This is a genomic window from Peribacillus sp. AS_2 (genome assembly GCF_026891895.1).
Lineage (GTDB): Bacteria > Bacillota > Bacilli > Bacillales > DSM-1321 > Peribacillus > Peribacillus frigoritolerans.
The window spans coordinates 115,344-346,029 of sequence record NZ_JAPTGA010000002.1 but is presented as its reverse complement, the minus strand read 5'-3'; the positions used below and the strand labels follow the sequence as shown (position 1 = coordinate 346,029).

The window sequence follows — 230,686 nt, the reverse complement described above, 5'->3', positions numbered from 1 at the left end:
AAGGAACCCTGAACTGGGGGAGTATGGGAAATTCAGGCGTGAAGAACATGGACAACTTGATAAAAACTTTAGGATGAGCAAAAGACATAGCGCTGCTTTAATTATTTTATTGGTGAATTTCATCCTATTAGTCTATGGAGTTATTAAATTAGGATGGTATATAAGTGAAATTGGCGGCTTGTTTTTATTAAGCGGGATCATAATGGGCCTAATCGGAGGCTTGACTCCGTCCAAGATGGCTAATGGTTTTATTTCAGGAGCAGGCGATATGGTTTCCGGGGCATTGATAATAGGTGTTGCTCAGACAATCTTGGTCATCATTACAAGTGGCGGATTGCTTGATACCATTTTATATTATGCTGCAGGATTGGTTGAGCAGCTTCCTCCCGCCATAAATGCAATCGGAATGTTCATTGTCCAATTATTCCTTAACTTCATTGTTCCTTCAGGAAGCGGACAAGCAGCATTGACAATGCCGATCATGGCTCCATTAGCGGATTTAATGGGTGTGACAAGACAAACGGCAGTTTTAGCTTTCCAATTAGGGGATGGGATTTCGAATATGATATTTCCGACTTCTGGAGTGCTATTGGCTGGACTGGCAGTGGCCGGCATATCATTTACGAAATGGGTAAAATGGGTATTTCCCTTTCTTTTGATTCAGGTTGCCGTAGCGATTATCTTTTTGATCATTGCTCAAAGCATACAGTATGGCCCTTTTTAAAGATCTAAAAAATCTGAATATTGGCACTAAGTGATCAGGGAGGCATTTATGATGAAGACAATACAGGAGACAGTTGTGGATGAAGTGATTTCATGGAGACGTCATTTTCATGAAAATCCGGAGCTCTCGTATCAGGAACACCAGACTTCCGAATTCATTTATAGGAAATTAAAAACCTTTACAGGATTAGAAGTGACAAGACCTACCGAAACGAGTGTTTTAGCGGTTCTCAAAGGCGCCGCAAAAAAATCACCCCGAAAATCGAATACCATTTCTTTTCGTGCAGATATTGATGCACTCCCGATTGAAGAGGAAGCAGATATTGAATATACATCAAAAAATCCTGGGGTTATGCATGCATGCGGACATGATGCACATGCTGCGATGTTATTAGGTGCTGCAAAAGTCCTCTCCGGGAAAATAGACGAGATTAATGGAGAAATTAGGTTCATTTTCCAACATGCCGAAGAGGTTCTGCCAGGAGGAGCTCAGGAATTGGTGAAAAAAGGGGTCATGGAAGGAGTGGATTATGCATTTGCATTGCATGTTACTCCTTATGAACGAACAGGAACCATATGTTTAAGGGAAGGGGTGTTCTGTGCAGCAGCCGATGATTTTGAGATTAAAATCATAGGGCAGGGCGGTCATGCGTCGACTCCGGAATTAACGGTAGATCCGCTTATCATTGGTGCAGAAATAACGACGAATATTCAACATATCGTTTCCAGAAAAATTTCAGCTCTTAGGACACCTGTCATTTCAGTCACCCAATTCCATTCCGGAAGTGCGCTCAATGTCATACCTGAATATGCAGAAATCAGCGGTACCATTCGTTCCTTGGACGCTGATAGCCGAGTGAAAGCTAGGGAGTATCTAGAGCAAATCGTTAAGGGGATTTCAGAAGCGCATGGGGCAAAATGTGAAGTCACTTGGTATTTAGGGTATCCAGCGGTGGTGAATGATAAAGCTGCCGTTGATATTTCAAGAACGGTAATGGAAGGTATTTTTGAGGAAAATAATATCATCCAAGTTGATGATCCTATGTTTGGGACAGAAGATTTTTCGGCTTTTTCCGAAATCGTTCCCTCTTCCATGCAATTTCTAGGCGTCCATGATAATGAATTTGGAAAAGCTTATCCTTTGCACCATCCTAAATTTAAAGTCGATGAGAAGGCTTTAGGGTATGGAGTAAGATATTTTGTAGGAATAGCGGAAAAATTATGCGGTCATCAAAATAATCGAGAAAGCATGGACTAAGAAGAGACATCCCTTTTAGTTAAGAAAGACTTTCGGTTGTCTCTTCTCTCGCTTTTGTCATAGTTAAGCAACTGCTTGAACAGCAAAAAGGTCAAAAAGGAATTTCCCACATTTTAAAAAATAAGCAACCTATTTAGGAGGAATATATATGTTTAATCACGCGATTGTAAGAAGAATTGGAAAAAGTTTTGTAAATGGCTTAACAACATCGGATTTAGGAAACCCGAATTATGAAAAAGCGCTTGTACAACACGAGGCTTATGTAGAAGCATTAAAACAATGCGGTGTGAAAGTGACCGTTCTCGAATCGGATGAGAGGTATCCTGATTCCACGTTTGTAGAAGATACCGCGGTGTTGACGCCAAAATGTGCCCTTGTAACCAACCCTGGAGCAGAAAGCCGGAATGGTGAGATTGATGAAATGAAAGAAGTTTTAAAGGACTTTTATGACACAATCGAATATATTCAATCTCCAGGTATGTTAGATGGCGGGGATGTAATGCAAGTTGAGGATCACTTCTATGTTGGCCTTTCAACCAGAACGAATGAAGCAGGTGCTCTGCAGTTCAAAGATATCATGGGTAAGTATGGTTATGGCACGACCATCATTCCCCTTAAGAAATTCTTTCATTTAAAAACGGGTGTCAATTATCTGGGAGACAATAATTTATTAGTGGCAGGAGAATTCATTAATCATGAGGCTTTTTCTAGCTTTAATCAAATCATCGTAAAAGAGGAAGAAGAATATTCCGGTAACTGCGTCAGAATGAACGACTGCGTTATTGTCCCGAAAGGGTTTGAGGGTACAAAGAAAAAAATTGAAGAATTGGGATACACCGTGATTGAAGTGGAAATGACTGAATTTCAAAAACAAGATGGCGGCCTTAGTTGTCTCTCATTGAGGTTCTAAGATGGTCTGGGAGAAGGCATAGGCTAATAGATAAGATAAGGACGTGATTATATGGGGTATGGACTGGAGAATAATGATCAGCTGCAACGCTCAATGAAAAGACGCCATTTATTTATGCTTTCACTTGGCGGAGTAATTGGTACAGGCCTTTTTTTAAATGCTGGCTATACGATTAACCAAGCGGGGGCAGGAGGAGCCCTGATCGGTTATCTAGCAGGCGGTCTTATTTTGTATATGGTCATGGTCTGCCTTGGCGAGCTAGCCGTTCATATGCCGGTTACAGGATCATTCCAAAAATATGCTGCCGAATATATTGGGCCTTCCGCTGGTTTCTCTCTAGGATGGATGTATTTCGTAGGCTCAGCAGCAACTGCAGGAGTTGAATTTACGGCAGCAGGAATATTGATGAAACAATGGTTCCCCCATAGTCCTACCTGGATTTGGTGTGCGGTGTTCATAGTGCTTTTATTTACATTGAATGCATTAACGACAAGAGGTTTTGCAGAGGCGGAATATTGGTTCGCTGGTATAAAAATCGTTGCAGTGATTTTGTTTATCTTGATTGGAATCGCTGGTATCTTTGGTTTTGTCTCTTTATCTGATCGTCCAACCCCATTCTTCGAGAATTTGGCACCTTCTGGTCTATTTCCAGCTGGCGGCATTACAATTATCTTTGTGACAATGATGAATGTAATATTTTCTTATCAAGGCTCAGAACTTATAGGAATAGCGGCAGGTGAAAGTGAAAAACCTGAAGAAAACATTCCTAAAGCCATTCGAAACGTACTATTTAGAATCATTGTTTTTTACATTTCATCCATTATCATCCTTTCCGCCATATTCCCTTCTTCGGAATTAGGTTTATTGGAAAGTCCTTTTGTAACTTTGATGAAGATAGCGGGGATTCCTTATGCTGCAGGTATCATGAATTTCATTATATTAACAGCCATTCTTTCAGTGGGGAATTCATGTCTTTATGCATCTACAAGGTTGCTTTGGTCGATGGCCCATGATGGGATGGCACCAAAAGTGTTTGGTCTATTGTCCAAAAGGAAAGTGCCCTTGAATGCCCTTCTTTTTACAATCTGCTTTTCGCTTCTCTCGTTATTGACTAGCTTCATTGCGGCGGATACTGTGTTCGTGATACTAATGTCCATAGCGGGTATCTCCGTCACGATTTCATGGATGGGAATTGCTTTATCGCAATATATGTTTAGAAAGAAATTTATTAAAGCGGGTGGCAAAACGGAAGACTTACAATACATAGTACCGTTTTACCCATTCGTCCCGTTGTTTTGTTTAGGCTTTTGTTCGCTGATTCTAGTATTCCTTGCCTTTGACCCCACTCAAAGAGTTGGACTGTTTTATGGAATAGGATTTTTGGTAGCCTGTATATTATTCTATAAATTTAAATTGGCTAAGAAAGCAGAGTCGAACACGAACTTGGAAAATGAAAAAATATTGTAATAGAGTCCCTATATTGATTGCCCGTTCGTATAAAAGGTTAGCCAGTTATTACTGGTTGACCTTTTTTTAACCTTGTAGCTGCGGTCACTTGAATGATTATTTGGGAGGGGAATACTGACATTTTGACGAAATAGATGGAATATCATATTACGAAAATAGGAAGGAGGAATGGAGATGTCTGATAACAAAGTGACTAATAACATCACAACGAGTATAGGGGGGGATCTCGTCATGTAGCGTACCCTTGACGGGCAGCGGGACCTTGTTTTTTCTGAGCACTGGCTGGATGGTGGGGACCGAGTGGATGGCAAACGGAAAATCGGGCGTTTAATTTTAAGTCTGACGGCGTATGGCATTATTGCATGCGGTGCACAGATGAAAACCAAGGTGAATTTTATAACCAAGAATCTTGGGGGAAAGCTGTTTATCAAGAAATAACCGTACCCGGGAAGGTTGTCTTAACGGACATGTTTGCAGATGAAGAAGGCAATGCAGCCGACGGTATGCCAGTTATACTGGTAACGTTGACGTTTGTTGAACACGAGGGTAAGACAAAACCCATCATGCGTTCTCGATTCGCTTCAGTCGAGGGGCTTCAGCAAGTAATGGGAATGGGTATAGTCCAAGGATGTGCCTTGAAATTTTACCGCCTCGACGATCTGCTGGATAAGCTTCAGGAGCTATGGTAAAAAGGTATGGGTGCTATTTAACAACTCGTGTCATTGCACTTAACATATGCGAATCTTACTTAAGCAGGATCGCTTTTTTCTTATGCAGCTAAGGACAATGAAGCATGTGGAGAGAAGGAAAAGAAAACTATACAATTAAAAATGGGGGAAGTAATGAAAATCAATCACATAAATTTAACTGTTAAGGATGTTACAGCTTCACGTGACTTTTTAGAAACATACTTTGGATTGACATGTGCAGGAAGTAGGGGAGATGGGTTCGCTGCAATGAAAGATGATGATGGTTCCATATTGACTCTGATGAAAGGAAACAATGTACAATACCCCAAAACTTTTCACGTTGGATTCATTCAAGAAAATGAAGAACAAGTTAACAGGATCAATCAGAGGTTGAAGGAGGATGGATTCAAGGTAAAACCTCCACAACACATACACAGATATACTTTCTACGTGGAAGCACCCGGAGGATTTAACGTTGAAGTACTTTGTTAAAAGTATAAGGAGATGAAATGCTGTCTTCTAAAGATGAATTAGGTGGAAAAACTGAAAAAGATGGTAGTGAAAGTGCTAAAAATACTGGATTTACAGAAAATATTTCTGCAATGGAAATGCAAGAATTTGTTCAAAATCAATTGATGGAAAAAATGAAAATACCTACATTCATTGCAATCTAGGGAAGCTCCAAAGTTGGAGCGATGGATGTAGTCATGCTCTAGAAATCCACCATGGATCTCTGAGATACTTGATTTTAAAAAGATCTTCTATGTAGATGTATATATATGGTTTGATAATAACGAAAAAGCTGACTGCAGGAGCCCGTTCAAAACGGCTCCTGTTATCAGCTTTTCTTTTTTACCATGGGCTCCAATTCGATAATGGGACTGCACGCAAAAATCAAACATGTATGTTTAGCTGTTTGCGGAGACGTTGCATTTCTGAATTGAAATAGGCTTTGCTGTAATCACATCCGACAATTGCTACGATATTGCCGTCATCATCAATGATTGGCGCAAAGCTTGTTTTCCACTCTCCGTACCTGTCTTCGTATATGGGAGTAACACCCGCTTTACCATTAAACGCCTGGTAAGCGACATTGACCATTTCCGGGGGACCCATATATTCTTCCCCCGGTTCAATTACAAAGCCTTTGTCTGCAACAAGGTGAATCAGACGTCCATCCTCCGACATGATAAATATAAAGACCCATTCAATTACGCCTTCCTTTTCTTGAATCATGGTAAGTTTTTGTTTTAATTTCTGGGAATAGGAAGTTTGCCGGTTCATATTTTTTTGTAGACTGATAACCTCTTCAGCTGGAATGATAGCTGCGGTTACAACGGCAATGGATCGAAGCCGCTGGTTTATTTGTTCTTCTAAAATGGCCCGTTTATCCACTGGTGAAAAGCTTGCCTCTTCCATTTTATTTCGTAATTTTTTATATTTCCTGCTCATCGTCGGCTGGCTGACTTCCAATACCTTTGCCGCCAGTTTCAATGATTTATATTGTTCCATCGCCATGTTGATGAGTTGTTCTTCCACAAGGTCAACGGCTTCCTGCAAAGGCATTAGGAAATCGATGACAGGTAGTGAAAGAGGTTTGGGCCCTTTAAATGGAAGCACCTCTTTAACCAAAGCAACATCCACTTCCGGCATTCCGCTAGTAATCACAAGTCTTTCAACTGTATTTTCAAGTTCGCGCACGTTACCGGGCCATTGATAGATGCAAAGCAAGTCGATGGCATCCGGGGTGAACGCTACCTTGCGATTGTACAGTGTATTGTACTTTTGTAAAAAAAACTGAACCAGGTGGGGAATCTCATCCACACGATTTCTTAGCGGCGGAAGATGGATAGGCACGACATGAAGACGATAATATAAGTCTTCTCGGAATTCACCTTTTTTTACCATTTTTTCGAGCGATTTATTTGTTGCGGCAATCACTTGAATGTCAACAGGGTGTGAGGTCGTACTTCCAATTGGTGTGACAACTCGTTCCTGAAGGACACGAAGCAGTTTTACCTGTACGTTAAGCGGTAACTCGCCCACTTCATCCAAAAATAAGATACCTTTATGGGCCAGTGTGAATTTTCCCTTGGCGCCTTCTTTCCGTGCGCTGGTAAAAGCCCCTTCTACATAGCCAAACAGTTCGCTTTCAATCAGGTTTTCCGGAATGGCGCCGCAATTGACAGGTATAAATGGTCCGTCGCTTCTATTACCCATATTATGTATGGCCCTGGCGGCTATTTCCTTTCCTACACCGGATTCCCCCAATAAAAGGACGGTTGCGCTGACATCACAGACCATTTGCATTTTATGCAGAACATCAAGCATCGGTTTACTGCGGATCACAAATGGAAAAGTTGGCTTTTTCGATTCCATTAATGGTCCCGATTGCCCCCTTGATGTATCTGGATATGAGTCTTTAATTTCTTTGTAAGCCCAGACCCATGCCCCGGATTCAATTGGGTATGCCGTCATCATCAGCTCATGCCCCTGCCATGAGGACTGCATGATAGATCTTTTCTCATTTTTGCCCATTATCTCTTCTGCCAAGCTTGTTGAAAATAAATCTTGTTCAACATCCTTGATGGAACCACCGACATTAGCGGATTTGATTGTATGGAATAAGGTTTTCCCTGTTCCGATCGATTTCATGATGGTGCCATTTTTATCTGTCACAATAAGCTGATCGTAAATAGACAAGAGTGCAGAGGTGAAGTGATCCATTTATGTCTACCTGCCTTTCATTTAACTTCCTAGTTTCATATTACAGAAATTTCACAATTGTTCAATAGTTTCAAAAATGAATATTCTTCCTATTGAAAACCCTGTTAGCATAGTGCTTTCTGATTGGCATGGTTATTGCAATAAGTAAAGAGAAGGGACTAGAAAGCATGATTGCAAAGGAGGGAGAAGCGATTTTGAATAAAGAGAATCAGTTCCGACAGAATATCAATTCTGAAGATCCCTTTATTAAAAATCTATATTCAGATTTGAATGAGCGGATCAATGCGTATGAGCAGGAAGATGCCGTGAAAATCGAAAAAATGAAATGGAGTGATGCGACAGGTTCTATTTTTTTCATGGTTTTAATCATCGCCTACCTAATCTATTCATTTATCTAAAATGTAGTCTAGAACAATGACAGCCTCATTCCAAGCCATACAATCATTATTTTAATAGTTGGGAGAGAAGCGTGTGAGCAAAGAGAATTCCTCCATTTCAAAGGATGTGGCCTTTGGGTTCCTACCGGCAAGTAAAAACGACCGGATTTTTAACCTACGGGATTTAATTTTAGTTCAAGTTGTTATTGGCCTCTCATCTTTTGGGCTGTTGACTGGCGGATATACAGGTACAATGCTTGACGCGAAGCAGTCACTTGCAGCGATTTTATTCGGTAACGCCTTCCCTATGCTGTTGATTGTTCCCATTACCCTTTATTTTGCGCGTTATGGCATAGACACTTTTGTAGGGTTTCGAAGTTCACTTGGTTATTTAGGATCCAATATCTTTTTCTTTGTTTTTCTTATTTTGACCCTCGGCTACATTTCCATTGCGCTCTTTATGTCCGGCCAGGCGTTGGCAGAGGCTGCTAATTGGCTGGGGATGCCCGCAATTTTTTCAAGCCAAGCAATGGGGGCGCCGTTTTTCTCGATATTACTCTTTATCTGTGCATTTCTTGTAACCGTGAGGGGACCGGTAGCGATTCAAAAATATACCGCAGTGGCCGTGCCGGTTTTTATGGTTCTCATGTTTGGCCTTCTCGCAATTGTCTTGTTTGGACAGGGATTCACGAAAGTTGCCCATATACTTCCTTCTGAACCCTTTGAAACGACTTCTCGTTCATTCGCGACAGCCCTGGAATTAAATATCGGTCTCGGCTTTTCATGGCTTCCGTATCTTGGCCAATACAGCCGTTTGTCCAAAACAGAAGGAGGCGCATTTAAAGCGGGATTCTACAGCTATGGAATCATCGTCTGTATCGCTGCTTTAGTTGGGGCCCTTGCTGCATTAGTCGCTGGTTCACTTAATCCTTCTGACTGGATGTTTTCCATCGCAGGAAGTTGGGGCGGCTTCATTGGCTTGATTTTACTTTCGGTAGGGAATGTCGGTGCAGCCATTTTCCTTATGTACTCACAAGCTGTCAGCTTTAAAACTGTATTCCCGAAAAAATCATGGATGATTGCGATGGGAACGACCGTACCGACTATATTCTTACTTCTAAGCTCAACGTTCTACGATGCATTTGGCTCATTCATTGCTGTCATTTCCTTCATTATGGCTGTACTTGGCGGCATTGTCGTGGCAGATTACTTTTTTGTAAAGCGCCAACGCATTTCAATAAGGGATTTGTATGACACACAAGGCTCTTATACTTATTGGAAAGGCATTAACCCGTCTGCCGTTCTTACGGTGGTCATTGGAACGATCGTTTACTGGGCACTCTATAATCCATTGACTTTTGAAGCAAGTGACTTTTTCCTTTATACAGCTGCCGGAATTCCAACATACTTTGTCGCTTTAGTCACCTACTATGTTTCATCTAAATACATTTTCCGTTATGAAGTTGACATGGTGCGTCCATCCGTGGAATTAAAGGAAGCTAAGTAGAAAAAAACTCACTTTAAAGAATCTAGGGAACGAGAGGAGATTGTTCAATGTTTACACAAAGTTTAGATTTCAAAACAACAGATTTAGATACATTCCCATTTCCATTCACTTCAGGTAACTATCGTTATTCAAACGACTTGAAAAAACTCTCAAACGTTAACTGTATTGAAGTTACACCAGAATACAAACTCCAAGTGGAAACGAAGCGTCGTCTCCTTGAAGAACAGCCGCATATAAGGTTTCAATCTTTTTCACACACAATGGAAATGCAATGGGAAGTGTTGGAAATGCTGATTGACATGGCAGCTGATCGCTATCCGGAGCATTTCGAGGTCATTAAAGATGGGGACAAATGGACTTTCAAGAACCACATTTTCGGGGAAACCGATTCATTCGTGTATGGCGATGCCAGCACGCTTCCAAATGAGCCGCTTGACTATATAGGCCGCCATTTCCATAATGATTTTGTTTTAATGGTTCATCGCGATAGTAATTTCTATTTGGAAGTGGGTCAAGTTTCATACGCTGCACTCTTCTCGGCTAACTGGAATAAAGGGATGTCCTTTGATGAGATACATGCACCTGTTCCATTCGTATCACGGAAAGGAGATGAACTCGCAGATCGCGTTCGTAAGTTTTTATTATCCATCGAGCCAGGAAAGCCATGGACACGCATCAATTGGAACCTGATGGCGGACCGTTGGGATGTCAACTATGAAACGATGGATGTCTGGGGACCGCAACGTTCTGAAATAACACCGGAAAATGCAGGTAAACTTGTTCGTTTGCGTGTTGAAGAACAAAAATTTTATCGCATGCCACGAAGTAACGCCATTCTATTCGTATTGAATACTCAATTCCTGCCGCTAGAGGATTTGACATTGCGCCAGGAGTGGTTTGATCTGACTTATAGCGTACTGCAGGATATTCCCGGACCAATGGCTGAATACAAAGGAATTGCCCCATTCCTACCACAATCGGTCGAATATTTGAGGAGTATCGATGAAAAGAAAAAAGCGAAAATAAACAATAAGTAGGAGGATAGGGCCTTGTACAATAGTCCAGTATTGTTTGATAAATCCATTACGATCGTAAACAAATTTACCCCTCGGAATGAACGAAGAAAGTTTGTCGTCATTTCCGATCAAGCCGGATATGATCAGGCGAAAAGTTTCACTTCTGAAATTGCAGGTACAGTGCCTATTGAATGTCTATCCATTAACGGAATGGAAGATAAAGAGGAGATTAAGAGAGTCATCCTGTCACAAAGGATGGGCACCCAATTTTATATTGCAGCTGCATGGAACAATGCCGTGATGATCTTCTCGCTCGGAGTGGAGGCTGGTCTATCTGAAGCTGAGATCCAGACGGTGATTATCGGGCCTAAACGACGTTACGTATATTGCATGAAATGTTTCGAAGTGTCGGAAGTCGAAGAAGAAGCAGAAATTGCAGAATGTGACCATTGCAAAGCCAGTCTTGAAATAGGTCCTTTTTATTCAATCGTACGGGAAGGTTATATTGGTTACCCATACATCCCGATCGGAAAAGAAGAAGTAGGGAGCTGATCATCATGCGGGTAGTAGGAAATATTCAAATGAAAGTAAACAAGATCATTCAAGAAACTCCATTCGTGAAACAGTTCGAGTTGATTCCAGTTGATGGAAAGCCGTTGCCTGCATTTACAGGCGGTTCGCATTTGACCACTTACATGCCGGCTGGAGATAAGATTTTCGAGAGAGAGTACTCCCTTATCAGCAACCCAAGGGACCGCAATAAATATGCGATATCCATTCGGCGTGATGAGGCATCACGCGGAGGTTCGGCTTTCTGGCATGATCAAGTAAAGGTAGATTCCAGGTTGGAAGTCAGTTTTCCTAAAAATAACTTCCCTCTCAGCTTTCGAGCTAAGCATCATGCTTTTTATGCAGCTGGAATCGGCATAACCCCATTTCTGGCAATGATGGAAGACATGGCCGCCGAAGGGCAAACCTTCGAACTCCATTATGCAGCACGCACTCCGGAGTTATGTGCTTTTTATGATCTGCTGAAAACCAAATACAATGATCAATGCACCTTTTATTTTTCGCAGGCAGAAGACAAACGCAGAATGATGCCCGAGACGATGATGGATCATCGCATTGGCACGCACGTCTATTTTTGCGGACCAATCGAGATGGTGCAAGAGTATCGAAAAGCTGCCAGTTCCTATGGTTATCCGGAACATGCGATCCACTTCGAATTATTTGCGGCAAAAAATGATGGGGCGCGAGATCCTTTCATCGTCGACCTTACGGACAGCGATCGGTCCATCCGCGTTCAGGAGGGTGAAACACTGCTTGATGCGCTTTTAAGGGAAGGAATCGATGCACCTTATTCTTGTAAAGTAGGCGGGTGCGGAAGTTGTGAGGTGGATGTTTCAGAAGGTGAAGTGGATCACCGAGATTTCTTCCTTAGCGAAGAAAACCGTCAAACACGGAAATCAATCCTGACATGCTGCTCACGTGCGAAGGACGACAGACTGGTCTTAAAACTGTAACGATTAAATCCCGTACAGATTATAAAAAAATAATGAAAACCGGAGGAATGAAACATGACAATATTAGAAACGGCAGTATTAGAGCTTAAAAATTACATCGACGGTAAGTGGCAGACCTCATCTTCAAATGAAGTAATATCGGTAATCAATCCTGCAACACAGGAAATCATCGCAAAAGCTCCGCGTGCCACCAAAGAAGATACAGAAAGGGCAATCTCAGTAGCGAAGGCAGCCTTTGAAAGTGGAATCTGGTCAGGCCTAACAGCACAGGAGCGTGCTTCCTACCTATATAAAATCGCTGATAAAATTGATGAACGTGCCGAAGAGTTAACGATTCTTGAAACAATGGACAACGGGAAACTTAAAGCAGAGGCAGGTTTCGATATTGCTGATGCCGCCGCGTGTTTCCGTTACTACGCTGGTTTGGTCCTTCATCCAGAAGGGGAAACGTATCAAGTTCCCGCTCCCGTGCAAGCGATGGTTGTTCGTGAGCCAGTAGGTGTAGCCGGTTTGATTGTACCTTGGAATTTCCCACTTCTAATGAGTGTCTGGAAAATCGCACCGGCGCTTGCGGCAGGAAACACCATTGTATATAAACCGGCTGAAGTGACACCTGTAACAGCAATGAAATTATTCGAAATCCTGGAGGAAGCAGGCATCCCGAAAGGTGTGGCTAATATGGTGATGGGCCGCGGCACCGTTGTCGGTCAAACCATCGCGGAAAGCAACGATGTTGACATTGTTTCATTTACAGGAAGTACGGATGTTGGCCGCTCCATCATGAAGGCGGCAGCGGGCAACTTAAAGAAAATTTCCCTTGAGCTTGGCGGTAAATCACCTAACATCGTTTTTGCAGATGCAGATTTAGAGACAGCCGTCGATTATGGATTATTTGGCATCTTCTTCGGTGCCGGTCAAGTTTGTTCATCAGGCAGCCGAATTCTAGTTGAAGAAAGTATTTATGATGAATATGTAAAACGCTATGTTGAACGCGCAAATAAAATTAAAGTTGGACCTGGACTTGCAGAAGACAGCAACATGGGGGCCATTGTCAGCGAAGCGCAAATGAATAGCATTTTGAACTATATTGAAATCGGCAAACAGGAAGGTGCGACACTTGCGGCAGGCGGGTACCGTCTTGTTGATGACGGTCTTGACAAGGGGTACTTCATTGCACCGACTGTCTTTACCGATGTAACACCTGATATGCGCATCGTACAAGAGGAGATCTTCGGTCCAGTCGTTGTCATTCAAAAGTTCAAAGATGAAGAAGAAGCCATTAAACTGGCAAATGATACAGACTACGGACTTGCAGGCGGCGTCTTCACGAACGATGGAGCAAAAGGATTGCGTGTGATCAAGAAGGTACGGGCAGGCATCACATGGGTAAATGATTATCATCCAACATATGTCGAGGCGCCATGGGGCGGTTACAAACAGAGCGGGATTGGACGCAGTTTAGGAAAATACGGCTTGGACGAATACCAGGAAATTAAACAAATCAACATCAATCTCGATGTAAAACCCGTCGGCTGGTTTCCCAAATAATCGTCACTTACTTTCTTTAATCAAACCAAAAACCTAATCCAAATACGGATTAGGTTTCAGTTTGGCCGACAAAATGGGGTTAGTGAAAGGGTTATGTGTAAATGATTTCCACTCCAGGCACTCGCTTTCCGCGGGCGGTCCAGGAGCCTCCTCGGCTGTTCGCCTGCGGGGTCTCCCTTGGCCACGCTTTTCCCGCAGGAGTCTCGTACCTTCCATTCCAATCAACTGGAACTTCTTTTTTAAGAAATATTGAAGGGAAACTGTCTCTTCTTCTCCAATTCGTTTAAACAGTCTGGCGGTTTCATCAATTTTTTGACAAAAGGAGTTTCGAATTGCACTCGCCCCGAACCAAGGTTTTAAAATTAAACTTGAGTATCTTTCATGTTTTTTACTAGTTTATACGGAAGAAACCCTCACTAGATTGAAGAGATTTGCGACACTCCTGCCGAATTACTGGCTAGCCGAGACCCCACAGGCGCTTGCGCTGAGGAGGCTTGGCAGACAGTCGGCGGAAAGGGAGCGGATCTCTGAAATCATCTGCTAACTTTTTTCAATGCAAACTGAGTTTTCATCGAGTTTGTCGACAGTCTGAAACCTAATCCAAATACGGATTAGGTTTTTTCAAACTGTAGGAAAACCTTTTAAAGCACTTAACAAATGATCTTAAGCTTCAACTGAGAATAAACAATCTTAAGGTATGAGCCATTTCGCAGGCATTTTTATTATGCAACAAAAGGACAAGTTTTCCTGTGATGAGTGAAAATGGATTTGAGCATAAAAAACACCATTGATATGATAAAAGTAACATACCATTGCTATTTATCGTTTTAATCAGAAATAGGGCAATGAGATTGAATCGTTTTACCGGTACAGCATTTATTCTTGGTGTCGTTGATTGTCGTACATAGTATCATTAAAAAGAAAAAGGAAAAAACATTACAATAATGCTCACACAATATAAGTTAATAAGTTTATTGCCTTCTTTAATATGAAAAGACTAGGAAGCCGACAGGACCTTCAAAAAGTCTTCAATCAAGGAGGAAGCGTTCTATCAAATAGTAAAGACCAGTCAGGGAGTGGATATTGATGACTAAGTTTTATTCGGATATGACAGTGGAGGAAGCAATATCGTGTTTCCCGATAGGAAGCACTGAAGTGGAAGTTTTGGATGATTCAGAGGATTTCATCGGATTTTTGACAATAGAGGCGTTATCAGCGGCAGTGCAGCAGAGTGATTTGACGAAGCCCATTTCTCAATTCATTACGGTTAATGCACCGCTGCAAAATTTACGGAATTACTCAATACCATATGATCAATTTCAAGCATTCTTTGAGAGTGATTTATGCAGGGTTGTTTTTAATGCACTGTATGATGGCGTGTATATCACGGATGGTGATGGAACGACATTATTTATCAATCAAGCTTATCAACGTATTACTGGAATAAGAGAAGAGGAAATCATCGGAAAACCGATGAGCTATTTAATTGAGCAAGGTATGATATCCGTTTCGGCTTCATTGGATTCCATTCGAACGAAGAATCAAGTTACTCTGACACAAAGAATTCGAAATGGAAGAAAGATTATCGTATCGGCCACACCTATTCTATCGCCACAAAATGAAGTCATATTTGTCATAAATAGTGTCAGGGATATTACTGAATTAATCCGGATGAAGTATACGATTGACAGCCAAAAGTTATCTTTTCAACCTATTTCCCAATTATTGCCTGGCTCGGAACAGGTGAATTTACAGGAAATAATCATTGGTCCTTCTACAACTCCTTTATTCAAACTGGCTGATAAAGTGGCTAAAACGGATGCGAAGATCTTGTTGCAGGGGGAAACGGGAGTAGGGAAGAGTTTAATCGCCAAGTACATACATGCCAAAAGCTCCAGGAAGGAAAAGATTTTCCTTGAATTAAATTGCGGAGCCATTCCAGCGAACTTGGTGGAATCTGAACTTTTTGGATATGAACCAGGGGCTTTTACCGGATCCCTTAAGAATGGAAAAATGGGGATTTTTGAGAAAGTGAATGGTGGCACGTTATTTTTGGACGAAATTGGGGATTTACCTTTAGAGTTACAGGTGAAACTATTGAAAGTGGTAGAAGAAAACAAGTTTATGAGAGTGGGTTCTACCGAAATGAAAGAAGTGGATGTCAGGTTAATTACAGCCACCCATCGCGATCTTGCCTCCCTCGTGCAAGAAGGATCCTTCCGCGAAGATCTTTATTACCGGCTTAATATCGTTTCCTTTGAAGTCCCGCCTTTACGCCAGAGAAAGGAAGAAACGATCCCGCTTTTAGAAATGTATTTGAAGAAATTCAATGAAAAATATAATGAGAAGAAAAAGATGACACCGGAATGCTATGAATGGCTGACGAACTATTCGTGGCCTGGCAATATACGTGAGCTTGCGAGTCTTGCAGAGCGGCTGGTCGTCACGACATATGATGATACGATTGATTTACCTAATTTACCATCTTTCATCCAGCCGGTATTATCAAAAAAAACGACAACACATTCTTTGAAGGAAGCCGTTTCCGAGCTGGAGCGTTCCCTGATATTGAATGCGATGAAGAAATATGGGACTACAAGGGCCGCTGCCATCTCTTTGGATATCAGTCAAAGCGCTTTGGTGCAAAAAATGAAAAAATTTCACATGCGATTAGAAAACGAATCGAATTAGTTTATTTGATTTGATTTCTACTCATTATTTATCCGGTAACACATGAAAAAAAGGGTATCTCCCTTATGAATTAAGCGTTTTCAAACTTTGGCATGATTCCTGCATTAGTAAATACATGAAAGGGGAGATAACCATGAATATTTCTATTTTTTCTATGGCTAACAAATTGGTGACAGGAGCAGATTCTTTACAGCAGCTGACTGATGAGGCTACGCGATTAGGGATGAGGAATCCGTTGATCGTTACAGATAAAGTTTTAGTGGGTGCCGGGGTTGTACAAAGGGTTGAGGATTTACTTTCATCAGCATACGGTATATTCTCGGATGTGAATCCAGAACCGGAAATTGAAATCGTTGAGAATTGTGTACGGACAATCAAGGACGGAAAACATGATGGACTGATTGCGGTAGGAGGTGGAAGTGCGATTGATATTGCAAAAGCCTCTTCCGTCATGGCTACGAATTCAGGCAGCATCGAGACCTATTTCGGTACGAACTTGATTGAAGTTCCAGGTCTCCCTTTAATAGCGATACCCACGACGGCAGGGACCGGGTCAGAAGTGACGAATATTTCGATTTTATCGGACAAAAAAGAACAGGTAAAGAAGGGAATCGTAAGTCCGTACCTTTTACCGGATGTAGCGATTGTATCACCCGTCATGACGCTGACTTGCCCGCCAAGTGTGACTGCTGCGAGCGGAGTGGATGCACTTGTTCATGCCGTAGAGGCCTATATTTCCAAATTTGCGTCGCCCGTTACAGATGCCTTGGCAATTGGGGCCATGAAGTTAATCGCTGTACATTTACCAAAGGCTTATGCTGCGCCGGATAATCTGGAAGCACGGGAAGCGATGATCACTGGAAGCCTAATGGCAGGGTTAGCTTTTGGCAATGCGGGTGTTGGAGCTGTTCATGCCTTAGCTTATCCGCTTGGAGGCCGCTTCCATTTATCACATGGAGTCAGCAATTCATTATTACTGCCATTTGTCATGAAGTGGAATAAAATTGCCTGTTTGGAAAGGTTTCGCGACATTGCTGAAGCACTTGGAGAGAAAGTCAATCATTTAAATGATGATGAGGCAGCGGATAAAGCGATAGAAGCGATGACCAGAATATGTCGCTATGTTGATATACCACAGTCACTAAGTGAATTTGAGATTCCTGAATCGGCTTTAAGTGAAATGGCTGCCGAAGCCATCAAACAAGTCCGTTTACTTCGCAATAATCCCCGTGCATTAAACGTTCGGGATATCGAAAAAATATACCGTTCAGCCTATGGCTTTTAAGTGGAGGAAACATTATGAAATGGAAAAAACGCCGCTACGGAGAAGAGACATCGTATATACCTGCGGGACCTTTTAAGATTAGACTGCCATTTGTCCATTATCGTTTTGAGTGGCCTGACTACGTTCAAGGATTATTGATGTGTGCAGTTGACCTTGGAGCGATAACGCTGCTTGCAGACCATCTCGGTATGCCTTTTGACGTGGCTCTAGCCGTCGTTATCTTGAATGGATTATTATACTTGGCGCATCATTTACTCGGGGACCCGGTTATACCAGGTTGGATTACACCTGCGGTTCCATTGCTTGTATTATTCGTCGGGCAATTTCCGGAGGGGCCTGATCGGGTCTATGCACTCGTTGCGTTTCAATTAACATTAGGTATTTTATCGATATTGCTAGGAATGACCGGACTTGCCAGTAAGGTCGTGCGGCTAGTGCCGAATGCAATCAAATCAGGCATTATTTTAGGGGCGGGTATTGGTGCTGTCGTTTCCATTTTTGAAGTGGGTGGAAAGTTTGATTTATTTCCTTATACAATTAGCATTTGTATCGGCTTTGCTTTTTATCTGCTTTTTTCGAAAAGTTTTGGAAAATTGAAAATGCGAAATAAAGCTTGGGTATTCATAGGGAATTTAGGGATATTGCCGGCAATTTTACTCGCGGTCTTTGTAGCCCCGATTTTTGGAGAAGCAAAATGGCCTGATATCCAATGGGGATTCAGCAGTCCGGATTTTGCTACGCTATGGTCAGACTATACTGTTTTCGGTTTAGGTTTTCCTGCCTTGACCTTCTTTTTAAGTGCGATTCCAGCTGTTTTTGCTACTTATTTAGTCGTATTCGGGGATGTGCTCAAAACAAAAGCGCTGCTTTCTGAATCCGATGAGGTCAGGGAAGATGAAAAGGTGGACTATAATCCAAACAGAGCCCATTTAATTTTTGGCGGCCGAAATGTGATCATGAGTTTTATCGGACCTGATATAACAATGTGCGGTCCGTTGTGGGCAGCCATGCAGGTCGTGGTTGTGGAACGGTTCAAGAATGGCAAGAAAGCCATGAATTCTTTCTTCGGCGGTGCCGGCTCGTTCCGTTGGGGTACGAATACAGGGTTATTCCTATTGCCGGTAGTCAGCCTGGTGGAACCCATTCTCGGTGTCGCCTTGGCCTTGACGCTTTTGGTTCAAGGATATGTTAGCGTACGCGTAGGCGTGATGCAGGCGAAGAGCCAACGCGACCTCGGAATTGCAGGTGTCGTTGCTGCCATCCTTGTTATAAAAGGTGCTGGCATGGCGTTTGCTGCAGGCATTCTATTATGTGTCCTATTATATGGCAAGGACTTTTTCAAAGGAGAGAATGATAAGACTTTTACAGATCATGGAGAAGAAGAGGAGAGTAAGGCATCATGAAAAAAGTAGTGGAAAAATGGCCAATTTATATTAATGGCGCACCTATTCATACAGAAAGTCATTTTGTAGTGGAAAATCCAGCAACATTGGAGCCTGTGGGCTATGTTCCGGACGCTAACGAAAAAGAGGCAAAGGCTGCTGTGGATGCAGCTCAAGCTGCTTTTCTGACTTGGTCGAAAACGAGTGCATACCATAGGGCGGAATTACTTGAGAAATGGTATACCATCATTGAGAACAGGCTGGATGAAATCGCAACGATCATGACCCTGGAACAAGGAAAGCCATTGGCAGAGGCAAAAGGTGAAATGAAGTACGCCTCAAGTTTCGTGAAATGGTACGCTGAAGAAGCAAAGCGCAACTATGGGGAAATCATACCAGCCTCCGTTGCATCAAAGCGTATATTAGTGCAAAAGCAGGCAGTCGGTGTCATTGCTGCCATTACCCCGTGGAATTTTCCTGCTGCCATGATCACGAGAAAAGTGGCGCCAGCTCTTGCTGCGGGATGTACCGTGGTCATAAAACCCGCGGAACAAACGCCTTTGACCGCTTTGCTATTGGTTGAAAGTGCTCATGAAGCGGGCATTCCGGCTGGTGTGATAAATATTGTAACTACACAAAAACCGGGAGATGTATCAGACGTGTGGATGAATGATTCACGTGTTAAGAAGATCACATTTACCGGCTCCACTCCAGTAGGGAAACATTTAATGAAAAAGGCGGCAGTAACAGTGAAAAAAGTCTCGCTTGAACTCGGTGGATTGGCTCCGTTCATCATTGCTGAGGATGCGAATATCGAAGAAGCAGTAAATGGTTTGATTCAATCGAAATTCAGGAATGCTGGACAAACATGTATTTGTGCGAACAGGATATTCGTCCATGAGACAATTGAACAGCCGTTTTTACAAGCTTTCGAACAAGCTGTTTTAGCTTTGAAGGTTGGAAATGGAATGGAAGGAGCCGATCTTGGTCCCTTGATAGATGGAGCTGCAGTTAAAAAGGTTCGGCTTCAGTTGGAGGATGCTGCAAGTAAGGGCGCCATCCTCCATAACACCTCAAGAGTCGATGAAAAACAAGGCCATTTCATAGCACCAGCCATACTTTCCAATGTAACGGATGATATGCTGTGCATGCAGGAAGAAACGTTTGGGCCAATTGCGCCAGTCAGTACATTCAAAACCGATCAAGAAGCGATAGATCGAGCCAATAACACGAATTTTGGCTTGGCAGCTTATGTGTATACCGAGTCACTTAATAAGGCGGTTGCCTACTCGGATGCACTTGAATATGGGATTGTCGGTATTAATGACAGTGCCCCATCCACTGCACAAGCGCCATTTGGAGGCATGAAGGAAAGCGGTATAGGCAGGGAAGGCGGACACTACGGCATGGATGAATATTTAGAAGTGAAGTATGTCTCCATGCAGCTTGGCAAGTAAAAAAACAGAAGGGTCCGCCATGATTCTTAAGGCAAAAAAAGAGTGGAAGGCACATCAATTATCGATGTGCCTTCCACTCTTTTTCAATGGTTAAAATGCATTTTTACGTCCCTTCAGATAGGAAGGAGGAAAGGTCATGTTTCCAAGGATGACATCGAAGTCAGCACCGGTAGCCATGGGAACGTTACTTGTATGACCATGGAAAGTCTCATTTGCAAGTAATGCAAAGGCCACCGCTTCTTTCGCTTCAGAAGAGTATCCCAACTCTTCTTGAGTCAAAACTTGAATAGAATTTCCAAGCAGTGATTGAATCATGTTTAATAGCGTTTTGTTATAGCTGCCACCTCCGCCAATGATCACTTCTTCAATACTGGTTTTTGGGAAGATGAAATTTCGATAGTTTTCCACAATGGACTTTGCTGTGAACATTGTTACGGTTGCCAAAATATCTTGGTTTGGAAGCGATTCAAACATCTTTAATAGTTTTACTACATATTGCTTTCCAAACAATTCCCTGCCGGTTGATTTTGGTGGAGGGCTCATAATATAAGGATGACTGATACAATAAGATAAAAGTTCGTCATTGATTTGTCCTTGTTTAGCTATGTTTCCACCTTCGTCATAGCTTATATTGAACAATTGGCGGCATACTTCATCAATGATCATATTCCCAGGCCCTGTATCAAAAGCGTACATGTCATCCAAAGATGCTTGCTTGGGTAAGACGGTTACATTTCCAATGCCACCTATGTTTTGGAGTAATCGTCCCTTTGCTTCACTTCTATAAAGAATGTATTCGGTAAAAGGAACAAGAGGAGCTCCTTGTCCACCAGCAGCCATGTCCATCGTCCGGAAATTAGAGATTACAAGTGTGTTTGTATCGTGAGCAATTACTGCAGCTTCCCCAATTTGCAAAGTGGAGGGGATATAATTTTGTTCTTTTAAAGGCTGGTGGTAAATGGTTTGTCCATGGGATCCAATAAGATCAAGTTTATTAATGGGAAATCCAGCTTTATGACAAACTTCCTTTACTGCATCGGCAAATAATTTCCCTAATTTAAAATTCAAACTGCATATTAACTGGACATTGGATGTATCTGCAGAGAAAGACTGCATAATTTCTTTTTCAATTTCTTTTGGAAACGGGCATGTCACGAACTCAATCATTTCCATTTCAGTCTCGAGTCCACTATTATTCACCCGAACAAGTGCGGCATCAATTCCATCCAGTGATGTTCCGGACATTAATCCAACTATGTACATCGTCATTCCACCTACTTCGATTCTTTTATCATCGTGATATAGCATAATATACAACAGTGTATGCTATTAAGATAAAACCTTTTCCAATATATTGTTTATGGATGCTTTACGTCCATTGTTCATTAAACTATAATGCTATTTCTTGAAGATCATTGTACTTTTATATCAATCTGTTTAGTTTGTTTGCTTTCATTGTGGGTGCGGTCCAATGCTGTCACAACATATGTGTAAGTCTTTCCTTTTTCTACACTGCCGTCATTAAACAATTGACTTGTATTTTCCTTATGCACTGTGGCAAGTAAGTTCGTTGAATCTTCAATGTTTCCTTGTTTCTTCCCATCAAAACGATAAATGGCATAATAGGTTGCATCTGATTGCTTATGATCTTGAATTTCGAATTGTATCCCGTCTCCTGATTGTGTGGCCTTGCTCACCTTTGGGGCCTTTGGTGCATGATCATCAATCCAAGGCATGGCTGGAACCAATGCGGGATGCTTATAAATATCCTCGCTTAAGCGATCCGCTATCCCAAGAGGGTTTTTCCGTAAATCCTTGGCACTGAAATGCATGCTTCCATCAAATTCCTTATATGTTCGATTCAGTTTTAACTGGTTTGGCATTTCTTCAGGGTTGAACCAGTTTTGCACACCATTGGACTCTGTATTAATTTTATAGTCTCCCTGTCCAATATAGAGTTGAACATTTTTTCCTGCGACTTCTTTTGTCCACCAATCCAGAAGTTTGGCATAGTCAGCTACTGGCAATCCTATATTCCAATATAATTGAGGGGCAATATAATCAATGTATCCATTATTGATCCATGTTCGGGTATCTGCATATAAATCATCATAATTCGTTTGTCCAGCGGCAGTGTCAGATCCTGTGGGATCAACTGCTTTGTTGCGCCAAACTCCAAATGGACTTATACCAAACTTCACAAAAGATTTTTCTGCCTTGATTTCTTCGTTTATATTCTTAACAAGGTTATTTACATTATCCCTGCGCCAATCTTCAACATTTGTAAATCTATCTGCTCCATATTTTTGATAGGAAATATCATCTGGGAAAGGTACTCCTGCAATCTTGTAAGGATAGAAATAATCGTCCATATGGACTGCATCGATATCATAATTCTTAACAACTTCCAATATTCCATCGATCACAAACCGTTGTACGCCAGGAATGCCTGGGTCAAAGTACAATTGCTGTCCATATGGTATGACCCAATCCGGATGCTTTCTAGCAGGATGAGATTCTGAAAGATTATCAATATCCGCTATTTCAGCTGTTTTACCTAAAGGCATCGTAATGCGGTACGGATTAAACCACGCATGGAATTCCATATTACGATCATGTGCCGCTTCTACCATGAATGCAAGAGGGTCATACCCAGGATCTTTTCCTTGGACCCCTGTTAAATATTTTGACCAAAGACCGTATTCAGAAGGATAAAAAGCATCCGCAGTGGGTTTGATTTGCATAACGACAGCATTCATCCCCATCGCTTTTTGTTCATCCAAATATTTTATGAATTCTTCTTTCTGTGCTGATATGGATAAACCAGGTTTGGACGGCCAGTCAATATTTAACACACTTGCAATCCAAGTTGCCCGCAGTTCCTGTTTTACATAAGTGGTTGCTTGCGGGATTGTCCCTGATTCTGCATTTGCAATCAAATCAGCTGGAAGGAGAAGTGATCCTCCCACCAATGCGGCTAGTGCCAATGAACCGAATTTTTTCTTTGTAATTCTTTCATTCATCAATAGTACAACCTCATTTCATTACTAATATTTATATTTAATTATTTGTAAGCGTTAACAAATAATGAATATATGAATTTGTCATCCATGAATAGTGAGATAAGATCTAACAATAAAAAGAATCGTAGGTTTGGTTCACTAAATGGCTACTCGGTTTACATTTTTTATTTTTAGCAGAAAGATAACAATCAATTAGTTATCTTACTTTTATTTTAAAATTAAATTTTAAAAATGTATATACAATATTGAAATTAAATTTTAATAGTGATATATTAGCTAATAAAGTTTCACCACTTTCACCACTGAAATAAAAAAGGATGATATGTATGCTAGAGCATTTAACGACAGAGAGTCGTAATGAAAAGACCATGAGTTTAGATGAAATGGGAACTCTTGAATTTTTAGAAGTGATGAACGAAGAAGACATTAAAGTTGCCCATTGTGTAAAAAAAGAACTTCCGCAAATTTCTAAAGCTGTGGACATGATCGTTGAAGCCATGAATAAAAACGGCAGATTAATTTACATGGGTGCTGGAACAAGCGGGCGCATCGGTTTATTGGATGCAGTAGAATGTCCCCCGACATTCAATACCGATCCGAGTGAAGTAGTGGGTCTCATAGCTGGTGGGGAAAAGGCTTTCATTAAGGCGGTTGAAGGTGCTGAAGACAGTTTTGAATTAGGTCCTGAAGATTTGAAGAAAATCGAATTGACAAACAGGGACGTTGTAGTGGGCATTGCAGCTAGTGGACGCACTCCATATGTTATTGCTGGATTGGAATATGCCAATCAAGTTGGTGCAGGAACTGTGTCGATAAGCTGTAACAAAGGTTCCGAAATAGGTAAGATTGCAAAAGTTGCGATTGAAGTGGTAAATGGGCCTGAAGTCCTGACGGGTTCTACACGTTTAAAAGCTGGAACATCGCAAAAGTTAGTATGCAATATGCTTTCCACCGCCTCAATGGTTGGAATTGGAAAAGTTTATGGGAATTTAATGGTAGATTTACAGTTAACTAATGAAAAGCTGGTTGAACGTGCAAAACGTATTATCATGGATGCTACTGACTGCAGCTATGAAATTGCAGATGAATTTTTAGAAAAGGCACATGCCCAGCCTAAAATCGCCATTGTCATGATTTTAACGAATGTATCATATGAAGAAGCGTCAAATCGTTTAGTGAAGGCACAAGGATTCATTAGAAAAACGATTTAACGCTTTTTATAAAAAAATCAAAAAATTGGAGGAACAAATAATGAAGGTATTATTCGTATGTTCAGGTGGAATGTCCAGTGCAATCGTTGTAAGCGCTTTAAAAAAGGAAGGGGAAAAACAGGGTATAAACATAGAAGTATTGGCGGTCGGCACACAAGAATTCGATGCAGAAGTACGAAATGGCTGGGATGTTGCGATGGTAGCTCCGCAAGTCAAACATCGTTTCGACGGCTTTAAGGCTTCTGCTGATGAAGCGGGCGTCCCATGTGAAGCCATTCCAGCTCAAGCCTACAGCCCTCTTGGCGGACCTAAGCTACTTAAACTTGTAACGGAACTAGTAAAATAATAAACGGACCACTATTCTTATCACTAAACGTAAAAGGGGAAAACACGAATGGACAAGTTTGTAGCTTTTTTAGAAAATAATCTTTCAACACCTATGGCTAAATTGTCTGAGCAAAAGCATTTACGCGCAATTAGGGATGGTGTGGTTTCCGCGTTACCATTCATCATCTTTGGCAGTTTATTCTTGATCATTGCATTTCCGCCCGTTGCAGCAGATACTGCATTAGGTGAATGGTCTGCAAAACATATAGCTGAAATTTTAATTCCATATCGATTAACGATGTTTATCATGACGCTATATATTACTTTTGGTATTGGCTACAGCTTATCTCAAAGCTATAAACTTGATCCGCTATCTGGAGGTTTACTATCATTGGCAGCCTTCTTGTTCACAATTGGTGTAAAAATGATGGATGATGTGGGGTTTGTTTTGCCAATGACAAATCTCGGAGGCCATGGCCTTTTTGTAGGAATGCTTGTATCCATTTTTGCTGTCGAAATTCTACGTTTTTGTAAAACAAAAAATATCACGATTAAAATGCCGGATTCTGTTCCAACTTCAGTAGCCCGTTCATTTGAAGCATTAATTCCAGTTTCAATTGTCCTGCTTGTCATGACTTTAATTACAGTCGTTTTTGCTGTTGACTTACATTCACTTGTTGATAAAGCGGTTGCACCGCTCATCAGTGCTGGCGATACATTGCCAGGTGTATTAATTCCAGTATTTTTGATTACATTCTTCTGGTCATTTGGTATTCACGGCGTATCGGTAGTAGGTGCCGTAGCTCGTCCGGTATGGGAAGTATACTTGGGGAATAACTCGGCAGCAGTTGCAGCTGGAAAGGCAATTCCCCACATAGCACCTGAAACATTCTTCCAATGGTTTATTTGGATTGGTGGATCTGGTGCAACATTGGGATTAGTAATAGCCATGCTCTTAACGGCGAAGTCCAGCTATAGTAAAGCAATGGGGAAAGCAACAATTGTGCCGAGCATTTTTAACATCAATGAACCTGTTATCTTTGGGATGCCGATTGTACTAAACCCGGTACTGATTATTCCATTCATCATTACACCGCTGATTGGAGCAACACTTGCATATATAGCAACGTCCATCGGACTTGTGAACCCGACATATGTAATGGTTCCCTGGACATTGCCCGCTCCAATAGGTGCCTACCTTTCAACGGGCGGGGATTGGAGAGCCATTGTTCTCGTGATGGTGAATTTAACGATTTCGGTCCTTATATATCTGCCATTCTTTAAGATGTACGATAAAAAGCTTTTAGCACAGGAAAACATGGTAGAAACAACGGATAATAAAAATATCGCTTTATAAGGAATACCTAAAAGGGAGTTTGGGACTAATGCTCCAAACTCCTTTTATAAATTGAGAGGAGGAAAGGACATGAATTCAACATCCAGAATTCACTTTTTTAGTTACAAAAGTGCCTTTCTATTTTTTGGCTTCATTCTTGTTTTTAATTTTATCTTTAACAGATTAATGGATGCCTTTGAAATAAATAAACAATTATCACTGTACTTAGGAAATACCTTTGCCATAAGCGCAGGATTGACGATGGTTGTTTGTTTTGTTGAAGGTAAGTTTAAAAACAAGAAACAAGCAACACTATTATTCTTGTCTTTATTAGCGGTAAGTGCACTGGTTTGTTATGCAATAATCTATAAATGAATGAAGAATCCAGATTAGCTTACGATGAGGTGTTGGGGAAATGGAAATGGAAAAAGGGCTGAAGATTGCCACAATCGGTGGAGGCTCCAGTTATACGCCAGAATTAATAGAAGGATTTATAAAACGATATGATGAGTTGCCTATTAGGGAACTGTGGTTAGTGGATATTGAGGCAGGAAAAGAAAAACTGGAGATTGTAGGAACCTTGGCAAAACGGATGGTTGAAAAAGCAGGACTTCCAATGGAAATACATCTAACGTTAGACCGCCGTCAAGCCTTGCAAGATGCTGATTTTGTCACAACTCAAATGAGAGTGGGTTTACTTGATGCACGAATCAAGGACGAGAGGATCCCGTTGGAATTAGGATTAATTGGTCAAGAAACAAATGGGGCAGGAGGATTGTCCAAGGCATTACGAACGATACCCATACTTCTGGAAATTGCAGAAGAAATGGAGGAGCTCTGTCCTGATGCATGGTTAATTAACTTCACAAATCCAGCGGGAATGGTAACGGAAGCCCTACTCCGCTACAGTAAACATAAAAAAGTCATTGGAGTATGCAATGTTCCATTTAATATGCATATGTCTATTTCTAGCATGCTTGGTGTCGATATGAAGAGAGTGCACATAGATTTCGCCGGTTTGAACCACATGGTATTCGGGATGCATGTGTTCGTTGATGATCAAGAAGTAACAGATAAAGTGCTTGAAATGCTTGGCAATCCTGAAATTCAGCTGACAATGAAGAATATTGCCCCATTGGCTTGGAACAGAAGGTTTTTGAAATCCTTAGGAGTGGTGCCTTGCCCGTACCATCGGTATTATTACAAAACAAAAACGATTTTAGAAGAAGAGTTGGAAGCATTCAAATCAGGGAAAACCCGAGCTGAAGTTGTGAAAAAATTAGAAGAAGGTTTATTTGACCTATACAAGGATGAAACCCTTGACATCAAGCCTCCACAACTAGAGCAGCGCGGTGGAGCTTACTATAGTGATGCAGCATGTAACGTCATTTCTTCTATTTATAATGATAAAAAAGACATTCAAGTGCTAAATGTACAAAACAAAGGATCGCTGACTGATATTGATTATGATTCAGCGGTCGAAGTAAGCTGTATCGTCACAAAGAATGGACCAATTCCTTTGGCTATGGGTAAATTACCCGTACAAGTGCATGGCTTGATCCAACAAATCAAATCATTTGAGAGAATTGGTGCTGAGGCAGCCGTTACAGGTTCTTATGATAAAGCGTTATTGGCTTTAACGATCAACCCGCTCATCCCAAGTGATGACCTGGCGGAAATGGTTTTACAAAAACTTTTAAAAGCGCATGAAGAATACTTACCGCGATTCTTCAGTGGAAGTGCTGTTCCGAACATCAAGTGAATGGTGTTTTAACTAGTGAATCTGGATTACAGAAATCCAATGAACCTTCATAATCTAACATAAATGGGAGTGTAATGATATGTCAACTGAACTGAACAATAACGAAATGGAAATTTTTGAAATAATATCACATAGTGGAAATGCAAGAGGATTAGCATTCGAAGCACTGAAAGAAGCGGAAGAATTTAATTTTGAAAAGGCAGAGGAACTAATTAAACAAGGCCAGGAAGAATTGAACATGGCCCATAAGACACAAACCAAGCTCATTCAAGCAGAATTGAATGGAGTTCCAAGTGAGAAAACTTTATTGATGATTCATGCTCAAGATCACTTGATGACTGCAATGAGCGAACAAAAACTAATAGAACACATGATTCGCATAGTAAAAAAGCTAGCCCCACAACAGTAAAGAGGTGATTGAAAATGGGTAAACTCGGCATATCTATCTATCCAGAGCATTCAACCGTTGAAAAAGACATGGAATACATTGCACTTGCACACAAATATGGCTTCAAAAAGATCTTTACTTGCTTGCTTTCAATAGAAGGAGACAAAGAGAAGATTTTAAAAGAATTTAAAGAAACGATTCATTATGCCAATCAATTGAATATGGAAGTGATGGTCGATATTGCTCCCCGAGTATTCGGTTCACTAGGCATTTCGTATAATGACTTATCATTCTTTGCAGAATTAGGCGCGTATGGAATCAGGCTGGACATGGGTTTTACAGGCAACGAAGAGTCGATCATGACACATAATCCATATGGTCTAAAAATTGAAATAAACATGAGTAATGCAACGAGGTATCTAGAAAATATCATGGATTACAAACCAAATATAGAAAACTTAGTTGGATCGCACAACTTCTATCCCCATCGCTATGCAGGATTGAGCTATCCACATTTCATTAAATGCTGTGAGTCATTCAAAAAGCATAATATCCGCACGGCAGCTTTCATAAGCTCACATGCAGCAACGTACGGACCTTGGCCTATAATGGAAGGATTATGTACCTTGGAAATGCACCGGGAATTACCGATTACAACACAAGCGAAACATTTGTATGCAACAGGATTGATTGATGATGTAATCATAGCAAATGCTTACGCATCTGAAGATGAATTGAAACAGCTTAGCTTGTTAAACAGCGGTCTGTTAACATTTAATGTTAACCTTCACGAAACCATAACAGATTTGGAGAAAAAAATAGTATTGGAAGAATTCCATTTTTACCGTGGAGATGTTTCCGATTATCTAATTCGCTCGACTCAATCACGCGTGAAATATAAGAGCGAAGAATTTAAACCAACATATACGCCTGATATTGGACGCGGTGATATATTAATTGAAAACGAGCTCTATGGACAATATAAAGGGGAATTGCAGATTGCTTTGAAGAAAATGAAGAATTCGGGGAAAACCAATGTAGTTGGCCGAATAGCAGAAGAGGAAATTTTTCTCCTCGATTATTTGGAACCATGGGGGAAATTCCAATTCAATATTAATGGATCAGGGAAGGAACGGTGATATTCCTTCCTTTTTTACTGAATAGGAGAATGACATGAATTATATTATCGGTGTAGACGGCGGAGGGACCAAAACTGAAGCAGTGGCTTATGATATGGATGGTAATAAAATTAGTGAAGGCAGAGCGGGGTTTGGAAACCTGCTTATTAATGAAAAACAAGCCACCGCTAACATTATACAGGCAATTGAACAAAGCATGACTCCTATTGATGATGGCAGCTGCCTATACATTTGTTTAGGATTAGCCGGGTATGGAGGAGTTGAAAATCCGCAGGGCATAAAAAGTGCATTAAGCAAGGCATTTAAGGCCCCGTTCACCATTGTAAATGATGCAATTATCGCTCATGCTGCTTTGCTAAAAGGAAATGATGGCATTTTGACCATATCCGGAACGGGATCTGTAAGTATCGGCATCCATGAAGGAATCGAGAAATCGGCTGGTGGATGGGGACACATTCTTGGGGATGAAGGAAGTGGCTATTGGATCGCCATGCAGGCTTTTATAAGAATGACGCAAGAAGAGGATGAAGGGTATGAATATAGCCATTTAACCGAGTCGATACTGAAAAAACTTGGCTATCTTAGTGTAATGGAACTGAAGAAATTCATTTATTCTGCCACGAAATCCGAGATAGCCGCGTTTGTTCCCCTAATAGTCCAACATGCGGAGAAGGGAGATGGCTTCTCGCAAAATATTCTGAATCAGGCCGGGTACCACCTTGCAAAACAAACGCTTGAGGTTATCAAGAAGTTAAAGTTGTGCGAGAATGTTACAATTGCATTAAAAGGTAGCATATTGTCTAATGTACCATTGGTGCAAAGCTCATTCATCAATCATATTAAACTTGAAAACCCAAATGTGAAATTTGTTTTAGAAGACGTATCAGCTACATTGGGTTGTTACTACATAGCAATGAAGCATTTAAAGTAAGTAGATCAAGGAGAGTAAATCATATGCACGGCGAAAATATTATATTGAGAATTGAAAGTTTATTGAACCAATTGCCCAAATCAGAAAAGAAAATTGCACAATATATTTTAGAAAATCCCAAAGATATAGTAAGAATGACGATACATGAATTGGCCGACCATGCCAACGCAAGCAGTTCGGCAGTAACGAGGTTCTGTCATTCCATAAAAGTTAATAGTTTTTCAGAACTGAAGGTATCCCTATCATCCCTGATTTCCCAGCCGGAGAAAAAAGGTTTCCATGACATTGAGCCTAATGAAACAATAGCATCGATCAAAAATAAAATTGTGTCCAACTCTGTCCAGGCAATACAAGAAACGGCACATTATTTGGATGAGGCCGTTCTTGACAATATCATTGAAACCATGAGGAGTGCAGACGTGATTTATGTCTATGGTTTAGGGGCATCATGGCTCGTTGCTGAAGATATTACACAGAAATGGTTACGGTTAGGAAAGATTGTAAGTGCCAATCAAGACCCGCATATTACGGCCACTGCACTTGCTGCATCATCAAAGAATACCGTTTTTTTCTGTATATCCAATAGTGGCGAAACTGAAGAAATCCTGGAACTCGTTGATATTGCTAAAGCATATGGCATTAAAACAATTGGTTTATCGCGATTGGGGAACAATGGACTAACTAAAAAAGTTGATATGTCACTAAATCATGTCCGTGCACCGGAGGCTAAATTCCGAAGTGCTGCAACAAGTTCGCTTTTTGCCCAATTTCTAACGGTCAGCATTATTTTCTATGCGTATGTTTCTAAATACTATAATGAAAATAAAAACGAAATTGAACGTTCAAGGGAATCGGTACTGAAATTCACAAAAAGGAATGTGGATACCTAAATGCGGGCCTAATAAAATGGATAAAATCAACGAACCTAAATTTTAGCTTGAGATGTTCCCAATCAGGATGCCTTGTAAAAATATACATCACGATGAAAGGAAGATGTAAGCTGAATGATCCAAAAGAGTTCTCCGAGTCCCATTTATCATCAACTTGAAGAGGAGATTAAAGGAGCGATTCAAAGTCTTGAATTGGTGCCAGGAGAGATGATTCCTTCAGAAAAAGAATACACTGAAAAATATGGCATAAGCAGGATGACGGTGAGACAGGCCATTTCTAACCTCGTGAATGGCGGTTATTTATACAGGCAGCGCGGAAAAGGAACCTTCGTTGCCGAACAAAAATCGGAGCCGCCCTTGCAAGGTCTGACTAACTTTACAGAGGATATGATTTCAAGAGGACTTAAACCAAGTACGCGAGTTATCAGTTTTACGGAGGTCAAGGCAGATCATGAACTTGCTGCAAATCTTGAGGTTGAAGCAGGAACTGCTATTTTCGAACTTGAACGTGTAAGGCTTGCTGATCGGTTGCCGATGGCATATGAAAAGCTATACATCCGTAAAGATCATGCCCTGGACCTTACGGAAGAAAAAGCTGTAAGTGCCATTCATGATTATGTTGAAAAAAGGTTCGGCTTAAAAATCCAGCATGGCAAACAGGTAATTGAAGCAGCCATCGCTCAAAAAAAAGAGGCGGAAATGCTCGGGGTAGCTGAATGTTCCCCTGTATTGCTGATAGATCGAAGAAGTACCCTTGAAACGAATCAACCACTTGCGGTTGTCAGATCTGTCTACCGGGCTGATCGATATACATTCAAAATCAATTTGGAGCGGTTATCGTGAGCAAAATGGGAGTAATAATCCCGTTTACAAAAAGATTACTAAAAAACCCCCCCTGCCCAAATATGGACAAGGGGGGTTTTTAGTAGAATATCATTTTTCAAGTTTGAGAATTTGCCAGATAGAAAGGAAAGATACGGATTAACAATCCAGGACTTTCATTATTTCGCTAAGCTTTCTGTCAATCGGTTTTCTTTCCAAATGACTGTAATGCCAAGGCCAATGACGATAATGACAGCAGCGAAAAGATAAGGGTAGTGGATGTTTACGTCAAAAAGCAATCCTCCCATGGATGGCCCGGCGATATTCCCTAAGCTCGTATAGGTGGAGTTCATTCCAGCAACGAATCCTTGTTCTTTTCCGGCAGCTTTTGATAAAAATGTCGTCAATGCCGGACGAAGCAGGTCAAATGCAAGGAATATGAAGCAAGTTACCACTAGTACTGCCAAAAAGCTGGAAATCATAGTGGATGCTACCGCAAAAATGGCCCCGACGATTAAACATAATTGGATAAGCTTCTTTTCGCCGAGAATATCTACCAGCTTTCCAAACATGAATACCTGTACAACAACTCCGAAAATAGAGCTTATAGTAATGATAATGGCAATATCCTTCGGCGTGAAACCGAATTTATGATCAGAAAATAGGCTAAACACCGTTTCATAGGCTGACAAACCAAAAGCGAGTACAAATACAATGATGAACGCAATGAAGTAAAGCGGATTCAGAGATTTTTTTAAATCGCCGATAAAGTTCGTTTGCTTTGTATTAGCAGAAACTTTTGCAAGCTGTTCCTTTGTCATCGGTTCTTTTAAAATGAATATTGATGAAAGGCAAGCTATAAAAGCAATGCCCGCCGCAAGGAAGAAGGGCAAGCGTATACCATATTCTGCAACAAAGCCACCGATTCCTGGTCCTATTATAAAGCCCAAGCTAATGGCGGCTGAAATATAGCCCATTGCTTTTGGCCTTTCTTGAACGGATGTAATGTCCGCAACATATGCAGTAACACCAGGCATGATAAAGGCGGCACTGATTCCGCCTAGGATCCTAGATAAATAAAACACCGACACATTTGTCCCTACACCGAAGATTAGTTCAGAAACACCAAAAAGGAATAAGCCGATGATGATGATTTTCTTTCTGCCGTAACGGTCAACCCAACGACCTGCGAAAGGAGACATGACAAGCTGTGAAACCGCAAATACGGCAACCAGATAGCCCATCGTGCTTCCGGATAAATGCATGATATTCATAAATGACGGCATAACGGGGATGATGAGTCCTATTCCCAGAAAAGCAATGAATATATTGCTTAGAAGAATAATTAATACCGCCTTTTGATCTTTAATTTGTTTATTCATGTTTTAACACCACTTTCTTTGTGAATCATTTTTGCGAAATACCCCTCCAAAACACTTTCCAGGAGGCTGATAATTTATCATTTAGCCGTTTCTCATCATTGCCGTATACAAGCTCAAGCAAAATGGAATCCACGACTCCCAAGAATGCATAGGTCGGAGTTATGGCTTCATCTTCGACGATTAATTTGGCATTGATCCAATCATGGAATTTACATTCCAGGATCGCCTGCACCTTTTCCTCGATATCGATCACTTCCTGCCCGATTTCTTTTTCAAGATGCGCTGGCGGAAAAAAGGACATACGCAGCCAAAACTTTATATGCTCATTTTTTTGGAAAAGGTCGATGACCAATTGAAGGAATCCGTATAAATCTTTTTCAGGATTTTTTGAATCAACTTTACGGAAATATTGGAGCTTCGACGATAGCTCCGTCTCTTTCGCATCACGTAAAACTTGCAGGAAAAGATCATCCTTGCCTTTAAAATGAGCGTAAATGGATTGCTTTTTCATGCCGACTTCTTCAGCTATTTGAGAAAGCGAAGCTCCTTCATAACCATGAATCGTGAAATATTTTAGAGCGGCTTCCTTAATTTCATTACTTTTCAATAATATCACCTCATAATTTAACGAACGTTCGTCAGTTATAATAGCAAATTACATAAATATATGCAAGCGAATATGTTCATAAAAAGGTAATATGCCCGAAATCATTGATAATTATGGCGCTATATTTGAAAAGGACATAGCTATGCACTCAAGGCTACTCACAAAATTCCTGCATATAATTCTATATGGAAATTAAAGAGGCAGGTGGGATGAAGTTGGATATGTATGACATCAGAAATGAGATTCATTACTATTACACAAAAATACAAGAAACGAATCATCCTTATTATTGGTACTGTTTGGCTGAGACCCAAAGCAGGGCCGGATTAACAAATGAAGCACTGAAGACGATAGATAACGCCTTGTCGTTTCAGAATCCTTATCCTTCCAAACAGGAACTGCTAGTCATGCAATGGAACCTCCAAACCGTTCTTTCAAGACAAATGAACTCAAACTTAACAGTCATAGTGACCTCAAAACAGGGAGATATTGATGGGGACGGGATAAAGGACAATGTTTTTCTTACCGCTAACAAAACCCCTGATAGTCCCTTTTGGAGGAATATAACCTTGGTTATCCATAATGGGAGGACTAATCAATATGAACAAGTTCCAATGAAAAATGACGCAGGATATAATCCGACCCTTTTTCTTGGTGATTTTACAGGTAATGAGGGGGATGACATATTAGTGGTCATTGATACAGGAGGAAGCGGGGGTTCCATTTATGCGTATGTTTTTTCCTACCTTAACGGTAAACCCATGACCATTTTTAATTCAGATTCATTCAATGAATCCTTTCAATACGATGTTAATTATCAAAACCAATACAAAGTGAAGGTGAACAGTCATTACCTAAAAGAAAGGTACATTCTTGACCTGACTTATAAGGATCAGGAATATTTGTCTGAAATTTATAACAAGGAAGGTATATTGAAGGCGCCGATTGAAGGATGGGTCAATCCTTTATCTGGTTTATATCCGGTTGATTTCAATAGAGATGGCATATATGAGCTCGAAGCGTATCAGAGGATCGCAGGGAGGTACAATGCCGACTCACTGGGATTTGTACAGACCGTATTGAAATGGAACGGGAAAGCATTTGCTCCTGACCGGCAGAATGTGGCTATATTTGGAAAGGGAATATAGCACAAAGGAATAGATGGTCATGTACAAGGTGCAGGCAAAATCTTCGCCCAAAAGAAACCGGAAAATATTCCTGGCAATGGTTCACCTGACTGTGTTCATTGAGGAAGAAAAATGAACCGGCTTTCTATACGATTTAACTTCGAAGGGGTTTAATGCATATTGGAATTTTTAGTAGGCAATGCCTACACGTGCTTTTAAATAATCGTTACTTTTTATTTGACTAAATGCAAATTCTGCTGTATCCGGAACGGATATTTCAACCCCATCCTCCGGCAAAAAGTCGCCTTCTATACGATATATACCAACTCTTTTTCCATCCGGCAAATACGTTGGACAGACAATTGTCCATTGTAGTGTTGATTGTTTAAGCAAATCGAAAACTTCATGATGTTCTTTCGCTGCACGGGTAGACTTCTGCTTCGATTCACTTGTCTGATAACGCAAAGAATTTGGGATTGTTCTACTTTGGAGGATACCTGCCGTTCCAATGGTAATAATTCGTTGTATACCTTCGTTTTCCATAGCTTCGATAATTAGTGGCATACTTTCTGATAAAGTCGTTGTCCCATCTGTATTAAGTGCACTAATAACTACATCAATTCCATGCATGGCGCGTACGATATCATCTTTATTTAAAACATTACCTTGAATGATGGTTAAGTTGGCATTGTTTATAGCAATCTTCTCTGGAGTGCGAACTAAAACCGTAACATGATGATTGTCTTGCAGACCATAAATAACTAATTGACCCCCAACTCGTCCAGTTGCACCCAAAATTAAAATATTCATGGAAACGACCTCCTTTTTATCTAATATAATTATTCCACTAACATTGTATCGTCATTTTCAACTAATGGGGAGTTTTGTGCATTAAATCATTATAATCCAGTGTTTGCTGGCGGTACCCCATGCCCAAGAGCATTTTCCCACAATCTTGTTGTGGGTATATTTTTTCCTCAACATTGAATTCATCCAAAACTTTATTGTGGATAGCTTAATGAAAGATTACCTATTTCCTGCTTCAGAAATTAAATAAATTTTTTATAAAATTATTCATATTTAGACAAAATTACTAATTTTTGTTTTATAAAGCCTTTCTAATATGAAATTCTGTTATGTCCAAGCTCACTTATTCCTTTTCCATATACTAATAAAAAAAGGAGGTGAGAAAGTGAGTAAAAGTAAGAATAGCTCTTCACGCAAGGATGAAGAGAAATTGAGTAATAATGAGCATAGCTCTTTACGTAAAGATAAAGCGAAAATAGAATCGGCACAGCAAGAGTGTATTGATCGTGCTTATCGTATTCCTATATTTTTAAGTACGACGACTCATTTAAATGACAACCAACAACGGTTTCTAAACCGTCTAATTTTAGAGATTGAGAATGCTTTGCTTTTTCCGCGTACATTACCATTAAGCGAAAGTTATCCTGAATCCATTTTAACTGATATTCGTCGGTTAGTTTCATCAAGCTATGGAATGTTGGCAGTAAACCTTCGTCGTTTTAAAATTCAAACAGTTGATGTCAATGCAGGACCCCTTCCACCTTCCACTCCATTCTGGACAGGATCAGTTTATTCACAAGTAGAACCTTCAATGGCTTTTCAATTTGGTCTACCCTTTTTATTAGTAAGGGAAGAAGATACTGACGCAAATAATGGAATTTGGGCAGGAGGAATTGCCCCACTCAACCTATTTATAGTTTGGCATTCTGAAACTCAAACTGTAGATCAATTCTTTAACACTCCTGAATGGAGATCAGCCTTTGCAAATTGGAGTGCACAAGTAAGAAATGCTTTTTATATACAGACAGAGCCTCAGTTCAAGTACAGATGTGAATGAAACCCTGGTACTTTAGCAACAAGTCGAAAATATACAATGTTTAGTTCACCTTTATATATTTTCGACTTATTCACACAAAAACAAATATTTCCTTTTTGTTATCACGAACAAAAAGATTTACTTCATAAAAACAGACTTTATAGAAGAGAGACGGCCGGGTCTGGTAACATCCGAAGGCTTTGCGTATATTTTCGTTAAAATTGTGGCCGGACCCCATCGCCATCAAGCTAGGTGAATTTGTATCATCATAAAAAAACGAGAGTTTCAAAACTACTTATCACCATCTTCTCTACGACAATTAGCAAAAGAAGTTGGTGTTGTTCAACGTACAACTAAATATCAAGCACAAGAATTAATTGCTTTATGTGTATGGTTTAGTCAACAGTCGCGAGTATCACCCATTCACACAATTGTGTAGCCGCCTCGAAGCATCTACAGGTGTCCTCATGAGCCCTGAGGGGTGGGGAGTTCCTCCACGTTTAGTAGGAAAAGCGAGGGAAAATGATAAAACCACTTTCGGTTCCACGGGTTTACTAACCATTCAATCGAAAGGCTTATACATAAGGGATTTAGGGTATTTCGACTTACACGCTTACAGAAAATGAATGATGAAGGTGCTTACTAAATCTCACGTTTGAAGTTGAATTCTCGTATATATCGTAAGAATGATGAACCAGTTTTTTTTGGAATGGGACTGTGAAGAAAGGTACTCTCTTTATTCAGTTAGAACGGAGGAGTTTTGAATCAATTTCAACATGGATGTTTTTTTGTCATGCGTTATTTTTAGCGTTACCATAGCAAATTAAAGAGAACATCCCTGTATATTATCTCTTGCGGGCGTACCTTGATGGCGATGTGGAGGTATCCCAATAAGAAAAACGTTCGTTGATAAGGAAACAAAACGGGCCGCTCAATAGCTTCATGAGGGGCCCATTTAACGTGAAAAAAATATAAAAACGTCTTAAAACAAGTCAATAGCGACCACAATTTTGCCCCTAATATCCCTGTCCTTCTTTCGATTTTAGAAAAGCATCAACGGATTCATCCAATAATTTTTCCCGATTAGGATCTTCATTGACATCTGTATCCACTTCCATCACGTCGTTTAATCGACTAACCTGACTTTTTGGCTGAGCTGGATTATTTTTTTCTTTTGGCATATAAACTCCTTCTTGAACAGTTATTTTTTATTTAGTATGAACGATTTATCCAATATTCACTAAGATTATTTCCGCTTCTTTCCCAAAGTGAGTCCGGTTGTCTTAATGGAAGGTTGAAACAACATACACGATATTCTTTCGGTTATCATTGACTGAATATTATAAATATTGTAATATTTATTTTGCGTATTTGTTTTTTTTTGAAACGAGGTTTTATATTCGAAACAACTGGGTTTTCCTTGTGTACAGTCAAATAATCTGACAGGAGGTTTTTGTTATGAAGAAAAGAATAAGAAATACTTCGTTTGGTTTTTTGTTGGTAGTGACCATAATTCTATCATTATCATTATTTCTTCCTTCATTTGGCCATACAGCGGTCCAGCAAACCGATTTTAAAGTAACCCTATTAGGTACAGGTTCTCCACTTTTAAGTACATCCCGCTCCGGTCCAGCTACTCTTGTAGAAGTTGGTAATGAAAAACTCCTCTTTGATGCTGGACGCGGAACCGCTTTACAATTATATAAAGCGAATATGTTACCAGGAAGTGTTGATAAGTTATTCCTTACGCATTTGCATTCGGATCATACAATCGGTATACCGGACGTATGGCTTACAGGTTCCTTACCAACAGGAGGAAAAAGAGAGCAAGCATTTAAGATTTGGGGACCTAAGGGAACCGAGAAAATGATGGTACATATGAATAAAGCATTTAAAGCCGATTTGGATGCAAGGGATGACTCTGGAAATGGGAACGTTGAAGGAGCAAGTATTGTCGCAAATGATATCAAGGAGGGTATTGTCTATAACAAAAAGGGAATTGAAGTAATAGCCTTCAAGGTTGACCATAAATCAATAGAGCCTGCTTTCGGTTATCGGGTCAATTACAAAGGACATTCAGTAGTTATCTCAGGCGACACCCGCTATAATGAAAATCTTATAAAATTTGCCAAAGGTGCTGATGTGGTGATTCATGAGGTTGCAGCGGCAAAACCGGATAATGAATCTGAATCAATCGCCAATATACTTGATCTTCACACTACACCGGAGGAAGCAGGTAAAGTCTTTAGCCAAATACAACCAAAACTTGCTGTGTACTCACATATAGTATTATTGGGAGGATTAACAGAAGAAAAAGCTGATTTGCTCGAAAGAACTAAAAAAACATATGAAGGAACTGTGTTAGTAGGGGAGGATTTACTATCCATTGAAATAGGGGAAGAGGTACAAGTACAACAGCCGGTTAACGAGGCGAACTAAGCTAAAACGGACCAGCTTCTGCTATTTCATGAATGAGAGGGCTTACATCCAAGGAAGGTTGCTGATGCAGCCTTTTTTCTTAATGTTAATAAAGGGACAGGCTGTTTCAAAAATGTCGATAGTTAACTCAATTGATAAAATTGGAGAAGTGTTAATTCCAGAAGAACAATGAAGAGCAAAAGGAATATCATTAACGAAAAGGGCGCTTGAATTTAATAAAAGGAAAGCACATATTATGCGTGACTAATATGTGCTCTTCTTTTTAGGAATTTATAATGTTTTAGGTCTTGAAATAAGGTTTATTCAATAAGGAAGTATAAATTAAAGATACCCATTTAATACTGTGCCAAAAAGATCGAATTCAGGATCTTTTGACTGGGCTTTTGGAGGGGCTTCGGATCGCCCTATTGAAGAGTTGATACCACCTTGAACTGACTCTACAAGGGTTTCGTCATTCTCTTTATGCAATGGGTTATCAATCATCCCAAAATCAACTCCTTTTTATAAGATAAACGAATGGTTAGTTATTAATTCCCTAAATACTTTTATTTTATGCAAAAAAATATGGTGATGACTGGAATTTCCATTGAAATGAACGGAGAAAAACGTGTAAGCAATCGTGATGATTTTTATGACAGGATGCATAATGACTATTTTATGCCCATAAAAAAAAATGGTACCGATTCATTGATCAGTTGAGGGATTTTGGTCTTCGGCCTTCTTAGCAGCAAAAGGATTGAAAAAGTTCATTACACATGTGGTTACAGGAAGCTCTAATGATCGGACCTGTTCTCATTGAAAGGTTAAAGTGGAGTGAGAATCCTTTCCTTTTTAACAAAGTAAGCCCACTCAGAAAAGCCGATCTCCTTTAGTCTTTTTTTAACTAGTTCAAATTCATCGCCAATACGTTCCGGTGTATGCGAATCCGATCCAAAGGTTACCTTCACATCATAGAAAAGAGCTCGTTCTAAAATGTCATCTGCTGGATACCACCCACCACAATCTTTCGTTTTACCAGAGGTATTAATCTCAATGGCGATATCTTCTGAACTAATGATTTTTAGCGTTTTTTCAATACTGTCTGTCTCAATGGAAGAAAAGGCTGGATAAAAACCTTTCATTGCATCAATATGGCCTAAGATTTGGAACACTCCGCTTTTAGCCGATTTCTGTATTAATTCATAATATTCATCCTTTACTTTTGACTGTTCTCTAGAGCTTAAGCCATCCCAACGACCTCTTTTAAAAATGCTAATATCCTGAACATAATGAACAGATCCAATTATGTAGTCAAAAGGGTGTAAAAGATATTGATCGCGGTAGACTTCAATGTGCTCAGGGAAGAAATCACTTTCCATTCCTAATAACACGTGAATTTTGCTTGCATATTTCTCTTTTAAGCGAAGTACTTCCTCAATATAAGGAACTAATTCACTTTTTGCCATTGCAGTAGTTGGGTAGAGATGGTCGTCCTCACTATAAAAGTATGGAGAATGGTCAGAAATCCCAATATAATGCAAGCCGTATTCGATGGCTTGCTTTACATAATCCTCAATTGTGCCGATAGCATGTCCACAGCGTTCATGGTGAGTGTGGAGATCAAATTTTATTGAATTCGTCATTTACTTAGTCCTCCTAAAGTGAACCAGATTGTCTTATTTTATCATATCCAAAATTCATATCCTTTCTCACAAAAGAAAGAAGATTTATACCTTACTACCCTCGAAAACGAATTTCTATCTTACGGATTTAATTTTATACCCATCAATTAAAGATATTTTAGTTCGAGTAATTGTATAAAGGTTGAATTCCCAAGACAAACTAGAATGTCCAAATATGTAAAAAGAAAGGGAAGATACTGAATGACAAAGGTATTGTATATCACGGCTCATCCTCATGATGACAAACAATCTTACAGTATGGCTGTTGGAAAAGCATTTATTGACACATATAAAGAAGTAAATCCTAGCCATGAAATTGTGAATATTGACCTTTATAAAGAAAATATTCCTGAAATTGATGTGGATGTTTTCAGTGGTTGGGGGAAACTTCAAGCTGGAAAGGGTTTTGAAGAACTCTCGTCGGAGGAGAAAGCGAAAGTTAGTCGGCTCTCAGAATTATGTGAGCAATTTATAGCCGCCGATAAATATATATTTGTATCGCCTTTATGGAATTTTTCATTCCCGCCAGTTTTGAAAGCGTATATTGATTCCGTAGCTGTTGCAGGTAAATCATTTAAATACACCGAACAAGGCCCAGTTGGTCTTTTAACTGATAAAAAAGCCTTGCATATTCAAGCTCGCGGTGGTATTTATTCAGAAGGACCGGCAGCTGAACTGGAAATGGGTCACCGATATCTAAATATCATTATGCAATTCTTCGGAGTGCCTTCCTTTGAAGGCCTATTCATTGAAGGGCATGCAGCAATGCCTGATAAAGCACAAGAAATTAAAGAAAATGCTATAGCACGTTCAAAAGATCTAGCTTCTACTTTTTAAATCAAGGAGCCAACAATTTTTGTTGGCTCAGTTTGTCGACAAAAGGGGTTCGGAATTAAAAAATTCTGAACCCCTTTTGAAATTCCCTCTGAATTTCGCCTAAAGTTAAAGAGATTGGGGCTCTACGAACCCACTATGTTAGGCCGTTTTTGGTCCTCGCCATGTCCAATTGGCCTTCTTCTTTAAATTAATGGCAGCGAAAGTAAGCCATATTTGTTTCAACTATGGTTTCCATTATTGAATGAAGGTCAGCTTAATTAAAATAACTGGATCAATACTTGGGCCTCCTACCTCTGAATACATATCTTTCACCGAGTCATAAAAAAGGGAAGTCAATGGTAGCCTCCAGTTTACGAACCAAATGGTTCGGTGGCACCAGTTGATCTAAAGTAATCATTTCAAGTTGATCTCGCTGAAAAGAATCATGTTTAGAAAGCATCCTCATCACCTCAGGTTTTAATACTTCTATATTTAAAACAAAAATGACTCCAGGCAAAAGTGTTCTATCTAAAAGGTAAGACAAAGTTGATTGGAGCGGGTGTACGAGACTCCTGCTTAGAAAAGCGAGTGCCCTACGTTCCAATCAACGTCCAATTTATACAAGCCATAAAAATAGACATACTCGATTTTCATCGAGTTTGTCTACAGTTTGAGCCAACAATTTTTGTTGGCTCTTTTTTTGTCAAAATAAAAAATAATTATATGTATGAATTCTTCTTCACCAATCATAGCGCATTAAGACTTCGTATTTTATCCCCAAGTTAAAATCTAGACCGCCCTAACGTCGTTCCAGCATGAAATTATATTAATCATTGTATAAAAAGTCAGAAAAATATAAAATGTACTTAAATCGGAGGGCTTCTTCTTATTTCATGAGTAAGGTTTTCAAATTGTTCCACTATCATTTAAATATTTATTTCTTAAGAGAAAAGAGTGGTTTTTATGATGAAAGACATTAAAAATATCTATTGTGTAGGTCGAAACTATGCCTTGCATGCAAAGGAATTGAATAATGAAATACCAACTTCCCCTTTTTTATTTTCAAAACCGACTCATTCGCTCGTGAAGGCACACGGTCAGTCGATTACTTTGCCGAGTAATCAGGGTTCCGTTCACTTTGAAACTGAACTTGTCATACATATCGCAAAACAGTTCGAATCAGGAATGAAAGTAGATGAAATAGTAGATTCCATGGCCATTGGGTTGGATCTGACACTTAGAGATGTTCAATCACAGTTAAAACAGAAACAGCATCCTTGGCTTTTGGCTAAAGGATTCAAAAATTCGGCAGTTGTTAGTGATTTTATTCCGTTTCCAGGTATTGAAGCATGTGAACAATTAGATTTTTCCCTTTTTAAAAATGGAGAGCGTGTACAGGTCGGGAATATTAAAGACTTACTTTTTGATTTGCAAACCATTATAGAATTTACAGCAGAGCATTTTGGGCTTGGAAAAGGAGATATAATTTATACCGGTACTCCAAGTGGCGTCGGTCCTCTTTCAGATCAAGACCAGCTTTCACTTAACTGGGGTGGAAATGAAATAGGGTCCTGTTCTGTTACAATGGGTTAAAGTAAAAAAGCAGTCATTTTGACTGCTTTTTTTATGGATTAGCTCAATTTTAGACAAAAAGAAGAAACTCGTCTAAAATAACCATATAACATACATGGATGGCACGCACTTTTTTAAAATAAGTTTAACCATTACATTATGGCTTGGTAAAATTATTTTTTATGGAGTATCTTAGAACAATTTATATGCCTTATGATAATCAATTAAAGTGCCAAATTTTAATTATATAGGATGGAACAGGGTGGAATGTGCATGAAAAACAACCAAGAAAAGAAGTATTTAGATAATTGGCTCTCGATTACAAATATTCAAATGAGCATTACGAATGAGCTGGAAAGTGCTTTGCAAAAAAATCATAACCTTTCATTGAAAGAGTTTTACGTTCTTTACTTTTTATCCAAAACAAGCGAAAAACAATTGAGGCTACAACAATTACAAGAGATGGTAGGATTAAGTCAAAGTGCTATATCCAGGCTGGTAGTCAGGCTTGAAGCAAAAAGCTGCGGCGTATTACAAAGGCAAATATGCGAAGATGATCGAAGAGGTATTTATACACGGTTAACTACATTAGGTGAAGAAAAACTACAAATATCCTTAAATACTGTTCATGAAATTCTGCACTCTGCTTTTTCAAAAGGAAACCTTCAAGAGGAATTGCAATCCTTAATCGAGAAATTATAATATGGTCCTAATATCCCTTAATAACGTGAAGTCGGTTATTTCTATATATTTTAGATAGGAATATACCTTTAGCCCAGTAAGGTAATAATGAACGGATCTGTTGTGAAAGAGAGACGTGTTTATCCGGATTTGAATGTAAGCGCATGCATTTAAGAGGGGTGGAATAGATTTGTTTTACCAGCGAGGATAAATTAGTTTAATAACTAATAATGTTCCGGGAAATGGATATATCATAATAAAGACGAACTGTTATTTTTAAAGTATTTTCTAAACAAAAAAATGCCAGGACGGAGGATTGTTAGCTCCTGGCATTTTTTTAGAGAGAAAATTGAACTCTCTCTTTCTTTACTTTGACGTTTTGTTGCTGGATTTCCCCCTATATAAATATAATTAATAATTAAAGAGAAGGAATCACCCCTTCTCTTTTTAATTGGCTCTTTTCGTAAAGATTGTTGTTTTTAAAACGAAACTATTTAAGGTTGATTGGAGCGGAAGTGCGAGACTCCTGCGGGAGCAGCGGGACAGGTGAGACCCCACAGGCGTTTACACCGAGGAGGCTCACCGCCCGCACCAAGGAAAGCGAGCATCTGGAGGGGAAATCAACCACAACTCACTACCTGGTTAAATAGCAACAAAGTATGTGAAAACAGCCTTTTAATTTAATAATCCATCAACAGCATCATAAAAGACGACGAACTCCATTATCAAAGGAAGATCACTTACTGCGGCAAATTATTTGAAACTATTTTCATTTTTTGACGTAATACTATCAGGGATAATTTAGAAATCTCATAAAAAACAAATGGATTTCCTGTTCTTTCTAATTACGCCCCATTATACATATAAATTCTAATATAGGTTTGACGAAGGGAAGAGGACGTATGTTTAAAAAGATCTTAGCCAGCTTAGGAAAAGGAGCTGCAACTGTAGATTTACAATGTGACAATCATAATTATCAAGCTGGAGAAAGCATTCAAGGGCAGATAGTCATTCAAGGCGGTGAGGTGAAACAGAAAATCAATCAAGTGACTGTCCGGTTGAAGATGAATGTGGTATTAAACCAAGGAAGCGTTACTAAGGAAGTTGCACAAATACCATTAATTAATCGAGATTGTATTCAGCCCAAAGAACGTAAGGTCATTCCTTTTCATTACGTCCTACCTGCGAATTTACCTATTTCAAGGGGAACTGTCTCATACTATCTGGATACACATCTTGATATTGAGGGCGGGGTCGACCGCAAAGATGTAGACCGGCTAGTCATCCAATCCCAGGAATCCATCACATCCATTTTTAATGCAATGGCTCAATTAGGATTTCGCGAGACAGCTGACTCAGGTAAACTCGATCAATATGGACAGGAATTTGCTTTCTTTCCCACTCAACAATTCATGGGACAAGTAAATGAAGTGGAAATGCGGTTTGCCAATGAAGAATCAGGTATCCGGGTCTGGATGGAGGTTGACTGTAAAAGCGGCTACAAGGAAATTGAAGCGAAACGAGAGTTTCTTTTAAATCAAGAAGTTCTTGAGCAAGAAGACGATCTTCATAAACTACTTGGAAATTATATATCGGAAGCTATTGAACAGCCTCATGCTTTTACACAGCCGTTCTCTTATTCCGCAAACCATCCTCATGGTCGCTCTTCCCAAATGGGAAACGCTATACCTGGAATGGTTGGTGGATTAGCAGTGGGTGTTTTAGGGACTATGTTATTCACTGAGATGATGGAAGGTTTTGATATGGAGGAGATGTTTGAAGAAGCAACAGAGGAATTTGATGGGGGATTTGATTCATTTTTTGATAATGGGGATGGGGAATCCTAAAAATAATTAGGGTATGTTATAAAATAAAAAAAGGCCCACTAATCAGTTCTTGAGTAAGAATTAGTAAACAAGCGTTACTTACTTTGATCAGTAAGTAACGCTTGTTTTATTGTTGTTTTTATAAGCAAGGAAGAGAATATTTAATAGTGCACTTGCTTCCTATTGCGCTCCGATTTTCCCCTTAATCCTCCTATATTTGGAAAAGTTTTATCCATCAGACTAAAATCTCCGTTCTCCTTTCCCGGAACAGTTCACTAAAAACGAAGTCATAGATAGCCGATTGTGATAAAGGATTAGGTGAAGATCATGAAGGAAAATGAAGAAGTGATGGAGAGAAAATATGAATGTTCAACTATGATAACCACAAAGTTAATGGATTTGACATTCTTTCATCTTCTGAAAATAGCCCTTCGTTTTTTGGTTTGGCGTGAAAAAAATGAATAAACAATCATATAAGGCTAATTCTATAGACAAGAATGTTAAAAAGGAGATTATATCGTGAAGCCATATGAAATAAAAAATATGATTATTGATGACGAGTTTAATGGTGAAGAATCGGTTACAGCTGACTTTACTCACAATGATAAAGATTATAGCATTACTTTAAAAAAAGAAGATCTTGAAATAATTAATGCATGGGTTTTTGAGGATGGTTCATCTCTTCCTGCAAACTTATCAGGTACTATCATTGAATCATTAAGAGAAGATATTAAAAAGAGAATCTAGTCATTGGCACTAGAGCTTTTTTTGTCATTTTCTTAATCGAAGAAAATAGGCTTTTAAGAAGTTAATTCCCAATAAGACCCAATACGGAGCTAACTAAAGGTACTATTGAGGACTTTAATAAAAATACGAGTGAAAGTTAATTCACTCGTACTTTTTTAAAACGATAGCTGCATTATGACCTCCAAAACCAAATGAATTGGATAGACCAGTACTTATTTTCACTTTCCGAGCAACACCTGGTACATAATCCAAATCACATAATGAATCAGGCTTTTCTAAGTTGATAGTTGGAGGAATAATTCCTTCCTTTAAACTTTTTGCCAAAGCAATTGCTTCCACGCCTCCAGCTGCTCCTAACATATGACCTAGCATAGATTTATTAGCTGTTATTGGGATTTGATAAGCTTTTGATTCAAATAGCTTTTTAATCGCTAGTGTCTCAGATAGATCTCCCACTTCTGTACTTGTTGCATGTGCGCTAATAACATCAATCTCTTCTGGAGAAACATTTGCGTTTTTCAAAGCCATTTTCATTGCAAGGTAGGCTCCTTTTCCTTCTGGGTGTGTAGCTACCATATGATAGGCATCAGAACTTGCACCATACCCTATGACTTCAGCATAAATCTTTGCATCTCTGCGTAAAGCGTGAGATAAAGATTCCAAGATTAAAATTCCTGCTCCTTCTGACATGACAAATCCATCTCGATTTACATCAAAAGGACGGCTAGCTTTAGCTGGATTATCGTTTCTCGTTGATAAGGCTGTAGCATTACCAAAACTAGCTAGTGATAAATCTGTAATAGCTGCCTCTGCTCCTCCAGCAAAAACGGCATCAGCTTCTCCAAAGCGAATAAGCCTGAATGCTTCACCAATAGCGGTATTTCCGATTGCACAAGCAGAAACAGGTGACATAGTAGGTCCCATTGCGTTCCATTTAATACTAATTTGGGCTGCGGCAGCATTAGAAATCATGGCTGGTACTAGGGTTGGACTGACTCTTCTTGGACCTTTCTCTCGAAGAGTATCCACATTTTCAATCAATGTTTCAATTCCTCCTATCCCCGAACCAACATATACGCCAAGTCTTTCTAGATTGATATCATCAATATCTAATTTAGAATCAGTCCAAGCTTGTTCAGCAGCAGCCAAAGCAAATTGGGAAAAGCGATCTAGACGTCGGGCTTCATTTTTTCCTAAAGTATCATCTGCATTAAAATCACGAATAATTCCAGCAATTTTTGCTTTATGGTTGCTCACATCAAATGTATCAATAGAGGAAATGCCTGACTTACCTTCAGTCAGATTTCTCCAAAATTTTTCTACGTTGTTTCCAATAGGAGAGACTACTCCCATTCCGGTAATAACGACTCTTTCCATTTTTCATCACCCCAAATGAATAGTATACTCGTATTATACTTCAGGGTTATCCTATTACAAGTGAGCGTTTATCCTGGTATAATAACTACCCGGTTAAATGGTTATGATGGAGGGTTTAGAAATGAATGATAAAACCAGACTTGAAGCTTTGTCTACATTTTTGAAAACGAAGCGATCCCAAATTAAGCCTGAATCTATAGGTATACCTGCTGGTACCCGGAGAAGAACACCTGGCTTACGAAGAGAAGAAGTTGCACATTTGGCGGGAGTAAGTACTACTTGGTATACGTGGCTAGAACAAGGTCGGGATATAAAGGTCTCTACAAGCGTATTGGATTGCATATCTACAGCTCTGCAATTAAATAATGATGAACGAGAGTATCTATATGATTTAGCTTTAGAAGTGAAATCATCCATTATTCATCGAAAGAAGGATCAGCCAAAACTTAGTCCTTCTTTGGAAAGAATTTTAGCGGAGTTAACGTATTGCCCTACTATCATTACAGATCGACATTGTCATATTGTAGGCTGGAACAATGCTGCCGCTCACGTATTTCTAGATTTTGAACAACTTCCTGATGACCAAAGAAATTTGATCCATCTATTATTCACAAGAAAAGAATTAAAATCATTAGCTGTGAATTGGGAGCATTTTGTTAAAGGGTTTCTTTCCATTTTTCGTGCCTATTATGGTCACTACTTAGGTGATGAGTGGTATAACCTATTTATTAAAGAAATGAGTGATTCTCATCCGGAATTTCAATCTTTATGGCAAGAAAGTCAAGTGAGTAAAGCTCCAGAAATGATGATTGAATTTAGACATGCCAAAGCCGGTAAGATGCTGTTTAATTTAACTTCTCTCCAAGTCCAGGGGGACATGGACCTAAGATGCAGTATCTATACACCAGTAGAGGGAACAGCTACGGAAGATAAATTAAAAACGATTTATGAAAAAAATCTCGATTGAAAGTTAATAAACCAGCATATCTACAGTCTATGAAATAATACTCGCAAAATACTTCAACTAAGGTGCTTTACTTCAATAAGGCAGGTTGCTGAGGCAGCCTTTTTCATATGGCACGAATGGGACAGTTTAGTTTAGGTATATTTCTTCACCAAATAATAGAAAAACCCGGTTATCCTAGTTAGGCAAAGGAAAACCGGGTTTTTTCTTTAATTGGTTCTAAAGCAATAACAATTGCAAAAGATGGTTTCATCGAACCAGCTTTAACACCAAATAATTTGCTCATGAAGTATTGCTACCAATCGATTCGTTTTCCATCTTTGAAGAATCCCCCGTTAGGTCCTTCAGCTCCAGTAGTAGCTAACCAAAGGATAGATTCGGCAGCTTGCTCAGGAGTTCTTGGAGCAGATGGTCCCCCCATATCTGTACTTACCCATCCCGGGTCGACCGCATTTATTTTGATATCAGATTTGATTTCTACAGCTATTAATTGTGTCAATCCATTCAGGGCAAATTTGGACATTTTATAAGCCCCTACTCCTGGATATGACATTTCGCTCATTGCCCCATATTCTGAGGAAACATTGATGATTCTCCCATAGCCTTGTTTTTCCATGAGGGGAATAAAGGAACGGATCATATGGTAAACTCCAAAGAAATTGGTTGCCATTGTATTCTCTAAAATTGATGGATCCATATTCAATAATTGTTTATTCTCATCCAGATACACGCCAGCATTATTAATCAATACGTCTAATCTTCCATACTTCTCATTTATTGCTACCGCAGCTTGACGGATGCTTTCTTGATTATTGACATCTATCGACACAAACGAAACGTCCAGATTTGACTCCCTAAGTTGTTGTATCGCTTTATTACCCATCTCCGGATCCCGACTTGACAAAATAACCTTAAAACCTATCAAAGCTAATTGTTTGACCAATTCATATCCAATTCCTCTATTTCCGCCTGTGACAAGTGCAACTTTCGTATCCTTTGACATGTTAATTCCTCCATTTTTCGGATAATAATTTTGAGCAGAGGAGATTTCTCCAGTTAAAGCTTGTAAACATTCCGAGAAGAAATTGAAAGGCTGTCAAGATTTTCTCGACAGCCTAAATTTCAGAAAATGAATAGCTCTTAGTTTTATCTTCCTTTTATTATTACCAAGGTTGACTTGTTGGTCCAATTGTAAACTCATTAATGTTCGTATCTTCTGGCTGATCAATAGCGAATGCCACAATATTGGCAACTCTATCAGGTGCAATACCATATTGTTCGTACAGCGCAGTCATACCTTCCGAAATATTCTTATCAGTAATCGTATCCAGCAATTCCGTGTTGATCGCTGCTGGATAAATAGTTGCTGTGCGGATGTTAGTACCTTCTTGGGCAGATTCCATACGCAAAACTTCCATTAAATCACGAACAGCCCATTTTGTTGCTCCATAAACAGCACCGCCTGGGTATGCTTTAAGCCCAGCTACTGATGACGTAGTGATGACATGTCCAGACTTTTGCGAAGTAAATGTTGGCAATACTGCTGCAATACCATTCAATACACCTTTAATATTAACGTCAACCATGCTGTTCCACTCGTCAGTTTTTAATTCGGAAAGTGGTGAATTAGGCATTAGTCCAGCGTTCAAGAAGATTACATCAACACCGCCAAAAGTGTCTTTAGCTAGTTGAACAAGCTGCTGACTATCATCTGGGTTAACGACATCTGTGACGCGATAAGCCACTTGACCACCGTTCGATCTAATTTCTTCAGCTAATTTCGCTAAACGCTCTTCACGTCTTGCGCCAAGTACAACTTTTGCACCTTTTTCAGCTAACAGCTTAGCTGTTGCTTCCCCAATACCTGAACTTGCGCCTGTAATTACAACCACTTTGTTTTCAATTGTCATTTCGTTTCATCCTTTCATGTAAAATAAAACTACAATTGATGTTTTCTCGACATCTGTCTATAATTTAAAATATAAATTTAAACAAAACAAGGCATATAAATCGTTAATTTAATCAGTTTTGTTGTTTAAACAACAAATCAATAAAAATTGTTGACTATCTCAAGGAAAGTATGGTGTTAATATGGCAAAAGTGGATAGAAGAATTGTAAGAACTCAAGAAGCAATTAAGAAAGCATTTCTTGAATTGATGTCTGAAAAAAATTTTGATAGCATGACCATTCAGGATATTTCTGACAGGGCAAATATTAACCGTGCAACTGTTTATCTCCATTACTTGGATAAATTTGATCTGTTGGATAAAATCATAGAAGAACATATCAATAACATGGTTAACCTTTGTGAATCGGAAGCTGAAATGGATTGGATTGAATCGACTGTACACTGCATGGAATATCTTGAACGTAATTATTTATTTTTTTCGACGATGTTGGCAAGTGAGGGAGCTCCGTACTTTCGCAGCCGGTTTGTTCAGCATAATATCGAAGAGTTCAAAAAAGACGTGGATATAACAAAAGGAAAAAATTTTGGTCAAAGTGAAGATGTAGTTGTCGAATTTGTGGCAAATGCTTATGTAGGTGTAGTGGAATGGTGGTTAAAAAATGGGATGCCTTATACACCGGAGGAAATGGCAGAGAAGGTAGGGGACTTATTAGAGAGGATTTTATAGAAAATGTTAAGAATTACAAATAAATATTTGACTATTCTGGAAATTATTGATAATATTTACGCATAAAAGAATCAATCGGCAATGGCGCCTGTTTCAATAGCTAATAACGAGCTATTGGGCAGGCGTCTTTTGCATTTTTCAGGGGGGGATAATATGAATAATAGAACCAAATTAAAGGCTCTATTTGGCATGATCATTATTTGCTTGTTTTTGTCTGCTTCCTTAGGAGCTGCTGCAAGCGGAAATGCAGTTTCGAATGAGCAAAAAAGGGAGGGCCACTGTATTCAAGTGTTGGATAAAGGAAAATGGGCTCCTGACACCTATAAGTCTATTCAAAACCTAATTGATAAGCATGGTGCTGGAAGTACAGCATACGATCCAAAACGAAAACCTTATGTTGTTTTTGATTGGGATCATACGAGCATCATGAATGATACGGAGGAGGCCCTCTTTCTTTATCAAATTGATCACTTGGCATATAACATGCAACCGGAAGAGTTTTATGAAGTGATCAAAAAGAACGTGCCGAATGGACCCTTTTCACACGAGTTTAAAAACCTTCAGGGAGATGCAGTCACTCTCAAGCAAATCGCCGAGGATCTGAAACGCGATTACGAATTTCTTTATTCCAACTATAATGGGATGAATGGAAAAGAGCGGTTAGAAACGCTACATTCAACTGATCGATTTAAAGATTTTAAAGCGAAAATGTACTTTCTGTATGAAGCCATTGGGGAAACATACGGTGTTGAAATCGGATATCCATGGGTGCTTTATTTATTTGCGAACATGTCGACTGAAGAAGTTCAGCAGCTTGCAGAGGCTTCAAATGATTATAACTTAGGGGCGGGAATGGCATCGGTGACGCTTATAAGTCCTGGGTCCATGTTAGGAAAAGCCGGTACAGTTGAAGTTACCTATACAACAGGACTGCGTCTGGCCTCGGAAATCGCAAACTTAATGCATACTTTTATGGAGAATGGGATTGACGTTTATGTTATTTCGGCTTCGATGGAAGAGGTGGTGGAGGTATTTTCGTCAAATCCAAAATACGGCTACAACCTTCCAAAGGAAAATGTCTTTGGGATGAGATTAAAAAAGAAGGAAGGAATTACTCAAGCAGAATATGAAGACAATTGGCCGATCACTGCTCGAGAAGGTAAGGTGGAAGTGATCGAACACGCCATCTCCAAAAAGCGGGGCGGATACGGTCCGATATTCGTAGCTGGAGACAGCAGTACAGATTATGAAATGCTGACAATTAAGAGTTTGAAACTAGGTTTAATTATCAACCGCCTCAAAACAGGTGATATCGGCAAGCTTTCGAAAACAGCTGCAGAACGTATGGGCAAAAACAACCCGAAATATGTTCTCCAAGGAAGAAATGAGAATACAGGCTTATGGATACCGACTGAATACACGATCAAGCTTGGGTCAAATGAAGAAAAATTGTTGGCGAATTAAAAAGATTCGTCCCAGCAGATTCAGTCAAAGTTATATGAGATCTACGTCCCAACCAGCCTAATCATGTTTCTACAAGCAGGGGCAAACAGTTTAGTTGACGGGGTTTATCCCCACGAGCAGGTACGTTTTGCCCCGGCTACCGTTATAATAAACCCATATAAAAAATGGTCAACCAGAAATATTTTCTGGCTGACCTTATACGAACGGGTGTGTTAGCTGATTAAGGAACAATTAAAAATGTAAACGGGATTAATAATTTATTCTTATAACTTTATAGTAATTCAGTATTTTACTGAATCGCGAATAGGTGATACAGTTTTTTTATATTTACAAATATTTTTAAAAGGAGGTTATATATGGAATATATAGAAACGATTTTTAAAAGCTATTTCTTCTTTCTCTTACAATAGTCAAATGAGAAAGGAATGATCTATTTATTGACATATTGTGTGATGAGGCTATTAATCTTTCGTTCAGGGAGGACAACCTATGAAAAGGTTTTTTGCTTTTCAAGTTTTAATTGCATTGTTTATTGGAGCACTTATCGGACATTTTTTTCCTGAACTTGGCCAATCCTTAAGACCAATTGGCGACGCTTTTATTCATCTTATTAAAATGATTGTTGTGCCTATTGTTTTCACTACCATTGTCATTGGGTCATCGGGCGACGGAAACATGAAAAAAATGGGTTCATTAGGACTTAAAACAATTATTTGGTTTGAATTTATTACCACTTTGATTCTAGGTATAGGTCTTTTACTTGTTAATATTCTAAAGCCTGGTGCTGGGCTTAATTTGTCCCACCTCGCTCAAAAGGATATCACACAATTAAATGAAAGCGTTACCAAAGTTGTCGATTTTAAAACGATGCTTGTTAACATCATTCCAAGCAACATTGTTGATGCGATGGCAAAAAGTGATTTATTAGCTGTTATATTCTTCGCTATTTTATTTGGTGCAGCTGCTGGAGCAATTGGCAAAAAGTCAGAGCCGGCAATGAAGTTTATGGAATCAGTTGCAAATATCATGTTTAAACTGACACAAATGGTCATGGTAACCGCTCCGATTGGTGTACTCTCACTCATGGCAGCCTCTGTAGGTCAATATGGTATTGCCCTTTTAATCCCTATGGCAAAGTTGATTGGGGTTGTGTATCTTGGGCTTGCGATTGTTATTTTCGTTCTGTTTCCAATAATTGCTTGGTTCTTGAAGATTTCTTACTTTAAAGTGTTTCGAATGGTATGGGATTTGTTCCTTATCGCTTTTTCTACAACAAGTACGGAAACCATTCTGCCTCAGTTAATGGATCGAATGGAAGGATACGGTTGTTCGAAACGTGTTGTTTCATTCGTTATTCCTTCTGGGCTATCACTGAATTGTGATGGTTCGACATTGTACCTTTCTGTTTGCTCTATTTTCCTAGCACAAGCATATGGCATCCCGATGGATTTTGGCCAACAGTTGATTGTAATGGGGGTTCTCGTTGCAACCTCAAAAGGAATTGCTGCTGTTCCATCCGGTTCGCTAGTTGTCCTTTTAGCTACCGCCTCAGCAGTAGGGCTTCCTGCAGAAGGCGTCGCAATTATAGCAGGCATTGACCGTGTGCTGGATATGGCACGTACAGCTTGTAATACTCCTGGACATGTTCTCGCTTGTATTGTGGTTTCGAAGTGGGAAAAAGAGTTCCGTCAGGAAGAATGGAAAGCTCAAACCGAACAGTCAAGCATTCGGCAGGTACCACCAACATTTTGATGATACGTTAAGCAGTATCATTACATCAGAAGAATTGGGAAAAGCAATGATACAAGTAGCAACCACTGGATATTCTCGCCCCATTGTTGAAAGTCATGAGTTAAAACTAATGATGGGGTCTGACACATATTATGATTAGTCATCTTGAAGACTTTTTTTGAATTGTATGGCTGTTGGGTGGGTGAAGAAACTGAGAAGCGAGAAGGTGAGATAACTTTGAGAATCAATGGCTTTGACATTGATCAGGAAAAACGTTTGTGAAAGTTGAGTAATAAGAGTTTTCCTTCACTAACACTGCGTTAGTTTAAATCGAAGCTGCCTTTAAGGCAGCTTTTTCTTTATGCAACTATCGGGGCAGATTACCGTTTTTGTTCATTATGACTAACCATTTTGATAGATTCAGCCAGTAATGAATTCCCACGATGGCGGTGTCTAAACGGTTTATTCGTTTAAGTTCTTTGATCGAACTTAGAATTTTAGTAAACCCCTCATCGTTATTTTCAAAGTGTAGAGGATGACCGACCAAATTCCTCGATAGTTAACAGCTCAAGCAACATGAAATTGTTGTGCAATATCAATTCCTACAACAAGATGATTCTCTGTTCAACAATAGGACCATATTCTTGAATATCATTCTGTTATAATATGGTTTATTGAACCTAAAAAAACTTAGGAGTGACAGTAAGAAATGCTTAGAGTAGATGCAGCGTATGCATTTATATAAGGAAGATGAACACAAAATCCTGATGGTTAATAACAAAGGTGGGACTTGGTCTCTTCCTGTTGGTGCCGTGGAACAAGGGGAAATTTTGGAACAGGCAGTTATTCGTGAGACTAAGGAAGAAACAGTTTAACAATTGAAGTTGAAGAGGTTCCAGCTGTTAATGAAGCAATTTTTAAGGAAAAGGACCATCATGCATTATTTATAACATTTAAAGCAAAAATCGTAGATGGTGAAATTTCAATTCAAGATAAAGATGAAATTTCAGAAATAGTATGGGTAGACATACCAAAGGCTAATGAATGGATGCCTTATCATCCTAATGGTGTAGAAAGTTTACTTAAATCCTCGTCTCCTTATATATTTCAAGCTTAAAATCTAACCTCGTTTCTTCTTCAACGAAAGGGCGTCTTTCTTTAATAATAAGGCGTCTTTTTGAATTGGGCCAGTTGAAGTGGGAAAATAAGAAACAATAATAGAAGTAATTTTGTAATACATAATTGGGGGAACTTTGTATGAAAAAAAAGATTTATATTGTGAGACATTGTGAAGCACAAGGGCAACCTTCGGAGTCACAACTAACTGATAAAGGATATAAACAAGCGATATATTTATCTGAATTTTTCTCCAATCCTAAAATTGACCGAATCATATCAAGTCCTTTCTTACGTGCAATTCAGTCAGTAGAACCAATAAGTGAGGAAACAAACATAAAAATAGAGATTGATGAACGTTTATCAGAACGCACACTTAGTACAACGGATTTACCTGACTGGCTTGAAAAACTTAAAGCAACATTCGATGATTTGGAGTTGAAATTTGAAGGAGGAGAGTCGAGTAAAGAAGCTATGAACCGAATAGTAAACGTTGTAGATGAAGTTTTTAAAAGTGAAACTGAAAACACAATAATCGTTACTCACGGAAATTTAATGTCTCTACTGCTAAAGAATTATGATAACAGCTTTGATTTTGATTGTTGGAAGAATCTTAGTAATCCTGATGTGTTTCTATTAAGTTATACAAACAATGAAGTAAATATGGAACGTTTATGGCGAGAAGAACCGATAAAAAATATTAAATAGGCAATTTATCTTGTTCAATTATAGGGCGCGATTCTTTAAGAAAAACTAACAAAGTCGATTCCTTAATGTAAAGGAAATCGACTTTTTATGTTGGAATTCTTTTAGCGTATAAAATTTCGGAAATGGGCTTTATAGTTTGCTTGACCGTTTTTTGTAAACGTAATACTTTTTTGTTGATATTCTAATAATCAAAAAGCAGGAACAATTTTTAATTCTTAGGCATCACCTGATTTATCCTGCTTCTTTTCAACAGTCGTTAACTCAGGATTTTCCCCTTCTCCTTTATCTTCATCAGATACTAATCCCTTGGTTGCACCCTTGAATTCAGTTAAAGTACGTCCAAAGGCTCTACCGATTTCCGGCAGCTTTTTAGGTCCAAAAATAATCAAGGCAATGACAAGTATTAAAATTAAACCTGGTATACCTATACTTTGAAACATAATACTTCCCCCAAGTAATTAAATTTTGTAATTCCTTTTAGATCATTTTTAGAATAACTTCAGTAAAAAAAATCGTTTGAATCCATATTCTTATTAAGTTTTTTTAAGCCCTGATTTATTTTGATTACCGTTGAAATGTTTGGTCGATAGTTCGGATCGCTACATAATTTGGAAATTGTACCTCTACTTATATTTGATGCTCTTTCTAACTCTAATTCATTTAGGTCTTTTTGTTTATCCACCCATCTACCAAAATTACTTCTTTTTTTCCCAAGTCTCATTACCAATTACGCTCTTTTTAATTAGTTTTAGCAGCGTTGGTTAATTTTTAATTCAACAATGTTGAATAGCTCTACCAAGTTCGGGAATTGTTTATGGGTCCAAACAAGATTAAGGCATCCCTTAAAATTTCACAAAAAATGCAGTAAAGTACATGATTAATAGTCCAATCGCGAAACCAGAAAGGTTTAACCATGAAACAGATGCTTCATTATGTTTTCTATGATCTTCAATGAGCATTTTTGTTATTACATAAATTACTTGAAGAATGGCCCCTGCTCCAATACCAAGGAATAAAGCTCCCCAAATTGGTGAGAAGATGAATCCGCCCACCCATGTACCCGCAATGGCGGGTGCACCTGCGATAACTCCAAGTAATAGAAAGTCTCTAAAACGAGGTGTGGCCTTTAATAAAGGAGCAGCGATTCCAATCCCTTCCGTGATGTTGTGAAGGGTAAACCCTACGATTAAAAAGGTTCCTAAAGCAGCTTCACCTAGTGCAAAGGAAGAACCAATTGCCAAACCTTCTCCAAAGTTATGAAGGCCAATTCCGGTAGCCATTAAAAAAGCCAGACCAAAAGGGGAATATCCTTTCCTTTCTTGTTTTCTTTGTTGATACTGATCAAAGCCGATCAATAATAAAAAGGTTAAGGAAGCCCCAATTATGACAACCATATTCCCCTGAAAGACAGAAGGTGCTTCTGCACCAATTTCAAATCCATCAGCCAGAGTCCCGACAAATAAGAATAAAAGGAGCCCAACGGTAAGCGCAAGAATCCCATTTATAGATTTTCGTGAGAAACGTTTCATAAATGGATACCATAACAACCCCAATGTGATCGGGACAATTCCAACGTAAAATCCGATTAAGCCGTAATTAAGAAAGTTGCTCCAGTTGGTTTCTGGAGTGAGTGTGGCAGCTGCAACTTCACCTTCCGTGATAATGCCATTCTCTGTGATTAACTTAATGGTATGTGGATCACCTTCCACCCATGGGTAAGAGATGGTCACCTTTCCCTCATCAAATCGTTCAAGTTTTGCTTGTGGAGAGACATTATAATTCCACACCGAATCATTAACCATCACTTGAGAAATCGTTAAGGGTTTAGGTCCGGTATTACTAACAGATAATTCAAAACCGGTTTTAGTTACCTTGATGCGTTCAATGTTCAAGACTTCTATCGGTGCTGCAGGGTCTTTTTCTACACCTGCTCCATTCATTAGCACCCATCCTAGCACCCCTATAAGTAATACTAACGGTATTAAAACAGTAATTAGCCATTTTCCCTTCATAATTATCCCTCCTTTTTTATTCGACCTCAAAGAATCCCATCCAGCCTAACTCAGCAAATTCACTTACATGGGCATGGAACATATATGTTCCCTTGTAAGGAAATCGAACTTCAATAATTCCACGTTCTCCCTGACATTGCATGATGGTATCAGTGAACTGAGAGGGGTTATCGTTTCTCCCGGTTGGATAATACGTAAAGTAATTCGCATGCAAGTGAAACGAATTTAATAAGTCGAATTCTGTTAAATTACTTAGATAGATCCTTACGAGTTGATCTTTTTTGATTTTAATAGGGTGATTCATAAATGCGAAGGCATAGCCATTCACCGTATAAAACTCGTTTTCGCCGTCTAAATCCAAATCAAATCCATTCATAACCATGTTTAACTCTAATGCCGGCTCTCTTGGCTTCTTTGGATCAATAATAAAATTACCGTATAGGCCTTTATGAATATGGCGGGCTAGGGGGAGCACATGGCAATGATAAATTTGTAATCCGTAAGGCTTCGCTTCAAATTCGTACGTGAATTTCTGTCCAGGATAAATAGAAGTTAAACCGTCCATCTCTGGAGGATGAATTCCGTGAAAATGAATAGAGTGGGGATGGCTGCCCTGATTAATAAAGTGAAACCGCAATAAGTCCCCCTCGGTACAACGAAAAGAAGGTCCTGGAATTGTTCCATTATAAGTCCAGCCTGGAAATTTAATTCCTTTGGCAATTTCGATTTCCTTATCAATTGCCACGACTTCATATTCCCGGAGTGTTTGACCGTTGGGCAGCTTGGTAACGTTTCCATAATCAAACTCAGTAAGGAGCCGTTCTGCCATTTTATAACCCGTGGTTTTTGTTTTATCACTCATATTTGCATGATTGGAATGATTGCCATTCTTGTGAGACGAATTATTGGATGCCTGAGCCATAGTTGGAAATTGTGCCATTTTATTTAAGTAATAAGATCCAGCTACTCCAAACGCACCTGCAGTCCCCATCTTTAAAATATCTCTGCGGGAAACCTTTTTCTCACCAGTCATTACTTGACCCCCTCCTAAAAAGTTTCCTTAAGTAAACTTTTTGTTGTATTAGCTATACTTTAAGGTAGATACAAGTTTTATGTCAACTCTTTTTTTCAGAATACCTCGTATACGATGATAAGCAAGTATGGATCTGGAAAGGTGGATGAACTAAGATCCATCCGGACGGTTACAGACGATATATTGCTGCAAAAAGGGTGGAATGGATCTAGCCTATTGTTTATGAGAACTAAACTTTACATCAACAAAAAAGAAAAGAGAGGATTTGTGCATCAATAATTGGTTGCTTCGGCAACCTTTATAAATAAAAGAACCCATTTTGGTCAATCTTTTTTCAAAATGGATTATGGTCCATAACTGTGTTGTAATCCAATTAGGTTATTGTTGTTTCTTTTCTAATATCTGCTTAATGGAGATCCAATTTATTAGCTTTTTTATTAATATCAATAATTTTAAATTCTACATCAAAACAGTGAAAAGTTAGGGAGGGCATTTGTAACATCAAACTTGTTACTTTTATTTATACTCCGATTCCAAAAACTGTGGTGGCCATCCATTAGCAATTATTATCTGCCTATATTTTTAGAAGGTTTTTATCAACTGACTGATAACCTCACTCTTCACCGAAGTTAAGCAATCATTTCATGCTTTCTACTATCAGTCCGGTAAAAACGAAGTCATATCTAGCCGATTATGATAATTAAGGTATAATGATAGGGGAAAGATATTTTGTAACGGATTAGGTGAAGATGATCATGAAGCTAATCATTGCGGAGAAACCAGATCAAGGTTCAACGCTAGCGGCTCAATTTAAAACGAAAAAACAGCAAGGCTATATAGAAATCATGCCGAATGAACTTTTCCCCGATGGAGCTTATGTAACTTGGGCCGTCGGACATTTATGTCAACTTGTTTCGCCGGAAACCTATCATTCAAAATGGAAAAAATGGTCGATGGAAACGTTGCCGATGATTCCTGAGAAATTTGAATATGAAGTGACCCGGCAAAAGGCAAAGCAATTCAATGTTGTGAAGACTTTGCTTAGGAAAACGGAAGTCGATGAAATCATTCATGCAGGTGATGCCGGGCGTGAAGGAGAATTGATTGTACGCAACATCGTTAACTTATGCAATGTCAATAAACCGATGAAACGTTTATGGATATCCTCTTTGACCCCGAAAGCGATTTATGAGGGATTTCAAAATCTGAAGAGCGAAGAAAAAACCAGGCCGCTTTATTATGAAGCGTATACGAGAGCTTGTGCAGACTGGGTTGTGGGAATGAATGCGTCGAGAGCGTATAGTATTTTATTGAAACAAAGGGGTGTTTCGGATGTGTTTTCAGCTGGAAGGGTTCAATTGTATCCGTAAAATATTTGGGTGTAATCACAATTCCGTTGGTACATATAGCTTGTACGAAATTCACCCGTTTTTTATTGGGTGAAATTAATATATATTTAAGAGATTAAGACTTTTTAACGTAAATTTCTTGGATATAATAGATAAAATAAGTACTTTAGAACTGGTGGGTCATATAAAAAGATAGGGAGCGACCATTGCCAATATCAAGTCTTGATTTCTTTAATCTGGGGCTAAAGAAGAGTACTAATAAAAGTTAGAAGAAATAGTAAAATACAAAAAGATGTATAGAGATAATAAAGTCGTTTGAAATTACTGTTTAAAAAGTCAGAGCCATACTACGTTTTAATGTAGTATGGCTCATTTAAAATTGATTTCATTTCATTTCATTCAGGTTGTTTCAATAATAAAGTTGATTAATTCCATAGACGAATATTTAATATTCGCCCTGTTATCATGTAATAATATAGGTACCTTAATTATTTAATTTTGTCGAGAATTCATCTAATCTATTTGCTTCTAGTTCTTCAATCATATTTTCCCATGGCCATTCGATACTTCTATGTTTTCTGTAAAAGAAGAGTTGGCGATTAACAACAATAATTTCTTTAGTTCCGTCATTATAGGAAAGTACAAGTCCACGGTTATCCTCATCGACTTGTAATTCTTCATTTTTTTTTAATACAGTCTCTAAATTAGGTTTAATAATCCTTGGTTGCCTTCTATGAGCAATTTCATAAATAGAGTCAATATGAATACCTTTATCTAAATTAATTGGAAAAATCTTTCACTATTTTTGAAGTATCGAATTTAATTTATAAAAATCTTCGTCTTTGAAATACGCAAAAACCTTTTGCCATTAAACCTTTTTTTTACTAAACAGGATAGAGTTAGTATAGTTTCATGGACACATTTTAGTTAAGTACTTACAATGATTTTTGAGAGGATGTGTTCGTCTTGGAACGTAAGAATACAGGGAAGAATTATAAAAGACCATTATCGTCTTTAACACTCGGGTAATTTAGTAAGAGAATTAAGTGGCGAATATGGGAATTGAGAAGAATGAGCAACCCAGAGAAAATGCGTCCAAAGGCAAGCATAAGATCCAAGAGGGATGTCGTAAAGTGATTTTCCAAAATGACAGGGATGATGATATCATTTTGCCTTCCATTTCAAAAGGGATTCTGGCAAGGTCGCAGGTTCAGTTGCATCCGTGAATTATTTGGGGGTAATTACAATTTCGTTGGTATATATAGCTTGTACGAAATTCAACCGTTTTTTATTGGGTAAATATAATAGTATATTATGAGATTTGAAAGTGTTTAGTCCCAAAGGTCTTCATAATTTTAATATTAATGACAAGTGTTCAATGGCCTCTTTTGTTGCTTGATACCTATTTGATTCTTGAAGAATTTCTGTTGTTATAAAAACCTTTATAACTGTTTCAATGTACGAAGGATATTTTGAAAGCTTTACCAGGAGCCTTTCGGTTAATATTGGCTATATGAATATTGATATTTTTTTACTATAGTTATTTACTGTGGGAGAGGTAAGGGGGGATAAATCCAATTTAGCTTTACTAAATAAAAAAACGATTACTAAAACTGTTTATATGAACAGGCTAGAAATCGTTATTAATTTCCCTTATGCTATTTATTTTCATTTAAATTTAAATCTAAATCTTCTATAAAATTGACAAATGCTCTCACTAAATTTAACTCTAAGGATTGTTGATGATAATACATCCAGGTTCGACGTAAAATAGGCTCTCCTTTTGAATCTGTTAAATCAATTTTATGTAATCCTTCTATCCCATCGAGTATTAGACTAGGTAAAATACCATAACCTAATCCATTTATCACCATTTCTTTACAAGTATCCACTTGATCGACTGCAATACTTATTAATGGTTCTTGTGTATAATTCTTTGTCCACCAATTATCAACTACAGATTTTAATACATAGTCAGTTTTATACTCAATTCTTGGCATATTAGGAAGATTGTTCACATAAATAGCTTCTTTCGAAGCTATACACATTGTTTCTTCAAATAATAAGTGTTTCTGCTCTTTCCAATTATATTCTCCTCGAACAAATCCAATATGAACATCTTGATTATAGATAGCTTTATAAACCTGACTGCTCCAGCCAGTCATTACTTTGATCTCTACACGAGGATACTGTTCTTGGAATAATTTTAAAATAAAAGGAAGTTTATATTTAGTGAAAAAGTTAGAAACTCCTAGCCTTAGTGTACCTGTATACTCATTACTCATGCTGCTTAAATTATCTTTTACTTTTAGATAATACTTAAGAGATTCCTCAGCACAAGCAGCAAGGTACTCGCCTTGAGGAGTAAAATGGACACCTCTTCTACCACGATTGAATAATTTCACACCAAGTTCTTCCTCTATTTGTTTCAATCTTTTTGTAAGAGCTGGTTGAGAAATAAACAAAACCTGGGCTGCTTTCGTAATATTCTTTTGATGATAAAGAACTTTTATCATTTCCCAGTCTCTATAATCCATATCTATGTCTTATCCTTCCCTTGATATAGAAATCTCTAATAATCAATTATAGTAATTCTATTTAATGACTTTTTTATATTAATATACGATGCATTACTTAAAGATTATTTTGGAATAAGTTAATCTTCGTCAAACGGGGTTAGTTGTAGAAGAGACAAAAAAATGATCAAACTTTTTAATAAAAGAATGATGCAAAGAATATATTAAGAGCTTGGTTAAATCAATTTTTTTCGAAACACGCTCTTTTTTTATCCGTTTTTAGAGGGTGTTAATATCGATTTGATCAACCTATACCTAAAGCAACTATAAGTAAATCCCGGACTTTACAAAAATTGTACATTTGAAAAGATCCGGGAAGTGTTAATCATGATATTAATTTAAAACAGTTTGATTGATTCTTTCCGAAATAGCCTCTGCAAATTCAGAAGTAGAGGCATTACCACCTAAGTCTTTTGTTTTTATACCGTCTTTAAGTGATTGATAAAGACCTTGTTTCACTAATTTACCAATTTCTTTAATCTTTCCATCATTATGTCTTTCGGCAAGCCATTCCATTAACATTACTGTTGAAAGCATAATACCTGTTGGATTTCCTATATTAAGACCTGCAATATCTGGGGCAGAACCATGTGCTGCCTGAGCCATAGCCAGATTTTCGTTTGAGTTGATAGAAGGTGCTAACCCTAGGCTTCCTACAAGTTCACCTGCTAAATCAGAAAGAATATCTCCGAACATATTTTCTGTTACGATTATGTCGAAGTCTTTAGCCCGACGGACTAAGTGAGCAGCCATTGCGTCGATATGATAGTCATCTACTGTAACATCAGGATATTGTTCGGCTACTTCACGGCACACCTTTAAAAATAAGCCTGTACTTAATCGGAGAACATTAGCTTTATGAACAATTGTTACTTTTTTACGGCGCTTCATGGCCATCTTAAAAGCTGAATGAGCAATTCGTTCTACGGCTTTCCTTGTAAACACACCCGATGTGACAACTACATCCTCCGTAATTTGCCACTCTCCATGACCTGCAAACATGTTTCGGTCTGCGTAAAACCCTTCCGTGTTTTCGCGGAAAATAATCAAATCAGTTTCTCCCACAACGCTCGAAATGCCTGGCATAGTTTTAGCTGGACGAATATTTGCAAATAAATCAAGGGTATGGCGAAGTGCTCCACTTGGATTAAGTTTCACTTTATGCTCAGGTGGGTAGGCAGCAGAATCATGTGGACCAAGTATCCATCCATGAGTGTTTTCCAACTCATTTGTAGTTACCTTTGGAAGAGGGTCATTGTGCTGTTTAATTCCTTCCCATCCCATAGGTAAGTCAATCCATTCAATTTCAACTCCAACCTTATATGCAGCAGTTTTAAATACTTCCACTGTAGCGCTTACAATTTCGGGACCAATTCCATCACCAGCTAGTACACCAAGACGATAAACAGTCATTTCTTAACATTCCTCTCTCTTATAAAGTATGGTAATAATCTAAGAGTTCTTAGAAGTGCATGAACTTTATAGTATTAATGTAATATAAACTTAGGAATTAATAAAATATTTTTTTTTTATATTTTTAGATTGAATTTTTCTATTTCTTAATTATTAAAATGACTTTTATTCACTATGAGTGTTAATATCTCCTTGTTGTATAGTTATTACCTAAGTGGCATGAAGTATTATATATCTTATCCTTTTATAGTCAGATGATAGTTTTCTTTTTATAAGAAGTATCTGGTTCATTTTTTCAGTCCTATATTAAAAATGAACCTATAAGCAAAAAATATGCGTAACTCAAAAAAACATTATACTAGTCATTCATCCCGACCTAAAATGACTAGTATGATGTATGAAATTTCCGATCAGACAGGCATCAAGAATATGGTCGTTAAGCTTTATGCGCATTAATATTAAGCATCTTGGAATAAAATGTTCAATATTTTTTTTGAAACACGTGTGTTCCTTTAAATAAAGTAAAGGTAGAAGAGGAGTAGATAGCTTTGCAATCTATAAATTAATATATGATTGGAACTTCTTATAAATTTAACAACAAAAATCTCTCGAGATATTAGTTTTCAGAGTAATTTCGATGATATTCCTGAATAAAATGGACGAACTCTTTTACCATTCCTAACTCGAGTAGTTCTTCTCGATATAAGATGCGTGTTTTCCATACGATTGGAGAGCCAGATGTATCACTAAGGAAAATTTTGTGTAACTTATCGTTTTTCTCTAATACAATACTGGGTGCTATACAATAACCTAATCCGTTAAGAACCATTCTTTTGGCTATTTCGACATTATCAACATTCATATTGCTGATTGGAGGTTTAGAAAAATTATCTTTCCACCAGTTGTCTATGACCATTTCCAAGGTAGGATCAGTTTTATAACTAATTCTTCGCATGGAGGGAAGGTCTGTTAAGTCAATTTCTTTGGATGAGAGTATTGTTATGTTTTCTTCTGAAAACGTTATATTGTTACTTGGCCAATTGTGCTCACCTCGCACTATACCAATATGTGCATCCTGTTTATAAATGGATTGAACTACGTCTATGTTTACACCTGTATTAACATGAAATTCAACTTTAGGGAATTTCTCATTAAAAGCTTTTAGAATTTGTGGTAGTCGATAAAAAGCAAATGTTCTTGAAACACTTAACCGTAAAGTTCCACGTACTTCATTTCCAGAATTCCACAGCAATTCTACAATGTCCTGCTGCTGTTTAAGCATATCTTCGGCATATGCAACTAATAATTCCCCCTGTTCTGTAAAAACAACACCTCTTCTTCCTCTATAAAAAAGTTTAATGTCAAATTCCTTTTCAATTTGTTGTAAGCGGTACGTTAAGGTAGGTTGAGAAATATATAGGAGCTCAGCTGCCTTTGTAATATTTTTTTCAGCGTAAACTTTCTTCAAAATAAGCCAGTCTTTTTTATCCATGAGGAAATCCCTTCCTTTGAAATAGAAAATATCTATTGAAAATTATAGAAAATCAATATTTTATTTATTTCTATAATTATAATACATTTATTTTACACCAATGATAGCTTTTATTTTATTTTCAAATGGTTTTCAAAAAAGCTCAAAGTCTTTATTTTATTGAAAAACATTTGGAAGCGAATTCAATATTAAATCAGGAGGTAGTAAATTGTCACGTCAAGATTATAGAATTGGGCTTATCCATGCGACGATGAACTCAGTTCAGCCAATTTTAGATGCTTTTCAAGTTCATGCACCACAAGTTACACTGGTGAATTTTATGGATGAAAGTCTTATTTTTGAATTAAATGAAACAGGAATTGTTACAAAAGGTATGGCTCGACGTTTATTGAACTTAGTAGAAAAAGCTGTGATGAGTGGTGTGGATGGTATCCTACTAACTTGTTCATCATTTACTCCAGTAGTTGCAGAAATTAGCCACTTATTTGACTTACCAATGTTAAGTGCAGATTTAAGTATGTTGGAAAAAGCAGTGGGAATGGGTACTCGGATTGGTGTCATTGCTACAGTAGAAGCAGCTGGCCCCACAACAACGACAATACTGAAAAAAATCTCCTCAAAAAGACAGAAGGATGTCTCGATTAAAACGGTTATTATCCCAGAAGCATTCAAGGCATTACAAAATGGGGATCGTACGAAACATGATGAGTTAATCCATCGGAAGGTACAAGAGCTAACTATTGATTGTGATGTCATTCTTTTTGCACAATTTAGTATGGCAAGAGCATTGGAAACAATTGATATTACGACAACAGATAAACCTATATTAACAAGTCCTGAAATTAGCGTAAAATCGATTATCGAAGAAATATCAAAAAGGGAGATAGTTTATGATAAATGTTGAATTAATGAAAGTTACTTCACTTGTGAATGGTAAAGCAGTTACACAAACAGAAGAAAAAACCATGGAAGTGATCAGTCCATTTAATAGAGAAGTAGTCGGAAAAGTAAATTTAGCTTCACAAGAAGATGCCGAAAGAGCAATCGAATCAGCACATCGAGTGTTTCATGAGACGATGAAGACAATGCCGGCTTATCGTCGAGCGGACATTCTTCGTAAAACAGCTGACTTGTTAGAAGAAAGAACAGAAGAATTTGCAAGAATTCTTGGCTTAGAAGCAGGGAAACCAATTCGTGATGGGAGAGGAGAAGTAGGACGTGCAGTACAAGTCCTCCGTTTCGCGGCAGATGAGGCGAAAAAAATTGAAGGAGAGCTCGTGCCTATGGATGCAGCGATTGGTGGAGAAAATCGAATCGGTATGGTTCGCCGTCATCCAATTGGTGTTATATCAGCCATAACACCTTTTAATTTTCCGTTAAATCTTGCTTTGCATAAATTAGCTCCTGCGTTTGCTGCAGGGAATACAGTCGTCTTAAAACCAGCAAGTAAAACACCACTTTCGGCATATATGCTCGTTAACCTTTTTGAAGAAGCAGGACTGCCCGAAGGGGCTTTAAATTTGGTAATTGGAAACGGTTCCGAAGTAGGGGATATTTTAGTGACAGACTCACGTATAAGCAAAGTAACATTTACAGGAAGTCCGTCTGTAGGAATTGATTTACGCAAGAAAGCTGGATTGAAAAAAGTGACATTAGAGCTTGGATCAAATTCTCCGAACATTATTTTCAATGATGGGGATGTGAATGCGGCAGTAGTAGGATTAGTGCGTGGAGCATTTGCTTTTTCTGGTCAGGTTTGTATTTCTGCACAACGGATTTATGTACAAAAAGGTGTATATCAAGACTTCTTAGATCAATATGTTTCGTTAGTAGAGAAATTGGTAATCGGGAATCCGATGGAAGAAAGCACAGATATTGGCCCTATGATTAGTGAAAAGGAAGCGATACGAGCTCACGATTGGATCACTGAAGCAGTAAAAGCTGGAGCAAGGCTTGCTACAGGTGGTAATCGGGAAGGGACATTGCTTGAGCCAACCGTCCTTGTCGATGTTTCTCGAGACATGAAAGTGGTATGTGAAGAGACGTTTGCACCGATTGTTTCTGTTATTCCATTTGATACAGAAGAGGAAGTTATTGCAATGGCTAATGATTCAGTGTTCGGATTGCAAGCAGGTGTATTCACAACAGATATTAACCGCGCTATGAGAGTTGCTGACGGGCTAGAAACAGGAGGCGTATGGATTAATGAGACTTCTACATATCGCCAGGATAACTATCCATACGGAGGCGTGAAATTAAGTGGTGTAGGAAAAGAAGGCGTCAAGTATGCTATCGAAGATATGACTGAGATTAAATTTGTAGGAATTAAATTAGGCTAAGGAGGAAATATCGTGAGTATTACTTATTTTCGCACAGCGGATACGTTGATTACAGGAACGGGATCTATTGCACAAATTGGAGAACAAGCTAAAAAGTTGAATGCAACTAAAGTTATTATCGTGACAGATAAGATTATTCGCCAAACGGGATTATTGTCCAAAGTGACGGAGCCATTGGCGGCCCTAGGCTTTAAAGCAGATATTATTGATGATGTGGTTCCGGAGCCTCCTTTTGAAAACTTAGAACAGATGGTTACTCAAATGGAAGGAAAAGGATATGATTTGCTGGTTGGAGTTGGAGGAGGAAGTGCCCTTGATATTACCAAAGTCCTTTCCGTGATGCTAACGAACAAGGGGAATGTTCGTGACATGGTCGGGATTGAAAAAATAGAAAACCCTGGAGTGCCTACGATTCTAGTTCCGACAACTTCCGGTACAGGGTCGGAAGTTACCTATAATGCTATTTTTACAGATACCCGTGACATGGTGAAAAAGGGAATCGTCAGTCCTTATTTACTTCCTAAGGTAGCTATCGTTGATGCAGAGCTAACCTTAACGCTACCACCTGCCGTTACGGCAGCGACGGGGATGGACGCGCTTGTTCACGCTGTTGAATCCTACACGGCCATTCGCGCAGACGAATTAACAGATGGCATTGCCTTGCAAGCGATTAAGCTCATTTCCCGATCTCTCCGAAAAGCCGTGTATAACGGAAAGGATTTAAAAGCACGTGAAGACATGGCAATGGGAAGCTTACTTGCTGGTATTTCTCTCGGGAATGCAGGGGTTGGAGCGGTTCATGCCCTCGCTTATCCTCTTGGTGGGAAATTTAAAGTCCCGCATGGTGTGGCCAATTCTCTCTTGTTGCCATTTGTCATGAAATATAATGCGGTCGCTGATTTGGAGAAATTTGCGGAAGTGGCAGTAGCGATGGGAGAAAATGTGGAAGGGTTATCTCTTCGTGAAGCTGCGGATCGTGCTGTTCAGGCACTGGCTCAATTATCTGAGGATGTAGGCATTCCTGCAAGTCTAAAGGATGTAGGAGTAACTCCATCTGATATTCCTGCACTTGCTGAAGAAGCAAGTAAAGTAGATCGTTTGCTAAATAATAATCCAAGATGGTTGACAGTAAAAGAAATTCAAAAAATTTATGAAGAGGCTTACGGTTCAGTAGAGTCACTATCTCTTGTTACCACTATCTAATCTTACACGGTATCTCAGACATGTTATCCATTTTTCAGGGTGGGTAAGCGGGGGGAAAAAAATGAATTATTTTTCTGAACTAAAAGGGAAGAAAGTTCTAGTAGTCGGTGGGAGTAAAGGGATTGGCAAAGATATTTCTCTTGCTTTCGCTAGACTGGGATCGGATGTTGTAATTACAGGTAGGAACGAAGAGGATCTCAGTAAAACGACGGAAGAATTACGAGAGCTTAATCCTAATTGTTTCTATCTAACAGCTGATATACAATACGTTAACGAAATAAATAACATGATTGACTCTGCAGTATCTCGTCTGGGCCGGATTGATGTAATTATCAATAATGCTGGCATTAACATTCCTAAACCGGCATTAGAAGTGACGGAAGAGGATTGGGATCGTGTGTTGGATACGAACTTAAAAGGAACCTTTTTCTGTTCTCAACGGGCGGGTAAGCATATGATTGAACAACGTACGGCAGGTAAAATCATTAATATCGTTTCGCAGATGGCTTTTGTAGGCTATATCAAACGTGCAGCCTATTGTTCAAGTAAAGGTGGGGCCGTACAGTTGACTAAGGCATTGGCGATAGAATGGGCTGAACACCAAATTAAGGTAAATGCAGTTGCGCCGACCTTTATTGAAACAGAATTTACTAAAACGATGTTTAATGATAAAGGCTTTTACCAGGATGTATTAAGTCGTATTCCCTTGGGAACATTGGCCAAACCGGATGATGTAACAGGTGCTGTACTATTTTTAGCTTCTGATATGGCCAATTTTATTACAGGGGAAACAATCCGTGTAGATGGTGGATGGACAGCTATATAGTTTGAAAAGAGTAGCTCTTTCTTAAAGTATCTTATTAGCACCTCCTTAGAAACATTTTTTAAGGAGGTGTGTTCTCCAATAAATATAGAGTTCTAAATATGTGAGCTGATATTCTAATGTGAACCCTGCAATGTAAAATACCTGCAAGTAAAATGCCAAAAATTGCTCATCACCAAGTGTTAATCAAGAGGTAAAATATCAACTATCCATATTTTGTCATTAAATAAACGCTTTTCTCTCGTGTTTACAGAAAGGTTAAAGTTGGACAATAAAGAAAGCGCTTAATGAATGCGCTTACATAAAGCGCATGCTAAAACTATTATTGAATAATTTATTATCCAAATGAGCAAGTAGAAAATCGATTAGGTAAATTGACATACAATTTAATAATAACTTCGTATATTAGCTCTTTGTTCTTTATGAAGACTACAATTTCAATAGTGATATAAATCAAATACATTAAAAGTGAGGTAAATAATGTTATCTATATTAGGATTTGCTACTATTATACTTTTCATGTTTTTAGTTATGACCAATCGTATGTCTGCTTTTGTAGCTATTATTGTATCTCCAATTATATTTGCCATATTAGGAGGATATGGTATGGAGTTAGGTCCTATGATGTTAGAAGGGATCAAGCTTGTAGCACCTACAGCTATACTTCTATTGTTCGCTGTTTTATATTTTGGCATTATGATGAATGCAGGTTTATTTGACCCAGTTTCTAGAAAAATATTACAAATAGCTAAAGGTGATCCTGTGAAAATTGTGATAGGGACAGCCATTTTAGCATTATTAGTGGCTTTGGATGGAGATGGAACCACTAGTTACATGATTATTTGTTCGGCCTTGTTGCCGATTTATAAAAAAATAGGTATCAATCCTTTAGTATTGGCTACGATAGCAGTAATGTCACTAGGGACCATTTCTGGCATGACACCATGGGGAGGAGCTGCTACAAGGGCTATCAGTGTCTTAGGACTTGATGCTACAGAATATTTTAAACCAATAATTCCTGCCATTCTATGCGGTTCAGCCTGGATTATTCTGACCGCGTATGTAATGGGAAGAATGGAGAGAAAAAGAATTGGTATTATAAAAATTGAAAAAACCATACAAGAAATGAAAACTAATCAAGAAATGGCAGCTAGTATTGCTGAAGATCAACCTGTGACTTCTAAGTTAGTTTGGTTTAACTTCCTACTAACACTCACTCTTATGGTGGCACTTATACTAGGATTAGCACCACTACCTGTGCTGTTTATGGTAGGTTTTGTAATAGCCCTTTCAGTCAACCATCCTAATCTTGCTGAACAAAAAAGCGTAATTAAAGAAAATGCTAGTCATGCTGTACCTGTAGTCATGTTGGTTTTAGGTGCTGGGGTTTTTACAGGTATCTTATCTGAAACAAAAATGGTGAATTCAATGGCTTCAGATCTTCTCACAATTGTTCCTGATTCATTAGGTCCATTCTTCACCATTATTGTTGCATTAATCAGCTTGCCATTAAGTTTCTTAATGTCAAATGACGCGTTCTTCTTTGGTGCTTTGCCTGTTCTTGCCCATTCAGCTTCCGAATATGGGATTAGTCCTATGGAAATAGCGAGGGCTGGAGTAATTGGTCAACCACTCCATTCTATGGGGCCAACATCTGCTCCATTATGGGTGTTACTAGAGCTTGTAAGAAGAGATTTAGGACAATTCCAACGTTACGCTCTTGTCCCGGTTACTATATTGTCACTAATGTTCATTGTGTTTGCCTTGATTACAGGGGCTATTTCAATCGCTTGGTAATTTGGTCTTTCATGTGGTTTAAGCATTAGGGTAAAAAATACATTTTATGATTTGCTATAGCTGTGTAATTCAAGGTAATGATTTTTTAAAGAGTGCTATGGAAAATATTAACGAAATTTAATTTTATCTAAAGTGATGATAAGATAACCAAAAAGCCAAGAGCTTGCTTAAGCCTTGGCTTTTTGGTATGTTTCCAGCCTTTCATGTCATAATAGCGGGGAAAATCTATCTTGAATAATAACCCACTCAGGACTCAGAAGAATAGAAGTCTATACCTGAAGGTGTACAGTGCATAAGATAAGTTAGGTGTCGTAAATATGTCGAAAAACGAGAAGTGAGGCCTTGTTTATTACTTGTTAGAAGAATTAGATATAAATGAATCTAAATACTTTCTTATAGCTTCAGGGTTGCCGGAAATATTTGCTTCCCGTTCTTGATCCCTTTTTAATTTATCCATAGCGATACGTAAAATCTCTTTTTCTGAATGCTGTGGTATAACCACGACGCCATCAGCATCTCCGACGATGATATCACTTGGATGAACAGAAGCACCACCGCAAGAAATTGGTATATTGATTTCTCCTACACCAGCTTTTCCACTGGCTGCAACGGTTGTTCCTCTACAAAAAACAGGGAAATTTAAATCTTTAATACCTACACAATCTCGAATAGTTCCATCAACTACTAATGCACCTACGCCAAGTGTTTGTGCCATACCCACAACAAAATCTCCGGCAATTCCACGATATTCATTTCCTTTAGAATCTACCACTATAACATCTCCTGGTTTTGCTGCTCTAATTGCTTTTAAAACCGAGAGATTATCACCTACGGGGATTTTTACAGGTAATGCCCTTCCTGCAAACTTATATTTCTCTTTCAAAGGTTTGATAGCAGGGTGAAAATTGTTAAGCCCTTCCATAGCATCAGAAATACAAGTAGTTGGAATATCTTTAAATTGGTTAACGGTAGTATCCATTAGTGTTTCCTCCTATTTAAATTTTTTAGTGGAATTTAAGGGGTAAAGAATATTTATACAACCTTAACAGGAAGATTGTTTTTCCAAAAGACATGAGACATGGCTTTTTTTGCTTCTTCCTCATCTTTTCCATGAATTTCAAGTTGAAATGTTTTAGAGCTAATTACAGTATAGGTTAAACCAAGGATACTTTTAGCATCTATAGTTTTATCGTCTGTTTTAATGACAATGCTTGCTTGAAATTTGTTTGCTGTTTCATTAATTTCTACCACTACTTTAGCTAAGGATTTGTTTAGTCCCATGTTTCACAATCCATCCCCTGAATTTTTTATTGTACACTACACCAATCATTAAACCTTTAGTTTTCATTCATATGACTGAATTGTAATATACTAACAATAGTATATAACGCAAAAGAGTCATTATAAAAATAGTAAAATGAAATGATTTCTCATTAAAAATTTCTATAACTCATGTCACTATACAATCTATCCAGATAAAAGTTCATTTAAGAATCTCATTTATATAATGATTGAATAGAATTTGCAGTTTGTTCTGTTTTTATAGTGAATAACGTTTCTTCTTCCACGGTATAACAAGAGAAAGATAGTTCCTTTTTAACAAACTACCTAAATATTTGGATTTTTTCCGCGATGAACGATTTCATAATAAGGATATCTTTTTTGAACGTAAATACTGTCTTGTTTTAATTATAGAAAAAATTGATGATGTTTTATGGAAAAATAATATTTTATTAATTTCAAGAATTATTATAAATTAAATATATAGATCAACGATTTTCAAGGTTGTTTCAATTCTTTTTGAAAATGTTAGTTAAATTTAAAAGAAAAATGGAGTCTACCAACTTGGTGAAATATAAATGGTTCGTTCGTTGGTAATTTTTGATGCAGACCACGCAGGAAAACAATTGAATGAATCGGGCCAGTAAGCTTCATATAGGAAACTTGTGTGATTTAAAAGGTAATGCACCAACAATTGAATTTAGTTAGATTATCAACCTTTAAAAACTAAGTGAATTAATTAATGCATTTGGATGGCATTAAAACTATAGGGGGTTTTAATTTGGGTGAAAAGCAGCAACTTATTAATGCAGGGCATTACCTCATTTCAAATCAACTAGCATGGGGAACATCGGGTAATATAAGTGCCCGTATTGATTCTAATCGAATGATTATTACTGCTTCCGGAACATATATGGCTAATCTGGGTCAGGATGATTTTGTCGATTGCCAGATTGATACGGGACAGATCGAGGGAACACGAAAAGCTTCTAAAGAAACTCCGATGCATTTAGGTATTTACCGGCAGCGTAAAGATGCAAAAGCAATTCTTCATTCTTCTCCATTTTACACAACTTTGTTTTCTTGTAGTAATGAGCCTATTCTCTCTGAGTTATTTGTAGAAACAATGTACTATCTAGAAGATATCGCCTATGTAGATTATTATCATCCTGGCTCACAGGAATTAGCTGAAGCAATAACAGAACAAGCACCAAATGCGAATATTATTATAATGCGAAATCATGGAGTTGTTGTATTCGACGATTCGGTATTGGAAGCCCAAATGAGATTAGAAACATTAGAAATGGCTTGTCGAATGATCTTAAAAGCTAAAGAATCTGGTGTTCAGCTTAAAATGATTCCAGATAAAACTGTCCAAAGTTTTCTAGAAGATTCTCATTACAAGACAAGAAAAAAATTAATTGAAAGCCTTCGTTTATAATTTAAGAAACAGGAGATGAAATTGATTTCGAATAGGAGTTATACATGCAACTTGAATTAAGAGAGTAATGAATTATGCTTCCATTGCTCCAGAAACGATTTTTTAGATTAAGGGTTGATACAAGAGCTATTACGTCGATATTATCCACACTGGCATAGAAGTACAATGCAGGATAGAAAAGAGGAATAGATGTGAGAAAAGTAATAGGAGTTGTGGCTGATGATACAACAGGTGCAAATGACATAGGACTTATGTTTAGTAAAGGGGAATATTCAGCAAAAGTTCAGACGTTTGATGAAGAGATGAATGTAGAAGCAGATTCTGATGTCATTATTATTGATACGGATAGTCGACTAGATCCACATGATTTAGGTTATCAAAAAGTATACAAAGCTACTAAAAAACTCCAAGAAATAGGATGTTCTTTATTTTTTAACAAAACATGTTCGGTTTTTCGAGGGAATATTGGTAAGGAATTCGACGCTATGCTAGATGCACTTGGTGAAGAATTTGCTGTTATCTGTTTGGCGTTTCCGAAAAATGGTAGGCAAACAGTCGGAGGAGTCCATACTGTGTATGGCAACCTTTTAGAGAAGTCAGAGTTTGCCAATGACCCTGTACATCCTATGCTTGAATCTAACACTGTTTCGATTTTACAGAAACAAACATCCAGGAAAGTAACATCTGTTGACTTGAAAATAGTAAGACAAGGCGCAACAGCTCTACGAGCAGCAATTGAAGAAGTACGGAAGAATTACAATTATTGTATTATTGATAGTGAAACGCAATCAGATTTAACCATAGTGGCTGAGGCAATTCATGATTATAAAGTTTTATGCGGAAGTTCTGCCATAGCTGAGGAATTACCAAAGTTTTCATATCGAACTCCAGTAGAAAGTCCAGTAAAGAACTTAGACATCAATGACAAACACGGAGTACTTGTGATTTCCGGTAGCTTAACTCCCCAGACAAGAGCACAGACAGCACATCTTATTTCTACCGGAGTTCCATGCATGGTCCTTGACTCCAGAAAAGTCTTTTCATCTGTTGAATGCGATGAAGAAATTAGAAGGCTGGTCATCGAAGCTCAAATTCTACTAAAACAAGGGAAAGATGTTTTGATCATGGCTGATAATAGAGCGGAAATTGTTTTACAAACTAAGGTGATAGGCCAGGAAAAGAAAATTGATCCTCTATTAATAAGTAAAATGGTCTCAGCAGCACTAGCTGTTATTACAGAGCGTATAGTAGATGAAACTGGTTTAAAGAGATTAGTAGTAGCAGGCGGCGATACATCAGGAACAGTTACTCGTAAATTGGGTATAAAGGGAAATTATGTATTAGAAGAAATTGAAACTGGATTACCTTCTGGATTGGCGTTAGGTCGCCATATGTTAATTGTCTTAAAATCAGGCAGCTTTGGTAAAACTGAATTTCTTTCTCATGCTATTAATCATTTGAAAAGTCTCTCAGAATAAGGCAGGATAGAGAAGGGGTTAAAATGGCCCTCTTCCCTATAAACGACACAATCATATAATTGTATGAAAAAGGATGCGTATTATGCCGATTAATTCTTTTGAAAACTATCCGATGAGCTGGAAGCCATCCATTGATAAAACTGAAAAGCCAATTTATCAAGCACTCGCAGTGCAATTGGAACAAGATATTTTAAACGGAGTTTTATTACCAGGAACAAAACTTCCTCCACAGCGAGAAATGGCCGATTATTTAGATTTAAATTTGAGTACCATTTCAAAAGCGTTTAAAGTGTGTGAGTTAAAGGGCTTGTTAAGTGCAACTGTTGGAAGTGGCACATTTGTATCGTATGATGCGTTATCGAATGCGTATTTACTTGAAGATACAAAGCCGAAGCATTTAATTGAAATGGGAGCAACACTACCAGATAATGCTTCATACGAGCCACTACTACTCCAACTGAAAAGTATGCTGCAAGAGACAAATTATGAAAAATGGTTTGGTTATGGTCGAGCTGGTGAAAGCCTTTGGCAAAAGGATGCAGCCATAAAGCTAATCCGAAGAGGTGGTTTTGAAACAACAGTTGATCACATTTTATTTGCAAATGGGGGGCAAAATGCGATTGCTGCCACACTGGCGAGTCTTTGTAAGCCTGGAGATCGCATTGGTGTTGAGCATCATACTTACCCTGGCTTAAAAACTGTTGCAGCGATGCTAAGTGTGCAAATAGTACCGATAAAATCAGAGAACTATGAAATGAGTCCAACTGCCTTTGAATATGCTTGTAAAAATGACAATATTAAAGGCATTTACTTGATCCCAGATTATCATAACCCGACAGCTTCCTTTATGTCTGTTGAGAATCGAAAAATGATTGCTGCAATTGCCAAAAAGTATAAACAGTTCGTTATTGAAGATGCATCGTACCATCTTCTCAACAAAAAACCACTTCCAGCAGTCGCATCATTTGCCCCAGAACAGGTCATCTATATTGCAAGTTTATCTAAATCGTTAGCACCAGGGTTACGACTAGCCTATGTAGCAGTGCCGAGTCAATTTAAGGAGCCAATTTCAAAGGCACTTTATAATTTAAATATTACAGTTTCCCAATTACTAGCAGAGCTGACAGCACGTACGATTGTATCAAATCAATTTGAACTTTTAATTGAGGGTCATCGGGAACAAGCGATTCGAAGAAACCAAGTCGTTAATCGATATTTGTCAGACTATACATGTTTAGGTGGTGAAACAGGCACCTTTCGTTGGCTGCTATTACCAGGCAAGATTACAGGTGTTGAATTTGAAACGTTAGCGGCACAGCATGGGGTACAAGTGTATGCAGCTGAACGTTTTGTAGTTGGAAATAGTTCTCCAGAGCGGGCAGTAAGGGTGTCTGTCTGTGCAACAGAAACGCTGGAAGAGCTTGAGCAAGGATTGAAGACCCTTCAACGTTTACTAAACGATCATACTTAATATTGTTTGCCATACAATTATCGTATTGTATGGTTTTTTTGTGCGTGGTATGATGATTCAAATCTAGTTGGAGGATTATGAGAAAGAATTTACTTTCTAGAAAGGGAGGTTAAATTGTGTTACATAAAGAGAATGTAAAAGTGTTAGACGATCAATCAGATTGGTTACAAAGCTACATTAGTTCTCCAGAAAAACAAGAACAACTATATAAAAGAACATTAATGGTTGTTGTCATATCCCAAATTTTTGGCGGTGCGGGACTTGCAGCAGGAATAACAGTGGGTGCACTTCTTGCACAACAAATGCTTGGCACAGATGCATTTGCTGGCCTTCCTTCGGGTTTATTTACTTTAGGGTCAGCAGGGGCTGCACTAATTGTTGGAAGACTATCACAGCGATTTGGACGTCGTTCTGGACTTGCTGCAGGATTTTTGGCCGGGGGTATCGGTGCCATTGGAGTAGTCATTTCAGCATTAACCAATAGTCTTCTACTTTTATTTATTTCACTGCTTATCTACGGGGCTGGATCAGCTACAAACCTACAAGCACGCTACGCAGGAACTGACTTGGCAAACTCAACACAAAGGGCAAAGGCTATTAGTATGGCCATGGTTTCCACCACATTCGGAGCTGTTGCAGGTCCAAACCTGGTGGATGTAATGGGTGAATTTGCGATATCCATGGGAATTCCTGCTTTAGCTGGTCCATTTATATTAGCAGCAGCAGCTTATATACTTGCTGGTTTGGTTCTCTTAATTTTACTTCGTCCTGATCCCTTTATTGTTGCAAAAGCAATATCAGATGCTCAAAGAACAACCAGCAATTCACTTTTAGAGGAAAATTCTAATTTGTTAACGATAAACAGGCGAGGAATTTTTGCGGGAGCTTCAGTAATGGTTCTAACTCAATTTGTAATGACGGCAATTATGACGATGACCCCCATACATATGGGACATCATGGACACGGATTGAATGATGTGGGACTTGTCATTGGGTTTCACATAGGTGCTATGTTTTTGCCTTCTTTAGTAACTGGTTTTCTTGTTGATAAAATTGGCCGTGCTATAATGGCCATTGCTTCTGCTATTACGTTACTTGCTTCTGGAATACTAGCTGCTATGGGACCTGCTGATTCGATCGTAGTTCTCATTACAGCACTTGCTTTACTTGGGCTTGGCTGGAATTTTGGTTTAATAAGTGGCACAGCAATCCTTGTAGATGCAACTTCACCATCTACTCGGGCTAAGACGCAGGGTTCTGTAGATGTTTGGATTGCTTTGTCAGGAGCATTAGGAGGAGGCTTATCTGGAATGGTTGTAGCACATTCAAGTTATGCAACCCTTTCAATTGCTGGTACTGTGCTTTCATTACTGCTTATTCCAATTGTTATTTGGGCAGGTAGCAATAAGAGTAGGATCTAACAAAATATAGATAACTGAAAATTTAATATATTATCATAGTGAAGGTAGCCTATTAAACTTTTAAAATAATTGGTAAACGTAATCAATTGCAAAATATAAAAAAGGGAATGTTTATAAATGGAAAATAAATTTGCGGATAGAGCTCGTTTAGTTAATTCTTCTGAGACACGTGAAATATTAAAAGTAACAGAAAGACCAGAAGTCATCTCTTTTGCGGGAGGCTTGCCAGCTCCAGAGTTGTTTCCTGTAGAAGCTCTTAAGAATGCATGCAGTGCTGTATTGGATGAAGAAGGTGCGGCTTCTCTTCAATATAGTACGACTGAAGGATATATTCCTTTAAGAGAAGCTATTAGTCAAAGAATGAAAGTTATTGGGATCAACTCAACTATTGAAAATGTTCTTATCACATCAGGGTCCCAGCAAGCAATCGACCTTACTGGAAGATTATTTATCAATGTGGGAGATACCATTATTTGTGAAAGCCCAACCTATCTTGCAGCAATTAATGCATACAAGGCATACAATGCCAAATTTGTTGAAGTAGCTATGGATGATGATGGAATGGTTATGGAAGAGCTAGAGAAAAAGCTGCAAGAGCATCCTAACACAAAATTCATCTATACTATTCCAGATTTCCAAAACCCTACAGGTCGCACATTAAAACTCGAAAGACGTAAAAGAATGATTGAGCTTGCTAATCAATATGATGTACTGGTTGTAGAGGATAATCCCTATGGTGCTGTAAGATTTGCTGGAGAGGAACTCCCGCCTGTGAAACATTTTGACACAGAGAGTAGAGTAATTTATATAAGCACTTTCTCTAAGATTTTTACTCCCGGTCTTCGACTTGGATGGATTTGTGCTGACGAATCTTTCATTGATAAGTATGTTGCTTTTAAGCAAACAGCTGACTTACATACTGACAGCTTTGCTCAAAGAATTACAGCAAAGTATATGGAACTTTACGATATCGAAGAGCACATTAATAAAATCAAAGCCGTTTATAAAGAAAGATGCACAGCTATGTTATCTTGTATTGAAGAATTTTTCCCAAAGAACTTGTCTTACAGTAAGCCAGAAGGTGGATTATTTATTTGGGTTGAGCTTCCTGAGGGCGTTGATTCAACACATATATTTACAGAGAGCTTGAAAAATAATGTTGCTTGTGTTCCTGGTGTGCCATTTTTTCCAAATAGTACACAAAAAAATACATTGCGTTTAAATTACTCAAATATGTCTAAAGAGAAAATCATTGAAGGTATGAAGCGTATGGGAGAAGTATTACATCGTGAATTAGAAACAACTCTTTTTGATTCAAAGCTGACAGTCTGATCGAGGAAGACACACAAAGAAACAAGGTCTTGTGCCCAAATTTTATATGTTTTATACATTTCCTTAAGTTGATGGGCTATATGCGAGGATATTTTCTCTACTACCAGCAATCAAACTTAAATTTTTAACTCAACAATATCATACTAAAAAATAGAGGGGATAAATAAAGATTGTATTTTGGCAGAATGATGAAAACAAAATTTGTTACAGAGGGAAAGCTCATATAGAAGAGAGCAATATAAAAAGGAAAAGCTCTTTCAAATGTACATTTATACAGCATTCACACGGTCGGAAGAAGGAAACAACTTGAACAATCCTGTAGTCATTGTTGGTGCTGATTTAAGTGGCCTACGGGCTGCGTCTCTACTTGCTGCACAGGGCATCAAATGTAAGGTTCTAGAGGCTAGAGATAGGATTGGCGGTAGGGTCTAGGGCACTTCTGACCTAAACAGACCTGACCTAGGCAAATTTGACCTCGGGCCGACATGGTTCTGGCCGCAGTATGAGGGCACTATTACCAACCTTGTTAAAGAATTGAATTTAGGAACTTTCGTCCAGTACACAAAAGGGGCAATGCTTTCAGAACGATTCCAAAACGAGCCACCAGAGCGTTATGTACTGCCAGCAATTTCTGGTGAAAGGTCGTTTCGACTCATAGGCCTTAACAATGGCCTATAGTCATTCATGTAAATTCTATATCAAACCAAACTTTAATCAGTTAAATTTAAATGATGTAACTTTATCTGCAGCTAAGAGATTAGAGCCACTTACTCCTTTCAAATATTTTAAACTTCCCTCACTTGACCAATCAATGTTTTGAATATTGGTTAAACTCTTAAAAATTTCAGTATTGTTCAATTGATTAGATGAAAAATTATAGTTCTCCGAAATAAAAGTGTTTTCTGCAATAGATAGAGCATTTAAACAAAATATATGAGTTAATCTATATTTTTTGTACTCGCTCCATTGGTTAGGCAATATATTTTTTATTTCATTAAAATAATAGAGTGAAATATTTTAAATTTTTTCTTTGGGTAATTCAGCTAAATCCGACTTTCTCGTCCATAATTTTAAAAAATTATGGATGTTTTGTGGTGTGATATGCTTTTCTTTATTTCTCTTAACAATAAGAATGTTCCAATACTGTAAAAGGGACTATCAGGATTAATAATAAGTTATGTTTTAATCCAACTAAGGTAATTGTTGTTTCTTTTCCAAATATTTGATTAATGTAGATCCAATTCTTTTAGCTTTTATCAAAAACTTAATTTCTTCATCTAAACAGTGAAAAATATTGAACCACACATTTAATATTGTACTATTTGTATATACTCCGATTCACCCAAATGCGAAGTTTTCACCTATTGAACTGCCAGTATTTAGGTGGGTTTTTTATCTCCCTGATAACCTCACTCTTCACCGAAGTTAAGCAATCATTTCATGGTTTCTACTATCAGTCCGGTAAAAACGAAGTCATATCTAGCCGATTGTGATAATTAAGGTATAATGATAGGGGAAAGATATTTTGTAACGGATTAGGTGAAGATGATCATGAAGCTAATCATTGCGGAGAAACCAGATCAAGGTTCAACGCTAGCGGCTCAATTTAAAACGAAAAAACAGCAAGGCTATATAGAAATCATGCCGAATGAACTTTTCCCCGATGGAGCTTATGTAACTTGGGCCGTCGGACATTTATGTCAACTTGTTTCGCCGGAAACCTATCATTCAAAATGGAAAAAATGGTCGATGGAAACGTTGCCGATGATTCCTGAGAAATTTCAATATGAAGTGACACGGCAAAAGGCAAAGCAATTCAATGTTGTGAAGACTTTGCTTAGGAAAACGGAAGTCGATGAAATCATTCATGCAGGTGATGCCGGGCGTGAAGGAGAATTGATTGTACGCAACATCGTTAACTTATGCAATGTCAATAAACCGATGAAACGTTTATGGATATCCTCTTTGACCCCGAAAGCGATTTATGAGGGATTTCAAAATTTGAAGAGCGAAGAAAAAACCAGGCCGCTTTATTATGAAGCGTATACGAGAGCTTGCGCGGACTGGGTTGTTGGAATGAATGCGTCGAGAGCGTATAGTATTTTGTTGAAACAAAGGGGCGTTTCGGATGTGTTTTCAGCTGGAAGGGTTCAGACACCGACTCTTGCTTTGATAGTGAAGCGGGAAATGGAAATTGAGCAATTCAAGTCTGAGCCGTTCTGGGAAGTGTTCGCTGACTTCAAGATGGATGGAAAGAAATATCAGGGAAAATGGCAGCAGAACAATGATCCGAGAATAAAGACTAAAGAAATGGCTGATAAAATTGCCGCCTTTTGTAAGGGTAAGGAAGCTGAAATAGCGGATATGGATACTGAAAGGAAAGAATTTCAGCCGCCTTTGTTATTTAATCTATCATCATTGCAAGCTACAGTGAACAAGATTTATAAATATTCACCGAAACAGACGCTTGATATAGTACAAAGTTTATATCAAAAAGGGATCGTTTCTTATCCACGTTCAGATTCCAATTATGTAACGGAGGGGGAAGCCGAAACATTTCCCGATATCTTGCAAAAACTAAGCGGATTTTCAGAATATGAATCCCTGTTTCCTTTGCCACAACCGAACATCATGAATAATAAAAGGTTTGTAAATGAAAAAAAAGTGACTGATCACTATGCCATTATTCCGACGGAGCAGGTAACCGACCCAAAGCGGCTTTCCGCTGAAGAACGGAATATATATGACTTGGTTGTTCGCCGGTTGATTGCGGCCCATTATGAGAAGGCCATTTTCGATTACACCACCATTAAAACGCTCGTCGATAAGCGGGCCGAATTCATTTCTAAAGGCAAGCAGCAGATCCAAGAGGGATGGCGCAAAGTGATTTTCCAAAATAATGACAAGGATGATGATGATATCATTTTGCCGTCCGTTTCCAAAGGGGATACTGGAAATGTCGCCAATATAAAGGTGAAAGAAGGAAAAACCCAACCTCCTAAGCGCTATACAGAGGGTCAGCTAATCACTTTGATGAAAACTGCCGGAAAGCATCTGGATAATGAAGAGTTAGAAAAAGTACTGATGAAAACCGAGGGTCTCGGTACCGAAGCAACTCGGGCTGGCATCATTACCATGCTCAAGGACCGTAAATACATCAATGTCAAAAAAAACCAGGTGTTTGCGACAGATAAAGGAAAAGTGCTGATTACTGCCATCGGGGAGAAAATCCTGGCTTCACCTGAAATGACAGCCAAATGGGAACAGCGTTTGAGGGAAATCGGTGAAGGAAAGGCTTCAGCTGGCGGATTTATGGAAGCTGTTAAAAAGATGTCGGCAAAAATCATCAGTGATGCCGTGGAATCATCGGAAAACTGGGATTTTCAAGGGCTGGATACTGAGTCGATTCAACGGAGCGGCTCTAAAAAAAGAAGCTCGGCATCTGTGGGCAGCTGTAAACTATGCGGTTCTAAGATTGTCGATAAAGGGGAATTCTATGGATGTGTAAGTTATCAAAAAACAAAGTGTAACTTCACCATCTCCAAAAAAATCCTTAATAAGAAAATCAGTCAAGCAAATATAAAAAAGCTGTTGGCGAGCGGTGAAACGGATCTGATAAGCGGTTTTAAAAAAGGGGAAAAAACCTTTGATGCCATTCTATCGTGGTCCGATGCTGAAAAGAAGATCAGTTTTACATTCCCAACAGAACAAAACATCAAGCAAACTTGAGAAGAAACATCATTAAAGGCGCCCTGAGACTTATATCTTCTTGTTTCGGGGCCGTTAATATAGTAAAATTTTTAGATATGCGTTTGAATGGGAGGATTCCGAATGCCTACACCGAGCATGGAGGATTACATAGAACAAATTTATTTACTTATTGAAGAAAAAGGGTATGCAAGAGTTTCCGATATTGCCGAAAATCTTTCCGTCCACCCATCTTCTGTTACAAAAATGGTACAAAAACTGGATCAGGAAAAATATTTGATATATGAAAAGTACCGGGGTCTGGTCTTAACCGCAAATGGGAAAAAAGTTGGTAAAAGGCTCGTATACCGCCATGAACTTTTAGAACAGATGCTAAGGTTGATTGGGGTCAAGGAAGAAAATATTTATCAGGATGTAGAGGGGATTGAACACCACCTTAGTTGGAATGCCATCGATAGGATTGGAGATCTGGTTGAATTCTTTGAAGAATCTCCAGACCGTGTCGAGGATTTACGAAAGATACAAAAAAGAAATGAAGAAAATTCAAAATAAGCTGCCGCTGGCAGTTTTTTTTATGTTTTAATATCATCTGTCTTCTTGAGCCGGGCATGGTTCATTTTACAAATAAGGTCTAAAGGGGAGTAACGTTTTAAAAGAGGATTTTTTAATTATGAACAGAATAGCTATAAAGAGGCCCCGGTATTTTGATTCGGGAAAACGAAGTGTTTTTGTGTTTTTCAGTAACTTATTGATTAGGGGTTAAATGGGAGGGTGAATTTCTTATGAATATACATACATGGCATAAAGAGTCGGAAAAGGAATGGGATGTTTTTGCACCTATGTGGGTGAAGAATTCGCAAGAAATGTGGGAAACGGGGAGTCGGAAAAACATCATTCCCTTTTTTTCTGAATATGTACCTTCGGGATTGAAGGTGGCTGACATAGGCTGTGGAGATGGAGTTGGTTCCTTGAAATTGGCCAAAGCGGGATTTAAAGTAACTGGAGTTGATTTATCCAATGTGATGATTGAATTTGCCAAGGGGAAAACCGCTCAACAACCAGGACTTTCTTTCCTGCAAGGGGATTTCTATAACCTTCCCTTCGAAGATGAAGAAATGGATGCAGCAATGGTCATTAATTCTTTGGAATATACGGGCGAACCATTAACGGTGATGAAGGAAATCCAACGGGTAATAAAGCCTGGAGGTTATGTCTGTTTTGGAATACTTGGTCCAACAGCTGAGCCGCGAAAAAAATTCAGCTTCCACCGGTTATTGGGAGATGAAGTCATCATGAATACCATGCAGCCGTGGGAATTTGAAAAAATGGCTTTAGAAACGGGATGGAAGGCAGTGGCTGATACCGGCGTTGCAAAGAGAGGGGTGGACTATGCAAAGCTGGGACATTTTTCAAAGGAATTAAAGCAAGCTGTATCGTTCATGTGGCTTTTCCTCCTGCAAAAAGAGGTGGGGCAGTGATGGGGAAGTATCAAATCGATCAATTCGTTGAAAAGACGAAGCAGCAGGATAAAGGGCAAGGATTATTCGAACTTGAAACGGAACGAATCTTGGAGATTAATTTGGAAAAGCAGATCTGGGCAAAAATGGGGACGATGGTTTCTTATCGAGGTCATGTTAAATTCGAGCGGGAAGGCATCTTGGAGCATGGTCTTGGTAAACTCTTTAAAAAAGCCTTAACTGGTGAGGGGGCATCCCTGATGAAAGCGACCGGAAGCGGCAAGCTATACGTCGCGGATCAAGGGAAGAAGATTTCCATTTTACAGTTAAATGGTGAATCGATCTGTGTTAACGGAAATGATTTACTCGCATTTGAGCCGGGGATTTCATGGGATATAAAAATGATGCGGCGCATTGCAGGGTTATTGGCGGGCGGATTGTTCAACGTAAGGCTCGAGGGGAGAGGCATGGTCGCATTCACTTCCCATTATGAGCCTCTTACTTTAATGGTGGAACCTGGGAATCCGGTTTATACCGACCCGAATGCCACAGTAGCATGGTCAGGGGAATTGCAGCCTGAATTCGTAACGGATGTTTCATTGAAGTCGTTTTTTGGAAGGGGAAGCGGCGAATCCGTTCAAATGAAATTCGAAGGACAAGGATTTGTGGTGGTCCAACCTTTTGAAGAGGTATATTTCGGTAATAAGGAATCATGAAACAAACAACCTGAGTCAGATACTCAGGTTGTTTCCCATGATGATCGGATGTGTCTGCCATAAAAAAGCGATTCATTTCAAAGTGAAAGCTTCTTTTTTCTTACCCTTTCAATCCCACTCATAAGGGGTTGATTGGTAGACATAATAGTTCAGCCAATTCGAGAACATCAGGCTGCAATGGCTCTTCCAGCGGTGAAGAGGTATCCTGGTCGGATCGTTATCAGGAAAGTAATTTTCAGGGAGTTGTGTATTGATCCCGCGTTCCCTATCGCGCTTGTATTCTTCACCGAGGGTATCGGCATCATACTCGAAATGGCCGGTAACCATAATTCTTTTTCCATCAACTGAAGCAGCCATCAATACACCAGCTTGATCGGACTGTGCGAGAACCTTCAATTCAGGATGGTTAACTAATTTTTGATAGTCAATATCCGTATAGCGTGAATGAGGGGCCATAAAATAATCATCGAATCCGCGGACTAGATTTTCATTCGGTTCAAGAACCTCATGAGTGTATACCCCAAAGCATTTCTCTGGAAGTTCGTATTTGCCTATTCCATAATGATGGTACAGTGCAGCTTGTGCCCCCCAACAGATATGTAGGGTGGAAGTGACATTTTCACTTGACCAGTTCATGATGCTCTGCAGTTCTTCCCAATAATTAACGTCTGAAAACTCCAGCTTTTCCACTGGAGCGCCTGTAATGATCAAGCCGTCATATTTCTTTGTGCGAATATCATTAAATGATTTATAAAACTGATCTAAATGAAATTTACTTGTGTTCTTTGATTCATGTGTGCTTAAGCGCAGGAATGATATATTTACTTGAATGGGAGTATTGCCAAGAAAGCGCAATAACTGGGCCTCCGTTTTTTCTTTTTCTGGCATTAGGTTTAAAATTAATATATTCAATGGACGGATTTCCTGATTGGTAGCTCTTTGCTCATCCATTACGAAGATATTTTCCTGTTCTAAAATTTCCCTTGCTGGCAGTTGTTCCGGAATTCTGATTGGCATGATTAGCCTCCTTCTTCAAAAATCATAATATTTTAATTATATAGAAAATTATTGAATAGAAAAGCTATTTTAATAATTTCTTGTAAATCCCGAAGGAAATGGCCTGGGAATGGTAAAATGGGAAGATCGGAATACATTAACTATGAAGTTGGAGAGGTGTTTGGAGATTGTTTGATCCTACAGCATTTGAAAACATGAAAGTGGTATTGGAAGGAGCGGTTTACGATCGTGACTTCATTGGGGATATATTGGTCATAAACCGTGATGATATAGTGAATCTCTCAACCATGTCCAGATCATATAAGATCGAGATGGAATTGAAAAAAACAAACGCGCCCATTTCCATTAGCGGTGCCATTGAGCTACATGCTTCCCTACATAACCTAAGTTCGGAGTTACTCGATGCAGCTATCGATGATACGCATTCAGGCTGCACGGTCAATATATTCATTTCTTTTCCTAAAAAGATTGATGATGTGAATGCTGAGCAATTTATGAGTGAACTGGAAAAAATCTGGGGAGATCAGAGAATCATATCAGTGACGACCAGCGAAACGGTCAGTAAAAAAAAGCAACCCATTACTTCTTCTATATATAAAATTTCATTTGGAAGGCTTGTAAGAGAAGAGCAAATGGATGATTTGGAAGACATGGTAGAGTATTTGATTCAATCTATTCAAGCAGTGAAGATTCCTGGATGATAGGAAAAGGATTAAAGTTGGTAAACCTACCTTTAAATACGGTAAAATGAATCATCATACTAAAGGGAGAGATCATTCATGTCCATTTACGAATTTGAAGTCAATAAAATCAATGGCGAAACCATCTCGCTTGAGGAATATAAAGGGAAAGTGATGATTATAGTGAATACCGCAAGCAAATGCGGTTTTTCGCCACAGTATGATGATTTGCAAAGTCTGTATGTGCAATATAAAGAGGATGGGGTAGTCGTGCTTGGTTTTCCGTGTAATCAGTTTTTGAATCAGGAGCCTGGTGATGATCTGGAAATTGATTCATACTGCAAATTGAATCATGGTGTAACCTTCCCGATGTTCGCAAAAGTGAATGTCAAAGGCAAGGAAGCCCATCCCTTATTCAGCTATCTGACTGAAAATGCTCCTGGGGTGATGGGGTCCAAATCGATAAAATGGAATTTTACAAAGTTCTTGATTGATCGTAATGGAAATATCGTCAGCCGGTTTGCACCTAAAACAAAACCTCTGGAAATGGAAGAAGATATAAAAAAATTAATATGAAATATGAAATCGAGTCCAACGGAAAGTTTCTGTTGGGCTCTTTTCTTGAGGTGAGATATTTATTGCATGCATCCGTTTTTAAAAGGGGACAGATGGTTGGGATATTGAATATAATAGAAGACACAAATGAGGGGGGAAACCATGGAACGAATTGCATGGGTAACAGATAGTACGGGAACTTTAGATGAAGAATTATCATTGAATGAACATGTATACATCGTTCCGATGGTCGTCATCATCGATGGGAAGGAATATGAAGATGGCGTCGACCTATTACCTGAGGAATTATACCGGCGGATGAGTGAGGAAAAAATCACGGCAACCACGTCACAGCCCTCGGTCGGCCGATTCCAGGAATTATATAAGGAGCTTGAAAAACGCTATGATCGAATCATAGCCGTACATCTTTCCAGTGAATTGAGCGGGACGGTTTCTGCGAGCAGGCAAGCTGCACAAATGGTCACGATCCCTGTTGACGTTTTTGATACTTTACTTATTTCCTTTCCAATGCTATTAATCTTGAAACGGCTCATGCATTATATTGAAAATGGCGATTCCATCAATGAAGCATTCGTCAAAACGAGAATGTATGCGGATAACCATGAGACCTATGTAATGATAGGCTCTTTAGATCAGCTGCATCGGAGCGGCAGGTTAACAAACGCACAGTATATTCTAGGAAGCCTATTGAGCTTTAAACCCATCATTTCAATTGAAAATGGTGTGCTCCATACTAAATCTAAACCTCGGAACATTAAAAAAGCGGAAAAACAGATCTTCACTGATTTTCGCAGGTCAGTCGAAGCGGGAACAGTAAAGGAATGCACCATATTATATGGTGGAGTTTCGGAGCAGGCACAAAAATGGAAAAAGATGATTTCCGAAGAATTCCCTCATGTGTTGATCCATGTATCCCCACTGGGGAGCGCCATCGGGGTGCATACCGGTGAACAGACGATTGGGCTCAGTTGGTTCAATGAAGATTAAAGCACACCATTATTGAGAACCATGGTAAAATAAAAAGGACATGGAGTGGTGAAATGAAACAAACGATGATTGAGTTAACGGAGAAGTATGTATATGACCAATTGAATTCTGATGCCAGCGGCCATGATTGGTTCCATATCGATCGTGTTCGTAAGCTGGCTTTACATATTGCAAAAGAAGAACGAGTAGGAAATGAGTTCATCATTGAAATGGCGGCTCTGCTTCATGATATCCCTGATGATAAACTAAACCAGGAAGCCGATGGGGGCTGGAAAAAGCTTGATGCTTGGTTTGATGAAATAAAGTTGGATATTGATAGTGTTGATGCCATCAAACAGATCATCAATACAATTTCATTTAGTGCAGGGCAGATGAGGCTACCTTCGATAGAGGCTGAAATTGTTCAGGATGCGGACCGCTTGGATGCAATTGGTGCCATTGGCATAGCCAGGACATTTGCATTTGGCGGAAAGAAGGGACAGCTTATGTATGATCCTTCATTGCCCATTAGGGAAAACATGACCAAGAAGGAATACAGGAATGGAAAAAGCTCTTCCATTCATCACTTTCATGAAAAATTATTGCGCTTGCAAGACATGCTTAATACTTGTGCAGCCAAGAAGATTGCTAGTGAAAGGCATGAATATATGGTAGGATTTTTAGAGGAATTTAATAAGGAATGGGATGTACGATTATGAAAGTTTTTAGCATGGAACATGTAATGAAAACCCAAGGGGAAAAGCTGCTTTTTAAAGATGTCTCTTTTTCCATTACCGAAGGGGAAAAAATCGGGATCGTTGGGATAAACGGTACCGGTAAATCGACATTATTGAATATCATCGCAGGGCTGGAAGACAGTGATTTAGGAACGAAGGATCATCCGAATGATTATACGATTTCCTATCTGTCCCAAGATCCGCATTTTGATGAGAAATTGACGATCATGGAATATATGTATGAAAGTTCAACTCCTGTATTTTCGTTGATTAAAGAGTATGAAAAGACGCTCATTGAACTTCAAGTGGACCCGCAAAATAGCGCAATACAGGATCGTTTGTTAAAACAGCAGCAGGATATGGACACGCTAGGCGCCTGGGATACAAGTGCCAATGCCAGAACGATACTGACAAAGCTTGGACTTCCTGATCATTCAAGGAGACTGGGGGAACTGTCAGGCGGCCAAAAAAAACGTGCGGCCCTGGCAAAAACCTTGATTGAGAACCCTGATTTATTGATTTTGGATGAGCCTACGAACCATCTCGATTTTGAAAGCATTACTTGGCTTGAAGAATATTTAGGTAAATATCAAAAATCCGTTTTATTTGTAACCCATGATCGATATTTCCTTGATCGTGTGTCCAATAAGATTTGGGAAATCGCCCAGACCCAGCTTTTCGAATACAAAGGAAACTATGCGGATTATTTAGAATCAAAGGCCATTCGTGAAGAGAATGAATCGGCTGAAAGAACGAAAAAGGAAAGTCTATTCAAAAAAGAACTGGCCTGGATCCGTAAGGGTGCAAAGGCCCGGACAACGAAACAAAAGGCCAGGATCCAACGCTTCGAAACATTGGAATCAGGTGTAAAGGATAAGCAGAAAACCGAGAACCTGGAAATGGAATTAAGCGGTGCCCGTCTTGGGAAAAAAGTACTTGAGATGCAGGATGTATCTAAATCCTTCGGTGATCGAACCATCATCAACCATTTTTCCTTCCTCTTCAAACCAGGTGATCGAATTGGGATCGTCGGTAATAATGGCAGCGGAAAGTCAACCTTGTTGAATATCCTTGCAGGTAGGGAATCCATAGATGAAGGAAACCTGGAAAAAGGGCAAACCGTGAAAATAGGGTACTATACGCAAGAAAGCGTCGATATGGATGAGAATTTGCGCATGATAGAGTATATTCGGGAAACGGCGGATTCAATCGCCCTTAAAGATGGTAGTTTCATATCGGCTGCGCAGATGCTTGAAAGGTTCTTATTTCCAATGGGATCGCATGGGACACCAATTCGTAAGCTGTCCGGTGGGGAGAAAAGGCGATTATATCTCCTTAACATATTGATGTCGGCACCTAATGTCCTGCTTTTGGATGAACCGACGAATGATCTGGACACGCAAACCTTGACCGTTCTTGAGGATTATTTAGAAACGTTTTCAGGTGTAGTCATTACTGTCTCACATGATAGGTATTTCTTGGATAAAACGTGCCACCAGCTTCTTGTTTTCAAGAATAAAGGTGACATTGACTTTTATTACGGCTCATATTCAGAGTTCTTGGAAGACAAGACGGAAGAGGCTGTGCCAGTAAAAGCACCAGAGCCACAGATGAACCGGACCGAAAAGAAAAAGAAAAAACTGACCTATGCGGAAAGTAAGGAATGGGAAGAGATAGAAGGGAACATGGAGCGGGCCGAGCTGCGCTTGAAAGACATAACATCAGAAATGTCAGCAGCGGGAAGCGATTTTGAAAAAGTCCGCCTGCTTCTTGAAGAAGAAAAGGAACTAACGGATAAATTAGACCATTTGATGGAAAGATGGGCGTATTTAGCGGAAAAATTGGAAGAAGAATGAGCGTGGTGACTGGTCCAAGGATGTAAACTTGGATCAGTCTTTTTTTTGCCAATCTCAATTGCATGAGAATCTGTTTGCGATGTGATAATATCTAGTACATGGAAACGTCTTGTAAAAGGAGAGAAATGCATTGAAAATAAAGTCGATAGAACCTACACCAAGTCCGAATACAATGAAAATCAATTTAACAGAAGAGCTATTAGCTGGTAAAAGCAATAATTATAAGAAAGATCAAGCTGACCAGGCACCCAAGCTGATAAGGGATTTATTTACGATCGAGGGAGTGAAAGGGGTATATCATGTTGCGGACTTCTTAGCCGTTGAGCGAAACGCGAAATATGATTGGAAAGATATCTTGGTCCAAATCCGTCAGGTCTTTGGAGAAAAAACCGAGGAACAAAATCAACAAGGGGCATTAAATGAACATTACGGTGAAGTAACTGTTGCCATTCAACAATTCAAGGGCATTCCGATGCAAATTAAAGCAAGTGATAGTCAACAGGAAAAACGTTTTGCCTTACCGGAATATTTCATAAAGGGCATTGCCGCAGCCCAAAAAGAAGATGATAATGTAGTCCTGCTTCGAAAATGGAAGGATTATGGCGTAAGATATGGTGATATGGAAGATATCGTGAAGGAAGTATCAGATGAACTGATCGCAGCTTATCCGGAAGATCGAATTAATCGGCTAGTTGCAGCTGCACAAGAAATGGCCGATACGAAGGAAGCAATTTTGAAACGTCCAAAAATTAAACTGACTGCAGAAATGCTGAATGATGAAAGTTGGGAAAAGCGTTATCAGGCTTTAGAACAAATGGAAGATCCTACGGTTGATGATATTCCAGTATTGGATATGGCACTCTCCGACAGTAAAGTCTCCATTCGAAGGCTCGCGGTAGTATACTTGGGTATGATTGAAGATAGAAAAGTGCTTCCGAGCTTGTATAAAGCCTTGAAAGATAAAAGTGCGGCCGTAAGACGTACTGCTGGTGATTGTTTATCAGATCTTGGCTTTGAAGAAGCGATGGGAGAAATGTCTCAATCACTTTCGGATAAAAATAAATTGGTTAGATGGCGGGCCGCGATGTTTTTATACGAAGTGGGAAATGAAACGACCCTCCCTTATCTTAAACAAGCGGAACAGGATCCTGAATTCGAAGTGGCCCTGCAGGTCAAGATGGCCATAGACCGTATAGAAAATGGCGAAGAAGCAAAAGGTTCGGTTTGGAAGCAAATGACAGAATCAAGACAAGCGAATGACAAGTGATTTGAAATGACCCAGGAAAAAGGCATGCGGCTGATATAATCCGCATGCCTTATTATTTTTTTTAGGATCTTTTCGTAAAGATTGTTGTTTTTAAAACGAAACTATTTTAGGTTGATTGGAGCGGAAGTGCGAGACTCCTGCGGAAGCAGCGGGACAGGTGAGACCCCACAGGCGTTTACGCCGAGGAGGCTCACCGCCCGCACCAAGGAAAGCGAGCACCTGGAGGGGAAATCAACCACACTGCACACTTCGTAAATAGCAACAAAGTATGCAAAAACAGCCTTTTTTTAAAATCATTTCCAATCGTTTGAAATGGTTACCCTGAGGTCGAATCTATAAATTGGAACTCTATTATTTTAGTAAAATGATTTTTGTAGAAATTTAGTGAAGAATGGTTGCATTTGTCTATAAATATGTTAGAATTTTTAGAGTATACTAAAAATTATATTATTCTGAATCATTAAACATTTAGCGGAAATTGGGGGTACAACAAATGTCTACATCAAATATGAGAAGTGACATGATTACAAAAGGGGTCGATCGAGCTCCACATAGAAGTCTGTTGCGTGCAGCAGGGGTTAAAGAAGAAGATTTCGGTAAACCGTTCATCGCGGTTTGTAATTCATACATCGATATCGTTCCAGGTCATGTCCACCTTCAGGAATTCGGAAAAATTGTGAAGGAAGCGATTCGCGAAGCGGGCGGTGTTCCTTTCGAATTTAATACGATCGGGGTAGACGATGGAATTGCAATGGGTCATATTGGTATGCGCTATTCCTTGCCAAGCCGTGAAATCATCGCAGATTCCGTGGAAACTGTTGTATCGGCACATTGGTTTGACGGTATGGTGTGCATTCCAAACTGTGACAAGATAACGCCGGGAATGATGATGGGAGCACTTCGTGTCAATATTCCTACAATATTCGTAAGCGGCGGACCCATGAAAGCAGGTAAAGATAAAAATGGTAAATCTCTTTCATTAACATCCGTTTTTGAAGGGGTCGGTGCTTATCAAGCAGGTAATATCAATGAAGAGGATTTGCAGGAGATCGAGCAAGTTGCATGCCCTACTTGCGGTTCTTGTTCAGGAATGTTCACAGCAAACTCTATGAACTGCCTGGCTGAAGGATTGGGACTTGCGCTACCGGGAAATGGAACGATTTTGGCGGTAGCAGAAGAACGTAAGGAATTCGTTAAGAAATCCGCTAAACAGTTGATGGAGATAATCAAACAGGATATCAAGCCTCGTGATATCGTGACGATTGATGCAATTGATAACGCATTTGCCTTGGATATGGCGATGGGCGGTTCGACGAACACCGTGCTTCATACGCTTGCATTGGCACATGAAGCAGGTTTTGAATATCCGATGGAACGCATAAATGAAATAGCTAACCGCGTACCGCATCTAGCGAAAATTGCACCGGCATCCGATTACCATATTGAAGATGTACATAATGCCGGTGGTGTAAGTGCCGTCATTAATGAGTTGCTCAAAAAACCAGGTGCGTTTAATGGAGATTGCCTTTCTGTCTCAGGTAAGACGCTCCGCGAAAATGTTGCCGGTTGTGAAATATTGGACAAGGATGTAATCCATCCATTGGATAATCCGCATTCTGAGCGTGGCGGGCTTGCGGTATTGTTCGGTAACCTTGCTCCTCAAGGCTCCATCGTAAAAGTGGGCGCTGTTGACGCATCAGTTGGTGGCTATCACAGGGGTCCGGCCATTTGTTTCGATTCCCAGGAAGATGCACTTTCCGGAATCATTACCGGAAAGGTTAAAGAAGGGGATGTAGTGGTCATTCGTTACGAAGGGCCTAAAGGTGGGCCGGGAATGCCGGAAATGTTGGCACCCACTTCCCAAATCGTCGGGAGGGGACTTGGAGCGAAAGTCGGTTTGATCACTGATGGCCGCTTTTCAGGAGCATCGCGAGGCATCAGCATTGGTCATATATCCCCCGAAGCAGCTGAGGGAGGCCCGATCGCCTTTGTTGAAGATGGAGATATCATCGAATTGGATTTGAATAATCGTAAAATCCAATTGGAAATTTCCGATGAAGAATTCGAAAAACGCAAAGCCAACTGGAAAGGCTTCGAGTCAAAGGTCAGGACTGGCTATTTAGCACGGTATTCCAAACTTGTGACGAATGCCAGCTCAGGCGGAGTGATGAAAGTTTAAGTTTAAAGGGAAGACTAAAACATGGTGGCAGAAGGAAACTGGATTTCTGTCACCATGTTTCTTTGTGAAGAAAAATGAAATTTTACAAAGCTTTAAGCGTCATTTTTGCATATGTACTGAAGTATATAGTATCATTATACTAATTGAAGAATTGTAACCAAGGAGGTTTTTTTATGTCGATGGCATATGATGAATATATGAAACAAATGGTGAAACCAATGCGTGCGGAACTGGTGCAGGCAGGTTTTGATGAGTTGGAATCCGCTGAAGCGGTTGAAAACTTTATGGAATCGGTGGAAGGTACGACACTTGTGGTCGTGAATTCAGTTTGCGGCTGTGCTGCCGGGTTAGCCCGTCCAGCTGCTACTCAAGCCGTACTCCAAGCGGACAATAAGCCAGATCATTTGGTAACTGTATTCGCAGGCCAAGATAAGGAAGCGACAGCTAAAATGCGCGAATACTTCGATGGAATAGAACCTTCTTCACCATCCATGGCTCTTTTAAAGGGCAAAGAGGTCGTACATTTCATTCCTCGCCATGATATAGAAGGACAGCCAATGGAAGCCATCATGGAAAATTTATTGGCAGCGTTCAGTAAGTAAATAAGTGATGAAGCGGAATGTCCTGGTAAAACAGGGCATTCTTTTCAAATTTTAAGAGAGTATGAAGGGGTAGGATTCATGTTTGTCACAACAGTAGGAAGAGCCGATAAAGAAACGATGATATTAGCCAAAAGGTTAGCTGAAGAATTGCAAATCCCCTTTATAGCAAGAAGAAAACGATCGGTGAGTGATATCCAAGCGGAACATAATGAAGATGATTGCCTTGTTTTTGGTAAAAAGCGGATGGAGTTATATCGATATCAGGAAAAAGAACCATTCTTTTTTCATCCGAACCTGGCGATGATCCGTATAAAAAGAATAATGCGCGGAGAGAGTGATCCATTTCTCATTGCCGGAGATATAAATGAAGGGAACACTGTGCTTGATTGTACCTTGGGATTGGGCTCTGATGCGATTGTCGCAAGTTTCGCGGTGGGTGAACATGGACGGGTTGTCGGATTGGAAGGAAATCAATATTTGGCCTTGCTCGTGGACCGTGGAATGAAAACATGGGAGGATGCAGAAGAAAAAATGAATTCTGCGATGAGAAGAATAGAGGTCAGGCAGGGTGACCATTACGAAATATTGAAAACATTGCCGGATAATCATTTTGATGTCGTATATTTCGATCCCATGTTTGAAGAAACGATTCAGGAATCGAATGGTATCAGGGGACTGACTCATTTTGCGGATGGTAAGGATCTATCGGTTGAAATAATGAAAGAAGCCAAGCGGGTTGCGAGCAATAGAGTCGTGTTGAAAGACCATTACCGCAGCTCCCGCTTTGAGGAATTTGGATTTGAGGTACTAAAAAGAAAAACATCCAAATTCCATTTTGGCTTCATTTCCATCCAGTGATCACGATTTATAATCTGTTTCGTCCAGACCCATGGCACAGCCTTCCCGGCTTGAATCGGCAGCACCATAGTTCGAGCCATCGGGGTTGATTTGAATCGCTTGGACATTCCCTATTGAGTGGGGAACTTCATTAAAGGCGAAGCCCATTGATTCCAAGTGGCCTTTGCTAGTCATATCCATTCCAGGCTCCCATTCAATATGAGGCCCCATCGGAGTGAAAATTCTAGGTTCTTCGATGGCTGCTTTCAAATCCATTTTTAAATCGAGTACATTAATGATCGTTTGTACGACTGAACTGATGATGGTTGGTCCTCCTGGTGACCCTAACGTCAAGATCGGCTCGCCGTCCTTAAAGATGATGGTCGGGCTTTTACAGCTGACTGGGCGTTTATTGGGCTGCACTTCATTCATGCCGCCAGGAATGGAATCAAAATCAGTCAGTTCGTTATTCAGCATGAAACCATAGTCGGAAACCATGATGCCTGATCCGAATGGATGTTCCACTGTAGAAGTGCATGCTGCGATATTACCCCATCTGTCACGGACAGTGAAGTGCGTCGTTTCACTGATCTCTTCTTCATTAGGTTGCGGAATGACTTCCCTTTGTTGCACGGAATCATAAATCCAAGGGTTTCCGAAGTCAATGGCATTATTTCTTGACTTGAAATTAATGAATGAGCGGCGTTTAGCTATATACTCATCATGCATGAGCCCCGCCAATGGCAATTCGGCAAATTCGGGATCAGCGAGAAATGCTTTTTTATCTGTAAATGCCAGACGCATCGCTTCTGCGATTAAATAATATTTTTCCCAAGAACGGGCGTCATATTGTTCGATTTGGAAGCTTTCCAGAATTTTCAGGATTTGAATGACCGTGAATCCGCCGGCACTTGGCGCATTTGATGAAGCAATTAAATAATCCTTATAAGTCCCATACATTGGTACATCGATAGTAGCTTTATAGCCCTTTAAATCAGAAAGCTCCATGAACCCTCCAAGTTCTTGTATGCAGGAAATGATGCCCTCTCCGATTTCACCTTCATAAAAAGCGGAAATTCCTTCACGTTGTAATATCCGATAGGTATTCGCCAATTTTTCTTTAATCAGCAAATCGCCATCCTGATAGGGTTTTCCGTTTGGTATGAAGAACTTGCGCGCTTCATCGCCCAATCGATATTCAAAGTTTTTAAGAGCATCGCATAGAACCCAATTGACGGGAACTCCTTTTTCAGCAAATTCGATGGATGGCTCGATAAGTTCTGCCAATGGCTTGCTGCCATTTTCGGCGAGTGCTTCATCCATAGCTTTCAGTATTCCAGGAATGCCAACCGCTGTTGCTTTGATAGATCTCTCTTTAAAAGGGATGACTTCCCCTTTTTCATCAAGAAACATGTCTCGATGTGCGGCTTTAGGTGCCCTTACATGGCCGTCGTATATTTTCGTTTCCTTATCTTTTGCATTATATACCATAAGAAAACCACTTCCGCCGATACCAGTCATCATTGGTTCAACAACATTTAGGGCAAATTGGATGGCGACGGCCGCATCGACAGCATTTCCACCTTCACGTAATATTTTTTCCCCTATTGAAGTTGCGACAGGATGAGCTGTAACGACCATTCCGGAGCTCCCTTTCGCAGTTTCCCTTTTGTAATCCTTATCTTTTATTTTCTCATTGTTGTTTTCCAAAATGATTCCTCCATTATTCAGTCCTTTTATCTGCCAAAAAGGTAAACTTATGTTTGAGTGAAAAGAAAACCTTGTCATTGTAGAAAAATGACAAGGAGATTTTTCGTAGGTATTCATTTATTCTTAATCAGCAAATGATAAATATACGAAAAATGCTAATGTAACAAGACATAAAGCCACCATGGCAGTCGAAGCCATATAAGACCCCTCCTTAAAAAGACTTGAATCTAATTAATTTCTCCAAAAATCGTCAAAATCCTTCATTTAAATGTAAATTTATTGATATTTATTAAAAAGTTCGAGTTCATTAAACTTTATATAGGTATTTATCCTTTTTTTTGATTTTTAAAACATGGGTAACTATATATTCGTAATTACCAAAAAATAAAAGTATACTAAATATAAAGACAATACAAAAAAGGAGGGGGAGTGTGAGTTGAAAGCAGCGGTTTGGTTCAGGAAAAGTCTCGTCATTTTAGTATCCGTTTTGACGTTTGGTCTTGTCACTCCTTCAGATCTGGCGTGGTTAGCGGAAGCCGATTCGTTAAAGGATACTAAAAAGGGAATAGTGGAAGAAGAGGGATTAGCCTATCTTCCTTCGCAGAATTCAACTGAAATTGAGGAAGAATTCAACCGGGAAGAATTTTTATCGGACATCCTGAATAAGGCAGAGGAAAACGCATTTATGAAATTTGGCGATAAGATCAATCCAAAAATTGGCGATGAATTCAAAATGGTCATATTACCAAAAATGGAAGAAGCCATTACAGAAATGGCTGCACAATTTCCGGATGAAAAATTACAGCAATTGACCATCACTGAGCAGCCGAGTGCAGGCAGGGCCGAGAAGATATTCCATATTTATGATTCAATCAGCGGCAAGGATATCATCAGATTCCATGTAAGGCAGGAAAATCCCCCATTGGAAGGACATTGGTTCGATTTTCACTATCATACTCATCATGATTCATTTGCCACCCATTATAATATAGGGAAAATATATTGGGATAAAAATACGCCGCCAGAGTGGACGAGTAAACAAAAGCTCTCATAGTGTGGGTTTCGTTGATTTTATTTAAGTGGAAGAGAATGATGAAATGAAACTTAATAAGCATCGAATGATACGTTGTCCTGCAACGTATTTATTTTGTGTTTAAACTTAAAGTAAAGTTTTTATCATAACTGGGAACAATGTTATTTTAAAAGGTTTTCTAATTTTGCTGTTATAGGAACAGAGGAGTCTTTATCATGTCAGAGTTGTTAAATAACATCGTGCAAACGTATTCTCAATTTTTTGACTGGCATATGTGGGTCGAGGTTTTATCCGACCCTGTGAGCTGGGGGTTGATCGGAACGCTCGTCTTAATGGAAGGATTGCTATCAGCGGATAACGCACTGGTATTAGCTGTGATGGTCAGGCACCTTCCACAAAAACAACGGAAAAAAGCATTATTTTACGGTTTGTTTGGTGCTTATGCTTTTAGATTTATAGCGATTGGAATCGGTGTTTTCCTCATAAAGCTTTGGTGGGTGAAGGTGATTGGAGCCGCCTACCTTGGTTGGCTCTCGTTTAAATACTTTAGGGATAAAAGAAAAAAACAAGCTGGGATCGACGAAGATATCCAGGGAATGAGTAAAAACAGCATACTGATCCGAATGTTTGGTACTTTATGGGGAACGGTTGCGGCAGTGGAATTGATGGATATAGCATTTTCCGTCGATAGTGTCTTGGCCGCTTTCGGAGTGAGTGAAAAAGTCTGGGTCCTTTTGACAGGCGGAATGATTGGTGTCTTGATGATGCGGGGAGTGGCCGGAGTATTTCTAAAATTGATAGATAAGGTTCCAGAATTGGAAACGGCCGCTTATGTCCTTATCGGATTCATAGCAATAAAAATGTTAATGGCAGTTGCAGGGATCGAAATCCCGCCTGCGATCTTTTTTGCCTTTATATTACTGATTTTCGGCACTACAATCGTCTATCATTTGAAGAAAGGGAAAAAGGTCAAGGAACATGGCTGAGCGCCATTTAAAAAGCTGTCATCAAAATGATGTCAGCTTTTTTTCGCCAAAGCTTCGGAATGGTCTCATCCCGAAGCCCTTTTCCGATTTCCCATAAAAAAGTTCATTGTTTAAGAATCAAATTAAATGAAGAATTATTCTTGTTAGTAATTGTATCTCCCTGGAGGAGGGTTAGTAAATCTGAGCGTTGATTTCCACTCCAGGCACTCGCTTTCCGCGGGCGGTCCGGGAGCCTCCTCGGCGCTTGCCTGCGGGGTCTCCCTTGGCCACGCTTTTCCCGCAGGAGTCTCGTACCTTACGTTCCAATCAACTGGAATGTTTTTTAAATGAAAACTTGCTTTTCTTTTAAATTGTCTTCAGTCTGGCGATTTGAATGGTCTCAATCCTAACCATAATTTTAAAACAAACTTTGTCTTGCTTTTATATGGACGAAACCCTCATAGAATTGAAGAAATTTGCGACACTCCTGCCGAAAAACTGACTAGCCGAGACCCCGCAGACGCTTGCGTCGAGGAGGCTTGGCAGTCAGTCGGCGGAAAGGGAGCGGTTTCTGAAATTAACTGAAATTTTAATACAAAAAAATTGAAGGTGAAATGCTTTTTCTTCGAATTCCATTTTTTGCGGTTGTATCAATCTGTCAATAAACTTGGTCTGAAAGGGTCCCACCCTAATATGATTTAAGAATTTTTCTTCATTTTTTTACTTTTTTATATGGATGAAACCCTCATAGGATTGAAGAAATTTGCGACACTCCTGCCGAAAAACTGGCTAGCCGAGACCCCGCAGACGCTTGCGTCGAGGAGGCTTGGCAGACAGTCGGCGGAAAGGGAGCGGATTTCTGAAATCAACTGAAATGTTAATACAAAGTAAAAGTTGAAGGTGAAATGCTTTTTCTTCGAAATCACCTACAGTTTAAAGCTGACATCAAAAATGATGTCAGCTTTTTTTTTGGAAAATATCAATTAATTGTAGAAGAGCGGTAAATGTAGTGAAAAAAAGCAAAGGCAATAAAAAGTTAAGCCATAGAGAAGACAGTAGCGGATGCAGAAGTATGCCAAAGAAAATGGAGAACAGAAAAAGGTCGAGAATGATAAACACTTTTAAACTGTAAATATCAAGGACTTCTTCAGCAAGTTCATGTTGCTCATTCAAGATGGCTTTTTTATTATTGGTTTCCATGCGATCACCTTAAACCTTTTACGATTATATATATTTGATATATGAAAACCGCGGATCAATGGTTCTTATCAGGATGAATGTGCAACCAAAATTACCAAAAAAACATAGAACTTTTACATTTAAGCAATATGTTATACTAATATAATAGTATGTAAGATTTAGAGATTATAAATAACATATATTTTCCTAACGATACATGAAGAATGAAGAAAGGGGAGAAGAGTATGAAAAGGAAGAAATGGTGGTTATCCATATTTGCATTGTTTGTCTTTTTACTCTCAATGCTCTCCTATTCATTAGCGAAAGATGATGGGGTAAAATGGCGGAATTTACCCAAAGATAATCTTTTAAGACAAGCTGAACTTTTTAAGGGAAATAAAGAATTGCAAAGAATATTTTTATTTCCAGAAGAGGAGTACGATCAAGGGGAAGCACTGAAAATTGCTGGAACCATTAATAAATTGCCTCATTCACTTTTGGTGAAAACAGCGGAAAGTGATGTGAGGATCAAACTATTCGAAGGCGATATAACGGAAAATCAATCCGCGGCCAAATTAAAGGGGAAAACTCCGCGTGGTTATTTGAATAAAGAAACAACTTGGGATGATGTGCCTGGTATGGGCGGATCACATACGGTATTGGTTAAAATCGGGGCGAGTGACAAAGGCAACGGGCATAGCTCGGTTAATTTGGAACTTCATGAGCTGGGGCACTCCATTGATAATATAGTGTTTGATGGAATCCGTGAAGACATGAATTATTTGAAGATTTGGGGTAAGGAAGTGGATGGGCTGTTTCCTGGGATTACGTATTTTTCCAACTACCCTGAGGAATATTTTGCAGAAACGTTCGCCATGTTTTATGTGAACAATGAACAAAATCAATTGCTTAGACAAAAAGCACCCGAGACTTATAATTTTATTAAACAATTAGATTAAACATTGGGCAATAATACGTTAAAATAAGGAGAATGAAAGTAGAAAAGGTGGTTTATCATGAAGCAATATTTAGATTTATGTAAGCATGTACTCGAAAATGGAACGCAAAAAGGTGATCGTACGGGGACAGGAACGATCAGTACCTTTGGATATCAAATGAGATTCAATTTAAAAGATGGATTCCCTGTACTTACAACGAAAAAGGTTAGTTTAAAAGCGATTATCCATGAACTATTATGGTTTTTGAAGGGTGATACAAACGTTGGGTACCTTCAGGAAAACAGTGTGCGCATCTGGAATGAATGGGCGGATGAAAAGGGGGAATTAGGTCCGATTTATGGTCATCAATGGCGTTCCTGGGGAACGGCCGATGGAAGGCAAATCGACCAAATCAGTGAATTGATCGAACAAATCAAGACGAATCCAAATTCAAGAAGATTGATAGTCAGTGCTTGGAATGTTGGGGAACTGGATGAAATGGCCTTGCCGCCTTGCCATGCTTTCTTTCAATTCTATGTTGCTGATGGCAAGCTTTCATGTCAGCTATACCAACGTTCAGCGGACGTCTTCTTAGGTGTTCCTTTTAATATAGCTTCGTATGCGCTTTTAACGATGATGATCGCCCAGGTGTGTGATTTGGAAGTTGGCGAATTTGTACATACTTTCGGGGATGTCCACATCTACTCTAACCACCTTGAACAAGTGGAACTGCAGTTGACTCGTGACCCGAAACCATTGCCAATCATGAAAATCAATCCAGATGTGAAAAATATCTTTGATTTTAGCTTCGAGGACTTCGTTTTGGAAAATTACGAAGCCCATCCCCATATAAAAGGTGAGGTTAGCATATGATATCGTTGATAGTGGCTATGGATCAAAATCGTGTGATAGGTAAAAACAATAAACTGCCATGGCATTTACCAGCAGATCTGCAGTACTTTAAAAAAGTGACGATGGGCCATCCAATCGTCATGGGGCGAAAAACATTTGAATCGATCGGCAGGGTCCTGCCTGGCCGCGAAAATGTCATCGTCACCCGCAATCAGGAATTTAAAGCGGAAGGCTGCGTAGTATTACATGATATTGCACAAATCAAAATGTTCGCAGATAACCATGAAGCGGAAGTCTTCGTAATTGGCGGAGCCGAAATCTTCAAGGAAATCCTTCCTTTTACCGACCGCCTGTATATTACGGAAATTCATGAAACTTTCGAAGGGGATACTTTCTTTCCCGAGATTGATGAAAATGAATGGGATGAAATCTCCTCAAACCCAGGCAACATCGATGAAAAAAATCGATTTGCACATGATTTTATTATTCTACAAAAAAAATAAAGTGCTAATCCGATTATGGGGAAATGACCATAATCGGATTTTTTTGGTATGGGACAACCAAAAGAAAGAATTTTTAGAAAAATCAATTACATTAATAACAGTAAAGTGCTATAATGATTGAATTCATCAGAAAGGAAATGAGGGATTGTTATGAATCAGACTGCATCTAAGAATAGGGGGATTCAATTGGAAGACATTCTAATTGCCTATAGAGAACTGAAAGAAATCGTTTTACATACACCTTTACAAAAAAATCAGAGGCTCTCTGAAAAATATGATTGTAATGTTTATTTAAAACGCGAGGACTTACAACACGTACGTTCCTTTAAATTAAGAGGGGCTTACTATAAAATGAAAAGCCTGACCGAGGAAGAGACGAAGAACGGAGTCGTTTGTGCCAGTGCAGGAAACCATGCACAGGGTGTTGCTTTTTCCTGCAGCCAATTGGGCATTCACGGGAAAATTTATATGCCTGCTACAACTCCAAGGCAAAAAGTCGATCAAGTTCAGCTATTCGGCAGGGATAATGTGGAGATCATCCTAATAGGGGATACATTCGATGATGCATTTGCCATGGCGATGGAATGCTGTGAAAAAGAAGAGCGTTCCTTTATCCATCCATTTGACGATGAAAAGGTAATCGCCGGGCAAGGTACAACGGCTGTAGAAATCCTGAACGATTGTGAAGATGGAATCGACTATGTATTTGCCGCTATGGGCGGCGGCGGGTTAATGGCCGGAGTATCGAGTTATTTCAAATCGGTTTCCCCAAATACGAAATGCATTGGAGTTGAGCCGCAAGGTGCTGCTTCGATGGAATACTCCTTCAAGGAAGGGAAAGTATCTGAACTCGAAAAAATAGATACATTCGTTGATGGTGCAGCTGTCAAGTGTGTGGGACAGTTGACATATCAGCTTTGTAAGGAAAACTTGGAAGATATCGTTGTCGTACCTTCAGGCCAAATCTGTACGACGATTCTCGATTTGTATAATCAGCATGCGATTGTCGCTGAACCGGCAGGCGCTATATCTGTAGCCGCGTTGGATTCATATAAAGAACAAATCAAAGGAAAAACGGTTGTTTGCATGGTCAGCGGAGGGAATAACGACATTGGGCGCATGCAGGAAATTAAAGAGAAATCCTTATTATATGAAGGGCTGCTTTATTATTTTATCGTGAATTTTCCACAACGTGCTGGCGCTTTAAGGGAATTCCTTGATGAAGTGTTAGGACCGAATGATGATATAAGCCGTTTTGAATATACGAAGAAAAATAATAAAGAAAGCGGGCCGGCCCTGGTTGGTATAGAGCTAAAAGATAGAAATGATTATGAAGGGCTCATCCAAAGGATGAACAAGAAAGGATTCTCTTTCGTAGAGGTCAATAAAGACAGTAATTTATTTCACTTGTTGATTTAAACATGGATAAAATGTTAAATTAGGATAGAATAATGCCTATGTTTTTACATTTTATCTGCCGGCCCAGTCGTATATGGGCATACTGTCGATAATTGTTACCATTCTATGACGAATTGCCAGTTCCCTTTCTATTGGTTGGAAATGGTATTATAATCGGAGTAGGTCTAATTACAACACCAAAGGGGATGTATCCATGTCGAACATTGGAGTACCTGGTCTAATTCTAATCTTAATTTTGGCATTAATTATCTTTGGTCCGAAGAAACTTCCAGAAATTGGCCGTGCTTTTGGACAAACGCTTCGTGAGTTTAAAAAATCCACAAGTGATTTAACAAAAGGTGATTATGAAGAAGATAAGAAGCTACAACAAAAAAATCATGAATGATTGAAAGCTGGGCGTAAGATGGAATCGTCTTGCGCCTTTACGCTGTAACAAAGATACGGATTTTCAGATGAAGGCGTGATCAACTTTGGAAGATAAGGAATTAAATATCATCGATCATCTCGATGAATTGAGAAAACGGCTCATCATTACAGCTGTTGCTTTTGTCATCTTTTTTATCGCCAGCTTTATTTATGTTGAGGAGATTTATAATTGGTTCGTGAAAGATCTCGATTTTGACCTGATGGTATTGGGACCGAGTGATATTATCTGGATATACTTCATGCTTGCAGGTGTCGTAGCCATTGCGGCAACGATACCGGTAATTGCCCTGCAAATCTGGTTATTCGTTAAACCCGCTTTGATGCCAAATGAAGTGAGGGCGACCCTTGCCTATATTCCAGCACTTTTCCTGCTTTTTATCGGAGGGCTTGCTTTCGGTTATTTTGTCATCTTCCCGACCATTCTTCAATTTTTGATTGAATTGGGTGATGGGATGTTCATAACCAGTTTTACAGCTGATAAGTACTTTTCATTCGTATTTAATATGACGATACCTTTTGCTGTTTTATTCGAGCTTCCTGTCGTTACCATGTTTTTGACCTCCCTTGGCATAATAAATCCTTATGTGCTTCAAAAATTAAGGAAGTATGCATACTTTGTACTTGTTGTCATAGCGATATCGATTACGCCGCCTGACTTTATGTCAGATTTTATGGTGATGGTTCCATTGCTGTTATTATATGAAATCAGTATTTCATTATCTAAAGTCGTCTATAAACGAAGGGTGAGACGTGAAAGCTTGCGGGAAGACACCTACGAGGAAGGTTTATAAGAAGAAGCCCATAATGGCATTTTGCCCTTATGGGTCTTTTTTTTATGATTATCAATCAAATTTCTCTGTTTTTTTACACATTTGAATATTTATACTTTTGAATTTATTGTGTATAATGTAAGCAATCGGTTAAAAATGAGGATTGATATTTTGATGTTCAAATGCTTGGAATTCAAAGATTGTTTTGGACATAAGGTCACCATTTCAGAAATACCTGTCTTACTGCCTAGTGATCCGAATTTTTTTATGTTGACCGTGCGTTTGGAAGTATTTGTTAAGAAGGTTTTTGCCAATAAAGATCATAAAGAAAATTACTCATTTAAGCATTATTTAGCATCCGTACTCAAATGGCCCGTTTACAACAAGCTTTTTTTTGGAAGTTTACTCAATAATGCTTAATGCGGATTGTTCCATAGCTAACATCTCCGTTAAAAGAGATGACACGAATGCCATGCAATATCAAATGTATCGGCATGTGTTCAGGTTAGCTCATGGAACGGTCTTTTTTTGTGTAATCATTTCAAAAGATAAGTCACTTCAGTCGAAAAATGAAACCTTTGGTTTGAATGCTTACCTTGAATAGGTATAATACAATAGATATGTTAATTTAGGGATGTGTAATGATGAATAAAGTAAAGATAGTAACAGACTCGACAGTAGATATGACACCAGAGGAACTGGAATTTTATGATATTACAATGGTCCCTTTATCGATCTTTATAGATGGGGAGACTTTTTTGGATAAGGTCGAAATCGAACAAGAAGAATTCCTGAAAAGGATGAACCAGTCAAAAGAACTGCCAAAAAGCTCACAACCGGCCGTAGGTACCTTTGTGGAGGTATATGATGAACTCGGAAAAGACGGCAGCGAGATTATTTCCATACATATGACAGGTGGCATGAGCGGTACTGTTCGTTCAGCGGAAAGCGCAGCTAGCATGTCTGAAACGAAGGTTACCGTTCTTGACTCGAAATTCATTTCAAAAGCGATGTCATTTCAGGTGATCGAGGCAGCGAAGATGGCGAAGGAAGGGAAATCCGTAGCCGAGATAATTGAACGATTGGAACATATTAAAAAGCAGTCAAGTTTAATCATTGTCATAGAAACACTTGATAACCTCGTTAAGGGTGGAAGGATTGGCAAAGTTTCTGCTTTTATCGGTTCATTGCTGCACATAAAGCCGATTGCACTTCTTGATGATGGTGTACTGAACCCTGTATCCAAAGCCAGGAGCCAGTCACAGGTCGTCAAGTTCATCATCAAGAAATTCAAAGAAGAGACTCAAGGCAAAAAGATTAGAGGCATCGGTTTTGTACATGCGAATGGCCTTGAAATAGCGGATAAGGTCCGCCAGGCCATTGCAGACTTAACAGGATATCAAGACATAAAGATAGAAGCAACGACTGCCGTTGTCAGTACCCATACAGGTGAGGGCGCCATGGCGATCATGTATTATTGGGACTGATAAGGATATACCATATGAAACTGCGTTTGGCGGCGGTTTCGTCACTTTTACAATTGTCTTTAATTCGTAGAAATAGTTGCTGTCCTCATTCCGGATGGTCTGTTAGAATAAATGAAGTAACAGAATATTTTATACATAAAGGACGGGGTAGGGATGAGAAAGCTGCAATTGCTTATGGCAGCTATGGGAGCGTCAATTTTATTACTGTTGACAGCATGCGGTTCCAATGGTGTACCTGATGCCAAAAATTGGGACCTTGAAGACTTCAGTTATATCGATCAGGAGGGGAAGCCTTTCTCAAAAAGCGATCTTAAAGGAAAGGTTTGGGTAGCGGATTTTATATTCACGAGCTGTGAGACGGTCTGTCTCCCCATGACTTCGAATATGACGAAGCTGCAGCAGCAATTGAAGGATGAAGGGATTAAGGATGTAGAGTTCGTTTCATTTTCCGTGGATCCGGAAATTGATAAACCTGATGTTTTAAAAAAATTTGGTGACCAATTTAATGTGGATTACGGCAACTGGCACTTTCTGACCGGTTATGGACAGGAAGAAATCGAGCAGTTTGTATTGGATAACTTTAAAATGATCGTCAAAAAACCAGAAGCGGAAGATCAGGTGATTCATGGGACCAGTTTTTTTCTGATTGATCAAGAAGGAAAGGTCATCATGGATTATACAGGTCTGCAGGATATTCCGTTTGATGAAATCATTAAGCATATTAAAATTTTACAGAATTATTGAACAGGTTAAATGACCTGTTCTTTCTGTTTTCATCCATCTTAATTACCGGGCTTTATCGATGGTGAAAATGAGCAATAAGTTTTTGAAGAAACAGCGGTAGTGAAGAATGATTTTACATGCTAAGTAACATGCTAATTTTTATAGGACTAGCTTTAATTCACAGCGTTTTTCATATTGTATAGTAAGGAATGCTCAATTTTGGAAGTACAATGAAGGTATATTGTTTGCAATTTTTCGTTTTCTGCATGATATAATATATGGGTAGGAAGGTGAGGGTCATGAGGTACAAAATCACCTGTCTTTTCATATGCCTAGTTTGGATTTCAGGCTGCAGTCAAAATGAAACAGCCTCAAATCAGCCATCTGTTCAGCAGAAAAGCATAGTTGAGCTGAGTAAAAAGGAAACCATTCCTGCCAGCTTTTTTCCGGACCCTGTGAAAATCGTGTCAATTGGCGACTCCTTGACTCAAGGTGTCGGTGATAGTAAAGATAATGGCGGGTATCTGCCTTATTTACAAAATAAGCTGGAAAAAGAACCATCGATTACTTCCGTTGAGATGATTAATCATGGCATACGTGGAAATAGGACCGACCAACTATTGAAAAGACTGGATAAGACTAGGATTAAAGAGGACATAAAGGAAGCTGACTCGATTGTCGTCACAATCGGTGGAAATGATATCATGAAGGTCTTTAAACAGAATTTCTCCAATCTGGAACTGGATCAGTTTGATTCGGCAAAAATAGGGTATGAAAAAAGATTAAGGCAGATACTTGATAAGGTTCGTTCCGAAAATGATTCTGCGCAAATATACCTTGTAGGCGTCTATAATCCATTTTCCAAATGGTTCGGAGATTTTTATGAACTTGATATGATCATGAATGATTGGAATGAAAGTGGAAAAGAGATCATTGAAGAATATGATTCAGCATATTTTATTGAAATAGCAGACATTTTCGAGAATCCCAAAGAAGATTTGCTTTATGCCGAGGATTATTTTCACCCAAATGACCGCGGATATGAATTAATCGCGACTAGAATCTATAATGATATGGATATTACCACTATCGGAAAGGACACATTGGAAGCGAGTGCCAAAGGAGATGATGACCAAGAATGACAAATGTCAAATGGAAGACTTTGTTTATTTCCCTATTAGCCTTAAACATCCTGGTCATCCTGTTTGTAACGATTTTAGTTAATCTGCCGACTAAAGATAAAGAGCTGATACCCAAAGTAAGCCGCGAAGAAGATATCCAATTTCAAATTCACACGAATCGGGAAGATTTGACAAGGTTAATCAACCAGTATCTGGATAAAGAGGGGTTAACGGGATCCATTCACTATGAAGTGTATTTAACGGATGAGGTGGAGCTATACGGAACAATGCCATTTTTCAACCGTGAAGTGGAAATGAAATTGACTTTTGAACCAATTGCCCAAAAGAATGGGGATTTGATTCTTAAGCAAAAATCAATTGCAGTCGGTAAAATGAACCTTCCTGTTTCATATGTAATGAATTTGATTAATGAGCGATATAATATGCCTGAATGGGTTAGCATAAGCCCCAATGATAAAAGTATTTATGTATCATTACAGGATATGGAACTGAAAAGCGATATAAGGGTGAAGGCGAAAGAATTCGATCTGAAAAATGATGATATTTCATTTTTATTGACCATCCCATCATCATTACAATGATCGTGAATAAATGGATAAAAAACCAGGATCGATGCATCCTGGTTTTTTATTCATTTATGGGGAGAGCGTTAGGGTTTCTAGTGAGGATGATTCCCGATTCGATCCGATTATATAAATGGTAGAGGAAGTATTTTCTTGAAATGCTTTGTTTGGCAAAGAGAGTGCGATTTCTTTTGTTCCAGCTTTCCTCACTTCGAAGTCAACTATCATGGGATGAATAGTGAGATATTCGCTTGCTTTCCTGAAATGGAGTTGATCAAAGACGACATCTCCGCCTTTGACCGCAATGTCCACCGAGGGTAATTCATGTGAAAGCTGGATGAATCGGACCTTTGCTTCATTTGGAGGAACAGATGGGTTATCCTCGAAAGGTAAAATTTTCAACGATTCGTTAGCCACGGTAGGTGCTAGAGCAATGGTATAGGAAGCTCCGATTTCGAGAGCCACTTTACAGCTTAATAGAGGTGAGGTGTTTTGCCCGCTGCGGTATATATCCAATTGGTACTTGCCAGGGGGCAGTGGTGAATAACCATTGCACTCTTTATACGAGAAATTTTTGAGGAAACGCATTTCATTTACATGAACATCAAATGGGTGAGCTGTTGGGGCAGCATGTAAGAAGCGGACTTGTGCAGGCAGTAGGACAGTTATTTGTTCATTTCTGTATGTTGAATTTTCGAGACTTTTCAAATGTTTATGGTAATAATAATCATGAAATTGCGAATCGCTGTTTTTATAAGACGATAGTAAATCATATGTTTCCGATTTTTGTGGATATGATTGTTTATCGCTCATTTCCAACACCTCTCATTTTTTTCCATCATGTTGTTAACATATGTAATCATGCTTGGGCGTGTGTCTCCTTTTTAAAAAGAAAGGTAACATTTTCGTGAAAAGGCTCTCGGCATATTATTTTACAGGGGTATATAAAAACGTTAAAATGCATTCAATGGATGGTTTGTAAAAAAGGAGGATTTTCATTGACAAAGCAATTAGAGAAAGCAACATTCGCAGGTGGATGTTTCTGGTGCATGGTGAAACCGTTCGATGAACAGCCTGGCATCGAATCCGTTATCTCGGGCTATACAGGCGGGACTACGGAAAATCCCACGTACAAAGAGGTTTGTTCTGAAACCACGGGACATTATGAAGCTGTTCAGATTACCTTTGATCCAAACGTATATCCATATGAGAAGATAATTGAGTTATTTTGGCAGCAAATTGATCCGACAGATCCTGGCGGGCAATTTTATGACCGGGGAAGTTCTTATCAAACGGCCATTTTTTATCATGACGAAAACCAACGTGAAATTGCAGAAGCATCCAAAGCTAAGCTGCAGGCGAGCGGGAAGTTTTCCGGACCGATCGTAACCCCGATTATACCGGCCAAAACGTTTTATCCAGCCGAGACATACCACCAGCATTACTATAAAAAGCAACCTGAACATTATGAAAGATATTCGACTGGCTCAGGACGTAAAGCATTTATACAACATCACTGGGGGGAAAAAAATGAAAAGTAAAGAAGAATTAAAAAAGAAACTCACTCCGATTCAATATGAAGTAACGCAAAATAGTGGAACGGAACCAGCCTTTAACAATGAATATTGGAATTTGAAGGAGGAAGGATTATATGTGGATATCGTTTCAGGCAATCCTCTTTTCACTTCAAAGGAAAAGTTCGATTCAGGCTGCGGTTGGCCAAGCTTCACTAAACCGCTTAAAGAAGAGGAAGTGGTGGAAAACCTCGATACGAGTTATGGTATGAGAAGGATCGAGGTCCGCTCAAAAACTGCCGATTCTCATCTGGGACATGTTTTCAATGACGGGCCGGGACCGTCAGGATTACGCTATTGCATCAATTCTGCATCATTAAGGTTCATCCCGCTCCAAGATCTTGAAAAAGAGGGATACGGGGAATATAAAAAGCTTTTTGAGTGATTGGAAAACCCCCTATCAGATTATGATAGGGGGTTATTTATTGAGTAATATTCAATCTGTGATGATTGACGCGATCCGGACATATGGAATGTCGGTCAGGTCCATTGCTTTAGTCCTGCCAGTCACCTCAAAACGGACAGTATGTGAACCGGTGCGAAGTCCATTAGTGACAAATAAATATCTTTCACGGGCAAATGGCCACCATGTATTCAAAGTCGTGATTTCATTTCCGTCTATCCAGACATTCACTTCCCCGCCATCAGGACTTCTAAGCAGTTTCACACCAAGCATACTCCCTTTGAAGGTATATTGAATCACACTGCCCTTTTCACTACTAGTGAAATAGCCGCCCATTGGCCGGAAACCGCTCATTTTTTCATAGTGGTCAATTTCCGATAATTCAAAACCGGAACGGGCATGCAGCTTAGTTGGAAGACCCGCTACAGCCTTCTCTTGTTTGATGTTATCCAGGAACCGTTCATAAATGGCATCGGCATATAATTTATACCCCAGCCCATTTGGATGTACCAAATCTTTGGTCAGCTGTTTTTCTGTATATCCTGAATTTTTGAATATCGGCCGCATATCCACATTTGTAGCACCATAATGTTTGGATAAAAGTCCAATGGCTGTCGCAAATTCCTCATATCTCAAGGAACTCTCTGTTATTGTGAATAACTCAGCATTAGGGTGGAGCCGTTTTGCCTTTCTCATTAACGCTTCATATGTCATGGTAAAATCATCGACATTCATATATTTGCGGTCATTTTCACCAAAAACGAAGAAAATCAGATCTTTATGATCATGCTTCCTTCTTTGGGAAAGCTTGAATAGGCCCTCAAAAGCAGTTGATCCGCTTTGGACCACGTAGTCACCGTGTAACGGAATATCATTGGCATCATTCATCTTATTTTCTAGCTGTTTGAACCATGTTAGATTAGGATTTTCAGCTCCCGATCCTCTTCCGATACTGTCACCAATGACGAGATACTGAATGGGCTGGCCTGATTGGAATTTTTGATAAACATTTATCGAATCATCTGATCCATATGTTTTAGGAACTTTTTGAAGGATATAGCTGATTAGAAGGATCGTGGCGATTGCAGCGAAAGGGATGAAGGGTTTTGCTTTTGTTTTCAATTATGTTCCCCCGTATTGCCTTTTATGTATCCATGAAGGTATGAGATAGCTTAAAGAGGCTAAGAATTGTTTTTTCCTTATTATATCCCAATTTTAAAGTAACACAATAAATTTGTGACAATTTTCATGGTTACTCGTGGGATTTCAGCCATTGAATGAATAACGCTTAAGATGGTGTTGATTGAAGTTTTTTCTTAAATCCAAAAAAATGGGCAAATGCACAGACCAAGGCGGGCGTATCGACATATGGTAAGGTGTAAAGAGAAAACAGAATTCTAAAAGGAGTGAAACTTAATGTACGGATATGGTGGAAATGCTGCAGGACCAGGGTACGGTTATGGTGGAGGTGGATACGGCGGCGGTGGCTGCGGTGGCTGCGGATTTGGATCAGGCTTCGCTTTAATCGTTGTCTTGTTCATTCTATTGATTATCATCGGTGCTTCATTCTGCTGCTAATTCAATAACCCAAAGACCAGTTGATAAAGCTGGTCTTTTCTTTATGTATGGAAATTGGTGGTTTGACGGTGGACCTTTCTGATTCCATGGTTGCTGACTGAATCGTCATGGATAAATCCAGGTGATCATGGGACAGGCGATACACAGCCATTCCTGTTTTAAATCCTGATTTCTGTGCATCGGGAATGACGTGAGAATTCAAAGAAATTAGCTCGGTGAATGACATACGATAAAGGACTTAGTTTTCTTTGTAAACCATTTCTGCTAAAATAACGACAGAATGTAATTAATTTAGGGGGATAAAGATATGAAACCTTCCCGTTTACAAGCAGGGGATGAAATTCGCGTAATTGCTCCTTCTAGAAGCTTGGCGATTGTCAAAGGGGAACAACGCAGATTGGCAGAAGAAAGATTGACTGAGCTTGGTTTTAAAGTGACATATGGTAAAACGGTTTTGTTCCATGATGACTTTTTCTCGAATTCGATCGAAGACCGGATCGAGGATTTGCATGATGCGTTCAGGGATCCGAATGTTAAGGGGATTTTCACAAGCATCGGGGGGTATAACGCTAACCAATTGTTACGGTATATCGACTATGATTTGATTAAGGAAAATCCAAAAGTGTTGATGGGGTATAGTGATATAACCGCCATTTTATTGGCCATTTATAATAAAACAGGCTTAACTACATATTCAGGTCCTCATTTCTCGACGTTCGGGATGAAGGCTGGTCTGGAATATACGATGGAATATTTTAAAAAGGCTGTAATTGAAAGTGAAGGCTTTTATCTTGAACCAAGTGAAACGTGGAGTGATGATTCTTGGCATTTGGAACAGGATGACCGAACTTTCCACCCGAATGCTGGATACATGGTCATTCAGGAAGGTGAAGCTGCCGGGACAATCATTGGGGGAAATCTTTGTACACTCAATCTATTACAAGGTACAGAGTACATGCCATCTTTAAAGGACAGTATCCTTTTCATAGAAGATGACGAAGAAAGCCATCCATTCAGTTTTGACCGGGATTTACAATCCTTGCTCCATCAGCCAGGTGCAAGTGGGATTATAGGAATAGTCATCGGCCGTTTCCAAAAGGATTCAGGAATGACTGATTATGCTTTACAGGAAATCATCGCCGCCAAAAAGGAGATAAGTGGCATACCCGTGATCGCTAATGCCAACTTTGGTCATGTTCATCCTTTTGTAACTGTGCCGGTTGGTTCAAAAGCAGTAATGAAGGTGAAGAACGGAAAAGCGACGATCCAGATCCATCCATGAACAGTTTGAAGACGCCGTTCAAAAAATGGACGGTGTTTTCATCTGTTAGGGGTATGTATGAATATGGTTTTCATTATGGTGTATATTAGGAGTCTTTCCTCTTGTCAGCCCTGGAAATTGTCCTATTTTACAAGCATTATTAGGGAATATGAGTCTAATAGTTCAAATTCTTTATTTTTCTGATATAATACTAAGAGATTTAAAATAGAAAAGGTGATTATGTGTTATTAACAATTCCAGCATCCATTCGATTAGAAGGGGCTTTGGCCGAGTATAATAAAAAAGGCCGTGTGAGCCATACATGTTCCGTTTGTAACGAAGACACTTCTAACGGGGATGCAAGTAACTTGAACTACTATAAGTTAGGAACTAAAAAAGTTTGTCATTCCTGCATGAAAAATGTTTTGCGTCATCCGTCTTTAAAAGAGTATGAATATGTACATACTTCAAATATCGATAAAACGGCTTTTTATAAAAATGTGTTGGCTGTTTTAAAGGATGAAAGTTTTTTGGAATCCATTCGTGAAGAAAAACTAAATAGCGTATTGTAAGAAAAAAGTGTATCTCTCGCGGATACACTTTTTTTGTCGCTATTTTTGGAAAATCACCCATGAAACCAAGAAATTATCCGTATACATGCTTAGGCCAATTTCCTTAGCAAGATTGCCTTCATCTGGACATACACTTTATTATATGGCATTTGTTTTTAAAGAGAAGGAGTGTGCGGGCTTATGGAGCAGTCTTCATTGATCAAACCGGTCCTGGGAGGAGCCTACCCGACTATCAGTCATGGTCAGGGAGTGTTTTTATACGATAAAAATGGAAAGGATTATCTCGATGCTTCTAGCGGTGCCGTTACAGCCAATATTGGCCATGGAGTCCAGGAAATCATTGAGGCGATGGTAAAACAGGCTCAACAGGTTTCGTTTGTGTATCGTTCCCAATTTACCAGCGATGCTGCAGAGAAACTCGCCGGAAAAATTGCAGAATTGACCAAAGGGGAACTGACATACAGCTTTTTTGTAAACAGCGGCTCCGAGGCGACTGAAACGGCATTGAAAATTGCCATTCAGCATTGGCAGGAAAAAGGGAAGCCAAAGAAACAGAAAATCATATCGAGATGGATGAGCTACCATGGCATCACGATGGGAGCTCTTTCAATGTCTGGACATCCGATTCGCCGGGAACGCTTTACTCCTTTGCTTGAATCATATCCTTCTGTATCTCCTCCATATTGTTACCGATGTCCACTTCAACTTGACCAACATACTTGCGGAATGGCCTGTGCTTCGGAATTGGAAGCATCAATCCGGCGCATTGGCAGTGAAAATATAGCGGCGTTCATTGCAGAACCTGTTATCGGCGCAGCCGGAGGGGCCATTGTTCCTCCTGACGGTTATTTTCAAAAACTCAAGAAAATCTGCGAAGAGAATGATATTTTATTCATTGCGGATGAAGTAATGACCGGATTTGGACGTACCGGTAAGATGCTTGCTTCAGAATATTGGGATGTGGAACCTGATATCGTGACATTAGGTAAAGGTATGAGCGGGGGGTATACCCCAATAGCGGCAGCAGTAATGACCAAAGACGTGATGGAACCCATAATGAAAGGATCGAAGTCAATTATAGGAGGTCATACTTTAAGTGCAAATCCGTTATCGTGTGCGGTATCTTTGGCGGTATTAGACTATGTCGAAAGGAATGAACTTGTCGAAAAATCAGCCGACAGGGGGAATTACCTGATTAGGGGCCTGAAAAAGTTGGCAGGGAAGTATTCCTTTATCGGTGATATACGAGGGAGAGGTTTATTGATTGGCATCGAATTTGTCCTGGATAGAGCAACGAAGGCCCCATTTCCGAAGGATGCAGATGTGACCAATGAAATCATTGAATTGGGAATGAGGAACGGAATCCTTCTTTATCCCGCAGCTGCAGGCCTTGACGGTGTAACCGGGGCAGCACTCATCATCTCCCCGCCGCTAACGATATCGGAAGAGGAGTGTGCTAAATTGTTAATGAGGGCCGATATAACCTTTGGGCAATTTAATGAATCGATAGGTAAACGATCATCACAACAAGGAAGTGAGTCATAGTGGTGGAAAATACATTCCAGAAGATTTGTCGTTTGGAAGATGTCCGCCATCACTTTAAAGATAAACAGTCCATCCTATTTGGGGGATTCGGTGGCATAGGGACGCCTCCGGGATTGATCAATGTGATATTGGAATCAGGTATTAAGGATTTAACCTTGATTGGGAACGATACAGGTTTCCCAGATATCGGAATCGGAAAACTGGTCACCCAGCGCCGAGCGAAAAAAGTCATCGTTTCCCATATCGGTTCCAATCCCAATGCAGGACTATTAATGAACAATGGTGAACTCGAAGTGGAGTTCTGTCCGCAAGGGACACTTGTCGAACGCATCCGGGCCGGAGGGATGGGACTTGGCGGAATATTGACCGATATTGGAATGGAAGCCGATATCGTCCGGGAAGGCAAGCAAACCGTAAAGCTAGGCAAGAAAAATTATCTGGTGGAATCGGCATTAACTGCAGATATCGCCATTGTTTACGCAGAAATGGCTGATCCTTATGGAAATCTTCTATTCGATAAAAGTGCCAGGAATACGAATCCAATCGTTGCTGCGGCCGGACAGATCACTATAGTCGAAGTCAGGCAAATCGTTCCGCTGGGCACTTTGGATCCAGAGAACATCATTGTACCGGGTGCCTTTGTGGATTATATCATTCCATCAAAAGGAGTCGATTGGAAATGGGTTTGGGAACAGGGGATAGAAACAGAATAGCGAAACGGGCAGCAGCAGAAATAAGCGATGGGATGCTGGTCAATTTGGGAATTGGCATTCCATCACTTGTACCGAATCATCTTTGGGATGATCATAAAGTTATGTTTCATGCAGAAAATGGCCTTGTGGGAATTGGCAGTACTCCTGAAACGGGGAAGGAAGATGCGCATCTTTGCAATGCTGGGGGATTGCCGATCACCATTAGAGCCGGGGCTTCTTACTGCGACAGTACTGTTGCATTTGGAATGATACGCCGCGGCAGGGTGGATATCACGATTCTAGGAGCCCTTCAAGTAAGTCAAGCGGGGGATCTCGCAAATTGGATTGTTCCGGGAAAGCGGGTACCAGGCATGGGCGGTGCAATGGAACTGGCTGCAAAGGCAAAAAAGGTCATTGTCTTGATGGAACATAACGATAAAGCGGGCATGTCTAAATTAGTCAAAACATGTACGTTGCCGTTAACAGCCCAAAAATGCGTACATATGATCATCACCGAATTAGGCGTGTTTTCCGTAACTTCGGAGGGCCTTCTATTAACTGATGTATTTGATACGTCCAGCATTGAGGAAATCAGGAATCGGACCGAAGCCTTGTTTACCGTCTCTGAAAACATCCACAAATTAAAAGAATGAGAGAGGAGAATGGATATGTATGAGGAAAAAATAAGAACATGGCTGAATGAACATCGGATGAATGGGGTACAGCTTTTGCAAAAACTGGTTCAGGAACCGAGCAAAAGGGGCCAAGAAGGAAGTGCACAAGCAATAGTGGTCGAAAAGTGCAGACAACTTGGTCTGGAAATAGACCTTTGGGAAATCGGGGATGAACAATTAAGAAAACATCCCCATTTCTATTGCGACCGCAGGGATTTTAAAGGAAATCCGAACCTTGTGGCCATTAAAAGAGGAACAGGCAAGGGGAAATCCCTTATTTTAAACGGACATATTGATGTAGTTCCTGAAGGTGATCATGCAGCATGGCACGATGAACCCTATAGCGGCAAGTTGATGGACGGGAAAGTTTTCGGGCGGGGAACGACGGATATGAAAGGCGGCAATGTATCTTTATTGCTGGCCATTGAAGCGATCGTCGAATCTGGAATCCAATTGAAGGGGGATTTGATATTTCAGAGTGTGATTGAAGAGGAAAGCGGTGGTGCCGGCACACTTGCGGCAGTCATACGCGGGTATAAAGCTGATGGTGCAATCATTCCGGAACCTACAAATATGAAAATATTCCCATTACAGCAAGGTTCGATGTGGTTTCGACTGAGAATAAAAGGCAAGTCTGCACATGGAGGCACTAGGTATGAAGGAGTCAGTGCAATTGATAAAGCGGTTGTTGTAATGAAAGAAATCAAGATGCTTGAACAAGAACGGAATGAGTCACTCCGTCATTCACTCTATAAAAATGTCCCTATCCCCATTCCAATCAATATTGGTAGCATTCAAAGCGGGAATTGGCCTTCCTCCGTGCCGGATACAGCTGTCCTGGAAGGAAGATTCGGCATCGCCCCTACAGAAACCATGGAAGATGCACAAGAATCGCTGAAGGAGCGAATAGATGCTTTAAACGAGAGTGATGCATGGTTCAAAGAAAGACCTATTGAATTAGAATGGTTTGGTGCCAGATGGCTGCCTGGCAATCTCGAAATCAATCACCCGCTCATGAAGACAATTAGCACATACTATGAAAAAGTGGTCGGGGAAGAACCGCTTGTCGAAGCTTCCCCATGGGCGACGGATGGAGGGTATCTTTCATCGGTTGGTTCTACCCCCGTCGTTGTGTTTGGACCAGGGGAAACGAAGATGGCCCATGATTCGAACGAATATATAGAGGTGGATAAAATGTTGGAAGTTGCGGAAATCATCGCATTGACCATCATTGAATGGTGTGGGGTGGACCAGGAATAATCATTTTTCCAAGGTCTGATCCGGGAAGGGTCAGGCCTTTCGCAACAATTTTCGAAGATGTGAAAGGAGTGGGACAAATGGAGGCTGGAATCATCGAAAAAAGAATTCGAAAGCCAATGTGCACCATACATATTACGATCGACCATTTTAATAAGCGAATCAGGGTTGATGATTATCTAGGGCATTTTAAAGAATGCGTGGAGGAAACCTTGAATGTGGCTAAAAGCATATCAGCAGAAAAAATCATCTTCAAGTCCCGCAAGGAAAACGTTATGGCATTGCTTGCTCAGGGCTTCCTATATGAAGGAAGCATCGATAAATTCTTTTTGGGAAGCGATTGTTTCTTCCTTGTTAAATATAACCGGAATGAAAGGCGCAATAGTGCTGAATGGGAAAGGGAAGATCAAATCCTTACCGATGTTCAGATGCTGCCGATTAAATCCGGACTGGATGAACCGCCGTCAGCCTATCAAGGCCGTAAAGCTGAAGTGGCAGATGCACTTCAGCTGGCCCAACTGTATGGGAAAGTTTTTGAGGTGTATCCCACACCGATGAATGATCCGGTATATGTGAAAAAATGCATGGAAATGGGAACGGTTTTTTATATTTATGTCCATGAAGAGAGGATCGTCAGTGCTGCTTCCGCCGAAATTAATTCCTTTTACCATAATGCAGAAATCACTGATTGTGCGACATTGCCGGAACATCGGCAGTACGGCTTGATGAAACACTTGATTTCCGCGCTTGAAGACTATCTTATTTCACACGGCATTTATTGTATCTATTCGATTGCCCGGTCGCTCTCGTTCGGCATGAATGCTGCATTGCATCAGCATGGATACTCGTACCGCGGACGTTTGGCCAATAATTGTTATATCTTTGATAAGCTGGAAGATATGAATCTTTGGGTGAAAAACTTTAGTTGAATGCTCATTTTTAGGCGGTTCATGACAAGTTTTTGGCATTTCCTCATATACATCTAGCAAGAAGGTATTGAGGAGGGATAGCTTGCCTAGTGAATTTTTTAATACAAGTGAAGTGTTGGAAGCGATATTAGAAACCATTGATGAAGGCATTCATGTGATAGATCCAAAAGGACAGACCATCTTTTATAACGAAGTGGCCGCCAATCATGATGGGATGAAAAGAAGTGAAGTGCTCGGGAAACCGTTGCTTGAAGCGTTCCCTTCTTTGAATCACAAATCATCGACGTTACTCCGGGTCATTAAATCTGAAAAACCAATCTATAACTATAGTCAATCGTATGTAAATGCTCATGGGCGTATCATTGAGACGCTAAATACTACTCTACCCATATATGTAGATGGGTTTATGATAGGTGCAATCGAGATAGCAAAGGATTATTCAAGCTTGAAGCAATTATCGGAAAGGTTAGCTGATCTGGAAAGCTCGCTCAAGACAATCAAAAGTCCTCAAAGGAAAACGACTGGGAACGGCGGATTGTATTCTTTCACTGAAATCCTGACAAGTGATAAGGGGTTTAAAAGTTTGATATCCCAAGGTAAAAAGGCTGCCCGCTCCACCTCATCGGTATTGGTTTATGGGGAAAGCGGTGTAGGAAAAGAGCTTTTTGTTCAAAGCATCCACCAGGAATCGAGCCGCAGTAATGAACCTTTCATCGCTCAAAATTGTGCGGCCTTACCAGAAAGTTTATTGGAATCGCTTCTATTCGGTACGGCAAAAGGAAGCTACACTGGTGCTGTGGAGCGACAGGGATTGTTTGAATTGGCCAACGGCGGAACCTTGTTTTTGGATGAATTGCAATCGATGCCGATTGACTTGCAGGCAAAGCTTCTGCGCGTGCTTGAAGATGGGTTCATCAGGAGGATAGGTGGCACAAAAAGTGTACAGGTGAATGTCAGGATCATGGCAGCGATGAATATTGATCCGAAAAAGGCCGTATCGGAAAATAGGCTAAGGCCGGATTTATTTTATCGATTGAACGTATTGAGCTACGAGCTGCCTCCGCTAAGGGAGCGGATTGATGATATAGAGCTTCTTTCTGAACATTTCATATCAATATTTAACAGTAAATTAGGACTGTCCATAAAAGGCATGGATGAAAAGACAAAGGATTTTTTTCGGAAATATGACTGGCCTGGAAATGTAAGGGAACTTAAACATACGATAGAATTCATGATGAACCATACGGAGAAGGATGTATTGAATCTTGAAGATCTGCCCCAGTTTTTAAAGAAGCGCAACCCATCCGAAAAAATACTTCCGCTTCGTGAGGCCATGATTGAGATGGAAACAAAATTGATTACCGAGGCCCTTCTTCAAACGAACGGTAACGTTTTCCAAGCATCGAAGCTATTGCAAATTCCAAGACAGACCTTGCAATATAAAATAAAAAAACATATTTGATGGAAAAAATCCGGATGCAGCCTGCAGTCCGGTTTTTTTTATGGGCATTCGAATTTTTGGGTCATTTTGGCATCCTTCTTGCATTTAATACTACTATCATAACTCAGGAGGTATAACCATGTTATTTGACTTATATAAGCCAGACCGCAATTGGAAAGATATAGAGCTATGGAAAGATGTAACCGAAGAACAATGGAACAACTGGCTTTGGCAGCTTACAAATACGATCCGAACAGTTGATGATTTGAAAAAAGTGATAAACCTGACTCCGGATGAAGAGGAAGGCGTGAGGATTTCCACGAAAACCATTCCATTGAATATCACCCCATACTATGCTTCGTTAATGAATAAAGATGACCCAAGGTGTCCAATCAGAATGCAATCGGTCCCAATCTCGGAAGAAATGCATAAAACCAAATATGACATGGAAGACCCCCTGCATGAGGATGAGGACTCCCCTGTACCGGGATTGACCCATAGATATCCGGATCGCGTTCTTTTTTTGGTGACGAATCAATGTTCCATGTACTGCCGTTATTGTACGCGAAGACGTTTTTCAGGCCAAATTGGCATGGGCGTGCCAAAAAAACAATTGGACGCAGCAATCGGTTATATACGTGACACACCGGCAGTTCGGGATGTCCTTATTTCCGGCGGGGACGGATTATTGATCAATGACACGATCCTTGAATATATCCTCAAAAACTTAAGGGAAATTCCTCATGTTGAAATAATCAGGATAGGTACACGGGCACCGGTTGTTTTTCCTCAAAGAATCACTGAAAATTTATGTGCCATTTTAAAAAAATATCACCCGGTTTGGCTGAATACACATTTCAATACCTCGATAGAAATTACCGAAGAGTCAAAGAAAGCATGTGAGATGCTTGCCGATGCGGGTGTACCTGTAGGCAACCAGGCAGTTATTTTAGCGGGGATAAATGACAGTGTCGCAATCATGAAAAAGCTGATGCATGATCTTGTTAAGATCCGTGTCCGCCCTTACTATATCTATCAGTGCGACCTCTCGGAAGGAATCGGTCATTTCAGGGCACCCATTTCAAAAGGAATTGAAATCATCGAAGGGCTCCGGGGACATACATCCGGGTATGCAGTGCCTACCTTCGTCGTCGATGCTCCAGGAGGGGGAGGGAAAATCACCCTGCAGCCGAATTATATCCTTTCACAATCTCCAACAAAAACGGTGCTGCGCAATTTTGAAGGTGTGATAACCACATATCCTGAACCTGAGCAATATACACCAGGACTTGCAGATGATTATTTCAAAGGGGTATATCCTGATATGGAAGAAAAACAGTCAGATATAGGTTTATCCGGTTTAATGAACGACAAGCAATTCAATTTAGTGCCTGAAGGGCTGAAGCGAATGAACCGACGGGAAAATTACGTGACCAACCCAGAGCATGCTTCATTGAAGAACAAACGTGAAAAGCGAGATTTGTTAAAAGAAAAGAAATTCCAGGCACAGCAAAAAAAGAGCACTCCTAAGGGGGATGAATAGCATGGAGACGTGTCCATGGTGTGAGGTCGGAACATTACAATCGGTAACCGATACAGTGTTTTGGGAGTTGCCAGATGGATCGAGAGCGGTTGAAATTGATGAAACGCCATCGTTCTATTGTGATAATTGCCATGCGCTATTTCAGAGTGATGAAACGACTAAAGAGATTGAAGACCAGCTGTTTTTAATTGATACGAAAGAGTTAGGGAAACAGACGACGTATGACGAGTTATTGAAGATGAAGCGGTTGTTAAAGCGGAATTATTTTGATTTTGGGAAATGAAAAATAATTAGAAGTTGCCTCATCATCTACTTTTTTGGTGAGGTTTTTCTGTGCGCCCGTCGGTGCGGTCTAAGGGTGCACATCTCGAACAGTGAAGGCATTATTAGCGGTTGCTTTCCGTAGTGACGCGGAATTCTGAAGGAAGCAAGCGGTATATTGAGATATATTATTTTGGAGGCCTCTTTGGGGAGGTCTTTTTAAATTTCTTCAAAGGGTATTAGGGTAGATGAAAAAGCACTGTTACTTTTCAAAATACGAAGAGCAGAAATAATAATGAAAGACCAATCGTACAAAATTAAAATCCCTGCGGCTGTTGTAAAGGAAAGGAAAATTGAAGGGCCTGTTATTTTATATCAATGGCCGGTACAAGAAAAAATCCAGTACCAATAGTGCAGCCAACCCCAATCAAGGACAATTGCAACCATTTTAAATCTTCATCTTCACTCCCGTACTTTGACCACTAGGAATAAAAAAATCCATGCAGTATCTCCTCCTCACATATTCAAATTTCTTTTCAAAGCAAGTAGGTATTTAGATTACCTGTTTCTCTGAACATTCCCCAAATGAATTCATATATATATCCCGCCTATAAGCATGATTGTGAGAAATTACCATTCTTAATAAGCATTTTTTGGGATAACTTCATTTTTTGTGGATAACTTAGAAATGAATCTTAAAAGAAAGGGTACATATATGAAAATAAAATGGGTTACATTAGCTATTCTTTCTACCATCGTCAATGTGCTTTCTGGCTGTGAATCATTAGCGGTCTTAGACCCTAAAGGACCTCAAGCCCAAACGCAGGCCAATGTGATTTGGCTATCAATTGCGATCATGGCGGTTATTGTTATAGTTGTTTGTGCTATTTTAGTCTTTGTGTTAACGAAATACCGTGACTCTAAACTACCTAAAGATTATGAACCGCCCTACATTGAAGGGAATCATGTTGTTGAAACGATTATTGTTGGGGTGCCAATTTTAATCGTCATTTTCTTCTCCGTTGTTTCTGTAATTTCCAACAATAAAGTGGAAGCCACTCCGGAAGGGTACAAGGGTCAAGATCCATTAGTTATTTACGCTTCATCATCAGACTGGAAGTGGCATTTTAGTTATCCAGAAAACGATATCGAGACAGTTAACTACTTGTATATTCCAACAAATCGACCACTTGAATTTAAACTTTATTCATTCGGGCCTATCACGAGTTTCTGGATTCCACAACTTGGCGGTCAAAAATATGCCATGTCTAACATGGTGACCACATTACACTTAGCAGCGGACGAATCAGGGGAAATGATGGGACGAAATGCAAACTTTAGTGGGAAAGGATTCGCTGAAAATATGTTCCACGTCGAAGCGATGTCTCAAGATAAGTTTGATGAATGGGTAAAGGAAGTTAAAGAAACTGCGAAACCCATTACTGAAGTAAGATTCAATGAATTATTAAAACCGGGTCATGAAGGACAGTTAACGTTTACTGGAACTCATTTAGACTTCTCACCAGCTCCAGAAGGTGAAAATGCTGGACATCAACATGGCTCAAGTGACTCTAACGCGAATTCAAAAGGCGAACATATGGAACATGATCATAAGTCAAGTAATAGTAAAGAAAAATCAGTACACAATCATGAATAATTTCTTAGTCTATCTCGAGAAAAATATTTTCAGAAAGGAAACACAAAAGTATGGGTTTTTTCTCTAGATTTCTTATACCTAATCCTAGTCCCGTCATTTACTCATCAATGGTGGCCATTGGTGTTACTGTTCTCTTGATCATTGTTGGTTTAACCCACTTTAAAAAATGGTTTTTTTTATGGAGTGGCTGGCTAACAACCGTCGATCATAAAAGAATAGGTATTATGTATCTAATATCTGCTTTGCTAATGCTATTTCGTGGCGGGGTAGATGCTGTGATGATGCGTGCGCAACTTGCCGTACCGGATAACAAATTATTAGATTCACAGCACTATAATGAAATTTTTTCAACACATGGGGTTGTGATGATTCTCTTTATGGCGATGCCGTACATTATGGCCTTAATGAATTTCGTAGTGCCATTACAAATTGGAGCCCGAGATGTAGCATTCCCACGTCTAAATGCCGTAAGTTTCTGGTTATTTTTTATGGGTGCGATGCTATTCAACATCTCTTTTGTAATTGGTGGTTCGCCTGATGCAGGGTGGACATCTTATTTCCCGCTTGCAGGTAATGAATTTAGCCCGCATGTTGGAACGAATTATTATATGATTGGTATTCAGATAGCCGGAATAGGTACATTAATGACGGGGATTAACTTTTTGACGACTATTCTTAAAATGAGAGCACCCGGTATGACATTAATGAAAATGCCAATGTTTACATGGTCTGCTTTAGTCACAAGCGTTATTATCATTTTCGCATTCCCTGTATTAACAGTGGCGCTGATCATGGGAACAATGGATCGACTATTCGCAACCAAGTTTTTCACAATGACTGATGGCGGTATGGATATGCTTTGGGCTAACCTGTTCTGGGTTTGGGGACATCCTGAAGTTTATATCTTAATTTTGCCTGCATTTGGTCTTTTTAGTGAGATTATCCCAACCTTTTCACGACGTAACCTATATGGATATCGATCAATGGTTGCTTCAATGGTATTTATCTCTATATATTCATTCTTCGTTTGGACGCACCATTTCTTTACAATGGGGCAAGCAGCATATGTTAATAGTATTTTCTCGATTACAACGATGGTAATCGCTATCCCGACTGGAATCAAGATCTTTAACTGGTTGTTCACGATGTGGAAAGGCAGAATCAGATTTACCGTACCTATGCTTTATTCAATAGGTTTCATACCTCTTTTCACAATCGGTGGAGTTACCGGGGTTATGCTTGCGATGTCAGCGGCGGATTATCAATACCATAATACAATGTTTTTAGTAGCTCACTTCCACAATGTCATTATTCCGGGTGTAGTATTTGCTGTGCTTGGTGCCGGAACTTACTACTGGCCGAAAATGTTTGGTTTCATGTTGAATGAAAGGATTGGGAAATGGGCGTTCTGGTTTCTAACCATTGGTTTTTGCTTAGCATTCTTCCCTATGTATATTACGGGTTTAGATGGCCAAGCACGTCGTATGTACACATACTCTGAATCGACTGGATTTGGACCATTGAATATGATTTCGTTTATCGGGGCAGCTTTAATGGCAATCAGCTTTGTATTAATCGTATATACGATTTACTATAGCATTCGCCATGCTCCAAGAGATGTTAGTGATGATCCGTGGGATGCACGTTCCCTTGAATGGGCTACTCATAATCCAGTACCAGAATATAACTTTGCTATTATTCCACAAGTGAACTCAAGGGAAACGTTTTGGGATGCTAAATATAATGGTCATGAATTATTCAAGGGTGACTATGAAAAAATTCATATGCCCAATAACAGCGGGGGACCGTTTATCCTGTCCTGTATCTTCTTTGTCTTTGGATTTGCGTTAGTATTCAGCATATGGTTTCTTGCGATTATTGGGTTAATCGGTATCTTTGTTTGCATGGCTCATCGTTCATTCGAAATTGATCATGGGCATTACATTTCTGTAGAAGAAATTAAAGAGACAGAAGCAAAATTCGGAGGTGTTAATAAATGGAAATAGATCACTCGCAACCTCTTGAATATAGTACAGAACAAAATCGTCTAAATATTTTAGGCTTCTGGATTTTCCTTGGAGCCGAAATTATGCTTTTTGCAACACTCTTTGCATCATATTTTACATTAGTTGATCGTACGGGTAATGGACCTGCAGGAGCAGAATTATTTGAAATCACTCCAGTACTTGCTGAAACATTCTTGCTCTTAACAAGCAGTTTTGTCATCGGGCTTGGAATTCATGCCATGCGAATTGGCAACAAGAAAGCTATGTTGACTTTTTTCGTAATCACTCTCCTTCTTGGATTAGGATTTATAGGATTTGAAATTACTGAGTTCATTACCTATTATCGCGAAGGAGCTACACTGCAAACTAGTGCATTTACATCGATGCTTTTTACAACATTAGGGACACATGGAGCACATGTTACATTAGGGCTTTTCTGGGGGTTATTTATTATCCTTCAAGTGAAAAAACGCGGGTTGACACCTGAAACAGCCAATAAATCTTTCATTTTCTCTCTTTACTGGCATTTCTTAGATATCGTTTGGATCTTCATCTTCACCTTTATCTACATGAAAGGGATGACATGAACATGAAGGAATTATTCCCGGCTAAGCAAGTATGGGGTTTTGTATTTTCATTGATTTTGACGTTTGTAGCTATTTTGGTTTACTTCTTCAATATGTCAAAAGCAACAGGCATGACGATTTTTATATTGACAGCATTCATACAAGCAGCTGTTCAACTAGTTGTGTTTATGCATGCTCGTGAAACTGATGATAGCAAATCAATTTTTATGACATTATATTGCGCTATATTCCTAGCTCTAATTACTGTCTTCGGTACAATACTATGTATGATCTGGGGTTGGAGTTATTGATATGATACAGCTTGGGAACAGAAGGCGTATGATGAGTAATTGAAGTTGAAATAGGGACAATGAGCTATAAATAGGGAAAAGCTTATAAAGCCCTATCACAATATAACTGCTGATAAATTCCAATTTTAAAAAGACCTTCATTTAAGGGATACGGCTATTGAAATTCCCTTTTAAGGTTAGCCACTGATCGTGCGGATTCAGATAGCCATCCAAAAAAAATGTTTTATAAACTAAAAGTAATAGCAAGGTGTTTGATGGCTGGGAAGAGTACCAAAAAGAAATTCCCTATTTCTCCAGATGCAATGAAAGCATATCATTATCAAGAACTTCAGCGTGAAAATCCTACTCGTGAGTAATATGTTCTTCATACTATTCGTAAGAGGTGTAAGGCGATAGTGAAAAGACTGGATTTTTTACAGCAAACAAAAGCAATAAATTGTTCCATATATGAATGAATAAATCCCCTCATTTTAGACAGAACAGTGTAAACCACTATTTCTATCGATGAAGGGGATTTGATTTTTCCTTTCAGAAAACTATAGCCTGCGGGAAATTGAAGATTTTTGAAGTCATTCCGTCATCCTTCATGCGAAATGACAGACCGTGCCCCGCATGTTTATTATAGGCCGTGGGCATTGATTGATACCAGTTGAAGAACTTCGTCTCCTTTATCGAACATATTTAGAACGATATCGTTAAAAATAAAAAAATTTCCCGTTTTAAGGAAAGAGTACGATATTTTAGTGTAATTCCGTAATAAAACGAATGCGTTTTGTGTTGAAAAATCGTGGATTTCATAAAGTGAGGAAGAAAAAACCAAATTGTTTTTTAAAAAAGTGGACGGAAGCGAAAGTTTCCGATATATTAAAGCAGAAATCATAGTTATTTTAGGGGGGCTCGACATCATGAGACCATTTTATTTATATTTAATGAAATTTCGACAACCAAAGGAGATTGATGCAATCACTAAATTTGCCAATTATGCCTATGAGGATCATGGCTTCCCAAAACAATCGACTGATTATAATGAACTGAGCAGTTATTTAGAATTGAATGCAGACTATCTCGAAAGTATGTCAGTATTCGATCAAGCGTGGGAACAGTATGTCCAAATAGAAGAAGGGCTCATATTGGGAGATCAGGAATAGGGAGGATTGGAAGGATGTTAAAAAGCCTTCAAACCCGAATTTTGCTTTATTCTTTACTTATTGCAAGTGTTCCTCTTCTGATTTTGGGAATCATATCCTATGGATCACAACGCTCCCTTCTGGAGAAGGAAGCAAAAAATGCCCTGAATGCAGGTTCACTGAATATTGTAAATGAAACATACAGCTATTTGAACGAACGGATCAGTGATGTGAAGTTAATGAGTGCAAATTCTGCAATCATCAATCCTGGCCATTCAAAAGAAGAGAAGTCAGATGAACTAAAAAAGTTTATCGATGCAAAAGGAAATTATTACGGAGTTTTGCATTTGGATATGGAAGGCAATGTCATTGCAGATACATCCAATAAAATGATCGGGGATAACCTCGCGAAGAGAATATGGTTCAAAGAGGCCACGGAAGGTCATGAGTTCCTTTCAGACGTATATAAAACCCGGGCTTTCTCAGAACCGATTATAGCTCTGAGTACGCCGGTATATGATCATGCAGGGAAAATGATCGGAGTCGTGTCCACAGCTTTCCGTTTGGAAGGTCTCTGGGAGATGATGGAAAAAAAGGCTAATGAAATTAGCGATAAATACCCAGTGAACTTTTTCATGATCAACCAGGAAGGCATCATGATTTCGAAAAAAGACCCACACGGCATTATCCAGGATTCTGCCTTGAGAGAAATGGGATTAACAAAAGATAAGCTGATGGAAGCTTCGTTATCGGATGATTTGTACAGTGCAGAGAATGGGGAAAAAATATATTCCATCAAGCCTGTCCATACGATAGCCCAAACAGAGAATAAATGGTTTGTTGTTGTGGGTGCTGATAAGAAGCAGGTGTTTCAGCCTTTGAATGACCTATTGACACGGTACCTGACCATCTACAGCATCGTTTTTGTTTCTATCATTCTGGCTGTCTATTTACTAACAAAGAGCCTCGTTCGGCCAGTTCAAGAACTTGTCGAAGCGACAGAGGATTTCATAGGTGGAAAGGAATTCATCATTTCTGATAAAAGAAGCTTTGAGGAAATGGAAAAATTGAACCTTGCCTTTTTAAGAATGATGGAAACGATAGAAGATCGTGAGAAGGAAATCGTCCGTACGGAAAAATTGAAATATGTAGGCCAGCTAGCTGCCGGTGTCGCCCATGAAATCAGGAACCCATTGACGACAATAAAGGGTTTTTTCCAATTATTGAAGAGCCAGGATCATGATAAATCATTGATAGAAAAATATAGCGATGTCATGCTTCATGAAGTGGATCGGGTCAATGTATTTGTAACTCAACTTCTTGATTTGGCAAAACCGCATCAACTGGAATGGGAGAAAATCGATTTAAAGGATTTCCTTGATGAAATTATGGATACCTATACTCCCTCAATTCCGAGTTCTCATGTAAGAATAATTAATGGCATGACACAATCCGTCATTGTTTATTCAGACAGGAACCGGTTAAGGCAGGTTCTCTTGAATGTCTTGAATAATGCATGTGAAGCCATCGAAGCAAGGGGGCAGATTGAACTGAATCACGATTCCATCTCCCAATATATAAGATTAGTGATCAGTGATGATGGAAAAGGTATAAGTCCCGAGAATTTAAAAAATATCGGTATGCCCTTTTATACCACCAAACCGGATGGAAACGGATTAGGTGTAGCGACATGCATTCAGATAATGGAGGAATTAAAAGGAAAATTCCAAATTGAGAGCGTCCCCGACGAAGGAACGAAAGTGACGCTCACTATCCCCACTACGAACCGTCTCATTAAATGAGGCGGTTTTTGGCTGCAGTGCCCTTAAATAAATGGGCCGGTTAATTAGCTAAATGAGCAAAATGCCCGCTTAATTCCATTAACCTCCATGTTTGTTTGTGCATATAATTTACTAATCAAACGATAAGGACCATATTGGGGGATGTCTCTTATGGGCAAAAAAAAACAGCCGAAATTTAAATTAGGCGATACAGTCGTAATAACAATGTATGGGACAGTCGGGAATATAACCGATGTAAAATTTCTCGATGGTGCTTATGTGTATGAAGTGAACTATAGTGAAGGTCTTTATATCGAAAAAACATTGCAATCAATAAATGAATATGAAGGAGAAATCCTTTATCCGAAAGAGCAAATCGATATTGAATATAAATTTTTATTAGGTGACTTGGTCCAAGTGGATGGATATGAACAGGATTATTTCAAGATTATCGGCTATCGAACGGAAATTTGGCGCTATAAGGAAAATGCCTGGGAGGATGTAATCTATGAGTTATCAAGAATCTCTGATGGTGAATGGCTTGAAGCGCATGAAGAAGAACTGACTTTGATTGCCGATGCTAAACGTGCAGATGGAATCATTAAAAAGTTGGGTCTGCTCCTTCCTCAAAAGAAAAATGAGCTTGCTATCATTGCTAAACAAAACAACCCTGGTAAAGGTGAGCGAGAAATGACAATGACAAAAGATGAAAAAAAGGAAATGATTGATGGCCTGTTGGATTTATATAATGATTATTGTAAGCTCTACGAACATTTTGGCGATGATGAATATCGTCACATCATGAAAATCGCCCTTGCTAAAATAGAAAAGGCGGCAGAGGAAATTTATCCAGATCATAAAAAGAAGCAAACGAAGTGAAAGAAACCTATAAAGGGAAATTTCCAGATTCCCTATAGAAGTATCCATTCAAATTGAACACGAATGGAACTTGATAACGATAGACCCTTCATATGTTTTTCCATTAAGGGATGCCTTACTGGTATATTTGTCTCTACACATTCATAGACCTTTAAATAAGGGGGCGATGATTTGCGAGAAATTGAGGTTTTTATTGATACAGAAGAGATAGCGGAATTCTTTTTTCAAGAATTGATAAGACGGGGCTATCTTCCAACAGAAGCTGAAGTTGAAGATCTTGCTGACATCACATTCGAATATCTTCTTGAAAAATGCATAATTGATGAAGAAGTCGATGAGTAACCTGTCATAAGACGGTTAGCAGCTTCCTTTCCCTTAATTTTATTAACCATTAAAAAAAAGACGGCGGACCTCCGCCGTTTTGTTTGCGATTTAGGAAGGGTGCCAAAAGTCGTTTCGTGATTTCCATTTTTCAAGTTCCAGATAAGGTTCGATTTTCCTAACTTGTGGTTGATATGGTATAGTAGTTTTTGAATATCATTTCAACCACAAGTTAAGGAGGACATAGTCGTATGAGCGTACATATTGGTGCAAAAGAGAATGAAATTGCGGAAACGGTCTTACTTCCTGGGGACCCGTTGCGTGCAAAATATATTGCTGAAACATTTTTAGAGGATGCTAAACTTTATAATGAAGTTCGTAACATGTTTGGATATACAGGGACATATAAAGGAAAACGAATTTCTGTACAAGGTACAGGCATGGGTGTCCCATCCATTTCGATTTACGTGAATGAATTGATGAATAGCTATAATGTCCAGAAGTTGATTCGTGTGGGAACTGCAGGAGCGATTCAAAAAGATGTAAAAGTCAGGGATGTGATCCTTGCCATGAGTGCCTCCACCGATTCCCAAATGAACCGTATGACTTTCGGCGGGGTGGACTTTGCCCCGACCGCAGATTTCGAATTACTAAGAAAAGCTTATGACGCCGGCACGGCAAAGGGCTTGCAATTGAAGGTCGGTAATGTATTTACGGCCGATCAGTTTTATAACGATAATAGTGAATTGGAAAAATGGGCAAAATACCAAATACTTGCGATAGAAATGGAATCAGCGGCCCTTTACACGCTTGCTGCTAAATTTGGACGCCAAGCTTTATCTGTATTGACCATTTCCGATCACATTTTAACTGGTGAGGAAACGTCGGCGGATGAGCGCCAGTCAACTTTTAACGAAATGGTTGAAGTGGCATTGGAAGCAGCTATCCAGGACTGATAATTGGATATAAATGACAGGCGGGTGACCAGGAATAAGTGATGCTGTATAATGGCAGTTTGGATACAGGCTCATTTGTTCCAGGTATCCGCATTTTTGTAATATCAGGAGATGCCTGTTGTCCTTGGAGCATTCTCCATGATTTGAAGTTAATTAAAAAATACATATGGCTATAAGTTGTTATTTTTGATAACTATTATTTTTCGATTGGCATGAAAGCTGATAAAATAGGAATGAAATCGTTTATATCGTCATGAAGAATGAAAGTGGTGAGGCTTCAGTGGAAGAAGAAAATCAAAAACAGCCAAAAGAGGCAGGGAAATTCATTAAAATGAAGAAGTTTACGTTCATTATGGGGATTTTCTTAGTCATATTTCTAACTGCAGGGATTACTACAATAGCCTTGACCTTTGGAGATGAAAAAGTAGAGTCATTAGCACCGGATAAGCATGCGGAATTTGAAAAGCTGTATTCTACATACGATAAGATAAAAGATGACTATTATGAAGAGGTTGATGAAGAAAAACTTGTTGACGGCGCAATTAATGGAATGATCAAATCATTGGATGATCCCTATTCTGCTTATATGGATAAAAAGGAAGCATCGAGTTTCCATGAAAGCATCTCTTCATCTTTTGAAGGAATCGGTGCTGAGATTCAGGAGCAGGATGGACAAATCATGGTCGTCTCACCGATAAAAGGGTCCCCAGCAGAAAAAGCAGGGGTAAAACCGAATGACATCATATTAAGTGTGGACGGTAAAAGTGTTGAAGGACTCAGCTCTTCTGAAGCTGTCCTGAAAATCAGGGGCGAGAAGGGTACGAAAGTGGATCTTTCCATCTCAAGGGCTGGTGAGTCGGAACCGATTAAGCTCACCATTAAACGGGATACAATTCCGATTGAAACGGTATATGCGGAAATGCTTGATGATGGAGTTGCAAAAATTCAAGTGACCAGTTTTTCCGAACATACAGTCCAAGAGTTGAAAACGGCGCTTGAAGAAATGTCGAAGAAGGATATGAAGGGTCTCGTATTGGATTTGCGGGGAAACCCAGGAGGACTGCTTGATCAAGCAATAGAAATGGCAAGCCTGTTCATACCTAATGGGAAAGTGGTCCTTCAAGTTGAGGATCGCAGCGGGAAAAAAGATGTATATAAATCGGAGAATGATGGAGAACTGAAAATCCCGGTAGTCGTGTTGATTGATGATGGAAGTGCCAGTGCTTCTGAAATCGTTGCAGCGGCTGTCAGTGAGTCTGCGGACATTCCATTGATCGGTGTCAAGTCATTTGGGAAAGGGACAGTGCAGACTGCCCAAGACTTCAAAGATGGATCTAACTTCAAATATACGGCAGCTAAATGGTTGACTCCTGAAGGCAATTGGATTCATAAAAAAGGGATCAAGCCGGATATTAATGTGAAGCTTCCTGATTATGCCAGCCTTCCGTACATTTCGCCTGATAAGGAATTGAAAGCATCCGATTCTTCTAGTGAAGTGAAGGCGGCTGAAGAGATGCTGAAGGAAGCAGGACATGATCCAGGTAAAATAGATGGATTCTTCGATGAAGCAACCAAGAATGCGGTCACAGCATTCCAAAGGGAACAAAAAATTAAAGAAACCGGCACCATTAAGGATGATACTACCGTGAAATTGATGCAGGTCATCCGCGAGAAAATCCTTAAAAACGACACACAAGTGAAAAAGGCTGTAGAAGTATTAAAGAAAGAAATCAATAAATGATTTTGATTGAAAAGCCTGTCAGCGGATATCGTTGGCAGGCTTTTTTTTCGTTTCATGCATAGAATTCCAAAATTAGGCAGAGAATAGGGGTAATTTTCCGATGAGGTGAGGTAATGAAAGAAAAGGTATGGTTCATATATCTATTGGTCTTGATTCTGGCAGGCTGCACCTATGCCCCTTTACCCAAACAAAAAGGAAATGAAGGTACGGAAAAAAAACTAACCAATGAAGATAACCAGGAAAACGATAAAACTTTTCTGTTAATTGGTGTTGACACAAGGGGAGAGCAAAAATCTCGATCAGATGCGATTATCCTTGCAAAATACTTTCCTGAGCAGGAGAAACTGAAGCTGGCTTCCATTATGCGTGATAGTTATGTGAAAATCCCCGGGAATAAATCAGGATATAACAAAATAAATGCTGCTTATTATTATGGTGGGAGGGAATTGCTCAAGAAAACCATACAGGAAAACTTCGATGTCAAGATCGACCATGTAGCGGTAATCGACTTTAAGGGATTTGTGAAGATGGTGGATTTACTTGCCCCTGAGGGGGTGGCTGTGAATGTGGATCAGGAAATCATAGATGATATGAGCATCCAAGCAAGCGTCGGTAAAAATGTTTTACATGGTGAGGAAATATTGAAATATGTCCGTTTTAGACATGACGATGAAAGTGATTTTGGCAGGGTTGAACGACAACAAGAAGTAATGGTTCAATTAAAAACAGCGTTTATAAATCAAATCTCATCCTTCGAAGGGATGGCGGCCCTTCCTAGTATAATCGAACAAGGACTCTCGTACTTGGATACGGATATTGGCCTGAAAACAATAATGGAAATGGGTCCCAAAGCCGTCTTCCATACACCGGACACGGTCGAAACCTTAAGGGTTCCAGTGAAAGGAAGCTTCAAAGATGAAATATATCCCCAGTCCGGAGCCGTTTTGGAAATAGACTACACTAAAAATAAGAAGGCACTTCAGGAGTTCTTTTCAAAATAATAAGAATGTCCTATTCTCTTTTATTATCGAAGACATCCTAATATTAACTGAAGATATTCTAATTTAAATATTGTATTATAGACCTCGCAAGAATAATCTTAATTCAATCACCTTTAAAAAACGAGAGGGATAAAAAATCCTTCTCGTTTTTTAACACCATAAAAGGAACCTGGATCAATTAACAAAATGCGGAATGTTTTTGAAGAAATCCGGTGTTATGATGCCGTTTTCGGTAATGATGCTTGTAATTAGATGATTCGGTGTAACGTCGAAGGCTGGATTGAAAGTCTTCACGTTTTCCGGAGCGATCCTTACACCTTGAATGAAGGTGATTTCCGTTCCATTCCGTTCTTCGATCGGGATGGATGTGCCGGATTCGATAGAAAGGTCGAATGTGCTTGATGGTGCGGCCACATAAAAGGGGATACCAAAGTGCTTGGCTAATATGGCCAATCCCAACGTCCCGATTTTATTGGCAGTATCTCCATTGGCCGCAATCCTGTCGGCCCCGACGATAATTCCCTTTATTCCTTTCTGGTGAATCGTATGGGCAGCCATATTATCAGAAATTAAGGTGACGTCAACTCCCGCTTGCATCAATTCCCAAGCCGTCAAACGCGCCCCTTGCAGGACAGGCCTTGTTTCACATGCGTACACTTTTAGCGGAAAGTCCCTTTCTTTAGCCAGGTGGAAGGGAGCCAAGGCTGTGCCATACCGAGCCGTGGCGATTCCCCCAGCGTTGCAATGCGTAAGAATGGAATCTCCTCTAGTGAATAGCGATAAACCATGTTCCCCGATTTTCCTGCACATTTCTTCATCTTCAGCAAAGATGGCTTTAGCCTCCGATATAAGTGCTTCCTTGGCAGTTGAAATGCTTTGCGAAGCCTGCAAGGTGTTCTCCATCCTCCTTAACGCCCAAAAAAGGTTGACTGCAGTAGGCCGTGAAGAGGCGAGTTTTTCAATATGCCTCATTACATTTTTCTTGAATTCCCCTAAATCAGCAGTTGTTTCCTGCTTGGCGCCAAGTGCAACACCAAATGCTGCCGTCAGCCCAATTGCTGGGGCACCGCGAACTTTTAATGACAAAATGCTGTCATATACATCATCAACAGAATGAAGTTCAATAAATTCAGTTATGGAAGGAAGGGCTTGTTGATTTAATAATGTAATATGGGTATCATCCCAATGTACCGAATATGGTAAGGGTGCTAGTGTAGTCATATGCAGGTCTCCTTTTAAATGGTTGAGTAAGATGGCAGTGTCCGTTGCTTCAACGCTTCAATGACGGCTGGAACATCCAATTCTCCCCGTTTTTTAATTAAAAAAGTACCGATTTCCAATGTTGCCGTTTTGGCTGCGATCCTTGTTTCTTTATCTTCAATGACGTTTAAATCGGCTACATGGGAAAGGCCAATGGTTCGCCGAATCAGTTCGCAGCCGGCAAAGCCGAATGCATCTTTTTTGAATTTTGTCAGTAAATAAGGCAGATAACCATTCACATGGCGGAATGGACTTTTATTTTGGGATTCCCATAATTCGGTATAAGTTTCTTCAAAGGCATTCCAAAATTCATGAAGGAGCGTGAAAATCTCTTCCTTTCCAGCGCCATTTCGTGTAATTGCCTGAAAGAGAAGGTTGGCGGTGTATTGACCAAGGTCAAAACCAACTGGCCCATAAAAAGCGAATTCCGGGTCAATAACCTTTGTTTCAGTTTTACTTGCAAATATACTTCCAGTATGTAAATCTCCATGAAGCAAGGCTTCCTGCTCGGTTTCAAAGCTTTGCTTCAGCTTGGCGACCTCAAGTATCACTTCTTGATCATTCCATATTTTTTTGGCGGCATCTTTCAATTCCACCTCGAAATCTCCAGGGAGTTCCTCAAAAAATGGATCGGTGAAAATAAAGACCTCAGTGATTTTGCAGAGTTCGGGATTCGTGAAATGTCGGGCCACCTCCTTTTTCGAAGAGGGTTCTAAATGATGATCGGATGTATAAAATGCCGTCTTCGCAACATACTCACCAATATGCTGTGAAAGCAATGGATATGAATCGCCATCGATCAATCCTGTTCTAACGATTTTCAAGTGCGATAAATCCTCCATGACTGTGATGGCAAGCTGTTCATCCGAATAGTAGACTTGCGGTACGAATTCGGGGCAATAACTTCTGAAATGAATCAGCGCATTCGCTTCAATGGCTGCCCTTTTCAATGTCAGCGGCCAGCTTTCGCCAAGTACCTTGGCATAAGGGACCGCTTGTTTGATTATTATACCTTTGTTTGTGACTGTGTCTGTAATATGAAAAACATAATTTAAGTTTCCATCGCCGATTTCATTACATTTCAAACTTGCATCCGCATTGACCAACCCAAGTTTTTTTGCAAGAGTTATAGCTGTTTCGTTTGTCAATCTCTTAAAATTTGAATGGTTTTGAGTCATTCTTTTCCCCTCCAGATTCAAAATAAGAATAAAAAAGCCTCTTTCATATAGAAAGAGGCAGAAGTTTTGGCTTCGGACCTCTTATCTTCCAGAAAATGAATTCTGGTGGAATTAGCACCGTGCTCTGTGGATTCAATAATCCGGCGGAAGATCCGCCCCATTTCACAATGGTATTACAGTCGGTTGCTGGGCTTCATAGGGCCTTTATCCCTCAGCCTGCTCTTGATAAGAGTAAATGTTTTCTGAAATTTTAATCTTCGGGAAAATAATATCAACTTTTTAAATAGTTTGTCAATGGGTAAATTAATAAAAGTCAGGACGGCGATCTTCGAATACAGGTATTTTGTTACGTGCTTCCGTAACTTTGTTGAAGTCCAAGGTGCCTGTCAATAGTTCGTTTCCTTCTCCGGCTTCACTTATGATATTCCCCCATGGATCAATAATCAAGGAATGGCCCGCAAATATATTATTTACATCCGAACCTGTACGATTAACGGCTACAACATAGGCTTGGTTCTCGATGGCACGGCTTATCAATAAGGCTCTCCAGTGATCGAGTCTCGGCTTTGGCCATTCAGCCGTAACGAATAGAACTTCCGCGCCTTGAACGGTATGGGCTCGCTGCCATTCAGGGAAACGAATGTCATAACAAACGAACCCGGCACATATTTTTTCATCAAGGGTAAATAAACCATCTTTTTCACCTGGCTGCAGGAAATGATGTTCATCCATTAATTGAAATAAGTGAAGCTTATCATATTCTTTAATGAGCTTTCCGTGTTTATCGATGATGATCATGGTGTTATAGATTCCCTTGCTTGTTTTTTTCGCAATGGAACCGCCGATGATGTGAAACTGGTGTTTCTGTGCCTGTGTTTTAAGAAATTCAATCGTTTTTTCTGCCTCTTGATCAGCAATATCATTCAGCCTGGTCAAGTCGTATCCGGTTGTCCAAAGCTCTGGTAATATGACGATATCGGGTTCGGACCGAGCTGCTTTTTCCATCCATTGTTCTGCAACCCGAAAATTGATATCTGGTTGCCCGAAAGCTATATCCATTTGAATACAAGCTATTTTCCACTTCATCGTTTAAACCTCCCACATGTAAAAAATGCTTTACAAGACTACGATAAACATATATCATTTGTGACTAGAATTTCAAGAAATTTCAGAGAAGGTGTATAAATGGTGCAATTCGAAAAATCCGGACTGCTTCAGGACCTGCCCAAGCAGTTTTTTGCTTCACTGGTCGCAAAAGTCAATGCAATCACGGAGCAAGGACATGATGTCATTAATTTAGGCCAGGGAAACCCAGATCAGCCGACGGCGGAACATATCGTCAAAAGTTTGCAAACTGCCGCTGAAAAAACGATTAATCATAAATATTCGCCATTCCGGGGACATCAATATTTAAAAGATGCTGCTGCCGTCTTTTATGAACGGGAATACGGTGTCAAGCTGGATCCGAATAGTGAAGTGGCGATTCTCTTCGGGGGAAAGGCAGGTCTTGTCGAACTTCCGCAGTGCTTATTGAATCCAGGTGATACGATCCTTGTTCCAGATCCCGGCTATCCGGATTATCTTTCCGGTGTTGTTTTAGCCCAGGCAAAGACCGAACTGATGCCCTTGACAGAAGAAAATGATTTTCTTCCGAAATACGATGACATACATAAAGTAGTTCTTGATAAAGCCAAAATGATGTTCTTGAATTATCCGAATAATCCCACAGGCGCTTCTGCAACTAAAAGTTTCTTTGATGAAACCGTCTCCTTTGCAAAAGAACATTCAATTTGTGTGGTCCATGATTTCGCCTATGGGGCGATCGGATTCGACGGAAAAAAACCGATAAGCTTTCTCCAGGCGGAGGGAGCGAAGGATGTAGGAGTTGAAATATACACTCTATCGAAAACATACAATATGGCAGGGTGGAGAGTCGGTTTCGCAGTGGGTAATAAGAGTGTAATAGAATCTCTTGAACTATTACAAGACCATCTTTATGTGAGTCTCTTCCCGGCGATACAAGAAGCTGCGGCAAGTGCTTTGCTTGACTCACAGACCTGTGTAGAGCAGTTAGTGCAAATGTACGAGGGGCGAAGGAATGTTTTCATTGAGGGATTGAGGTCCATCGGATGGGATGTCAAAGCTCCAGCGGCATCGTTTTTTGCCTGGCTCAAGGTACCTGAAGGTTTTACGTCCGAGAGTTTTGCGGACTATTTATTAACGCATGCCCATGTAGCTGTTGCCGCAGGGAATGGGTTCGGTGAATTTGGCGAAGGTTATGTCAGGGTAGGGCTACTGACTTCGGAAGAACGGCTGCAAGAGGCTGTGGAACGAATACGGACATTAAACTTATTTTAATGCAATAAGATATCCGATTTATTCACTTTAAATGGTTAAAACTTATTGACAAAGTAGGAATTACCTGTCAGAATACAAAATAAATTCTTAATCTTTCGATACTGGATACAACTTATATATCAGCGTTTTCTTATTTTGAGCAGGTGGAGGGACTAGCCCGATGAAGCCCAGCAACCGACCGTAATTCCATTGTAAAATGGGGCGGAATCCTTCCGCCGGATTTTTTGAAATCCACAAGGCACGGTGCTAATTCTTGCAGCCGATGGCTGGGAGATAAGAAGATGGCTTTTTAAAGCCTCTTCTTTATGAAGGGGCTTTTGCCATTTTGAGACCATCTCAGACCAATAGTGACATCGAGAGTTTACTAACGTGTTATAGGAGTGATCAGATGAGCGAGATAGTCGCTACTTATTTAATTCATGACTTTATTGGAAATCATGAGAAAAAAGCAGAGAGCATTGCCTTGGGTCTGACTGTCGGGACATGGACGGACTTGCCGCATTTGGTACAGATACAACTGGAAAAACATAAGGGACGCGTCATATCGGTGACCCCCCTATCTGAAGAAGAGAGGGCAAACAGCTACTTTAATCGGAAAGTATACCGTTCGCTGATTAAAATTGCCTATCCTGCAAGGAATTTCTCCAATGATTTACCTGCAATCCTTACGACGGTCTTCGGCAAACTTTCATTGGACGGTGAAATAAAACTTATAGACTTGGATTTTGTCGGTGATATTCAAAAAGCTTTTCCCGGTCCGCAATTTGGCATTGAAGGCATAAGGGAAAAGCTTGGCGTATTTAACCGGCCCTTGGTGATGAGCATCTTTAAAGGTGTATTGGGAAGAGACCTAACATTTCATAATGAGCAACTGAGGCAACAAGCATTGGGAGGTGTCGACCTAGTTAAGGATGATGAGATCCTCTTCGACCAGGAACTGACTCCATTTTTCGATAGAATAAAAACGGGAAAAAGAATATTGAATGAAGTCTATGAAACCACTGGCCACCGTACTTTATATGCTGTCAATCTATCTGGGAAAACTTTTGAATTATTGGATAAGGCAGAGCAAGCGGCTGAAGCAGGGGCAGATGCTTTATTGTTCAACGTTCATACATATGGTTTGGATGTATTGCAGGCCTTGAGTGAACATGATCGTATAAAGCTGCCGATCATGGCGCACCCCGCATATAGCGGGGCATTGGCATCTTCATCATTTTATGGTATCGGCTATCCATTATTGCTTGGTAAATTAGTAAGATTATCAGGTGCGGATTTATCCTTGTTCCCTTCCCCTTATGGAAATGTCGCACTTGAAAAAACGGAGACCTTAGCGATTGCTGAAGCTCTGACAAGAGATGAACTTTCATGGAAGAAAGCCTTCCCTGTTCCTTCTGCAGGCATTCATCCGGGCATGGTTCCGGACCTGATCAAGGATTTCGGGCTTGATAGTGTGATTAATGCCGGAGGCGGAATTCACGGTCACCCTGACGGAGCAGAGGGCGGTGCCAAGGCATTCCGTTCTGCTGTGGAAGCATTTCTGGCAGGAAAGGAACTTTCTGAAGCGGCGGCTGAGGAAGAAACCCTAAAAAAAGCTCTTGTGTTGTGGGGAGGCCTATAAGAAATAATGAAACCGATCATCTTTTGTGATTTTGACGGAACGATCACCAACACAGATAATATCATTTCAATTATGAAGAAATTTGCCCCTCCGGAATGGGAAGCGTTGAAAGACGGAGTCCTTCAGCAAAAAATCAGTATATCTTCAGGAGTTGGGGATATGTTTTCCCTGCTTGATAGTGGCTTGAAGGATGACATCATCCAATATGTAAGAAAAACGGCCGGCATTCGACCAGGGTTTTATGAATTCGTTGAGTATACGAAACAAGCCAATATCCCTTTATATATTGTTAGCGGGGGCATGGATTTTTTCATTTCACCCCTTTTGAATGATATCTTGCCAACAGAGTCCGTTTATTGCAACCATGCATTTTTTGATAAGGAAAAGATTTATATTGAGTGGCCACATGCTTGTGATGAGCAATGTAGTAATGATTGCGGTTGCTGCAAGCCATCCATTATGAGGGAAATTGCGGGTCCGGAAGATTTTAAACTCGTTATTGGAGATTCAGTTACGGATTTTGAAGCGGCAAAACAGGCCGATTTTGTCATAGCCCGTGACATATTGCTTGAAAAATGCGGTAGGGAAGGAATTCCACATCAAGGATTCGAAACATTTTTTGATGTAATTGACATCATAAAGCAGCAGGAGGTGGTTAAAGCGTGAACACTCATTCTAAAGAATGGCTTGAGTTGGCAGATATTAAAGCTGAACTGGCCGAAAGGGATTGGTTTATGGGAACTAGCGGGAATTTGTCCATCCGCGAACCCAAAAGCCCTTTCTTTTATATTACCGCAAGCGGTAAGGATAAAAGGAAGCAATCGGATTCGGACTTTTTACTGGTGGATTTAAAAGGAAAACCAGTTGAAGAAACGAACCTAAGACCATCGGCCGAAACTTTACTTCATACAGACATTTACCGAAAAACCAATGCGAACTGTGTACTCCATGTCCATACAGTTGAAAATAATGTGATATCGGAATTGTACGGAGATGAAGGCCAAGTTTCCTTTCGTAATCATGAAATCATTAAAGCGACCGGTCGGTGGGATGAAGATTCGGAGCTTCGGATTCCAATCATATATAATCACGCTGACATACCGCTGCTATCCGATAAGTTCAAGCCGCATGTCGAAGAAGACTCTGGCGCTGTGCTGATACGCAATCATGGCATTACGGTTTGGGGCAAAAGCGGATTCGAGGCAAAAAGAATACTTGAAGCCTGCGAATTTTTATTTCAATATCAACTGTTGCTTAATCAACAAAAGGCGTTTGCAGGTTCTATAAGATAAATACTCATAGAGGAGGAATGAATGATGGCGACGATCAGATTCCATGAAACAAACGAGGTTATTGAAAACGTTGAACAGGTAAAAGGTTTTTTAGAAACACAAGGGGTTATTTATGAGCAATGGGACATTTCTAAATTACCTGCACATCTTGTGGAAAAATACGATCTAACAGATGCTGACAAGGAGGAAATCCTTGTAACGTTCCAATCAGAGATAGCGGAAATCTCTGAAAGAAGAGGCTATAAAGCCCATGATATCATCACATTATCCGATGCAAATCCGAACTTGGATCAAATGCTTGAAAACTTTAAGCAGGAACACCATCACGAAGATGATGAAGTGCGTTTCATAGCAGGCGGAACGAGTATCTTTGCCATTGAAGGCAATGATAAACAGTGGTTTGATGTACGGCTTAATCCAGGAGATCTTATTAGTGTACCAGAATCAACAAGACATTATTTCACGCTCGCGGAAGATAGGAAAACTGTTGCTGTCCGGATTTTCGTAACAGCTGCAGGATGGGTGCCGATTTACGAAAAAGACGAAGTTCAAGCATGAATCAATGTTGAAAAGCCAGCTTATGGGCTGGTTTTTATTTGTAGAAAAAAGGGAAGTCGGAATGGTCTCATCTCGAACCATGATTTTAAAACAAGACCAGATTATCCTTAATGGTTTTTTCCTGTAATCCCCCTTGGATTGAAGAAACTTGCGACACTCCTGCCGAATAACTGGCTAGCCGAGAACCCACAGACACTGCTTTGATGCGGCTCGGGGGACAGTCGGCGGAAAGGGAGCGGATTTCTGAAATCGACTGGACGTTTTTAAATAAAAAACTGCAGTTTTCTTCGAAAATGTCTAGTCTAAAACCAGCTTACGGGCTGGTTTTTTTATGTGAATCCGGCAAGTGCTTTAGTAAGCTAGTTATGATAAAATTTAACGGAATCGAATTTAACCGGATTATAGGAGCAGATAAGAATGAAAACGACCGAAGTGTACATATTGGGCGGTTTTCTCGGCAGCGGGAAAACGACGCTTCTTCGAAATATTTTAAAACAGGAAAGTGAAGCGGGCAGAAAAGTGGCAGTGCTTTTAAATGAGCTCGGCAGTGTATCGGTTGACAGCGGACTCATTGGTGATGGAGTGCCTCTGAAGGAATTGTTTGACGGGTGCATTTGCTGCACAATTCAAGATAAACTGGAGGTTCAGCTTCATGAGTTACTAACCGAAAATGAACTGGATGCGGTTTATATTGAAACGACGGGTGCAGCTCATCCAGTTGAAGTATTGGATGGCATCATGTCGCCGATTTTCGCCAAAAAACTGGAGTATAAAGGGATCATCACGGTCGTCGATTTATTAAGGTGGCGCGATCGGGAGGAACTGTCTCCGCAGCTTCGACAGTTGCTTGCAGAGCAAATCCATCATGCCGATTTCATTTTATTGAATAAAGCGGATATGGTAAGTGAGATGGAGGCCGCACAGCTAATATATACGATACAGGCGCTGAATACGGATGCTGTATGTTTATTGACGGAGTATGCAGCCGTTTCATTGGCATCATTGCAGCAAATGCAAAGAAAAAGGCATAATGTACATCAAAAGCTTGATGTACATGACCATTTGCACTTAACTGCAATCGTTCATACATTTGAAGGTGCTGTGGAACAAACCGATTTTGAAGTGTGGCTTAGGGCCCTTCCGGAAACGGTCTATCGAATGAAAGGATATATTTCCTTTACACATTCACAATACCCGCATTTATTCCAATACTCCTACGGAATGCCGATGTATATGAATGAAATGATGAAAATGCCATTGAATATCGTCATGATCGGGGAAAAGTTGGATAAGGAAATGATGATCGGTCAGTTGAAAGCTTTGGAAGCGAAAGCGGCCCGATAAACGTTTACCGCCCATTAAAGAAGGGAAACATGAAAAGAAGACTTTCTTATTAAGGAGGCGGTATCAGTGCCATGGAATAAGGACGATTACCCAAACTCGATGAAGAATCTAGATAAAGATGTCAGGGAAAAGGCTATAGAAATCGCGAATGCATTATTGGATGAAGGATATGAGGATGGAAAAGCCATTCCAATTGCCATAGACCGGGCTAAGATGTCAGTAGGAAATGATTGAGAAAATGGTCAGACCCACATAGGGGTCTGACCATTTTTATTGTTGCATTCCAAAGGCGGCAAATGTCTTTTCGTCTTCTATCAATCCGCAGGCAGCGCACTGAACCCGAACTTCAGGACCATTATATGCTAGATGGAATGGCAGAAGGGAGTCGTTCGAATATTGTTCAACAATCTCACCGGATTGGGGATCCTTTTTAATGGGTGTTGCTACTTGCTGAATGAGATTGAAGCGAGATTTATTTGTCCGGCAATTCGGACAGCGGTATACTTGAGACATTGTACTCACTCCTTTTTTGGATTTTAAAAAGCATGATATCTTATTATTAAGATAGTCTTTACAAACTTGAACATTAATATGTATAAATTAGTAATGGATGGAAGGGATACTATGAAAGAAAATGTCAGGCAAGAAGAATTACTGGTGGCTTATTTAAGCATATGGAACAATCGTAAGGTGATCGATGGAGGGGGAAGGGAAGTGTTGCCGGAACTCATCAGACGAGAGCTTTTGGATGAAAATGCGCATCCCCGCGCCCGAAAACCAGTATTGGAGAAATTTTACCTTTCTATTAAACGCGTGATGGAATCTTCGCTTTCGGAAGAAATGAAAAATGAGATTGTAATGGCCTATATCACTGAATTGGAAAGATTATGATTTTTTGAGTGTGTACGGATGCTTGTTAGCAAATATTCTTTTTATGCTTCATACTTTTTTCACAAATCATTGTTAAAATTTTAAAAAAATAGATATTTAATGAATAAGGAGCTTAAAATTATGAAGTGGGGCGGGCTTTTTCTTGCCATCGTACTGCTTACGGGGTGTAATAGCGGTATTGCATTTACTAAAATCAATAAAAGTCAATCTTTCCTGGCAACTGTCAATATCAAGGATACCTCACTGACTTTCATAGACGAAAACTATCATGCTTTTGCAAAATGGGATATTTCAGAACCATTTACCGGAGCCCTGCTCCTTGCAGACAAAGATACTATCCTGCTTTATGGAAAAGAGATGGAGAAAGTCCAAGTGTACTCTTTATCTGCAGGAAAACTGATAAACAGTTGGGAAATTGGAAAAGGGATCGTCAATATGCAGTTGTTACGTGATGGAAAAAGCATCGTGGCGGTCAATCAATCGAATCACTCCATTTATTTTTTAAATGCTGAGGGGGAGGAACAGGATATTGTCAAGGTTGGTAAAAGCCCCTTGACCGTTCTTCAAGGAGAGCAGGCGAATCGATTGTATGTTATTAATTTTGGTGATACCAAATGTTCAGTGATAAATCTTGAAACGAAAAAGGTCGATTTCGAATTTCCCGTACATAGTGCCAGCACAGGCACATTATTAAGGGAAGAAAAGGATGAAATATGGATTGGAGGACACGGTGATGGGGATCAAGTGGAAGAAAATCTTTATATTTATTCGGCAAAAACGGGAGAGTTGAAGAAAAAGCTTAAGGCCCCAACCATGCCGATAAAGTTCCTGGAAAATGAGGAAGGGATATTTGTCCTTAGTCATGGGACTAGCTCCTTATATAAATTGAATGATCAATATGAGGAAGTCAAAAGCAAAGTGGTCGGCGTCAACCCCTTTGAAATGGCGAACTTTAATGAAGATGTGGTCGTGGCGGGATATGATAGTGATGAAGTGTATGTAATGGATGCTGAAACAGTCGATGTTAAAAAAACAATCAAAGTCGGCGAAGGTCCATTCCAATTGATGTTGAGGAGTAGATGACATGCATGTTTACACCATTTTAGTCGTGGATGATGAAGAAGATATGCGTAATCTAGTTGAAATGTATTTGCTGAACTCAGGTTATCGATGCCTTCAAGCTGCGAATGGAAAAGAAGCTATAAGTATGGTTGAAACAGAGGAAGTGGATTTAATCCTATTGGATATCATGATGCCAGGTATGGACGGTTTCTCCGTTTGTGAAGAAATTCGTGAAATTGGGGAGATCCCTGTGATATTCGTCAGTGCGAAAGGTGAAGAATGGGATAAGGTGAAAGGGCTGAAGCTTGGCGGCGACGATTATATCGTCAAACCTTTCAATCCAGGAGAATTGGTCGCAAGGGTCGAAGCGGTATTGCGAAGGACAGGGAAATTATCATTGAATGAAGAGAATCAAAACCATGTCCGATTCGGTAAAATTAGCTTGAACTTACAATCCAGAACGGTTTTAGTGGAAGGGAAGCCAATCAATTTAACCTTGAAAGAATTCGAATTGCTTTTATTCCTCATGCGTCATAAAAGCCAGGCACTCAGCCGTGAACAACTGCTTGAAAATGTATGGAGCGGTGAGTATGGAGGATCTTTACGTACTGTGGATACCCATATTAAAACGTTACGAATGAAATTAAGAGCGGCCGATTACATTCAAACCGTCTGGGGAATCGGTTATAAGATAGAGGAAAAGAAATGATCTATGAATGGCGAACCCTTTCTTTTAAATTATGGCTCACCATTATCTCCGCCATCATCCTATCCGTGCTGTTCGCTTACTCCCTTTCTCAATATTATTATAAAAATCTATATGTGGAGAAGCTTAAAACGGATTTAGTCAATGAAGCATCATTGCTAGGGGCGGATTATTCCGGCGGTGAAATCAGCGAGGACTTTAAGCAAAAAGTTGAATGGTTTAACAGTAAGAACGACAGCGAAGTCTTTGTCGTCAATAATCCCAGGGAATTGAGTGCTTGTCTGCCTTTTGAAATCAATTACGATACCCTTATTTCTGAAGAAGAACGGCAAATGCTTTTAGATGGGAAAGCCGTAGAAAAAGAAGGATATGAGAAAAGGTTTGAAAAGAACATCGTAGCGGCCATCATACCTCTGATTGACGAAAATCGCCTCGAAGGTATCATCTATACATATATTCCTGTAGATTCCATTACGGTCTTATTTAAGGAATTTGCTGCAAAATGGTTGGCGGCGGTTCTATTATTTTTGATTGTCGCGATTTTGTTTACTACTAAATGGTTGAAAAAACTAGTCAGTCCGATTAAGGAAATCGAGACTGCGGCCCATCGTGTCTCAGAGGGGGATTATGACATACAGGTCGAGGTAAGGAGTCATGATGAGATAGGTAAACTGGCAATAGCCTTTAATGATATGGCCAATTCCATTCATTTGGAAGAAGAAAGAAAAAAAGAATTTCTAGAAAATGTTGCACATGAGCTCAGAACCCCGCTTAGTTACGTAAAGGGATATACGCAGGCCATATTGGATGGTGTCGTGAAAAATGATGAAGAGCAACGGAAATACCTTCACCTCATTTCAAGGGAGGCTCTTAGGCTGCAGCGGCTTGTGGGAGATCTTATGGACTTATCAAAAATGGAAAGTGCTCCATTCTTGTTAAATAAAACCCCGATTGCCTATGCGCAATTCATTAAAGACGTACTTGTGAAATATGAACCGATAATAAAGGAAAAACAATTGGACCTGAAGCTAGACCTGGATCCAGACCCGATTATTTTTGGGGATGAAGGAAGGATGGAACAGATTCTACATAACATTTTTGATAATGCCATTCAGTATACGGATTCCGGAGGGGCGATTCATATTACCCTAATTCAGCATAAAGATGATTGCGAACTGCTGGTAACTGACACGGGCAACGGGATTCCGGAAGCGGATCTGCCGTATATCATGAATCGTTTTTACCGTGTGAACAAAGCACGCAGCCGATTTGATGGCGGTTCAGGGCTTGGACTGTCCATTGTCAAAAAATTGGTGGAATTACAAAATGGTAAAATTGAAATAGAAAGCAAGGAAAAAAGGGGAACAACAGTCAGGGTCATCCTGCCGAATATAAAAGAAGAATGGAATTCATAAAAAGGGGATACGTTCAAAAATGAAAAAAATCATGTTATTTTGCATGGCGTTAATTTTTTTGGCTGGATGCGGTAAGAAAGAGGAGATGCCAAAAATGTTAAATGTCGATTTAGCTGTCAATCCAACTCAGGGTAAAGTGAATGAGCCTGTGAAATTTCAGGCAAAAGTAACATATGGGGACGAAGTCGTGACAGATGCGGATGATGTCAGTTTTGAAATTTGGCTTGCGAATAGCGATGACCATGACAAGATAGCAGTAAAGCATAAAGGGAACGGTATATATGAACTGGAAAAGGCTTTTGATGAAGAAGGTACCTATTATGTATATGCTCACGTAACGGCAAGGGACATGCACAACATGCCAAAGAAAGAATTCGTCATAGGCAAACCAAGCACTCCCGAACAAAATGGCGGAAAAAAAGAAATGGACGAGATGAATGATGAAGAAATGAAATGATGAATGTACCATCAAAATCAAAACAATTCGGGCTTAAATCCGGATTGTTTTTTTATTTGGAAAAATGTTCAAGACGATAGGGGGAAAATGAGGAAATGTCGAAGTGAAACCGAAAAATTTGTAACATAAAAGTAAAGAAAGTCATAAAAATTCGGTTAGTAACGATATGTCAACTAAAAGTTATTAGTATTCCATGGAAATGGTTCTATGTAACTACCATTGACAAATAATTACTGGAAAAATATGAGTATTAATACTATTGGCAGAAACATAGATAGTTAAAGCATTTCTGCTTGTTTTCTCTGAAACTTGGATTATAAATATATTTTCATTCGCATCCTGTGAATTTGATGGAAATTGATGGTGCCTTTATTACAAAAAGTGCATGTTATGATAATTCCAGAAGCAAAGCACAACAAAAAATGAACATCACAGGAGGAAATACGAATGAAAAAGAAAATGATTATGTCAGCAGCAGCGGCTGCAGCTATTATATTCACAGGAGTAGGAGCTAACCAAGCTGAAGCAGCCAACTGTGATACAGTGAAACAAGTAACTTATAAAACTACGAATAAAGAGGATATGCAAAAAGTCCTTAACCAATACCTAGCTAAATACAATATCACTATTCCTGCAGCGCAGGCACAACAAAAACCAGTTCAACAACCAGTTCAAAAACCAGTTCAAAAACCAGTTCAACAACCAGCTCAACAAGAAGTTGGAACAACGAACCAATCAAAACCAGCAGCAAAACCTGCAGCACCAGAAGTAACACCTGAAAAATCAACTGATAAAAAACCAGAGACAAGCTCTGAATTAAGTGCTTTTGAACAAGAAGTTGTTAAATTAACGAATGCAGAACGTGAAAAACAAGGTTTGGCAGCTCTTAAAATCGACACTGAGTTGAGCAAAGTTGCACGTATCAAGTCTCAAGACATGAAAGATAAAAACTATTTTGACCACAATAGCCCGACTTACGGCTCACCTTTCGATATGATGAAACAATTCGGAATCAGCTATAAAACAGCTGGCGAAAACATCGCACAAGGTCAACAAACACCAGAAGAAGTGGTACAAGCTTGGATGAATAGCCAAGGACACCGTGAAAACATCATGAACCCTAGCTTTACTCATATTGGAGTAGGTTACGTAGAATCTGGTAACTACTGGACTCAACAATTCATCGGAAAATAATAGATTAATAGAAAAGTGCATCCCATTAACATGGGGTGCGCTTTTTTTTTGCGAGAATGGTTCCATTCCCTGGAAAAAAATCAATTGTACCATTTATTAGCTCTCTATAATGTACCCAAATCTAAAAAAATTGAACCAAGAAATAACTGGAACCGCACCTTAACATCAGTGAGGTCCCGGTGAAGCCACTTAAATTTCCGATACATCGATTTCTGAATACTGTGTATTGAAACTTTTTTGAAGCCGTATTTCCAATGTTGATTCTTTATATTGGGCTGATGCTCCTTTTTTCTTTACAGGTGCGGGGAGTGTTATGACATGACGATCTGACTCTTCGGGAATCCCCTCGATGATGGATTGGTTAGATGTATGGTAAAGTTTCATTTTCTTTAGCCAAGATTCATCTTGTATTGGAATTCTTACGAAGACATATAAGTGGGTTTCAAATACTTCGGCATGTAAAGGATGTTCAGATCTGGCATTTACTTTTGGTGAGCCGCCATCATTTTGGTTCATCATACCTTGCATATTGTCAGGGATCATTTGTGAAAATACCTTTTCAATGAACGATTGAACATCACTTTGCTGCATATTTTTCATGAATTCCTTTTGGTTAGGGTTATTCTTAAAAGAAAAAAGTGAATTCCAGGGAAACATATTGAATTCCTCTCTCCTGTTTATGGTCTGACAGGTGTATTTGTTATATTTTATGCAGCTAAAGCCCAGAGGTTCTTTTTTATAATTACTAAATTATAGAAAATGGAATAAACTTATGTATAATTAAGTAAAATCCATTAGATAAAGAGGGTAAGCCTGTGGATGAAAAAGTAGCTTTTATTACTGGTGGAGCAACGGGTATCGGCAAAAGGATGGCATTTTCACTCGCGGATAATGGAATGTCCATTATCATTACTTATCGAAAAAGTAAAAAGGCAGCTTTAGCATTAGTGGATGAATTACAGGAAATGTACCATGTTAAGGCAATTGCGATTCAAGGTGACTCGTCAAGTGAGGAAGACTGCCGGAATATATTGCAAAAGATTTCGGAGACATTTGGCCATGTTGATATCTTCATTCATAACGCAGGGCCATATATGCATGATCGTAAACCGATGACTGAATATGGCGGCGATGAATGGAAGTACATCATGGACGGGAATTTAAATGGTTTTTTCCATTTTGCGAAGGAACTTATTCCACAAATGCGCAGCAGAAACTGGGGCAGAGTCATTACCTTAGGGTTTGAACGGTGTGAAACTGCACCAGGTTGGATTTATCGTTCTGCTTTTGCCGCTGCAAAGAGCGGCTTGACCTCCTTGACAAGAACCTTGGCTGCGGAAGAAGCTACTCATGGAATCACCGTGAATATGGTTTGTCCTGGTGATATCATAGGGGATTGGAAAGAGAAGGAAATAAGGATTGCGAGAGCAGAAAAGGATGATACGGTTCCAGTCGGCAGACCGGGGACGGGGGAAGATATAGCGAGGGTCATCACGTTCCTTTGTGATGAAAAATCGGATTTCATTACCGGGAGCATCATACCGGTAACAGGCGGTAAGGATGTTCTTGGGAAAATATATAAAGCCTAGTGATTTAGAATTTGAATTCAGAATGAATAAAAGTGAGGCTGGTATAATCCAGCCCCACTTTTTTTATGCCATTTTTTTATATTTCACTCGCTGAATGAACCGTAAGCGAGCAGCCAAGCCTATTGCCCCAAGAGCCAAGCCGGAAATTAAGCCGATCCAATACCCAAATGCTCCCATATCCGTATACTTTGCAAAGAAATAGCCAATTGGAAGCCCGAGAATCCAGTAGGAGACCAGTGACATGGCAAATGTAACATTTACATCTTTATATCCACGCAAAATGCCCTGAATAGGTGCCTGCAGGGCGTCCGATATCTGAAAGAAGATGGCATATATTAAAAAATGTGATGTCAGCATCATTACTTCGTGATCTTTAGTGTATAAAAAGGCCACAGGTTCACGGAAGAGGAAGAGGATGGTCGACAAAACGAGTGACATCGTCAAGGCCATCGAAATGCCAATCCAGCTATACTCTTTGGCATCTTTATAACGGGCTGCCCCGATTTCAAATCCAATGACGATCGTCAATGCCATGGATATACTTAGCGGTATCATATAAAGCAGTGACGCAAAATTCATCGCAATCTGGTGTGACGCAATTGTAACGGTATCATACTTACTCATCAAAAGGGTGACAGCCGAAAAAATGCTTGTTTCAAAGAAAATAGCGAGCCCGATGGGTACCCCAATCAATAATAAGGCCTTCCATTCCTTCCATGAAACCCGGAAAAATTCAGTGAAAACCTGATATGTCGAAAATGGGTTTATTTTTATCACGACCAGTATGGCCACCAGGGCAATTAACCAATAGGTAATGGCTGTGGCGTACCCGGAACCGACACCGCCAAGTTCAGGGAATCCAAACTTCCCGTATATTAATAAGTAATTAAAAAGGACGTTTACCGGGAGCGCACATAAGGTAATGATCATGGAAATCCTGGTTTGCCCCAGAGCATCGATGAAAGCCCTCAACGCATTATAAATGAATAAAGGAATGATACCGAGTGAAAGGGCGATCAAATAATCATGAGCCACCATGTGGACACTATCTTCAAGGTCCATGGCATTCAATACGGGGTTCAAAGAAAATGCTCCAATGATTAAAATGATCAAGGCTAAAGCCACAGCTAAATAAATGGCCTGCATCACGGAATAGGAAACGGATTTGGACTGCCTGGAACCCACCAGCTGTGAAACCACCGGTGTTAAGGCAATCAATATCCCGCTCAGCCCCGTGTACACGGGTGTCCATAGCGAACTGCCGATGGAGACGCCAGCAACGTCCTGAGTGCTGTATTGCCCCGACATCATCACATCAAAAAAAGTCATGGCATACATGCTGATCTGGGTGATCAGGATAGGTATCAATATATAAAATAACAGGCGGATCTTTTGTGATTTAGTATAAGTCTGATTCATCAAAGTACCTCAATATCAATATTTGGAATTTTCAACACAATGAAAGAATTATATCACATAAGCATGTGATATTTTAAGAATTTTTATTTGATGCAAAAAAGACTTGCCGTTTAGGGCAAGTCTCAGTTTGTAGATAAATCCGATATTTAATTAAGATTGCCTACATTTTTTTAGGCAGTGTAAAATATGAACGTTGATTTCCACTACAGGCACTCGCTTTCCGCAGGCGTTCTCGCAGGAGTCTCGAACACCCGCTCCAATCAACTTTGTTAAAAATTCAGATGGAACCCCTTTTGTCAGTCACGCATGGATTCAAAATCATTCATGGCTTCCGTATCTGAGTCTTTTTGAAGAATGAATGCCTGTGAAGGAATGGCAATTTGTACTCCTTCCTGTTCCAATATCTCCATTATTTTAAAGTTCACATCTTCTTTGATTGATAAATATCCTCCAAAGTCCGTGGCTTTCGTGAAGAAATATAGGTAAAGGTTGAAACCGGAATGACTGAACTCATCAAATTTAACCAAAATTGTTTCCGGATGTACTTCAGGATGATCAATAAGCATTCTTTCAATGTCTTTAATGACATTTTCCAATTTTTCTTTTGGTGTTGTGACATTAACACCCAAATGGAAGGCGATCTGTCTTTTTCCCATCTTGGACCAGTTGATGATCGGTTCATTCGAAAGGGTCGCATTTGGGACTGTAACTAAAGCTTGGGCAAAAGTCCGAACTTTAGTGCTTCGGAATGTGATGTCTTCAATGGTTCCCTCCACGCTTGGAGTTTTGACCCAATCTCCTATGGTAAAAGGTTTTTCGGTAACGATGACGATACCCCCGAAGAAATTGCTGACGGTATCTTTAGCAGCAAGTGCGAAAGCCAATCCACCCAAACCAAGCCCAGCAACAAATCCATCGACATTGAATCCCCATTCTTCCGCGATGATGGAGGCACCAAAAGCAATGATGATTATGTTTGTGATTTTCGTAAAGAACGGCATGACGATTTGATCGACTTCAAGTCCGAATTTACTTACTAATTTCGGAAATAAAATGGTTAAGATCGAACTGATGTTGAAAATCGTCCAAAAGAATAAGAAGACAAAAAACGATCTGTATATTTTCGATCTGAGTTCAATCGAAGGTGAGTCGATTGGAAAGTAGTGCAGTGAAATGATAACCCCAATCAAAACGATAAGCCATCTTACTGGCTGTTCTATTGCGAGCATTAAGTTGGCGGCAAATTCAACTTTACGTTTTTCTGCAATCCGTAGAAAGAACTTGAATATATATGTAGTAAATACTTTCCGAAGCAAAAGGAAGATTAGGAAAATGCCTATGGAAATTCCTAATTTGGTCCAGGCTTCGATTCCATCAAATTGATTGAGTGATTCAGAAACTTCTTGCAATGTATTACTCCTCCATTGTATCTTGTAGTATTGTAGAATACTAAGATTATAATATATTCATGCTGAAAAAGGAAAAATAATCGATGATTACATACATCATGGGGGATTTCGGGTTCACTGAATACTTTTTCAAGTTATTAATGGCAAGGATATATGGTAATATGGATGCAAAGTGATTTTTTAAGTTTGGAAGGTGGAAATATTGACTAAGAAAATAGTATTTACCGGAGGCGGTTCTGCCGGTCATGTATCTGTTAATGCAGCAATCATCCCGGAATTTTTAAAGCATGATTGGGATGTTACTTATATTGGTTCAAAAAAAGGCATTGAAAAAAATATCATCGAAACGGAATTTCCCGAGGTCCGTTATGAAACGATTTCCGTTGGGAAATTCCGGCGTTACCTATCTGTTGAAAATATGAAAGATCCTTTCCGGGTCATAAAAGGGATTTTTGATGCACGAAAAATATTAAAAAAGACCAAGCCTGATTTCATTTTTTCTAAAGGTGGTTTCGTTTCGGTTCCTGTCGTTTTGGCAGGCAGGATGCTTAGGATTCCGATTGCCATACATGAATCGGATTATACGCCTGGTCTGGCTAATAAGATCGCGATGCCACTTGCATCGAAAATTTTCACTACCTTCCAAGAAACGGAAAAAGAACTTCCGAAAGAGAAGGCCATGTATCTTGGCGCTGTATTACGCGATGGCATTTTTACGGGAAACGCTTCTGCTGGTAAAGCATTTTGTGGATTCACGAAAAACAAACCGGTGTTACTCGTTATGGGCGGAAGCCTTGGGGCCGTTAAAATCAATAATTTAATTACAGATAACCTTGATGCCTTATTAAAGGATTATCAGATTATACACATTTGCGGGAAGGGAAATGTGAAAACCGAATTGAAACAAAGGGGATATGCTCCTTTTGAATTCGTGCATGAAGAATTATTCGATCTTTTGGCGGCTGCCGATGTCGTTGTGTCAAGGGCTGGTTCAAATTCTATCTTTGAATTCCTTGGTTTGCAAAAGCCGATGCTGCTTATCCCTCTAAGTGCCAATGCATCCCGGGGAGATCAAATCCTGAATGCGTCAAGTTTTGAAAAACAGGGTTTTTGTAAAGTCCTCCAAGAAGAAGAGCTGAATGATCGGATTTTTAATGCTACATTAGCGGATTTATTGAAAAAATCGGATGAATATCAAGAGAAGATGCGTCAAAAACGCCCATTCAAAACGGCAGCTGAAATGTATGAATTACTGCTAAAAGTAATGGCTGCAAAAAAATAAGTATCATTACCCTCTATGCAGCATATCTTTTTCGAACAGAGGAGGGGGTAGAATGGCTTATGAGTATTCCAAAGGATGGTTCATTCAGCAGCTAAAAGCCGCAGGGATTAGCTATCATCCAATTGAAAAAAGAAAGCTGGAGCTGTATAAGACTTATATTCTAAGGCGTTTATACGAGGATCTGCAAAAAAAATAATCATAAAAAGAACCGCCACGCGTTGACGTTGCGGTTCTTTTTATAGGAAATTACTTATAAAAGGAAAGAAACAGGAAATGAGGATACCTGCGATAGCCATTGCCGCACCTGCGACAGCCCCGGTAAACTCACTTTCCTGGGCAGCTTGAGCCGTTCCAAGTCCATGAGCGATCGTACCATAGGCGATACCACGTGCGAAGGGCATTGTAATGTTTAGTTTATCCATCATTTTTGGAGCGATCATCGTACCCAGCACCCCTGTCAAAATGACGAAGGCAGCTGATATATTGGAATTCCCGCCATAAAGTTCCGTGATTTCAACCGCGATTGGCACTGTAATGGACTTAACCGCCAATCCTTGGAATATGAATGGTGGAAGTGAAAATGCTTTAGCGATGGCGAAGGCAATGATCAATGTGACAAGGAGACCAAAAATCATCCCGCTAATAGCCGGCATTGCATATTTAACGATTATTTTTCTGTTTTTATAAAGTGGTACGGCCAGAGCAACGGTAGCTGGTCCCAGGAAATAGGTAATGATGTCTTTTCCAGGTGAATAATCCTCGAAGTCCAAACCGCTGATCAGCAGTACGAGAATAATTGTAACTGTACTGAAAAATACGGGCGTCGTAAAAGGGGATGGGTGTTTAGCATATATTTTCCTTCCGATGAAATAGGCAAGGATGGTTATCAAGATGCTATATGTTGTGATGAACGCTGTCATGCTGTTTAACCTCTCCTCTATTGGATAGCTTCTGAACGGTCCATGCTGAAACGATGAATCCAAATATCAGGCTTATACCTAAGGTAAGTGCCAAAGGCAAACCGAATTCAATGAAAAGCCATCCCATGGTCATTAAGCTGATTGAAATGGGAATGAAGAAAAAGGCTAGGTGCTTTACCAAAAATCCTGATGTAAGTTCAATCCATTCGACTTTTATGACCTTAGTCTGTAATAAACCGAATAACAGAATCATGCCGATGACGTTGCCTGGTATAGGTAAGTGAAGTAAATTGGCTAAATAATAGCCAAGCTTGCAAATGATGAGCAGGAAGATAAGCTGCACGATAAAAGCAAATATTTTTTTCATGATTAAGTCCTTTCAATGACGCTTTGAATATATTATTGAATTGGTCAATTGTATTCATTATAAAAAAATATCCCTAAAAAGAATAGGGATTTGCAGCAATCTATGTTTAACATCCTGTGAAACTGGAAAAAAGAGCTTTCCAGGTATGGAAGCTCCGGCCATTATATGAAAGGATAAACAAAGCCATATTGAAATGTTCTCCGCTCTATGCTTCAAGTAACTGCTGTTCGTCATCATCATGCTGTCTAAGGATATGAAAGGTGTATAAATCTTTAGGGATTTCATACAGATCGTAGATATCTCCTTCATGATTGATCTGATCATAAAGGGATTTTCTTGTTTCGTTGGCAATGACGGCATAGGGAAGCTTTTCTGCGGCTTTTATGGAGCGGATATTTTTTTTGCGAATTCGCATGAAGACCGTTTCCAAACCGAGCTCGAAAAAAAGCTCTTTGAAGAAAGCATCTTTTGCGATGGCATTATACCCTTTTCCATGATAAGGCTTGCCAAGCCATGTGCCTAAGAAACCTGCACCATTTTCAATATCGTATAAAGAAATACAACCGATGGGATTTTCCCATTCATCCAAGATTGTTCGTGAAATGAGTTGCCCAGCATCTTCGGCTTCGATCGTTTGCTTAGTAATGAAAACATATTCTTCATATGAATCTACCTTATGGCGCACGAAAGGGAAGACATCTGGATGCGTCATTTGTTCATAAAGAGAAAAACAATCTGTGAAATCTCTCTTTTTTAACATTTCCGTCCCTCCGTTTGAGGGCAGTTCTTATGCGTAGTCGCTGCCCACCCTCGAAATTTTTTAAGTCGTTCATCAAAAAATTTCGGGGTGGGAATCGAACCCACTAGAACCGGAAACCGGTGGCGCACCATTTGCCTTCCCTATTTTTATTGTCAGAAAGTATGCAAATCTAAAGAACCTTACGAAGGTATAATACTAAAAAAAAAACGGTTTGGGAATAGGTTTTTTGCCTTTTTTTTTCGTCAAATTTCAACTTTTTCTTGAAGGGTGAAATCTTTAGGCAAACGTCTGCATTCTTCCATGAAAAACTGATTGTTTCGCCCGTTTTTTTCTTTAAAATTTACCTGTAAATTGCATGAATAAAATGATTGCGCCAAGGGCCCATACATAGATGGAGAAAATTTTGAGTGAACGCTTTTTTAAGAAATCGATCATCCATACTACAGCTATATAACCAAAGATTGCTGCTGACAGGGTCCCGACGAAAAGCGCAGTGAGTGGAAGCCGTTCAACTTCTCCTGTAAAAATCGGTTTCATCTGAAATACGATGCCCCCCGTAATGGCAGGAATGGAAAGCAAAAAGGAAAAATAGGCTGCAGTGGCCCTATCCAGCCTGCAGAAGAGGCCAGCTGCTATCGTTAAGCCGGAGCGCGAAAGAGCGGGCATGATGGCAGCAGCTTGGAAAGTACCGATGATCAGCGCGTCTTTAACCGAAATTTCATTAAGGGATTTGCCGCCTTTTCTTACACCGTCGGCTACCCATAAAATCAGACCGGTCGCTAAAAATTCCCAGCCTATGGTCACACCTGTTTTAGAAAGGCCGTCAAACCAATCACCAAGTAAAATGCCAACAATCACGGCAGGAATCGTCCCAGCAATGAGAAGCAGAGTCATTTTGGAGAAAGGATTTTTCAAAATGGCAATTATGTCCTTCTTATAAACGACCAATAATGCCAGCAAGGTTCCGATGTGGAGCATGGTATCAAGAAAAATGCCCGCCTCGTCAAGGTGGAAAATATGCCGACCTAAATATAAATGTCCAGTGCTTGAAATAGGTAAAAACTCAGTCAAGCCTTGAATGATCCCAAGGATGAAGGCTTGAAATTCATTCAGCAAAAAAACATCACTCCATTCTAGAAGGTATAGGACAATCCATTATTTAAACTGTATGCACAAGACGGATGAACATGTCCGGATTTTAGTGGTGATATCAAGAAAAGGCAGTCCAGATTTACCTTCTTTCGAATATAATGAGAGGAAAAATGAAACTATTTTTCATTTGATTCGTAAATATTTATATGAGAAAGGAGGAGAAGACACTATGCCTAGTAAAGATGAAAGAGTGTTTGCTGCCCTTATTTATGTGATCAGCTTTTTTACAGCATTTATCGGTCCTTTGGTGATTTGGTTATTGAAGAAGGACTCGTCACAATTTGTGGATTATCACGGAAGGGAATACTTGAATTTTTTCATTTCCTACACCGTGTATTCAATAGTCGCAGGGATACTCACTATAGTATTGGTTGGATTCTTGCTATTGCCGGTAATCGGGATAGCCTTAGTCGTATTCACCATCATTGCTGCTGTTAGGGCTTACGAAGGAACGGATTATCGATTCCCGTTGATTTTCAGGATATTATAGAATGATGTAAAAGAATTCCGTTCATTCGGAGTCCTTTGAGACTGCAGGCAAACTCGAAGAAAAGCGAGTTTGCCTGCAGTCTTTTTTGAAAAACATTCCAGTGGATTTCAGAAATCCGCTCCCTTTCCGCCGACTGCCTGCCAAGTCTCCTCGACGCAAGCGTCTGTGGGGTCTCGGCTAGCCAGTAGTTCGGCAGGAGTGTCGCAAATTACTTCCATCCAATAAGGAATACAGTAAAAAGACATTAAGAAAAATCTAATCTTGTTTTAAAATTGGATAGGCCCCCATTTTGTCTACAATAGGATTCCGTTCGAAGCGGACCTTTTTTATTTGGACCATGTTGGGAATTGTCCTTCATTAAAAAGGGAATAGATCACATTAAAGCGAATAAAGTATTATGATAACTGCTTCCCTGCACATTTAGGAAGCGGATCCGGGCGGATTGTGGTATTGCTAATCAATGGCCGAAATTAAATGCGGTAATCTTTCTTGTAAGGAGTGAGGAGCAAAGCGGGATATGAATATACGTGAATATTATCAGAAAACGAGCAATTCAAATTTTCATGCATCTTGGGTATCTCTTGTTTTGGCCGTTGTTTTTTTCATTTGCCATATTTTTGCGATGATTCCGGGCAATATATTATTGATAACTTCTCCTTTTATTTTCTTTAGCATTGCTCAATTTGTCAGTCATCGTATATATGAAAATAGAATGAAGGAATTGCCTGAAGAACATATCGGGACGAATGCCGGGTTATTAAAAAATGAACATGTTTTATTGACTTTTATGCCAGCACCGACTTTGCGACTGCTTCTCTTTGCGCCCGATGGGTCGCTAATGGGCGAGGTACGGGATTTGAATATGAAGTGGTTCATGTGGATGATTCCCAATTTCTTGTCGATGCTAATGGCCAAGCGATATGAACTGGTGGACCATGAGGGGCGTTTGCTGGCTAAGTACCATATCAAAAGGGGGCTTTTCAATAAAATGACGATCCTGGATGATCAGGGCGGCATTATTGGAACGTATCAAGAAAATCGGTCATTCGTGAAGGTAAATGGAATGATCTATAAGGAAGATGGTACGGAATGGATGCCAATTGAAACTCCGGGAAGTGTAAATTCTTTCGAGATTGCCACAAAAGACGGGGAAAAGATCGCTTCATACCAAGAAGGCTGGATGCCTTTGGAGTGGGGGAAACGATTCAAGACTAATACACCCATACTTTCTTTTTCATCAAATGTTGCTGAAAATCCTAAAATCATTGTCTTTGGGTTCTGTGCAGCCACGCTGAATCATCGTTCAAATTGACTACGGTTCCCCTTTAGCAATTCTTTTAAATACCTGATATAATAATAGGAGATACATAGATTAAATACATAATAAAAAGGTGGTAAATATGAGTTTACTTAATGAGATTCTGGATTATAATGAACAGTTTGTAGAAAAAGGTGAATATGTTAAGTATAGGACGGATAAGTTTCCTGAGAAACGTATGGTCATCATAAGCTGTATGGACACTCGGCTCGTCGAACTATTGCCAAAATCCTTGAATGTCAAAAATGGTGATGTCAAAATCCTGAAGACTGCCGGGGCAATCGTCTCCCACCCATTCGGAAGTGTCATGCGGAGTATCCTTGTTGCTATCTATGAACTAAAGGCAGATGAAGTATTGGTCATACCTCACCATGACTGCGGGATGGCATCAGTCGATGCCGATTCTGTCATGGACAAGATGATCGAACGTGATATACCAAAGAGCACCATCGATACACTGGGAGCTGCAGGAATCGATATCCGCAGTTGGCTTCGCGGATTTGATGATGTTTATGAAAGTTGTAAGAACAGCGTCGAAGTGATTAAAGGACATCCATTGATTCCTAAAAATATTCCTGTGCATGGTCTAATCATTTCCCCTGATACAGGGAAGCTGGAATTGGTAGTAGATGGTTATTCGCAAGAACAAAAATAATATATTCATCGAGGCTGTCGGGAGCAATTCCGACAGTTTTTTTCAAATTTTTATCATTGCTATTTATTTTTATCCTTTTTTTTGTTAAAATCGCCAAGTGTAGTTTGTCACTAATACAAACGGGTGGGCGAGGGAAAAATTTGATAAGGATACAACATGAAGAAATTAAACTTGGAAACGTTTTTTCATTTTTCCGACTATGGAACGAATGGAAAACGTGAAATCCTTGCTGGAGTGGTCGGCTATTTTACGATAGTCTATATTCTCATCGTGAATTCCCTGATTTTATCGGAAGCGGGTATACCGATTAATGGTGCAGTGATTGCCACGATTCTTTTATCTGCTTTAAGCTGTGTCATGATAGGACTTTGGGCGAATGTCCCAATCCTTCTCGTTCCAGGAATGGGCGTCAATGCCCTATTTGCTTATACCATGGTTCAAGGAATGGGTCTATCATGGCAATCGGCTCTTGGTGCTGTGTTTATCTCAGGGGTAATTTTTGTAATCATCGCTTTTACAAAATATTCCAAAATCATCAGTGATTCGATTCCAAGTTCGATAAAAGAAGCCATATCTGTTGGTCTTGGCCTATTCTTGATGCTGATCGGACTTGAAAAGGGCGGGATCATCACAAGAGGTTCATCATCAATCGTCGCACTGGGAGATTTAAGCGATCCAGCGGTGTTTGCAACGGTGTTGACCTTTTTACTGGCAATCACGCTGTTCATCAAGAATATCCCCGGTAATTTCATGATAACCATCCTGGCAGGCAGCCTCATTGCCTATTGGTTCGGGACGGTTCAACTATCGGAAATCCATTTTTCAGGCATTAACACAGCTTCCTACGGCGATCTCTTCTTTTCATTATCGTTCTTGGAAGCGAACCGGATTGAATTCTGGATAAGTGTATTTGCGATGACGATGGTTCTTGTTTTTGAAAATATTGGTCTTGTACACGGGCATGTAGACAGTATCAACCGCCAGGATGCCTATAAAAAGTCGCTGCAGGCGACAAGTGTGTCCGTTCTATTATCAGGCTTATTCGGTTCGAGTCCTACCGTCGCAACAGTAGAAACGGCAGCAGGAATCGCATCAGGAGGCAGGACTGGTCTTACTTCAGTGGTGACGGGCGTGCTATTCATCCTATCACTGTTATTTATACCGGTGATTAAAGTAATCCCTGATAGCGCCATTGCCCCCATCTTGATTATCATTGGCATTTTGATGCTCGGAAACATAAAAAAGCTGAATTTCAGTGATTTAACCGAGAGCATACCTGCAATCATGATCATCACGATCATTCCTTTCACATACAGTATTGCCGATGGAATGGCATTCGGTTTCATCCTATACCCATTCCTGAAGCTTGTAACCGGAAAAGCGAGAGAAGTGTCAGCCCCGATGTATGTGAGTGCCGGAATGTTTATCGTCTATTTCATCATTGGTATGATCGGTTAAAATTCAAAAGAGCGGTTGGAATGAGTTAATTCTTATTCCAACCGCTCTTCTTATTGGTTTTTTCGTCGAAAAAAATGGATTTAATGTGATTTACGCGATGACACATCCATCTTCAAAATGCTATGATATAGAATATTAAAAAAATGATAAATGACAAGCAGCATATTAGAGGATGTGACAGGATGATTATTGAAGGTTTAAAAAGCCATGGTTCAGGAAATGATTTCTTGATAATTGATGAATTGACTACGACCCTGACGTTTACGGAAGAAGAGCGGAAAAATTTCGCGAAGGCCCTATGCAATCGGGAGAGGCTCGGAGCGGATGGTATTTTGTTCGTAATGAAAAGTGAACATGCTGATTGCCGGATGCGTGTCTTTAATGCGGATGGATCGGAAGCCTCGATGTGCGGCAACGGACTTCGCTGTGTTGCACGTTACGCGAACGACGTTCTGGGACTAGATAAAATGATCGTGGAAACCATGAAGGCAAATTTACTAGTCGAAAAAACGGAAGATATTTATGAGGGCATTCCGACTTTCAAGGTGGAAATTTCACCGGTAAGTTTTAATGTGAAGGATCTACCTCTTGTATTGGCTAAAGAACAGCTGCAAAACGAAACATTGCCGGAACTGCATGATACCCTTTTATTTTCGGCATTGGCGGTTCCAAATCCACATTTGATCACACTCGTCGATAGTGATGTTTTACAAAGTGATTTGCAGGAAAAACTTTCAACAAAGGTCAATCAACCGAATGAACTTTTCCCTGATGGTGTCAATGTCAGCTTTGTGAAAGAGTTGGAACCAGGGAGCATTTATGTGCGGACATTCGAACGTGGAGTAGGCTTCACGAATGCATGTGGAACGGCGATGTCGGCTTCTAGCCTAGTAACATGCTCTGTTGGGTTAAACGCGTTGGAAAGTGAAATATCTGTCTACAATAACGGCGGAAAAGTTAAATGCGTGGTCCACCATGATGGAGAAAGCCAAACGTATTCAATTGATTTAATCGGTAATGCAACCTATGAATTCAAAGTATCGATTGAAATGGACTTAGATCAGCCTGAAAAATTTGAAATACTTGAAAAAGAGGATTATGAATTGGAAACAAGCTTATATGCCAAGCTGCAGGATGAAGTGCAAAGTTATTTGAGAACAAAATTATTATGAAATTTTTAAACTGCAGGCGAACTCGAAAAAAACGAGTTTTCCTGCAGTTTTCTTATTTGAAAAAAGTTGCAGTTGATTTCAAAGATCCGTTCACTTTCCGCCGACTGTCTGCCAAGCCTCCTCGGCTAAAAGAACCTGTGGGGTCTCGACTAGCCAGTTATTCTGCAGGAGTGTCACAAATTTCATCCATCCATTAAGGATTACAGGAAAAAACTGAAGGATAAACTAGTCTTAAATAGGATTCGGAATAAGACGAGCCAGCAGTTTTTTCTTTTAATACACTAAGTTGATTGGAACGGAAGGCGCGAGACTCCTCCGGGAAAAGCGAGTCCAAGGGAGACCCCACAGGCGCAAGAGCGCCGAGGAGGCTCCCGGACCGCCCGCGGAAAGCGAGTGCCCTACGTTCCAATCAACGATCAGAATTACTAACCTTCAAAAATAATGTTCGAGTTAATTTCAGAAGTCTGCTCCTTAACCGCTCGACTGTCTGCCAAGTTGCATCAAAGCAAAAACTGCCCGCGGAAAGCGAGTTTCTAGAGCAACTTTCCATCTTACCAATTAGTTATTGATCTTTTTTTGTTTTAGGAACGACAATACTTCCAAAAAGGCTGGTCCATTATCCACCAGTCGGTAATCCATAAACGCACACCCGTCCCTTTTTATTCTGTTTGGTATGGTATCAATCGTAAAGTCCTTTAACTGGAGACTTTCGTTCACTTCCTCCCAAAACAAAGGTGTAGCCACACCAGCGAAAGAATTTCCTCGTGGGGAATAAGGAAGAATGATGGTTTTTCCTTCACTATGCTGAACAAAATCCAAGTAAAGTCGATTATGCCGATTTATTTTCATTCTTTCCGTTGTAAAATCATTCGGATTGGAACTTGTTAAATAATCACCTAGAAAGTCAGTGAATATGCGTGTCTCCTGATAAGTAAATCTGTCTTCAGGCAGAGGGATGTGAATTTGCAGTCCTTTGTTACCTGAAGTTTTTACAAAAGCTTTAATCCTTAATGATTCCATCACCTTTTTTATTTCCTGTGCAGCCTTTACCGCGAGAGAGAAATATTCGATGGAAGGAGGATCCAAGTCCAGGACGATTTCGTCGGGTCTTGTTTTACCGGCTTTCTGAAATGGGGCATGAAATTCCAATGCAAGTTGATTACCAAACCAAAGGAGAGTTTCAATGTCGTTACACAGCATATACTCGATATCCTCATCCATGAACGTTTTTATAAAGTCCGGCGCATAATCAGGTTTGTTTTTCTGGAAAAATCTTTCTTTATCCAAAGTTCCATGAGGATAGCGGATTGTGGTTAGAAGCTTATCCTTCAAGAAGGGTAAGAAGAAAGCTGAAACCTCCCGTAAATAATGAAGATATTCTATTTTTACCACCTGTTTACCTTCTGTTTTCCAAAGCGGTTTATCCTTGGAAGTTATTTGTACAGTATCTGGAAATGTATATTGGCCTAGCACGAATTTCTCCCAGGTACATTCGTCGGGAGAAGTTTGTAAAAGCCACTGGGAAAACTGAGGTTCACGCAATTCATTTTCCTCATAAACGTGCAAGAATTGAACTTCAATGCAAATGGATGGATGGATATAAAAAAATTGTGCGTCTTCATCTGATGCATTTTGTTTGATCATTTGATGCAATATACTTTTATCTCTAGCACTCAGTCCATTTTTGACACTCCCGATTTTCGTTACGGCACCTTCTTTGAAAACTGCGAGGGACACGTAGCCATTTTCTTTGTGCAATGCTGTGATGAAACAAGAAACGGTCTTCCAATTTTTTACCTTAATCCAAGATGTAGTACGTCTTCCTTCTTGCCAAGCACCCCGAATTTCCTTGGCGACAATCCCTTCGCCATCTAACAAGGTGACCTTATTCAAGGCTCTTTCCAAAACGTCAAAACTCTCTATTAATTGTATCAAAGCCTTATCGTTGGGATCAGGAGGCATAGGAAGACCGAGTTTTCCCCCCATATTCAACATCAATTCCCTTCGATCCAACATAGGTTTATCTGCTATGTCTTTTCCGCTGATGCGAAGCAGGTCAAACGCTATAAACCGACATGGGGAAAAACGGGCATTTTTTGAAATTAAGGATTCTTTCCCAAGGCGTCCTCGCCACTGTATTTGAAAAAAGTCCGCTTTCGCCTGATTCGTAAGCCAGACCAATTCTCCATCTAATTGAAGCGGGAGATAACCTTCCAGGTCCAGGTCTTTGATGTAAGCAATGATTTCTGGGAATTGAGGTGATAATTCCTTTTCATTTCGACTCGAAATGCTTATGGTATCGGAGTCTATCGTTAAAATAGCCCTAAAGCCGTCATACTTGACTTCATAACGCCAATCATTGGAGTTGGGGGCTTCAGGGTAATAGGTAGGCAGCATCGGTTTCATTTTTGTATTTACCTCCGCAAATAATTGATAACATTATTTTGCCAAAAAAACGAAGTGTTAAAGTTGGCAATTGTTTTTTCGGTTTTTTTTGAACAAAGGGGAATAATAAAATTGTTCTTCTCATCAAAAATAAGTTATGAGGTGACGAATATGCATACGATGTGGAAGGGGAGCATATCATTCGGTTTGGTGAACATTCCGATCAAACTTCATGCTGCAACGGAGGATAAGGATATATCTTTAAGGACGTTGCATAAGGAATGTCATACACCGATTAAATACGAAAAGGTTTGTCCAGTATGCGAGAAAGAAGTGGGGAAGGATGATATAGTCCGCGCTTTTGAGTATACAAAGGGAAAGTTTGTTGTATTGGAAGACAATGAACTAGAACAACTGAAAAAACAAAACGAAGAAAAAGCCGTGGAAATCGTGGATTTCGTTAAAATTGAAGAAATAGATCCTATTTATTTTAACCGGAGTTATTACATGTCCCCAAATGACGGGGGGATAAAAGCTTATTCCCTTTTGAGGCAGGCCCTCAAGGAATCGAATAAGGTTGGGTTGGCAAAAATCATCATTCGCTCCAAAGAACAAATGGCGGTAATCCGAGTCGTTGATAATACCTTGGTTATGGAAACGATTCATTATCCGGATGAAGTCCGCTCCACAGCGGATGTTCCGAATATCCCTGCCAATGATACCATTGTAAAAAAAGAAATCGATACTGCCGTATTATTGATAGATCAATTAACGACTACTTTCGATCCGACAAAATACACCGATGACTATCGAACCGCGTTACTAGAATTGATTGAATCAAAGAAAACGGGACAGACGACGATTACAGCGAAAACAAAAGAACCAGTTTCCAACAATGTAACTGATTTAATGGAGGCATTACAAGCATCCATAGACCGTACAAAACATGATGAACCGGAAAAGAAAAAGACGACCCGGAAGAAAGCGGCACCGAAAAAAAAGAAACAAGCGTAAACAGGAAGCTGAGCGGAAGACGGATGATGTCGCTCGGCTTTCTGCTTGTTTTTGCAAGGAATCAGGCTTCTAATAAGATGAAAAGGTCTTGATAAAGAGGGAAGGAACGTACAAACAGGTGAGTCGATCACGATGCAAGAAACTGAATGGAATTACAGGAAATTAGTGGATATTAACGAAAGCAAAAAAAATTCGCTCCCTAAAGAGCGACAATGAGGAATTCAATCGTGAAAATCAACATATAGGCGAACGGTTGTAGTTTTCGACTATATATTGTGTTCATATTCTACCATATTTAATTCTGAAATAGCAACTAAATTACTGAAACTAACCTATGAATTTTTCTGGAAATCAATGATATTTAGCCCATTAACGCCGCATATGGCCTTTTCATTTCATATACATATAAAAAGGTACTGAATAAAATGGATTTTTAGTATAATTTATACATATAGAACGATATAAATTTAATATGAATGGAAGATGCAAAATGGAAAATGGGAAAATCAAATCACTACATGCGGGGAAGCCGAAACAAGAAATTTTTTCGAATATCGATATCTTTTCAGCCATGGATAAACAAGCACAGGATAATTTGAAAGTGACTAAAGCTGGCATAATCGGTGATGGTGTCGGTAATGTAAAGTTCCATGGAGGTCCTGATCGGGCTTTGTGCTTTTACCCATTTGAGCATTATTCATTATGGAATGAAAAATTCTCTAAAAAGCTGGATATCCCTGCATTCGGTGAAAATTTAACTATAGCGGGAATGAAGGAAGAAACAACGTTTATCGGCGATATTTATCAAATAGGCGATGTGATTGTTCAAATTAACCAAGGGAGGATACCTTGTTCGACCATTTCCCTCTTCAATCAAGAACCTAAGTTTTTGGAACACGTGCTGAAAACGGGTTTCACTGGTTATTTTGCAAGAGTACTTCAAGAAGGAACGATAAATAAACAAAACGAGATTGTGCTGATAGATCGTCTACAAGAAAAAATTTCTGTCCATTACGCAGCAGAGGTCATCCTTCATAAACGGGATGGGCTTGAAGGTGCAAAGGCTTTACTAACACTAGACTCGTTAGCGGAAGACTGGAAACAAAGGATCTTGAAGAGGGTTCAAGCAGCTAAAGATTGAATGATTTTTGCAAAAGTGAAAAAAATGTCGATCAGGTATTGAAATTGACAGACTATTAATGTAAATTAAATATAATCAAATTTTGAAATCTTATGAAAATTATATAAAAGGATCTTATCGAGAGAGGTGGAGGGACTGGCCCGAAGAAACCTCAGCAACCAGCTTACGCAAAGGTGCTAAATCCAGCAAGCAGAGCTTGATAGATGAGGAGAATGTTTCAAAAACCTTCTTCTTTGAGAAGGTTTTTTTTCCTTTTCTCTCATACTCATAGAATACGACAAAAACAGGATTGTTTTTGAGAGAGGGTGTAATGATGAATTTTCGTAAAGAATTAAAAGAAAGAATGCTGGTTGGGGAAGGGGCAATGGGGACCCTGCTTTACTCTAATGGCATTGATCAATGTTATGAGGAATTAAACTGCACGAACCCAGATCAAATAGAGTCCATCCATCGAGCCTATCTGGAAGCTGGAGCAGATATCCTTCAATCGAATACATACGGAGCCAATTTCAATAAATTGAAGCGGTATGGACTTGAAGATGAAGTGAGCAGAATCAATCGCCAGGGAGTCATTCTTGCTAAAAAAGCGGCAAAAGGAAAGGCATACGTCTTCGGCACCATAGGGGCACAGCGGAGTATCAGGAAATCGGATTTAAGCATGGAGGAGATAAAACGGGGTTTTCGTGAACAGCTATACAGTCTGTTGATGGAAAATCCTGATGGGATTCTCCTGGAAACATTTTATGACCTGGAAGAACTGGAAACCGTCCTGCAAATCGTTAAAAATGAAACCGGACTGCCGATTATCGCAAATGTCTCGATGCATGAACTGGGTAATCTTCAAAATGGAATCCATTTAAATGAAGCCTTTCAAAAGCTCGAGCAATTGGGTGCCGATGTGGTTGGTGTGAATTGCCGCCTTGGGCCACATCATATGATTCGGGCCTTGGAAGAAGTGAGTTTGCCAAAGCAAGCATCGATTGCCATTTACCCTAACGCCAGCCTGCCGGATTATGTCGATGGGAGGCTCGTTTATAAAGCTGTCCCGGAATATTTCGGTTCTAGTGCCCTGGAACTTCGTGAGCAAGGCGCCGCGATCATAGGAGGGTGCTGTGGAACGACTCCACTGCATATTCAAGCTGTAAAGCATGCAATTGGAAGTTTGGCTCCCGTGAAAGAGAAATTTACGAAATCCCGTGAAATAGAAGTAATTGAGGTGAACGATAGGGAATTGGAACTTCCCCTTTACGAAAAAGCCAAAACGGAACGGACGATTCTTGTTGAGCTTGATCCACCGAAAAAGCTAGGGATAGAGAGTTTCATGACTGGTGCTGAGGTTTTGAAAAAAGCAGGGGTCGATTCCATTACATTAGCGGATAATTCACTTGCCTCACCAAGGATATCGAATGATGCACTGGCTAATTTACTGAAGAACCAATTAAATATAAATCCGATGGTGCATATAACATGCCGTGATCGAAATTTGATTGGCCTGCAGTCACATTTAATGGGTCTGCAGACGGTAGGGCTGAACGAAATATTGATCATCACCGGAGACCCTTCAAAAATTGGGGACTTCCCGGGTGCCACTTCGGTTTACGATTTATCTTCCTTTGACCTGATAAGTATGGTCAAACAATTTAATGAAGGTCTTTCCTATTCCGGTCAAAGTTTGGGTCAACGGGCAAATTTTAAAATTGCGGCAGCTTTTAATCCCAATGTGAAATATCTGGATAAAGCCGTACTGAGAATGGAAAAGAAGATTGCCTGCGGTGCTCAATCCTTTTTGACACAGCCAATTTATTCCGTAGAGCAAATCGAAGAAGTATATGAAGCGACAAAACATCTGGAAACCCCGATTTTCATCGGTATCATGCCCTTAACAAGCACCCGGAACGCCGAATTCATCCATAATGAGATCCCAGGCATCAAATTGCCTGATAATGTTAGAAGGGCCATGGCTCTAGCGGGGGATGACCCTGTAAAGTCAAGGATTGAAGGGGTGAATATCGCGCGGGAACTGGTGGACGCGGCTAGGGAAAAATTCAAGGGCATATATTTAATCACTCCATTCCTTCGCTATGAAATGACGGCGGAACTAACGAAATATATTAGAAAAGTCGATAGTAAACAGACATCAGAGGTGGCAGTACATGAATAAAAAAGCGATTCAAGATCAGTTAAATTCTAAGATTCTCCTACTTGATGGGGCGATGGGAACGATGCTTCAAGCGGAGAATTTGACAGCAGACGATTTTGGCGGGGAACAATTCGAGGGCTGCAATGAATATTTATCACTGACGCAACCGGAAATCATCCAATCCATTCATGAAAAATATTTAGCAGCGGGCGCAGATATCATAGAAACAAATACCTTTGGAGCGACCAGCATCGTCCTTGAGGAATACCAAATAAGTACGATTGCCTACAAGCTAAATAAAATTTCAGCTGAGCTTGCCGTTAAAGCTTGTGAAAAATATTCCAATGATGAATGGCCAAGATATGTAGCTGGCTCGATGGGCCCCACTACAAAAACGCTTTCCGTAACGGGCGGGACGACTTTTGATGTTTTAACAGATTCTTATGAAGAGCAGGCACTGGGTCTCTTGGATGGCGGGGTAGACTTGCTGTTGGTGGAAACCTGTCAGGATATGCTTAATGTCAAGGCTGCCTTTTCTGGAATCAAAGCAGCATTCGCTAAAACGGGAAAAGATGTGCCTGTCATCATATCAGGAACAATCGAACCGATGGGCACGACACTTGCCGGCCAGTCCATAGAAGCTTTTTATTTATCGGTTGAACATATGAAGCCCGTAGCTGTCGGCCTTAATTGTGCTACAGGGCCGGAATTCATGATAGACCATATCAGGACACTTGCAGATATATCAAATAGCGCCATCAGCTGTTATCCGAATGCCGGGCTCCCTGATGAAGAAGGCCACTATCATGAATCACCTACATCCCTGGCAGAGAAAATGAAGCAATTTGCCGAAAAGGGATGGGTCAATATCATTGGCGGATGTTGTGGCACGACACCAGAACATATTAAAGAACTTTCCAGGGTACTCGAAGGCATGAAGCCCCGTACAATTATGGAGGCTGCTCATGGTCATGCCGTATCAGGGATAGAGCCGCTAATTTATGATGATTCAATGCGTCCTTTATTCGTAGGGGAGAGAACGAATGTTATCGGTTCCCGAAAATTCAAGGAGCTGATACGTGGAAAGCATTACGAGCCAGCTGCCGAAATTGCACGTAACCAGGTAAAGAAAGGCGCCCATGTCATTGATATCTGTCTTGCCGATCCTGATGGGGATGAGCTTGGCGACATGAAGGAATTTGTAGAAGAGGTCGTCAAAAAAGTGAAAGTCCCATTGGTCATCGACACTACGGATGAAGTCGTACTTGAACAAGCATTAAAACATTCACAAGGAAAATCGATCATAAATTCCATAAACCTTGAAGATGGTGAAGAGCGCTTTGAAAAAATAGTACCCTTAGTCCATCAATATGGTGCTGCCGTTGTGGTAGGAACCATTGATGAAATTGGGATGGCCGTCGATGCTGAACGAAAATTGGAAGTGGCTACGCGGTCTGTGGATTTGCTCGTCAATAAGTACGGTCTAAACAAAAATGACATCATTTTTGATCCGCTGGTATTTCCTGTAGGCACCGGGGATGAACAATATATTGGATCTGCATTGGAGACGGTGAATGGAATAAAGGCGATTAAAGAAAAGTTTCCGGAATGTCTAACGATACTTGGAATTTCCAACGTTTCTTTCGGTCTGCCGGCGAGGGGAAGGGAAATATTAAATGCCGTTTTCCTTTACCATTGTACAAAAGCGGGTCTCGATTATGCTATCGTGAATACAGAAAAACTTGAACGTTTCGCCTTGATACCGGAAGAGGAAGTGAAATTGGCGGAGGCACTCCTGTTTGAAACATCAACTGAAACTTTAGCGATTTTTACCGAATTTTATCGTGGAAAAAAAGCGGAGAAGAAGGATGATGGTGTGATCCTGCCATTGGACGAACGTCTTGGTAACTATATTATCGAAGGAACGAAAGAAGGATTGATTGATGATTTAAATGAAGCGATAGAGCGCGGTGATACCCCATTGGAAATCATCAATGGACCATTGATGGATGGGATGAGTGAAGTGGGGCGGCTGTTCAATGACAACCAACTTATTGTCGCAGAGGTGCTTCAAAGTGCAGAAGCGATGAAGGCTGCTGTAGCTCACCTTGAACCACTTATGGAAAACGCTGAAGATAGTGCTAAGAAAGGGAAAATCCTGTTGGCGACCGTCAAGGGAGATGTGCATGATATCGGGAAAAACCTAGTGGATATCATCCTTTCCAATAACGGCTATGAAGTCATTGATTTGGGAATAAAGGTCGCACCGCAACAAATCATTGAAGAGGTTCGAAAACATGAGCCAACCATCATTGGCCTATCTGGGCTACTTGTCAAATCTGCACAGCAAATGGTTTTAACCGCGCAAGATTTAAGGCAAGCGGGAATAGATACCCCAATTTTAGTTGGAGGGGCAGCATTATCCCGTAAATTCACCGATTTTAAAATTTCACCTGAATATGAAGGGCCGGTTTTATATTCTAAAGATGCAATGGATGGTTTGGCGGTAACGAATATTTTACATGACGCCGACAAAAAAGTGGTGTACTTGGAAGAGTTGGTCGAGAAACGAGAAAGATCGAAAGCGAATGCCGCCATTGCTGCCACGTTGGAAAAACCTGTTCGTAAGCAGTCCACAGCGGCTCCTTTAAGCGATGTTCCTGTTCAAACACCGCGTGACATCAAACGACACGTCCTGAAAAACTATCCATTGGATGTCGTCCAGCCATATATAAATAGGCAAATGCTGATTGGTCATCATTTGGGGTTAAAAGGCAAAGTTACCGAATTGCTTAAGCAAGGGAATGAAAAAGCAGTGCAGCTCAATGATCTCGTAGACGAATTGATCGAATTCCTAAAGACGGAACCGGATTATGGTTTGAATGCAGTTTATCAATTTTTCCCTGCTCAAAGCGAAGGAGATAAGCTATTTATATACAACCCGGACAATCATCATGAGGTTTTGGAAACTTTCGAATTCCCCCGGCAAGATACGAATCCGAATCTTTGTTTAGCGGACTTCGCAAAACCGATTTCCTCCGGGCAAATGGATTATGTTGGTTTCTTCTTGGTCACTGCCGGAAAAGGAATCAGAAAATGGGCAGAAAAACTGAAACTTGAAGGTGATTTCTTGAAAAATCACGCCCTTCAATCACTTGCTCTTGAAACAGCTGAAGGGTTCGCGGAAAGAATTCATCAATTAATGCGGGATGATTTAGGTATAAGCGATCCGATTGATATGTCAATGAAAGAGCGGTTTGCAGCTAAGTACACCGGGCAAAGGTTTTCATTTGGTTATCCTGCTTGTCCTAATCTGGAAGACCAGGAGAAGCTATTCCGCCTGTTGCAACCTCAAGATATTGGCGTGGAATTGACTGAAGGATGCATGATGGAACCAGAGGCTTCCGTTTCAGCCATTGTTTTTGCACATCCTGAAGCCCGTTACTTTAATGTCAATCGATAACTTCATTTAATAAAGGCAGCGGTATTTTTTACCGCTGCCTTATTGCGCATGAAACCCCTTAACTGGTACACCTTAATGGTCAAAAGGAAGGGGATGCAGCACCTATGAAGAAGATGCTAAAATTAATTCTTGCCATGGCGAGTTCTCTCATTATTATTTTGTCTGATGTGGATGTGCAAAACATTCAAGTACATGCAGTTATTCCCGAAGAGATGACCCCGTTGCTAAAAAGTAAGGCGAATCAGAAAATCGCCTATTTGACCTTCGATGACGGACCATCCTTGAATACCATGGAGATATTGAATATTTTGGACCGCTATCATGTTAAGGCCACATTTTTCGTTAAAGGTAACGAAGAACCATACGCAAAGAATTGTTATCAGGAAATGATATCCCGCGGTCATTCGATCGCCCTTCATTCTTATACACATGATTATTCCATCGTTTATCGGTCGACTGAGAGTTTCTTTCAAGATTTGAATAGGCTTGAAACCATGCTGCAAGAGGAATATGGGATAAAAAGCCGTATTGTGCGCCTTCCTGGCGGCTCGAATAATCGGCTGCGGCATCAGGCGTCAACGAAACCAATCATCAATGGAATCCTTCAACAACTAAAGGAAAAAGGGTATATTTATTTTGATTGGTCAATTGACTCGACAGATGGCTTCAGTCCGTCAATAAGTGAACAACAAATCATTTCTGCTGTACAAAAAGGGACGAAAAATCAAAAGCATGTTAATATCTTATTGCATGATATCAATAGTATGAAAAATACAGTGAAAGCGTTGCCTGATATAATTGAATTCCTTAAAAAAGAAGGATATACCTTTGATACTATTGATGAGACTACGCCGAAAATGCAATTTAATTGATGAACACATTGTTTAACTATAGTAAATTAAGGTATAGGATATTGAGATTACAATGCGAAAGGATTTATCGTCTCTATGATGCCATCATTGTTTTTATCACATGGAACACCGTTATTAGCGTTGGAAAAGAATAGCTATACTCTTTTTTTGAAGGAGTATATGCAAACTATGAAGAAACCTGCTGCCATCGTTATTTTGTCAGCACATTGGGAAAATGAAGATCAAATGATTTCTGCAGTGGGGAAGCATGAAGTCATTTACGATTTTGCTGGATTTCCTGAAGAAGTATTTCAGATAACATATCCTGCGAGGGGATGCCTGGAGCTGTCAGATCGAATTTTAACCTTATTGTCCAGGATAGATGTATTGGGGGAACTTGATGAAAGGCGCCCCCTGGATCATGGAGCATGGGGGCTTTTGCATATCATGTACCCAGAAGCTGATATCCCGACCGTATCTATGTCCATTAGTCCTTCGCTGCCATTGGACAAGCAGTATGAAATTGGGAAAGCATTGAGGGAATTAAAGGAAAATAATGTCCTGATCATAGGAAGCGGTGGAATTGTCCATAATTTCACACATATTCAGGAAGATATGCATGTTGCAGAGGGATGGGCAATCGAGTTTGAGAACTGGGTCGAAGAAAAAATCATGAAATGGGATTTGCAATCTTTGTTCAATTATGAAAATATCGCCCCTTACAGTACAGAGGCTGTGCCTTCCAAAGAGCATTTCATTCCATTGGTCATCGCAATGGGCTCAGGGGATGACAATAAAAAAGCGGCTTTACTGCACAGAAGCTTTCAATATGGCAATCTAAGTTTAACAGCTTGGAAGTTTGAGTGAGCTGAAAGGGTTTTCAAACTAGTTAAATTTACCTGAAAAATAATCATTATACAAAAATACAAAAATCTTTTTTTAGCGAAAAAAAGACTTAAATGAGCAAAAAAGACAGTTAAAAGCGATTTTTGACGAATTAAGCAGAAATATAGTTGAAAAAAGGTTGTATAAAGTGGTTTAACCTTTGGATATTTCGACAAAAACATGTTAATATAACATCTGAAAACGTTTTATCCTTTAAAATTTTATTATTCAATAACCAAGTTATTTATTATATATCTTATATATATCCTATATTTGGGGAAAATTAGAAGAAAGAAATTTGGGGATGGATAAAACGGAATGAAAAAAATTATGAGAAAAATTTGGGGGTTTACAAAATGACCATCAATGATTCTAAGGTATTAGACCACTGGAAAGCTTTTTCGGGTCCAAACCTTGGGTATGTCATGGAGCAATACGATTTATTTCTAGCCAACCCGGAAGAAGTGGATCCGGAACTGAAAAACTTTTTTGAAGTAGCAGGTCCTCCTTCATTCGATGTATCGGCAGAAACAACGACTGTAAGTGCATCAACTGTACAAACTGGAGAAGTTCTTCCAATGAAGAAAATTATGTCTGCAGTGAAGTTAGCTGAAAATATCCGTGCATACGGGCATCTTGCTGCAAATATTTATCCTTTAAAAGAAGAAGCTCTGGACACTGAACAAATTCACTTTGAAAAATATGGCTTGACTGCAGATGATTTAAGGAAAATACCGGCTGACTTTATTTGTCCGGAATCACCTGAAGACGTGAAAGACGGATACGAAGCCGTACAATACCTAAAACAACTCTATACAAAAACGATAGCCTTTGAATTTCATCATGTTAATGACTTGGATGAAAAGCAATGGCTTACTGATATGGTCGAATCTGGAAGCATGTTCCCGGAAGTGGGAAAAGAGAAAAAAGAACTATTACTTAAACGATTGAATGAAGTAGAAGGTTTCGAGAAATTCCTTCACCGCACATATGTAGGGCAAAAACGTTTCTCAATTGAGGGACTGGATGCTATGGTTCCGATTTTAGATGAAATGATTTCACAAACTGTCCAAAACGGAACGGGTAATGTGAATATTGCCATGGCTCACCGTGGACGTTTGAATGTGCTTGCACATGTATTAGGAAAGCCTTATGAGGTCATTTTCTCTGAATTCCAACATTCACCGAATAAAGATTTGGTTCCTTCCGAGGGTTCAACAGGCATTAACAATGGATGGACAGGTGATGTTAAATACCATTTAGGTCTGGATAAACAGATTACTAAAGCTAATATACAAAAAGCAAGGATTACACTTGCCAATAACCCAAGTCACTTGGAAGTAGTCGGTCCAATCGTGGAAGGGTATTCTCGTGCGGCTCAAGAAGACCGTACAGAAAAAGGATTCCCTGTGCAAGACATTTCCAAATCTCTTGCAATCCTGATTCATGGTGATGCTGCATTCCCAGGTGAAGGAATTGTACCTGAAACGTTTAACTTAAGCCGTTTACGCGGTTATCAAGTTGGCGGCGCAATCCATATCATCGCTAATAACATGATCGGTTTTACAACGGAAAGTGAAGATTCACGTTCAACCTTATATGCTAGTGATTTGGCAAAAGGCTTCGAAGTGCCGATCGTGCATGTAAATGCAGATGATCCAGAAGCATGTATGGCTGCTGTGAACCTTGCTAACCTATATCGTGAAAAATACAACAAGGATTTCTTGATCGACCTGATCGGTTACAGACGTTTCGGCCATAACGAAATGGATGAGCCATTGGTGACTCAACCTGAAATGTATGCATTAATCCATAAGCATCCAACCGTAAAAGAGCTTTATGGGAAAAAACTTATTGAATCAGGCGAGTTCACTGAAGCTGAAGTTAAAGCGATTGCTGAGCAAGTGGATACAAGGCTTGCGGATGCATATGCGAAAATTTCCGGAAATAAACCGGAAGCTTCCAAAGAGTGTAATCCTCCAGGGATTATTGAAAAAGGACTTCCAGCCATTGAAACGGCAGTTCCGAAACAAGAACTTGTTACAATTAACGAAGAGCTTGTTAAATGGCCGGAAGGATTCACCCCTAATAAAAAATTAGGAAAGATCTTATCACGTCGCTTGGATTCCTTTGGTCCTGACGGAAAAATCGATTGGGCACATGCCGAGACATTGGCTTTTGCATCGATTTTAAGTGACGGCACGCCAATCCGTTTGACAGGACAAGATTCAGAGCGTGGAACATTCGCACAACGTAATATCATGTTACATGATAGTGTTAATGGAAAAACATATTCACCACTTCACACACTTGAAACTGCCAAAGCTTCATTCGCTGTTCATAACAGCCCGCTTACGGAAACGGCAGTTCTGGCTTATGAATATGGGTATAACGTTTTTGCACCTGAGACACTTGTATTATGGGAAGGCCAATTCGGTGACTTCGCTAATACAGCACAAGTGATCTTTGACCAATTCATCGCTGCTGGCCGTGCAAAATGGGGTCAAAAATCAGGTCTTGTCATGCTGCTTCCACACGGTTATGAAGGACAAGGGCCAGAGCACTCAAGTGCACGACTGGAGCGCTTCCTTCAATTAGCAGCTGAAAACAACTGGACAGTTGCTAACTTAAGTTCGGCAGCTCAATACTTCCATATCCTTAGAAGACAAGCTAAGATTTTGGATCAAGAACAAGTACGTCCGCTTGTCATCATGACACCGAAGAGTATGCTTCGTAATCAGGTGATGGCTTCTACAACAGAAGAATTCAGTGAAGGCGCGTTTGAATCATTCGTAGAAACCAAAACTTTGGGTAAAAAACCTAAATCGGTTGAACGCATTGTTTTTGCAACAGGTAAATTGGCGGTTGAACTTCGTGAAAAAGCGGCAACCGAAAAAAATACGGATTGGTTGCAAATCATCAGTATCGAAGAAATTTATCCATTCCCATTCACTGGAGTTCAAGAAGCCCTGAAAAAATATACAAATCTTAAAGAAATCTTCTGGGCTCAAGAAGAACCTAAAAACATGGGTGCTTGGACATTTGTTGAACCTCGCCTAAATGCAGCGGCTCCTGGCAATCTTTCAGTAACATATATAGGAAGGAAGCGCAGATCAAGCCCGGCTGAGGGAGATCCACTTGTCCATAAAAATGAACAACAACGGATTATGACTCAAGCAATTACACGCAATAATGAGGGGGAGAAATAAAATGGCTGAAGTAAAAGTACCTGAATTAGCAGAATCAATTTCTGAAGGATCTATTGCGCAATGGTTAAAACAACCCGGTGATCACGTTGAAAAAGGAGAATATGTCCTTGAACTTGAAACGGATAAAGTGAACGTTGAAATCATTTCAGATTATACTGGTACACTTTCTGAACATTTAGCAGAAGAAGGCGATACTGTCCAAGTCGGACAGGCTATCGCCATCGTTGATGAAAATGGATCAGCTGCAGCAGCTCCAAAAGCGGAAGCTCCTAAGGTTGAAGAAGCTAAAGCAGAACCAGTTAAGGCTGAACAAGCGGCTCCTGCTAAAGAGGCTCCTAAAGCAGAAGCGAAAGAATCATCATCCACTCAACAAGTTATTGCATCACCAGCTGCAAGGAAATTGGCTCGTGAAAAAGGAATTGACTTGACTCAGGTGCCTGTAGCAGATCCACTAGGTCGTGTACGTGTACAAGACGTAGAAGCAGCAAGTAATGCACCTGCAGCTCCGGCAGCACCTGCGGCAGCTCCAAAACAAGCTCCTGCAGCTAAACAAGCAGCAGCTCCTGTTGAAGTGAATGATGACCGCATTGAAGTGGTTAAAATGACACGCCGTCGTCAAACCATTGCCAAACGTCTAGTTCAAGTACAATCAGAAGCAGCCATGCTTACAACTTTTAACGAAGTCGATCTTTCTGCAGTCATGGAATTGCGTAACCGCCATAAGGATTCTTTCGTGAAAACAAATGATGTTAAACTTGGTTTCATGTCATTCTTCACTAAAGCCGTCATTGGCGCATTGAAAAAATATCCGTTATTGAATGCTGAAATCCAAGGCGACCATATCCTGAAAAAGAACTTTTATGATATCGGTGTAGCAGTATCCACTGATGAAGGTCTTGTCGTTCCGGTTGTAAGGGATGCTGACCGCAAAAGCTTTGCTGAAATCGAGAAGAACATTTCAGATTTAGCTGTTAAAGCGCGTAACAACAAACTGGGACTTTCAGATTTATCAGGTGGTACTTTTACCATCACTAACGGAGGGACTTTCGGTTCCCTATTATCAACACCAATATTGAATGCCCCTCAAGTTGGGATTTTGGGCATGCATACAATCAAGACTCGTCCAATCGCTGTTGGAGACCAAATCGAAAACAGACCAATGATGTACCTTGCATTATCTTATGATCACCGTATCGTAGACGGAAAAGAAGCTGTTGGTTTCTTGGTGGCCATCAAAGATATGCTTGAAGATCCAGAACAACTTTTACTTCAAGGCTAATAAAATAATACTACCCCCCTGTCATCTTGACATGGGGGTTTTTTTTGTTGAACAAGAAAGGATATTTTCATAGAAAAAAAGATAATGAAATTCAAGAAAGTTCATCTCTAATAAAAATGAATGTTTTTGAATGTATTTTTGGATGAATTTGATTATTTTTAAACGTTTATGATTGATTATTCTTTCATTTTCATATATGATGATGATATTAAAGTGAGGTGGGCGAATTGTTGACAACGGAAAGGCATCAGTTCATCTTATCGATCCTTAAAGAACAAGGAACGGTAAAGCTGCAGGAGCTTGTAGATCAGTTACAAGCCTCGGAGTCGACCATTCGGAGAGATTTAGTGCAACTCGAAGAAATGAAGCTCTTGAAACGCGTGCATGGCGGGGCCTCTTTACTGCAAAGAAAAGGCCTTGAGCCAACAACTATGGAAAAGCAATACAAAGCAAGAGCTGAAAAACAACTTATAGCAAAGCTGGCTGCTTCATTCACAGAGAAAAATGATTGTATATATCTTGATGCAGGTACGACAACTGCCGAAATGATTCCTTATTTAAAGGATAAAAATATAACGGTGCTGACAAATGGTCTTATGCATATTCCCAAACTCATCGAATTGGAAATCAAAACAGTGTTAGTTGGCGGAACGATAAAGTTTTCGACAAATGCGATTATAGGAAGTAATGCTGTACAGTTTTTGAATGAATACCGTTTTGATAAATGTTTCTTGGGAATGAACGGCATCCATCAAGAATTGGGTTTCACAACTCCAGACCCTGAGGAAGCCCTGCTGAAGAAGATGGCATTACGTCTCTCTAACGAGACCTACGTGCTTGCTGACAGTTCAAAACTTAATGAAGCTACTTTCGCCAAGGTGGCAGATGTAAGCGATGCCATTATCCTTACTGACAGCAATGATGAAGAGGCTGTTGCTCACCTTCAAAAAAATCCAAAGGTAAAGGTCGTGACCATTTAATGATTTATACAGTGACACTCAATCCATCCATCGATTACCTGGTCGAAGTGGAGAGCTTTCAAATGGGCAAGGTGAATCGAACCAGTTATGATGCAAAATTCCCTGGAGGGAAAGGGATCAATGTTTCCCGTGTGCTAAAAAGGCTGGGAAATAGTACAACAGCGTTAGGATTCATCGGTGGACAAACAGGTGAATTTGTAAAAAGGTTTTTAAGACAGGAAGAGATTTTCACGGACTTTACAGAAATAGCTGGAGATACAAGAATTAACATTAAATTGAAAACAGGGCTTGAGACCGAAATAAATAGCCAAGGGCCAGTCATTTCAAAAGGGAATTATCAACAATTATTTAGTCAGATTGAACAGTTGAACAATAATGATATCCTCATTTTGTCAGGAAGCATCCCTCCAAGCGTTCCTTCGGATGTATACGAAGCCATGGCAAGGTCTTGTACCCATAATGGCATTAAAGTGGTGGTGGATACGAGTGGCAAGGAATTACTGAATGTCCTTCCACACCGGCCATTTTTAATAAAGCCCAATCATCATGAGCTGGGTGAGCTTTTTTTCACCGAAATAAGTAACATTGATGATGCTAGGGAATATGGCGCTAAATTGGTTGAAGCAGGAGCACAAAACGTTATTGTTTCAATGGCGGGACAGGGTGCCGTGCTTTGCTCGGGTGGAGAATCATATTCCGCAAATGTTCCAAAAGGGAACGTCATCAACTCAGTGGGTGCCGGTGATTCCATGGTCGCAGGTTTCATCGGGACATATGAAAGGACAGGGGATATTCTATCTGCTTTCCGCTTCAGTCTTGCGGCAGGAAGTGCTACAGCCTTTTCATCCGATCTCGGTACATTGGATAAAATTGAAGAGTTATTACCGCAAATTGCTATCAATCAACTATCAGGAGGCTGACTCTATGAAAATTACAGACTTGTTAAAATTGGATACAATCATAATCAATCTGCAAAGTGTTACAAAGCAAGCAGTCATTGATGAACTATCAGGAAAGTTAGCCGAGGCAGACAGGTTAAATGATCTGGATGGTTTCAAAGCTGCCATCTTAAAACGTGAAGAACAAAGCACAACCGGGATTGGTGAAGGGATAGCCATACCGCATGCAAAAACAAATGCTGTAAAGATACCTGCCATCTGTTTCGGCAAATCGGTCAGTGGTGTGGATTATGAATCGCTTGATGGACAGCCGGCCCATTTGTTCTTTATGATTGCAGCCAGTGAAGGAGCGAATGCAGATCACTTGGAAACTCTTTCCAGGCTTTCTTCGTTACTGATGGATGATAAATTCAGGGCCCGATTGATTTCTGCTTCTTCTGGTGAGGAAGTGTTGGAGATAATCAATCAAAAAGAAATGGAAGCTTATGAAGAAGAAAGTGAAGAAAAGCAATTGAGTAATAGCGCCAGCAGTAACGATAAAGGAGGTAAAATCCTTGCCGTTACAGCTTGTCCAACAGGAATTGCCCATACTTATATGGCTGCAGATGCGTTAAAGGCTAAAGCGAAGGAAATGGGAATCGATTTCAAAGTGGAAACAAATGGTTCCACAGGTATTAAAAATGGTTTAACCGCCGCAGAAATTGAAGAGGCGGATGCCATTATTGTTGCGGCTGATAAGCAGGTGGAAATGGAGCGTTTTAATGGAAAACATGTCATTATTGTCCCTGTTGCCCAGGGGATCCGGAAGACCGAGGAACTGTTAACCAGAGCCATGAATCAGGATGCACCTGTTTACAAAGGAACTGGAAATGGTAAAAGTGATGAAGGTGATTCAGCTAAGGGAGGATTGGGGATTTACAAGCACTTAATGAATGGTGTAAGTAATATGCTTCCATTTGTCGTCGGGGGCGGAATCTTGATTGCGCTTTCTTTCTTTTTTGGAATCGAGGCAGCCGATCCGGCAAGTCCGGATTATAATCCCATTGCCAAAGCACTAAGTGATATTGGCGGGGGAAATGGTGCCTTCTTCTTGCTTATCCCAGTACTCGCTGGATTCATTGCTTCAAGTATAGCCGACCGTCCAGGTTTTGCCCCTGGTATGGTAGGTGGATTATTGGCAGCACAGGCTAATGCCGGTTTTCTTGGCGGACTGATCGCCGGTTTCCTTGCAGGTTATGTCGTCTTACTATTAAGAAAATTGTTTTCCAAGTTACCGCAAACACTTGATGGCATTAAACCGGTTTTACTCTATCCTGTATTCGGAATGTTAATTACAGGGTTTATCATGATATTTCTCGTAAATGAACCAGTAACAGCAATTAACACGGGCCTGACTAATTGGCTGCAGGGCTTATCCGGCACGAACGCAATATTCCTCGGCTTGATTCTTGGGGGCATGATGGCTGTGGATATGGGAGGCCCCTTAAATAAAGCGGCATTCACTTTTGGGATTGCAGCCATTGAAGCATCAAGTTTCGGACCGCATGCTGCAGTTATGGCTGGTGGAATGGTTCCTCCTCTTGGAATCGCACTTGCAACTACATTCTTTAAAAGTAAATTCAGTGAAATGGAAAGGAAATCCGGCTTCACTAATTACTTCATGGGTGCTTCGTTCATTACAGAGGGAGCGATTCCTTTTGCGGCGGCGGATCCATTGCGGGTTATTGTCAGCAGTGTTATTGGATCAGCGACGGCAGGAGCGCTGTCAATGGCTTTTGGTGTAACATTGCCAGCGCCGCATGGGGGTATATTCGTCATCCCTCTAGTCAACCATCCTTTCCGCTATTTGCTGGCGATTTTAATAGGAGCCCTCATTACCGCTTTAATATTGGGAATCTGGAAAAAGAAACAAAAATAATATACTACAAAAGCGGGTCCGAGATAAATGGACCCGCTTTTTATTATTCCCATTCCAATATTTCGATCCGGCCGAAGGAATCGGTTAAATATATACGGTTGCACCGGGCAACCTCCCATCTACTGTAAAAGAAAAATGCTTAGTTATTAAAATGTTGTTTAAATTCGTTGAGATTTTCAACTTCAAGTGCTGGATGCGCTTTTTTTTTGCGTAATGAAATGATCCTCCGTTCCGACATGAATCTTGATCGATCCCGATTCGAACCATAACCCGCCATTGGAACTTAATGACAGAGGCTTTTTCACTTCCCGGAACATTAGTATCTCAGTGAAAAACTTCCTTGATTGGTCCTCGGTATTAGGAGATGCTAATTGGTAATGGTCGATTGACTTAAAAAGGAAGTTCATTTTGCAACGCCTTCCAATTCCTTATATATCCAATTTTAAAATAAGGCTCTTTTCGTAAAGGTTGTTGTTTTTAAAACGACTCTATTTAAGGTTGATTGGAGCGGAAGTGCGAGACTCCTGCGGGAGCAGCGGGACAGGTGAGACCCCACAGGCGTTTACGCCGAGGAGGCTCACCGCCCGCACCAAGGAAAGCGAGCATCTGGAGGGAAAGCAACCACACCGCACAAAGTATGCGAAAACAGCCTAAAATAAAAAGATCAATAGGGATGTTTTTTTTTGATTGTCATCGATAAAATCTCCTATGTTTTAGTTGTGCATGGTTTAAGAAAGCATGAATATTTATGTTTATGGGTAAAGGAGTATTAAAATGAATAAAAGGAGTGAATGTACATGCTGAAGAAAAATACCTTAAAAACGGTGAAAAGGGATGATATGATTGATGTTACGACAGAAGTACAGGCATTCATCAAGGAAAAGGGGATTCAAGAGGGTGTAGCTCTTATATATTGTCCACATACGACTGCAGGGATCACGATCAATGAAAATGCTGACCCCGATGTCAAAAAGGATATATTGAGGAGATTGGATGAGCAATACCCATGGAATCATACATTGGATTTACATATGGAAGGAAACACGGCTGCCCATTTGAAATCAAGTACGGTTGGTTCTTCACAACAGGTGATCATCCATAAAGGGAGCTTAGTCCTTGGTACTTGGCAGGGTGTGTATTTTTGTGAATTCGATGGTCCAAGAGAAAGGCAATATTTTATTAAATTATGTGTCGACCAGTAAAATGGAAGGTTCAGCATGGATGAAGTGGGAGGAAGCGGAGTGGACGATGTTCGGATTGAAGGTAGCAAAGTCATATTGAGGAATGTAAAACAAGCCGATTTAAAACGTTTATGGAGCCTGAAATATGGCGAAACCGATCCGGAATGGAAAAAATGGGATGCACCTTATCTCCCTCTTGAACTCATTGATTTCCATACGTTTATCGAAAGAGAAACGAAGCATAAAACCTATGATGAAAAAATCGGGACTTACTCCGAGCTATTAATGGAAAAAAACGATCAAATTATAGGATCTGTTGTATATTACTGGGAACATGAACCTTCACGCTGGCTTGAAATCGGAATTACTATTTTTGATCCCCAGTTTTGGAATGGCGGTCATGGGACAGAAGCATTAATGATGTTCAGTGGGTATTTATTCGAAAACCTGGAGATTGAGCGGGTTGGACTTACAACTTGGTCAGGTAATGAACGTATGATCGCAGTTGGGAAAAAGGTAGGAATGCAAGTAGAGGGAAGAATGAGAAAATGCCGCTATCATGATGGTTATTATTATGATTCAATCAGAATGGGAATGCTGCGGGAAGAGTGGGAATCATTAAAATTCCGTAGGTAAATGGAAACGTGAAAATATTTCCTTCATTTCCTTGGAAAAAATTTAGCACTGTTTTCTCCCATATGGTCTGTTATCCTAGGAAGATGCTTAACGAGGAGGTAACAGGATGAAATTATCAGTATTAATATCCGTGATAATGACTCTAAGTGTCATCGTACTTGGTATAGCTTTTCCTAAGGGTACGACAAGTGAAGCTTCTGATGGGGCAACCAAACATGTCATTAAACAAGGTGAATCGATATGGGATATTGCAAAGCAGTACGGTGTTCCAATCGGTAAGTTAAAAGAAGTCAATCATAACGTAAATAATGTTGCCGAACCTGGTAAAACATTGATTATTCCGCATGTAATGAATGATAAAGATAAAGAATTATTAGCTAGGCTTGTGCATGCAGAAGCCAAAGGGGAACCATACAGAGGCAAGGTCGAGGTAGCGGGAGTTGTTTTGAATCGCCTTGATAGCAATGAATTCCCTGATACGGTCCGGGAAGTGATTTATCAAAAAAACCAATTCTCGCCTGTTGGTGATGGCAGTATAAACAAACCGGCAGGAAAGGATGCCAAGAGAGCTGTCAATGAAGCATTGGCTATTCATGGCTACACAAATGATGCCTTGTATTTTTGGAATCCAAGTATTTCGGACAGCGAATGGATGAAACAATTAGAGGTAATAAAAATTATCGGTGGGCACCATTTTGCCATCTAAACTGCATCTTAAGAACCGGTTTTCCAAATGGGAGACCGGTTCTTTTTTTTAGAAAACCGTTAAATGATATCAGCCCACATTTCGCGGGGATTCAGCTCATAAATGCTGTTTTCGCGGTACATGATGCTTCCGATAATGAGTTCACGTCTTATCGTTGCATAATCATCATGGAAAGACTGGATGAATTCATTCAGTTCTTTTTCTGGATATTTACGTCCCTTTTCCAGAAGGCTTCCAATATGATGAAGAACGATCATTTTCTTTTTTCTTTGTGCTGGTATAGTTTTTAGTCGACCATCTGGAGTATAAAAGTTGTCAAGGATCTTTTTATGTTCTAAAATCAGCTTTTGATTTTCCATTTTACTGAAGTCCCCCTTAGTTGAAACCATTTTAGGCAATGCTGACGAATAATGCTTCAGGACATCTTCATTCAAAAAATAATAGACCGTATTTTTTTCCCTCCGGTCCTTCACTAAATTAATGTCTTTCAATTTCGATAAATGGTGTGAGATGGTCGGAGCCGTCAATTTTAGTATACCTGCAAGTGCCTGTCCGTGTTTTGGACCGTTTGCCAGGATGGATATTATCCTGATCCTTGTCACATCACCAATCGTCTTGTGGAAAGCGACCAATTTTTCTAATTGCACTTTATCCCCCCTTATAATTAGATTAACATCTAATTAGATAATAATCTAATTAGTGGCAGTTAATCAAGTTACTATTCACTTTTCTATATTGCTTGGAAGATCTGATGTATACTTTAGGGGAATACTAAAAAAATTAATCCGGAATTAAGGAGCTGTAACATGGCCAATACTCATGTTTATACAAGAAAAGAAGAAGTGGTCAATGCGATAACCCACGGTGTCGGCGTTTTGTTGAGTATTGCCGCACTTGTGCTTTTAATCATATTCTCAGCCCAAACAGGATCGCCTTGGAATGTAGTCATTTCGGTCATATATGGTGTTTCCATGCTTCTTTTATACGTCTCTTCCACTTTAGTGCATAGTTTTCCAGAAGGTAAAACAAAGGATATTTTTGAAATCTTTGATCATTCAGCCATATATATATTCATTGCAGGAACATACACGCCAATCATGCTTCTTGTGATCAAAGGGTCACTGGGCTGGACACTGCTAGGTATCATTTGGGGAGTTGCAATCATTGGCGTCGTCTTCAAAGCTTTCTATGTGAAAAAATTCCTCTTCCTTTCGACGATCCTTTATATTGCCATGGGGTGGATGATCGTTATCGTTTGGGGACCACTTACAGCTACGATGCCTGCAGCGGGTATCCAGCTACTGATTGCAGGGGGATTGCTTTATACGTTCGGAGCCATCTTTTATGTTTGGCGGGGTTTTCCGTTCCATCACGCGGTTTGGCATGTATTCGTGCTTGGGGGAACTGCCACACACTTTTTTGCGGTATTGTTTTATATCCTTCCACAATGATATCTTGGCCGATTTGATGTATTTGAGGGATTGGTTGAGGTTTTAAATGACCCCCATTAGGAAATAAGTAAGGTATACAAACTAAAGGAGGAAAAAACTAATGGGGAGATCAATCAAAATATTATCAGTGCCGTTTGCCGCTATGCTTGTTTTGGCTGGATGCGGCGAAGAAAAAGATGAAGTGAAAAACCCCCCGGTTCAGGAAAATGAAAATCAAGCTGAAAATAATCCTGAAACAGGCAAGGATAATAATGAAAAACTGCCTTTCACATATAAGGATTTTCAATTAGAAGTGGATTATACCGGCAATGATAACGAATACGAAGCTGAATATGATACAATGGGAGCCCAAACAGAAGCTTCAATCGAGGACAAGCTTAACAAACACGAAGTTCACGGTGATGAAGCAATGAAAGAGTTGACCCCGATTCTAGAAAAATTGACATTCACTAAAGATTCAACAGATGAGGAAGTCATTCAAGAAGTTACAAAAGCTTTTAATTTGAAGGATGGCTATCAAGAATTTGATTTAGAGATCGTTTTCGATGATGGTACGAAAAAAGAATATAAAGTGAGTAATAAGTAACTAAAATCCGTAACGATATTCTGCATGTTTCTGTGTGCCTTCAATAGTTGTCAAATTACTGTTCCTATAGTAAAATGATTACGGTTAGCAAAGGGGATAATATACATTTGCTATTCATATTCGGACTTATGGGGATAGGACCGCAATAAACACTTGCAAAAAAGATTCTTTTTTAAGAGTCTTTTTTTTTTGCAGTATTCTGGAAGTTGAATATAGAAGAAAAGAGAGGATACCACAAGCGGTATCCTCTCTTGATTTACCCATCATTGGGATATTGGTGCATTTTTTTTTGGCAGCATATTAGCCGACGCTAACCTTGAACGGATTGTAATGCCAAGCCAAGATGCAAGGAATGCCTTTAAAACGCCTACGATTATAAATGGTGCAAAACCGCTGGCGAATGCCACTGGCCAAGATAATGAACTCATATATTTTAACCAAACCGTACCGATTACCAAAGTAATTATCATCCCGATTGTATTTGCAACGAAAGCCATTGCAACGGAGAAACGGGTTTTTTCCAATATCAGACCCGTTATGTATACTGTCGGGATATAGGATAATAAATAACCGCCTGTCGGACCGAATATCTTAGCTAGTCCCCCAGACATTTCAGCGAAAACCGGTACTCCCGCTGCCCCTATGAACAGGTATAGTAAAACGGAAGAGGTTCCATAACGTGAACCCAGTATCGTTGCTGCCAGTCCAACAGCTAGAGTCTGTCCTGTAATCGGAACTAAGGGCAGTGGAATGGTAATTTGGGCAAGTATTCCTATAAGTGCTGCAAATAATGCTGTAACCATCATCATTCTTAACTTCTCATGACGCTCCTTCATCGTGTTTCCTCCTAATGTAAACCTGGATATGTAACGAGTTAACATATAAAGAATTTTAATATGTTAAGTAAACACTGTCAATGGTATTATGCATTTTATTTCAATAATGGACCTAGAGAATACAGGGTTTTACTAGGATGAAATTCAAAACTTGGAAAATAAATGAAACTTTTTAAATGCATCAATCGTATGAATGGTAAGCGAAGTAAATGGAGGGGATTATAACCATAGATTATTAATGTTGGTAAAACGCTTATCCTAGGCCATTAAAGTAGTATGCGGCTTGGAAAAATCGAATTTAAAGGATGAAAGAGATGGAGTTATTTGGAGTTCCATTAGAAACAGTCTATTTATATGGATTAATTATATTCGGGGGGTTAACATTCTTATTTATCTTGTTTAATGATATATTTTCCGGCCTTGAATTACCGGATATATTTAATCCTACGCTCATTTTTTGCTTTTTGACCGTGTTTTTTGCGAGTGGTTTTTTACTTGAATCGCTTTCAGGGCTTAATGCTGGATTATGTGCCGGCATTTCCCTCATCATTTCATTTACCATCGTCACTTTACTGAATGTATTTGTTTTGATTCCCATCTCATCAGCGGAAGAAAGTTTGACATTTCATGATAATGACCTGAGAGGAAGGGTCGGCAGGGTTCTCACATCAATCCCCGTTGACGGGTTTGGGGAAGTCCTGATAGAAAGCATCAGTGGAAGTATCGCCAAAACTGCGGCCAGCTATAAGAATGAAGGAATTGTTTCGGATACAAAGGTCTTGATCATCGAAGTTAAAAATGGGGTTATCTATGTTATGCCCCACCAGGATTAAAAAAGTGTAGGAGGTATGGTATGTTTGATTTGATTTGGATAGTTGTCGCCATAGTTGCAGTTTTATTTATCGCACTTATTGCTGTCTTTGTTACGAAATATCGCACGGCTGGTCCTGATGAGGCATTAATCGTGACCGGAAGCTACTTAGGAAGCAAAAATGTTCACATTGACGAATCAGGAAATAAAATTAAAATCGTCCGCGGCGGGGGTGCTTTCGTTCTCCCGGTGTTCCAGCAAGCGGAACCACTAAGCTTATTGTCAAGCAAGCTTGAGGTCTCCACTCCCGAAGTATATACAGAACAGGGAGTTCCGGTCATGGCAGATGGTGTATCGATCATCAAGATTGGCGGTTCAATCACCGATATAGCCACAGCTGCTGAGCAATTCCTTGGTAAATCGAAAGATGACCGTGAACAGGAAGCGCGGGAAGTATTGGAAGGGCATCTTCGTTCCATCCTTGGTTCGATGACCGTCGAGGAAATTTATAAAAACCGTGAAAAGTTTTCCCAGGAAGTACAGAGGGTTGCCTCGCAGGACTTAGCTAAAATGGGACTCATTATCGTATCGTTCACGATTAAAGATGTTCGTGACAAAAATGGATATCTTGAGTCGCTCGGAAAGCCAAGGATTGCACAGGTGAAGAGGGATGCCGATATAGCTACCGCCGATGCAGAGAAAGAAACGCGAATCAAGCGAGCCGAAGCATCGAAGGAAGCTCAGCGTGCCGAACTTGAAAGGGCAACCGATTGTATATCTGATTTGTTGGGGATAAATATAAGGAATCTAATATTCAATATACTTGTACTTATTTTTCCCCAAATTATATGGGTGAAATAAATATATTTCTCTTTTAATGTTGTTAGTTCATTAAAGGATATGTACCAACAAAATCTCGGAACTCTCTATAAATATATACATAAAAATTTTGTGAATAATTATAATATCCTAATCAAACCAAAACCTAATTATGAAAAGGTTTTTTTATTTTGGCGGTTTTTCAAAGATCGTTGCTAACTGAGGGTTTAAAATAAAAACAGAATTTGATCTACAAATCTTGCAGCATCAAACCCGTTAAATGGAAAATGGATGGATGAACTAAAAAAAGCAGCTGTAATAGTTTCGGAACAACATCCCATTCGCAACCAGAGTATTATGATTGGATGAATGCACAGTAAAGTATAGAGAGAAACAGTACTCCATAAAGCAGAGGGCTGTTTTTAATTTCTAGATATAATGTGGTCAAATTATCCAATTTATATTATAATAAATTAAATCCTTGGGGGTGGCTGTTATGGCCACCTTTAAGGTGGTTGTATTCTAGCTATCCGCAATAAATAATTTGTGGAGGGATCTAGAATGTCCGATATGAAGCTAAAAAAATTGTTTGTGATAGTGTTTGTATTAGTTGCTAGTTTTATATGGCAAGGAGTAGTTGTTGGGCTCATTCAGGTACATCCTGAATTGATTGACACTAATAAGGTTGTAAACTTTGTTACCAACAATTTAATTCAAATACTTCTTGCCTATTACTTCGCTAATGAACGGTAAGGTGAATTACAAAAGGGATTCCTAAATAGGAGGAACCAATGTAACCTATATCTTAGCTTACGGAGACTGTGAAGAAGGCGGATAATAGGAACTAAAAAAATCATTTTCGGGTACCTTCATCTTTTAGATCTTCGTTTATGGAGGTAGTTAGGCATTCTAGGTTTCTACGAATTATCTTGCTAGCCGGAATACAACCAAGGGCCTGTGTACTTTCGAGTATGCAGGTTTTTTATTAGGGGAAGGTTAGATTAATAATATCTTTTTTAAATTTTCCGTAATAAGGAACTGTTTTCAATATATGCTAATCGTATTTCTAATGTCGGTATTATTGATACTATTAAAATGAACGAAGTAATTTGTATAATAATATAGGAGGTAAGTAATATGACGATGTTTTTTGGAACTAGGAGTTTATGGTACGAAATTGAAATACCCCAACGTATCCTAAAGAAAAGATTTAATGACTATCTTGGGGAAAAAAACCGAGAGATTCGTACTCGCAGTGAAGCAGTTCAACTACTTGACACGCTGATAAAAAAAATACAGTTAAATATGAGAATAAGAATGAAGGATACTGATTCCAGGGTGCTAATAGGTCAACTCCACAGTATATTTGCCAAGGTCTATAAGGTCTATATAGAGCAAAAAGAAGCTAGACAAGTAATGAAGTCTTTAAATATTCGTGATGGGGAGGCATTAGAAATGTTTGAAGTTAATAAACAAATTTCGAAATGCCTTCTGGACGGGGTAAGTGTATGGATTGAAAATGCACTTTTATTTCAAAATATTGGTGAGGCAACATATTATCAAAGCAATGAAATTAATACTGAATTATTGGTAGATGCTTATCTTTATGGTGTAGCGTCGATGAATTTTTCTTTACTACATATGTCGGATTTGAAAGGGCTTGGTGCAAGAGAGTTCTTTTATGGATTAGACATAACACCAAATAAAGACATACCTATACAAGCACATAGAGATCATCCAATAACTTATGATAATCCAATAATTACAGGGAATCAAGGTAATTTATATAGCGATGAAGAATTTAAATATGCCAATAGTATGGAAATTGGAAAAAAGTTTAAAGATAAGTATGGTTTATCATTTCTCTCTTATATGGCTATACTTTACGGACTTCCGCAATATGGTTTAAAGGAATATATGTCAAAATATGAGTTTACCCAGCTTATTGAAAATTTAGGAATTGAAGAAGTTAATTCAGATGTAGTATATAATAATTTAACTTTGAAGGAAGGGGATGTTGTTACCCATTTAAGAGCGAATGATAATTTTATTTGGACAGTCGAGACTAATGAACATCGTGTTAGCTTGAAGCCTTTTATACAATTAAACTCTGGTTATATTATGACTAATGTACAATTACTTAAAAGGGCTATGGATACTTGGACTAGTTATTTATTAAATGGTGGGGCCGTATATGCTAAGAACCCAATAGATGATTTGTTGACAGCCTTTCAATCTAGAAATAAAGAGTTGGGTGATAGGTTAGTTACACTGACCAGAGATATACTTAGAAAAAATTATAATGGTACAATTGATGAGATTGAAGTACGTTATTCTACAATATGGGGCAAGAGAGAAATAGACTATGGTGATTTTGATGTAATGTTCTATTCAAAAGAGACCAATGAACTTTTTTTAATTGAGGCGAAGTATATATGTGATTCACTTAATTCAAGTAGTATGGTTTCTGATTATGATAAGATGTTTCGGGATAAAGGATATTACTTTAAATGTAGGAGAAGATATAACTTAGTTTTAAGCGAACCAGATAAGTTAAAGAAACATATTGGTGCTACTGAAGGGGAAGTAAATGTACATTTTTTATTCATAACTTCAAAGCCCTTAGAAATAGAACTTCAAGATGAAGATGATGTTGTAACTTTTATAAGTCTAGAAATGTTCGAATCATATATTAAAGGACAGTATGTGTCTGAAGATGGTGTAAGAACTATTCGACCAATATATAAGATCTAAGGGATTGTACTTCAACTAACAGGTACGTTAGTTTCATTGGATAAAGGAGACCACATAAGTGGTCTTTTTATTTCGTCAGAAATCAAAATTAATGTTTAACAAAGCCTATTAAATAATGTAATCATTTTTCTTACTGGTTAAAATGTCGATTTAAACTATATACTCTTTCTAATTGATTTACCTCAGTCCGCTTTATTTTATATTAATCACGCTTTAAATTGATTGGATAATTATGTTAATATTAACTTCAGTATCTAAACAAGCGATGCATAGCAAAAGGTACGTAAATTCAATGATTTCCACAAATTTATTATAAAAGGGGTAAGTTATGAGTAAAAAAACTGAAGAACAAAGTAAAATACACAAACCTTCCCTGGATAGAGCTGGTCAAAGAGCGTTTATGGGAAATCCCGAGGAATTCGAATTTTCTATTTATGGAGTATTTATGGCTTGCGTCCCCATTATCATATTGGGAGTTGTAGTTTGGTACAATTGGTAACGAACCAACACTTTTTTTATAAGGGTATTTGAATGGACGAAGGTTGGAAATACATTTAAAGTCCCCGATTAAAGGCCTTTTTGTATACTCGCTAACAATGCACTCTAATATTAAATAAGATGAAATTACTGAGGTAACTCCTCCCTCGTTAAAGCTATTTGCTAAAATGGAGACGCAATTATCATTCCCCTTTATTTATTGTAGGGGGTTATATCAATTTCTTCGGCAACTCGTTTATAGATTACCGAATTCCCCTCGATATGATCCCATTGAAAAATACCAACAAATTGATACTTATTCGTTCTAAATATGGGGTCCTTAACCTTCATAAAAGTAATTCGATCTCTTGGTGTACCCTCCGGGAGGTTTAGTGGAATATAATCCCTTTCCATTCTTTTTTCTTCAATTTCTGTCCAATTGTCGTTAAAAAGATTAATCCATCCTCGAGTATTTGAGACATTTCCTTGTCCAATGTCTATAGATAACTGGGGGAACCACATCATAAAGCGTTCATTAAACTTCCAATAAGATTTTTGTAGACTATCATAATTCTTTCCTAGACAACGCATCGCCTCTGAAATTGTGCAGAACGTAAACTCATCATAAACGGATAATGTCCCCTTCTTGACTGCTAACGCTGCATTATCTATGTCTTCAGACCAAGGTATTATCTCGCTGTTAGAAGCCATTTTATTGATTAGTTGAACGATCTGTTCAATTTTAGTATGTATCATTTCTATTGAGTCGGTGGCATCAATTCGTTCAATCATAATTTCATTTTCCTTAACTGCTTGAAACATTTTTCCAATCTCTAATGTTCGAATTTCATCATTAAGTGCTTTACTTTTGTGATGCCCTTCGTCACATTCAATCCCTAAATGAATCTGTGGGAAATATAGATCAAGCAAGGCGTATTTACCATCCGCTCGTTTCACATATTGTTGAGTAACAGGTTTTAAATCTAACCGATTTAATCGATTCCAAATCCTGTTTAAAATATAATTCTCATAATCTTTCCTTTTAGTCCTGGAAAATGTTCGAACTAAATATTCTTTTTTCGCATCCATCTTTTTCCCCCGCCTTGATTAATCTAGCTTTTTGCTTCAAATATATTTTTATTCCATAAGAAAATGAGTGGCTGATCAGCACTTATTAGTGAAGTCAGGCACCCAGCCATCTAACAAATTTCATATAGCCATATAATTCATATTATATCAGTCATTAGTCATTAAGATAGAATTCTGCCCGGATAAAAAACAAAATAGAGAATTTTAAAAATCTTTTTCAATAATCTCCTAAGTTCTGGAGCATTTCAAAGTTGGTGGCATTTTAAAGTAATTCCAAGATAACCCATCACTTTTCTCCTTTAATTTTGTACCTTGAGATAATTTAAGGTTAACCCATACACTAAATTTTCACAATTGTTGCTATCAAATGTTATAGTTCTCTCAAAAATAACAAAAATTATATGAACAATATTCTAAAATATAAAAATCGACTTCCCCCATTTGGTTCTTAGCAACTTACTCTTTTGTCGTTAAAGGCTTTTAGGATGGCTGTTCTTAACATTTTTAAACCCTCGATAGATTCACTTGAAATTTTAGGAAGGATGGTTCAAGATTGGTAGGTAGTTAAATTATGATTTTTAAAATATTTAGGGGAGAAAAAATGGATAAAATAAAAAATCATTTGTATTTAAATATGTTTTTTGGAACTATTGGTATCATTCTAGTCGGGGTAGGTGCTTTGAAGTATCAAGTTGTAATGAATGATATTGAAGGATACATCATTGCCTATGCTGGTTTTATACTTACAGCCGGTTACATAAATTACTTAGAAAAAAAAGCTGGAATAAGCAATAAAATAATTTGGATTAAAGCAGGTATCTCTATTGTTCTATTTTTAATTATTTCTTTTATTTTATATCTCTATCCCTATCCCTTTTAACAGGGTCCATAACGACTATTAAGGTTGTAGCGGAAGGGACATTTAGTGGATTTAGCTGGAAGAAGCGTACAGGAACGCGAGTATGCAGACAGCCAGTGTGGTTATCGAGAAAAGGAAAATGATTTTGATGGTGATTATGCAAGAGGCAGAATAAGAACGTGAAGATAGTTCAATAACTAATATATTAAAAAATCGTGAAATAGGTCGCAAAGAAAATATGTACAGGCTAAAAGAAGTATTGGTAAATACCCAGATGAAACAATTTTAGATATAACTGGTATTTTTCCTGAACAACTTGAAGAGTTGAAAAAAGAAAAGTAACTGGTGAAGAGCAACTCTATTATGAGTTGCTTTTTTTAAAATGCTCTAAACCTAATTAAACATTCATTTACCAACAAAATATCTTAAACAAGATCAACCGTTTTATCAATACCAGGTATGCAATTCGAATATGGGCATAAAGATGTATACATACAAATGAAAAGATTCTTTTTATTTATTTATCAATATGGTTTAAAATTCAATTGCACACAAAAATATCTATTTTTAATAAAGGGGTTCTATACCAATGAAAAAATTCGACCTAAATATTGAGAAGGTATTGGAGCACTGGACTATTCCGCACGCATTGCGGGAGATCATTGCGAATGCTTTAGATGAAGCGAATCTGTCGGGAACTGAGGAGCCTATTATCTTCAAAGACGAAGAAGGTAAGTGGCATATCAAGGATTTTGGAAGAGGATTAAAGTATGAGCATTTAACACAAAACGAAAATATTGAGAAAACCCAAAATCCGAATAAAGTAATAGGGAAGTTTGGGGTAGGATTAAAAGATGCTCTGGCCACTTTTGATAGAAGAAAAATAGAGATCATCATTCAATCTAAATTCAGCGATATTACAATTGAAAAACTACCAAAAGGTGATTTCGATGATGTGGTCACCCTACACGCGATTGTTAATGAACCATCCGTCCTTAACCCAATAGGAACAGACTTTATATTCACAGGGCTTCAAGATGATGACATTGAAAAAGCCAAAGATTTCTTTTTATTGTATTCAGGAGAACAAGTTATAGAAGAAACAAAGTATGGTTCTCTCATCGAAAATAAAGAGAAGCCGGCTAGAATTTATGTGAACGGAATATGTGTGGCAGAAGAAGATAACTGGTTATTTTCTTATAATATTACCTCTATGACGAAGAAGCTGCTCCAATCTCTGAATAGAGAGCGGACGAACGTAGGAAGAAGTGCATACTCCGATCGTGTGAAATCGATTTTATTAGAATGCTCCAGTCCGGTTTCTGCGGGGAAATTAGTAGATGATTTACAAAGGATCCAAACAGGGAATGCTCACGATGAATTGCTATGGGTAGACGTTCAGCTGCACGCTTGTAGAATATTAAATAGTCAGGAAAAGGTGTTGTTTTTAACGGCGTATGATCTAATGGATGGAGGAAAATACCTCAGTTATGCAAAGGATGAAGGAATGCGAATTATTACTATCCCTGACAACCTGGCCACCAAATTGGAAAGTAATAAAGATTTAAATGGCAATACTTTTAGAAATTTAGAGACCTATGCGGAAGAATGGAATCAAAATTTCGAGTTTAACATTGTGGATGTTAAAAACCTGAGCAAAAAAGAGAAAGAAATATTCGCTTATAAAGATACCATTGTGGGTTGGTTCCCCAGCAAAAAGGCGATTGTGAAGAGTATTGTGATTTCTGAAACGATGCGGCCGGATCATTATAGTGGGGGAGACGCCCTGGGTTTATGGGATCCATCCAATAAACGCATCCTGATTAAACGGGAGCAACTGAGTAGTGTGCAATCCTTTGCTGGCACTCTTGTACACGAACTCGTGCACGCCTATACAGGAACGGATGATAATACCATTCAATTCGAGAACGAATTAACCGAAATGTTAGGGAAACTATCTCATTTGCTTTTAGATAACGTTAAAAATAAAAATGGATTAAGAAAGTTGCTAAGGATATGATAGTTTATTAAATACACATCCTTTATTTAAACAACAAAGCTTCAGATATATAAAAGATCTTATTCATCCAATGATGAGGGGGTCTTTTCAGCTGGCAGTTTTAGTATAGATTGTATGTTCTGAACCTTACGTCTAAAGGTGATATACAAGTTAATTTCCCCATACAAGTAGCTAAAGATTATTGAGCACTTTTATTTAGGAAGGTGGGTATACTCACAAAGATATCGTGTATTATCAAGTATATTCCAACAAAATAATAGGGGAAGATGTATTTTTTGCAAGGAAGAATTATAGGAAGTTTAATTTCGCGATAGAAAAAGGGATGTCTCGTAAGTCGATTTTAGACTACGTGACATCCAACCATTAGTTCAGGCTATCTGGATATTTTTGCTCTCCGTCTTAAAGTATTAAATCTTTGCAAATAAGTATTGTTACCATTAATCTAAATGCTGTCACTACCATAACTGTCTAAGAATAAGTCTATAATTTCAATATATTCCTCGTATAGTAGATTATTATTCTTTTTAATCTGAGTTAGTTTTTCTATTATAGTTTCACTATCGGGTACAAAGTAATTTAATGATTTAATATCAAAATAATCGCTTTTAATTGTACCGTAATTGCCGATTGATGAGGAGAAAGATGTATTCTTAAAAGTAGATAAAAATTTTAATAGTGATTGTTCATCAGTAATTAACTCATCCACAAACTTAACAATTTCAACAGATTTATCCCATTCTTTTAAACGATATAGAATGTAAGGTAAGTGATCATTCTCTATAAGAGTATTATCATTAGCACTTTCTTTAATTTTTTTAACACATAGTGCCTTTAGAATGGATAAATGTTCATCTTTAACCAATTTAATCATATTGCTATCTTCTTCACCATTCTTCGGAGTTCCTAAGGAGATGTTTTTAACAATTCCATAAAGTGAGGTTGAGTGTAATACAGCATCACGTAGTAACTCATAATTATTTTCCTGATTATTTTCCCTTTTTAATAATTGATAAATAATTCGCATAATATTCATATCTTCACTGATATCAAATATTCCTGTCCTTTCAGGTGGTAAGTAGTCTATGATATCTAAAAGGGGAACTATTATATTTTTGAAACAATCGGAAGGGATTTTAGCTTGATCATTTGTATAGTTTTGCAATAATTCTAGTAAACCATTAATTTTTTCATTTTTCAAAAAACGGATTAACTCTGTTTCAAAATCAGATTTATTATTTATTTTCTTTAGGATATTTTCCAAATCATATTGACTAATTTCATCACTCGACCCTTTTGGAAGATAAACAAAGTAGCTATCGAAATGGGTCGGGGAACATACCCTAAGGTTACGGGTCCAATCTGGTATCCAATCAGACCCATATGAAGAATATCCGCTTTCAATTACTCCTTCTAATTGAGGAAATAAATGCTTTAAAAGCCTTGTTATATATTCTTCATATTGACCTGTATATTGAGTAATATTCTCCTTTAAAGATTTTTGTCTTTGATTATCATTATTGTGTCGTGAGGAGTCAGTGTGATTTCTTGTTGAAGTAAAAAGCTCTTTGTTTTGCTTCATAAAATTATGGAACTCTGGAACAAATACTCTTATTGACTCTATAGCAATAAAGTCAACTGGGTTAACTTCAATAACATCATCTCTACACATTTGTAACAAATTTAATTCAAGACTACTTACAAAACGTTTAACGTGTCTAAGATTTTTAAAAAAACATTTTATTCCAGATTGAAATACATTAGCCCAGTGAGAAGATTCAGATGAAAAATATTTTTTTGCAGAATCAGGTAGTCGTGATAGTATACGATCAAGTTCGTTAAAAAGATATTGATGTATATATTCTGTTTTTGCATTGGGAACATCAAATGTCACTTGGACAATTTTTTCCATATATTTTTTGCCAGAAACACCTAGTGATACATCAAGATTTTTTTCAACAACTTCTTTATCAAATGAAAGTAAATAAATAGTATTTGGGAAGTCAGCATTTATTTTTATTAAACGAAAAATTTCTTTTATTTCTCCACTAGTTAACCTATCAATATCATCAATGACTATTACTAACTTTTTATTTCGATTTAACAATTCACTTATTATTTCTTGTTTTACATCAATGGCTGTTTTCTCGTATGTTATCGACCTTGTTTCAAAAAAACCAGATAGCTTTGTTAGTGTTTCTTTCGTTAATTCTGTGAGGATTAATCCAGCACCAGCAAGAAATAATAAAATTTCTAATGTAGAATTAGAAATACCTAACCACTTTGATAATGTGCTTAATGAAATGCCAGCCAGACCTAAACCAATGATCAACTTATTATAACTTGTCTTTATAATTGTTTTGTTTGGTATAACATTTAATAAGCTAGAATAAAGTCTTAACTTTTGGGCAATTTCTTTATCTTTGATAGTTTGGTTCTGTAGTTCTAATTCTTTGGATATTTCCTGAAAGAACACAGTAGTTAAATTATTTAGGTCAGAATAAATCCAGGGATTGAAAGTAATAACAGTTGGTTTCTCTATACTAATGTCATCATTAATTTGGTCTAAAGCTATATTAATGATAGATGATTTCCCAACACCCCATTCTCCATTTAATGCTATAACTAAACTTTCATTCTCTTTCCAATCACATATTGCATCTCCTAAGTGCTTTGAAAAGGCTTTTCTATCTAGTATATCTTCATTTGGCTTAGTAATTGGTCTATCACTTATGAACATAAAATTACTCCTTTTTAAAAATTGGGAAAGGTAATGAAATAAGTCTCTATCAACGGATTTCGTAAATATTTCTCCAAGACTATTCTCGTTTTCTCCCTTTTCTTCCTGTTTCTTTATTCAATTCAAGTTCTACAAAACGTCTTTTTCTTCTTTCATCATAAGTACGAAATTCATATAAATCACTATTTAACGAATAAGGTTCGAATTCAAATACTCCTACTGTAAGAAATTCATATATATGGGTGTTAGAAGTAGATACAAGCGGTCTGAAATAACGAAAGGCTTGTTGCAAGTTTCTGAACTCAGTGACTTCTATTCCATTTTTATAAATAATAATTGGAATCCAATTAGGGTTCTTTTGTGGTTTTGGTTGTCTTAGTTCCATAAAAACTCCTTTAAAATTTAATTAATTTACCTAGGCCTCTTTTTCAATACAAATATTGATTTTAATAAGAATGAATTTGTTAATGTCATATATTAAACAAATCAAACCAATAGTGGGCGACAATAATTCATTGAATTTTCAAAGAAAACTATGTGGTTTTCTTCAATAGACTTAGCATCATTGAGTTTTTTTCATTAAAATGTTTGTTGCCGCTACTTCAAAAAAGAAAAACCTTGAAACTTGCTTATTAGGTATAAAGGCAATTACAAACAACACATCATCATTTGTAGGAAATCTTGAAATACAAAATTACCAGTTTTATATCTTAAAAGTATTCTTATCATTGATGTCATTTTTCTCTGGCTTTAAATGTATCTTCAAAAATTATAACTCAAATCAAAGCTGAGAATAAGATTTTATGTTCAATTGAACGAAAATTACTAAATGTATGAAATTCAAAGTATTCGGGGGATATTTCTATAATCGTTATAGAAATCTCATAGGAAAAAACCTCTATTTTGACGTTGTACATAATATTTAGATTCAGGTTATGATTACCTCATAACAAAACGTTGAGGTGAGATAAATGTATACAGAGCCACTTTATCAGGAATGGGGAAACAAACTAATTCCATCAAGTTTCGGAGAAATAAAAGGAAAAAAAAGGTATTATCGTGTGTATTATGGTACCGTTCATTGGCATTCATCAGATCCTGATCACATTCATCGAGCTTGTGTTGTTTTTGTACAATATGGGACGAATCCTGATTTTGAACAAGCAAGAAAAAGAGGAGAAATAAAAGATAAGTACCCTTGTCATATTTTAGATCAAGACTTAGATTTGGTGATGGGAGCAATGAATGAACTTAGAGGACATTTTAATTACAAATCTTAAACTGATGTATGACCCTGGAAATAAGTCATTGTTCCTTTTAAAGAAAATTGCAGGTGTTTTTTATAGGGAATGCAAGTAAAAGCCTGAAATGAAGCTAAAAGGAATGTATATGGAAAGGAAGGGAGATTTCAGGAGCAGAATTGTGGATTTCAGTTTGTTAGCAGCTCAGCGGCCGTTTTAGTTAGAAAGGTACGAGCATCATTATAACAGAAACGGCTAATTTTATTGCAATGCCACTGTGTGATATTAGAAAAAAACTAATTTTGTAATTTAAGGAGCGAATTTCAGTGAATAAATGGATGAATGAATTTATAGCTTTGTATAGTAATGGTGATAGAGAGAAGGCATATAGATTTAAACATTTTCATATACCTCAAAAATTATATAAGTATCAATCCCTTTCTGAAAGGAACATTGATTCATTAAAGAATAATAAAGTATGGTTTTCCAATCCAAAAAATTTAAATGACCCATTTGATTGTACAGCTTTATATTATGATGAAGAAGTTTTATTAAACCAATTGACAAATAAAAATGTTTTCAGTATTAAAAATAGTAAAAATATCAATTCATCACTTGAAATTTTACAGAGAATGACTAAAATCACGTGTTTTACTGAAAATCCTTTTAATATGCCAATGTGGGCACACTACGGTGATAATCATAAAGGTATTTGTGTTGAATATGACCTGACTCAACTCCCTTTTGAAAGTAAATTATCAAGAGGTCTATATCCAGTAGAATATGAAGAAAAAAGATATGAAGGCACAAAAACACTAAAGAGGATTTTTGAAGGTGAAAATCATTCAGAATCAGTAATAATGTTACTTTACTCAATGCTCTTGAAACATAAGAGTTGGAGTTATGAAAAAGAATGGAGAATAATTTTACAGGGCGACGATGGAAAGGGAGGGTTAGAAGATTTTCCGATTAAACCAACAGGAATTTATTTTGGATTAAATACAAATCGAAATCAGGTAAAAAATGTAAGGTCAGTACTTGACGAAGATATAAAGATTACAAGGCTTAGAATGCAAAATGGTGCATATTTTAACCTTGAAACCTATGAATGGAAACAAAAAGGAAAAAAACATTAAGCTTTCTACAAGATTGTTCATCTGATACAGTTTTATAGAACTAACATCATCTTCTAAGCGATCATTTCCTTTCAATTTCATTATAATACGTATTTAGTACCCCAAAAAATTTCTTGATGGGAAATTACACACTTATTATAAATTTAATTAAATTAGATTATATAAAATGTTATAATTATCCTGAAAAAGAGAATATAAATAAAGTTAAGAAATAATAGATGATTACTTGAGAATTAGCTTTATCTCTTAAAACATAATTACTCAAGAATTATTCAAAATTGATTACAGGTATGAGCCTTACAATTAAAAAATGAAAAGAGGATAAATTATGAGTAGTAAAGAGCAAAAACATTTATTAATTCAAAAGGCTTTTATTTATGAAAAGCCAAGACAAAAACCTGAGTTAAATGATTATGTTTTTTTAGATAAGTCCGGTTATTGGATTGACAAAAAAGACAGCCAGCCCTATGTTCTTGATACAAAAAGACCAAAGCCACGAACCAAAAAAGCAGATGTTGAAACAGGAGAGGATCAAAAAGGTGAATAAGATCGAGTTTCTTATTATTTCAAATAAATTTGACTTTACTACTGATTATATATGTTTGGAGTTAGAAAGAAGAAAATTAAAATATCTTAGATTGAATCGTGATGAGTTTGAAAATTACGAAATCATTTTTAAAATAAATGAATTGATACTTCAAGTGAAAATTGAAAATAAGAATTTTATTCTAAGGGAAGAAACGTTAAAAGCCATTTATTATCGTGCTCCGATTTATCTTAGAGATAACTTTCAACCTGATATTGATGTTGAAGAACAGTTGTATAGGTCTCAATGGACTGCCTTTATACGAAATTTAACTTTATTTGAAAATGTAAAATGGGTTAATAATCCTATTTCAACTTTTAAAGCGGAAAATAAGCTATTGCAACTTAAATATGCTGCTAGAATTGGCTTTGCAATCCCAGGTACTATAGTTACTAATACAAATAACCTTCAGATTGATCCCCAAAAAGATTATATTGTTAAAACGTTGGATACGGCCTTACTAAGAACAGAAAATAAAGAAGCATTTATATATAGTTCTGTTGTTAAAGGCAGAGAAGTATTAGATTCTACCTTGAGCAAATCACCCTTGGTATTACAGGATTATATTTACCCTAAAGTTGATGTTAGGGTAACTGTGATAGGGAAAAGTGTATACCCTGTGAAAATTGAAAAAAAAGGGAAAGGGATTGATGGTGATTGGAGATTAGAAAAAAACAACCTCTCCTATATTCCATTTAACCTTCCACTAAATATTGAGCAATATTGTGTAGAGATAGTTAAGTCACTTGGATTAGCCTTTGGTGGAATAGACTTAATTGAATCAAATGGGGAATATTATTTTATTGAGGTTAACCCAACTGGAGAGTGGGCTTGGTTAGTAGACAGTTCGGGTCTACAAATTTATAAAGGTATCTGTGATTACCTAGAAAGTGATGAAAATTATGCTTTATCGACTTATTGATTGGTTTTTCCCTTTAATTCTAATGGTGAAGGCAAATAAGAAGTTAAATAAGGACATAGAAACATTAAAGTTAGAAGTATCAAATGATGATAATTATTTGTCGGATTATATGAATGCTTTTAAAAATATAAAAAAAGAAGAGGCACTTAAACTTTTTGATAAAGTCCTTACACACAGAAAAACTATTGAAGACAAAGCTAAAAGTAATATTTTAATTGTAACAGTTTCTGTTACGGTTATTTTGGGATTGTCAAATTATTTTTTCGGAATAAAAGATAAATTAAATAGTAACTCTGTTTTGTTAATTTTAGGGATTTTATTTTCATTTTGTTTAATATATCTCACCATAGGAGCTATTCTTTCTATAGCATCGTTAAATGCAGGAGAATTAAAAGAGACATATGATTTGTCGGAAACAGATTACGAATATCTAGGATTATTAAATGATGATGATGAAAAAGAGAAGGAAACTATATTCTTTTTATCATTTTATTCGGAGTTAAATACTAAAATTAACTTAAAAATTAATAATTATGTTAGTAGTACTTATTCCTTTCTGAGAAATTCCCTTATTACATTATGCATTATAGGAGTTGTATCTTGTATTACATATTCATTTCAAGATAAAAAAGAAAATGGGTTAGAAACTAAGTTAGTTGAACAAAAAAATGAATTACACAATATTAACAGTAATTTGGAGGAGATAGGAAATAATATTAAAGGAGATAAACAAAAAGATGAGGAAAATAATAAGAAGATATTAACATTATTAGACGAAATAAAAGTAATTTTTGATAATTTAATACCAGGAGAACCACAGTGATTGTTTTTATAAAATATTTTATGTGTAGGAAATATATCATATATTCTAACTAAACGAAAAGAGACTAGTTAAGTCTAGTCTCTTTTTGGTGACTTATAAAGGAATTAAGATTGAAACTATTTTAAAAATGACTCAATCATTTCTGTAACTTTTTTCCTTTGATGTGTAGACAATTTTTTTGCTGTATTAATTAGGTTCAACAAATCACTAGAAATTTCTTCATTGTCATCAAATAAATCAATAATAGAAATTTCTAGAGCCTCACAGATTTTTAAAAGGTTTTCAATAGATGGGGAATGAATACTACTTTCGATTTTACTAATAGATGATTGACTAACCCCTGATAGATGTTCCAGTTGATTACTTGATATACCTTTTTCTAATCTTATGGCTCTCAATCGTTCACCCAAATTATTCATAGATAAAACCCTCATTCTATTTTGTTTTATTTCTTTAACTTATTTATTTGTATTAGTGGGATTATCATAGCAAAAATGAATAAATAAAAAATTATTTATTCGAAATCGAATATTTTATGTTTAAAAATATTCGTATATGAATATAATGGTGCATATCAAACCCAACTTTAGAGGTGAAAAAATGTCAATCGACACGAAAAGACTGAATTTAGGAAAGTTACTAGGAAGTGTAAATGAAGTCTTTAGAATACCGCTTTATCAAAGACCTTACAATTGGGGGAAAGATCAATGGAATGATTTGTGGGAGGATTTAATTAGACTTGATGGAGATGAGACTCATTTTCTAGGATCTATTATTACGATAAGCCAAGAACGTCAAAATGGATTTGTTTTTTTTGAGGTTGTAGATGGGCAACAGCGAATCACGACCATTCTTATACTTCTAACAGCGATTCGTGATTTAGCAGAAGAAATCGATAAAGATCGTGCTTCTTACATAAATAACTACTTTTTAAAAAGTTCAACAATAGATGAAGTTGAGGCCAAGTTAATATTAGGGAGAAAAGATAACAAAGTATTTAAAAAGTTAGTTGAAAAACGTATTAAAAGGGAAGAATTGAAAAATGAAAAAATCATTCAAGCATATTATTTTTTCAAAGAAATGCTTCAAGACAGTAGGTTACAATGGCAGAATATTTATACAAAACTGTTAGACTCACTTGATCTTGTTTTAATGGTAACAGATTCTTATTATGACGCATTTAGGCTATTTGAGACCCTAAACAATCGTGGACTATCTCTTTCATCTGTAGATTTGATAAAGAATTATTTGTTAAGTAAATTTGCAGCCAATGAATCGGTTTTAGAAGAGTGCATTGAGATATGGGATAGTATCATCGAAAATATTGAGGATATAGAGTCGGTTCGTCACGATAAAGTGAGATTTTTTAGACATTATTTGTTCTCAATTGAATATGGGGTAGTTCCAATACCAAAATTATATTCGAAATATCAAAAGTTAATTGATTCAAGTGATAATTTATATAACTTAGTTGAAGATATATGGCTCAAATCTAAAATGTATTTAAAGTTGTATAATGGAACATTAGGTATTAAGGAAGTAGATGATCGTTTAAAAACAATAGTCCGTATAGAAGGAACCACAAGTTATCCACTTCTTATGAAATGCTTGTCTGAGAATTTAAATAAAGAACAATTTATTAACATATTTGAAGCCATTGAAGTGTTTACACTAAGACGTAGTATTTGCAATATTTCGACCAGAGACATTGATAGAATTTACAATCACCTTGCTTTAGAATCCTTTTCTAAAGAAAATCCGGTTTCTTATATAGTTGAATTTCTGAAGAAAAGAGCCCCAACTGATAATGAGTTTTATTTGAACTTTCAAAACCGAGATTTTACAAGATCGGCACAAACAAAATATATTTTAGAAATGATAGAAAATGCATTGACAAACAATACAAAAGAAAAAACGATAAGTGGTCGAACGGATGTTCATATAGAGCATATTATGCCTAGGGAAATAGTACGAAAAAGTGTTAAAGAAATTGAAACCACTTGGCAAAAAGAATTAGGATCACGAGCTCCTGAGTATTCAATGTTTGTGAATAGAATAGGAAATCTAACTCTACTTGGAAGTGAGCTTAACATTTCAGCTTCAAATTATCCTTTTCTTGAAAAGAAAAAAAAATATGAGCAATCTATAATAATGTTGACCAAAGAAATATGCCAAGAAGAAAAGTGGACCTTTGAAGAAATATCGATTAGGAGTGCCTATCTTGCCGGAATAGCCAAGAAAATATGGAATTTCAATAATTTTGTTTAAATTAGTTAGATTTTTAAGATGAAGTCCCGATTGTTGAAACAGGTGCTGTCTTTAAGGCAGCTTTTTCTTTATGCAACTAAAGGGGCAGGTCAGCTTTATATGGTACAATATGTGGAAAATAGATATATATAGGGAGAGTAAGAAAAAAATGGTTAAACATTTTGGTGTGACTACACGAGAAAAACCTGATGGTTTAAAACTAACAAGGGATAATTACATTAAAGTAAGAAATATAAGTTCGTTTGGTTCAGGAAAAGTTTACTCTGATTCATTCATAAATGATCATACAGTAGATAGTTTATATAATTATGATTTGAATATAAAATATTATAATTCATTACTTAAACAAGAATTTAATAATGAACTTATGGAATTTGTCAGTAAAACAAAATTTTTTAAGGAAATTACTGACCTTGCTCCTTTTGATAAGGTACCTGGATATTACATTATGGTGTTGGATGAATACTCACAAGCTTATATCGGTAGAAGTGATAATATTAAAAAACGCATACAGTCTCATTGGAGTAAACAAAAAGAATTTGACCGATTAATTTTCGGAAGTAAAGACAATTCCATTTTATCAATAGATAGCTTTAGAGCTTATGATACCACGAGAATATTTGTGTATCCCACTAACGAACTGAACGGGCACGAAGACAATTTTATCAATTTATTTGATAAAAAATATCTTTTAAATAGAACGAGTGGTGGAACGTTGATGGGATTAGACGAAGCTTTAGTTAATAGAAAAAGTAGAGAACTGTGAATCTTATTACTTAATGTAGCTTTCTTACATAAATAATGAAATGATGAGAGGGCGAAGAAATGGTTAGAACCTGTATCGATTGTGGGAAAACTAAAAACAATAATTATATTCGCTGTTACCAATGCTTTAAAAAGAGACAAAGAAAAAGTAATGTATCAAAGGTTGCTGCATCTATTCCAAAAGCAAATAATGACACTTTTTCTGCACCCAATTCTCCATATCAATCGCCAGTAAAACAAAATAAGAAAGAAAATGTAAGTAAATTTGCACTTAGATGGGGAATAAGAGCAATTATCGTGGTCATTTTGTTATGGATGTTTGATTTCCCTCCTTTTACGAAAACTAATGTTGAAGACACCGATGCCGGTTATCCTGAAACAGGAGATGAAACGAATGAAAACCCTTATGAATATACTACTGTAGATCATAATTGCCCCGATTTTTCTACCCAAAGCGATGCTCAGTTGTTCTTTGAAGCAAATGGGGGACCAGATTCTGACCCTCACGATTTGGACAGGGACGGAGATGGAATGGCTTGTGATTGGAATCCTTAATGCTGACATCTCACAGAGTGCTGTACAAAATCAGGAAGATAACCACATCTCCTTGTGGGAACAACAGTAAATGGCCCTCAATTGGGGGATTAAAATATGACGCTTAGAGTGGAAAAGGCTCTGAGCGTTTTTGTGTTCTATGTCACTGTCAAACTCCCACTTTTTTTTTAATGGTTCAATTATTTACCTGTAATTAATTATCTTCAACATAGGTGTAAAAAAACTCTGATGTAATTCACAGGATTTAATTAAACAGTATCTTAACGGTCCCAACTGATTCTTTGAGGTATTAGCATTATAAGAAGAAAATCGTTAGAAAATGCAAGAGCCGCAGCAAGAATAACACACTCAACCAATTTCCACGGTAACCGCCAAAAATATGATATCCTTGGACCATTTGATGACGAAATCCAAGCTGACAAATATATTGAAGCAAGAAGGAGGGGGGATAATGATAGTTGAAAGAAAATCAGGCATTACAAGCTAACTGGTATAAGAATTAAAGAATGGAGTGGCACCGAGGCGGGTATTCTTGTTTCAACAATGGGGCAGGATAGTTCCATAGGGTAATATGGTAAACTGGCATAAATTTAGCCTTTTAATATTGGCTATGTTAATAGAAAGGGGTGTTTTATCGCTAAATTTGGATAATCTCAATTTACACATTTATATTTCTCTTTGTTATGGCAACTATTTTACCTGCGAGTCCATTGTCATTTAATCTCGGATTGAACATCACAGTTTGTGTCCACTCTACAATAAGCCTTAATGAAATAACGGGTGCTTTACTTCTATAACGGGGTTTGCTGCGTCAACGCTTTTTGCTATGGAACTAACGGGGCAGTTTAATTTATGAAGGAAAGTTTCTGATATCTGTTGAAATTAGAATAACAAAGAGTAAGTACCCCTAAGTTAGTTCAATAAGGGTTGAAACTAAACGCTTGCCTGATTGGTTAATTATGGATTATAATTAAAATTTAATAATTCATATGGGAGTGGTATTATGACAGAGGAAAATAAAGGTGGAAATAATAGAGAAGTTATTATTTCACTGGCACAATTACTTTTCGAGGCAAAAGGTGAAATAAAAGGTATTTGGACTAGTTTACAACGTAGAAAATTAAGAAAGTACTATTACCTTTTTTCAGATATAGGAAGAATTAATGATAGTATAGCAGATAGTTATAAAAAGGGTGATTTTAATTTTAAACATATTTCGGAAAAAAAGGACATTATAAGTCAAATGATAGATGAAATTTCAAACGATAAATCATTAAAAAAAGATATTAACTTTTTTCCAGAACTAAATGAAATTAAAGATGGGTTTGAACAATTAGAACACGTTCAGGGAATTGAAGCAATAGAACCACTAAAGAAAATATCAATTGCTAAGATCAAAGTTATGAGAAATCTCATTGATTTAATGGAAAAAAGAGAGTTTACTAATGAGTTAAGTCAAAGTAATAAAGATGACTACAATAACACTGTAACTAAAATCAAAGAAGCACTGGTTTTAGAGGCACAATTAATAAGAGACGGTCATTAAGAAAGCATCCTTTGTTAGTCTGGCTTCTGATTTCTTGATTTAGTACTTACTATTTTTCATTGTTAAAGAAGTTAATAGTAGTAAAAAATGACGTACATAGGTAAGTATAATTGTGGAAGAAAGCTGCAACTACTAACAATTTTAATATAATAACTGGGAAAAAAGTTTAAGCGGCGGAGCTCCGTATAAACTTTTTTCCTAAATTCCAAGTAATAAAAATGTTCCTCTTGGTTCTTTTGAATTTATTAAAATCTACCATCAAAATCATCTGCCAAAGTTCTTTTCTTTTTCTTATTAACATCAGTAAAGGGCACAATATTATCTTCTTTGGTAGCTTTATTAGTTTTTTGTTCCTCAAAACTTGTATAGAAATCTTGTGGAGTATCAAACACCTCATCTAATGCCTTTTTAATACGCTTATTCTTATTATTCATATCTAATTGGTTTTCTAAAGGAGTTCCATTTACATCGCTGTATCTAAACAATTTAAAAAGAAGATCTTGATATTTTACTATCTTATCTTTCAACTCCCTTCGTTTTTCTTTTTCTTGCTCCAATTCTTGCTTCAAAGCATCACACTTCTCCTTTAATGCTCTCTCTTTTTGTATGCTTCTTCTTACTTCATTTTCAAGAGGTTGCAAATGCTTGATTAGCAACTCAGGTTTATTTTGATATTTATTTACTACATCAACGACATTAGGGATGTCTTTGATATTATCATTACCGTCGACTAAAGTTACCATTCTAATCTTATTGGCAGTATCAATTGCTTCTCGCCCTGGTTGACCCTTCTTTCTCCAAAAGTCATCCGAGTATGTCTTGCTGCAAATATCAGGTCGCATCTTGTGGAGTTCTAGATGATAACGATATAATTTTCTGTACTCGATATCCCCGTGAGGCTTTACGTTTTCCCTGTAATGTTTTATGATTCTATACAGTTCTGCCTGGTTGTATTCCAACCGTTTCCTTCCTGGTCTTTTATTCATTCTTCATCATACCCCTTTAACATTTCAAGACGAGCGATTTGCTCTAAATGCTCTTGTATAGATGTTCCATCAGTTTTCATTTTAGTGAATACGTTTGGATGGACGTCTGCTTCTTTAGTGGCAGTGAAACTTTCATTTAACTTCTTTAGAAAGTCTCCCATTTCAATTATTTTTTGTCTTCTTTCAAAAATCTTTTTTTCAATAATAGGCTTTATTTCTACCAGCTTATTTGGATGAATCCACCAATGGGGACATAGCATACACTCCTCGCTTACACAACCTTGCATTTCATCAGTGCAAAAACCAACCTGCATCGGCAATCTTACATCATTTTGAGGAAAAGTATAACTTCTTTTTTTAATATCTGCAAAAGAAATCTCACCATTTTCAAAAGTAGTTCCTCTTATTGTTCCGTCTACATTTTTTAAAGCGTTAGTAAGTTTATCGACCTCCACATCAATAAAATACTCGGTATGATTTGAATAATGATACTGCGATTCAATTGATGAATGTCCACCCAATCTAGCAATTTCAAGCGGGGATATTCCTTGCATCATTAACGAACAAAATGCAAAGTGTCTAGTGTCATTAGGTCTTACTTTTCGTTCTACCGATTTCTTGTATACACCATAGACAATCTCATTATAAAACCGCTTTAAGAGTTGACGAAAGATATCCTTATGAAAGTTATTTTTATCTTTTTTGGTTACTCTAAAGGCACCAGATTCTATATCGTTTGATATTAGTGATTTGTATGATATTAATGTTTCACTTTTCCCGTAAGGATTGGTAACTTGGATATAATTATAGATTAAATAATATATATCTTTGGTTACTTCTAACGTATCTACAACTTGCACTCTCCTATGAGAAGCAGGTTGTTTATTACGTGGTAATATAATAAAATAACTTCCATTGCTAGGAAATATACACTCTCTTTTAATGTTACAAAATTCACTTATACGCATAGGTATTATATTTGTAATTTTCCACCATATTAAAATAGGAGAGAATAGTATTGTAGAAGGGGAGGTTAATCCACTTTCAAAGTATCGGGCTATACAATGATCCAACGTTAATACATCTTTTCCCTTAGGTAGGACTCTATTATTTTTATCAATTTTCAGGCTCCTTTTTAGTTTAATCAGAGGTTTGTGGTACGTATGAAAAGAATCTAATTCAGAAAATGTCAAGAAGTTTAACGAAGCGTTTATCATTTGTCTAACGACTAATTTTCCGTCAATACCTTTGTCACCAGGAGAATAGGTTTTTAAGTATTCAATAAACTTATTTAACATTTCTGGTTTAAAAAAGTTCGTTTGTTGAATAACCCTAATTAAAAACGTTAAGTTTCTTTGTACTGACGCCGGATAAGAATCCTCTAAAAGTTGAGCAACCCAGCACTTAATAAGTGTTACATCCGATATATCTAATTCTTTCCTGAACTTAACAGAATTTTTAATGATAGTGAAGTCTATAATATGCGTATTTCCTTTACTAGAATTCTTTTCAAAAACCCATTGATCATCTTCAAACTTTCCATCAAAGATTTCGTCATTTTCTTGAAGATCCTCCAGAATCCTCTTTGCATTATTTATGCTTACATCAATGGAAAATACTTCTTCTGATAAAGCATCTATGTCTATATGATCTTCTAATAACTCTATTTGCAAATCCGTTTTCCTCCTAAGTTAACTGATATTGGTCATTTAACGAACCTATCTTGCTGTTTTTCCATATAAACTCATCTCGAGTGTCTGATATAAATTCATATACATCTAATCCAAATTTTTCAATTGCTTGTGCAAATAACTCTAAGTGTAAATAAAGTAATCTTGCCCTTTTTCTATTTTCATAGTAGGGGAGTTCTAGTTCTTTTAAGTTGGATTCTAGAAAACTATTCAATCTTCTCTGAAGACTTGCCCCAAAGGCCGATAGGGCATAATAACTTGGAATAGAATAAGCACAGTCAAAACAAGAAATACCTTGTCCTTTTTTTACGCACCCTTTTTCAGAAACCATACATTGTACATTATCTTCCTTGCTAGGTAATTGATTTGTATCTATCTTATTTACGAAAGACAAGGCTTCTTCCAAACTCATAGAAAGAATTTGATCTAAGATGGTCTTTCTCTCATTTTGAATCACATTCAAGAATCTAGAAATTTCTTCTATTTTATGAATTCCGCCAAAGTGATTTTCTAGGTTGTGTATTTCAATTGTTCTTTTTTCTCTGTCAACCTCGTTTCCTTGTAAAAGATCTAGAAATGTATCGTGTATAAAACCAAATGATCCTCTGGCAAATAATTGTTTACTAAGGAAGTTAAGTTCTTCTTCCGGAATTTCTACGTATAAATTGGTTGTTTCTTGATCAATATGACCTCTTAGTTTCTGTGCAGTTTTTAATGCTACCTCACCTTTTTTTAATTTACTCAATAATACGTAAATATAAGTTAACAAGGATCTATTCATTTTTCTTGAGGAAAATTCAAACTCTTTATCATAGGGGCCAAAAAAACTCTCCTTTTGTTTCAACGTAAACACTTTATTCTTGTTTCCAAAATCAATAAGAGATTCACGTTGAGGAGAGAGTATGTTGGTTCTTAGTTCACAAATTGCAATAGAGGTAGCGATTGGCTTTTTTAACTCCTCTGAACAGAAAAAATAATTATTAACCTGTGTTTTAGATATTATTAGTTCCTTTCTGTGTACTTGTGTAACAATATAGTTAGCTTCATCCTCACTCAGTTCATTATCTAAGAGCCAATTTAAATCAGAAATTCTTGTACCACTTAAATTTACTCTAGGAAATGTGATAACATCTGAATGTCTCCAGGCATTGTTCATATGAAGCAAAACATATAACCAACTGGAAGCATAATATTGAGATTTTCCTGTTGAAATCTCTTCTAAAGTATCTTTTATCGCCATTTCTTTATGCAAAGAGATATCTTTGGTATAGTTGTATACTTTTTTATATTCTTCAAACCTGTAGATAGATTTGTCTTGAGGCTCAACTTTAAACTGGTAAGGATTTAATATTCTCTTCATATTAAAGGACTTCAAGTTTTTTTCTAACAATTTATGATTTATAGCTTTTAAATAAAGATATATTCTCCGGGATTGGCGTACTGGGATTTTATTAAATAAGGTATTGAAATCATTTGAAGTTAACGAATAAATTTCTCTATTTTCCACTGAGCACACCATACCTACTAAATGAATTGTGCAATTAACGAATTTATTAATCTCATTGTTTATAGTAATCGGGTTTCCTTTTGATGAATTAAGTGTATTGCTAACAAATTGCAACCACGTTTCTGATGTAAATGCTCCCAACTTACTTGTATCGATACTTTTAAGGCCTAATCGATATTTAAAAGTATCAAAAGGTGAGTCAAGCTCAACAGTTCCATATTGAATAGACTTTTCTCGTTCTCCCAACCAGAAAGAGAAATCTTCTTTTAAAAAGATACGTCTATTGCTTTTAAAAAAGGGACGGAACAAACTAGTTACCATTTCACTTTTAACGTTTTTGGGGTGAAATGAAAATCCGTGAGCGGAAGCGATTTTTACAGCTTCTTCATAAGTTATATATTTTTCTATTAATTCGGTTTGTTGAGTTTTTAAATTATCTATCACATCTTTTTTAAAGGCTTGGAAGCCACCTTCTACTACCTGGCTTTCAAGATTGTAATCTTTTTTAAATTGAGTCCAAGCAACTTTACATTCAACTGATAAAATCTTTTTGCATTCCTTGGTTGTATAGTAATCAGATCTATCATAGTTTTCATATTCCTCAATTGTTTTCAAATCACTTTTTGTTACGTATCTACTTTTTAGCCCTAATACAAGAGGGGTAATTCCGTACTTATTACAACGATAATACCAATCTTTATTCGTCCAGCTATACTTGCTTATTACCACCTTTACATCGATATAGTTTCTAAAAAATTTATCCACTGAGGTTTTACTTACATAAAAGGACTGACGATTGATTGTATATGCTAAGTCAATGTAGTCAAAAGAAAAGGGGTTTTCCAATTTCCTAATGAATTCTTTTAGGGGTGTCCATTTTGTAAGATTGAGTAATTTTCCAAACTCCTTAATAGGCATATAATTCTCTAGAACGTTAGATTCAAATACTTCATATTCTTTCAAAGAATCGAGATCAACCTCTTCATCATTTCCATTTAAAACTCCGGCATTAATTAATCTTTTGATTTTGAAGCCAAATACTTTTATTGAATTGGGTGTAAATGTTTTGCCCAGGTACTTATGGGCATCTTTTATTTTAATATTTCGCCCCACCAGTAAAAACCTCCTCGTTCCATTTGCTTTCTAGATGATTGCTAACATCTAGTATCTCCTGTGTACTAAACGCTTCCATTGCCGTTTGGAAATTGGCTATTGCGTTTCTATTATCGATATAGTCTTTTGCCGATTTTGTACTTTTATCTCCTCTGGCTATGGCTAAACGTTTTTCATCAAGACCCTTTTCAGCTAAAAAATTAGTGAAAATTCCTCTTCCAATATGCGTACCCCAAACAGGTTCAGATAGCCTTTTAAAATCCAAGTAACGTCCAGGGGTTGCTGCTAATCTATCTATATAAGCATATTTAACTTTCGCAAATTTCTTTTCGAATGTTCCTCCAGTAATGGTTCTTCCTTTATCGTCAACAAAGAAAGCAAAGGGATTTGATTTTTTTACCTTTTCGTTCATTTTCATATGCGAATTGTATATCTCTTTTAAGTAACTACTTGGAAGTATGGCTTGAATTCTATTCCTTTTAACTTGTTCCTTTTTAGTATCCTTAATATGATTGAATAAAAGGTGCTGATTATCTTGTACTAATACAAAATTTGAATTACTTAAAAAATCTGTTGGAAGACTTGCCGAAGTGAGATTAACGACTTCACCTCTTCTTAATCCACCAAAAATTTGAAGGGCTATTCCAAATGCAATCTCTGGAGAAACCCTCCGTGCTTCCTCTAAAAATTCCCAAATCAGCCTTTCTTTGTTTTCGGTTCCAAAATCCTTTAGTTTGTCCTTTATTGGTTCGGAAGTGGAAGGGTAATTTGTGTCTAACCTAGGATGACGAAAGGGACTTATCATTATTTCTTCCTGTTTTCTATTTACAAATGAATCAAACTCTATTTCTTCATCAATTAACTCCATCTTTGTTAAATATTCAAAGAAATGTGTGAGATATCTTTCGATTTGTAGAACATAATTACGAGATAGTTTTTTATGAGTTTGGTGAGTAATAAAACGGGCACCGTGAATAAGCTGTAATCCTCTAATACCTTTCTTAGGTAAATTTAGAAATTCAGATTCTTGAAGGCCTATTTGTTCGTAAATGAAGTTAAAGAACTTTACTATTTCTCTAGCCGGATTTATTTGAGCACTTAAACTTACACCTTTGTATTCATATGTAGATCTAATGAAATGAGTAATAGGGTGAGGAACTATAATACCTGTTACTATATCCTGTACCCCTATGTTGATTACTCTTTTGTTTTCTAACCTGTTGTTACCTAATAGGTCCTCTATGAGCGTTTCTCTAACCACAAATTTATATCTACCCAAACCCATAATATAAACCTCCTCCTAATTCTATAAACTAATGAAAGGTTTATAGTTATTATTTTATAAATTGATTTTTATATTTTAATCTATTAATCCCATAATATATTATTATGGGAAAAAAATAAACCTCTTTATAAGTTTATATAAAGAGGTTTATACTATGTATTTATATAAACAGTTCTATTTATACCATATATAGATGTACAAAACCGAAATAGCCGAAGCCGAAAAAATCAACAAGCTAAAGGTTGCGGAATTCCGTCGTGAGCAGGATATTGCCAAAGCACGGGCTGACCAAGCGTACGATCTTGAAACGGCCAGGTCTAAACAGGATGTAACCGAACAGGAAATGCAAATCAGGATCATCGAACGGCAGAAGCAAATTGAGCTGGAGGAAAAAGAAATCCTTCGCCGTGAAAAGCAATATGATTCAGAAGTGAAGAAAAAGGCCGATGCCGACCGTTATGCGGTAGAGCAGGCAGCCTCCGCCAATAAGATGAAACAGATTACAGAAGCGGATGCCGATAAATATAAAATTGAAGCCATGGCAAAAGCGGAAGCGGAACGCGTTCGCATGGACGGTCTTGCTAAAGCGGACGCCCAAAGGGCACAAGGTACGACAGAAGCGGAAATCATCAGGTTAAAAGGGGTAGCAGAAGCAGAAGCCAAGCAGAAAATAGCTGAAGCTTTTGAACAGTTCGGGCAAGCCGCCGTAATGGACATGATTTTGAAAATGCTGCCGGAATATGCAAAACAAGTGGCAAGCCCGCTTAGTAATATCGACAAGATCACTGTAGTGGACACAGGCGGAAGCGGTGCGAATGGCGGGGCTAATAAAGTGACTGGGTATGCAACGGATTTAATGGCATCCTTGCAGGAGTCATTAAAAGCATCTTCGGGAATTGATGTCAAAGACTTGCTTGAGAATTTCTCAGGAAAACGAAATTTACCATTCACCACCATCAGCCAGGAGAATGTCGAAGCGAGCATGAATATGGCAGCAGGCAAGGAAGAGTAACAGAGAAAAAAATAAAAGGTAAATCATACTGTTCATCGAATGAAATTTAACCTGATGTATTACCAATACAGATAGGTTATTGGACTTACTTATAGAGAATAAACAACCAAGGATGATTGGTTGTTTATTTTTTGCTTTTAAATAAAGCCTAAATTCGTTTTTAGTTTTCGCTATTACTTAATGTTTGAAACCGATATTTGGATGTACTTAATACTTAAACTTAGTAACGTATTTAAAGACAAGTCTTTTCTTTAAACCTACTTAGTCAACGTATTTAAATCAACATATGCAGAGAAATCTCTTTTTTTGTTTTTGCTAGGTAGGATGCTTTGTTGAATGCAAAATCATACATTTTATCGACAAAATAAGATTCATCATCGTAAATGACACTATCAGCAATATAATATTCACAATATGGGGACATCTTGAAGGTGCACTCCTGGCAGCTGATCAGGCAGTTTTTGAAATCACTAATCTAAAAAAACAGACCTTAATAAAGGTAACTTAACATTCTATTAAACAATTAACTATTTTATTTTTTATCTTATTTTCAAAAATTCCATTACTAAACTGAGGAGCTAATATGTGATGAAAATTATGAAAGCTATACAGATTCCGTCTAAAGGCGAATGAATTATCTGTATTAGAAGCAGCACCACTTATGTGTGCTGGTGAAACAACGTTTAGTGCATTAAGAAACTGCAAAGCTCGGCCTGGCTATCGTGTATGTATCCAATAATCTATAATAAATATTTTTTAATTATTTGTTAAATTCTGAATTATTTGTTGAAATATATATTGGAAGGTGTTTTAATAAATGTAAGAATATAACTTATCGGATATGTGATGTCTGAAAGGATAGAGGATGGGTGTGTAAATATGGGGAAAATATTCACCAAGAAAGTATCGGAAACAGTCGAAGAAGAAATAGAGAAGATGATTGAATCTGGCAAATTCCAGTCAGGTGAAAAGCTACCTTCCGTTAGGGAATTATGTGATTTATTCGGTGTTGGACGTTCCGCTGTCCGAGATGCAATCACAACACTAAAAGGAAAAGGTACTGTTTACGTGAAACAAGGGGAAGGTACATACATTTGCGAATTTGATTCCGCAAAATTGTTTACCAACCATATGTTAATCCCCAGCTGTGAAGACATAAAAGACTTATTTCAAGTCAGGAAAATATTGGAGACAGGTATTGCGGAAATGGCTGCTTCCAATCGGTCGGTACAAGATTTGGTACGTATGGAAGAAATCCTTTCAAACCTCTGTATCAATGGCTGGGAAGGGGACTACCACTTTCATATGGCGATTGCTAATGCGACAGGAAACAAAAGCCTGATCCAATTAGTGCAAACCATTTCAACCACCATGAAGAAGGCAATGATTGATTTTCACAGGTATATTCAAGAGAATGAGAACATCGTAAAAACGATGGATGAACAACATGATAAAATCTATGAATCAATAAAGATGGGGAACCCTATAAAAGCTAATCAGTCGATGATTAACCACTTACAATATGTTGAAGAAATTTTGCAAAACAATATTTTACAAAAGGTATGAAGTTTAAAATGTTTTTTTTGCAACAATATAGAAACGATGTTGGTTATTACGAAACAAAAAGGAGGCGTGGGTTTTGATCGTAGCGGATCTTCTATCAGATTTAAAGTCATTTTTACCTGATGTGCAAATAGTTGATGGGAAAAACCAAAGACATCCACTTGGGAATGGTGGTCAGGTATCTGTTTACCCGAAAACAGAGGGAGAAATAGCAAGTATTTTAAAGTATGCAAACGATAAACGGAAAAAAATAACGGTGGTAGGAGGCGGAACCAAGAGAGGTTTTGGAGGATTGATTGAAACAGCTGATATCTTACTCTCATTATCGAAATATAAAGGAATTGTCAAACATACTGTAGGAGATATGACATTAACGGTTAAAGCGGGTACTTCATTTAAAGAATTGCAAGAATATTTGGCACAACATAATCAGAAGGTTTCGCTGGACCCTGTATGGCCTGAAGATGCGACAATTGGCGGAATCATTGCTTCAAATGAAAGCGGTCCCAAAAGATTGGGTTATGGTTCTTCCAGAGATGTGGTAATAGGACTTCGCTTGGTTTACCCGGATGGCAGTATCATAAGAGCTGGGGGAAATGTAGTAAAGAATGTTGCTGGGTACGATATGAACAAACTTTTTATAGGATCGATGGGTACACTTGGTATTTTATCTGAAGTGACTTTGAAGCTTAGACCAATACCAAAGTACGAAAGCCTTGGACTGTTAGTGTTTCCCAATGGAAATCTCGAAGAAGTTCGGTCACTAGCAGTTAAGTTGTTGGATTCAGTGATGGAACCAATCGCTTTGGAACTGATAAATCCTGCTTTATCGGAAAGGTTAACGGGTCAAAACGTTTATACCTTAGCAATTTCATTTGAAGATGTGGAGAGCTCTGTTCATTACCAGGAGGATTTTGTAAAAAACATCCAACCTTCTAACGCAAAAATGACAGTGCTTTCACAAAATCAGGCACAGGCTTTTTGGGAAAAATTTTATTCGATTTCTCCAAATGGGGCAACACTTGCTAGTGGAAATCAGATAGAAGCGGCATTGAAAATAGGCGTTGTTAACCTAGATGTTTTGAAGGTCATTAAAGAAAGCCACATTTTACATCACTCTAGTACTCTTACAGTAGAAGCACATGGTGGACTAGGTCATGGAATATGCCAGGTTAACCTAAAGGGAACTGAAGATGAAGAATTAACACAGGTAATATTAAAGCTCAGAAAATCCGTCGAAGCATTGGGTGGTTATGTGATTGCGAAGCATCTGCCTTTAACGCTGCGTCAGCAAATAGATGTATGGGGTGAAAAACCATCACATTTCTTCTTGTTAGAAGGAATTAAAACAAAGATCGATCCTAATAGAGTACTTAATAATAAAAGATTCGTGGGAGGGATATAATAGTGAGTCTGAGAGAAGTTGATATAAAGCAAGATCCATCATGTACATCTAATAGCTTAAGCAACTATCTATGGAGTGATAAGCCTGATGAAAACAAATGGGCAGATTGCGTACATTGTGGTATGTGTTTGGAATCCTGCCCAACATATGAGCTAACAGGCCAGGAACAGCATTCTCCCCGTGGGCGTGTTCATCTTATCAAATCAGTAGCAGAAGGAAAGCTTGAGGTGAACGAGCAATTCATGGATCCTGTTTTTGCTTGTCTTGACTGTCGTGCATGTACCACTGCTTGTCCGGCGAATGTAGATGTCGGAGGATTAATTGAAGAGGCTCGCGGACAAATTCGACAGGCGATTCCATTGACAGGAGTGAAAGGAAAAGTAAGTAGATTAGTACTTGAAGGAATGTTCCCACATCAAAACAGACTGAATACAGTGGGGAGTTTATTAAAGTTCTATCAGAAGAGCGGATTGCAGAAAGTGGTTCGCAAAATAGGGTTAATGAATATTATGCCACAGCATTTAATTGAGATGGAAGCAATTATGCCTGAAATTAAAGAGCCTGTACGCAAAAAATACAATAATGAAAAAGTGATCAAAGCATTAGGAAAAACTAAAGCAGAAGTGGCGTTTATGACAGGTTGCGTGATGGACGTTATGTTCAGTGATATTAATCAGTCCACGATTAATGTTTTAACACGAAACGGAAATGATGTGACAATTCCGCAAAACCAAACTTGCTGTGGAGCCTTACATGTTCATGCCGGTGACCGTGAAACTGGAAGAAAGCTGGCGAAACAGAATATCGAAGCGTTTAAGGATGCTGATAAAGTCATCGTTAACGCAGCAGGATGCGGCTGTATGCTTCAGGAATATGCAGAATTGTTTCGTGAAGAGCCTGAATGGCATGATAAAGCTGAAGAATTTTCCGCGAAGGTCGAGGACATCTCTAAATATATTCATGAAACAGGCTATGAAATACCAAAAGCTGAATTGAACACTCGTATCACATATCATGACGCATGCCATTTAGCACATGGTCAAGGAATTCGCCAGGAACCGAGAGACCTCCTTGTCAGTATTCCAGGAGTTGAAATGGTACATATGCCAAACGCAGATCGCTGCTGTGGAAGTGCAGGTATATATAACATCACTAATCCGGAAATGGCCGGTGCCGTGCTAGAAAGCAAAATGCAAAATGTGCCATGCGATGTTGAGATGATTTCAATGGGTAACCCAGGATGTATGCTTCAGATGGCAATGGGGGTACAGAAATTTGGTAGAAATCAAAAAGTCGTCCATACAATTCAGCTTCTGGATTGGGCTTATCAAAAAGAGGATGATCTAAAGGGGGGACAGTAAATGGCACCGAAAAAAATAAAATCGAATGATCGACATATAAAGAATTTAGAAGCTATTGTTGGCGACGCCAATTCAATTCTATTTCACAAAGAGGATCTGCTTGCCTATGATAGCGATGGATTTACGCTTCATAGACACTTACCTAAAGCGGTTGTGTTTCCAAAAGATACTCAGGAAGTAGCCAAACTAGTTAAATATTGTTCCGAAAATAAACTGCCGTTCCTAGCCCGTGGCGCTGGAACTGGATTAAGCGGCGGTGCTATACCTTTAAATGATGAAGTCATTATCAGTCTGGTCAGGATGAAGAAGCTATTAAGCGTTGATCTCGAAAATAGACGTGCTGTTGTACAGCCTGGTTTTATTAATCTTAAACTCACGAACTCTATCTCTGATAAAGGATATTACTATGCTCCGGATCCTTCTAGCCAATATTGTTGTACAATTGGCGGAAATGTCGCAGAGAATGCTGGAGGGGCTCACTGTCTTAAGTATGGAGTAACCACGAATCACATTCTAGGGCTGGAAGTAGTACTTCCTAACGGGGAAATTATAGAAATGGGTGTAAATGGAATTCCTGATTCTCCTGGATATGATTTGCTCGGTCTGTTGACAGGGTCTGAAGGAACATTAGGCATTGTAACGAAAATCACTGTTCGTATATTGAAAAATCCGGAAGCGAAACAAACTGTTCTTGCTTATTTTGATAAAGTGGAGGACGGAAGTCAGGCCGTATCTGATATAATTTCAGCAGGAATCGTACCGGCAGCCCTTGAAATGATGGATAAAACAGCGATTGAAGGAGTGGAGGCGGCTGCTTTTCCAGTAGGTCATCCAAGTGATATTGAGGCTGTCCTACTCATTGAAGTGGATGGAATCTCAGTAGGTATTGAAGAGCAAATTAATCACATTTTGGAAGTGTGTAAGTACAGAAATGTACTTGAAGTGAAGGTAGCACAGGATGAACTCGAAAGAGGTAGATGGTGGGCCAATCGTAAAACAGGATTTGGTGCCATGGGAGCCATTTCACCGGACTATTTAGTACAGGACGGTGTTATTCCACGAAGCAAATTGCCCGAGGTATTAAACAAAATCAATCGAATCAGCGAAGAATATGGTTTGCGAATCGCTAATATTTTCCACGCGGGTGATGGGAATTTACATCCACTTGTTCTTTTCGATGCCAGAATCCCTGGGGAAAGCGAAAAGGCCCTGGCAGCTGGTAGTGCCTGCTTAAAAGCATGTGCTGATGTTGGGGGGACGATTACAGGTGAACACGGAGTGGGGATTGAAAAAATAGAGGAAATGCGTTTCGTCTTTTCTGACGAAGAGATTATTGCACAAACAGATATTCGAGAAGTATTCAATCCTCATAACCTTTTAAATGCAGGGAAATTATTCCCGATGCCGGGACGCTGTGTTGAGATAAAAAGAGATTTAAAAGAAAAAGAAGCAGCTGCTATATCTTAAATATGTTTGTCTAGTAAGGAGCAGTCCATAAAACGGATGAAGCCAATTCATTTCGTGGCAAAGTCCTTTTGCTAAAGTTTAGAGATAAATATAAATTATTATAATATTATGAAATATCCGAATCCATATCAGGTATCGTGCCATCGTTTTTATAGACATATAAAGAAACATTGTTTTGTAATAACAAACAAACAGAGCAATTAGGATAATTACATCCTAGAGTGAACAAATTACTTTTTTCCAGAGAAGAATTATCTAAAATAAAATCTTGATTTACAAGGAGGAACTCATAGTGACAAAATATATTAAATCAGGGAATCTTCAAGTTGCAACGGAATTATTTGAATTTATTAATTCAGAAGCTCTACCAGGTAGTGAAGTGGATCGTGATCAGTTTTGGTCTGGTTTAGAAAATTTGATAAATGAATTAACTCCTAAAAATAAGGAATTATTGGCACATCGTGAAGAGATTCAAAATCAAATAAATGCTTGGTATCGAAAAAATAATAATGATTTTGATTTTGAAGAGTATAAATCATTTTTAAAAGAAATTGGATATCTTGAACCAGAGGCTGAAGACTTCAAGATCACCACTGAAGGTGTGGATGCCGAAGTAGCTATCCAAGCTGGACCGCAACTGGTTGTTCCAGTTAATAATGCTCGTTATGCAATTAATGCCGCCAACGCCCGCTGGGGAAGCCTTTATGACGCACTTTATGGTACAGATGCAATCAGTGAAGAAGATGGTGCACATCGAGAAGGTGGCTACAACCCAGTTCGTGGTGCGAAGGTTATTGAGTTTGGAAGAGAGTTTCTTGACCAAGCAGCTCCATTAAGGGAAGCTTCTCATAAAGATGCTGTAAAATACACAATTGAGTCTGGAAAGCTGAATGTTGCACTCCGGAATGGAGAAACGACAAGACTTGAGGACGAATCGAAATTAACTGGCTATCAAGGACAACCACAAAATCCAAGTGCTGTACTTTTGAAAAATAATGGCCTGCACTTTGAAATTCAATTCAATTTCAGTCATCCAATCGGAAAAACTGACGAGGCTGGCGTTAAAGATATTCTATTAGAAGCAGCAGTAACGACGATTATGGACTGTGAAGATTCAGTAACTGCGGTAGATGCCGAGGATAAAGTTCTAGTTTACCGTAACTGGTTAGGATTAATGAAAGGAGATTTATCTGCTACCTTCATAAAAGGCAATAAATCAACGACAAGAACTCTTAATCCTAATCGCATTTATTTTACCCCGACGGGAGAAGAATTGTCTTTGTCAGGTCGTTCACTTTTGTTTGTTCGTAATGTAGGTCATTTAATGACGAATAATGCAATCTTAGATCAAAATGGGGAGGAAATCCAAGAGGGGATTTTAGATGCAATCATCACTAGTCTTCTTGGAAAACATACTCTTTTAGGAAACGGCCCATACCAAAACACATCCGAAGGATCCATTTACATCGTTAAACCTAAAATGCATGGATCAAAAGAGGTCGCTTTTGCCAACCATCTATTTGATCAAGTAGAGGAATTGCTCGGTCTAAAACGGAATACTCTAAAAATTGGTGTTATGGATGAGGAGCGCCGCACATCTTTAAACTTAAAAGCTTGCATAAGCGAAGTTAAGGAACGGGTAGTATTCATAAATACCGGATTTTTAGACCGTACTGGTGATGAAATCCATACCTCTATGGAAGCGGGAGCAATGATTCGAAAAAGTGAAATGAAATCATCCACTTGGTTGCAAGCCTATGAAAAATCGAATGTTAATACAGGCCTTGTAAGCGGCTTCCAGGGGCGTGCCCAGATTGGAAAGGGTATGTGGGCTATGCCGGACTTGATGAATGAAATGTTAAAACAAAAGATTGGACATGTAAAAACAGGTGCAACTACGGCGTGGGTTCCATCACCTACTGCAGCTACATTGCATGCACTGCACTACCATCAAGTTGATGTAACGAAGGTCCAAAATGAAAAGATCAGTGAATCTAGAGACTTGAGGGATGAAATTTTACAATTCCCAGTTGCGAAACATTCTAATTGGAGCCCGGAGGAAATACAGGAAGAGATTGATAACAATGCTCAAACTATGCTAGGTTATGTTGTTCGCTGGGTGGACCAGGGAGTTGGTTGCTCGAAAGTACCTGATATCAACGACGTGGGACTAATGGAAGATCGTGCGACCTTACGTATATCCAGCCAACACATGGCGAACTGGCTACACCACGGTATCATAACAAAGGAACAAGTGCTAGAGACGCTTCAGCGTATGGCTAAAGTAGTAGACGAACAAAATGCTGGAGACGCTGCATATCGCTCAATTTCTGCGAATTTTGACGATTCGGTGGCATTTCAAGCTGCATGTGACCTGATTTTTGAAGGTTATAATCAGCCAAGTGGCTACACTGAGCCAATATTGCATCGTCGCCGCATTGAAGCAAAAGCAAAGTTTGCTATAAAACAATAAACAACTAGGGGACATTCTATTTTTTACAACGTCACGATTTACAATGTAAAGAGTATATTGCTAACTTAATTGAAGTACTGCAGTTTCAACAACTAACTTTCATTATTAAATAGTGATAACAGATTGGGGGAGTTGAAGCTATGAAAGACCTTCGGGAAAAAGCACTAGACCTTCATATGAGTACTAAAGGGAAAATAAATGTAAATGTAAAGTAGCTGTAGAAATTTCCAGGGATTTTTAAAGGGGCACTTCAGGTGTTCGCTTCTGAAAATAATGAGTAAATGAAAGTGGCAGCGGTTTATGCAATTGCAAACTTAATTCAGCCGCAAGAACTGACACATGATTATGTAATACCAAATGCTTTCGACAACCGAGTAGTAGAATCTGTCGCCAATGCTGTAGCAGAGGCAGCAATACAGTCTGGTGTTGCGAGAAAAAAATCGAAATAGAAGTCTGAGAGGAGCAATAAAACAATGAAGTTTACTAGGTTTATAGCTAATTCTTCCATTCATACAGGTGTTAAAGAAAAAGGTATAATAAGAGTAATTAAGGGCGATATTTTTGGTGCTTGGGAGTATACAGGCCAAACATTTTCT

Annotated in this window: 211 protein-coding genes, 9 pseudogenes and 3 riboswitches (2 of these 223 only partly in view); of the genes and pseudogenes, 167 read left to right on the top strand and 53 right to left on the bottom strand. The window is 38.8% G+C overall.

Features of this window, described 5'->3' with window-relative positions; genetic code table 11:
• The 7 genes from OTG27_RS04455 to OTG27_RS04425 form a co-directional block, all read left to right on the top strand.
• Positions 1-724 carry the 3' portion of a YfcC family protein gene (locus tag OTG27_RS04455; protein ID WP_268936435.1) on the top strand. 620 nt of this gene lie to the left of the window's left edge, so the window shows 724 of its 1,344 coding nt (coding positions 621-1,344); the start codon falls outside the window, past its left edge; its stop codon occupies positions 722-724.
• A 51-nt stretch (positions 725-775) separates the two neighbouring features.
• Positions 776-1,981, top strand: a complete 1,206-nt coding sequence (locus OTG27_RS04450) for an amidohydrolase (RefSeq protein ID WP_374941237.1) — start codon at positions 776-778, stop codon at positions 1,979-1,981.
• Between the two features lie 148 nt (positions 1,982-2,129).
• Entirely contained in the window at positions 2,130-2,891 is a 762-nt protein-coding gene (locus tag OTG27_RS04445) for a dimethylarginine dimethylaminohydrolase family protein (protein WP_268936333.1), read from the top strand.
• 51 nt (positions 2,892-2,942) lie between these two features.
• Complete coding sequence (locus OTG27_RS04440; protein ID WP_034307751.1) at positions 2,943-4,358, top strand: amino acid permease; 1,416 nt, start codon at positions 2,943-2,945, stop codon at positions 4,356-4,358.
• Between the two features lie 278 nt (positions 4,359-4,636).
• Entirely contained in the window at positions 4,637-5,047 is a 411-nt protein-coding gene (locus OTG27_RS04435) for an SRPBCC domain-containing protein (RefSeq protein ID WP_268936434.1), read from the top strand.
• A 153-nt stretch (positions 5,048-5,200) separates the two neighbouring features.
• Positions 5,201-5,539 carry a VOC family protein gene (locus OTG27_RS04430; protein WP_268936332.1) on the top strand — a complete coding sequence of 113 codons (339 nt, stop codon included), beginning with the start codon at positions 5,201-5,203 and terminating at the stop codon, positions 5,537-5,539.
• Positions 5,540-5,556: 17 nt separating this feature from the next.
• Positions 5,557-5,721 (top strand): hypothetical protein, encoded by a 165-nt coding sequence (locus OTG27_RS04425; protein ID WP_268936331.1) that lies wholly within the window; start codon positions 5,557-5,559, stop codon positions 5,719-5,721.
• Positions 5,722-5,941: 220 nt separating this feature from the next.
• Here OTG27_RS04425 and OTG27_RS04420 read toward each other — a convergent pair whose 3' ends face one another.
• Positions 5,942-7,774: a sigma 54-interacting transcriptional regulator gene (locus OTG27_RS04420; RefSeq protein WP_268936330.1), complete on the bottom strand. Its 1,833-nt coding sequence runs from the start codon at positions 7,772-7,774 to the stop codon at positions 5,942-5,944.
• Between the two features lie 167 nt (positions 7,775-7,941).
• On the opposite strand from OTG27_RS04420, the gene OTG27_RS04415 reads away from it, so the two are divergent.
• From OTG27_RS04415 to OTG27_RS04370, 10 genes are all read left to right on the top strand, one after another.
• Positions 7,942-8,172: a hypothetical protein gene (locus tag OTG27_RS04415; protein WP_268936329.1), complete on the top strand. Its 231-nt coding sequence runs from the start codon at positions 7,942-7,944 to the stop codon at positions 8,170-8,172.
• Positions 8,173-8,245: 73 nt separating this feature from the next.
• Complete coding sequence (locus OTG27_RS04410) at positions 8,246-9,658, top strand: purine-cytosine permease family protein (RefSeq protein WP_034307741.1); 1,413 nt, start codon at positions 8,246-8,248, stop codon at positions 9,656-9,658.
• 47 nt (positions 9,659-9,705) lie between these two features.
• Positions 9,706-10,695: a heme-dependent oxidative N-demethylase family protein gene (locus tag OTG27_RS04405; protein WP_098937566.1), complete on the top strand. Its 990-nt coding sequence runs from the start codon at positions 9,706-9,708 to the stop codon at positions 10,693-10,695.
• Between the two features lie 12 nt (positions 10,696-10,707).
• Positions 10,708-11,226, top strand: a complete 519-nt coding sequence (locus tag OTG27_RS04400) for a hypothetical protein (protein ID WP_268936328.1) — start codon at positions 10,708-10,710, stop codon at positions 11,224-11,226.
• 5 nt (positions 11,227-11,231) lie between these two features.
• Positions 11,232-12,197, top strand: a complete 966-nt coding sequence (locus tag OTG27_RS04395) for a PDR/VanB family oxidoreductase (protein ID WP_268936327.1) — start codon at positions 11,232-11,234, stop codon at positions 12,195-12,197.
• 54 nt (positions 12,198-12,251) lie between these two features.
• The gene (locus OTG27_RS04390) at positions 12,252-13,745 is read left to right on the top strand and encodes an aldehyde dehydrogenase family protein (RefSeq protein ID WP_268936326.1); all 1,494 of its coding nucleotides are present in this window, start codon (positions 12,252-12,254) and stop codon (positions 13,743-13,745) included.
• Between the two features lie 1,086 nt (positions 13,746-14,831).
• Positions 14,832-16,436 (top strand): sigma-54 interaction domain-containing protein, encoded by a 1,605-nt coding sequence (locus OTG27_RS04385; protein ID WP_191929710.1) that lies wholly within the window; start codon positions 14,832-14,834, stop codon positions 16,434-16,436.
• A gap of 133 nt (positions 16,437-16,569) precedes the next feature.
• Positions 16,570-17,721 carry an iron-containing alcohol dehydrogenase gene (locus OTG27_RS04380; RefSeq protein ID WP_239858396.1) on the top strand — a complete coding sequence of 384 codons (1,152 nt, stop codon included), beginning with the start codon at positions 16,570-16,572 and terminating at the stop codon, positions 17,719-17,721.
• 14 nt (positions 17,722-17,735) lie between these two features.
• Complete coding sequence (locus tag OTG27_RS04375; RefSeq protein ID WP_145504752.1) at positions 17,736-19,124, top strand: solute carrier family 23 protein; 1,389 nt, start codon at positions 17,736-17,738, stop codon at positions 19,122-19,124.
• The gene (locus OTG27_RS04370) at positions 19,121-20,560 is read left to right on the top strand and encodes an NAD-dependent succinate-semialdehyde dehydrogenase (RefSeq protein WP_268936325.1); all 1,440 of its coding nucleotides are present in this window, start codon (positions 19,121-19,123) and stop codon (positions 20,558-20,560) included. Before OTG27_RS04375 ends, OTG27_RS04370 begins: the two co-directional genes overlap by 4 nt.
• Positions 20,561-20,650: 90 nt before the next feature.
• On the opposite strand, the gene anmK is transcribed toward OTG27_RS04370, so the two are convergent.
• Positions 20,651-21,823 carry an anhydro-N-acetylmuramic acid kinase AnmK gene (gene anmK / locus OTG27_RS04365; RefSeq protein ID WP_268936324.1) on the bottom strand — a complete coding sequence of 391 codons (1,173 nt, stop codon included), beginning with the start codon at positions 21,821-21,823 and terminating at the stop codon, positions 20,651-20,653.
• A gap of 149 nt (positions 21,824-21,972) precedes the next feature.
• Positions 21,973-23,583 (bottom strand): glycoside hydrolase family 10-like protein, encoded by a 1,611-nt coding sequence (locus OTG27_RS04360; RefSeq protein ID WP_268936323.1) that lies wholly within the window; start codon positions 23,581-23,583, stop codon positions 21,973-21,975.
• A 326-nt stretch (positions 23,584-23,909) separates the two neighbouring features.
• On the opposite strand from OTG27_RS04360, the gene murQ reads away from it, so the two are divergent.
• From murQ to OTG27_RS04310, 10 genes are all read left to right on the top strand, one after another.
• Entirely contained in the window at positions 23,910-24,794 is an 885-nt protein-coding gene (gene murQ / locus OTG27_RS04355; RefSeq protein ID WP_268936322.1) for an N-acetylmuramic acid 6-phosphate etherase, read from the top strand.
• Positions 24,795-24,834: 40 nt separating this feature from the next.
• Positions 24,835-25,140, top strand: a complete 306-nt coding sequence (locus OTG27_RS04350; protein ID WP_063575833.1) for a PTS sugar transporter subunit IIB — start codon at positions 24,835-24,837, stop codon at positions 25,138-25,140.
• 48 nt (positions 25,141-25,188) lie between these two features.
• Positions 25,189-26,478: a PTS sugar transporter subunit IIC gene (locus OTG27_RS04345; RefSeq protein WP_098186345.1), complete on the top strand. Its 1,290-nt coding sequence runs from the start codon at positions 25,189-25,191 to the stop codon at positions 26,476-26,478.
• A gap of 69 nt (positions 26,479-26,547) precedes the next feature.
• Positions 26,548-26,832, top strand: a complete 285-nt coding sequence (locus OTG27_RS04340) for a hypothetical protein (protein ID WP_063575835.1) — start codon at positions 26,548-26,550, stop codon at positions 26,830-26,832.
• Between the two features lie 40 nt (positions 26,833-26,872).
• Positions 26,873-28,219: a 6-phospho-beta-glucosidase gene (locus tag OTG27_RS04335; RefSeq protein WP_307730006.1), complete on the top strand. Its 1,347-nt coding sequence runs from the start codon at positions 26,873-26,875 to the stop codon at positions 28,217-28,219.
• 79 nt (positions 28,220-28,298) lie between these two features.
• Positions 28,299-28,628: a PTS lactose/cellobiose transporter subunit IIA gene (locus OTG27_RS04330; RefSeq protein WP_034307713.1), complete on the top strand. Its 330-nt coding sequence runs from the start codon at positions 28,299-28,301 to the stop codon at positions 28,626-28,628.
• Between the two features lie 14 nt (positions 28,629-28,642).
• Positions 28,643-29,746, top strand: coding sequence for a DUF871 domain-containing protein (locus OTG27_RS04325; RefSeq protein ID WP_268936321.1), 1,104 nt, complete (start codon positions 28,643-28,645; stop codon positions 29,744-29,746).
• 34 nt (positions 29,747-29,780) lie between these two features.
• The gene (locus OTG27_RS04320; RefSeq protein WP_268936320.1) at positions 29,781-30,677 is read left to right on the top strand and encodes an N-acetylglucosamine kinase; all 897 of its coding nucleotides are present in this window, start codon (positions 29,781-29,783) and stop codon (positions 30,675-30,677) included.
• Between the two features lie 23 nt (positions 30,678-30,700).
• Entirely contained in the window at positions 30,701-31,567 is an 867-nt protein-coding gene (locus tag OTG27_RS04315; protein WP_054400352.1) for a MurR/RpiR family transcriptional regulator, read from the top strand.
• A gap of 114 nt (positions 31,568-31,681) precedes the next feature.
• Positions 31,682-32,410 (top strand): GntR family transcriptional regulator, encoded by a 729-nt coding sequence (locus OTG27_RS04310; RefSeq protein ID WP_268936319.1) that lies wholly within the window; start codon positions 31,682-31,684, stop codon positions 32,408-32,410.
• 158 nt (positions 32,411-32,568) lie between these two features.
• Here the strand turns inward: OTG27_RS04310 and OTG27_RS04305 are convergent, their stop codons facing one another.
• A complete protein-coding gene (locus tag OTG27_RS04305) occupies positions 32,569-33,771 on the bottom strand; it encodes an MFS transporter (protein WP_268936318.1) in 1,203 nt (400 codons plus the stop codon).
• A 25-nt stretch (positions 33,772-33,796) separates the two neighbouring features.
• Complete coding sequence (locus OTG27_RS04300; RefSeq protein ID WP_308789433.1) at positions 33,797-34,387, bottom strand: TetR/AcrR family transcriptional regulator; 591 nt, start codon at positions 34,385-34,387, stop codon at positions 33,797-33,799.
• A gap of 398 nt (positions 34,388-34,785) precedes the next feature.
• On the opposite strand from OTG27_RS04300, the gene OTG27_RS04295 reads away from it, so the two are divergent.
• On the top strand, positions 34,786-35,526 hold the full coding sequence (locus tag OTG27_RS04295) for a VCBS repeat-containing protein (RefSeq protein WP_268936432.1): 741 nt from the start codon (positions 34,786-34,788) through the stop codon (positions 35,524-35,526).
• A 168-nt stretch (positions 35,527-35,694) separates the two neighbouring features.
• Here OTG27_RS04295 and OTG27_RS04290 read toward each other — a convergent pair whose 3' ends face one another.
• Complete coding sequence (locus OTG27_RS04290) at positions 35,695-36,315, bottom strand: NAD(P)-dependent oxidoreductase (protein ID WP_063575842.1); 621 nt, start codon at positions 36,313-36,315, stop codon at positions 35,695-35,697.
• 427 nt (positions 36,316-36,742) lie between these two features.
• On the opposite strand from OTG27_RS04290, the gene OTG27_RS04285 reads away from it, so the two are divergent.
• Together OTG27_RS04285 and OTG27_RS04280 are read left to right on the top strand one after the other, a co-directional pair.
• Positions 36,743-37,369, top strand: a complete 627-nt coding sequence (locus OTG27_RS04285; protein ID WP_268936431.1) for a hypothetical protein — start codon at positions 36,743-36,745, stop codon at positions 37,367-37,369.
• Between the two features lie 235 nt (positions 37,370-37,604).
• Positions 37,605-38,098, top strand: a pseudogene (locus tag OTG27_RS04280) (transposase); the annotation flags it as partial.
• A gap of 266 nt (positions 38,099-38,364) precedes the next feature.
• On the opposite strand, the gene OTG27_RS04275 reads toward OTG27_RS04280, so the two are convergent.
• Positions 38,365-38,529, bottom strand: a complete 165-nt coding sequence (locus tag OTG27_RS04275; protein ID WP_153246145.1) for a hypothetical protein — start codon at positions 38,527-38,529, stop codon at positions 38,365-38,367.
• Between the two features lie 277 nt (positions 38,530-38,806).
• On the opposite strand from OTG27_RS04275, the gene OTG27_RS04270 reads away from it, so the two are divergent.
• Positions 38,807-39,787: an MBL fold metallo-hydrolase gene (locus OTG27_RS04270; RefSeq protein WP_268936317.1), complete on the top strand. Its 981-nt coding sequence runs from the start codon at positions 38,807-38,809 to the stop codon at positions 39,785-39,787.
• A gap of 321 nt (positions 39,788-40,108) precedes the next feature.
• Here OTG27_RS04270 and OTG27_RS04265 read toward each other — a convergent pair whose 3' ends face one another.
• Both OTG27_RS04265 and OTG27_RS04260 read right to left on the bottom strand, forming a co-directional pair.
• Entirely contained in the window at positions 40,109-40,270 is a 162-nt protein-coding gene (locus tag OTG27_RS04265; RefSeq protein WP_268936316.1) for a hypothetical protein, read from the bottom strand.
• Positions 40,271-40,590: 320 nt separating this feature from the next.
• On the bottom strand, positions 40,591-41,409 hold the full coding sequence (locus OTG27_RS04260) for a histidinol-phosphatase (RefSeq protein ID WP_268936315.1): 819 nt from the start codon (positions 41,407-41,409) through the stop codon (positions 40,591-40,593).
• A 240-nt stretch (positions 41,410-41,649) separates the two neighbouring features.
• Here OTG27_RS04260 and OTG27_RS04255 point away from each other — a divergent pair, with 240 nt between their 5' ends.
• Positions 41,650-42,285 carry an FMN-dependent NADH-azoreductase gene (locus OTG27_RS04255; protein ID WP_268936314.1) on the top strand — a complete coding sequence of 212 codons (636 nt, stop codon included), beginning with the start codon at positions 41,650-41,652 and terminating at the stop codon, positions 42,283-42,285.
• 237 nt (positions 42,286-42,522) lie between these two features.
• Here OTG27_RS04255 and OTG27_RS04250 read toward each other — a convergent pair.
• Positions 42,523-42,724, bottom strand: a pseudogene (locus tag OTG27_RS04250) (transposase); the annotation flags it as partial.
• A 506-nt stretch (positions 42,725-43,230) separates the two neighbouring features.
• On the opposite strand from OTG27_RS04250, the gene OTG27_RS04245 reads away from it, so the two are divergent.
• The 5 genes from OTG27_RS04245 to OTG27_RS04225 all read left to right on the top strand — a co-directional run bounded on the left by OTG27_RS04245 (position 43,231) and on the right by OTG27_RS04225 (position 47,090).
• On the top strand, positions 43,231-43,857 hold the full coding sequence (locus tag OTG27_RS04245; RefSeq protein WP_268936430.1) for a fumarylacetoacetate hydrolase family protein: 627 nt from the start codon (positions 43,231-43,233) through the stop codon (positions 43,855-43,857).
• A gap of 252 nt (positions 43,858-44,109) precedes the next feature.
• Positions 44,110-44,538, top strand: coding sequence for a MarR family winged helix-turn-helix transcriptional regulator (locus OTG27_RS04240; protein ID WP_063593914.1), 429 nt, complete (start codon positions 44,110-44,112; stop codon positions 44,536-44,538).
• An 881-nt stretch (positions 44,539-45,419) separates the two neighbouring features.
• Positions 45,420-46,364 carry a sporulation protein gene (locus tag OTG27_RS04235; protein WP_268936313.1) on the top strand — a complete coding sequence of 315 codons (945 nt, stop codon included), beginning with the start codon at positions 45,420-45,422 and terminating at the stop codon, positions 46,362-46,364.
• Positions 46,365-46,670: 306 nt separating this feature from the next.
• Positions 46,671-46,808, top strand: coding sequence for a hypothetical protein (locus OTG27_RS04230; RefSeq protein ID WP_268936312.1), 138 nt, complete (start codon positions 46,671-46,673; stop codon positions 46,806-46,808).
• Between the two features lie 54 nt (positions 46,809-46,862).
• Positions 46,863-47,090, top strand: a complete 228-nt coding sequence (locus OTG27_RS04225; RefSeq protein WP_063575845.1) for a hypothetical protein — start codon at positions 46,863-46,865, stop codon at positions 47,088-47,090.
• 141 nt (positions 47,091-47,231) lie between these two features.
• Here the strand turns inward: OTG27_RS04225 and fabF are convergent, their stop codons facing one another.
• The gene (gene fabF, locus OTG27_RS04220; protein WP_098186878.1) at positions 47,232-48,467 is read right to left on the bottom strand and encodes a beta-ketoacyl-ACP synthase II; all 1,236 of its coding nucleotides are present in this window, start codon (positions 48,465-48,467) and stop codon (positions 47,232-47,234) included.
• A gap of 121 nt (positions 48,468-48,588) precedes the next feature.
• Between fabF and OTG27_RS04215 the strand changes: the two genes are divergently transcribed.
• Positions 48,589-49,434 carry a helix-turn-helix transcriptional regulator gene (locus OTG27_RS04215; protein ID WP_063575847.1) on the top strand — a complete coding sequence of 282 codons (846 nt, stop codon included), beginning with the start codon at positions 48,589-48,591 and terminating at the stop codon, positions 49,432-49,434.
• Between the two features lie 292 nt (positions 49,435-49,726).
• Here OTG27_RS04215 and OTG27_RS04210 read toward each other — a convergent pair whose 3' ends face one another.
• Positions 49,727-50,434 (bottom strand): SDR family oxidoreductase, encoded by a 708-nt coding sequence (locus OTG27_RS04210; protein ID WP_268936311.1) that lies wholly within the window; start codon positions 50,432-50,434, stop codon positions 49,727-49,729.
• A 160-nt stretch (positions 50,435-50,594) separates the two neighbouring features.
• Positions 50,595-51,341 (bottom strand): SDR family oxidoreductase, encoded by a 747-nt coding sequence (locus OTG27_RS04205; RefSeq protein WP_034307681.1) that lies wholly within the window; start codon positions 51,339-51,341, stop codon positions 50,595-50,597.
• 181 nt (positions 51,342-51,522) lie between these two features.
• Here OTG27_RS04205 and OTG27_RS04200 point away from each other — a divergent pair, with 181 nt between their 5' ends.
• From OTG27_RS04200 to OTG27_RS04190, 3 genes are all read left to right on the top strand, one after another.
• Positions 51,523-52,068, top strand: coding sequence for a TetR-like C-terminal domain-containing protein (locus tag OTG27_RS04200; RefSeq protein WP_268936310.1), 546 nt, complete (start codon positions 51,523-51,525; stop codon positions 52,066-52,068).
• A gap of 153 nt (positions 52,069-52,221) precedes the next feature.
• Positions 52,222-53,532 (top strand): HAD family hydrolase, encoded by a 1,311-nt coding sequence (locus OTG27_RS04195; RefSeq protein WP_268936309.1) that lies wholly within the window; start codon positions 52,222-52,224, stop codon positions 53,530-53,532.
• 489 nt (positions 53,533-54,021) lie between these two features.
• Positions 54,022-55,284, top strand: coding sequence for a dicarboxylate/amino acid:cation symporter (locus OTG27_RS04190; protein WP_268936308.1), 1,263 nt, complete (start codon positions 54,022-54,024; stop codon positions 55,282-55,284).
• Between the two features lie 382 nt (positions 55,285-55,666).
• Here OTG27_RS04190 and OTG27_RS26820 read toward each other — a convergent pair.
• Positions 55,667-55,887: pseudogene (locus OTG27_RS26820) on the bottom strand (IS110 family RNA-guided transposase); the annotation flags it as partial.
• An 85-nt stretch (positions 55,888-55,972) separates the two neighbouring features.
• On the opposite strand from OTG27_RS26820, the pseudogene OTG27_RS26635 reads away from it, so the two are divergent.
• Positions 55,973-56,380, top strand: a pseudogene (locus tag OTG27_RS26635) (NUDIX hydrolase).
• Positions 56,381-56,520: 140 nt separating this feature from the next.
• Positions 56,521-57,087 (top strand): histidine phosphatase family protein, encoded by a 567-nt coding sequence (locus tag OTG27_RS04175; protein ID WP_063575853.1) that lies wholly within the window; start codon positions 56,521-56,523, stop codon positions 57,085-57,087.
• Positions 57,088-57,302: 215 nt separating this feature from the next.
• On the opposite strand, the gene tatA (OTG27_RS04170) is transcribed toward OTG27_RS04175, so the two are convergent.
• The 4 genes from tatA (OTG27_RS04170) to OTG27_RS04155 all read right to left on the bottom strand — a co-directional run bounded on the left by tatA (OTG27_RS04170) (position 57,303) and on the right by OTG27_RS04155 (position 60,132).
• Entirely contained in the window at positions 57,303-57,527 is a 225-nt protein-coding gene (tatA, locus tag OTG27_RS04170; RefSeq protein WP_034307658.1) for a twin-arginine translocase TatA/TatE family subunit, read from the bottom strand.
• 59 nt (positions 57,528-57,586) lie between these two features.
• Positions 57,587-57,808 carry a helix-turn-helix domain-containing protein gene (locus OTG27_RS04165; RefSeq protein ID WP_268936306.1) on the bottom strand — a complete coding sequence of 74 codons (222 nt, stop codon included), beginning with the start codon at positions 57,806-57,808 and terminating at the stop codon, positions 57,587-57,589.
• Positions 57,809-57,929: 121 nt separating this feature from the next.
• A complete protein-coding gene (locus OTG27_RS04160) occupies positions 57,930-59,099 on the bottom strand; it encodes a ZIP family metal transporter (RefSeq protein ID WP_268936305.1) in 1,170 nt (389 codons plus the stop codon).
• A gap of 16 nt (positions 59,100-59,115) precedes the next feature.
• Complete coding sequence (locus OTG27_RS04155; RefSeq protein ID WP_268936304.1) at positions 59,116-60,132, bottom strand: multicopper oxidase domain-containing protein; 1,017 nt, start codon at positions 60,130-60,132, stop codon at positions 59,116-59,118.
• A 755-nt stretch (positions 60,133-60,887) separates the two neighbouring features.
• Here OTG27_RS04155 and OTG27_RS04150 point away from each other — a divergent pair.
• Positions 60,888-61,490, top strand: a pseudogene (locus OTG27_RS04150) (toprim domain-containing protein); the annotation flags it as partial.
• Positions 61,491-62,536: 1,046 nt separating this feature from the next.
• Positions 62,537-62,707 carry a hypothetical protein gene (locus tag OTG27_RS04145; RefSeq protein ID WP_268936303.1) on the top strand — a complete coding sequence of 57 codons (171 nt, stop codon included), beginning with the start codon at positions 62,537-62,539 and terminating at the stop codon, positions 62,705-62,707.
• Positions 62,708-63,139: 432 nt separating this feature from the next.
• Here the strand turns inward: OTG27_RS04145 and OTG27_RS04140 are convergent, their stop codons facing one another.
• The 3 genes from OTG27_RS04140 to OTG27_RS04130 form a co-directional block, all read right to left on the bottom strand.
• On the bottom strand, positions 63,140-64,018 hold the full coding sequence (locus OTG27_RS04140; RefSeq protein WP_268936302.1) for a LysR family transcriptional regulator: 879 nt from the start codon (positions 64,016-64,018) through the stop codon (positions 63,140-63,142).
• 372 nt (positions 64,019-64,390) lie between these two features.
• Complete coding sequence (locus OTG27_RS04135) at positions 64,391-65,470, bottom strand: isocitrate/isopropylmalate dehydrogenase family protein (protein WP_268936301.1); 1,080 nt, start codon at positions 65,468-65,470, stop codon at positions 64,391-64,393.
• A gap of 616 nt (positions 65,471-66,086) precedes the next feature.
• A complete protein-coding gene (locus OTG27_RS04130; RefSeq protein ID WP_268936300.1) occupies positions 66,087-66,962 on the bottom strand; it encodes a LysR family transcriptional regulator in 876 nt (291 codons plus the stop codon).
• 208 nt (positions 66,963-67,170) lie between these two features.
• Between OTG27_RS04130 and OTG27_RS04125 the strand changes: the two genes are divergently transcribed.
• The 5 genes from OTG27_RS04125 (at position 67,171) to OTG27_RS04105 (ending at position 73,124) form a co-directional block, all read left to right on the top strand.
• Complete coding sequence (locus OTG27_RS04125; RefSeq protein WP_268936299.1) at positions 67,171-67,866, top strand: aspartate/glutamate racemase family protein; 696 nt, start codon at positions 67,171-67,173, stop codon at positions 67,864-67,866.
• On the top strand, positions 67,853-69,301 hold the full coding sequence (locus OTG27_RS04120; protein ID WP_268936298.1) for an aldehyde dehydrogenase family protein: 1,449 nt from the start codon (positions 67,853-67,855) through the stop codon (positions 69,299-69,301). Before OTG27_RS04125 ends, OTG27_RS04120 begins: the two co-directional genes overlap by 14 nt.
• A 12-nt stretch (positions 69,302-69,313) precedes the next feature.
• Positions 69,314-70,504, top strand: a complete 1,191-nt coding sequence (locus tag OTG27_RS04115) for an iron-containing alcohol dehydrogenase (RefSeq protein ID WP_268936297.1) — start codon at positions 69,314-69,316, stop codon at positions 70,502-70,504.
• Between the two features lie 61 nt (positions 70,505-70,565).
• The gene (locus tag OTG27_RS04110) at positions 70,566-71,330 is read left to right on the top strand and encodes an SDR family NAD(P)-dependent oxidoreductase (RefSeq protein WP_268936296.1); all 765 of its coding nucleotides are present in this window, start codon (positions 70,566-70,568) and stop codon (positions 71,328-71,330) included.
• A gap of 477 nt (positions 71,331-71,807) precedes the next feature.
• A complete protein-coding gene (locus OTG27_RS04105; protein WP_268936295.1) occupies positions 71,808-73,124 on the top strand; it encodes a CitMHS family transporter in 1,317 nt (438 codons plus the stop codon).
• A 349-nt stretch (positions 73,125-73,473) separates the two neighbouring features.
• Here the strand turns inward: OTG27_RS04105 and OTG27_RS04100 are convergent, their stop codons facing one another.
• Both OTG27_RS04100 and OTG27_RS04095 read right to left on the bottom strand, forming a co-directional pair.
• Positions 73,474-74,103: an RraA family protein gene (locus OTG27_RS04100; RefSeq protein ID WP_268936294.1), complete on the bottom strand. Its 630-nt coding sequence runs from the start codon at positions 74,101-74,103 to the stop codon at positions 73,474-73,476.
• 53 nt (positions 74,104-74,156) lie between these two features.
• Entirely contained in the window at positions 74,157-74,405 is a 249-nt protein-coding gene (locus OTG27_RS04095) for an HPr family phosphocarrier protein (RefSeq protein ID WP_268936293.1), read from the bottom strand.
• Positions 74,406-75,186: 781 nt separating this feature from the next.
• Between OTG27_RS04095 and OTG27_RS04090 the strand changes: the two genes are divergently transcribed.
• From OTG27_RS04090 to OTG27_RS04045, 10 genes are all read left to right on the top strand, one after another.
• On the top strand, positions 75,187-75,846 hold the full coding sequence (locus tag OTG27_RS04090; RefSeq protein WP_268936292.1) for a class II aldolase/adducin family protein: 660 nt from the start codon (positions 75,187-75,189) through the stop codon (positions 75,844-75,846).
• A gap of 191 nt (positions 75,847-76,037) precedes the next feature.
• Positions 76,038-77,324 carry a four-carbon acid sugar kinase family protein gene (locus OTG27_RS04085; RefSeq protein ID WP_268936291.1) on the top strand — a complete coding sequence of 429 codons (1,287 nt, stop codon included), beginning with the start codon at positions 76,038-76,040 and terminating at the stop codon, positions 77,322-77,324.
• Between the two features lie 82 nt (positions 77,325-77,406).
• On the top strand, positions 77,407-78,795 hold the full coding sequence (locus OTG27_RS04080; protein WP_268936290.1) for an aminotransferase-like domain-containing protein: 1,389 nt from the start codon (positions 77,407-77,409) through the stop codon (positions 78,793-78,795).
• 116 nt (positions 78,796-78,911) lie between these two features.
• Complete coding sequence (locus tag OTG27_RS04075) at positions 78,912-80,216, top strand: MFS transporter (protein ID WP_268936289.1); 1,305 nt, start codon at positions 78,912-78,914, stop codon at positions 80,214-80,216.
• A 117-nt stretch (positions 80,217-80,333) separates the two neighbouring features.
• The gene (locus OTG27_RS04070; protein ID WP_268936288.1) at positions 80,334-81,548 is read left to right on the top strand and encodes an aminotransferase-like domain-containing protein; all 1,215 of its coding nucleotides are present in this window, start codon (positions 80,334-80,336) and stop codon (positions 81,546-81,548) included.
• Positions 81,549-81,809: 261 nt separating this feature from the next.
• Positions 81,810-81,980 (top strand): NAD(P)-binding protein, encoded by a 171-nt coding sequence (locus OTG27_RS26630; RefSeq protein WP_374941236.1) that lies wholly within the window; start codon positions 81,810-81,812, stop codon positions 81,978-81,980.
• A gap of 1,119 nt (positions 81,981-83,099) precedes the next feature.
• Complete coding sequence (locus OTG27_RS04060; protein ID WP_268936287.1) at positions 83,100-85,277, top strand: DNA topoisomerase III; 2,178 nt, start codon at positions 83,100-83,102, stop codon at positions 85,275-85,277.
• Between the two features lie 102 nt (positions 85,278-85,379).
• Positions 85,380-85,808: a transcriptional regulator MntR gene (gene mntR / locus OTG27_RS04055; protein ID WP_048687667.1), complete on the top strand. Its 429-nt coding sequence runs from the start codon at positions 85,380-85,382 to the stop codon at positions 85,806-85,808.
• Between the two features lie 230 nt (positions 85,809-86,038).
• Complete coding sequence (locus OTG27_RS04050; RefSeq protein WP_268936286.1) at positions 86,039-86,734, top strand: class I SAM-dependent methyltransferase; 696 nt, start codon at positions 86,039-86,041, stop codon at positions 86,732-86,734.
• A complete protein-coding gene (locus tag OTG27_RS04045; RefSeq protein WP_098864242.1) occupies positions 86,734-87,429 on the top strand; it encodes an AIM24 family protein in 696 nt (231 codons plus the stop codon). The genes OTG27_RS04050 and OTG27_RS04045 overlap by 1 nt, the downstream gene beginning before the upstream one ends.
• A gap of 108 nt (positions 87,430-87,537) precedes the next feature.
• Here OTG27_RS04045 and metA read toward each other — a convergent pair whose 3' ends face one another.
• Positions 87,538-88,446 carry a homoserine O-acetyltransferase MetA gene (gene metA, locus OTG27_RS04040; protein ID WP_057277307.1) on the bottom strand — a complete coding sequence of 303 codons (909 nt, stop codon included), beginning with the start codon at positions 88,444-88,446 and terminating at the stop codon, positions 87,538-87,540.
• Between the two features lie 167 nt (positions 88,447-88,613).
• Here metA and OTG27_RS04035 point away from each other — a divergent pair, with 167 nt between their 5' ends.
• The 9 genes from OTG27_RS04035 to OTG27_RS03995 all read left to right on the top strand — a co-directional run bounded on the left by OTG27_RS04035 (position 88,614) and on the right by OTG27_RS03995 (position 98,167).
• On the top strand, positions 88,614-89,147 hold the full coding sequence (locus OTG27_RS04035) for a hypothetical protein (RefSeq protein ID WP_268936285.1): 534 nt from the start codon (positions 88,614-88,616) through the stop codon (positions 89,145-89,147).
• Positions 89,148-89,225: 78 nt separating this feature from the next.
• Positions 89,226-89,702: a glutathione peroxidase gene (locus OTG27_RS04030; protein ID WP_034307586.1), complete on the top strand. Its 477-nt coding sequence runs from the start codon at positions 89,226-89,228 to the stop codon at positions 89,700-89,702.
• Between the two features lie 141 nt (positions 89,703-89,843).
• Entirely contained in the window at positions 89,844-90,689 is an 846-nt protein-coding gene (locus tag OTG27_RS04025) for a DegV family protein (RefSeq protein WP_145504779.1), read from the top strand.
• A gap of 53 nt (positions 90,690-90,742) precedes the next feature.
• Entirely contained in the window at positions 90,743-91,387 is a 645-nt protein-coding gene (locus OTG27_RS04020) for an HD domain-containing protein (protein ID WP_268936284.1), read from the top strand.
• Positions 91,384-93,261, top strand: coding sequence for an ABC-F family ATP-binding cassette domain-containing protein (locus tag OTG27_RS04015; RefSeq protein ID WP_268936283.1), 1,878 nt, complete (start codon positions 91,384-91,386; stop codon positions 93,259-93,261). Before OTG27_RS04020 ends, OTG27_RS04015 begins: the two co-directional genes overlap by 4 nt.
• A gap of 130 nt (positions 93,262-93,391) precedes the next feature.
• Positions 93,392-94,528, top strand: coding sequence for a conserved virulence factor C family protein (locus tag OTG27_RS04010; RefSeq protein ID WP_268936282.1), 1,137 nt, complete (start codon positions 93,392-93,394; stop codon positions 94,526-94,528).
• A gap of 508 nt (positions 94,529-95,036) precedes the next feature.
• Entirely contained in the window at positions 95,037-96,707 is a 1,671-nt protein-coding gene (gene ilvD / locus OTG27_RS04005; protein ID WP_034311212.1) for a dihydroxy-acid dehydratase, read from the top strand.
• A gap of 173 nt (positions 96,708-96,880) precedes the next feature.
• On the top strand, positions 96,881-97,309 hold the full coding sequence (locus OTG27_RS04000) for a BrxA/BrxB family bacilliredoxin (RefSeq protein ID WP_057277313.1): 429 nt from the start codon (positions 96,881-96,883) through the stop codon (positions 97,307-97,309).
• 78 nt (positions 97,310-97,387) lie between these two features.
• Entirely contained in the window at positions 97,388-98,167 is a 780-nt protein-coding gene (locus OTG27_RS03995; RefSeq protein WP_268936281.1) for a class I SAM-dependent methyltransferase, read from the top strand.
• Here the strand turns inward: OTG27_RS03995 and ggt are convergent, their stop codons facing one another.
• Positions 98,168-99,856 carry a gamma-glutamyltransferase gene (gene ggt / locus OTG27_RS03990; protein ID WP_240520744.1) on the bottom strand — a complete coding sequence of 563 codons (1,689 nt, stop codon included), beginning with the start codon at positions 99,854-99,856 and terminating at the stop codon, positions 98,168-98,170.
• A 436-nt stretch (positions 99,857-100,292) separates the two neighbouring features.
• Between ggt and OTG27_RS03985 the strand changes: the two genes are divergently transcribed.
• Positions 100,293-100,910 carry a YpjP family protein gene (locus tag OTG27_RS03985; protein ID WP_098864250.1) on the top strand — a complete coding sequence of 206 codons (618 nt, stop codon included), beginning with the start codon at positions 100,293-100,295 and terminating at the stop codon, positions 100,908-100,910.
• A gap of 194 nt (positions 100,911-101,104) precedes the next feature.
• Entirely contained in the window at positions 101,105-101,875 is a 771-nt protein-coding gene (locus tag OTG27_RS03980; RefSeq protein WP_268936280.1) for a TerC family protein, read from the top strand.
• Positions 101,876-102,811: 936 nt separating this feature from the next.
• Here the strand turns inward: OTG27_RS03980 and OTG27_RS03975 are convergent.
• Complete coding sequence (locus OTG27_RS03975) at positions 102,812-103,054, bottom strand: hypothetical protein (RefSeq protein WP_268936279.1); 243 nt, start codon at positions 103,052-103,054, stop codon at positions 102,812-102,814.
• Between the two features lie 224 nt (positions 103,055-103,278).
• Here OTG27_RS03975 and OTG27_RS03970 point away from each other — a divergent pair, with 224 nt between their 5' ends.
• The 12 genes from OTG27_RS03970 (at position 103,279) to OTG27_RS03915 (ending at position 111,874) form a co-directional block, all read left to right on the top strand.
• Positions 103,279-103,992, top strand: a complete 714-nt coding sequence (locus OTG27_RS03970) for an anthrax toxin lethal factor-related metalloendopeptidase (protein ID WP_268936278.1) — start codon at positions 103,279-103,281, stop codon at positions 103,990-103,992.
• Between the two features lie 57 nt (positions 103,993-104,049).
• Complete coding sequence (locus tag OTG27_RS03965; RefSeq protein WP_048686772.1) at positions 104,050-104,844, top strand: thymidylate synthase; 795 nt, start codon at positions 104,050-104,052, stop codon at positions 104,842-104,844.
• Positions 104,841-105,326: a dihydrofolate reductase gene (locus tag OTG27_RS03960; RefSeq protein WP_191930369.1), complete on the top strand. Its 486-nt coding sequence runs from the start codon at positions 104,841-104,843 to the stop codon at positions 105,324-105,326. The genes OTG27_RS03965 and OTG27_RS03960 overlap by 4 nt, the downstream gene beginning before the upstream one ends.
• Positions 105,327-105,476: 150 nt before the next feature.
• On the top strand, positions 105,477-106,745 hold the full coding sequence (ilvA, locus tag OTG27_RS03955; RefSeq protein WP_098185822.1) for a threonine ammonia-lyase IlvA: 1,269 nt from the start codon (positions 105,477-105,479) through the stop codon (positions 106,743-106,745).
• Positions 106,746-106,938: 193 nt separating this feature from the next.
• A complete protein-coding gene (tatA, locus tag OTG27_RS03950) occupies positions 106,939-107,130 on the top strand; it encodes a twin-arginine translocase TatA/TatE family subunit (RefSeq protein WP_034307557.1) in 192 nt (63 codons plus the stop codon).
• Positions 107,131-107,215: 85 nt separating this feature from the next.
• Positions 107,216-107,962 (top strand): twin-arginine translocase subunit TatC, encoded by a 747-nt coding sequence (gene tatC / locus OTG27_RS03945; protein WP_034307555.1) that lies wholly within the window; start codon positions 107,216-107,218, stop codon positions 107,960-107,962.
• 135 nt (positions 107,963-108,097) lie between these two features.
• Positions 108,098-108,361 carry a DUF2535 family protein gene (locus OTG27_RS03940; protein ID WP_306804680.1) on the top strand — a complete coding sequence of 88 codons (264 nt, stop codon included), beginning with the start codon at positions 108,098-108,100 and terminating at the stop codon, positions 108,359-108,361.
• Complete coding sequence (locus OTG27_RS03935; protein ID WP_268936277.1) at positions 108,354-108,545, top strand: hypothetical protein; 192 nt, start codon at positions 108,354-108,356, stop codon at positions 108,543-108,545. The genes OTG27_RS03940 and OTG27_RS03935 overlap by 8 nt, the downstream gene beginning before the upstream one ends.
• 40 nt (positions 108,546-108,585) lie before the next feature.
• Positions 108,586-109,428: a DegV family protein gene (locus OTG27_RS03930; RefSeq protein WP_057277320.1), complete on the top strand. Its 843-nt coding sequence runs from the start codon at positions 108,586-108,588 to the stop codon at positions 109,426-109,428.
• A gap of 153 nt (positions 109,429-109,581) precedes the next feature.
• Complete coding sequence (locus OTG27_RS03925; RefSeq protein WP_268936276.1) at positions 109,582-110,172, top strand: SCO family protein; 591 nt, start codon at positions 109,582-109,584, stop codon at positions 110,170-110,172.
• 278 nt (positions 110,173-110,450) lie between these two features.
• Positions 110,451-111,293 (top strand): SGNH/GDSL hydrolase family protein, encoded by an 843-nt coding sequence (locus OTG27_RS03920; protein ID WP_268936275.1) that lies wholly within the window; start codon positions 110,451-110,453, stop codon positions 111,291-111,293.
• On the top strand, positions 111,290-111,874 hold the full coding sequence (locus OTG27_RS03915) for a YpmS family protein (RefSeq protein ID WP_057277322.1): 585 nt from the start codon (positions 111,290-111,292) through the stop codon (positions 111,872-111,874). Before OTG27_RS03920 ends, OTG27_RS03915 begins: the two co-directional genes overlap by 4 nt.
• A 54-nt stretch (positions 111,875-111,928) precedes the next feature.
• Here the strand turns inward: OTG27_RS03915 and OTG27_RS03910 are convergent, their stop codons facing one another.
• Positions 111,929-112,669, bottom strand: a complete 741-nt coding sequence (locus tag OTG27_RS03910) for a DUF4397 domain-containing protein (protein WP_268936274.1) — start codon at positions 112,667-112,669, stop codon at positions 111,929-111,931.
• A 236-nt stretch (positions 112,670-112,905) separates the two neighbouring features.
• Here OTG27_RS03910 and msrA point away from each other — a divergent pair, with 236 nt between their 5' ends.
• Positions 112,906-113,397, top strand: a complete 492-nt coding sequence (gene msrA, locus OTG27_RS03905) for a peptide-methionine (S)-S-oxide reductase MsrA (RefSeq protein ID WP_371748535.1) — start codon at positions 112,906-112,908, stop codon at positions 113,395-113,397.
• Positions 113,387-113,815, top strand: coding sequence for a peptide-methionine (R)-S-oxide reductase MsrB (msrB, locus tag OTG27_RS03900; RefSeq protein WP_239858347.1), 429 nt, complete (start codon positions 113,387-113,389; stop codon positions 113,813-113,815). Before msrA ends, msrB begins: the two co-directional genes overlap by 11 nt.
• Positions 113,816-113,866: 51 nt before the next feature.
• On the opposite strand, the gene OTG27_RS03895 is transcribed toward msrB, so the two are convergent.
• Positions 113,867-114,955, bottom strand: coding sequence for an SGNH/GDSL hydrolase family protein (locus OTG27_RS03895; RefSeq protein WP_268936273.1), 1,089 nt, complete (start codon positions 114,953-114,955; stop codon positions 113,867-113,869).
• Between the two features lie 294 nt (positions 114,956-115,249).
• On the opposite strand from OTG27_RS03895, the gene OTG27_RS03890 reads away from it, so the two are divergent.
• The gene (locus OTG27_RS03890; protein ID WP_098185828.1) at positions 115,250-115,411 is read left to right on the top strand and encodes a YjcZ family sporulation protein; all 162 of its coding nucleotides are present in this window, start codon (positions 115,250-115,252) and stop codon (positions 115,409-115,411) included.
• A 1-nt stretch (position 115,412) separates the two neighbouring features.
• Here the strand turns inward: OTG27_RS03890 and OTG27_RS03885 are convergent, their stop codons facing one another.
• Positions 115,413-115,613, bottom strand: coding sequence for a hypothetical protein (locus tag OTG27_RS03885; RefSeq protein ID WP_268936272.1), 201 nt, complete (start codon positions 115,611-115,613; stop codon positions 115,413-115,415).
• A gap of 105 nt (positions 115,614-115,718) precedes the next feature.
• On the opposite strand from OTG27_RS03885, the gene OTG27_RS03880 reads away from it, so the two are divergent.
• The 21 genes from OTG27_RS03880 (at position 115,719) to OTG27_RS03780 (ending at position 137,932) form a co-directional block, all read left to right on the top strand.
• The gene (locus OTG27_RS03880; RefSeq protein WP_268936271.1) at positions 115,719-116,693 is read left to right on the top strand and encodes a S66 peptidase family protein; all 975 of its coding nucleotides are present in this window, start codon (positions 115,719-115,721) and stop codon (positions 116,691-116,693) included.
• Between the two features lie 221 nt (positions 116,694-116,914).
• Positions 116,915-117,244 carry a hypothetical protein gene (locus OTG27_RS03875; RefSeq protein WP_034307530.1) on the top strand — a complete coding sequence of 110 codons (330 nt, stop codon included), beginning with the start codon at positions 116,915-116,917 and terminating at the stop codon, positions 117,242-117,244.
• A 180-nt stretch (positions 117,245-117,424) separates the two neighbouring features.
• On the top strand, positions 117,425-118,789 hold the full coding sequence (locus tag OTG27_RS03870) for an aspartate aminotransferase family protein (protein ID WP_268936270.1): 1,365 nt from the start codon (positions 117,425-117,427) through the stop codon (positions 118,787-118,789).
• A 2-nt stretch (positions 118,790-118,791) separates the two neighbouring features.
• Positions 118,792-119,502 carry a 3-oxoacid CoA-transferase subunit A gene (locus OTG27_RS03865; protein ID WP_191930434.1) on the top strand — a complete coding sequence of 237 codons (711 nt, stop codon included), beginning with the start codon at positions 118,792-118,794 and terminating at the stop codon, positions 119,500-119,502.
• Positions 119,469-120,134 (top strand): 3-oxoacid CoA-transferase subunit B, encoded by a 666-nt coding sequence (locus OTG27_RS03860; RefSeq protein WP_098185832.1) that lies wholly within the window; start codon positions 119,469-119,471, stop codon positions 120,132-120,134. Before OTG27_RS03865 ends, OTG27_RS03860 begins: the two co-directional genes overlap by 34 nt.
• 9 nt (positions 120,135-120,143) lie before the next feature.
• Positions 120,144-121,415, top strand: a complete 1,272-nt coding sequence (locus OTG27_RS03855; protein WP_268936269.1) for a peptidase — start codon at positions 120,144-120,146, stop codon at positions 121,413-121,415.
• 77 nt (positions 121,416-121,492) lie between these two features.
• On the top strand, positions 121,493-122,341 hold the full coding sequence (ablB, locus tag OTG27_RS03850) for a putative beta-lysine N-acetyltransferase (protein ID WP_268936268.1): 849 nt from the start codon (positions 121,493-121,495) through the stop codon (positions 122,339-122,341).
• Positions 122,342-122,423: 82 nt separating this feature from the next.
• Positions 122,424-123,803, top strand: coding sequence for a sigma-54 interaction domain-containing protein (locus OTG27_RS03845; RefSeq protein WP_268936267.1), 1,380 nt, complete (start codon positions 122,424-122,426; stop codon positions 123,801-123,803).
• Positions 123,804-123,921: 118 nt separating this feature from the next.
• Positions 123,922-125,325: a lysine 2,3-aminomutase gene (kamA, locus tag OTG27_RS03840; RefSeq protein WP_268936266.1), complete on the top strand. Its 1,404-nt coding sequence runs from the start codon at positions 123,922-123,924 to the stop codon at positions 125,323-125,325.
• Position 125,326: 1 nt separating this feature from the next.
• Positions 125,327-125,608 (top strand): YokU family protein, encoded by a 282-nt coding sequence (locus tag OTG27_RS03835; protein ID WP_063575878.1) that lies wholly within the window; start codon positions 125,327-125,329, stop codon positions 125,606-125,608.
• A gap of 693 nt (positions 125,609-126,301) precedes the next feature.
• Positions 126,302-127,243: a cytochrome aa3 quinol oxidase subunit II gene (qoxA, locus tag OTG27_RS03830; protein WP_268936265.1), complete on the top strand. Its 942-nt coding sequence runs from the start codon at positions 126,302-126,304 to the stop codon at positions 127,241-127,243.
• 50 nt (positions 127,244-127,293) lie between these two features.
• Entirely contained in the window at positions 127,294-129,249 is a 1,956-nt protein-coding gene (gene qoxB / locus OTG27_RS03825; protein ID WP_268936264.1) for a cytochrome aa3 quinol oxidase subunit I, read from the top strand.
• Positions 129,240-129,836 carry a cytochrome aa3 quinol oxidase subunit III gene (qoxC, locus tag OTG27_RS03820; protein ID WP_063575880.1) on the top strand — a complete coding sequence of 199 codons (597 nt, stop codon included), beginning with the start codon at positions 129,240-129,242 and terminating at the stop codon, positions 129,834-129,836. The genes qoxB and qoxC overlap by 10 nt, the downstream gene beginning before the upstream one ends.
• Positions 129,837-129,838: 2 nt before the next feature.
• A complete protein-coding gene (qoxD, locus tag OTG27_RS03815) occupies positions 129,839-130,126 on the top strand; it encodes a cytochrome aa3 quinol oxidase subunit IV (protein WP_057277337.1) in 288 nt (95 codons plus the stop codon).
• 905 nt (positions 130,127-131,031) lie between these two features.
• Positions 131,032-131,274 carry a YozE family protein gene (locus OTG27_RS03810; protein ID WP_034307512.1) on the top strand — a complete coding sequence of 81 codons (243 nt, stop codon included), beginning with the start codon at positions 131,032-131,034 and terminating at the stop codon, positions 131,272-131,274.
• A gap of 14 nt (positions 131,275-131,288) precedes the next feature.
• A complete protein-coding gene (locus tag OTG27_RS03805; protein ID WP_268936263.1) occupies positions 131,289-133,055 on the top strand; it encodes an ATP-binding protein in 1,767 nt (588 codons plus the stop codon).
• A gap of 150 nt (positions 133,056-133,205) precedes the next feature.
• A complete protein-coding gene (locus tag OTG27_RS03800; protein WP_034307510.1) occupies positions 133,206-133,913 on the top strand; it encodes a hypothetical protein in 708 nt (235 codons plus the stop codon).
• A gap of 171 nt (positions 133,914-134,084) precedes the next feature.
• Positions 134,085-134,255 (top strand): YozD family protein, encoded by a 171-nt coding sequence (locus OTG27_RS03795; protein WP_064505166.1) that lies wholly within the window; start codon positions 134,085-134,087, stop codon positions 134,253-134,255.
• Positions 134,256-134,485: 230 nt separating this feature from the next.
• Positions 134,486-135,190, top strand: a complete 705-nt coding sequence (deoD, locus tag OTG27_RS03790) for a purine-nucleoside phosphorylase (protein WP_034307509.1) — start codon at positions 134,486-134,488, stop codon at positions 135,188-135,190.
• A 280-nt stretch (positions 135,191-135,470) separates the two neighbouring features.
• Positions 135,471-136,931, top strand: a complete 1,461-nt coding sequence (locus tag OTG27_RS03785) for a lmo1851 family serine protease (RefSeq protein ID WP_268936262.1) — start codon at positions 135,471-135,473, stop codon at positions 136,929-136,931.
• Between the two features lie 113 nt (positions 136,932-137,044).
• On the top strand, positions 137,045-137,932 hold the full coding sequence (locus OTG27_RS03780; protein WP_268936261.1) for an LCP family protein: 888 nt from the start codon (positions 137,045-137,047) through the stop codon (positions 137,930-137,932).
• 174 nt (positions 137,933-138,106) lie between these two features.
• Here the strand turns inward: OTG27_RS03780 and mtnA are convergent, their stop codons facing one another.
• From mtnA to OTG27_RS03765, 3 genes are all read right to left on the bottom strand, one after another.
• On the bottom strand, positions 138,107-139,153 hold the full coding sequence (gene mtnA / locus OTG27_RS03775) for an S-methyl-5-thioribose-1-phosphate isomerase (protein WP_268936260.1): 1,047 nt from the start codon (positions 139,151-139,153) through the stop codon (positions 138,107-138,109).
• Between the two features lie 14 nt (positions 139,154-139,167).
• On the bottom strand, positions 139,168-140,370 hold the full coding sequence (mtnK, locus tag OTG27_RS03770; RefSeq protein WP_268936259.1) for an S-methyl-5-thioribose kinase: 1,203 nt from the start codon (positions 140,368-140,370) through the stop codon (positions 139,168-139,170).
• A 78-nt stretch (positions 140,371-140,448) separates the two neighbouring features.
• A riboswitch (SAM riboswitch) is annotated at positions 140,449-140,602 on the bottom strand.
• Between the two features lie 71 nt (positions 140,603-140,673).
• Positions 140,674-141,456, bottom strand: a complete 783-nt coding sequence (locus tag OTG27_RS03765) for a carbon-nitrogen family hydrolase (RefSeq protein ID WP_268936258.1) — start codon at positions 141,454-141,456, stop codon at positions 140,674-140,676.
• A 99-nt stretch (positions 141,457-141,555) separates the two neighbouring features.
• Here OTG27_RS03765 and OTG27_RS03760 point away from each other — a divergent pair, with 99 nt between their 5' ends.
• From OTG27_RS03760 to OTG27_RS03730, 7 genes and pseudogenes are all read left to right on the top strand, one after another.
• Entirely contained in the window at positions 141,556-142,728 is a 1,173-nt protein-coding gene (locus OTG27_RS03760) for a pyridoxal phosphate-dependent aminotransferase (protein ID WP_307730004.1), read from the top strand.
• 127 nt (positions 142,729-142,855) lie between these two features.
• A riboswitch (SAM riboswitch) is annotated at positions 142,856-143,008 on the top strand.
• Between the two features lie 108 nt (positions 143,009-143,116).
• Complete coding sequence (gene mtnW, locus OTG27_RS03755; protein ID WP_268936257.1) at positions 143,117-144,349, top strand: 2,3-diketo-5-methylthiopentyl-1-phosphate enolase; 1,233 nt, start codon at positions 143,117-143,119, stop codon at positions 144,347-144,349.
• Positions 144,350-144,355: 6 nt separating this feature from the next.
• Positions 144,356-145,015: a 2-hydroxy-3-keto-5-methylthiopentenyl-1-phosphate phosphatase gene (locus OTG27_RS03750; RefSeq protein ID WP_063590849.1), complete on the top strand. Its 660-nt coding sequence runs from the start codon at positions 144,356-144,358 to the stop codon at positions 145,013-145,015.
• Positions 145,012-145,641 (top strand): methylthioribulose 1-phosphate dehydratase, encoded by a 630-nt coding sequence (locus tag OTG27_RS03745; protein WP_034307486.1) that lies wholly within the window; start codon positions 145,012-145,014, stop codon positions 145,639-145,641. The genes OTG27_RS03750 and OTG27_RS03745 overlap by 4 nt, the downstream gene beginning before the upstream one ends.
• Positions 145,642-145,665: 24 nt before the next feature.
• Entirely contained in the window at positions 145,666-146,199 is a 534-nt protein-coding gene (locus OTG27_RS03740; protein WP_268936256.1) for a cupin domain-containing protein, read from the top strand.
• A gap of 417 nt (positions 146,200-146,616) precedes the next feature.
• Positions 146,617-147,543: a CobW family GTP-binding protein gene (locus OTG27_RS03735; RefSeq protein WP_268936255.1), complete on the top strand. Its 927-nt coding sequence runs from the start codon at positions 146,617-146,619 to the stop codon at positions 147,541-147,543.
• Positions 147,544-147,609: 66 nt separating this feature from the next.
• Positions 147,610-147,756, top strand: a pseudogene (locus tag OTG27_RS03730) (DUF2188 domain-containing protein); the annotation flags it as partial.
• Between the two features lie 57 nt (positions 147,757-147,813).
• On the opposite strand, the gene OTG27_RS03725 reads toward OTG27_RS03730, so the two are convergent.
• Positions 147,814-148,056, bottom strand: a complete 243-nt coding sequence (locus OTG27_RS03725) for a hypothetical protein (protein ID WP_034307479.1) — start codon at positions 148,054-148,056, stop codon at positions 147,814-147,816.
• A 111-nt stretch (positions 148,057-148,167) separates the two neighbouring features.
• Between OTG27_RS03725 and OTG27_RS03720 the strand changes: the two genes are divergently transcribed.
• The 6 genes from OTG27_RS03720 to OTG27_RS03695 all read left to right on the top strand — a co-directional run bounded on the left by OTG27_RS03720 (position 148,168) and on the right by OTG27_RS03695 (position 153,268).
• Positions 148,168-148,434, top strand: a complete 267-nt coding sequence (locus tag OTG27_RS03720) for a hypothetical protein (RefSeq protein ID WP_268936254.1) — start codon at positions 148,168-148,170, stop codon at positions 148,432-148,434.
• A gap of 120 nt (positions 148,435-148,554) precedes the next feature.
• A complete protein-coding gene (locus OTG27_RS03715; RefSeq protein ID WP_268936253.1) occupies positions 148,555-149,517 on the top strand; it encodes a YncE family protein in 963 nt (320 codons plus the stop codon).
• 1 nt (position 149,518) lies between these two features.
• Positions 149,519-150,205 (top strand): response regulator transcription factor, encoded by a 687-nt coding sequence (locus OTG27_RS03710; protein ID WP_034307471.1) that lies wholly within the window; start codon positions 149,519-149,521, stop codon positions 150,203-150,205.
• Positions 150,202-151,617, top strand: coding sequence for a sensor histidine kinase (locus tag OTG27_RS03705; RefSeq protein WP_268936252.1), 1,416 nt, complete (start codon positions 150,202-150,204; stop codon positions 151,615-151,617). Before OTG27_RS03710 ends, OTG27_RS03705 begins: the two co-directional genes overlap by 4 nt.
• 19 nt (positions 151,618-151,636) lie before the next feature.
• Positions 151,637-152,074 (top strand): FixH family protein, encoded by a 438-nt coding sequence (locus OTG27_RS03700; protein ID WP_191930395.1) that lies wholly within the window; start codon positions 151,637-151,639, stop codon positions 152,072-152,074.
• A 447-nt stretch (positions 152,075-152,521) separates the two neighbouring features.
• Positions 152,522-153,268, top strand: coding sequence for a CAP domain-containing protein (locus OTG27_RS03695; protein WP_268936251.1), 747 nt, complete (start codon positions 152,522-152,524; stop codon positions 153,266-153,268).
• Between the two features lie 189 nt (positions 153,269-153,457).
• On the opposite strand, the gene OTG27_RS03690 is transcribed toward OTG27_RS03695, so the two are convergent.
• Positions 153,458-153,925 (bottom strand): Hsp20/alpha crystallin family protein, encoded by a 468-nt coding sequence (locus OTG27_RS03690; RefSeq protein ID WP_268936250.1) that lies wholly within the window; start codon positions 153,923-153,925, stop codon positions 153,458-153,460.
• A 158-nt stretch (positions 153,926-154,083) separates the two neighbouring features.
• Between OTG27_RS03690 and OTG27_RS03685 the strand changes: the two genes are divergently transcribed.
• Entirely contained in the window at positions 154,084-154,857 is a 774-nt protein-coding gene (locus OTG27_RS03685; RefSeq protein ID WP_082854596.1) for an SDR family oxidoreductase, read from the top strand.
• 63 nt (positions 154,858-154,920) lie between these two features.
• Here the strand turns inward: OTG27_RS03685 and OTG27_RS03680 are convergent, their stop codons facing one another.
• Positions 154,921-156,276 carry an MATE family efflux transporter gene (locus OTG27_RS03680; protein WP_095678888.1) on the bottom strand — a complete coding sequence of 452 codons (1,356 nt, stop codon included), beginning with the start codon at positions 156,274-156,276 and terminating at the stop codon, positions 154,921-154,923.
• A 296-nt stretch (positions 156,277-156,572) separates the two neighbouring features.
• Positions 156,573-157,685: a mechanosensitive ion channel family protein gene (locus OTG27_RS03675; protein ID WP_194719478.1), complete on the bottom strand. Its 1,113-nt coding sequence runs from the start codon at positions 157,683-157,685 to the stop codon at positions 156,573-156,575.
• Positions 157,686-157,878: 193 nt separating this feature from the next.
• Between OTG27_RS03675 and OTG27_RS03670 the strand changes: the two genes are divergently transcribed.
• Together OTG27_RS03670 and OTG27_RS03665 are read left to right on the top strand one after the other, a co-directional pair.
• Positions 157,879-158,967, top strand: a complete 1,089-nt coding sequence (locus OTG27_RS03670; protein WP_308111703.1) for an undecaprenyldiphospho-muramoylpentapeptide beta-N-acetylglucosaminyltransferase — start codon at positions 157,879-157,881, stop codon at positions 158,965-158,967.
• 52 nt (positions 158,968-159,019) lie between these two features.
• Positions 159,020-159,163 (top strand): DUF2639 domain-containing protein, encoded by a 144-nt coding sequence (locus OTG27_RS03665; protein WP_082609322.1) that lies wholly within the window; start codon positions 159,020-159,022, stop codon positions 159,161-159,163.
• A 40-nt stretch (positions 159,164-159,203) separates the two neighbouring features.
• Here OTG27_RS03665 and OTG27_RS03660 read toward each other — a convergent pair whose 3' ends face one another.
• The 4 genes from OTG27_RS03660 to OTG27_RS03645 form a co-directional block, all read right to left on the bottom strand.
• The gene (locus OTG27_RS03660) at positions 159,204-159,887 is read right to left on the bottom strand and encodes an LrgB family protein (protein WP_063575899.1); all 684 of its coding nucleotides are present in this window, start codon (positions 159,885-159,887) and stop codon (positions 159,204-159,206) included.
• Complete coding sequence (locus OTG27_RS03655; protein ID WP_057277356.1) at positions 159,862-160,254, bottom strand: CidA/LrgA family protein; 393 nt, start codon at positions 160,252-160,254, stop codon at positions 159,862-159,864. Before OTG27_RS03655 ends, OTG27_RS03660 begins: the two co-directional genes overlap by 26 nt.
• Before the next feature lie 205 nt (positions 160,255-160,459).
• On the bottom strand, positions 160,460-161,014 hold the full coding sequence (locus OTG27_RS03650; protein ID WP_057277357.1) for a GNAT family N-acetyltransferase: 555 nt from the start codon (positions 161,012-161,014) through the stop codon (positions 160,460-160,462).
• A gap of 333 nt (positions 161,015-161,347) precedes the next feature.
• On the bottom strand, positions 161,348-162,127 hold the full coding sequence (locus tag OTG27_RS03645) for an undecaprenyl-diphosphate phosphatase (protein WP_268936428.1): 780 nt from the start codon (positions 162,125-162,127) through the stop codon (positions 161,348-161,350).
• Positions 162,128-162,335: 208 nt separating this feature from the next.
• On the opposite strand from OTG27_RS03645, the gene OTG27_RS03640 reads away from it, so the two are divergent.
• From OTG27_RS03640 to dapF, 5 genes are all read left to right on the top strand, one after another.
• On the top strand, positions 162,336-162,656 hold the full coding sequence (locus OTG27_RS03640) for a DUF4870 domain-containing protein (protein WP_057277906.1): 321 nt from the start codon (positions 162,336-162,338) through the stop codon (positions 162,654-162,656).
• A gap of 517 nt (positions 162,657-163,173) precedes the next feature.
• The gene (locus tag OTG27_RS03635) at positions 163,174-163,968 is read left to right on the top strand and encodes a hypothetical protein (RefSeq protein ID WP_268936249.1); all 795 of its coding nucleotides are present in this window, start codon (positions 163,174-163,176) and stop codon (positions 163,966-163,968) included.
• A gap of 88 nt (positions 163,969-164,056) precedes the next feature.
• Positions 164,057-164,629 carry a beta-class carbonic anhydrase gene (locus OTG27_RS03630; RefSeq protein WP_063575901.1) on the top strand — a complete coding sequence of 191 codons (573 nt, stop codon included), beginning with the start codon at positions 164,057-164,059 and terminating at the stop codon, positions 164,627-164,629.
• 156 nt (positions 164,630-164,785) lie between these two features.
• Complete coding sequence (locus OTG27_RS03625) at positions 164,786-166,087, top strand: NCS2 family permease (protein ID WP_098866595.1); 1,302 nt, start codon at positions 164,786-164,788, stop codon at positions 166,085-166,087.
• Positions 166,088-166,269: 182 nt separating this feature from the next.
• Positions 166,270-167,259 (top strand): diaminopimelate epimerase, encoded by a 990-nt coding sequence (dapF, locus tag OTG27_RS03620; RefSeq protein ID WP_268936248.1) that lies wholly within the window; start codon positions 166,270-166,272, stop codon positions 167,257-167,259.
• Between the two features lie 558 nt (positions 167,260-167,817).
• Here the strand turns inward: dapF and ligD are convergent.
• Entirely contained in the window at positions 167,818-169,665 is a 1,848-nt protein-coding gene (gene ligD / locus OTG27_RS03615) for a DNA ligase D (RefSeq protein WP_268936247.1), read from the bottom strand.
• 150 nt (positions 169,666-169,815) lie between these two features.
• Here ligD and ku point away from each other — a divergent pair, with 150 nt between their 5' ends.
• The 11 genes from ku to OTG27_RS03560 all read left to right on the top strand — a co-directional run bounded on the left by ku (position 169,816) and on the right by OTG27_RS03560 (position 187,423).
• Positions 169,816-170,658 carry a non-homologous end joining protein Ku gene (ku, locus tag OTG27_RS03610; protein ID WP_048687774.1) on the top strand — a complete coding sequence of 281 codons (843 nt, stop codon included), beginning with the start codon at positions 169,816-169,818 and terminating at the stop codon, positions 170,656-170,658.
• Positions 170,659-171,148: 490 nt separating this feature from the next.
• The gene (locus tag OTG27_RS03605; protein ID WP_268936246.1) at positions 171,149-171,799 is read left to right on the top strand and encodes an MOSC domain-containing protein; all 651 of its coding nucleotides are present in this window, start codon (positions 171,149-171,151) and stop codon (positions 171,797-171,799) included.
• A 111-nt stretch (positions 171,800-171,910) separates the two neighbouring features.
• Positions 171,911-172,009: riboswitch (SAM riboswitch) on the top strand.
• A gap of 103 nt (positions 172,010-172,112) precedes the next feature.
• A complete protein-coding gene (locus OTG27_RS03600; protein WP_057277364.1) occupies positions 172,113-173,960 on the top strand; it encodes a bifunctional homocysteine S-methyltransferase/methylenetetrahydrofolate reductase in 1,848 nt (615 codons plus the stop codon).
• Positions 173,953-177,402, top strand: a complete 3,450-nt coding sequence (metH, locus tag OTG27_RS03595) for a methionine synthase (RefSeq protein ID WP_268936245.1) — start codon at positions 173,953-173,955, stop codon at positions 177,400-177,402. The genes OTG27_RS03600 and metH overlap by 8 nt, the downstream gene beginning before the upstream one ends.
• A gap of 104 nt (positions 177,403-177,506) precedes the next feature.
• Entirely contained in the window at positions 177,507-178,274 is a 768-nt protein-coding gene (locus tag OTG27_RS03590) for a polysaccharide deacetylase family protein (RefSeq protein ID WP_268936244.1), read from the top strand.
• A 75-nt stretch (positions 178,275-178,349) separates the two neighbouring features.
• Entirely contained in the window at positions 178,350-179,120 is a 771-nt protein-coding gene (locus OTG27_RS03585) for a dioxygenase family protein (RefSeq protein WP_268936243.1), read from the top strand.
• A 374-nt stretch (positions 179,121-179,494) separates the two neighbouring features.
• On the top strand, positions 179,495-182,347 hold the full coding sequence (locus OTG27_RS03580) for a 2-oxoglutarate dehydrogenase E1 component (RefSeq protein ID WP_063575910.1): 2,853 nt from the start codon (positions 179,495-179,497) through the stop codon (positions 182,345-182,347).
• Between the two features lies 1 nt (position 182,348).
• Complete coding sequence (gene odhB / locus OTG27_RS03575; protein WP_057277368.1) at positions 182,349-183,626, top strand: 2-oxoglutarate dehydrogenase complex dihydrolipoyllysine-residue succinyltransferase; 1,278 nt, start codon at positions 182,349-182,351, stop codon at positions 183,624-183,626.
• A gap of 227 nt (positions 183,627-183,853) precedes the next feature.
• Positions 183,854-184,606 carry a DeoR/GlpR family DNA-binding transcription regulator gene (locus OTG27_RS03570; protein WP_268936242.1) on the top strand — a complete coding sequence of 251 codons (753 nt, stop codon included), beginning with the start codon at positions 183,854-183,856 and terminating at the stop codon, positions 184,604-184,606.
• A complete protein-coding gene (gene pfkB, locus OTG27_RS03565; protein WP_268936241.1) occupies positions 184,606-185,526 on the top strand; it encodes a 1-phosphofructokinase in 921 nt (306 codons plus the stop codon). Before OTG27_RS03570 ends, pfkB begins: the two co-directional genes overlap by 1 nt.
• Positions 185,527-185,530: 4 nt before the next feature.
• Complete coding sequence (locus tag OTG27_RS03560) at positions 185,531-187,423, top strand: PTS fructose transporter subunit IIABC (RefSeq protein WP_268936240.1); 1,893 nt, start codon at positions 185,531-185,533, stop codon at positions 187,421-187,423.
• Between the two features lie 182 nt (positions 187,424-187,605).
• Here the strand turns inward: OTG27_RS03560 and OTG27_RS03555 are convergent, their stop codons facing one another.
• Positions 187,606-187,830 (bottom strand): VOC family protein, encoded by a 225-nt coding sequence (locus tag OTG27_RS03555; RefSeq protein WP_268936239.1) that lies wholly within the window; start codon positions 187,828-187,830, stop codon positions 187,606-187,608.
• Positions 187,831-188,220: 390 nt separating this feature from the next.
• Here OTG27_RS03555 and OTG27_RS03550 point away from each other — a divergent pair, with 390 nt between their 5' ends.
• The 3 genes from OTG27_RS03550 (at position 188,221) to OTG27_RS03540 (ending at position 189,946) form a co-directional block, all read left to right on the top strand.
• Positions 188,221-188,625, top strand: a complete 405-nt coding sequence (locus OTG27_RS03550; RefSeq protein WP_048679988.1) for a secondary thiamine-phosphate synthase enzyme YjbQ — start codon at positions 188,221-188,223, stop codon at positions 188,623-188,625.
• Positions 188,626-188,664: 39 nt separating this feature from the next.
• The gene (locus tag OTG27_RS03545) at positions 188,665-189,240 is read left to right on the top strand and encodes a GNAT family N-acetyltransferase (protein ID WP_268936427.1); all 576 of its coding nucleotides are present in this window, start codon (positions 188,665-188,667) and stop codon (positions 189,238-189,240) included.
• A 106-nt stretch (positions 189,241-189,346) separates the two neighbouring features.
• A complete protein-coding gene (locus tag OTG27_RS03540) occupies positions 189,347-189,946 on the top strand; it encodes a cell wall hydrolase (protein WP_268936238.1) in 600 nt (199 codons plus the stop codon).
• 59 nt (positions 189,947-190,005) lie between these two features.
• Here OTG27_RS03540 and OTG27_RS03535 read toward each other — a convergent pair whose 3' ends face one another.
• Positions 190,006-190,593 carry a DUF2087 domain-containing protein gene (locus tag OTG27_RS03535; RefSeq protein WP_268936237.1) on the bottom strand — a complete coding sequence of 196 codons (588 nt, stop codon included), beginning with the start codon at positions 190,591-190,593 and terminating at the stop codon, positions 190,006-190,008.
• Positions 190,594-190,752: 159 nt separating this feature from the next.
• Here OTG27_RS03535 and trhA point away from each other — a divergent pair, with 159 nt between their 5' ends.
• Both trhA and OTG27_RS03525 read left to right on the top strand, forming a co-directional pair.
• Positions 190,753-191,397, top strand: a complete 645-nt coding sequence (gene trhA, locus OTG27_RS03530) for a PAQR family membrane homeostasis protein TrhA (protein WP_249598142.1) — start codon at positions 190,753-190,755, stop codon at positions 191,395-191,397.
• Between the two features lie 100 nt (positions 191,398-191,497).
• The gene (locus tag OTG27_RS03525) at positions 191,498-191,983 is read left to right on the top strand and encodes a YusW family protein (RefSeq protein WP_268936236.1); all 486 of its coding nucleotides are present in this window, start codon (positions 191,498-191,500) and stop codon (positions 191,981-191,983) included.
• Positions 191,984-192,246: 263 nt separating this feature from the next.
• Here the strand turns inward: OTG27_RS03525 and OTG27_RS03520 are convergent, their stop codons facing one another.
• Positions 192,247-192,819: a biotin transporter BioY gene (locus OTG27_RS03520; RefSeq protein WP_048679976.1), complete on the bottom strand. Its 573-nt coding sequence runs from the start codon at positions 192,817-192,819 to the stop codon at positions 192,247-192,249.
• Positions 192,820-193,133: 314 nt separating this feature from the next.
• Between OTG27_RS03520 and OTG27_RS03515 the strand changes: the two genes are divergently transcribed.
• The 4 genes and pseudogenes from OTG27_RS03515 (at position 193,134) to OTG27_RS03500 (ending at position 197,203) form a co-directional block, all read left to right on the top strand.
• A complete protein-coding gene (locus tag OTG27_RS03515; RefSeq protein ID WP_057277378.1) occupies positions 193,134-193,652 on the top strand; it encodes an NfeD family protein in 519 nt (172 codons plus the stop codon).
• A gap of 20 nt (positions 193,653-193,672) precedes the next feature.
• Positions 193,673-194,401, top strand: a pseudogene (locus OTG27_RS03510) (flotillin family protein); the annotation flags it as partial.
• Between the two features lie 609 nt (positions 194,402-195,010).
• Positions 195,011-195,202 (top strand): hypothetical protein, encoded by a 192-nt coding sequence (locus tag OTG27_RS03505; RefSeq protein ID WP_268936235.1) that lies wholly within the window; start codon positions 195,011-195,013, stop codon positions 195,200-195,202.
• A gap of 384 nt (positions 195,203-195,586) precedes the next feature.
• Entirely contained in the window at positions 195,587-197,203 is a 1,617-nt protein-coding gene (locus tag OTG27_RS03500) for a hypothetical protein (RefSeq protein ID WP_268936234.1), read from the top strand.
• A 690-nt stretch (positions 197,204-197,893) separates the two neighbouring features.
• Here OTG27_RS03500 and OTG27_RS03495 read toward each other — a convergent pair.
• Entirely contained in the window at positions 197,894-198,769 is an 876-nt protein-coding gene (locus OTG27_RS03495; protein WP_268936233.1) for an AbaSI family restriction endonuclease, read from the bottom strand.
• Between the two features lie 601 nt (positions 198,770-199,370).
• Between OTG27_RS03495 and OTG27_RS03490 the strand changes: the two genes are divergently transcribed.
• Entirely contained in the window at positions 199,371-199,649 is a 279-nt protein-coding gene (locus tag OTG27_RS03490; protein WP_268936232.1) for a hypothetical protein, read from the top strand.
• Between the two features lie 568 nt (positions 199,650-200,217).
• Positions 200,218-201,648 carry a C2 domain-containing protein gene (locus OTG27_RS03485; protein WP_268936231.1) on the top strand — a complete coding sequence of 477 codons (1,431 nt, stop codon included), beginning with the start codon at positions 200,218-200,220 and terminating at the stop codon, positions 201,646-201,648.
• A gap of 442 nt (positions 201,649-202,090) precedes the next feature.
• Here the strand turns inward: OTG27_RS03485 and OTG27_RS03480 are convergent, their stop codons facing one another.
• Together OTG27_RS03480 and OTG27_RS03475 are read right to left on the bottom strand one after the other, a co-directional pair.
• On the bottom strand, positions 202,091-204,385 hold the full coding sequence (locus tag OTG27_RS03480; protein ID WP_268936230.1) for a KAP family P-loop NTPase fold protein: 2,295 nt from the start codon (positions 204,383-204,385) through the stop codon (positions 202,091-202,093).
• 79 nt (positions 204,386-204,464) lie between these two features.
• Positions 204,465-204,770, bottom strand: coding sequence for a hypothetical protein (locus OTG27_RS03475; protein ID WP_268936229.1), 306 nt, complete (start codon positions 204,768-204,770; stop codon positions 204,465-204,467).
• Between the two features lie 586 nt (positions 204,771-205,356).
• On the opposite strand from OTG27_RS03475, the gene OTG27_RS03470 reads away from it, so the two are divergent.
• The 5 genes from OTG27_RS03470 (at position 205,357) to OTG27_RS03450 (ending at position 209,093) form a co-directional block, all read left to right on the top strand.
• Positions 205,357-205,665 (top strand): hypothetical protein, encoded by a 309-nt coding sequence (locus OTG27_RS03470; RefSeq protein ID WP_268936228.1) that lies wholly within the window; start codon positions 205,357-205,359, stop codon positions 205,663-205,665.
• A gap of 287 nt (positions 205,666-205,952) precedes the next feature.
• Positions 205,953-206,762 carry a DUF2971 domain-containing protein gene (locus OTG27_RS03465; RefSeq protein ID WP_268936227.1) on the top strand — a complete coding sequence of 270 codons (810 nt, stop codon included), beginning with the start codon at positions 205,953-205,955 and terminating at the stop codon, positions 206,760-206,762.
• A 328-nt stretch (positions 206,763-207,090) separates the two neighbouring features.
• A complete protein-coding gene (locus tag OTG27_RS03460; protein WP_268936226.1) occupies positions 207,091-207,309 on the top strand; it encodes a hypothetical protein in 219 nt (72 codons plus the stop codon).
• Complete coding sequence (locus OTG27_RS03455; protein WP_268936225.1) at positions 207,302-208,270, top strand: hypothetical protein; 969 nt, start codon at positions 207,302-207,304, stop codon at positions 208,268-208,270. Before OTG27_RS03460 ends, OTG27_RS03455 begins: the two co-directional genes overlap by 8 nt.
• Positions 208,251-209,093, top strand: coding sequence for a hypothetical protein (locus OTG27_RS03450; protein ID WP_268936224.1), 843 nt, complete (start codon positions 208,251-208,253; stop codon positions 209,091-209,093). The genes OTG27_RS03455 and OTG27_RS03450 overlap by 20 nt, the downstream gene beginning before the upstream one ends.
• 116 nt (positions 209,094-209,209) lie before the next feature.
• Here the strand turns inward: OTG27_RS03450 and OTG27_RS03445 are convergent, their stop codons facing one another.
• Positions 209,210-209,512 (bottom strand): helix-turn-helix domain-containing protein, encoded by a 303-nt coding sequence (locus OTG27_RS03445; RefSeq protein WP_268936223.1) that lies wholly within the window; start codon positions 209,510-209,512, stop codon positions 209,210-209,212.
• 181 nt (positions 209,513-209,693) lie between these two features.
• Here OTG27_RS03445 and OTG27_RS03440 point away from each other — a divergent pair, with 181 nt between their 5' ends.
• From OTG27_RS03440 to OTG27_RS03425, 4 genes are all read left to right on the top strand, one after another.
• Entirely contained in the window at positions 209,694-211,361 is a 1,668-nt protein-coding gene (locus OTG27_RS03440; protein ID WP_268936222.1) for a DUF262 domain-containing protein, read from the top strand.
• A 148-nt stretch (positions 211,362-211,509) separates the two neighbouring features.
• Positions 211,510-212,127 carry a GIY-YIG nuclease family protein gene (locus OTG27_RS03435; protein WP_268936221.1) on the top strand — a complete coding sequence of 206 codons (618 nt, stop codon included), beginning with the start codon at positions 211,510-211,512 and terminating at the stop codon, positions 212,125-212,127.
• Between the two features lie 59 nt (positions 212,128-212,186).
• Positions 212,187-212,681, top strand: a complete 495-nt coding sequence (locus tag OTG27_RS03430) for an excalibur calcium-binding domain-containing protein (RefSeq protein ID WP_268936220.1) — start codon at positions 212,187-212,189, stop codon at positions 212,679-212,681.
• Between the two features lie 1,003 nt (positions 212,682-213,684).
• Positions 213,685-214,227: a hypothetical protein gene (locus tag OTG27_RS03425; protein WP_268936219.1), complete on the top strand. Its 543-nt coding sequence runs from the start codon at positions 213,685-213,687 to the stop codon at positions 214,225-214,227.
• A gap of 245 nt (positions 214,228-214,472) precedes the next feature.
• Here the strand turns inward: OTG27_RS03425 and OTG27_RS03420 are convergent, their stop codons facing one another.
• Genes OTG27_RS03420 through OTG27_RS03405 form a run of 4 tightly spaced genes read right to left on the bottom strand, consistent with a single transcriptional unit; the run spans position 214,473 to position 220,809 of the window.
• Positions 214,473-215,213: a hypothetical protein gene (locus OTG27_RS03420; protein ID WP_268936218.1), complete on the bottom strand. Its 741-nt coding sequence runs from the start codon at positions 215,211-215,213 to the stop codon at positions 214,473-214,475.
• Positions 215,210-216,886, bottom strand: coding sequence for a site-specific integrase (locus tag OTG27_RS03415; RefSeq protein WP_268936217.1), 1,677 nt, complete (start codon positions 216,884-216,886; stop codon positions 215,210-215,212). Before OTG27_RS03415 ends, OTG27_RS03420 begins: the two co-directional genes overlap by 4 nt.
• 13 nt (positions 216,887-216,899) lie before the next feature.
• Complete coding sequence (locus OTG27_RS03410) at positions 216,900-219,524, bottom strand: hypothetical protein (RefSeq protein WP_268936216.1); 2,625 nt, start codon at positions 219,522-219,524, stop codon at positions 216,900-216,902.
• Complete coding sequence (locus OTG27_RS03405; protein ID WP_268936215.1) at positions 219,508-220,809, bottom strand: site-specific integrase; 1,302 nt, start codon at positions 220,807-220,809, stop codon at positions 219,508-219,510. The genes OTG27_RS03410 and OTG27_RS03405 overlap by 17 nt, the downstream gene beginning before the upstream one ends.
• 202 nt (positions 220,810-221,011) lie before the next feature.
• Between OTG27_RS03405 and OTG27_RS03400 the strand changes: the two are divergent.
• Positions 221,012-221,821 (top strand): annotated as a pseudogene (locus OTG27_RS03400) (flotillin domain-containing protein); the annotation flags it as partial.
• 274 nt (positions 221,822-222,095) lie between these two features.
• Here the strand turns inward: OTG27_RS03400 and OTG27_RS03395 are convergent.
• Positions 222,096-222,245 (bottom strand): hypothetical protein, encoded by a 150-nt coding sequence (locus tag OTG27_RS03395; RefSeq protein ID WP_268936214.1) that lies wholly within the window; start codon positions 222,243-222,245, stop codon positions 222,096-222,098.
• 455 nt (positions 222,246-222,700) lie between these two features.
• Here OTG27_RS03395 and OTG27_RS03390 point away from each other — a divergent pair, with 455 nt between their 5' ends.
• The 7 genes and pseudogenes from OTG27_RS03390 to OTG27_RS03360 all read left to right on the top strand — a co-directional run.
• Positions 222,701-223,387 (top strand): FadR/GntR family transcriptional regulator, encoded by a 687-nt coding sequence (locus OTG27_RS03390; protein ID WP_240520696.1) that lies wholly within the window; start codon positions 222,701-222,703, stop codon positions 223,385-223,387.
• A gap of 73 nt (positions 223,388-223,460) precedes the next feature.
• Complete coding sequence (locus OTG27_RS03385) at positions 223,461-224,789, top strand: FAD-binding oxidoreductase (RefSeq protein ID WP_268936213.1); 1,329 nt, start codon at positions 223,461-223,463, stop codon at positions 224,787-224,789.
• Positions 224,790-224,791: 2 nt separating this feature from the next.
• The gene (locus OTG27_RS03380) at positions 224,792-226,150 is read left to right on the top strand and encodes a (Fe-S)-binding protein (RefSeq protein ID WP_268936212.1); all 1,359 of its coding nucleotides are present in this window, start codon (positions 224,792-224,794) and stop codon (positions 226,148-226,150) included.
• Positions 226,151-227,617, top strand: a complete 1,467-nt coding sequence (locus OTG27_RS03375) for an FAD-linked oxidase C-terminal domain-containing protein (RefSeq protein ID WP_268936211.1) — start codon at positions 226,151-226,153, stop codon at positions 227,615-227,617.
• A gap of 292 nt (positions 227,618-227,909) precedes the next feature.
• A complete protein-coding gene (locus OTG27_RS03370) occupies positions 227,910-230,090 on the top strand; it encodes a malate synthase G (protein WP_268936210.1) in 2,181 nt (726 codons plus the stop codon).
• 224 nt (positions 230,091-230,314) lie between these two features.
• A pseudogene (locus OTG27_RS03365) lies at positions 230,315-230,539 on the top strand (NAD-dependent malic enzyme); the annotation flags it as partial.
• 24 nt (positions 230,540-230,563) lie between these two features.
• A protein-coding gene (locus OTG27_RS03360) for a fumarylacetoacetate hydrolase family protein (protein ID WP_095395220.1) crosses the window boundary here: on the top strand, positions 230,564-230,686 show its beginning. It continues 657 nt past the right edge of the window; only the first 123 of its 780 coding nucleotides appear in the window; it begins with the start codon at positions 230,564-230,566; the stop codon falls past the right edge of the window.

Bases quoted from the DNA above. Each gene is read 5' to 3' on its own strand.
- OTG27_RS04450 (WP_374941237.1), top strand. From the start codon at position 776: ATGAAGACAATACAGGAGACAGTTGTGGATGAAGTGATTTCATGGAGA.
- OTG27_RS04445 (WP_268936333.1), top strand. From the start codon at position 2,130: ATGTTTAATCACGCGATTGTAAGAAGAATTGGAAAAAGTTTTGTAAAT.
- OTG27_RS04440 (WP_034307751.1), top strand. From the start codon at position 2,943: ATGGGGTATGGACTGGAGAATAATGATCAGCTGCAACGCTCAATGAAA.
- OTG27_RS04430 (WP_268936332.1), top strand. From the start codon at position 5,201: ATGAAAATCAATCACATAAATTTAACTGTTAAGGATGTTACAGCTTCA.
- OTG27_RS04425 (WP_268936331.1), top strand. From the start codon at position 5,557: ATGCTGTCTTCTAAAGATGAATTAGGTGGAAAAACTGAAAAAGATGGT.
- OTG27_RS04420 (WP_268936330.1), bottom strand. From the start codon at position 7,774: ATGGATCACTTCACCTCTGCACTCTTGTCTATTTACGATCAGCTTATT.
- OTG27_RS04415 (WP_268936329.1), top strand. From the start codon at position 7,942: ATGATTGCAAAGGAGGGAGAAGCGATTTTGAATAAAGAGAATCAGTTC.
- OTG27_RS04405 (WP_098937566.1), top strand. From the start codon at position 9,706: ATGTTTACACAAAGTTTAGATTTCAAAACAACAGATTTAGATACATTC.
- OTG27_RS04395 (WP_268936327.1), top strand. From the start codon at position 11,232: ATGCGGGTAGTAGGAAATATTCAAATGAAAGTAAACAAGATCATTCAA.
- OTG27_RS04390 (WP_268936326.1), top strand. From the start codon at position 12,252: ATGACAATATTAGAAACGGCAGTATTAGAGCTTAAAAATTACATCGAC.
- OTG27_RS04385 (WP_191929710.1), top strand. From the start codon at position 14,832: ATGACTAAGTTTTATTCGGATATGACAGTGGAGGAAGCAATATCGTGT.
- OTG27_RS04380 (WP_239858396.1), top strand. From the start codon at position 16,570: ATGAATATTTCTATTTTTTCTATGGCTAACAAATTGGTGACAGGAGCA.
- OTG27_RS04375 (WP_145504752.1), top strand. From the start codon at position 17,736: ATGAAATGGAAAAAACGCCGCTACGGAGAAGAGACATCGTATATACCT.
- OTG27_RS04370 (WP_268936325.1), top strand. From the start codon at position 19,121: ATGAAAAAAGTAGTGGAAAAATGGCCAATTTATATTAATGGCGCACCT.
- anmK (WP_268936324.1), bottom strand. From the start codon at position 21,823: ATGTACATAGTTGGATTAATGTCCGGAACATCACTGGATGGAATTGAT.
- OTG27_RS04360 (WP_268936323.1), bottom strand. From the start codon at position 23,583: ATGAATGAAAGAATTACAAAGAAAAAATTCGGTTCATTGGCACTAGCC.
- murQ (WP_268936322.1), top strand. From the start codon at position 23,910: ATGCTAGAGCATTTAACGACAGAGAGTCGTAATGAAAAGACCATGAGT.
- OTG27_RS04350 (WP_063575833.1), top strand. From the start codon at position 24,835: ATGAAGGTATTATTCGTATGTTCAGGTGGAATGTCCAGTGCAATCGTT.
- OTG27_RS04345 (WP_098186345.1), top strand. From the start codon at position 25,189: ATGGACAAGTTTGTAGCTTTTTTAGAAAATAATCTTTCAACACCTATG.
- OTG27_RS04340 (WP_063575835.1), top strand. From the start codon at position 26,548: ATGAATTCAACATCCAGAATTCACTTTTTTAGTTACAAAAGTGCCTTT.
- OTG27_RS04335 (WP_307730006.1), top strand. From the start codon at position 26,873: ATGGAAATGGAAAAAGGGCTGAAGATTGCCACAATCGGTGGAGGCTCC.
- OTG27_RS04330 (WP_034307713.1), top strand. From the start codon at position 28,299: ATGTCAACTGAACTGAACAATAACGAAATGGAAATTTTTGAAATAATA.
- OTG27_RS04325 (WP_268936321.1), top strand. From the start codon at position 28,643: ATGGGTAAACTCGGCATATCTATCTATCCAGAGCATTCAACCGTTGAA.
- OTG27_RS04320 (WP_268936320.1), top strand. From the start codon at position 29,781: ATGAATTATATTATCGGTGTAGACGGCGGAGGGACCAAAACTGAAGCA.
- OTG27_RS04315 (WP_054400352.1), top strand. From the start codon at position 30,701: ATGCACGGCGAAAATATTATATTGAGAATTGAAAGTTTATTGAACCAA.
- OTG27_RS04310 (WP_268936319.1), top strand. From the start codon at position 31,682: ATGATCCAAAAGAGTTCTCCGAGTCCCATTTATCATCAACTTGAAGAG.
- OTG27_RS04305 (WP_268936318.1), bottom strand. From the start codon at position 33,771: ATGAATAAACAAATTAAAGATCAAAAGGCGGTATTAATTATTCTTCTA.
- OTG27_RS04295 (WP_268936432.1), top strand. From the start codon at position 34,786: ATGCAATGGAACCTCCAAACCGTTCTTTCAAGACAAATGAACTCAAAC.
- OTG27_RS04290 (WP_063575842.1), bottom strand. From the start codon at position 36,315: ATGAATATTTTAATTTTGGGTGCAACTGGACGAGTTGGGGGTCAATTA.
- OTG27_RS04275 (WP_153246145.1), bottom strand. From the start codon at position 38,529: ATGCCAAAAGAAAAAAATAATCCAGCTCAGCCAAAAAGTCAGGTTAGT.
- OTG27_RS04270 (WP_268936317.1), top strand. From the start codon at position 38,807: ATGAAGAAAAGAATAAGAAATACTTCGTTTGGTTTTTTGTTGGTAGTG.
- OTG27_RS04265 (WP_268936316.1), bottom strand. From the start codon at position 40,270: ATGATTGATAACCCATTGCATAAAGAGAATGACGAAACCCTTGTAGAG.
- OTG27_RS04260 (WP_268936315.1), bottom strand. From the start codon at position 41,409: ATGACGAATTCAATAAAATTTGATCTCCACACTCACCATGAACGCTGT.
- OTG27_RS04255 (WP_268936314.1), top strand. From the start codon at position 41,650: ATGACAAAGGTATTGTATATCACGGCTCATCCTCATGATGACAAACAA.
- OTG27_RS04245 (WP_268936430.1), top strand. From the start codon at position 43,231: ATGAAAGACATTAAAAATATCTATTGTGTAGGTCGAAACTATGCCTTG.
- OTG27_RS04240 (WP_063593914.1), top strand. From the start codon at position 44,110: ATGAAAAACAACCAAGAAAAGAAGTATTTAGATAATTGGCTCTCGATT.
- OTG27_RS04235 (WP_268936313.1), top strand. From the start codon at position 45,420: ATGTTTAAAAAGATCTTAGCCAGCTTAGGAAAAGGAGCTGCAACTGTA.
- OTG27_RS04230 (WP_268936312.1), top strand. From the start codon at position 46,671: ATGAAGGAAAATGAAGAAGTGATGGAGAGAAAATATGAATGTTCAACT.
- fabF (WP_098186878.1), bottom strand. From the start codon at position 48,467: ATGGAAAGAGTCGTTATTACCGGAATGGGAGTAGTCTCTCCTATTGGA.
- OTG27_RS04215 (WP_063575847.1), top strand. From the start codon at position 48,589: ATGAATGATAAAACCAGACTTGAAGCTTTGTCTACATTTTTGAAAACG.
- OTG27_RS04210 (WP_268936311.1), bottom strand. From the start codon at position 50,434: ATGTCAAAGGATACGAAAGTTGCACTTGTCACAGGCGGAAATAGAGGA.
- OTG27_RS04205 (WP_034307681.1), bottom strand. From the start codon at position 51,341: ATGACAATTGAAAACAAAGTGGTTGTAATTACAGGCGCAAGTTCAGGT.
- OTG27_RS04200 (WP_268936310.1), top strand. From the start codon at position 51,523: ATGGCAAAAGTGGATAGAAGAATTGTAAGAACTCAAGAAGCAATTAAG.
- OTG27_RS04195 (WP_268936309.1), top strand. From the start codon at position 52,222: ATGAATAATAGAACCAAATTAAAGGCTCTATTTGGCATGATCATTATT.
- OTG27_RS04190 (WP_268936308.1), top strand. From the start codon at position 54,022: ATGAAAAGGTTTTTTGCTTTTCAAGTTTTAATTGCATTGTTTATTGGA.
- OTG27_RS04175 (WP_063575853.1), top strand. From the start codon at position 56,521: ATGAAAAAAAAGATTTATATTGTGAGACATTGTGAAGCACAAGGGCAA.
- tatA (WP_034307658.1), bottom strand. From the start codon at position 57,527: ATGTTTCAAAGTATAGGTATACCAGGTTTAATTTTAATACTTGTCATT.
- OTG27_RS04165 (WP_268936306.1), bottom strand. From the start codon at position 57,808: ATGAGACTTGGGAAAAAAAGAAGTAATTTTGGTAGATGGGTGGATAAA.
- OTG27_RS04160 (WP_268936305.1), bottom strand. From the start codon at position 59,099: ATGAAGGGAAAATGGCTAATTACTGTTTTAATACCGTTAGTATTACTT.
- OTG27_RS04155 (WP_268936304.1), bottom strand. From the start codon at position 60,132: ATGACTGGTGAGAAAAAGGTTTCCCGCAGAGATATTTTAAAGATGGGG.
- OTG27_RS04145 (WP_268936303.1), top strand. From the start codon at position 62,537: ATGGGAATTGAGAAGAATGAGCAACCCAGAGAAAATGCGTCCAAAGGC.
- OTG27_RS04140 (WP_268936302.1), bottom strand. From the start codon at position 64,018: ATGGATTATAGAGACTGGGAAATGATAAAAGTTCTTTATCATCAAAAG.
- OTG27_RS04135 (WP_268936301.1), bottom strand. From the start codon at position 65,470: ATGACTGTTTATCGTCTTGGTGTACTAGCTGGTGATGGAATTGGTCCC.
- OTG27_RS04130 (WP_268936300.1), bottom strand. From the start codon at position 66,962: ATGGATAAAAAAGACTGGCTTATTTTGAAGAAAGTTTACGCTGAAAAA.
- OTG27_RS04120 (WP_268936298.1), top strand. From the start codon at position 67,853: ATGATAAATGTTGAATTAATGAAAGTTACTTCACTTGTGAATGGTAAA.
- OTG27_RS04110 (WP_268936296.1), top strand. From the start codon at position 70,566: ATGAATTATTTTTCTGAACTAAAAGGGAAGAAAGTTCTAGTAGTCGGT.
- OTG27_RS04105 (WP_268936295.1), top strand. From the start codon at position 71,808: ATGTTATCTATATTAGGATTTGCTACTATTATACTTTTCATGTTTTTA.
- OTG27_RS04100 (WP_268936294.1), bottom strand. From the start codon at position 74,103: ATGGATACTACCGTTAACCAATTTAAAGATATTCCAACTACTTGTATT.
- OTG27_RS04095 (WP_268936293.1), bottom strand. From the start codon at position 74,405: ATGGGACTAAACAAATCCTTAGCTAAAGTAGTGGTAGAAATTAATGAA.
- OTG27_RS04080 (WP_268936290.1), top strand. From the start codon at position 77,407: ATGCCGATTAATTCTTTTGAAAACTATCCGATGAGCTGGAAGCCATCC.
- OTG27_RS04070 (WP_268936288.1), top strand. From the start codon at position 80,334: ATGGAAAATAAATTTGCGGATAGAGCTCGTTTAGTTAATTCTTCTGAG.
- OTG27_RS26630 (WP_374941236.1), top strand. From the start codon at position 81,810: ATGTACATTTATACAGCATTCACACGGTCGGAAGAAGGAAACAACTTG.
- OTG27_RS04060 (WP_268936287.1), top strand. From the start codon at position 83,100: ATGAAGCTAATCATTGCGGAGAAACCAGATCAAGGTTCAACGCTAGCG.
- mntR (WP_048687667.1), top strand. From the start codon at position 85,380: ATGCCTACACCGAGCATGGAGGATTACATAGAACAAATTTATTTACTT.
- OTG27_RS04050 (WP_268936286.1), top strand. From the start codon at position 86,039: ATGAATATACATACATGGCATAAAGAGTCGGAAAAGGAATGGGATGTT.
- OTG27_RS04045 (WP_098864242.1), top strand. From the start codon at position 86,734: ATGGGGAAGTATCAAATCGATCAATTCGTTGAAAAGACGAAGCAGCAG.
- metA (WP_057277307.1), bottom strand. From the start codon at position 88,446: ATGCCAATCAGAATTCCGGAACAACTGCCAGCAAGGGAAATTTTAGAA.
- OTG27_RS04030 (WP_034307586.1), top strand. From the start codon at position 89,226: ATGTCCATTTACGAATTTGAAGTCAATAAAATCAATGGCGAAACCATC.
- OTG27_RS04025 (WP_145504779.1), top strand. From the start codon at position 89,844: ATGGAACGAATTGCATGGGTAACAGATAGTACGGGAACTTTAGATGAA.
- OTG27_RS04020 (WP_268936284.1), top strand. From the start codon at position 90,743: ATGAAACAAACGATGATTGAGTTAACGGAGAAGTATGTATATGACCAA.
- OTG27_RS04015 (WP_268936283.1), top strand. From the start codon at position 91,384: ATGAAAGTTTTTAGCATGGAACATGTAATGAAAACCCAAGGGGAAAAG.
- ilvD (WP_034311212.1), top strand. From the start codon at position 95,037: ATGAGAAGTGACATGATTACAAAAGGGGTCGATCGAGCTCCACATAGA.
- OTG27_RS04000 (WP_057277313.1), top strand. From the start codon at position 96,881: ATGTCGATGGCATATGATGAATATATGAAACAAATGGTGAAACCAATG.
- OTG27_RS03995 (WP_268936281.1), top strand. From the start codon at position 97,388: ATGTTTGTCACAACAGTAGGAAGAGCCGATAAAGAAACGATGATATTA.
- OTG27_RS03980 (WP_268936280.1), top strand. From the start codon at position 101,105: ATGTCAGAGTTGTTAAATAACATCGTGCAAACGTATTCTCAATTTTTT.
- OTG27_RS03975 (WP_268936279.1), bottom strand. From the start codon at position 103,054: ATGGAAACCAATAATAAAAAAGCCATCTTGAATGAGCAACATGAACTT.
- OTG27_RS03970 (WP_268936278.1), top strand. From the start codon at position 103,279: ATGAAAAGGAAGAAATGGTGGTTATCCATATTTGCATTGTTTGTCTTT.
- OTG27_RS03965 (WP_048686772.1), top strand. From the start codon at position 104,050: ATGAAGCAATATTTAGATTTATGTAAGCATGTACTCGAAAATGGAACG.
- OTG27_RS03960 (WP_191930369.1), top strand. From the start codon at position 104,841: ATGATATCGTTGATAGTGGCTATGGATCAAAATCGTGTGATAGGTAAA.
- ilvA (WP_098185822.1), top strand. From the start codon at position 105,477: ATGAATCAGACTGCATCTAAGAATAGGGGGATTCAATTGGAAGACATT.
- tatA (WP_034307557.1), top strand. From the start codon at position 106,939: ATGTCGAACATTGGAGTACCTGGTCTAATTCTAATCTTAATTTTGGCA.
- OTG27_RS03940 (WP_306804680.1), top strand. From the start codon at position 108,098: ATGAGGATTGATATTTTGATGTTCAAATGCTTGGAATTCAAAGATTGT.
- OTG27_RS03935 (WP_268936277.1), top strand. From the start codon at position 108,354: ATGCTTAATGCGGATTGTTCCATAGCTAACATCTCCGTTAAAAGAGAT.
- OTG27_RS03930 (WP_057277320.1), top strand. From the start codon at position 108,586: ATGAATAAAGTAAAGATAGTAACAGACTCGACAGTAGATATGACACCA.
- OTG27_RS03925 (WP_268936276.1), top strand. From the start codon at position 109,582: ATGAGAAAGCTGCAATTGCTTATGGCAGCTATGGGAGCGTCAATTTTA.
- OTG27_RS03920 (WP_268936275.1), top strand. From the start codon at position 110,451: ATGAGGTACAAAATCACCTGTCTTTTCATATGCCTAGTTTGGATTTCA.
- OTG27_RS03915 (WP_057277322.1), top strand. From the start codon at position 111,290: ATGACAAATGTCAAATGGAAGACTTTGTTTATTTCCCTATTAGCCTTA.
- OTG27_RS03910 (WP_268936274.1), bottom strand. From the start codon at position 112,669: ATGAGCGATAAACAATCATATCCACAAAAATCGGAAACATATGATTTA.
- msrA (WP_371748535.1), top strand. From the start codon at position 112,906: ATGGTGAAACCGTTCGATGAACAGCCTGGCATCGAATCCGTTATCTCG.
- msrB (WP_239858347.1), top strand. From the start codon at position 113,387: ATGAAAAGTAAAGAAGAATTAAAAAAGAAACTCACTCCGATTCAATAT.
- OTG27_RS03890 (WP_098185828.1), top strand. From the start codon at position 115,250: ATGTACGGATATGGTGGAAATGCTGCAGGACCAGGGTACGGTTATGGT.
- OTG27_RS03880 (WP_268936271.1), top strand. From the start codon at position 115,719: ATGAAACCTTCCCGTTTACAAGCAGGGGATGAAATTCGCGTAATTGCT.
- OTG27_RS03870 (WP_268936270.1), top strand. From the start codon at position 117,425: ATGGAGCAGTCTTCATTGATCAAACCGGTCCTGGGAGGAGCCTACCCG.
- OTG27_RS03860 (WP_098185832.1), top strand. From the start codon at position 119,469: ATGGGTTTGGGAACAGGGGATAGAAACAGAATAGCGAAACGGGCAGCA.
- OTG27_RS03855 (WP_268936269.1), top strand. From the start codon at position 120,144: ATGGATATGTATGAGGAAAAAATAAGAACATGGCTGAATGAACATCGG.
- ablB (WP_268936268.1), top strand. From the start codon at position 121,493: ATGGAGGCTGGAATCATCGAAAAAAGAATTCGAAAGCCAATGTGCACC.
- kamA (WP_268936266.1), top strand. From the start codon at position 123,922: ATGTTATTTGACTTATATAAGCCAGACCGCAATTGGAAAGATATAGAG.
- OTG27_RS03835 (WP_063575878.1), top strand. From the start codon at position 125,327: ATGGAGACGTGTCCATGGTGTGAGGTCGGAACATTACAATCGGTAACC.
- qoxA (WP_268936265.1), top strand. From the start codon at position 126,302: ATGAAAATAAAATGGGTTACATTAGCTATTCTTTCTACCATCGTCAAT.
- qoxB (WP_268936264.1), top strand. From the start codon at position 127,294: ATGGGTTTTTTCTCTAGATTTCTTATACCTAATCCTAGTCCCGTCATT.
- qoxC (WP_063575880.1), top strand. From the start codon at position 129,240: ATGGAAATAGATCACTCGCAACCTCTTGAATATAGTACAGAACAAAAT.
- qoxD (WP_057277337.1), top strand. From the start codon at position 129,839: ATGAAGGAATTATTCCCGGCTAAGCAAGTATGGGGTTTTGTATTTTCA.
- OTG27_RS03810 (WP_034307512.1), top strand. From the start codon at position 131,032: ATGAGACCATTTTATTTATATTTAATGAAATTTCGACAACCAAAGGAG.
- OTG27_RS03805 (WP_268936263.1), top strand. From the start codon at position 131,289: ATGTTAAAAAGCCTTCAAACCCGAATTTTGCTTTATTCTTTACTTATT.
- OTG27_RS03800 (WP_034307510.1), top strand. From the start codon at position 133,206: ATGGGCAAAAAAAAACAGCCGAAATTTAAATTAGGCGATACAGTCGTA.
- deoD (WP_034307509.1), top strand. From the start codon at position 134,486: ATGAGCGTACATATTGGTGCAAAAGAGAATGAAATTGCGGAAACGGTC.
- OTG27_RS03780 (WP_268936261.1), top strand. From the start codon at position 137,045: ATGAAAGAAAAGGTATGGTTCATATATCTATTGGTCTTGATTCTGGCA.
- mtnA (WP_268936260.1), bottom strand. From the start codon at position 139,153: ATGACTACACTAGCACCCTTACCATATTCGGTACATTGGGATGATACC.
- mtnK (WP_268936259.1), bottom strand. From the start codon at position 140,370: ATGACTCAAAACCATTCAAATTTTAAGAGATTGACAAACGAAACAGCT.
- OTG27_RS03765 (WP_268936258.1), bottom strand. From the start codon at position 141,456: ATGAAGTGGAAAATAGCTTGTATTCAAATGGATATAGCTTTCGGGCAA.
- OTG27_RS03760 (WP_307730004.1), top strand. From the start codon at position 141,556: ATGGTGCAATTCGAAAAATCCGGACTGCTTCAGGACCTGCCCAAGCAG.
- mtnW (WP_268936257.1), top strand. From the start codon at position 143,117: ATGAGCGAGATAGTCGCTACTTATTTAATTCATGACTTTATTGGAAAT.
- OTG27_RS03750 (WP_063590849.1), top strand. From the start codon at position 144,356: ATGAAACCGATCATCTTTTGTGATTTTGACGGAACGATCACCAACACA.
- OTG27_RS03740 (WP_268936256.1), top strand. From the start codon at position 145,666: ATGGCGACGATCAGATTCCATGAAACAAACGAGGTTATTGAAAACGTT.
- OTG27_RS03735 (WP_268936255.1), top strand. From the start codon at position 146,617: ATGAAAACGACCGAAGTGTACATATTGGGCGGTTTTCTCGGCAGCGGG.
- OTG27_RS03725 (WP_034307479.1), bottom strand. From the start codon at position 148,056: ATGTCTCAAGTATACCGCTGTCCGAATTGCCGGACAAATAAATCTCGC.
- OTG27_RS03720 (WP_268936254.1), top strand. From the start codon at position 148,168: ATGAAAGAAAATGTCAGGCAAGAAGAATTACTGGTGGCTTATTTAAGC.
- OTG27_RS03715 (WP_268936253.1), top strand. From the start codon at position 148,555: ATGAAGTGGGGCGGGCTTTTTCTTGCCATCGTACTGCTTACGGGGTGT.
- OTG27_RS03710 (WP_034307471.1), top strand. From the start codon at position 149,519: ATGCATGTTTACACCATTTTAGTCGTGGATGATGAAGAAGATATGCGT.
- OTG27_RS03705 (WP_268936252.1), top strand. From the start codon at position 150,202: ATGATCTATGAATGGCGAACCCTTTCTTTTAAATTATGGCTCACCATT.
- OTG27_RS03700 (WP_191930395.1), top strand. From the start codon at position 151,637: ATGAAAAAAATCATGTTATTTTGCATGGCGTTAATTTTTTTGGCTGGA.
- OTG27_RS03695 (WP_268936251.1), top strand. From the start codon at position 152,522: ATGAAAAAGAAAATGATTATGTCAGCAGCAGCGGCTGCAGCTATTATA.
- OTG27_RS03690 (WP_268936250.1), bottom strand. From the start codon at position 153,925: ATGTTTCCCTGGAATTCACTTTTTTCTTTTAAGAATAACCCTAACCAA.
- OTG27_RS03680 (WP_095678888.1), bottom strand. From the start codon at position 156,276: ATGAATCAGACTTATACTAAATCACAAAAGATCCGCCTGTTATTTTAT.
- OTG27_RS03665 (WP_082609322.1), top strand. From the start codon at position 159,020: ATGGCTTATGAGTATTCCAAAGGATGGTTCATTCAGCAGCTAAAAGCC.
- OTG27_RS03660 (WP_063575899.1), bottom strand. From the start codon at position 159,887: ATGACAGCGTTCATCACAACATATAGCATCTTGATAACCATCCTTGCC.
- OTG27_RS03655 (WP_057277356.1), bottom strand. From the start codon at position 160,254: ATGAAAAAAATATTTGCTTTTATCGTGCAGCTTATCTTCCTGCTCATC.
- OTG27_RS03650 (WP_057277357.1), bottom strand. From the start codon at position 161,014: ATGTTAAAAAAGAGAGATTTCACAGATTGTTTTTCTCTTTATGAACAA.
- OTG27_RS03640 (WP_057277906.1), top strand. From the start codon at position 162,336: ATGCCTAGTAAAGATGAAAGAGTGTTTGCTGCCCTTATTTATGTGATC.
- OTG27_RS03635 (WP_268936249.1), top strand. From the start codon at position 163,174: ATGAATATACGTGAATATTATCAGAAAACGAGCAATTCAAATTTTCAT.
- OTG27_RS03630 (WP_063575901.1), top strand. From the start codon at position 164,057: ATGAGTTTACTTAATGAGATTCTGGATTATAATGAACAGTTTGTAGAA.
- OTG27_RS03625 (WP_098866595.1), top strand. From the start codon at position 164,786: ATGAAGAAATTAAACTTGGAAACGTTTTTTCATTTTTCCGACTATGGA.
- dapF (WP_268936248.1), top strand. From the start codon at position 166,270: ATGATTATTGAAGGTTTAAAAAGCCATGGTTCAGGAAATGATTTCTTG.
- ligD (WP_268936247.1), bottom strand. From the start codon at position 169,665: ATGAAACCGATGCTGCCTACCTATTACCCTGAAGCCCCCAACTCCAAT.
- ku (WP_048687774.1), top strand. From the start codon at position 169,816: ATGCATACGATGTGGAAGGGGAGCATATCATTCGGTTTGGTGAACATT.
- OTG27_RS03605 (WP_268936246.1), top strand. From the start codon at position 171,149: ATGGAAAATGGGAAAATCAAATCACTACATGCGGGGAAGCCGAAACAA.
- OTG27_RS03600 (WP_057277364.1), top strand. From the start codon at position 172,113: ATGAATTTTCGTAAAGAATTAAAAGAAAGAATGCTGGTTGGGGAAGGG.
- metH (WP_268936245.1), top strand. From the start codon at position 173,953: ATGAATAAAAAAGCGATTCAAGATCAGTTAAATTCTAAGATTCTCCTA.
- OTG27_RS03590 (WP_268936244.1), top strand. From the start codon at position 177,507: ATGAAGAAGATGCTAAAATTAATTCTTGCCATGGCGAGTTCTCTCATT.
- OTG27_RS03585 (WP_268936243.1), top strand. From the start codon at position 178,350: ATGATGCCATCATTGTTTTTATCACATGGAACACCGTTATTAGCGTTG.
- OTG27_RS03580 (WP_063575910.1), top strand. From the start codon at position 179,495: ATGACCATCAATGATTCTAAGGTATTAGACCACTGGAAAGCTTTTTCG.
- odhB (WP_057277368.1), top strand. From the start codon at position 182,349: ATGGCTGAAGTAAAAGTACCTGAATTAGCAGAATCAATTTCTGAAGGA.
- pfkB (WP_268936241.1), top strand. From the start codon at position 184,606: ATGATTTATACAGTGACACTCAATCCATCCATCGATTACCTGGTCGAA.
- OTG27_RS03560 (WP_268936240.1), top strand. From the start codon at position 185,531: ATGAAAATTACAGACTTGTTAAAATTGGATACAATCATAATCAATCTG.
- OTG27_RS03555 (WP_268936239.1), bottom strand. From the start codon at position 187,830: ATGAACTTCCTTTTTAAGTCAATCGACCATTACCAATTAGCATCTCCT.
- OTG27_RS03550 (WP_048679988.1), top strand. From the start codon at position 188,221: ATGCTGAAGAAAAATACCTTAAAAACGGTGAAAAGGGATGATATGATT.
- OTG27_RS03540 (WP_268936238.1), top strand. From the start codon at position 189,347: ATGAAATTATCAGTATTAATATCCGTGATAATGACTCTAAGTGTCATC.
- trhA (WP_249598142.1), top strand. From the start codon at position 190,753: ATGGCCAATACTCATGTTTATACAAGAAAAGAAGAAGTGGTCAATGCG.
- OTG27_RS03525 (WP_268936236.1), top strand. From the start codon at position 191,498: ATGGGGAGATCAATCAAAATATTATCAGTGCCGTTTGCCGCTATGCTT.
- OTG27_RS03520 (WP_048679976.1), bottom strand. From the start codon at position 192,819: ATGAAGGAGCGTCATGAGAAGTTAAGAATGATGATGGTTACAGCATTA.
- OTG27_RS03515 (WP_057277378.1), top strand. From the start codon at position 193,134: ATGGAGTTATTTGGAGTTCCATTAGAAACAGTCTATTTATATGGATTA.
- OTG27_RS03505 (WP_268936235.1), top strand. From the start codon at position 195,011: ATGTCCGATATGAAGCTAAAAAAATTGTTTGTGATAGTGTTTGTATTA.
- OTG27_RS03500 (WP_268936234.1), top strand. From the start codon at position 195,587: ATGACGATGTTTTTTGGAACTAGGAGTTTATGGTACGAAATTGAAATA.
- OTG27_RS03495 (WP_268936233.1), bottom strand. From the start codon at position 198,769: ATGGATGCGAAAAAAGAATATTTAGTTCGAACATTTTCCAGGACTAAA.
- OTG27_RS03490 (WP_268936232.1), top strand. From the start codon at position 199,371: ATGGATAAAATAAAAAATCATTTGTATTTAAATATGTTTTTTGGAACT.
- OTG27_RS03485 (WP_268936231.1), top strand. From the start codon at position 200,218: ATGAAAAAATTCGACCTAAATATTGAGAAGGTATTGGAGCACTGGACT.
- OTG27_RS03480 (WP_268936230.1), bottom strand. From the start codon at position 204,385: ATGTTCATAAGTGATAGACCAATTACTAAGCCAAATGAAGATATACTA.
- OTG27_RS03475 (WP_268936229.1), bottom strand. From the start codon at position 204,770: ATGGAACTAAGACAACCAAAACCACAAAAGAACCCTAATTGGATTCCA.
- OTG27_RS03470 (WP_268936228.1), top strand. From the start codon at position 205,357: ATGTATACAGAGCCACTTTATCAGGAATGGGGAAACAAACTAATTCCA.
- OTG27_RS03460 (WP_268936226.1), top strand. From the start codon at position 207,091: ATGAGTAGTAAAGAGCAAAAACATTTATTAATTCAAAAGGCTTTTATT.
- OTG27_RS03450 (WP_268936224.1), top strand. From the start codon at position 208,251: ATGCTTTATCGACTTATTGATTGGTTTTTCCCTTTAATTCTAATGGTG.
- OTG27_RS03445 (WP_268936223.1), bottom strand. From the start codon at position 209,512: ATGAATAATTTGGGTGAACGATTGAGAGCCATAAGATTAGAAAAAGGT.
- OTG27_RS03440 (WP_268936222.1), top strand. From the start codon at position 209,694: ATGTCAATCGACACGAAAAGACTGAATTTAGGAAAGTTACTAGGAAGT.
- OTG27_RS03435 (WP_268936221.1), top strand. From the start codon at position 211,510: ATGGTTAAACATTTTGGTGTGACTACACGAGAAAAACCTGATGGTTTA.
- OTG27_RS03430 (WP_268936220.1), top strand. From the start codon at position 212,187: ATGGTTAGAACCTGTATCGATTGTGGGAAAACTAAAAACAATAATTAT.
- OTG27_RS03425 (WP_268936219.1), top strand. From the start codon at position 213,685: ATGACAGAGGAAAATAAAGGTGGAAATAATAGAGAAGTTATTATTTCA.
- OTG27_RS03420 (WP_268936218.1), bottom strand. From the start codon at position 215,213: ATGAATAAAAGACCAGGAAGGAAACGGTTGGAATACAACCAGGCAGAA.
- OTG27_RS03405 (WP_268936215.1), bottom strand. From the start codon at position 220,809: ATGGGTTTGGGTAGATATAAATTTGTGGTTAGAGAAACGCTCATAGAG.
- OTG27_RS03395 (WP_268936214.1), bottom strand. From the start codon at position 222,245: ATGTCCCCATATTGTGAATATTATATTGCTGATAGTGTCATTTACGAT.
- OTG27_RS03390 (WP_240520696.1), top strand. From the start codon at position 222,701: ATGGGGAAAATATTCACCAAGAAAGTATCGGAAACAGTCGAAGAAGAA.
- OTG27_RS03375 (WP_268936211.1), top strand. From the start codon at position 226,151: ATGGCACCGAAAAAAATAAAATCGAATGATCGACATATAAAGAATTTA.